A 192,384-nucleotide genomic window follows, 5' to 3' on the forward strand; every position below is an offset into this window, starting at 1 on the left:
GCAACAGCAAAACATATCGGTGAATAGCGCAGTTTGGTAGCGCATCTGGTTTGGGACCAGAGGGTCGGGGGTTCGAATCCCTCTTCACCGACCACATTACAGAAGCCCGCTCATCGAGCAGGTTTTTTTATGCCTATTAGCTTTTAATCGCTATAGAGCGACAGGTTGGTCCCGTCGGGTCGGGTGCGGAAGCCCGCCGCGTTGAATCCCTCTTCACCGACCACATTACAGAAGCCCGCTCATCGAGCGGGTTTTTTTGTATGTGCATAATTTGGCTCTTGTGCCCAGTAACCCCCTCCTGGCCTCCCCCTTGAAAAGGGGGAGGGATAGGGGTTCGTGAAGCGTGCGCAGATTTAGAAATAGTGCCCAGTAACCTCCATCTAACCTCCTCCCTGAAAAGGACAGATCAGGCGATTCAGGGCCGATTGTCAGAAGTGGTTTTTGTGATACCGGATTGGCAGGAGGCAGGCCGTGCGCTGTTGATTTGCTGCACTGTGAATCCCTGCTTTTGCAGCAATGCCGGTAGCCCTTCCTCGCCCATCATGTGGTAAGCACCAACCACCACCAGGAAAGTCCCTTTCTGGTACTGAGGAGAGGTGGTGAGCTGTTTAGCCCAGTTGTAATTGCGCTGTATCAGCAACTGCTGTTCGGTTTCTTCAGACAGGGCGACTTGTTGGCTGAGCTCTGTCAGTACGGCATTATTGCCCTGCTGCCAGGCGGTGAGCAGGCAGGTCATTTCTTCTTCCAGCAGTGGCCATTCGTTGAGCGTCGTTTGCAGCAGGTTTAACCCGTGATCAGGCAGTGAAGACAGCAGGCGGAACTGAGCTTCTATTCCTTCCAGCTCGAAAATGGGCAGGCTCTCTTTTTGCGCCCGGTTAAACACCACCTGATCTATGCCTTTGTCCGGAGTGAGGCCAAACTTTAGTGACTGCGCCATCTGCAGATGCATGGCGGTGAGCCAGGGCGGGCTTTCGAGCAGGCTGAAAGCAGACAGTTTGAGCTGAGCGGCAAGATCTCTGAGTGTCCGGATATCAGAAGGCGGCAGCAGTTTACGGGTAAAGTGAGCCTCGTCGATGGCCGGCATACTGAATTGCTTGTGGATATTGGCTTCTAAAATCAGGCCATCCGCTTGGGGCCAGTAACGGTTAAAGGCGTCAGGCAGCGGGTAGAGTGCATCGCTGCCGACATGGATAGATCCCATCAGCACAAACTGTCGCTGGTTGTCTTTGGCGAGCCAGACCTGAGGTTCTGCGGAGGCACCTGAACTGAAGATTGTCAGCAGGATACCGGCTTTGGTGAGCAAGGATTTGAACATGCTTTTTCCATTGGCGGTAGGATGCCTACAGCCTATGGAATATGGTGTGGGCTGGCAAGAAAAAGCGGCTGCAGAAAGCAGCCGCTCAGAGGTGATTATTTGTTGGGATGGAGCCAGAACCACCAGACAATAAAGCCAATGGCCAGTGCAGCAAGTAAAGCCATCATCTCAGGCCTCCTTCTTCAATTGAGCGTTGTCCTGACTGCCAGGGCGGAAAAGTCTCAGTCTGTTGGCATTGCTGACCACAGTGATGGACGACAGCGCCATTGCCGCTCCGGCAATTACCGGGCTGAGCAGGCTGCCGGTGAAAGGGAACAGGATACCGGCGGCCAGCGGAATTCCCAATGTGTTATACACAAAGGCGCCGAACAGGTTTTGCTTCATGTTACGTAATGTCGCTGATGAGAGTTCCAGTGCATCGGCGACGCCGTGCAGAGAATGGCGCACCAGGGTTAATTGCGCGCTTTCAATGGCGACATCGCTGCCGCTGCCCATGGCAATACTGATTTCTGCCTTAGCCAGTGCAGGGGCGTCATTAATACCGTCGCCGACCATGGCCACGTGTTTTCCTGATTGTTGCAGTTTTGCCACCTGATCGGATTTTCCGTCGGGCAGGACCCCGGCAATGACGCGGTCAATCCCCGCCTGGCGGGCGATTGCTTTGGCTGTTCGTTCGGTGTCGCCGGTCAGCATGATCACCTCGATCCCTTTCGCCTGCAGTCTCTCTACCGCCGCTTTGGAATCTGATCGCAGCGGATCACTGATGCCTAACAGTGCGGCCAGTGCTCCGTCTACGGCAATGAAAATAGCCGTTGCACCGGCATCGGCCAGCGAGTGGGCATCGTTTTGATGGTCAGAAATGTCGATATTTTCTTTTTCCATCAGCGCACGGTTGCCCAGCAGAACACGCTGTCCGTTAACCTCGCCGCTGACGCCATAGCCGGCCTGAGCATTAAAGTCTCGGGCTGATTGCAGCGATAATCCTTTCTCTTCTGCTGCTGAGACGATAGCTTTTGCCAGCGGGTGCTCAGCGCCGCGTTCGAGGCTGGCCGCCAGGGTCAGCACTGCGTGTTCCGTGTGATCACCATAATAATGGCTGTGTGTGAGCACTGGCTTGCCTTCTGTCAGCGTACCGGTTTTGTCCAGCACCACTGTATCTATGTTGGCGGCCAGTTGCATCGCATCGGCATGACGGATCAGGATACCGTATTCCGCGGCACGACCAAGACCGACGGTGACAGACATGGGGGTCGCCAGTCCTAATGCACAGGGGCAGGCAATGATGAGTACCGTTGTTGCGGTGATCAGCATGTAAATCGAGACGGGATCCGGGCCGAAGTAATACCAGAGGGTGGCGGTAACAATGGCGATGATCATTACGGCCGGAACGAATATGGCCGAAATGGTATCCGCCATCTTCGCCAGCTCCGGCTTGCTGCTCTGTGCCTGACGAACCAGACCTATGATCCGGGCCAGCAGGGTTTGATTGCCGACCTGCACCGCTTTAAACAGCAGGCTGCCGCTTTGGTTGATGGTACCGGCATGGAGTTTGTCTCCCGGCTTCTTATGGGCCGGGACGGGTTCACCGGTCAGCATGGATTCGTCAAGATAGCTCTCACCTTGCTCAATCACACCATCAACCGGCACTTTGGCACCCGGACGCAAACGCAGCACCATACCTGGCTGAACTTCAGCCAGCGGGACTTCACGCTCGCCTTGCTGGTCGACCCGAATGGCGGTCTGCGGCTGCAGGTCGATCAGTTTTTCCAGCGCCCGCGAAGTGCGTCCGCGCGCTTTGGCTTCAAGTGCATGGCCCAGGGTGATCAGCCCCAGAATCATGGCTGACGCTTCAAAATAGACATGCCTGGCTTGCGCCGGGAACCAGTCTGGTTTGAGCACCACAAACATGGAATAAAACCAGGCAGCACCTGTCCCCAGTGCGACCAGGGTATCCATACTGGCTCTGTGATGTAAAAAGGCTTTCCAGGCATCGCGGAAAAAGTGGCCGCCACAGTAAATGAGCAGCGCCAGTGTCAGCACACCTATGATGCCCCAGGCCCACTGGCTGGTGGCCGACTCTATCATCATACTGCCACCGAATACGCCCCAGGCCATGAGGGGGACACCCAGGGCTAATGCCAGTCCGGCATTGAACAGATGTTGTTTGTAGGTCGCTGTGTTCTGGGCTTGCTGGCGCTCGCGCCTTGTCACTTCATCTTCACTGAGCTCTGCGCCATACCCGGCATCAGACACCGCTTGGATTACCGACTCCGGATTGATATCCCCCTGAACCAGCGCTGTCCGTTCGGCCAGGTTGACACTGACAGCCGTGACTGCCGCCACGCCCTGAATGGCTTTTTCAACTGAGGACACACAACTGGCGCAGGTCATGCCTGAAAGCAAAAAGTAGTGGCTGTTATCGGATGAAGGTGGTGCGTCAGAGCCTGCCTGTGGTGAAAGCTCGGACTGTCCTTTGTTTGCCTGAACTTGATCTGCCTGCTCTTGAGCTGTCGGCTCTTGATCTGTCTGCTCGGGCGCGGCTGCGTCGGGTAAAACCGTATCAGCCGCATTCGTTTCAACCGCACTCGCTTCAGCCGGTACCTGATAGCCTGCAGATTCAATCAGGGCTACCAGCGCGGTTTCAGTCAGTGAGCCCGTGACCTTAGCCCGGGTTTTGCTGACTTCAAACTGACTGATTTCCGGCTCGGCTGTGAACACGGCCTCCAGCTTGCTGACACACTTGCCACACGACAGTCCCGACAGCGGCAAGTCATGATGGTAACCCGCTTGGTAGCCAAGGCTTTCGATGGTAGTGATTACGTCACTCAGATCGATATGCCCTGTGATGTGGGCTTGCCGGGTAGTAATGTCCAGAGATTCGATGCCATCGAGCTTGCTCAGCGCCTGTTTAATTTTTCCGACGCACTTCATGCAGCGAACCTTGCTGAGTGGCAGCCTGATATCCATGTTGGCAGCGGAATGGCTGGCTGGGGCGTGATTTGAATGATCCATGGGCTTCCTCTACACCACAGTTATGAGATATGCTCACTTTAAAGCTTCCAGTTAATGGAAGGTCAAGCGGTATTTCAGCGAGGCAATAATGAATATCAGCGAAGTGGCAAAACAGACGGGCCTGACCAACAAAACCATACGATTTTATGAAAGCAAGGGCATGATCAGCGAGCCGCAACGGGGCGAGAATGGCTATCGCCGTTACAGCCAGAAGCAGGTGAACGAGCTGTTGATGATCAAACGATCGCGTCTGGTCGGATTCAGTCTGGATGAAAGTCGTGAGCTGCTGGCCTTGTCGCGGGATCCGGACAGAAAAAGTGCTGACGTAAAAGAAAAAGCCGAGCACAAACTGGCTGAGATTGATCATCAGATCCAGGAATTACTGGCTATGAAACAAAGTCTTCAGAGCCTGATCAGCCAGTGTCCGGGGAACAACCAGCCGGGTTGCCCGATCATTGATGCCCTGACCAAGGGGGAAGCTGAGGCAGGATAACCGCCTGACCGCAGGCAAAGTGGGATTGCCTGCGGCGCCGGTGAGATCAGTACAGCAGAGAATAAAGCTGACGACGATACTGGCTGGCAAGGGCATTGCCCTGACCGAGTGAGGCCAGAATATCCATCATGGTTTTCTTGGCATTACCGTCGGCAAAGTTCAGATCGTTACGCAGCAGATTCAGCAGGATATCCAGAGATTCCTGATGACGGTTGACCTGACTGTACTGCACCGCAAGATCGTAAGCGAGCAGTCCGTTGTCCGGATCGGTGGCCAGTTTTTCTTCTAACTGACGGATCTCCGGAGAATCGCTGGCCTGGCGGTGGAGCTCCAGCTTGGCCACCAGCCCTTTGTAATAACCGTCCTGATCCTGCATCGGAATCTGTCCCAGCAGGGTTTCCGCTTCGTCAAACTGCGCGGTTTCCAGCAGGCATTCGGCGGTGGCAAGCAACACCTGGCTGTTACCCGGCAGGCTGGCTGCCAGTTCGCGCAAAATGGGCAGTGCTTCGTTGAAGGCTTGCTGGCTGACTAACTGAATGGCCTGTTCCAGCTGCATTTCTTCCTGGCTGGGTAAATGCTTACTCAGCATCTGACGCAGGCTGTCTTCGGTTTGCGGACCTGCCGCACCGTCAACCGGCTGACCATTGCTGAAAATGGCGACGGTCGGAAGACTGCGCACACCAAACTGGGCTGCCACCATCTGCTGTTCTTCGCAATTGAGCGTTGCCACCACAAACTGGCCAGCGTACCGGGCCGCCAGACGCTCAAGCAGGGTGTTGACTTCTGCTGTTTCTGGCATCGATGGAGCCCAGAAGCTGATCACGACCAGCTGTTGCATTGACTGCTCTATCACCTGATGCAGATTGGTTTCATTCAGTTCAATTGCTAATTTGTCATTCATACCGGGCGTTTCCGTGATCGTTTAAGAGTGATGTTCAAGATGTTGGGCTGATTGGCTGGAAAATCAAGGGAAAAGACAGAAAAACGCGGCTGGTAACAGGTCTCAGAGAAAAAAACGGAGAGCAGGGCTCTCCGTTACAGATGGAAGGTCAGAAGCAGAGCAATAGCGACACAAAGACAGAGCGCATTTATCTGGCGTAATGTCATGCCGATCTCTCCGAAAAATGTAGCACGTTTGTTTAGGGGGATCGCTGGTTTACCCCTTCACAGGTAAGGACCAACTTACCCTGAAGCCTAGAATGCGCAGATGACACAATCATGACAGCTGGCTAAAAAAAGCGCATTTTTTCGCTGAGTTTCTGACTCTCGGATCAAGATCAAAGTTTGTTCGTTGTGAGTGCCGGTTAATCGCTTTTTCCCAGCAGATGATCGAGCCAGCGAACGGGCAGCACTCTGCGCAGAAAGCCAAAGATATAGGTCGGCTGGGTGACATAGTACCGGGCTGATGGCCGATCGCTGCTGATGATGTGCATCAGCGGCTTGAGTACAGCTTCCGGCGTCAGTGTGAATTTATTGGACGGGGAGGGCTTGCCCAGCCGGTCCAGAGTGTTCTGATAACTGTCTTTGTGCCGCGATGCCGTCATATCAATATGGGCTTCAAACTGACGCTTGGCATTGGCCCGGAACTGACTTTCAATCGGCCCTGGCTCTATCAGGCTGACTTTAATCGGGGTGTTCGCCAGCTCCAGCCTTAGTGTGTCGGTATAGCCTTCCAGCGCAAATTTACTGGCGTTATAGGCGCCGCGGTATTTCATGGCCACAAGACCGAGCACAGAGCTGTTTTGCACGATTTTGCCGCCTCCCTGAGCCAGCATCACAGGAATCACGGCTTTCGTGAGCGAGTGCCAGCCAAACAGGTTGGTTTCGAACTGCTCGCGAAGGGCATCGGTGGGGAGATCTTCAAGGGCGCCGGGCTGGCCGTAGGCGCCGTTGTTAAACAGCACATCGAGTTTGCCTTGAGTGATACTCAGCGCTTCTGCCAGTCCTTGTTCAATCGACTGGCTGTCGGCGAGATCGAGCCTTACGCAGTGAAGGCCTTCGTCGCGCAGGCGTGCGACATCGTCATCGTGCCGGCAACTGGCCACCACCTGATAGCCTGCCTGATGAAGAGATTTGGCACAGTGGTAACCGATACCGCTGCTGCAGCCGGTAATAAGAATGGCAGTGCTCATTGAAAGTCCTTAAATCCGGGCATTATCGCGCCCTGTAAAATCTGGTTACAAAAAAGGTGTGATAGTGTCCGACATGAATTCAGCGATCCAGGGCTGGGCATTGGCTCTGGGGTGCAGGCCATCATCCATCATCCAGCCGTCACGCAGAATGACCTGCTCCAAAAAGAAGGGCAGCAGAGGCAAAGCGTAGTCTTTGCTGAGTTTGGGATAGATAGCTTCAAACTGGCTGGTATAGCGCTTGCCGTAGTTGGGCGGGATGCGGATTTGCATCAACATCGGTTCACCGCCGCTATCCTTAATAAGGTCAATAATGGCTTTGAGGTTATTCTCTATGGTTACCGGTGGAAATCCGCGCAGACCATCATTCGCACCCAGCTCAATTATGACGTAATCTGGAGCATGCTGTTTCAGTAGCTTAGGCAGACGGGCCAGAGCGTTTCCAGTGGTGTCGCCAGAGATACTGGCATTAATGACGTCAATTTTCAGCCCGTTGCCGTTAAGCATGGGTTCCATCAGACGGGGCCAGCTTTGTTCGGCACGCATCTGATAGCCTGCACTCAGGCTGTCGCCAAGCACCATCAGGGTGGCGGCAACACTACTGAGTGGGGTCATAACAAGTAATAACAGTGCAAGGATCCGCATCATGTCTACATCCGTGATAAAAGCGCAATCAGTATCAAAACAGGTGACAACGGCCACCACGACTCTCACCATTCTGCAGGATGTTTCGCTTGAGGTCGAGCAGGGTGAAAGCATTGCTTTAGTTGGGGTTTCCGGAGCGGGTAAATCTACATTGATGACCTTGCTGGCCGGACTGGACGTACCCAGCAGCGGCGAAATTGAGTTACTGGGGCAGGTCTTGTCCCACATGGACGATGAGTCCCGTGCCGCGTTGCGCAGCCAGGCCGTCGGGTTTGTATTCCAGAGTTTTTTGCTGATCCCGTCGCTGACGGCGCTGGAGAATGTGACCTTACCGGCCATTATCAAAGGGGAAACCGGTGATAGCGAGCGGGCAGCAGAGTTGTTGCGTCAGGTCGGGCTGCAGGGGCGTGAAGCGCATCTTCCCTCTCAGTTATCGGGCGGTGAGCAGCAGCGTGTGGCACTGGCCAGGGCATTCATGACGGCCCCGCAGGTGCTGTTTGCAGATGAACCGACCGGCAATCTGGATCAGCAGACCGCCGCCACCATCATAGATTTACTGTTTGCGCTCAACCGGGATCACGGCACGACTCTGGTACTGGTAACGCATGACCCGCAACTGGCTGAACGTTGTGATCGGGTGGTACGTATTCATGGCGGACGGGTGGAGGCGGCATGACAGAGATGAGTGAAAGCCAGAGTCCGGTCAGGCCAAAAGGCCATTCCCTGCTGCTGAAATGGAGCTGGCGTGAACTGTGGCAAGGGCAGTTGTGGCCTGTTGCGGTGGCACTGACCTTGATCATTGCCTGTGTGTTTGCGCTGGCCTCGCTGGTGGTGCGGGTTGAGAAGATCATGGTTAACCAGGGGCGCAGCATGATAGCGGCTGATCTGGTATTGAGATCGGCCAATCCTGTGCCTGACAACCTTGTCAGGGAAGCGGAGCGTCTGGGGCTGACAGTCACAGCGCAAACGCGGTTCGGCACCATGGCGTTCAGCGATAATGCCATGCAGCTGGTGAGCGTGAAATCTGTCTCCAGCGATTTTCCATTACGGGGTGAGCTGGTGCTGCAGGGCACCAGCCGGACCCAGCAACAGGTCAATCCGGGCGAGTTATGGCTGTCTGAACGGTTATTCTCTCTGCTGAATGTGAAAAATGGCGATCAGGTGGCCATAGGGAATGCCGAGCTGACAGTGGCCGGCACCATAGTGCAGGAACCGGAACTGTCGTTTAACCCTTTCAGTCAGATGCCGGCCGTGCTGATGCATGAAGCCGATCTGGCCGCCACCGAGGCGATCCAGCCCGGCAGCCGGGTGCGCTACCGGGCTTATTTTAATGGCACTGAGACCCAGTTAAAGCAGCTCCGGGATCAAACGCAACTGACACCGGATCAGCGCTGGATCAGTGAAACCACTCAAGGCCGGACCGGCGAGATGATCGAGCGGGTGCAGCAGTACCTGTCGCTGACCCTGATCCTGGTGATCATGATGGCCACGGCCACTCTGGTGCTGACCTGTATGCACTACACCGCCAGCCGGACGGAAACCGTGGCCATGATGAAAAGTCTCGGTGCCGGTAAAGCCTTTCTGTGGCGATGGCTGGCGAGACAACTGGGTCTGTTGTTCGCCATTGCCGCCTCGGCGGGCCTGGCGCTGGGACTTTTCCTGGAGTGGCTGTTACGTCTGCCGCTCACCGATGTACTGCCGCAGCCGCTGCCCGAGATGGGGGCCATGCCCTGGCTGGTCAGTCTGCTGGTGGCGATCCTGGTGTCGGTACCGGGTATAGGTATTGCGCTGTGGCGCTTGCTGGATGCACCGGCTCTGGCAGTGATGCAGCGCCAGAGCTCGGACACCAGTTCTAAGAAACGTTACCTGCTGATTCTGTTCCCTGTCGTCGCGCTGTTACTCTGGGTCGGTGATAACCCCATGATGTGGCTGACGCTGGCAGGCTTGTTTGTGCTGCTGGTACTGCTGGCAGGGCTGGGCTTATTGCTGGTGGCCGGGCTGCGTCGTCGTCAGTGGGGACCGGCGATGACACTGGCACTGAGCCGTATCGGCCGCAGTCCGCTGGCAAGCGGTGCCCAGTTGGCTGCCCTGACCAGCTCGCTGATGCTGCTGGCGGTAATTTGGCTGCTGCGTACCGATTTGCTGGCGGACTGGCAGCAGACATTGCCGCCGGATGCCCCCAATGTGTTTGCGCTTAATATCAGCCCGGTTCAGCATCCGGCCTATCTCAATGTGCTGGATGAGAGCGGTTTAATGCGCTCCGACAGTTATCCTATAGTGCGCGGCCGGCTGGTCACCATAAACGGTAAGAATCCAAGGGCAGAAGAGGCTGAAAACGGCAGTGAGAATGATGATCGGCAGGAAGGGGATGAATCCCTGCGCCGTGAACTGAATTTTACCTGGCGAGATTCCATGCCAGTGCACAACACCTTAGTGGCAGGCGAATGGAGCAATACACCCGGCGGCGTGTCGGTGGAAACCGGGGTGGCAGAACGGCTGGGGATCAAACTGGGCGATACCCTGGGCTTTAACGTCAACAGCCAGATGTTCAGTGCCACAGTGACCAGTCTGCGGGAGGTGGAATGGCGCAATATGCGGCCTAATTTCTACTTCATTTTCACACCGGATGTCATGGCTGATCTGCCCGCCACCTGGCTGGTCAGTTTCAGAGTGGCCGCCGATCAGAGTGAGCTGGTGAACCGGCTCGGCAGAGACTATCCGACAGTCACCTTGCTGGACTTGAGAACCATGGCAACCCGGATTCAGGCCATCTTACAGCAGGTGTCACTGTCATTGTCTGTGCTGGCTTTTCTCGGGGTGTGCAGCGGCTTGTTACTGGTGCTGACTTTGTTACGCCTGAGCCTGTCACAGCGGCAGCAGGAAATTAAGCTCTACCGCACCCTAGGCGCCAGCCGAAGCCGGATCCGCGCCACCATCTGGAGTGAATATGGCCTGATGGCGGTACTGGCGGGAGTGATCGCCGTACTCGGGGCCGAAGCACTGGTGGCTGCTTTGATCAAATGGGGGTTTGAGCTGCCTGTCAGTTGGCATCCGGGGCTGTGGCTGGTACTGCCGCTGCTCTCAATCGTGCTGATCCTGCTGATAATCAGTACCATGATGAAGCAACTGCTGCGTCCTTTGGGCCGATAGCGCTGTTGTGCCGGGTTACTCTACACGGGTCACCCGGCTTTCCTGATCGCTCAGGGCACTTTTCAGCGCGCCTTCCAGTTCCGGGTAGCAGAAATGGAAGCCATGGGCTTCCAGCTTGGCCGGCAGGGCACGCTGGCTGTCGAGCAGCATCTGGGCCGATTCTCCCATACCTAGGCGCAGCAACCATTCCGGTGTGCTCATCACATGCGGCCGATGCAGCACTCTAGCCAGTGTCTGGCTGAACTCTTTATTGGTAACAGGTTTGGGGGCCGTGAGGTTATAGGGACCCTGGGCATCCGTCTGCTTGATCAGAAACAGTATGCCTTTCACCATATCCTGCAGGTGAATCCACGGGAAATACTGCTGTCCATTGCCAATCGGGCCACCCAGGCCCATTTTGTACAGCGGGACCAGTTTTGCCAGCGCCCCGCCGCCTTTGCCCAGGACTATACCGGTGCGCAGTATGCAGACGCGGGTTTTGTCTGACTGCGCCGCCAGTGCCCGCTCTTCCCAGGTACGGCAAACCGTATGAGCAAAATCGTCGCGCTTAACATCGAGCGACTCGTCAAAGCCGTTGTGCTGTTGATCGCCGTAGTAGCCCACAGCAGAGCCGCTGATGAAGGTATGGGGCGGATTATCACCGGCCTGTAATCTGCCCACCAGATCCTGGGTGAGCTGCCAGCGACTGCGGCAGATCTCTTCTTTCTGTTTCTCTGTCCAGCGCTTATCAGCAATCGGCTCGCCAGCCAGATTGATCACTACATCAAATTCATTCAGGTTATCCAGTGAATCCAGACTGGTGATGACTTTAATATGATGACCCAGACGCTGATAAGCGCGGTTGGGGTTACGGCTGAGAACAGTCACCTGATCATGATTCAGATGAGGAAGCAGCGCTTTGCCAATAAACCCGGTTCCACCGGTGATCAAAATATCCATGTTTCGTCCGCCTGTCTGACTGATAAGTTATCCTTGTTTTGTCTAAATTATAACCAACCGGCGGGCTGTACACTGTTTTTCCAGCGCTTTCGGTTTTGACGCCAGTCAAAAAACGAGGATCAGCGATCGACATGCCCCAGATCGCGAACGGGATCCAGAATATCCCTGACCCTTTGTTTAAGCTGTTTGGCATCAGGAAAACCGCCATCGGTTTTGCGTTCCCAGATGCGGACATTGTTACAGAAGACTTCAAACCGGCCGCCGGTGTCCGGGTGCAGGCTGACGGCGGCCAGATCTTCGCTGAAGGTATGCAACAGTTCCTGACACATCCAACTGGCCCGGAGCATCCAGTTACACTGGCGGCAGTAGTAAATATCAACCACGGCTTTGCCGGCCGTTTGCGGTGCATTGTCAGACATAATAATCCTCACATTCCGAATAACAGTTTGGCCCCGATCAGAAACGTCAGGGCTTCGAAACAACGTTTGATCAGCTTGTTGCTTTGTCTGATAGCCAGGTGCGCCCCGAGGTAGCCCCCCAGCAATGAACCGGCAATCAGAATCGGCAGCCAGGGCCAGAATATTTCCGCGCCTGCCGCGTACATGGCGACCGCGCCTGTACCGTTCCAGAACAAACCGACACTGATCATGGTTAACGCGACGGCTTGTTTATAGTCATAACCGAACCAGCGGATCAGAAATAAGGTCACAAACAGGCCGCTGCCTGCGGTCAGCGAGCCATTAATCACCCCGATCCCTGCCAGGCCCAGGCTGCCAGCGATCAGTCCTCTGGTATCCCGTCGGCGGGCACTTTCACTCTGGCCCAGGCTGGGTTGATACAGGGAGTATACGCCAAGACCAATGATGAGCATGCCAAGGGCAGCCTCGGCCAGTCGGCCCGGTACAAAGAGAATGGCATTGGCGCCCAGAATGACACCTAAGGTACCGGATGCAATGACATAGCCCGTCATTGACCAGTTCAGCTTACCGGAACGGATATGTTTGACGGCCGCGCCCAGCCCGAGTGCGACGCTGGCGATTTTATGGGTAGCCAGCGCGACGGAAAAGGGCAGGCCCAGAAAAATCAGCAGGGGAAACTGGATCAGCCCGGCACCGCCGCCGGACAGAGAAGCCAGTGTGTTGGCAAACAGGGAGCCAATAAAAAGTCCGAGCGAATTCAACCAATCCATGTATCTTGCTGCAATCCTTAATTATTCAGACTTCACAGCATACGGGTTATGAATAATCTGGCAATGAGAATAGGGGGCGAATAAAAAAATACCCCGGCGATGCCGGGGTATTTTTTCGTTCGGTTAAGTGAAGACTTAAGCGTTTTGCTCTTCAGCCTGCTTGGCCTGAATCGCGGTCAGTGCGATGGTGTAGACGATGTCGTCGACCAGCGCGCCACGAGACAGGTCGTTCACCGGCTTGCGCATGCCCTGAAGCATTGGACCGATGGACACCAGCTCGGCAGAACGTTGTACCGCTTTATAGGTGGTGTTACCTGTGTTCAGATCCGGGAACACGAACACGGTGGCTTTACCGGCAACCGGTGAATCCGGTGCCTTCGACTTCGCCACGTTTTCCATGATGGCGGCGTCGTACTGCAGCGGACCGTCGATGATCAGATCAGGACGTTTTTTCTGCGCGATACGGGTCGCTTCACGGACTTTATCAACGTCGGCACCCTGACCGGAATTACCGGTAGAGTAAGAGATCATCGCCACGCGCGGTTCAATACCGAAGGCTTTGGCAGAGTCCGCCGATTGAATGGCGATTTCAGCCAGTTGCTCAGCGTTCGGGTCCGGGTTGATGGCACAGTCACCATACACCAGCACCTGATCAGGCAGCAGCATGAAGAAGACAGAAGAGACCAGTGACGCACTTGGCGCTGTTTTGATCAGCTGCAGCGGCGGGCGAATGGTGTTGGCTGTGGTATGTACCGCACCCGAGACCAGACCGTCCACTTCGTCTTGTTCCAGCATCATGGTACCCAGTACAACGGTATCTTCCAGCTGTTCACGGGCAACCACTTCGGTCATGCCTTTGTTCTTACGCAGCTCAACCAGGCGGGCCACATACTGCTCGCGCACAGAGGCCGGATCGATAATGTCAACACCGGCACCCAGTACCACACCTTGCTGTTCAGCAACGCGTTTGATTTCCGCCGGGTTACCCAGCAGCACACATTCCGCAATACCGCGTTCTGCACAGATAGCAGCCGCTTTCACTGTACGTGGCTCGTCACCTTCAGGCAGCACGATACGCTTCGCCGCACGGCGGGCATATTCTGTCAGCTGGTAACGGAAAGCCGGCGGGCTCAGGCGGCGTTCACGGGCAGAACCTTCGCTCAGAGATTCGATCCACTGGCCGTCAATGTGGCTGGCCATGTATTCGTTGACCATCTCGACCCGCTCTTTATCGTCAGCCGGTACTTCCAGGCTGAAGCTCTGCAGGTTCAGAGAGGTCTGCCAGGTGTTACCTTTGGCAATCATCACAGGCAGGCCGGTTTCGAACGCACGCTTGCACAGTTTTTCAACGGTCGCAGGCAGTTCATAACCGCCGGTCAGTAGCAGCGCGCCGATTTCCACACCGTTCATAGCCGCCAGACAGGCAGCCACAACCACATCAGGACGGTCTGCTGAGGTGACCAGCAGTGAACCCGGACGGAAGTGCTCAACCATGTTAGGGATAGAGCGGGCACAGAAAGTGATGCTTTTAATGCGACGGCTGTCGATTTCACCCGGGTTGATAATGTCAGCATTGAGGTGCTTGGCGATGTCTGTTGCACGGGTCGCGATCAGCTCGGCATTGAAGGGCACACAGCCCAGCACACGAATCGGGCTGGAGTTGAACACTTGCATCACTTCAACGTGAGTCGGCATTACAGAGTCAGAACCGTCGAAAATCTCAGACAGATCCGGACGGGTACGACCTTCCGCATCCACAGGGGCATTGAGTTTGTTTACAATCACACCTGAGATGTGTTTGTTCTTAATGCCGCCAAAGTTAGAGCAGGCAATTTCAATGCGCTCTTTCAGTTGGGCCGGGTTATCTGTACCCGGTGCCACCACGAACACGATTTCCGCATCCAGTGTCTTGGCAATTTCGTAGTTGATCTGGTTCGCAAACGGGTGCTTGCGGGTGGGGACCAGACCTTCAATCAGGGCCACTTCAGCGCCTTCAGTAGCTTCTTTAAAGCGTGCAACGATATCTTCCAGCAGCACGTCGCTCTGGTCGCTGCGGATCAGCTCATCGGCTTCAGCCATGGACACCGGCTGGGCAATTTGCATGTCGCTGTTGGCACGGATAATAGACGTTGTCAGATCCGGCTGATCGCCGCCGTGACGAGGCTGGGCGATAGGTTTGAAAAAGGAAACACGGACGCCTTTGCGCTCCATAGCGCGAAGCACACCCAGGCTGACGCTGGTCAGGCCGACTCCGGCACCGACCGGAATGAGCATTATGGTACGTGACACAGTCAATTCCTCAAACTGTTAGCAAACGGTAGAAAGGGAGATCAGGCTGTCGGACAGCGGCTCCCGATTATTAGCATTCTTGATAGAAAAAGGCCGACTAGGTCGGCCAATAGGTGTTGCTTAGATGTTGGTCAGGCGTGCTGTATCTTCAGCAATCACCAGCTCTTCATTGGTAGAGATAACCATAGCCGGTACGCGGCTGTTGTCTGTGGTGATCACACCTTCGCCACCGAAACGGGCTTTCAGGTTCTTCTCGCTGTCGACTTCGATACCGAAGAACTTCAGGCGGTTCAGCACCATTTCACGGATTGGAGCAGAGTTCTCGCCAATGCCGCCGGTGAAAGTGATCGCATCCAGCTGACCGTCCAGCGTCGCTGTGTAGCTGGCCACGTATTTCGCCAGGCGGTGGCAGAATACGTCCATCGCACGGGTCGCTTCTTCTTTCTGACCATAGTTGTCTTCAACGAAACGGCAGTCAGAAGTGACTTCTGTCAGACCGGCCAGACCGGATTCTTTGGTCAGCATGGTGTTGATTTCGTCAACAGAGTAGCCCAGAGAGTCGTGCAGGTGAAAGATGATCGCAGGATCCAGATCGCCGCTACGGGTACCCATTACCAGACCTTCCAGCGGAGTCAGACCCATAGAAGTATCCACAGACTGGCCATTCTTGATAGCACATACAGAGGCACCGTTACCCAGATGGCAGTTGATGATGTTCAGCTCGCTTTCTGGTTTACCCATGCGGTTAGCCGCTTCACGGGTAATGAACAGGTGAGAAGTACCGTGGAAACCGTAACGACGGATGCCGTGGTCTTTGTACAGCTTGTATGGCAGCGCGTACAGGTAAGCTTCTTCTGGCATAGTCTGGTGGAATGCGGTATCGAATACGGCCACATTTTTCAGTGCCGGGAAGGCTTTCTGGGCGGCTTTGATACCTATGATGTTCGCTGGGTTGTGCAGCGGCGCCATAGTGGCACATTCTTCGATGGCGTTGATAATGTCATCATTGATCAGCGCTGACTGCGTAAATTTCTCGCCGCCGTGAACCACACGGTGGCCGATAGCTTTCAGATTGTCAGCCAATTCAGGTTTAGAGGCAAGGATAGTCTCTACCATGAAAGCCAGTGCTTCTTCGTGCGCAGCACCGTTACCCAGTTGTGCTTCATGTTTGGCACCATCAAGTTTCCACTTGATTCGCGCTTCAGGAAGGTGCAGACATTCTGCTAAACCTGACAGGTGCTCATCACCTGAAACAGTGTCGATAATGGCAAACTTGAAGGAAGAACTGCCGCAGTTAAGTACTAGAACCAGCTTAGACATGTGAGTGACTACCTATATAATCTTGTCTGAAAGTTGATATTCAATTGAATAAGCGTTAACCATAGAATAGTCGACCCAATGTAGGGTGAGACTAAACCAGGTAATTTTGCTTCTGTCCGTAGAAGTGAAATGCAAACCTGAGGAGTTAACTTATCCTTAATTTATTGCGATAACAGGGTTATCGGGCAACAATTACCTAAGGCGTGCATAGGATAGCCCTTGTTGGTCGATATAACAAAAAAATTTTTAAAAATTAATTCACGGTAGATTGATTGTTGTTTGTTTTGAAAATTTACAATATTTGTTGAGGCTGGTGCGATATGAATCAGACAAAAATCTGGAAGCAGGTCCAACACGGCCAGCATTACATGTCGGTATGGCCAATGCGCCAAGAGCTGGCTGCATTGTTTCCTGAACAACGCTATATCAAGGCCACCCGATTTGCGGTGCGGGTGATGCCCGCTGTGGCCGTGATGAGCGTTCTGAGCCAGATGGCTTTTCATAATTTCTCTGGTTTGCCACTGGCGATGGCAGTGGCCCTGTTTGCGCTCAGTATGCCGTTGCAGGGGTTGTTGTGGCTGGGCAAACGCAGCCGGACAGCCTTGCCGCCCTCACTGGCGAGCTGGTGCCGGGAAATACACGGCAAAATTTTAAGTGAAGGCTATTCCATGCAGCCGCTGAAAGAGCGGCCCCGCTATCTGGAGCTGGCACAGGTACTGGACAGAGCTTTTAAGCAGTTGGACAAGGCCTCGCTCGAACGCTGGTTTTAACGGGCATCTTGTCGACCTGAAGGGAAGGCGTTTTCAGACTAACCTGAGCTGGCTGACAGAGAAAAACAAAAAAACGGACAGGGTGCGATCTTGTCCGTTTTTTTATTTGTCATCACTTCTGAAGATTATCGGGCCAGATAGCGGCGTATCTGCGCTTCTATTCCCGGGCCATCGATTTCCAGCTCCGCATGCAGTTCCGCCTGGGTGCCCTGATGGATGAATTTATCCGGCAGGCCGATTTGCAACACAGGCTTGATGCGTTTGTCTTTCATCAAAAACTCGATCACACCGGAACCGGCGCCGCCGGCGATGGCATTTTCTTCTACCGTCACCAGCAGATCATGGTCGTCGGCCAGCTGGCGAATCAAGGCTTCATCCAGTGGTTTGACAAAGCGCATGTCAGCAACCGAGGCATTCAGGGCTTCTGCGGCTTCCAGGGCATAGCTCAGCGTGGTGCCGAAGTTCAGGATCGCCACTTTTTCACCCTGGCGGCGGAGTATCCCTTTGCCCAGTTCCAGCGCCGTCATAGTGGCCTCTGGGGTCACGCCGGTGCCGCTGCCTCGCGGGTAGCGCACTGCGCTGGGTCCCTGATGCTGATGACCGGTATAGAGCATCTGGCGGCACTCGTTTTCATCACTCGGTGTCATGATCACCATGTTGGGAATACAGCGCAGGAAGCTCAGATCGAAAGCCCCCTGGTGGGTCTGACCGTCAGCCCCGACCAGTCCGCCACGATCGATGGCGAACATCACAGGTAAATCCATAATGGCGACATCGTGGATCAGTTGATCATAACCGCGCTGCAGGAAAGTCGAGTAGATAGCGACAACCGGGTGATAACCGCCAATGGCCATACCGGTCGCCAGTGTCACTGCATGCTGCTCAGCGATGGCGACATCAAAATACTGATCCGGGTATTCTTTGGAGAACCGCACCAGGCCGGAACCTTCACGCATTGCCGGTGTGATGGCCATCAGCTTGCGGTCTTTTTCGGCCATATCACACAGCCAGTCGCCGAAGATTTTCGAGAAAGTCGGCTTGCTGTCTTTGGCTTTCGGCAGCGGGTTCTGGCTCAGATCAAATTTAGGCACGGCGTGATAATTGATCGGATCGGCTTCCGCCGGCGCATAGCCTTTCCCCTTTTTCGTCATGATATGAAGAAATTGCGGGCCTTTGAGGTTGCGCATATTTTTAATCGTACGCACCAGCTCCTGCACATCATGACCATCAATCGGGCCGATGTAATTGAAGCCCAGCTCCTCAAACATAGTGCCAGGCACCACCATGCCTTTGAGGTGCTCCTCGGCCCGGCGGACCAGCTCTTTAATCGGTGGTGCGCCTGAGAGCACCTTCTTGCCGCCTTCGCGGATGCTGGCATAGAAATTACCGGACAGCAGACGGGCCAGATGATTATTCAGTGCGCCCACGTTCTCGGAGATCGACATTTCATTGTCGTTGAGGATCACCAGCATGTCGCTGTGGACATCACCGGCATGGTTCATGGCTTCGAACGCCATGCCCGCGGTAATGGCCCCGTCACCGATCACGCTGACAACTTTGCGGCCCGCGCCTTCACGCTCGGCGGCAATCGCCATGCCCAGGCCGGCACTGATAGAGGTAGAGGAGTGGCCGACAGACAAGACGTCATATTCACTTTCTTCCCGCCAGGGGAAGGGATGCAAGCCGTCTTTCTGGCGTATGGTGTTTAAACGATCGCGACGTCCGGTCAGGATTTTATGCGGGTAGGCCTGATGACCGACATCCCAGATCAGATGATCAAAAGGTGTGTTGTACACATAATGCAGGGCAACCGTCAGTTCTACGGCGCCCAGACCAGAAGCAAAATGCCCGCTGGACTGACTCACAGAGTTGAGCAGATACGTCCGCAGCTCATCGCAGAGCGCAGGTAAACTGTCCACCGGCAGTAAACGGAGTTCGTCCGGTGTGTTGGCTAAGGCCAGATGTGGGTATTTAGAAATATCCAATGTCATAACAAGTCGGCGCTTATACTGTTTTAGTTGTTGCGCTCGATAACGTATCGGGCGAAAACTTCTAATGAATCTGTATTGTAGGGTATAGCTTCCAGGGCGTGTAGGGCTTCCTGGTATAGCTGGCGAGCTTTATCCTGGGCGCCTGCTAATCCTAGCAGGGCAGGGTAGGTGCTTTTTTCCAGAGCGGCATCTGATCCCTGGGGTTTCCCCAGTGTCTGAGTATCGCTGATCACATCCAGAATGTCGTCCTGAACCTGAAAGGCCAGGCCAATCGCCTCAGCGTACCTGTCCAGCTGCGGCAGGATAGCGACCCCTTTTTCACCGGCCGCCAGCGCGCCAAGACGCACCGCACAACGGATCAGTGCCCCGGTTTTGTGCCTGTGGATGGTTTCCAGCTGCGCCAGACCGACACGTTTGTGCTCTGCGGCTAAATCCAGCGCCTGTCCGGCACACATGCCGGACGCACCGGCAGCCTGAGCCAATTCGCGCACCATGGCGATGCGCTGGCTGTTGCCCTCGGCGCTCAGCCGGCCAGAAGCCAGTATTTCAAACGCGAGCGTCTGCAAGGCATCACCGGCCAGAATGGCGGTGGCTTCATCAAAGGCTATGTGGCAGGTCGGTTTACCGCGCCGCAACTCGTCGTCATCCATGGCAGGCAGATCGTCATGGATCAGCGAATAGGCATGAATACATTCGACGGCCGCCGCCGGGGTATCCAGAGCATGGATATCCGCTCCCAGCATGCTTCCTGTGACATAAGTCAGGAAAGGACGGGCACGCTTTCCGCCCAGCAAGGTGCCGTGCCTCATCGCCTGAACCAGAGGCTGATCGGTAAAGGGCAACTGAGTCAGCCAGTGTTCCAGCTGATCATTATTACGGGCCGCGTACTTGGCCAGTTGTTGAGAAAGGCTGTTAGTCATCGCTCGGTTCAAAGTCCGTCAGTGGCGCATTGTCGTCAGCTTGCAGCAAAATCTCAACCCGTTGCTCGGCCTGAGTCAGTTTTTGCTGGCTGTTGCGGGCCAGGGCAATGCCACGCTCAAATTTTTTCAGCGCGTCTTCTAAAGGGATATCACCGGATTCCAGCTCGTTGACTATCACATCGAGTTCATTCATGGCCTCTTCGAAGGCCATCTTTTCTGGTTTTTTAGTCGCCATATCCGGTCCATTGATGGGTTGTGAGCGCGTTTGGAGGTGCGCCCGAAAATGAAGGGAAAATAGCGCACAGGCTATGCCGGGTCAAATTATGGCACAGGGAAGTGTGCGCATTACAGTGTTATTTTTATGGTTTTTATACCCTGTGCTGCTTTGTATCGCCCATTGCAAGAGGAATGCAATCACAGATGACAGGCGGAAGTTCGGTTTTTCCCAGCAGAGCACAAAACCAAGGGTTAATCAGTGCTAAACCAAAATCCAAAGGTGCCGATACAGGGTGAGTAAGTTAGAATAGCGCCAGTTTGAGCTGGCCAGAGCAACCCGGACATCCTGATGTCACTTGGGTTGATAAGAAAAAATTACAGAGGAGTGATCCGTGGATTTGGCAACCCTCATAGGCTTAGTTGGTGCCTTTGCTTTTGTCATTATGGCGATGCTGCTGGGTGGCAGCCTTGATATATTTTTTAATGTGCCTTCTATTTTGATTGTATTGGGCGGGACATTATTTGTTGTATTAATGAAGTACAGCCTGTCGCAGTTTTTTGGCGCCGCCAAAATTGCGACCAAAGCCTTCATGTTTAAAACAGACGACCCGGAAGATTTGATCGCCAAGATTGTCGAAATGGCGGATGCGGCACGTAAAGGCGGCTTTCTGGCGCTGGAAGAAATGGAAGTCAATAACAGCTTCCTGCGTAAAGGGATTGACTTACTCGTCGACGGTCATGATGCCGATGTGGTGCGGTCGACATTGCAAAAAGATATCGGGCTGACCAACGAGCGCCATGAACGGGGTATCAGTATTTTCAGCTCACTGGGTGAAGTGTCACCTGCGATGGGGATGATAGGTACTCTGGTGGGGCTGGTCGCCATGCTGACCAATATGGACGATCCCAAGTCTATCGGCCCGGCCATGGCCGTGGCGCTGTTAACCACTTTATATGGTTCGATCCTGGCCAACATGGTGGCGATTCCTATTGCTGATAAGCTGTCATTGCGTAAAAACGAAGAACGGCTTAACCGCCGCCTGATCCTTGACGGGGTGCTGGCTATTCAGGATGGCCAGAACCCGCGTGTGATTGATGGTTTTCTGAAAAATTACCTCCATGAAAAACAACGCCGTACCGACGTTGATGAATAAGGAGGCTGGTGATGGACGAGACCGAATGCAATTGTAAGAAAGGGGCGCCTGCCTGGATGGCAACGTTCGCCGATCTGGCGACCCTGCTGATGTGTTTCTTCGTGCTGCTGCTGTCATTTTCTGAAATGGACGTGTTGAAGTTCAAGCAAATTGCAGGCTCTCTGAAATTTGCCTTTGGTGTGCAGAACATGGTGGAAGTGAAGGACATTCCTAAAGGTACCAGTGTGATTGCACAGGAATTTCGTCCGGGGCGGCCTGAACCCACCCCGATCGAAGTTATCATGCAGCAAACCATCGATATGACGCAGCGAACGCTGGACTTTCATGAAGGTGAATCAGAAAAAGCCGGCGGCACAAAACGCGAAGCCGGTAAACTGACCGGGGGGCGCTCCGAACATACCGCCACCCAGATGAACCAGAATACGCAGTCGGAAATGACCCAGGCCCAGCAGCAGCTGGCCGATGTCTTGCAAACGGCCCTTGAGCGTGAAATACAGGAAAAACTGATCGAGGTCGAAAACCTGGGTCAGCAGGTGGTGATCCGTATTCGTGAAAAAGGGGCATTTCCGGAAGGCTCAGCCTTTCTGCAACCCAAATTTCGTCCGCTGGTGCGTCAGGTGGCCGATCTGGTCAAAGATGTGCCGGGTGTGATTACCGTTTCTGGTCATACTGATAATCAGCGTCTGGATTCAGAGCTGTACCGTTCCAACTGGGACTTGTCGGCACAGCGTGCTGTGTCCGTTGCTCAGGAAATGGAAAAAGTGCAGGGTTTTGATCATAACAGGATGCGCGTGCTGGGACTGGCAGACACCTCGCCGCTGGACAGCAATGACACCCTGGACGGACGTAAGCGTAACCGTCGGGTAGAAATTGCCATCATGCAGGGTAAACCGCATTTTACCAATGAACTGACCAGCGACCCGGCAGGGGAATCTGCCGTCCCGTCAAATTAAGCCTACAATCTGAATAAGGACATGATGGGTGTTCGCCTGACAGGGCGAGCACCCATCAGGCGGCGAGGACAGGAGCCATGACAGACCGCGGGTTTGTGAAACTCTGCGCTCGCCGTTTTTTCTGATAATCCTTTGTATTTCAGCGACCGCTTGCTTGCTGTATAATCCGCGCCTTTAGTTAGGCCCTGTGAAGCGAAGCATGTTATGAAATTTATTGTAAAGCCCCATCCAGAGATTTTTGTAAAGAGTGAATCAGTGCGGAAGCGCTTTACCAAAATCCTGGAGTGCAATATCCGCATTATCCTTCAGCGCCTGTCTGATCAAGTGGCTGTGTACAACCGACGCAGCTACATTGATGTCACAGTGAAGGACGACAGCCTCCGTGATCAGGTTCTGACCGTACTGACCCAGACACCTGGGATTCACCATGTGCTGGAAGTCAAACAAACTGATTTTACCGACATGCACGATATCTTCGAGCAAACCCTGGCCCATGTCGGCAACCAGCTTGACGGCAAAACCTTCTGTGTGCGCGCCAAGCGGGTCGGTAAACACGACTTTACCTCAATAGAGCTGGAACGTTATGTCGGCGGTGGTCTGAATCAGGCCTTTGACAGTGCGAAAGTGCAACTGAAAAATCCGCAGGTGACGGTCAATATTGAAGTGGACGGCGAGAAACTCAATCAGGTGCTTGCCCGCCATAAAGGGCTGGGTGGCTTCCCGCTGGGTACCCAGGAAGACGTACTGAGCCTGATCTCAGGCGGTTTCGATTCCGGTGTGTCCAGCTATCTGCACATCAAGCGCGGCAGTAAAGTGCATTACTGTTTCTTCAATCTTGGCGGTCCGGCACACGAAATTGGTGTGAAGCAGGTCTCTCACTATCTGTGGAAGAAATTCGGCTCTTCGGCCAAAGTGAAGTTCATTGCCATTGATTTTGAACCTGTTGTGGCAGAAATCCTGGAAAATGTTGATGACGGCCAGATGGGCGTGGTGCTCAAGCGTATGTTTATGCGCGCGGCAGGCCAGGTTGCTGAACGTTTTGGCATTCAGGCGCTGGTGACCGGCGAAGCGCTGGGTCAGGTTTCCAGCCAGACGCTGACCAATCTGCGTCATATCGACAACGTGACTGATACCCTGATCCTTCGCCCGCTGATCAACTGGGACAAAGAAGATATTATCAATCTTGCCCGTGATATCGGCACCGAAGATTTTGCCAAGACCATGCCTGAATTCTGTGGCGTGATCTCGAAAAGCCCGACCGTGAAGGCGGTGAAAGAAAAGCTGGAAACCGAAGAAGCCAAGTTTGATTTTGCGGTGCTGGATCGGGTGGTGAGTGAAGCCCGTATTCTCGATATCCGCGACATCGAAAAAGAAAGTCAGGAGCAGGCACCTGAGATTGAACTGGTGGATCAGATTGACGGCAACAGCACAGTGCTGGATATCCGCAGCCCGGACGAAGAAGATGAAAGCCCGCTGCACATCGAAGGGGTTGAAATCAAGCATCTGCCATTCTACAAACTGGCAACCCAGTTTGGCGATTTACCTCAGGATAAAACCTACCTGTTGTACTGTGCTCGCGGTGTGATGAGTCGTCTGCAGGCGCTGTATCTGAAAGAAAATGGTTTCGATAACGTGAAGGTTTATCGCCCGTAATCTTCCATTGCTTTTCGTTCCCCTCCCCTTGAAAAGGGGGAGGGATCGTACAGCGATGACTGAAACCACGAATATTCCCTCCCCTTGGCAAGGGGAGGGCTAGGGTGGGGTTCGTGAGGTGAGCTCGACTTTTGCGTCAGTGCCTTTTAACCCCCTCCTGACCTCCCCCTTGAAAAGGGGGAGGGATCGTACAGCGATGACTGAAAATACGAATATTCCCTCCCCGTACGAATTACGAAGGGGAGGAAATATCAGTTTTTCCCCACCACGTCGAAGCTCATACTCGGCCACATCACCATAGGTTCTGCCACTTTGGCGGTTGTGGCTTTGCCCAGCAGCAGGGTGATGATTTCCAGTGCAAATTCTTGCGAGGTGCCCGGTGCCTGGCTGGTCAACAGATTGTTATTCACATCAAACATCACGCGGCGACCTTCACGGCGGCGGTGCTCGGGAATACGGTCAACAAAGGCCGGGTGAGCCGTCATCAGTGCGTCCGGATACAGCTGGTGGTGTTCCAGCACTACAGCAGGCGCGGCACAGATCGCCGCCACAAGCTTACCGTCATACTTATGCTGCTTGACGAATTCCACCGTCAGCGTGCTGTCTCTGAGATATTCTGCGCCAGGCAGCCCGCCGGGCAGGACCACACAGTCGAACGGTTCATCGGCAATTTCAACCAGCGGGCAGTCTGCGGTCAGTGTGATACCCCGCGAACCTTTCACCGCCAGTGCGCCATCCTCAGCCACGCTGGCAATGGTGACTTGCATGCCGGCCCTGATCAGAATATCAACCGTGTTGATGACCTCCATTTCCTCGCTGCCGGGGGCGATACAGACAGCCACTTTTAGTGGCAGGACTGAGGATTTCGATGGGTTAGCCATAATTTTGCTCCAAGTGTTTTATCTGTTGCCATACGGCGGTATTCGCCGGGGCGGCAAGCTGAAAATGGTGTGCCTGCTCAATCAGAAAGCCGGTAATGGCGTCGATTTCTGTTGGTCGCTGATTGGCAACATCCTGCTGCATGGATGAAAAGTTGGCCGCCGTAGCCCTGATAACCGTCAGAGTACGTTGCCAGAGATCGTCTGCACTGGTGGGGTAGCCGACGGCTGTCATGACAGCCGCGACTTCGCGACAGATATCCGTCAGTTCGGCGGTAAAATCCGGCGCAGCCAGATCGCCATTGCGGCATTGGTGGATGGCCGTCAGCGGATTGATGGCGCAATTGACTGCCAGTTTCTGCCATTGCGGATAGTGAATATCATCATGCCACTGACAGGGAGCCAGAGCCGTGTTCAGCACTTCGGCCAGTGCCTGCCACTGATGGCCGGCTGTATTCACGGCGCCCAGCCAGGTCGGGCCAGATCCTGTATGGCGTACGCTGTGGCTGTCGATACGTAACGCCGCTTGCGAGGTGGTTGCATATAATAGCGGATTATCAGGCAGCAGTTGCAGCACCTCGTTTTCAGTGCCCATGCCGTTGTGCATCACAATCACAGGCGTTGAGGCGTCCAGCCAGGGGGCTATGCTCTTTATTGCCTCAGAGACCTGAAAGGCTTTTACTGTGATCAGAATGATATCGCTGCGGCTGAGCTGGTCGGGCTGATTGCAGCGAAAGGTGAAAGTGTCTGCATCCGGCGCATCCAGACCCTGCCAGTTCAGCGTACAGGCGCTGTCAGGCTGGCGGCGCCAAAGGTGGATGGTGTGGCCTTGTCTGGCCAGAGCACCTGCCCAGAGGCTGCCTATGGCGCCAGCGCCGACTAAGGTAATCTTCACGGTATTGCCTGTTGGGAAAGGAATCACTGAAGCCTATTGTAGCGGCTGTGAAATCAAGGGGTAAAGTAAAAGTCCGGATACCTGAGTACCCGGACCGGATGTGATTCAGAATTTATAGGTGACAGAGAAATAATGGGATGGACCGGTTGACTCAAAGCTATCGGAATCTTCTATCAGGTAGACATCATAGAAGAGTTTCAGACCGTATCCGACGGAAAAGCGATCGGAGTGCCAGTAAAGCCCGTTGAACCAGTTCCCGCCATGGGTGGCCTGGGAATTACCGTTAAACTCATCATCGGCGCCAAACTGGTAGTCAATATAGCCCTGATAGGAGATGAATGAGCCATTATCAAAGGTATAGAAGGGTTTAAACCAGTTGGTGGATATCTGGTAGCCGTTCCAGTCTTTGGCGTTGACATCGTACAAACCATACAGATTCAGGCCGACTTTGCCGAACCAGGGCACCATGATATCGGAGCCTATCCCCCAGAAGGAATTATTGACGTCCTGCGCACCGCCTCCCCAGTTGAACAGGGTGGCAAAATAGAGCTCCTGCACCGGGCCGAAGGAGAGGTCGGTTTTAGTTAACGCATCAAGCGAAACCCGTGGCGCAAACTTCATGAACATTTTGGGTCTGTCTTTCTTATCACTGGCATCGCTTTCTGTCAGATCGAAGAAATCCACATAACCGTAAAGATCAAAAATACCCGAGCGACCACCAAACTCCATTTCCAGATAGTCATGACCGGATGGATCGCCAGGCGCACGAGGATATTCTTCCAGTGCGTACATCAGATTGAACTGAAACCATTTATAGTCATTTTTATGGATGTCGCCATCAGTATAATCAGCGGCAAAAGCGGTTCCGGGACATACCAATGCTGCTCCAAGAGCCAAAGCTAAACGAGTCTGTTTCATGTTGGCGTTCTCACTTATCGTTTATCGTTGCCATTGCTTAGTAACATCTCTGCCAAGAGACTTGTTTCTTAACAGAAAGACAGTGTCTAACTTAAAAGATTAGTGGATTGCGGATGGGATGCCTTAGAAGTAAGAAAATAATCCGTGCTCTGGAGAGTGATACAGATCGTAACTTTAGAAATCAGTCAGAAAATCAGGCAGATGAAAGGGGTTGGCAGGAGAATAAAATTGTCTCAGGAGTTAGAACGAAAAACAAAGGCGCCGGGAAGGCGCCTTTGCAGGATTCAGGGGGGTGGCTCAGGGCAAGACTTAGAACTTGTAAGTCACGCTGACATAGTGGCTGATACCAGTTGTTTTTCCTGCTAGACCACCGTCTTTCAGACCGTAAACGTCTTTATAGGCTTTCAGGCCGTAACCCACCGCATAACGCTCAGAGTGCCAGTAGATACCGTTGAACATAGCACCACCATTTGAAGAGTACAGTGCACCGAAGTCATCATTTACACCAAATTGGTAGTCAATATAACCCTGATAAGACACGAAGCTGCCGTTGTCCAGAGTATAGAAAGGCTTGAACCAGTTGGTCGAAATCTGGTAACCGTTCCAGTCTTTTTGGTTCAGGTCATACAGGCCGTAGAAGTTCAGGCCTACTTTACCCAGCCATGGAACCATCACATCAGAACCCAGACCCCAGAAAGAGTTGTTTACGCTTGCACCATTGATTGAGCCGTCTGAGTTAGTTGTTGCTGCACCGTTCCAGTTGAACAGGGTAGCAAAGTACAGTTCCTGGACCGGGCCAAAAGACAGGTCGGTCTGGGTCAGGGCATCCAGAGAAACGCGTGGCGCAAACTTCATGAACATTTTTGGCGCAGATGCTTTATCGCTGCTTGGACTGTTGGCCAGATTGAATATGTCGACATAACCGTACAGATCAAAGATACCGGAACGGCCGCCGAATTCCATTTCCAGGTAGTCGTGGCTGGATTCGCCTGGCAGCTCGTCAAATGCGTACATCAGGTTGAACTGAGACCATTTGTAGTCGTTCTTGTGGATATTACCGTCGGTGTAATCAGCAGCATTTGTAGCAGCAGACAGGGAAGCTGCCAGTACACTCAGTGCAACAAGGGATTTACGCATCGTCAACTCTCGCTAATTGAATTAAAACACCGGACTTTTTTGACCAGTCCGTATCAATGGCGGGAAGTGTATTGTTTGATGTCACTAATGTGAATGTAACAAACGGCCAGTTGTTTTTTGATTGTGAGTTTGATCTTGTGTAATGGATTGCAAAAAAAATCAAAAGTGATTTTGATCTCTTTTTGTGCGCTATTGGATGTAATTTTTCTGATCTAAGTGAGTAATAGGTCAGTTATCGCCCATGTCTGGTATGCGGAAAAGTTAACTGAGATCAAATAAAGTCAACTTGAGAGTCAAAATCATCAACAGATATAGAAACAGAGGGAGGAAGAACAAGCTATCTGACCTGCATGTTGGAACGTTCAGGTCAGATAAAGTTCCCGGACAAGACGGTATTAGTGCTGATGCGGGGCGTATTTCGCCACTGCTTTGATGAGGATCAGCACAGGTAAGCCGATCAATGCGGTACTCAGAAAGAACATGTTATAGCCCCAGTGATCAACAAACAGGCCTGAAAAACCGGCGAGAAATTTCGGGAACAGCAACATGATGGAGCTGAAAAGGGCATATTGGGTGGCAGAAAACGCCACGTTGGTCAGGCCGGACATAAAAGCAATAAAGGCGGCGGTGGCAATGCCCGCACTCAGATTATCAATCGAGATCACCAAAGTCAGCATAGGCAGGCTGTTGCCGATATAGGTGAAGGCCATAAACAGCAGGTTAGTGAAAGCGGCCAGTACCGCACCCAGAGCCAGAATCCGTAGCGTGTTATAGCGGTAAATTAATATACCGCCCAGGCCCGCACCTGCCAGTGTCATGATCACGCCGTATATTTTCGAGACAGAAGCCACCTCGGTTTTGCTGAACCCCATATCGACATAGAAAGCATTGGCCATCACGCCCATGACAACGTCTGAGATACGGTAACAGCCAATCAGTGCCAGCAGCAGCAGGCCGGCTTTCCCATAGCGCGAGAAGAAATCAATGAAAGGCATGATCGCAGAGGTATAAAACCAGGCACAGATACGGGCCAGCCAGTGCGGCATGTTCCCGGCTGCCAGCCTTTGGCGGATCTCCGCTTCCAGCGTATCCATTTCTTTGCCGTTACGTGCCGGTTCGTGAATGCAAAGCGCGGTGATCAGGCCGACGGCCATAAAGCCGGCCATGATGAAATAGGCGGTTTTCCAGCCGATAGGATCATAGCCGGTGTCTGAACCAAATAAAGCGGCAAAGGCCAGCGCGCCTGCGCCGGCCATGATCATGGCCAGCCGGTAGCCTGTCATATAAGCGGCAGCCAGTGCGGCCTGCAAGCGTTCCGTTGCCAGCTCTATCCGGTAGGCATCAATCACTATGTCCTGCGACGCAGAAGAAAATGCCACTATTACTGCAAATACCGCTAACTGGTATAAATCAATCTGCGGATTACTTAACGCCATACCGCACAGTGAGGCAATGATCAGCAGTTGCGAAAACACCATCCAGCCACGCCGGCGACCCAATAAGCTGGACAGTACAGGAACGGGGAAGCGGTCTATCAGCGGTGACCATATCCATTTAAAGCCGTACGCGAGCGCGACCCAGCTGAAATAGCCAATGTCAGTGCGGCTGACCTCAGCTTCACGCAGCCAGAATGACAGGGTACCAAAGACCAGCAAAATGGGCAGACCGGACGAAAATCCGAGTGCCAGCATGATGAGAACTTTCTTTTCGAGATATACGCGCCACCCGGTGTTCGGGCGATCGTCGACGGTGTGCTCCATGTGGAGTGGCCTCTGCTACTGATTACTATCTGGTTCCAGATTTTGCTCTATAAGGTAACAGCAAGCGCGGGTGAGAAAAACCATCGGAAAGTCAAAGTGTGGTGAGTTTGGGGGCAAAGTACTGCTTTAGGGGCGAATGCCCTGCATTTTGTCGGGCGCCTCACCAACACCCAGCAGGAATTTAGCGCCGGCTGTGACGCGAAACTGGATAAAGCAATTGCCCAGCAACTGGTGCTCTTCCAGTGATTCCATTAAATGCAGCAGATACCAGTACACGGACTCATAGGTATTGTCGGGCGTACCACTGGGGATCGACAGTTGCCACCAGTCATGCAGATGCTCGGTGCAGGTTTTTTTTAAGGAGTCGTAGCTGGTATCACCGTTAATGGTGCCGAGCATTGAGATAGCCAGAGCGGGTGCGTAATCAGTAATGTGATTGGCAATTTGCTCTGTCGGCACATCCGGTACTGAGGAAACAAGTTTGAGCATAGGCACCACCCTGGCCGAAGATTAACGGCCAGGGGGGCGTCAATCTACTTGTTGATTAGGTTAATAGCTTTAATAACTATAGGCTGCTGAGGCACATCTTTCATACCTGTAGAGCGGACTGTTGTGGTAGGAATCGCGGCCATTTTTTCAATAACTGAGAACCCTTTCACAACTTTTCCGAACACCGCGTAACCCGGCTTGCCCGGGCGGCCGTCAAGAAAGGTATTGTTCTGGTAATTGATATAGAACTGACGAGTGGCTGAATCGGCCACTTGTGTCCGCGCCATGGCTATGGTGGCTCTTTGGTTGCTCAGGCCGTTATCGGATTCATTCCTGATAGGCTCGTAGCTCGGGCGCTGCTGTAAATCGACATCAAACCCGCCGCCTTGCGCCATGAATCCCGGAATAACCCGGTGGAAAATGGTGCCCGTATAGCTGCCGTCTTCGACATAGCGCAGGAAGTTTTTGGTGGTAACTGGGGCCTGCTCTTCATTCAGCTCAACCACAAATTCGCCCAGACTGGTTTCAATAGCAACCTGAGTGGCGGCTGAAGCTGAAAACGAAAGTGCCAGCAGGGTGGCGGTGATAAAATGTCGCATTACAGGTTTTCCTCCATGTAGCTGTTCAGTTCCGTATCAGACTGGATGTCACGCAGTACGGCATCCATCAGGCCCGTCATTGCCACTTCCATTGACTCTGTGGACGCTGTCATCGCGCCCTCGCGGGATGATTTACCCGCATAACGTTTGATGAATTTTCCATTAGGGGTTGTCAGAACCAGCTGCAGCTGCAACTTGCTGTTCAGGGTGTGGCTGAAGGCGCTCTGTTTGACATTGACGATAGCCTCAAGAATATCCAGTCGCATGGTGTTCTGGCTTTCGTGGCCGATTTGCACGCCCTGAGAGCTCAGCTGACGAGAAAGTGCGTCTTGTAATGTCAGGCGCAGGTTTTCTTTCGCGTGCAGGGGATGGACGTTCTGATCGCCGTTATCAACCACAGCAACAAACTGGGCGGTGCGCAGGTCGCGGCTTTCAAGGGTCAGGCTTTGCCCTTCCAGGTCTGGCTGTTTGGCCAGTGAAGGGGAGGGCTGGATAGACAGCTGGGAGTCAGTCGGTGCCGTACAGGCCGTCAGCGTCAGCAGTGATACCGCAAAAATGAAGGGTTTCATCCGGTTTGTTCCTTATTAAACAGGCTGTCGCCAGCCGCAATGAGCAAAATTATGGGCTTATTTTTCAGCTTGATAAACCACAAATTTAGGGTTCTGAGCAATTTTATGTACTTTAGCAAACAGGCGCTTAAGCTTTCCATCATAGCCAAGATGACGGTTACCTATCACTATCAAACGTCCGTGCTGCTTTAGGCTTTGCTTTGCATCACAGAACATTTGCCAGGCAATATGATCGGTAATGGTATTTTGCTGGTGGAAAGGCGGGTTGCATAACACCAGATCAGCGTCGATATTTGCCATGCTTTCCAAGCAGTTATCTACTTTAGCTTCGAGTTGTTCCGGATGAGTCAGATTCAGGTCAGCATTTTCCCGGCAAGACGCCACGGCCATGTAACTTTCATCGACACAGGTCACTTTCGCCTGTGGGTTGAGTCTGGCTGCCTGCAAGCCAATCACCCCGTTTCCGCAACCTAAGTCGATAATGTGCTTCAGTGCCGGATCCTGAGGGATATGTTCCAGCAATAACCGGGCTCCGATGTCGAGACTTTCACCGGAAAACACATTGGCATGGTTGGTTAAGGTGAGCTTGTACTCAGGCACCTCCCAGCGCTGGGTTTCCGGCAGCGATGCCGCCAGATTTTTATCCGGCTGACAGAAAATCAGTCGTGCTTTTTTCACCGCCAGTGACGTACTGGTCGGGCCCAGATGTTTCTCGAACAGTTTGAGTGTGGAGGAATGTATATCCCTGGCTTTAGCGGCAGCAATCACCACACAGTCTTCAGGTAAAGCGGCACAAAGCTGGGTGAGCTGCCAGACAAGCAGCCGGTTATTTTTAGGCAGTTTCAGCAGCACCAGCCGGGTCTGGGGGGGCACAGGGGCCAGGCAGTCAGTGAATCTGATGTCCGGCAGCGCGTTTGCGGCCAGATTGTGCTGGCTGGCCGTTCTTGCAATGTATGAGTCACCAGCAGATACCGTCTGTCCCTGACGGGCGAACCAGCATGCTAAGGCACCAAAGCTGTCATTGATGATCAGCACAGGGCGCTCAGCATCCAGAGTGAGTGCCTGCTTCTGTTTCATGTCTTCAACCTGGTTGATCAGGTATTCATCCGCCGCATCCCAGGCTTGCAAGGTTTCATTTTGACGAATCGGGTAGCGGTTCAGTTGCAGGGTCTGGCCGTGCAGGGTGAGCTCAGGTTTCATTCAGGCTATCTTTAGGGTATGTTGTCGGGTTGAATATTTTCGCAGATGCTGGCGTAGCTGCAAAGACTAACAGTGAGAAGTGTGTGGTTATGGTGAGCATAACACAGCGATTTCCGGGATATCGCTGCATTTTCATTCGCTACTCTTGCTCAGACACCTAGCATGCCGGCGTCAGGAGGCCTTATGATCCAGGAACGTATTGAACAGAAACTGCAAGCCGCATTGTCACCGACCCATCTGGAAGTGCACAATGAAAGCTATATGCACAATGTGCCGGAAGGCGCAGAAAGTCATTTTAAAGTGATAGTGGTCAGTAATGAATTTGAAGGTCAGCGTCTGATTGGTCGCCATAGAGCAATTAATACGGTACTGGCCGATGAGCTGGCCAATCACATTCATGCGCTGGCGATTCACACTTACACCCCGGAGGAATGGCAGGCGCAGCAGTCTGCTCCGGCTTCTCCCGCTTGTTTGGGTGGCAGTAAGTTTGGTTAAGATATGATGAATACATCAAGTGACTGAACAGTGGCGAATCGTACGTTGATCAAAAACCGCATATTGTTGCGGTTTTTTACAGTCCGAAGTTTGAAGTTGATATTCATTAATAACTGAGTGATGGCGTAGTATACGCACCGTTCAGCCACAGAGTGCTCAGTGAAAGGCCAAGTGCTGCCTCAACAGGTGCAAGTGGTGGCCTAGTGGTGGCTTAGTTAGCAAGTCTTTTCTCATCTCAGGCGACTATAATGAGTCCCGAATGTGGTGAAATGTTCGGTGGTGTCTAATTCACCGAGTGAAAACATATGTTGCAAATTCGATGCAGTTTTGCGTCGGATTTTACTGTTTTATGACCATCGAATGCGTTAGTTTTACCGACTGTCCTTTGGTGTTGACGTTTTGATACCAATTTGTAAATAGCAGAAAAATACAGTTTTCGAGGCGACAAGCAGAAGATTCAGCGCAAGTGTGCGTTGGGTCAAATTTATCTGTTCTCGTGATTATCAGCACATCAGCTATCGCTGAATTTCAGTTCGATTAGCGAGGTTTGCCATAGTAAAAACCTGTTGATTAATGCTAAAATCCGGCCCTCGAAAAAACTCGTCATCTTAAATGTGTGATGAAAGAGTTAATAGGATGTTGCGGTGCTGGTTACTGGAAAGCCGGCCTCGGACCAAGGAAAGTCGTGTCTAAGTTGCGCAATAACAAGTTCTTTTTCCCGTTAATGTAGTGCAAGTGCGTATGATTACAATAAAGAAGGGGCTGGATATCCCAATTGCAGGGACTCCTACCCAGGCGATAAATGATGGTAAATCCATCTCTCGAGTCGCCTTGCTTGGCGAAGAATACGTGGGTATGCGTCCAACCATGCATGTCCGCGTTGGGGATGTAGTAAAAAAAGGTCAGGTGCTCTTCGAAGATAAGAAGAACCCAGGCGTAAAATTTACTGCTCCGGCCAGCGGCAAGGTGTTGGAAGTCAACCGTGGAGCTAAACGTGTGCTTCAGTCTGTTGTCATTGATGTTGAGGGCGATGATCAAATCACCTTTAACCGCTATGACAAAGCTGAGCTGGCTCAACTGGATCGTGCTGTGATTGTAGAGCAGCTGGTTGAGTCTGGTATGTGGACAGCGTTACGTACCCGTCCATTCAGCAAGGTCCCAGCGATCGAGTCTGAAACACAGGCGATTTTTGTCAATGCGATGGATACCAACCCATTGGCAGCCAACCCAGAAGTGATCATCAACGAGCAGGGCGAAGCCTTTGTTGCTGGTCTGTCGCTTCTGTCTCGTCTGACCGGTGGCAAGGTGTATGTGTGTAAGTCAGGTGCAAGCCTGCCGCGCAGCAGCGAAGCCAATGTTGAAGAGCACGTATTTAACGGACCGCACCCTGCCGGTCTGGTAGGTACGCACATCCATACTTTGTTCGGTGCTGACGCTCATAACGTTGCATGGCACCTGAACTATCAGGATGTGATTGCTTTCGGTCAGTTATTCCTGACCGGCGAGCTGTACACTCAGCGTGTGGTTTCTCTGGCAGGTCCTGCCGTCAACAACCCTCGTCTGGTTCGTACTGTTATCGGTGCGTCTGTCGAGCAGCTGACTGAGTCTGAGCTGTTAACCGGTGAACTGCGTGTGCTGTCAGGTTCTGTCCTGAACGGTATTCCGGCGACTGGCCCTCATGCTTATCTCGGCCGTTATCACCTGCAGATTTCTGCGCTGCGTGAAGGTCGTGAGAAAGAATTCATGGGCTGGATCGTTCCTGGTAAGAACAAATTCTCTGTAACACGTGCTTTCTTTAGCCAATTTTTCCCAGGCCAGCTGTACAACATGACAACCACTACTAACGGTAGTGAGCGTTCTATGGTGCCAATCGGTAACTATGAGCGTGTCATGCCGCTGGACATCGAGCCTACACTGCTATTGCGTGATCTGTGCGCCGGCGATACTGACAGTGCCCAGCAGTTGGGTGCGTTGGAGCTGGATGAAGAAGATCTGGCACTGTGTACCTTCGTGTGCCCAGGTAAGTATGAGTACGGTCCAATGCTGCGTGCATGCCTGGACAAGATTGAGAAGGAAGGATAATTCATGAGCCTCAAGAATTACCTCGAGCAGATCGAACACCACTTTGAGCCAGGTGGTAAGCATGAGAAATGGTTTGCACTGTATGAAGCAGTCGCCACCGTGCTTTACACCCCAGGTATTGTAACCCGTACCGGTTCTCACGTGCGTGACAGTATCGACCTGAAACGTATCATGATTATGGTCTGGTTGGCCGTATTCCCTGCCATGTTCTGGGGTATGTACAACGTAGGTCATCAGGCAGTGTTTGCCCTGAACCACCTGTATGCAGGTGATCAACTGGCTGCCATTATCAGTGGTGACTGGCATTACTGGCTGACCGAGTCTCTGGGTGGCACCTTAGGTGCTGACGCAGGCTGGGGCAGTAAAATGCTGCTGGGTGCGACTTACTTCCTGCCTATCTATGCCACGGTATTTATCGTGGGTGGTTTCTGGGAAGTGCTGTTCTGTATGGTGCGTAAGCACGAAGTGAACGAAGGTTTCTTCGTGACTTCGATCCTGTTTGCGCTGATCGTTCCGCCAACACTGCCTCTGTGGCAGGCTGCACTGGGTATTACCTTTGGTGTGGTCGTGGCGAAAGAGATCTTTGGCGGTACAGGTCGTAACTTCCTGAACCCGGCTCTGGCTGGTCGTGCTTTCCTGTTCTTCGCTTACCCGGCGCAGATCTCAGGCGATTTGGTGTGGACTGCCGCTGATGGTTTCTCCGGTGCAACGGCACTGAGCCAGTGGGCAGCCGGTGGTCAGGCTGCAGTGGTCAACACTGTGACTGGCGAAGCTGTGACCTGGATGGATGCTTTCATTGGCCGTATTCCGGGTTCCATCGGTGAAGTTTCGACCCTGTTCATTCTGATCGGCGGTGCCTTCATTGTGTATCTGGGGATTGCGTCCTGGCGCATTATTGCCGGTACTCTGATCGGTATGGTTGCTGCCGCAACGCTGTTTAACATTATTGGTTCCGATACCAATGCAATGTTCGCTATGCCTTGGCACTGGCACCTGGTTCTGGGTGGCTTCGCCTTCGGTATGATGTTCATGGCAACTGATCCGGTTTCTGCTGCTTTCACTAATAAAGGTAAGTGGTGGTACGGTGCACTGATTGGCGTGATGGCTGTTCTGGTACGTGTGGTTAACCCTGCGTTCCCGGAAGGCATGATGCTGGCGATTCTGTTCGCCAACCTGTTTGCACCGCTGTTTGACCATGCAGTAATTCAAGGCAACATCAAACGGAGACTGGCTCGTCATGTCAAATAAGAATGATAGCATCAAGAAAACGCTGATTGTTGTTGTTGTCCTGAGCCTGGTGTGCTCTATCGTGGTATCAACAGCAGCCGTCATGCTGCGTCCGATGCAGCAAGCGAACGCTAAGCTGGATGTTCAGCGTAATATCCTGTCTGTAGCAGGTCTGCTGCAAGAGGGTGTCGACGTTACTGATACTTACAATCAGTTCATTGAACCTAAGCTGGTTGAGCTGGCTACCGGTAACTTCGTTGACTCTGTTGATGGTCAATCACCTGCAGAGTATGACCAGCGTGACGCAGCGAAAAATCCGGATCTGTCTGTGAAGCTGGATCCGGCAACTGACCCGGCGAAACTGATTCGTCGTGCGGACGTGGCTAAAGTGTATCTGGTAAAAGATGCCAACAATCAGGTACAGAAGCTGATTCTGCCTGTGAACGGCAAAGGCCTGTGGTCCATGATGTACGCTTTCGTTGCAGTTGAGACCGACGGTAATACTGTGTCTGGCATCACTTACTATGAACAGGGTGAAACTCCTGGACTGGGCGGTGAAGTTGAGAACCCGAAATGGCGTGCACAGTGGGAAGGCAAGAAACTGTTTGACGATAGTTTCGCCCCTGCCATCCGTGTCGTGAAAGGTGGCGCACCGGAAGGTGATGTTCACGGTATCGACGGTCTGTCTGGGGCAACGCTGACAAGTGACGGCGTTCAGAACACCTTCCAGTTCTGGTTAGGTGATAACGGCTACGGTCCGTTCCTGACTAAAGTGCGCAATGGAGGCCTGAACAATGGCTGATACTAAAGAAATGAAAAAAGTCCTGCTGGGGCCGATCGTCAGTAATAACCCGATCGCCCTGCAGGTACTGGGTGTGTGTTCAGCGCTGGCTGTAACCACTAAGCTGGAAACTGCGTTCGTAATGGCGCTGGCGGTAACTTTCGTTACTGCGTTTTCCAACTTCTTTGTTTCTCTGGTGCGTAACCAAATCCCTAACAGCGTGCGTATTATCGCTCAGATGGCGATTATTGCCTCGCTGGTTATCGTGGTTGACCAGGTGCTGAAAGCGTTCGTTTACGACATCTCTAAGCAGCTGTCTGTATTCGTAGGCCTGATCATCACTAACTGTATCGTTATGGGTCGTGCAGAAGCGTATGCGATGAAATCTGCTCCCCTGCCATCTTTGCTGGATGGTATCGGTAACGGTCTGGGTTACGGTTTCGTATTGCTGACAGTCGGTTTCTTCCGTGAGCTGCTGGGTTCAGGCAAACTGTTTGGTATGCAAGTGCTGCCGCTGGTCTCTGAAGGTGGCTGGTATCAGCCAAACGGTATCATGTTGTTGGCACCGTCTGCCTTCTTCCTGATTGGCTTCATGATCTGGACTATCCGTACGTTACGCCCGGATCAAGTAGAAGCGAAGGAGTAAGGGAAACATGGAACATTATATTAGCTTACTGGTTCGTTCGATCTTCATCGAGAACATGGCACTGTCTTTCTTCCTGGGGATGTGTACCTTCCTGGCGGTATCAAAGAAAGTCAAAACCTCTTTCGGTCTGGGTGTGGCAGTTACTGTCGTACTGACTATCTCAGTACCGGTAAACAACCTGGTTTATAACCTGCTGCTGAAAGACGGCGCTATTGTTGAAGGCGTTGATCTGACGTTTCTGAACTTTATCACTTTTATCGGTGTTATCGCGGCTCTGGTACAGATTCTGGAAATGATTCTGGACCGTTTCTTCCCGCCGTTGTACAACGCGCTGGGTATTTTCCTGCCGCTGATCACTGTTAACTGTGCAATCTTCGGTGGCGTATCTTTCATGGTACAGCGTGACTACAACTTCGCGGAGTCTGTGGTATACGGCTTTGGCTCAGGTGTGGGCTGGATGCTGGCTATCGTTGCCCTGGCGGGTATTCGCGAGAAGATGAAGTATTCTGACGTACCTGCCGGCCTGCGTGGCCTGGGTATTACTTTCATCTCTGTAGGTCTCATGGCGTTGGGCTTCATGTCCTTCTCCGGTGTACAGCTGTAATCAGGATAATAAGGAATAATTCATGGATATTATTCTTGGCGTAGTTATGTTCACCTTGATTATCCTGGCTCTGGTATTAGTGATTCTGTTCGCTAAATCCAAGCTGGTACCATCAGGTGACATTACTATCTCAATCAATAACGACCCGGAAAAAGCAATCACGACCCCTGCGGGTGGTAAACTTCTGGGCGCACTGGCAGGCAGCGGCATCTTTGTCTCTTCTGCTTGTGGTGGTGGTGGTTCATGCGGTCAGTGCCGCGTGAAAATCAAATCTGGTGGCGGCGATATTCTGCCAACGGAGCTGGATCACATCACGAAAGGTGAAGCACGTGAAGGTGAGCGTCTGTCTTGCCAGGTTAACGTCAAAGCCGACATGGACATCGAACTGCCGGAAGAAATCTTTGGTGTGAAGAAGTGGGAATGTTCTGTTATCTCTAACGATAACAAGGCAACCTTCATCAAAGAGCTGAAACTGGGCATTCCGGACGGCGAATCAGTACCGTTCCGTGCTGGTGGTTATATTCAGATTGAAGCGCCACCACACCATGTTAAGTATGCCGATTACGACGTACCTGAGAAATTCCGTGAAGACTGGGACAAGTTCAACCTGTTCCGTTACGAGTCAAAGGTTAACGAAGAAACAATTCGTGCTTACTCAATGGCGAACTATCCGGAAGAGGAAGGCATTATCATGCTGAACGTGCGTATCGCTACGCCGCCACCTCGTAATCCGGATGTACCACCAGGTATCATGTCTTCGTATATCTGGTCGCTGAAACCGGGTGATAAGGTGACTATCTCTGGTCCGTTTGGTGAATTCTTCGCGAAAGATACCGATGCTGAGATGGTGTTTATCGGCGGTGGTGCTGGTATGGCACCTATGCGTTCACACATCTTTGACCAGCTGAAGCGTTTGCAGTCTAAGCGTAAGATGACTTTCTGGTACGGTGCACGTTCTAAGCGTGAAATGTTCTATGTGGAAGATTTCGATATGCTGCAGAACGAAAATGATAACTTTAAGTGGTACTGCGCCCTGTCGGATCCTCTGCCAGAGGACAACTGGGACGGTTACACCGGTTTCATCCACAATGTGCTTTATGAAAACTACCTGAAAGATCATGAAGCGCCGGAAGACTGCGAATACTACATGTGTGGTCCACCGATGATGAACGCAGCTGTTATCAGTATGCTGAAAGATCTGGGTGTTGAAGACGAAAACATCCTGCTGGATGACTTTGGTGGCTAACCCTGCCTGAGGTCTTGCTCTGAAATGGCTGATCCTTTGGATCAGCCATTTTTCGTCAAGCCCCGCATTAATTTTCCTTAGCGCGTATCAATGCCGTGTGAACGGCAGCTGAGCGACATTTTCAGTATTTGGAGATCCCTTGCATGATGAAACTATTCACCCGGGCAGCCATGCTGCTGGTGATGACACTGGTTGTCAGTGGCTGTAGCGAGCAACGTCAGTTAATTCACCTGACCGGCTCAACAATGGGGACCTATTATTCGATCAAGTTGATTGAGCAGGAAGGCTTACCGAGCGAGGTGGCACTTCAGAAAGAAATTGATCGCCGCCTTGAACGGGTTAACGATCAGATGTCGACCTACCGTGAGGACTCCGAGCTCAGTCAATTTAATCAGCATCGAAGCAGTGAGCCGTTTGCCGTGTCGGCTGATACGGCGACCGTGGTACAAGAAGCGATTCGCTTGTCTAAACTGACTGATGGGGCATTGGATGTCACGGTTGGCCCTCTGGTCAACTTATGGAGTTTCGGACCGGAAGCCCGTCCGGATGTGGTACCGACCGATGAAGAGCTGGACGCCCGTCGCCAGGAAGTCGGCATAGAGCATCTGAAGGTCGAAGGTAACGCCTTGATTAAAGATTTGCCCGGACTGTATGTCGATCTGTCATCCATTGCTAAGGGCTACGGCGTCGATGTTGTGGCTGACTATATTGCCTCTTTGGGGGTGAATGACTATCTGGTTGAAATCGGTGGTGAAATTCGCCTGAAAGGCAAAAATCTGGAAGGTGTGCCGTGGCGGATAGCGATTGAAAAGCCAACGGAAGACGGCAGTCGATCTATCCAGGAAGTGGTTGAGCCGGGTGAAATGGCCGTCGCTACATCGGGTGATTATCGTAACTATTTTGAAGAAAATGGTGTACGCTACTCACATCTGATCAATCCCATAACAGGCAAGCCGATTACTAACCGTGTGGTTTCAGTCACTGTGATGCATCCGAAATGCATGACAGCAGATGCCCTGGCAACGGCATTTTCTGTCATGGGGGAAGAGAAAGCAATCGCACTGGCAAACCAAGAAAATTGGCCAGTTCTGTTGATTGTAAGTACGGATGAAGGCTTTAAGGAATATGCCTCTGATGCCTTCACGACTTACATGCAGAAGAAATAAGTTGAGAGCATAGTATGTTGGTATATGTAACAACCTTTGGCGTTTTTCTGTTAGTCATAGTCGCAATGGCCGTTGGCTACATTTTCCAGCGCAAAACGGTGGCTGGAAGCTGCGGTGGCCTGGGCGCAGTCGGCATTGAAAAAGAATGTGACTGCCCTGAGCCCTGTGACAAGCGTTTGAAGCGTGAAGCTCGCGCCGCCAAGCAGGAAGAATGGAAGAAAAATCAGATCATCTGATGGATGACTGACATTCTCGCTGAGTAAAAAGCCCGTGGTTAATACCACGGGCTTTTTGTTGCTCGCTATCTGTGTAGCGAGCACATATAATGCTGTATATAAACACAGTAACCTTTTCCCTGTCACATGCTGAAAGCCCGATGTTATGCCAGATAAAACCGTGACCGACAGCCATCAACGGAAAATTATCCATGTTGATATGGACTGCTTTTTTGCTGCGGTTGAGATGCGCGATAATCCTGAGCTGCAACATGTCCCTATTGCCATCGGTGGCCGCTCTGAGCAGCGGGGGGTGCTCAGTACCTGTAATTATCTGGCCCGGCAGTTCGGCGTGCGTTCTGCGATGCCGACAGCCCAGGCGATGCAGCTTTGTCCGGATCTGGTTCTGGTACCCGGCAGGATGGCCGTTTATAAAGAGGTTTCTCATCAAATCAGGGCGATTTTCCGGCGCTATACCTCACTGATAGAGCCCCTTTCACTCGATGAAGCCTATCTGGATGTCACAGACAGCAGGCTGCACCGCGGCTCAGCGACGTTGATTGCACAGGATATCCGCCGGGCTATCCGTGAAGAGTTGCATCTCACGGCCTCCGCAGGCGTGGCGCCGGTGAAATTCATCGCCAAAATAGCTTCTGACATGAATAAGCCGGATGGTCAGTATGTGGTGACGCCCGCCGAGGTGCCTGCTTTTGTGGCCGATTTGCCATTGGAGAAAATACCGGGAGTTGGCAAAGTCACCATCCAAAAACTGCACGATATCGGCCTGTATTTCGGCAAGGATGTGCAAGCCTATGACAGGCGGGAGCTATTAAAGCAGTTTGGCAAGTTTGGCCAATCGCTGTGGTCGCGTGCACACGGCATTGATGAGCGTGAAGTTGTGGTCTCGCGGGAGCGAAAATCCGTCGGTGTGGAGAGGACTTTTGCCCGCAATATTGTTGCTTATGCCGAATGCTGGCAAATCATAGAGCAACTGTATCCTGAATTAGAAGCACGGCTCAGCAAGGTGCGGCCGGATCTGCGCATTGCCCGCCAGGGAGTGAAAATAAAATTTGCCGATTTCCAGCAAACCACGGTCGAGCATAGTCAACCTGTATTGCAGAAGCAGCAGTTCGCCGCTTTACTGGCCGAAGCCCTGACCAGACAAAAAGGGCGCGAAATTCGCTTAGTCGGCATCAGTGTCGGGCTGGAATCGGGCGTCAAAGCTCAGCAATTGTCGTTTGACTGGTAGGTGTGTTTCAGGAAACTCAGCTTCTCAGGAACAGACAAAGGGGAGCAGATATGCTCCCCGCTGCGTTTATAAGGCTTTCACCGGGATCTGTTTCAGGATGGCGACCATTTGTTCCCAGAACAGGCCAACGGTTTTAATGTTCACCTTTTCGTCGGGGGAATGCGGGAATTTAATGGTCGGACCGAAAGAAATCATATCCATGTTTGGGTACGGCTCTTTAAACAAGCCACATTCCAGGCCTGCATGGATCACCATGATATCCGGGATGTTACCGTAAATATCTTTATAAGTTTCGCGGAACAGATGCATGACTTCTGAGTCCGGATCGGGTTTCCAGCCCGGATAGGCGCCGGAGAACTCGCACTGCGCACCAGCCAGCTGGGCCAGGGCGCTCAGGGCGTGTTCAACACTGCTGCGGCCGGAGTCGATCAGAGAGCGGATCAGGCACAACAAGGTCACGCGATCAGTCTCTGTGGTGATCACACCCAGGTTCAGTGAGGTTTCAACAACACCGGGAATGTCGTCGCTCATGCGTACCACACCGTTCGGACAGGCATTGAGCAGGGCCAGAAGACGTTGCTGGCTGTCAGCAGACAGCACATCGGCAGGCAATTCGCTGTTTTCAACCGACAGTTTGATGGTGGTTTCGATGTTACCCAGCTCGGCATTGAGTATGCTTTGGAATTGGTCGAAATGCGATTGCAGCGCATCAGCTTGATTGGCTGGCAGGGTGACGATGGCAAAGGCTTCACGGGGAATAGCGTTACGCAGTGTGCCGCCTTTAAGGCTGTTGACACGCAGTCCCAGCTCTGCGGCATGGGCAAACAGGAAACGTCCCAGCAATTTATTGGCGTTGGCCCGGCCGGTGTGAATATCACAGCCAGAGTGTCCGCCTTTCAGGCCTTTGATCATCAGTTTGACAGCCGTGTGATCAGCCGGTACCGGCTCACGCTCAATCGCCAGAGATAGCCCGGCATCAACGCCACCGGCGCAGCCCATGTAGATTTCGCCTTCCTGCTCTGAATCGGTATTCAGCAGAATATCGCCTTCCAGCCAGCCTTCCTGCAGACCAAATGCGCCTGTCATACCGGCTTCTTCATCCACGGTCAGCAGCACTTCCAGAGGGCCGTGCTCAATGTCTTTTGAGGCCAGCACGGCCAGACAGGTTGCCATACCAATACCGTTATCAGCACCTAACGTTGTGCCTCTGGCGGTTACCCACTCACCGTCGATATAAGGCTGAATCGGATCAACGGCAAAGTCGTGGTCTGTGTCTTCATTCTTTTGCGGAACCATATCAATGTGTGCCTGAAGCACCACGCCTTTGCGGTTTTCCATTCCCGCCGTGGCCGGCTTTTTAATAAATACGTTGCCAGTGGCATCACGGCGTACAGCCAGGCCTTCGCTTTCAGCAAAACGAATGATGTGCTGGGCCAATGCCTCTTCGTGTTTGGACGGGTGCGGGATGGCGCAAATTTGATCAAAGAATTGCCACACGATTTGTGGCGAAAGATGGCTGATTTCAGACACAGAACTCTCCCTAATAAACGGTCATTCATACTGCCTGAACCGGACTATCATAGGGTGATTTTCCGGGACAGGCAGTTGAATATCTTACCTCAGCCACAGAGAGCTTGCTATTAATCCACTTTGCTTTTCGCTAAATCTTAAATTGAGAGATCTGCACATTAAGGTGTCGACCACTGGTGAGCAGTTGCTCACTGGCTGCCGCTATCTGCTGTCCTTGCGAAACATGGCTGTGGCTGTGTTCACTCAGTTGCGACAGGCTGATGTTAATGGCTTCTGTCGCATCGGACTGCTGCCGGCTGGCATCTGCAATGTGTTGATTAAGCTCTCGAATAGTGTGAATTTGCTGACTGATAGCCTCCAGTGCACTGGCGACATCCCGGGCATGTTTCACCGTACTGGCTGATTGTTCACTGGTCTGGATCAGGGCGTTGCTGACGTTGGTGGAGCGATTCTGCAGCCGGGTGATAATGGTTTCTATCTCATTGGTACTGGACTGAGTACGGGTAGCCAGGGTGCGCACTTCATCGGCAACCACGGCAAAACCGCGGCCCTGCTCGCCAGCACGAGCTGCTTCAATAGCGGCATTCAGAGCCAGCAGGTTGGTCTGCTCTGCAATGCTGCGGATCACGTCCAGCACAGCGCCAATGGTTTCAGAGTCTTCGGCCAGTGCCTGTGCGCTTTTGTTGGTTTCATCCAGTAAGGCGAGCAGGGCACGCATTTCCTCTCCCGAGCGAGACACGACACTCAGTCCCTGTTCACTGTGAGATTGTGCCGTTGCTGCAGCATCGGCCGCGGTCGCCGCTGATCGTGCAACTTCCTGATTACTGGAATGGAGCTCTGTCATGGCCGAGGCGACCGAATCTACCCCCTGATGCGCCTGACTGGCACTCTCGGCCGTGGTGTTGGCGACGGCATTGAGCTGGCTGGCGGCCGAACTGATATGCTCACTGACGGGTTCGACAGCGCGCAGCATGTCAGTGATTTTATCGGCAAACTGATTGTAGGCTGCAGCAATGCGGCTCAGTTCATCATTGCCCTGAACCGGCAGGCGCCGGGTTAAATCACCTTCACCGCGGGAAATATCCTGCATGGCCTGCAAGGTGGATTCACACGGGGCAGTAATACTGCGGCCTATCATCTTGGCCAGCACCAGCATCAGGATCAATGAAGCGGCCAGAATGAGCCCGAGGCGTTGTAACTCCGCGTAAAACAGCGCTTTGACATCATCAACATAAATCCCAGATCCCAGAATCCATCCCCAGGGTGCAAATCCTTTTACATAGGAAATTTTATCAACAGGCTCCGAGTGACCTGGTTTTTCCCACTGATAATCGACAAAGCCCTGGCTTTGCTTGCTGACGATGTCTGCCATGCTGACAAACAGTGTGTGACCGAGCGGATCTTTGAACTGGGAGAGATCTTTGCCGTCCAGCTCGGGTTTGAACGGGTGCATCACCATCTTGGGATGGTTATCGTTAATCCAGAAGTAATCGTTATTCTCGTAACGCAGGCTGGCAATGGCCTGTTTCGCCTGCTGTTGTGCTTCAGCGCGGGTCAGCTGGCCCTGAGTTTCCTGCTGGTAGTAGTAAGTCAGCAAACTGTGCGCACTCTCGACCAGGTTTCTGGTTTTATCTCGTTTTTGGTCCAGAAGGGTATCCTGATAGCCGGATATAAAGGTAATCAGAGGGAGCAGGGTCAGAATGGTAATGATCAAGCCCAGCAGATACAGGCGACTGCTGATAGATAGTGAACGTAAGTGAGGGAGTTTTGTCATAGCGCTTTCTTCCTTGCTTGCACTCAGGCAAATGACCTGAACTGATGTTGTCTGCTTCTTCGGGAATTCGGTATGCCACTTTAGTCTCATTTGTGTGGATTTACGGCCTGGTTAACATAACTCTCGATGTAATAAATTATCGTCATCGGGCATTTTTGAGAGGTTAATCCACAAAAGTGTGATCCATTTAAAATTAAAGTTGTAATTAAATTACCAAATGGTTATTATAATCCCAAGTTGAAAAACGATAGTTAGCACAGGGAAAGGTCAGTGCATTAACTCCAGGGAACCGAGATTGGTGGCCAGGTTGCTTTCAGGCAGCCCCCAGGCAATAGAAATATATTAGGAAGTCGTTGTTATGAATGTATATGAATCCACAGCAAAATTTTGGAACAATAAAGGCGTTTTCAGTGGTGCGTTCAGCTACCCGCGATCTTTTGGTTACTGATATTTGAATTGCTCATGGCACATCTCCCCCTGTGTGCCTGCAACCTAGCGTTGCGAACAGATGTTCACCCCCCTAACTTTCAAGACTGACCAGATGGTTGCTCTGCCGCAGTGTTTGCTGCCGACAGAGACCCGATAACTTAGTTTTGCCGCCACCCGGGAAAGGGTGGCGTTTTTTTTATCTTCCGCTTCACGCATTTTGTTTTCACCCGGCATTTTTGACGATAATGCTGCGAAAAGGAATGTATTCGATTACACCCTGCCAAACAGAGTAAAGATTTCACTCTTTAGATATGATTAAGCGTTTGCTTTTGCTGTGAAAAATATAATCGCTCAAAAATCACCCATGAGGGCGTTTGTTTAACTTCATGATTTTTATTTGTTTTTTTCGGAGTATGGAAACGGGTTGACTCAAAATTGGCCATATATCTGACACTGGCGGATATTTCTGACCAGTCTGGTAATTTACTACTGATAAGCCTATAATCGCCCCCCAAAATTACTGTGACGCAATCGTTTACTATTTGCGGTAATACTTTTTTGCGTTTCAGAGGTAGCAAACACTTTTCTCCAAGGACCAGAGAGCAATGCTTGAGAAACTGTTTAAGTTGAGTGAAAACGGTACGGACGTTCGTACTGAAGTGCTGGCGGGGGCGACGACCTTCCTGACGATGGCATATATTATCTTTGTGAATCCGTCTATGTTGTCGGCCACGGGGATGGATAAAGGTGCCGTCTTTGTGGCGACCTGTCTGGCAGCCATGATAGGTTGCTTTGTGATGGGCCTGGTGGCCAATTACCCGGTTGCTCAGGCGCCTGGTATGGGCTTGAATGCTTTCTTTACTTATTCCGTTGTGCTGGGCATGGGGCATACCTGGCAGGTAGCGCTGGCGGCGGTTTTCTTCTCTGGCCTGTGTTTTATTGCCCTGAGCCTGCTCAAAGTACGGGAATGGCTGATCAATGCCATACCTATGTCTCTCCGGATTGGTATTACGGCGGGAATCGGATTATTCCTGGCCTTTATCGCGCTGCAAAGTGCCGGTATCGTCGTCGATAATCCTGCGACTCTGGTACATGTTGGTGATTTGACAAGCTTTTCTGCCGTAATGGCATCACTGGGTTTCGTGCTGACAATTGCGCTGGTACACCGTGGATTGAAAGCCGCCGTACTGCTGGCGATTTTGATCGTAACGGGCCTGGGGATTCTGTTTGGCGACATCCAGTACAACGGGATTGTTTCCGCGCCGCCAAGCATAGCGCCTACGTTCATGCAACTGGACTTTAGTGGTGCCTTGGATGTGGGTCTGGTGTCGATTGTTTTTGCCTTCCTGTTCGTGGACTTGTTTGACACTGCCGGCACCCTGGTTGGTGTGGCAACCAAAGCCGATATGGTGGATAAAGACGGTAAGTTACCGCGGCTGAGTCGTGCGCTGCTGGCAGACAGCACCGCAACCTCTGTGGGTGCTTTGCTGGGCACATCCAACACCACCTCCTATGTTGAAAGCGTGGCGGGTGTCGCTGCCGGTGGCCGTACCGGCCTGACCGCAGTGACTGTCGGTGTGCTTTTCCTGCTGGCTCTTTTCTTCTCGCCACTGGCTGGCATGGTGCCTGCGTACGCAACGGCGGGGGCGCTGTTTTACGTGGCCATTCTGATGATGTCAGGTCTGGTGGGTATTGACTGGCGTGACTTAACAGAAGCAGCACCTGTAGTTGTGGTTTGCCTGCTAATGCCGCTAACATATTCTATCGCTGAAGGTATAGCTCTGGGCTTTATCACCTATGCTGCAGTGAAATTGCTCAGTGGCAAAGGACGCGAGGTGAACATCAGCGTTTGGGTTATTGCCGCACTGTTTGCAGCTAAAATCATCTTTTTATAATTTGTTTATCGACCAGCGGTTGTTATTCGCTGATTTAGAGGTTCATCGGATATGAGTAATAAGTTCGTCATCACCTGGGACAACATGCAGAGCTACACACGTCAGCTGGCTGAGAAGCTGCTGCCGGCTGAGCAGTGGAAAGGCATTATCGCTGTGAGCCGTGGCGGTCTGGTACCGGCTGCTATTCTTGCGCGTGAACTGGGTATTCGTCATGTTGATACAGTCTGTATTTCAAGCTATGACCACGATCATCAGCGTGATATGAAAGTACTGAAAAAAGCAGAGGGTGATGGTGACGGCTTTATCGTGGTGGACGATCTGGTGGATACCGGCGGTACGGCTGAAATGATCCGTGCGATGTACCCGAAAGCAAAATTTGTCACAGTATGCGCCAAACCTGCCGGTAAACATCTGGTTGATGATTATGTTGTCGATATTGCTCAGGATACCTGGATTGAGCAACCCTGGGATATGGCTGTGACCTTTGTCGATCCTATTGCCAAGCGCTAAGTAAAACAGTCACCCGGCATTTTTTCAAAAAGGAGCGAACAGGCTCCTTTTTTGTGCCTGTCGTTTGGGGTAATGGCTGAGAAAACATATACAATATAGCCAGATTCAATGTTATCGCTGGGGTGGCGGTAGCAGGTTCTGAACCGACAAATGCAGGAGTCAATTGTGTCTGAGCCTTCTAAGGTAAACTTGTCTGAAAAATTGTTTGCTCCTCGTCAAACGACCAAAGAAACCTCGAGTCTGGTTAAGCTGGCCCATACTTCATCCCAAGAAGTTCATAACGCGCTCGACGGGGACAGTGAAAGCGGCTGGTACCGGGTTCTGCGACGTCCGCAATGGATCTGGCAAGGCGTTGATCCTATTGAAATGGAAAGCGTCTTTGCCAAAATTGCCAGTGCCGAAGCACAACGTACCAATGATGATCTGCTGGATACAGTGATCGGCTACAAGCCTGGCAACTGGGTCTATGAATGGTCGCAGCTCGGCAGTAAATACCAGCGTTTAAGCCGCGAGTGCCTGGATAAAGGCGACAAAGAGCAGGCCGCTAAGCTGCTGCTTAAAGCGAGTACTCATTACGGGATCGCCGCCTATCCGCACCTGAAGGGGGATGAGCTGGCCGCGCAGGCGGAGCTTCAGGCGACCCTGACCTACAAAGATGCCACCGAACTGATGCCGCACCAGGTGAAAACGATTGATGTTTCCTATCAGGGCAAAACGTTTCAGGCTTTTATTCACTTGCCTTGTACCGATAAGTTGTTGCCGACCGTGATTGTCAGTGGGGGGCTGGATACCTTGCAGACTGAGCTGTGGCCTTTGTATCAGGATTACCTCGGCCCTGCCGGTTTTGCAATGATCACACTGGACATGCCATCGGTCGGCCACAGTGCGGCCTGGCCATTAACCGAAGACACCAGCCGTCTTCACCAGGCATTGCTGCAACAGGTGCGTGATGTGCCCTGGGTGGACCATAACAGGGTCGCGATGCTGGGGATACGCTTTGGCGGCAATGCTGCTATCCGGCTGGGGTTTCTGGAACCTAGCCGGCTGAAAACCAGCATCAGCATTGGTGGCATCATTCATGGATTACTGAGCCAGCCTAAGTTGCTGAACAGTATGCCCAGAATGTATCTGGACATGTTTGCTTCACGGATGGGGAAAAACTGGGTGTCTAAAGCAAGCCAGGTTTCGCATATGAGCGCCTGGTCGCTCAAGCAGCAGGGGTTGCTCGCCCGCCGTAAAGTGGAGATCCCTATGCTGGGGGTCAGTTTAAAAGATGATCCTGTTTGCCCTGAGACAGACAACCAGCTGATTGCCTTATCAAGCCGGGGCGGGAAAGCGGTGACTGTGCCTGCCGCCCCTTTGCACGATGGTTACCACAGAGTGATGAGCACGGTGGTCGACTGGTTGAAGGACACACTGTAAGGTTGCTTTGTCTGGTCCGAGGATGTAAATAATATGTTGCCATTTCATTGACCTTGTGCGTTAAATGGTCATTCCAACAAGGGATATTTTCAGAAAGTTGCGCTTTTTTTGAACTCCGACTAAGGATGGACATGCTATGCCAACACAAGTCATTTTTCCTCCTCATGGCCGCCTGATGACCAAGCTGACTGCGCTTGGCCCGTATCTTCGCCAGCAGCACTCATCCGAAGGGCATTTTTTCTTCGATTGTCTTGCCAGTTGCATTAATGCCAAGAAAGCACCGGAAGAACGTGAATTCTGGGGCTGGTGGCTGGAAATGGTGGAAACAGAGGCCGGCTATCAGTACCGCTATTATTTCGGGCGTTATGACATCAATGGCGACTGGCTGGAAGATAAAGTGCCGGCCAAGCACCTTGAGCCGGTTCAGCAGACGCTGGATGATTTTTACCAGAAGCTGATCACTCTGCTTGAGCAGGAATACTCGCTGACGCTGAGCCCGGCCTCAGATCTGTCAGCACCGACTTTATCCGTTTCAGCCTGATTTTAGTATTAAACCCTGAAAAAACAGAAAATGCGCCGGTGACGGCGCATTTTTCTTGTGCTTTACGGTCGGGGTTGATAAAACAAATGCCATTCATCCGCATCCTTTTTGAATCTTCATGGCAGACAATCACAAAAAACACGCCAGTGAGCAAAGTGCTCACCATACAGAGAAAGTTGCAATGCAGACCATAGTGGTGAAACTGGGGACCAGTGTGCTGACTGGCGGCACCCTCAAGCTGGACCGGGCCCATATGGTTGAACTGGTTCGTCAATGTGCTCATTTGCGACAGCAGGGGCATCAGGTAATTATTGTGACTTCCGGTGCCATCGCTGCAGGTCGTGAGCATCTGGGTTACCCGGAACTGCCGAAAACCATGGCGAGCAAGCAGTTACTGGCAGCCGTAGGGCAGAGCCGTTTAATTCAGGAGTGGGAACAGCTCTTCAGTATTTATGGCCTGCATGTGGGGCAGATGCTGTTAACCCGCGCTGATCTTAATGACAGGGAGCGTTACCTCAATGCCCGGGATATGCTGCTGGCCTTGCTGGAGCACGGGATTATTCCTGTCGTGAATGAAAATGATGCCGTGGCAACGACTGAAATTAAAGTCGGTGATAACGACAACCTCTCTGCGCTGGTTGGCATTCTGGCCGGTGCGGACAAGCTGTTGCTGCTGACCGACCAGCCCGGACTGTTTACTGCCGATCCGCGCAGCAACCCGGATGCGGAACTGATACGTGAAGTACATACCATTGATGAAACCCTGCGCAAGCTGGCCGGTGGCAGTGTCGGTGGATTAGGCACAGGCGGTATGGCGACAAAACTGCAGGCGGCTGATGTAGCCCGCCGGGCAGGGATTGAAGTGATTATTGCCGCGGGCAGCAGACCGGAAGTGATTGCCGGTATAGTGAAGGGCGAGCAACTGGGCACGCATTTCCTGCCGCTGGAATCGCCGCTGGAAAGCCGTAAGCGCTGGATTCTGGCCGGTCCTCCTCCTGCCGGGGATATCGTTGTCGACGCCGGGGCGGCCATGGCCGTGACACAGCGCGGCAGCAGCTTGCTGGCGAAAGGCATTACTGCGGTGAAAGGCGAGTTTGAGCGGGGCGAAGTGGCCCGCATTTACAGTGCCGATGGCATTTTACTGGCCCGCGGCATTAGCCGCTATTCAAGCCTGGATATTGCGAAAATCGCCGGTAAACACAGCCAGGATATCCATAAGGTACTGGGTTATGAATACGGGCCGGTTGCCGTGCACAGGGATGATCTGGTACTGATATAACCAGCAACAGATAATCAACCCCAAGCTTGTTCAGATAGCTTGGGTTGAATTGACTTGGCAGAGACAGACCGACAAAGGGGAACAGGGTGGAATTGCAAGCAATGGGACAGGCAGCCAGACAGGCTGCTTTTACACTGGCAACGACAGCGACTGCGCGGAAAAATCAGGCGCTGGCGTTTATCGCTGATGAACTCGAAGCCCGTCAGGCAGAGATTCTGGCAGCCAACGACAAAGATCTGGCTGCGGCGCGCGAAAGCGGCATGTCTGAGGCGTTGCTGGATCGGCTGATGCTGAATGCATCGCGTCTCGCGGCTATCGCCGGTGATGTGCGCAATGTGATTGGTTTGCCGGATCCCGTTGGTGCCGAGCTGGATTCGCGTGTACTGGAAAATGGTATGCGCCTGAGCCGCCGTCGCGTTCCTTTGGGTGTAGTGGGCGTGATTTATGAAGCCCGTCCGAACGTAACGATTGATATCGCAGCGCTGTGCCTGAAAACCGGTAACGCCAGCATTTTGCGCGGGGGACGGGAAACCTTCCACTCCAATATGGCGCTGGTCAGTGTTATTCAACAGGCGATGGAAAAAGCAGGGCTGCCTGGCGCATCGGTGCAGTATATTGCCAAACCGGATCGCGAGCTGGTCTCTGAGCTGCTGACCATGGATCAGTATGTCGACATGATCATTCCCCGTGGTGGTGCCGGTCTGCACAAAATGTGTAAAGAAAAGAGCACCATTCCTGTGATTATCGGCGGCTTTGGTATCAGCCATGCCTTTGTCGATCAGTCTGCCGATTTGGCGCGCGCGCTGGATGTGGTGGAAAACGCCAAAGTGCAGCGTCCGTCCGCCTGTAATGCGCTGGATACACTGCTGGTCCATGACGCGGTGGCGGCCGGTTTTCTGCCTGCACTGGCAGAGCGCATGAATCAGAACAAAGTGACGCTGGTCGCTGAAGGTAAGGCGCTGGAGATACTGCAAGGTCAGGCCGATAAGCTGCGCGAGGCGCAGGAAGGGGACTTTGATACCGAGTGGCTGAGTTATACCCTGGGGGTGAAACTGGTACCTGATGTCGAAGCGGCTATCCGTCATATGCAGGATCACAATGCCAGCCATTCCGATGCCATTCTGACCAATGATCTGATGTCGGCCGAGCGTTTCATCAATGCTGCAGGTTCTGCTGCTGTGTATGTCAACGCTTCAACCCGGTTTACCGATGGCGCACAGTTCGGACTGGGCGCTGAGGTCGCGGTGTCTACCCAGAAACTGCATGCGCGTGGCCCTATGGGGCTGGAAGAACTGACAAGCTACAAGTGGGTCGGGCAGGCGGATTATCTGTGCCGCAGCTGATGCCAAGGCAACACTGAATAAGCAAAATAACCGGTTGTGAGCAACCGGTTATTTTTTGTCTGTTGTATCGTCCTGATCTGCTGCATCGTCCTGGGGCTGTTGATGCTTCAGGTTTTCGACTTCCTGCTGTTTTCGCAACAGCTCCTGGGTTTTGTCGTGGCGGCCAAATTTCATATTGGCCGTGTATTTAATGGCGACAATATTGCTGACCACCACACTCACAATGATGATAGAGATAACCCAGGGATTGAGCAGCCATTCCATCTCAGACCTCACAGATGTTGTTGATGTACTTACTATAAAGCGTATCAAGGTTTGCCAGAATATGCGATTTTCCTGCAACAGGTTGATCGCCTATGACAGTGGCAAGCTGGCTTGGCGTTAGCTGCTCCCGAAGAAGCTGGCTGACAGGAAAATAGCTGATATGCCAGGGCTCGACAGCGACACCACCTAAATCAACGGCATAGGGCCGGTAAAAACCAAAACGGCGCATATTGTCCGTCAGCCAGGTGTTGAAAGCAGCCTGATGTCCGCCTTCTTGGTATTCCCAGGGCTCTAACTGTAACTGGGTGCCTTGCGGCAGGCAGTTGCTGGCATAGATATCCAGATCCGTCCCCCAATGATGGCGGCTGGCGCCGGGCAGGGCCGACCAGCGTAAAATCGCCCGGATCTTATCCAGCTCGCTCAGACAGGTCGTATCCAGCGGCTGGCTGCAGCTGTCCAGTATCGGGCGCACGCCGTTGAACTTGTTATTCCAGATCAGCATCTGGCGCTCAAAGGAGCGAAAGGCGCTGGCAATCGTCAGCGCAAACCCGGCGTCAGCGGCCGCCTGTTGCAAGGCGGCCAGCGCACCGTGAACATCCTGATGGATCAGGCGCTGCTGATACTCACAGAGATGGCTTTCATCCAGTCCTGTGAGTTGCTCCAGCGTCAGTGTGCTTTGACTGAGTGTCATGCCAGGGCTTTTTCCATCACTTTCTGGTACATATCAGTGAGCTTTTCCAGATCGGCGATCTTCACGCATTCGTTGACTTTGTGAATGGTGGCATTGACCGGCCCCAGTTCCACCACCTGTGCCCCGGTGCGGGCAATAAAACGGCCATCCGAGGTTCCGCCTGTGGTCAGCAGCTCAGGACGTTTATGGTTCACTTCTTCAATTGCGCTGACCACAGCTTCCAGCAAGGTGCCTTCGTCGGTCAGGAAAGGATGGCCGCTGAAGGTCCAGATCAGATCATAGTCAAGGCCGTGGGCATCCAGTACCGAATGGACTTTGCGCTTGATATCATCCACTGTCAGCTCAGTACTGAACCGGAAATTGAACTGAACGTGGAATTCACCGGGGATCACATTGGATGCCCCTGTGCCTGCTGCGACATTGGCAATCTGAAAACTGGTCGGCGGGAAGTAGTCGTTGCCGTTGTCCCAAATGGTGGCGGAGAGCTCGGCTAAAGCCGGCATGGCTTTGTGAACCGGGTTATCGGCCAGATGAGGGTAGGCAACATGCCCCTGGACGCCTTTGACGATCAGATCGCCCGTGATGGAGCCGCGGCGGCCGTTTTTCACCACATCGCCGACTTCATGGGTGCTGGACGGTTCACCGACAATACACATGTCGATTTTTTCCTGCCGCGCTTCAAGCGTATCTACCACCCGCGTCGTACCATTGATGAACGGGCCTTCTTCATCCGATGTGATCAGCAGGGCGATAGAGCCTTTGTGATCCGGATTGTCAGCCACAAAACGTTCAATGGCAACTACCATGCAGGCCAGCGACCCTTTCATATCGGCGGCGCCACGGCCGTGCAGGTAACCGTCTATGACTGTGGGTTCAAACGGCGGCGTGTGCCATTGCGTTTCCGGTCCGGCGGGCACGACGTCAGTGTGACCGGCAAACACAAACAAAGGTGCTTCTGTGCCACGGCGCGCCCAAAAGTTGGTGGTATCTTCAAATACCATGGTCTCAATCCTGAAGCCCAGTTTTTCCAGTCGGGCAATCATGACATCCTGACATCCGGCATCTGCCGGGGTAACTGATTGTCGGCTGATAAGGTCTTTGGCCAGGGCGATGACTGGGCTGTCTGACATCCGTGTTTCCTTCTTAATATTGCGTAGTTAATTAATGTGATTTCGAACGTTAAGCGAAAATGGCCTGATACTGATCCGGTTTGAAACCCAGATGGTAACTCTGGTTGTGCACCAGTAACGGGCGTTTGATCATGGCCGGCTGTTCCAGCATCAGCGTGAGTGCGCTGTCACGGTTGAGGGTATTTTTCTGCTCGTCACTCAGCTGGCGGAAAGTGGTGCCCCGTTTGTTGAGCAAGGCTTCCCAACCCAGTTCGGCTTCAAAGGCTTCAAGGAGGCTGCGATCCAGACCGTCAGTACGGTAATCATGAAAACGGTACTCGATGCCTTGCTCATCCAGCCACTTTTTCATTTTCTTGATGGTATCGCAGTTTTTGATCCCGTAGGCGATGGTGCTCATAATCTACCCTGTTTTTCTGTCTGGCAGGAATAATAAAACAAGCCCCTTTTATAACGGGAATGAGCAGGGTTCGCAATGGCAAACCCTGATTGAAGTCCGGGATGAGGGCTATCTGTCCTGTGTTTGCAGGTAGATGACGGTGGCCGCGGTACGGGAGCCGACGTCCAGCTTTTTCAGCAGGCTTTTGATATGCACTTTTACTGTCGCTTCTGAAATGAACAGCTGGACCGCTATATCTTTGTTGCGTTTCCCCTGGGCGACCAGATGGAGGATTTCTTTCTCTCGGCCGGTCAGGTCATTGAGCGGATCGCCGGTGTTGGCGCTGTCTGCCAGATACTGACTGATTTGATGACTGAATACCTGCTGGCCGGCAACGGCCTGATGCAGTAATGCCAGCAGTTGCTCGGGTTCAGTATCTTTGAGCAGATAGCCGTCTGCACCGGCTTTGATCAGTGCGCGAATGTCACTGGGGTTATCGGACACGGTCAGGATGACGACGATCGCCTGGCTGTCCTGTTCACGCAGCGCACGCAGGGTATCTAACCCGGAGAGCCCTTTCATATTGAGATCCAGTAAAATCAGATCCGGTTCGTGCTCGCTGGCGGCATCCAGAGCCTGATAGCCGTTACTGGCTTCACCGACCAGCTCAAAACCGGTTTCCAGTTCCAGTAACTGGCCGAGACCGCGACGCATCAAAGGGTGGTCATCTACAATTAAAACCCGGTAGGCCGGCGTGTTACTCATGGTTATTATCCTGTGTCTGTAACGCAAATTTCAGTTGAACCAGGCAACCTTTGCCCGGCGCGCTGGTAATGGTCAGCTGGCCGCCGAGGCTCTCGGCGCGTTCATTCATGATAGACAGGCCGTAATGGGCAGCCTTAGTGTGATCCGGATTGAATCCCTGACCATCATCGGCAATTTCAACCAGGACATGGTTTCCCTGCTGAAGACAATCAACGGTTATCGTGTTTGCTCTGGCGTGCTTAATGGCATTGATGACCGCTTCTCTGGTCAGGTGGAGCAGGTGAATATGCTGCGATGCGGTCAATTGGATTGAGGGCAGCTGATTATGAAGCAAGATAGTGGCATTGGTTTGATTACGCAGCACGCTCAGCATGTCGTTCAGGGCATCGCTCAGCTTGCCGGGTTTGACTGACAGGCGAAAGGTGTTGAGCAATTCGCGCAGCTGGCGATAGGCCTGCGACAGGCCATGGTCAATATCATCAATCACACCATGGGCGGATGCCGGAGATGTGGCCAGCTGTCGCTTGAGCAGGGTGAGCTGAATTTTCAGATAAGACAACGCCTGAGCCAGAGAGTCATGCAATTCCCGGGCAATGGTGGCCCTTTCTTCCATCAGCAGCAATTGCTCGTTCTGGACCTGGATCTGATGGGCGAAGAGGGCGCGGCTCAGCAGGTGACCGACACTGATGATCAGTGCCGGGTCCGGACACGGCAAGGTATGCTGCCACCAAAGCGTACCCAGGTGCTGGTTCTCCTGCTTCAGCGCATGATGATGCCAGGACTGATTCTCTGCCGGCTCCCCGGCCTGAAATTCCGTCCGTATACCTTGCCCTTCTTCTACGACCAGCCTGATAGCGGCGAAGCCTTCCAGCTGAATCAGCCGATCGAGTACCTGATTGAAGTGTCTGGCCTGAATGCGGTTCATGGATAATAACTGTGCGCAGTCATACAGGGTTTTCAGTGCGTTGTTGGCTTCCTGCAGCCGACGCGTTTTCTCTTCGACGGTGCGCTCAAGCGCCTGATAACTTTGCCCCAGTTCTTCAGCCATCTGATTGAACGCTTTAGCCAGGGTGCCCAGTTCATTCTGGCAGTCTTCCTGTACCCGAACGGCAAAATTGCGAGACTGTACCTGCTGACTGGCGATGAGCAGGTTATGCAGCGGTGGCACAATAAACCGCCGGCTGTACTGAATCGCAAATAACGCCAGCAGCAGTATCAGCCCCAGACCCAGCCCGGCAATGATGGCCATGAATTGCAGTTTTTGCTTTGAAAACGCTTGTAATTCATAGACGAAGTGATCGATCCGGTCGACAAATTCGGGCACCTGACGGATGAAAAAATCAGGGTGCCGACCGGTCAGCTCCGGGCTGATGCGCCGCCAGTCGTCCAGTATGGCCTGGTAGCTTTGGGTCAGATCTTCCGGGGTGGTCAGCCCGAGCAGGGAGGTCATCGCGGGGGTCGCCAGCGTCTGGCCGAACTGGGCGATATCCTGTGCATCCGCCTGACCTTTTTCTGCCAGCTGGAATGCCAGCCGGTAGCTCTGCATGCGCAGCGACCCCGCCAGATTGACGACCTCAGCGTCATAGCGGCTGGCATTGACGGCAAACATCGTTGCGCCTGTTGTCAGCAGGGAAAGCAACACAATTGCCAGCATGACTCTGGCCACCGTTCCCGTGACACTGCCGGCCAGCAGGCCAGCCTTTGGCAGAGTGTTTGAGGGGGATAAATCCGGACGTTTGGGCACACGTTCTCCTGCTAAGGGGGGGAGGCTTTCCATTTCAATAAGACTGTTTTCGCTGATGCTGTGCATTTTGTGAAGTTAAGCGTTGTGCTTTCTTGATCTCAAACAAGCTTAGGCCCGAATTACCTCCTTAGGGGTATGTTACGAGACGAATAACCATATCTAAACTGTGTCTATACTTTGACTGTTTATCACTGAATGTATTGCCTTTTAGGCATTGGAAGCAATGGGTAATAAATATGGCTGATTTGGCACGACGATTCTGGCTGCGGCGAGACAGTGCGCTGCAGGCGCCACGATTACCCTGGATGATTAACGATCAGGCGTTCACGGATCAGTGTACGCGTTGTCAGGCCTGCCTGAGTGCTTGTGAGACCGACATCATAGTACAAGGTGATGGTGGCTTTCCCCAGGTCGATTTTCAGCGCGGCGAATGCACCTTCTGTTACCAGTGTGCACAGGCGTGCCCGGAGCCGTTATTCCGTCCCCGCCAAGAACTGCCCTGGCAGGTCAGTATCACCTTCTCATCAGCCTGCCTGGCCAAACAAGGGGTGGACTGCCGGACGTGTGGTGACGAGTGCGAACCCTCGGCCATACGCTTTGCTTTGCAGCCAGGAAAGGTCGCTCAGCCGGTAATCAGTGACGCAGATTGCACCGGCTGCGGTGCCTGCCTGTCCGTCTGCCCAACTCAGGCTATTCAGATTCAGTCTGTCACTAAAGTGGAATAACACGCTTATGAAGCAACGAAGTGCACCTTGTCACTCAGGTCCAGCGGTATCGGCCGGACCTTCATTTACGTCTGAAGAAGTGCATATTTCCAGTCTGGTGGTGCATGTCAAACCAGAAGGGCTTGCGCAGGTAAAGGCACAGATTAATGCGCTGCCACAGGCCGAAGTGTACGGAGAAAGCCCGGTCGGCAAACTGGTTGTGGTACTGGAGACGCCAAACCACAGCAAAGTGACCGACATTATTGACACTATCAATGCATTTGAACATGTGCTGACGACTTTTCTGGTATTTCACCAGGTTGAGCAGCAGGGATCTGACTTTGAGGACACACCATGAAAATGACCAGACGGGCGTTTGTCAAAGCAAACGCGGCAGCCTCGGCTGCGGCCGTGGCAGGGATCACTCTGCCTGCATCGGCGACCAATCTGATTGTAAGTTCGGATGAAACCAAAATTCACTGGGATAAAGCCCCCTGCCGCTTTTGTGGTACCGGCTGCTCGGTGCTGGTGGGAACGCAGGCGGGCAGGGTGATAGCGACTCAGGCTGACCCGGAAGCAGAAGTGAACCGGGGTCTGAACTGCATCAAGGGCTATTTCCTGTCCAAGATAATGTACGGTGCCGACCGCCTGACTACGCCCTTGCTGCGGATGAAGGACGGCCAGTATCACAAGGAAGGGGACTTTCAGCCGGTGAGCTGGGATCAGGCGTTCGACATCATGGCCGAAAAATGGAAAGCGGCGCTGAAAGCCAAAGGGCCCACCAGTGTCGGTATGTTCGGCTCCGGCCAGTGGACTGTGATGGAAGGCTATGCCGCCTCCAAGATGATGAAGGCCGGGTTCCGCTCCAACAATATTGATCCCAATGCCCGGCACTGTATGGCGTCGGCCGTGGTGGGCTTTATGCGGGCGTTCAATATGGATGAGCCCATGGGCTGTTACGATGATTTTGAGCATGCCGATGCGTTTGTGCTCTGGGGCTCGAATATGGCCGAGATGCACCCCATATTGTGGACGCGCATTACTGACCGCCGGCTCAGTCACCCTCATGTCAAGGTCAACGTGTTATCGACCTATTACCACCGCTCATTTGAGCTGGCGGACAACGGGATGATCTTCCATCCGCAGACTGACCTGGCGATCGCCAACTTCATTGCCAACTACATCATTGAAAATGATGCGGTGAACTGGGACTTCGTCAATAAGCATACCCATTTCAAACGCGCCGATACCGATATCGGCTATGGTCTGCGCGATGATGATCCATTGCAGAAAGCGGCGGCGCATCCTAACTCAGGCGTCATGCATGACATGACGTTCGAGGAGTACAAAAAATCTGTGTCTGAATACACGCTGGAAAAAACCGTTGAAATGTCCGGTGTAGAAAAAGACAAGCTGCTCGAGCTCGCCAGGTATTATGCCGATCCGGACACCAAAGTGATGTCGCTCTGGACCATGGGCATGAACCAGCACACCCGCGGTGTCTGGATGAATAACCTGGTATACAACATCCACCTGCTGACCGGGAAAATTTCCCAGCCCGGCAACAGCCCGTTTTCCCTGACCGGGCAGCCATCGGCTTGCGGCACCGCCCGTGAAGTGGGGACCTTTGCACACCGCCTGCCGGCGGATCTGGTGGTGACCAACCCCCAGCACCGTGCAACGGCAGAAAAAATCTGGAAGCTGCCTGACGGTACTATTCCGCCTAAACCTGGGTTTCATGCGGTACAGCAGGACCGTATGTTGCACGATGGCGTCCTCAATGCCTATTGGGTGATGTGTAACAACAACATGCAGGCGGGTCCGAATATCAACAAAGAGCGTCTGCCGGGCTACCGTAATCCGGACAACTTTATTGTGTGCTCAGATCCGTATCCGACAGCCACGGCTCAGTCTGCGGATCTGGTACTGCCAACCGCCATGTGGGTTGAAAAAGAGGGCGCTTACGGCAACGCGGAACGACGCACTCAGGCGTGGTATCAGCAGGTTGCCGCGCCGGGTGAAGCCAAATCGGATCTGTGGCAGATCATGGAATTTAGCAAACGCTTCACAATGGAAGAGGTGTGGGATGAGGCTTTGCTCAATAGTATGCCGGAGTACAAAGGCAAGACGATGTACGATGTGCTGTTTCGCAATGGCCAGGTCGATCAGTTCCCGCTCGAGGAAGCGCAGGCGCTCAATGATGATGCCAAAGCGCAGGGGTATTACGTTCAGAAAGGGCTGTTTGAAGAGTATGCCAGCTTTGGCCGCGGCCATGGCCATGACTTGGCCCCTTATGATGATTACCACAAAGCCCGTGGTTTACGCTGGCCGGTCGTAGAGGGTAAGGAAACACGCTGGCGTTATGCCGAAGGGTCTGATCCTTATGTGCCGGCTGGTAAAGGGTTCTATTTTTACGGTCAGCCAGACGGCAAAGCCAATATTATCTTTGCGCCTTACGAGCAGCCGCCGGAAGTGCCGGATGAAGAATATGACATGTGGCTGTGTACCGGCCGGGTGCTGGAACACTGGCATACCGGCACCATGACTCGCCGGGTGCCTGAGCTGTACAAAGCCGTGCCGGATGCGGTGTGCTACATCCATCCTGATGACGCGCAAAAGCGTAATCTGCGCCGGGGCGATCAAGTGCTGCTGACCTCGCGCCGCGGAGAAGTGCGCTGCCGGGTAGATACCCGCGGCCGTAACAGACCGCCTGTCGGACTGGTCTTTGTACCTTTCTTTGATGCCAGGGTGCTGATCAACAAGCTGGTGCTGGATGCCACAGATCCGCTGTCCAAACAGACAGACTATAAAAAATGCCCAATCAAGATCACCAAGGTGTAATGGAGTCGACACATGAAGATGAATAAAAACATTGCCGGCGGGTTGATGATCTTACTGCTTGCCTTTGGGGGGGCGCATGCCGCTGACGAGGAGCTGGTGGGCGGAAACGGTGGTCTGCATTCGTTACGCGGCCAGACTGAAATCAAAGATACTTTTCCCGGCGAAAGCTGGAAAAAGTACCCGAAAGACGGTCAGCCGATTGACAGCGACTATGTGTACCAGCCGCCGTTGATCCCACACACGATTCGTAATTATGAAGTCTCGCTCAATGCCAATAAGTGCTTGTCGTGTCACAGCTGGAAATACGCCAACGAGATGGGGGCGACCAAAATCAGCGTGACCCATTACCGTTCCCCGCGCCAGGGTCAGGTTCTGTCAGATGTATCGCCAAGCCGCTATTTCTGTCTGCAGTGCCATGTGCCGCAGGCCGATGCGTCCCCCTTGGTGGATAACACGTTCAAGCGGGTTGATGCCCTGAACGAGAAATAACGACGGAGCCGGTTATGAATATCATTAAACGCTTCTGGCGTCGTCTGAGCTCACCGAGTAAAGCGGCAGCAGGTGTGGTGCTGTTTTTGGGCTTTATGGGCGGTTTACTGTTCTGGGGGGCATTTAACACAGGAATGGAGGCCACGAATACCGAGGCTTTCTGTTCTGGCTGTCATGCTCCCATAGTGAAGGAGATACGTGAAACCATTCATTACTCAAACCGCTCGGGTGTACGGGCGATTTGTTCAGATTGCCACGTTCCTCATGAGTGGACAGACAAGATTGTCCGCAAAGTTCAGGCATCCAAGGAGCTGTTTGCGTTTGCGATGGGGACGATAAACACCGAGGAGAAGTTTCAGGCAAGGCGGGGGCATCTTGCTCATCGCGAATGGAGCCGAATGAAAAACAACGACTCCAAGGAATGCCGGAACTGCCATCAATTTGAGTACATGGATTACTCTGAACAAGGGGTACGTGCCGTGAAGCAGCACTCAGATGCGCTCGCTTCGGGAGATAAAACCTGTGTGGATTGCCACAAAGGGATAGCCCACCGACTGCCTGATATGAAAGATGTTGAAGGCTGGCAATAAGGAGAAAGCGATGAGTACGCTGGAATCGATTATCTGGCATGTGCTGGGCTATGCCGCCATGCCCGTGATTATCTTAACGGGTTTTCTGATGGTGGCTGTAGTGTCTTTATGGATACTTTCAATCGGGAAAGACAAACCAGGCCGTTAGTGGCAACCATTTCCCTGGCCAGGCGGCTTGTAGCTGATGATTAAAGCCGCCAGCCAGGCAGCATAAAGCGGCAGCCAGTCAGTCAGCAATGCGACAAAAGGTGTGTGGCCTGTCAGCCAAATTTCACCCAGGTGAAGTACAGCAATGCAGGCCAAGCCAAGCAAACAGATAATACGAAACACATTCCGCCCCATACATATATCCTTTGAAAATCTACGGATAAGTATAGATGCAAATGCTAATTGTTATCAAGTGCGTTTGTAAGCTATTTACATATCACTTAATAAAGTGCCAGCCAATGAATCCTGCCCAGGATAACAGCAGTAGTATCCAAGGTAACCGACTCTGTGAGGCGGCTGTCTGCACTTCAGTCTGCTCTGACTGAGCCGGATCTGTGGGGTTGGATGTCGTTTTTTCTTTTAGCTGCTTCTTACGTTGCTTATCCCTTTCACGTGCTTTGGCTTTTTGCTGCTTTTTATAGAGTTCGATGCCCTTCTGAATACCCTGCGCGATAAGCTTGGTCTGTTCTTTTGTCTGTCCTGGCTTTTGTGTTGCTCTGGCAATTTGCATTGCTTCTGCCTGCGTTTCTGGTGAGGGTGAATGGGGTGTTTTGTTCATTGCAATCCCGTTAATGGTAAATTCGTCGATTTGATAGCATTTTATGCCGTTAATGTCGCTGTGCGTAAAAGGCCAGGTTTTGTAGGAATATTCCTACAATTAAGGGTGTTCCACATGACCTGGCGAGCGCTGTTTTTAGTGCATAACCGATGTTAAGTAAATGAAAAGCCACTGTTTATTATCGTGATGCTGAAAGTGTTGCTTTAGAAGCAATCATAGTACTTTTCATTGTTTGTTAAATATACGTAAAAGCGTGATCATGATTACAGGTTAAGTAATTAATCCGTGCGTTACAACGCAGAACGAATGTCTGTTCCTTTGCCAATTGATCCATATCATTTATTGTCAGCAAAGATAAATACGATTTCCCTGTTTCTGGGCACCAGTTGCATGTATTCACTAGATGCTTATGACAGCAATGGTCTGCTAAAACCTTCCAGCCTGTTATGGTTGAGTATGCTGTTCAGTGCCAGAGGGTGGGGAGTGTTTATCATGGCTGGTGTCAGCAGGGCACAAGGTGCTGAGCTGCTCCGGTTATTTTATCCTCACACAGAGAATTTGTACTTTCTGATGGGGATTGGTCTGCCTGCCTTGTTTCTGATGTGGCTGAGCGGAGTGCGTCATAAGAATAACAAAATGATAAACGGAGCATGGCGGTATGGCAGGTTTATTCTGTTATCCGGATATGCGCTGGATTTAGTATTGCAAGTGTACCAACTGACATTGTTAAGAGGCGCCTTTAGCTGGCCGGCAGCAGTTACTTTGCTGGTAACCATTTGGCTAATGGCTTATCTGGTACGAAGTTCCCGAGTCAGACATACATTTGCCAATTAGCCCCATGGAGAAAGTGTCAGATGAATGATTTGGGAAGAGGGGTGCTGTTTAGTGCCTTGCTAAGCCCGCTGGCAATGGCAGACTGGTTACTGAATGTGAACCTGGAATTGTCAAGTGCAGGGTATCACCAGTCGGTCGCCACCTCATTGCAATTGTTGCCGGGTGAAGAAACGGTGATTTTCGGCACTACCGACGGCGATCAGCGCCGCAAGTTTCTCGGCAGCGCGGAGTTGCTCGAAGTGTCCGCTGAAGAAGTTAAGATTGCCTTTAAAATTCAGGAGCAACTGGATGATGGCGCCTGGCGGGTGTTGGCGGCACCGGTAATTTCGACCGGACTGGATACACCAGCTTCATTTGAGTCAGCCCAGGAAGATGACCAGTCGGTTAAACTTCAGGTCGCAGTGATGTCAGCCTAGCGTGTTTACGTTTTCTGGTTTTATGTGACAAAAGCGCCTTTTCGGCGCTTTTTGCTTTTTCTCTGCCACATTTTGTCGACAATACGCCTTTTTCTGACTTGGCTGTCCATGATCAATATGCTTAACTCAGAGCCAATTACAATATACTTTTTATTCTGAATGCTGCCATCAGACAGTTTGCAGCATTCAAGAGCTGAGTATAGAAAAACGCAACATTGGGAGAATGAATGTGACGCCACAAAGTGCCATTTTACCTGAAGCGGGTCCGTATTCTTTGGTCTGTGTGTTTAACCTGGTAGGAAATAAAGACAAGGTTATTCGTCAGTGCCAGGGGCTCGTTGAAGTCGCAGAAAAGCTAAATCATCAGCACGTCAGTGCCTGTATTCGTCTGAGCTTTGGTTTCGGCAAAGCATTCTGGCAGCAATTTGAAAAAGGCTGTCCCAACGATTTTGAAGAATTTGCGCCGCTGGGAAGCGGGGATGTTACCGCCCCCTCCACCGGCGGTGACTTACTGCTTCATATTCACTCTAACCGTCATGATCTGAATTTTCACCTGCTGAGCAGCTTCCTGCAGCCCATTGCTCAGGAAGTCGAATTAATCGATGAAACCAATGGTTTCCGGTATCTGGACGCCCGCGATCTGACCGGCTTTATCGATGGTACAGAAAATCCGAAGAAACAGGCCGCCAGACAAGAGGTGGCTATTATTCCTGAAGGGCCATTCGCAGGAGGTAGCTTCGTGATGGTCCAGCGCTTTGTCCATAATTTACCTGCCTGGCATGCTGTGCATGTTGCTCAGCAGGAAAAAATAATCGGCCGCACTAAACCAGACTCGATTGAGTTGGATGACGTTCCGGCTGACTCACACGTGGGCAGGGTGGATCTGAAAGAAGCAGGTAAAGGGCTGAAAATTGTGCGTCATAGCTTGCCCTACGGCACAGTGAGCGGTGAGCACGGCTTGTTGTTTATTGCCTACTGTGCGCAGCAACGCAACTTCCGCGAAATGCTCGACAGTATGTACGGCGAAAAAGACGGGCAGACGGATAAATTGCTGGACTTTACCAAAGCGGTCACAGGCGCTTACTTCTTTGTACCTTCGGCAGAAATGCTGATGCAGCTGCAGGGATAATCCTCATCATCCGCTGATGCAAAAACGCCGCCTTTTCAGGCGGCGTTTTTATTAACGCATACCGACTATCAAGAAGCTTTACTTCTTAATGCGCAGTACAGGCGTTTCACCCACGGTGACGGTGCCGGACAGTTTAGTCAGCTCTTTGATTTCATCCATGTTAGAAATCACGACTGGTGTCAGCGTCGACTTCGCTTTCTCTTCCAGTACAGCCAGATCGAACTCAATGATAGTGTCACCCACTTTCACCGTTTGACCTTCTTCTGCAATACGCGTGAAGCCTTCGCCTTTCAGTTCAACAGTATCGATACCGAAGTGAACGAACAGCTCTACACCATCGTCAGACTCGATAGAGAATGCGTGGTTGGTTTCAAAAATTTTACCGATCGTACCGTTTACCGGGGCAACCATCTTGTTACCTGCTGGTTTGATGGCAATACCGTCACCAACAATTTTCTCAGCAAAAACAACATCAGGCACATCTTCGATATTTACGATTTCACCTGAAAGCGGGGCGATGATCTCAATAGCACCAGTTTCATTGGTGTCGTCAGAAACCAGCTTCTTCAATTTGTCAAACAGACCCATAGTGTTGCTCCTAAGCGTTGTTATTCTATCTGCTGCTATTACCCGTGCCACTTGAAGCTGCAGCGGTGTTGACCACATTCATTCATCCCAGTCACGTGTTTTCCATGTTCATGGGAAGTCATTCACTTGCTGGCAGCTTCAATCAGTTAGGGTATATCTTAGCAGATGGTTTTTTCTGCGATAAATGTCTCTACGTGTGCTTCGATTTCAGCGGCAGTTGGAAGAGCAAGTGCTTGCTCGGCCATCAGCTTCACATCAGCAAAGTTACTGTTACGAATCACTTTTTTGATGCGTGGAATTGAAATCGCACTCATGCTGAACTCATCAAGGCCCATACCAAGCAATAGCAGGGTCGCACGATCATCACCAGCTAACTCACCGCACATGCCAGTCCATTTACCTTCCTTGTGGGAAGCATCGATGACTTGCTTGATGACAGTTAACACTGCGGGTGACATTGGATTATATAGATGAGAAATCAGCTCGTTACCACGGTCAACAGCCAGAGTATACTGGGTTAAGTCGTTTGTACCAATGCTAAAGAAGTCGACTTCTTTGGCTAAATGGTGAGCAATTGCCGCTGCAGCCGGCGTTTCAACCATAACGCCCACTTCAATTTTGTCGTCGAAAGCAATACCTTCTTCACGCAGTTCTGCTTTGTAGGTTTCCATTTCGTTTTTCAGTTCACGAATCTCTTCGACAGAGATAATCATCGGGAACATTACACGCAGCTTGCCGTGTGCAGAGGCACGCAGGATAGCGCGCAGCTGAGCACGCAGGATTTCACGGCGATCCAGGCTGATACGCACTGCGCGCCAGCCCAGGAAGGGATTCATTTCTTTTGGCAGATCCATGTACGGCAGATCTTTATCACCGCCGATATCCATGGTGCGGATGATCACGGACTGACCAAGCATGGCTTCTGCCACATCTTTATACGCCTGGTACTGTTCGTCTTCAGTCGGCAGTGAATCGCGGTCCATAAACAGGAATTCAGTACGGTACAGACCGACGCCTTCGCCGCCGTTCCGGTTGACACCTTCGCAGTCTTTCACTGTACCTATGTTGCCGCACACTTCAACTTGCTGGCCATCCAGTGTAATTGCCGGCAAATCTTTCAGCTTCGCGAGTTCATCTTTTTCTGCCTGATACTCATCGCGAATGGCTTTGAATTTTGACATTTCGTCTGCTGATGGATTAATAACGATTTGGTTATTAATGGCATCCAACACCAGCATGTCACCGTTCTTCACTTGTTTGGTGATGTCGTTAGTACCCACAATGGCAGGTAACTCGAGTGAACGAGCCATGATGGAGGTGTGGGAGGTGCGGCCACCGATGTCGGTCGCAAAACCCAGCACGTATTTCAGATTGATTTGCGCCGTTTCAGAAGGCGTCAGATCGTTGGCCACCAGTATCACTTCTTCATTGATGGCACTCAGATTGACAATGTTGATACCCAGCGCGTTTTTCACCACACGGTTACCGATATCACGGATGTCGGTGGCACGCTCTTTCAGGTACTCATCGTCCAGGGATTCCAGCGTGGTTGCCTGCTCTTCAATGATAGCGTGAATCGCATAGGCGGCCCTCGCTTTGTTATCTTTAATGAAGGCTATGATTTCCTCTTCAAGCTCTTCATCTTCAAGCAACATGATGTGGCCTTCAAAGATGGCTTCCTTCTCTTCACCGAAGGTAATACGTGCTTTCTCTTTGATTACGTTGAGTTGCTCAGAAGATTTCTGACGCGCATTGAAGAAGCACTCAATTTCTTTTTCGATTTGATCGGCAGAAATGGGTGACTTGTCGAGAGTAATCTCTTCTTCCTGCAGTAGCAGCGCTTTACCGAAAGCGATGCCAGGAGATGCCAGGATACCTGAAATCATAGCCTTACCTTAAATTTAACAAACAACTAGGGAAATAATGTACTGCGGCCGATTAGTGCAGCTGGTCCATCAGGGCAACCAGATGATCAACAGCTTCCTGAGCTTGTGAACCTTCAGCTGAAATGGTGACCACAGTGCCTTTAACCAGGCCTAGTGTTTGCAGTTTGAACAGGCTTTTAGCACTTGCGCTTTTACCATTAGAAGTCACAGTGATGTCGGCATCAAAGCCTTTTGCTTCTTTAACGAATTGCGCAGCAGGACGAGTGTGTAGGCCGTTTTCTGCAGTGATCTCAACTTGCTTCTGATACATTTTTCACCCCGATTCTTAATATCGTATTATGTAATAATCACGTAACTGAAAGTAAGCTTAATCCCTATAGCGAAAGCTTGCTAATTTAGGTTCTAATTTCACATTCACTTACATTGATTTAGTTTATGTTTGGAACCCATTCTAAGAGGTTTGTGACCCGGCAAACATCGACCAGGTCAATTTTCACTCTTTTATTTCGATGCTGAAAATAAAAGCGTGGTCGGATTTATATTAAAGCTAAGGTCAAAAAGCAATAAAAAAGCCCCTATTGAGGGGCTTGACTTTAACAAATGCTTATCAAAAATGGCAATTTTGTGATCACTGTTGGGTTTCTTTTTCGGTAAAGATACCAGCGAACAGCGCCGATGAGAGATAGCGTTCACCTGAACTCGGTAGCACTACAACAATGTTTTTGCCAGCGAATTCCGGGCGCTCAGCAAGGCGGTTGGCTGCAACCACAGCGGCACCTGAAGAGATACCTGCCAGAATGCCTTCTTCTTCCATCAGACGCTGAGCCATAGCAATCGCATCTTCCGAGCTGACACGCTCTACTTCATCAATCAGAGACAGATCCAGGTTGCCAGGAATGAAGCCTGCACCGATACCCTGAATTTTGTGCGGGGCCGGTTTGATCTCTTCACCGTTCAATGCCTGAGTAATAACCGGAGATTCGCTTGGCTCAACGGCAACAGTGGTGATGGCTTTGCCTTTCTGCTGTTTGATAAAACGGCTAACACCGGTCAGAGTACCGCCGGTACCGACACCAGAAACGAACACATCAATGTCGCCTTCGGTTGCATCCCAGATTTCCGGGCCGGTGGTTTTTTCGTGGATTTGCGGGTTAGCAGGGTTATCAAACTGCTGCAGCAGCAGATATTTTTCCGGGTCAGAAGCGACAATTTCTTCTGCTTTTTCAATCGCACCTTTCATGCCTTTTGGTGCTTCAGTCAGAACCAGGTTGGCACCGAGTGCTTTGAGCAGTTTACGACGCTCCAGACTCATACTCTCTGGCATGGTCAGAGTCAGTTTGTAACCGCGGGCGGCGGCAACAAAGGCAAGGGCAATACCTGTGTTACCACTGGTAGGTTCAACCAGCTCCACACCTTGTTTCAGCACGCCACGTTTTTCAGCATCCCAAATCATGTTGGCACCGATACGGCATTTAACGCTGAAGCTTGGGTTGCGTGATTCAATTTTTGCCAGAACATTGCCTTTGCTGACACGGTTCAGGCGTACCAATGGGGTATTACCAATTGTCAGAGAATTATCTTCGTAAATCTTACTCATGCTTGTCGTTCCTTGGTGACACGTTATCAACAAATGATAGTCAAAGCATAATCGCTGACCACGCATTGGAAAGGAATTTATTGTTATATCTTAGAGTTATAAGAAAAGGTGTGAACTGTGCCGCTTTATTATTCCTTATGAGTAATATGAAGTGACACTGAGAGCATATTGACTGCGCAGAGGTCGCGAGAAGAGAGGAGCAAAAACTCCTCTCAGGCAGGGTTTACTGGCGACGGTTGAGCATGGGCTGCCGGTAATGATCAACCCACATGGCTGTTGCGCCGCAAACGGCGACAGGCATGACAAACAGGTTCAGAATTGGTGTCATGGTACACAGCATGACAAGGCTGCCGAAGCTGAGGGATTTCCCGCGGCGCTCTTTGAGGGCATCACGCATGGTATTGAAGGGGATCTTGTGGTTGTCGAAAGGGTAATCGACATACTGAATCGTCATCATCCAGGCACTGAACAGAAACCACAAAACCGGGCCAAGCGTTTGCCCTACCATAGGAATCCATAGCAGTATCAGTAAGCCCAGGGCTTTGGGCAGGTAATATTTCAGTTTGACCCACTCACGGTGCAGGATACGGGGCAGATCTTTGATGATGGCCGCGATTCCGGCGTCAGGCGGCGCTTCCCCAGTCAGCTTGGCTTCCAGGTGTTCGGCTAATAGCCCGTTAAACGGCGCGGCTATCCAATTGGCAATCGTACTGAAAAAATAGGACAGTATGACCAGCAAAGCGATGGCTAATAAAGGCCACAACAGATAAGACAACCAATCAAGCCAACCGGGCAGGCTGGAGAGCCAGCCGTTGATCCAGTCATCCAGCTGAGTCAGTGCGTATCCGAATGCGGCACCGAAAAGCAGGATATTGATTAATAGTGGAATGATCACAAAACGACGCGTGCCTGGCTGCATCGCCAGAGAAACGCCGCGAAAAAAATACCCCGCCCCGCCAATGGGGGTGGTGTTGTATGTCGCTTTAGACATCGTTGGTCTCCTACTGGATTTCCTGTTGCAATGCCAATGTAAGGCGTCAGGATATGAATGCAGGCATAGTAACGGTATCTATAACGACTAATCAATTGGGGCGCGTAGTCTCTTAAGTCAAATTTGCCAGCAGTTTGGCGGAAAATTGTGCTCAAATGCACTATATGACATCAATCACAACATTGAACTTCTCTTTCGGATTTGAGTTTTGATACATTAAGGATAATACCTTCATGAGATAGGCTGTTTAGTTGAACAAAAAATCTCAGGTGTGACTCGCTAAGTTGGTCTGCGTCTGAACAGCAATCGTATTCAGACTGAATGGATTCACTGCTTCAGGCCGTCTTTGTCAGGTAAACAAGTTATTCAGAGTATTCATAATGCAGGAATTGCGTCTGGTTCTAATTATTGTGGGAGTGCTGGCTATTTCAGCGCTTCTGTTGCACGGATTGTGGTCAAGCCGGAAGGACAAACCCGCCAAGTTCGGTGAGAAGCCTATAGGCCGACTGGCAGAGGGTAAGGAAAAAGATAAAGATAATGAAGGCTTTGATCAGGACGGCATAGGCTCTGTCAGGGTTGTTGCCGGTAGCCCGGTTCCTGAAGGCGCGGTAAAGCGGGCAGAGCGAAGAGAGCCAGAGCTGCATTTCGGTGATGAACTGGAGATTGATCCCTTGTTCAGCGCGTCCACCGCACCCGCTGATCCTGCTGTTCAGGAACGTCAACCGCTCTCAACTATGTCTGTGATTGACCGGGAACCTCAACCCTTAACTCAAGTTGCACAGCCAGAGGAAACTGTTCAGGAATCGCCTCAAGCCTTGGTACAGGAACCGGTAACGGCGAGAGCTCAGGAACCAGAGCCGGAATCCGTCTGGCAGTCAGTGCAGGAAACGACTGACGAACATACACAAGCTCCGGAGCCAGCATCGTCCTTCACGGTGTCGGGTGAGGTTTCAGGGTCAGGTTCTGCACCGGAACACACGCCAATTACCGCAACTCAAGGTGAAGAGATTTCACAACAGTCAGACGCAGACATAGCCGTAGCGCAAAAGGTGCAGGTTGAAGAGCAGCCGCCTGAGCCTGATTTTCTGGTCCTGAATGTTCATGCCCGCGGTGGTGAAATGCTGATGGGTGTGAAATTGTTCCAGTGCCTGGAACGCCATCATCTGATTTATGGCGAAAATTCGGTCTATCATCGTCATGTTGATCTTGCAGGCACTGAGCCTGTGCTCTTTACTGTCGCGAACATGGTCAGTCCAGGGTACTTCCCGCAAGATCAATTGGATGAATTTGCTACACCTGGCATTGCTTTTTATCTGATGCTGCCTTGCCACGGCCGTGCTGATGACAATTTTAATCTGATGCTGCAAACCGTACAACGCATTGCCGATGAGATGGGCGCTGATATTTTGGATCACGAGCGTAACCTGATTACGCCGCAGCGCTTGAAAGGTTACCGGGAAAAAGCGAAAAAATACCTGTAACAGGCGTGAGTACTGCCCAGAATGTATCAATAACAGGGCCCCGGTTAGGGGCCCTGTGTTTTAGTGCTCAGAAACGGCAATATGACTAAGAAAGGTGAGTGATGGCCCATTGTCTCGGCGGCTAGCGTCACAGACAATGCCATCCTGATACCCGCTAGTGATAGCGATAAGAATTGATGTAGGAAAAGAAAAATGACAGACATCCAAGCCAGGCTGACCTCCCTGCGCGAGCAGCTTGCTTATCATGGCTACCGGTATTATGTTCTGGATAACCCTGAGGTTCCGGACGCTGAGTATGATCGTTTGATGCAAGAATTGCTGGCGTTGGAAGCTGCGCATCCTGAACTGATTACGGCTGACTCACCCAGCCAGCGTGTTGGCGGTGAGCCGTTGGCAGCTTTTACCCAGATCAATCATGAATTACCGATGCTGTCGCTGGATAATGCATTTTCCGACGAAGAACTGCAGAGCTTCGACCGTCGAATCCGGGAACGTCTGGCAGCGACGGCGGCCGTGTCCTATTGCTGTGAGCCTAAGCTGGATGGCCTGGCCGTCAGCCTGATGTATGAGAACGGGATACTGGTTCAGGCCGCCACACGTGGTGATGGCACCACGGGCGAGAATATTACTGCTAATGTAAAAACCATTCGCGCCATTCCTTTGAAATTACGCGGCAGCGACTGGCCCGTGCGACTAGAGGTGCGTGGTGAAGTCTTCATGCCGAAAAAAGGCTTTGAAGATCTGAACGCCCGGGCAGCCAAAAAAGGTGAGAAAGTGTTCGCGAATCCGCGTAACGCGGCTGCAGGCAGCCTGCGCCAGCTGGATCCGCGCATCACAGCTACCCGGCCTTTGAGTTTTTATGCCTATTCCGTTGGCGTTGTTGAAGGCGCGGAGCTGGCAGGCAGTCAGTATGAGCGCTTATGCCAGTTGAAAGAGTGGGGCCTGCCAATGTGCCCGGAAACGCGGTTGCTGAATAACCTGAGTGAGGTGATTGGCTTCTATCAGGGGATCGGTGAAAAGCGTCAGGCGCTGAGTTACGAAATAGACGGGGTTGTCATTAAGGTTGATGATATCAGCCATCAGCAGCAACTGGGCTTTGTTGCCAGAGCGCCAAGATGGGCTGTGGCGTATAAGTTCCCGGCACAGGAGGAGCTGACGCTGCTGAATCATGTTGAGTTTCAGGTTGGCCGGACCGGGGCGATTACGCCTGTGGCGAAATTGCAGCCAGTGACTGTTGGCGGAGTCACTGTGAGTAACGCCACGCTGCATAATGCCGATGAAATTGCCCGCCTGGGCGTCATGATTGGCGATACTGTGGTGATCCGTCGTGCTGGTGACGTGATACCGCAAGTCGTTTCTGTGGTTCTTTCCCGCCGCCCAGATGATGCGCAGGCGATTGTGTTTCCGGCAACCTGTCCTGTTTGTCAGTCTGCACTGGAGCGGGTGGAAGGTGAGGCGGTAACACGTTGCTCTGGCGGCCTGATTTGCCAGGCTCAGCGTAAAGAAGCCTTAAAGCATTTTGTATCACGCAAGGCGCTGGATGTGGATGGCTGCGGCACTAAGGTCATTGAGCAGCTGGTCGACAAAGAAATGGTCAAAACGCCGGCCGATTTATTTAAGCTGTCTGCCGGGATACTGACAGGTCTTGAACGCATGGGGCCTAAGTCAGCCCAGAAGCTGGTTGATGCCTTCCAGAAGGCAAAGCAGACAACCCTGCCTCGTTTTCTGTACTCCTTGGGGATCCGGGAAGTGGGTGAAGCAACCGCTGCGAATCTGGCAAAACATTTCTTCACACTGGAAGCTGTAATGGCCGCCACTCAGGAGCAACTTGTTGAAGTGCCTGATGTCGGGGCCGTCGTCGCCGCCCACACACATAATTTTTTCCAGGAAGAACATAATCGGGCAGTGATCGATGATTTGTTAAACCAAGGGATTCACTGGCCGGATATCGAAAAGCCGGCTGATGATGCGAAATTGCCTCTTGCCGGGAAAGTGGTTGTGCTGACCGGTACACTTTCTCAGCTAAGCCGTACCGGTGCCAAAGAGGCATTAGAGGCGCTGGGCGCCAAGGTTACCGGCAGCGTTTCCAAGAAAACCGATTTGCTGGTTGCCGGGGAAGCGGCAGGTTCCAAGCTGACCAAAGCACAAGAGCTGGGTATTGAAATCTGGGATGAAGCAGAGCTGCTGGCCAGACTCGAATCCTGATTGTTTATTTCAGTTGTGAAAATAGATGAAAGCCTGTCGGAGTCAGACAGGCTTTTTTATTTACTGATTGGGAGAGTGACTTTTTTCGAATCATGTTTTTTGTGAACAACTGAAAGGCGTTTTAATAGCTGCTTCAGAATAAATTCATAAAAAAATAATAAAAATGGCATAAGAAGTAAGATCTTACATTTATATGAAACGATGGGTGCAACATGCAAAAAACCACTACCAAGCTCTCATTAATGAGATGGTTGTTTTTATAAATTATTGTTATTTATGGTTTTGTTTTTGATTTTTTTGATGTTATTGCAGTTTCATGACTAGGATCACTGTTACTGGATAAATTTGCGCTGAATCATATTTTTTTAACGTCAAATTAACTTCTGATTGATGTTTTGCGCTGCGAAAGTAGTCTTAGCTGTGAACTTATAAAGTTCTCAACCAAACAAAAATATGGAAATGCAAACTCACTATAAGTTTGACTGACATATTGGGGAGAATCACCTGACGTCAACGGCGGCCAACCATTTTGACGCAGGTATACAGCTAGTTTTTTAGGAGTTTTTCCATGGAAAATGTGTTCAAGCGTTCGGTATTAGGAATTGCGGTTGCAGCAGCTGCAACTATGGCTGCATCAGCACAAGCAGCACCAGCAACAGACTCTGTTGATCTTTACGGTCAGGTTGCTGTCTCTGTCTGGCAATTTGGCGAAGATAAAATCGGTGGTGGCGATGCACCACTGAAAGTTGAAAACGAATCCCGTTTCGGTCTGCGTGGCTCAAAAGATCTGGCCCGCGGTCCTAACCTGATCTGGCAGCTGGAAGGCGGTGATGTCGGTGATAACGGCGGTAACTCCGGTCTGGGTGTGCGTGATACTTTCGTGGGTGTGAGCTTTGATGACGGCGGTAAAGTTCGTCTGGGCCGTATGCTGACCCCTCTGTATGAGATGATTGACTGGCCGTACTCAGGTCAGCGTGCCGGTGCTATCTTTGACTGGGGCGGTGATGTACTGGGTGGCGCTCGTTACGATCGTCAATCTAACATGGTGCGTTATGACTCAGGTAACTACAGCGGCTTCACTTTCAATCTGGCTGCTGGCCGTGGTGCCGAGTCTGATAAAGAGTCCAACTTCTACGGTGTCGGTGCGCATTACTCAACAGGTATGATTACGCTGCACGCTGGTTATGAGCTGGGTCAGGATCGTAACGTTAGTGCTCTGAGCGATTTCTACAGCACTCTCCTTGCGCAGCAACCTGGTAACCCAGCAACTTTTACCGATATTGAAGGCTCTCTGAAGTCTGACACAGATGCATACCTTGTTGGTTTCGAACTGAATCTGGGTGATTTCGGTCTGTATGGTGCATTCAAATCTGAAGCAGCTGATTACAATGATGGCACAATCACTGTTGACGGTACTACTGTTAACGTAGCTGGTAACGACATGGATCAGGACAGCTATTCAATTGGTGCTGTTTACAGTGGTGTTGCAAACTGGCAGTTTAAGGCGAACTATGCCGCTAACCTGGCCGCAGACGTGAACGGAAATGAGCTGAGTGGTAGTGAAGACTATATTGTATCTGCTCAGGCGCTGTACTTCCTGGATGATTCAGCCATCACCTATGTTCGTCCTTACATGATCTCGAAAAACGACTCAGACGCTGAGTTTGGTTGGGGGTGGGGAGTAGAATACTACTTCTAATTGCTCAACTGCTACTGCCTTATTTCATTTTGGCCGGCCTTGAAGGCCGGTCCTTTTGCTTAGCTTGGTTGAGCAATCATTGTTTGATAAGCCGTCTGAAGGCAAGCAATGTTAAGGCAGGCAATGTCAGCGTTGGACTGGGATTTCAAAAGCACCTTTTAAGGTGCTTTTTTTATGGCTAACACAAAACCACCGCCGATGGCGGTGGTAATTGTTTTTTCTGTTTCAGCCAGTCAGGCTTATTTATCCATGTTGCTGATTGCCCAGCTCAGAAAGGCTTTTCTGCTCTCCGGGCTGGCTTGTTCAAACCAGTATTTCAGCATGTTATCGGCATCGGGATGACTTGGCATTTGCGCGGTATTTGTTGTTACTGGCTTAGATTGTGGCGCATTGTGTAACGAAGCAACACCCTGGGTTTGGTTGTATTCTTTGGTCAATGTGACGTAATTCGGTGAGATATCAAACCCAACGGCCAGCGTATCAGACTTAACATTGATAGCTTTACCCTTATCCAGTATGTCGAAGCTTGGTGATTTGTCGTATTGCTGGCCTTGTGCCAGGGTATCAATGCGTGGGACTTCAAGCTCCAGTTTGGTATCACTGGCTTCAAAAAGTGCAACAATAGGGACTGAGTCGTATTTTGTCTTCAGACTGCCCGATTCCATGACAATTTTGCCAATGCGAAAAACGACCTGGTTTTGTCCGTCAGGCAACTCCAAAACCGGCTGATGGTTAAAGCCAAGTGAGGAATACCCCGCGTCCTGGCCATTGACAACCAGAAGATGGACACCTTTCGGCAGTGCTAGATTTACCTGCGCCATTGACGGGGAAGCTAAAGCCAACAGCGCAGATGACAGGAGTAACTTTTTCATTTTCATTGGGTACATTCCTTAAGCGCTAAGGGAGTTCTGAGTATGGTTTATAAAAATACAGTTTACTGAGGCTGTGAGTGGGGTAAAGCAGTAAAACTGGCAAACTTGTATAATCTGAAGCTGGTCACTCTCGCAGCGATGAATTACACCAGGTTTTCATCTCTTGCCTGAATAGCAGGTTGAGGATTGGCGTGTCAGTGGTAGAATGCCGCTATTGCTCACTTCTCGTTTGAATCATTTTGATTGAAGGTCTTTTCATGACGGTTAAAACTCGTTTTGCTCCAAGTCCAACAGGCTTCCTCCATGTCGGTGGTGCCCGTACGGCACTGTATTCCTGGCTATACGCTAAACACACGGGTGGTGAATTTGTACTTCGTATTGAAGATACCGATATCGAGCGTTCCACTCAGGAAGCTATTGACGCGATCATGGAAGGTATGGAGTGGCTGGGCCTGAACTGGGATGAAGGTCCATACTATCAAACCAAGCGTTTTGACCGTTATAACCAGCTGGTTGATCAACTGCTGGCGGAAGATAAAGCGTATAAGTGCTATTGCTCAAAAGAGCTGCTGGATGAAATTCGTGAAGAGCAAATGGCTGCTGGCCTCAAGCCCCGTTACGATGCTAATCATCCTCGCATTATTGCAGCCAATGCGGCGGCAACTGCAGACTCTCCGTTTGTGATCCGTTTCCGCAATCCGAAAGAAGGCAGCGTTGTCTTTGATGATCATATCCGTGGTCGTATTGAAATCAGCAACAGTGAAATGGATGATCTGATTATCCGTCGTACTGACGGCAGCCCGACGTATAACTTCTGTGTTGTGGTTGATGATTGGGATATGGCAATCACGCACGTGGTGCGTGGCGAAGACCATATCAACAATACGCCTCGTCAGATCAACATCTACAAAGCGTTAGGTGCGCCGGTACCTGAGTTCGCACATTGTGCAATGATCCTGGGTGATGACGGTGCCAAACTGTCTAAGCGTCATGGTGCGGTAAGCGTGATGCAATACCGTGATGACGGTTACCTGCCTGAAGCGCTGCTGAACTACCTGGTGCGACTGGGATGGTCACACGGCGATCAGGAAATTTTCTCTCAGGAAGAAATGATTGAGTTCTTCAGCCTGGATGACATCAGCAAGTCAGCATCTGCATTCAACACAGACAAACTGCGCTGGCTGAACAACCATTACATCAAAACCTGCGAACCTGAATATGTGGCTAAGCATCTGCAATGGCACCTGGACAATCAGGGTATTGCAACCAGCAATGGCCCGGCTGTCACAGATGTGATTCAGTTGCTGGCTGAGCGTTGCGATACCCTGGTTGAGCTGGCTGCCCAGTCTCGCTACTTCTATCAGGACTTCTCCGCCTTTGATGAAGCCGCGGCGAAAAAGCACTTACGCCCGGTGGCGAAAGAAGCACTGGAATTGGCAAAAGCCAAAGTGGAAGCACTGGATAGCTGGAATACTGACGCATTACATCAGATGATTCAGCAAACTTGTGAGGAGCTGGATCTGGGGATGGGCAAAGTCGGCATGCCGCTGCGTGTCGCGGTAACGGGTCAGGGGCAATCACCCTCGGTGGATGCTGTAATGCATCTGATCGGTAAAAAGCGCGTTGTTGCACGTATTCAAATGGCTCTTGACTTCATTGCCCAGCGCGAAGCGAATGCGTAACTGTCACTGCCATTGAGTGACTGAGTGCTGAACAATCCTGAAAATGAAAAGCGGAGGTCTGTGCCTCCGCTTTTTCTTTGGGTGGAGCGCTATTTGTTTTGTCTTTCAAATGTATCCACGCAAACCCAAAAGTTTTGTGCGCCAGCGCAATATTGCATGGCATCTTGTGGGATTTGAGTTGGTGTTCCGGACAATGTATAAGCCAGCGCATTAAAGCTGAATGCCATCAGTGCGGCTGTTACGAACATTGCGAACTTTTTCATAGCTCTCTCCTTTTGTGGCGGCACAAAGTGATAGGTGAAAAGAGAATGTTATGGTCTGATTCTCTGGTTTTCTTTTATCACTTGGTCTTTATCACTATTAGACTAGAACAAGATCATATTTTTCAATTATTAAAAAGACTCAGAATCTTGTCATGTAAATAGACTGACAGAGCGGTGAATAATTTCACTTTGAACAGAGCAAAGCTGTACCTTGTCTCAGCAATGAGACAGGATGGAGGCAAAGAAAATAGCCGAAGCGTGTCAATCCGAGGGGGGGGATGGCGCTCCCTGCAGGAGTCGAACCTGCGGCCTTCCCCTTAGGAGGGGGACGCTCTATCCTGCTGAGCTAAGGGAGCCTTTCTGAAAAGCAGAAAGGCCATTATACCCAAAAGTGAAGGATTATTAAGTCATTAGTATCTGCGAGCCGGTTGCTTGGTCAGTAAATCACCAGGTTGGATACTGGCTGCCAAATCGCTTTGTTGCACACTGCCTTCCGCAGAAGTTTCATAGACGCGGTCAACAACCAGAGTCATGTCAGTTTCAACCATTCGGTTACGGGAAATACCGTACTGATCAATGAAACCGGCGGTATGCCAAAGTTTTAACTCGTCGCCCTGTTTCACACCATGGACTCTGCCAACATTGATCTGTACCTGATTGCCGTGTGCATTAACGACTTCAGGCAGACTGGATCTGCAGGCCAGAGACGATTCCATATCCAGCATGATATTTCGGCTTAAACGTTGCAGCGCGGCCCCATAAGGGGATACCCAGAAGCGGGCGCTTTGAGTATCTACCTGGCTGATACGGGAAAACGGCCATTCTGCCACTTCCCGGTATTTCCGCTGCGACAGTATTTCCCCTGTTTTGCCGTTGATCACCATAGTTTCTACGGAAAACTGCCTGTTAATTTTGTCATTGGATAACAGATTCTGATCAAGCGTGGAGGTGAGATCCGTAATCTGTCCGCTGATAATGTATTGCGCATCATAATCTTCCGCCAGCATCATCATAGCGTCGGGATTGCCTGGCTGGAGAGGGATCTCACTGGTGCCTGTCACGACGAAGCTTTGCGATTGCTTGCCAATCTGCCGCTTAAGTAACTGAGTGAAATCTTTGCCGATTTGGTAAATACCTCCCAGCGCCGCTTGCTGGGGCACGCTGAGTGAGAAATCACTGATCAGCAGCCCTTTCTTGTACTGGATGTTGTGGCAACTTTTTGCCGAGGGGTAAATATCGACCCTGGCAGTGACATAATAATTGCCGTTTTTGGCAAACGCCTTGCTGATTTGCACATGGCGGACTTCAGTGCCATTAAACTGGTAATCCTGCCTGTCTTCCTGAAAGTAAGGCTTCATTTGCGCAAAGCTGGAAAAATCAGCCCCTGAATAGTACATGGCGCGGTAGACAGCGTCTTCAATCGCATTGGTTCGGGCCGATGTTTTACTTTCCAGCAAGATAGCCTGGCCTGTCACTTCAAACCAGGCGGCCTGGAGCGGTAAAGCAGTGAGCATTCCCAGACCCAGAAGGGCTTTCCTGAGCGTCTTTTTCATAGGTTTTCCAATCTCGGGAGCGATTTCGGTACGATAATTGCTAAGTTTTGTGTGTCGTTCAGGTTGAATCACCATGGATTCATGCTGATTAGCCTATCAGCTTTTTGCTGTGTCAACATCCTGAGTCGCTAGCTGATGTATGCAAAGAGTGTTCCCAAAATGACAAATTGGGAGCGAGGCAATGAAAAGTCGTAAAGTTTTCGAGATAACGGACGATAAAAGGCCATTGTCTCGTTTCTTCCGGAGCAGGGTAGAATGAAAAAATGGACCATCTTGCTGTTGTCGCTGCTGACAGCATCATGTGCATACTCACCAATTTATAATGGTAAAGAGAGCTATACCGGCAGTAATTTTCTGCTGGCGGAAACGCCTCGCCACACCATGGACTTTTTTATCGAAGGTCTGACCAAGCAGTTGGTCGATTCGAATCAGTACCTGACAGCGAAAACACCGCTGGCCGTGACTTCATTTGTTGATATGCAGCAAATGAATGAAACAAACTGGCTGGGTAATGCTGTTTCTGAAGGCTTCATGTATCACATGCAGCAATTGGGATACACTGTGGTGGATTACAAGGCCACCGGCGCGATACGCGTGACAGCAGAAGGGGATTTTTCCCTGAGCCGTAACTGGAAGGAACTGGCTGCTGAACAACCGGTGGACTATGTACTGACCGGGACCATGCTGCGTCAGGGGGGCGGGGTGTTGATCAATGCGCGGGTGATCGGAATGCGTTCCCGCGTTGTTATCGCCACTGCTCAGGGGTTCCTGCCGGAAGACCGGATCGGACGCGATTTGGATACGCTCAATAAAATGCGTCTGGAAAACGGTGTCCTGATTCGTTCAGAAGCAACAAAATTTGAGAACAATTCAATTATTTTAAAACCTTAGGAGTCACTATGCGGTTTTGGTGGATGGCTGTTTTGCTGATTACCCTGTCTGGTTGCCAGCCGTTAACAGAATTTCGCGATATCAACGTGCTCACTGCGGTTGGTTACGCCTCAATCAGTGAGCAACGCGGACAAACCCTGGAAGAAAAACGTATTCGTGCGATGCGGGCTTCTAAAGTGGATGCTTACCGCGAGCTGACCGAGCAGGTCTATGGCATGCGTATCAGTGCCAGAACGGGTCTGACTGATCAGCAGCTTGATTCCGAAGAAACCGATGGTGCGGTGGACGGTGTGATTCGCGGGGCAGAAGTGATCCGCAGCTATCCGGTAGGCGATAGCTATGTGACTGAAATGCAGCTCGATTTAAATAAAATGGAGCGAATGAAGCAGCAGGGTGAGGTCTATCACGTGCCTGCGAATCAGGAAGTGATGTTCTAAATATGCTCTCGTCAGACAAGGCGGCAATCTGATGCCAGTCAGCTTGCCGCCTTGTTTTTTGTCTGCTAACTCTTTGCTTCTTCTTTCGGCTTGTCTGCTGACTCATCTATCCGAAAAACGGGAAGCTGCCAGCTGAAACGGATCGCGGCAAGGCGCAGCAGAAACCCTGTCACCAGCGTTACCCCGATAGCGATGTTCTCCGACACACCAAAGTGAAGCTGAGCCATGTAGAGTCCGGCGGCAATAAAGGCGACCGACGCATACAGCTCTTTGTGGAGCACCAATGGCGTGCGGCGGCAAATCAGATCCCGAAGTAAACCACCAAATACCCCCGTTACTACGGCGGCAACCAGACAGATGATCACAGGTTGTCCCATATTCATGGCGACCCGGCAGCCTAAGATGCTGAATACAATCAGACCCAGGGCATCTAAAATAACGAATATTTTGTGAAAGCGAACGACCAGCGGGGCAACCCAGGTGGTGGCTAACCCCGCCAGGCACGTGATAAGCAGATACTGCGGGTTGGCAATCCAGTTCAGGGGATAATGACCCAAGAGTATGTCCCGAACCGTCCCGCCGCCAATGGCCGTTGCACTGGCAACCAGCATCACACCAAACCAGTCCATGTGGCGCTTGCCGGCAGCCAGAGCGCCGGTCATCGCTTCTGCGGTGATCCCGACAATGTATAAAATGGTTAATAGCATGAAAATCAGACTCTTAGTGAATAGGGATAAGATATTGGGCGCAATGGTAAATGTGATTCAAGTCAATATCCAATGAAATTTTTGAGTGGTTTCATTAGCTGACGTAATTCTGACACCCGAATGCCAAACGGAAAGTCATTCCGGCTGTGAATGTGTGCGGGGAGGGGAATGTTCAGTTTGAATACCAGCCATGCGGCTTATTTATAACGGGTTTGCACAGCGGCGGAGACAGAGCATATCAGTGTCAAATAAATGACGAGCGATGGGGCGAGGTTCAGGCTTTCAGGTTAGTGCCTAAGGAACGCAAATTCTGTGCGACACCTTCTTTGTTGTAGGTCTGGTGATGGCCCAGGCTCTGCTGGAACAGATTGTTGAGTTTGTGAAAACTGAGCTGTGCACGCTGCAAAGCGGCGCCGTTAATCTCGTTTTGACTTCGGCATTCGTCAACCAGCGCCTGAATGGCTTGAACCTGACGGGTAAGCTCAGGATTTTCTTTTAATTGACTGCTTTGCGAATGTCGGGCTATTTGCTGATCCTGAAGCTGAATTTTATCAACCAGTGATTTTTTATCATTGGCGTGCCGGGTGATGTCGCCAGCCTCACGGTTCACAATTGACGCCCTTTCCTGCTCTAGCAGGCGTAACAGAGCCTCAAGCGTGGCATGTTGCTGGGCAAGTAATTGTTCTATGGTTGGCGACATGTTTCTGCACTCCGGCGCTGAATCTGCAAGCTATGGATAATATCAGAGCCCGCGTAATTCGTCCTCAAATCGCAGCATATTACTGGCCAGGCGATCCGCATCAACCTGGTAGGAACCATTGCTGATGGCATTTTTGATCGACTCGACCTTATTGCGATCAAAGCTCGGTTCAGCAGCCAACTGCTGATGGATTTGCCCGACCGCCCGAGCTTGCGAGCTCAGCGAGACCGCATCCTGAGGTGTGTGACCAGATTCTTCTCTGGCCTCGGGCCTGCCCTGTGTGTTGTTCGTACTGTTACTGTTGCGCAGGTTGCTTAACAGCTGGCCACTGCGCAGGGAATCAATACTTGCCATAATCGTGTTGCCTTTAACAGATATTCATCGTTGATGCCCTGCTATCGGCAAGGCTATGACTAACTTTAGCATTTTTTTCGCTCAGTACTTTACTGTAACTTCGCCGACTGCGGTAATTGTCGCACTGATAATGCGGCGTGACTTGTTGTTTTGCACCCGTATGTCTTCACCCAGGGAACCATCGGACAGTGCTGTTCCTTTAGTCACTATGTTGAGGCCGCTTTGACCTGCTCTGATCAGCACGGAATCGTTACGGCACACCAGGCAGATATCATTGCCCAGCACAGCCTCACCCATGTTGATGTTACGTTTTACTGTCGAGCCGATGATTTGTTCCGGGTATTCGAACACTATGCCTCTCTGGTAGCGGCTTTCCACCTGGCGCACCTGCAGGTCTGAGCCGGCAATGACTGCACCGCGGGCCAGTGGTCTTGCCGCAACGACTCTTGGCAGCAAAAGTGAAACCTGCACCGGCACGTAAACCTGCCAGTTTGTCGAAGGACAACTGACCAGAACAGTGACATTGCCGGTCAGAGACTGCTTACCCGGCACGGAAGTATCAAGCGCGTCCGGGCAATCACCAATGCGTAACCGGTTATCCAGCTCGGAGGCTGTGATGTCCAGTTCCCCGCGCTCTGGTTTGGCCACCAGGCTTCTGATGTGATCCGCTGCTGCCTCGCGCACATTACTGAGCATATTATCGCTAGCAGCAATTGCATTCATGCTTAAGAAACCGCACAGTATGCCGATAAAGATTAAACAGAGTGTAAATTGTGTTCTTCCTGTCACGCTTTTCGCTCTTTTTATGTCGCTTTCTGGGGCTACAATTGCTCCATGATAGGGGATTTTGACTCGGATTACCCGTTGATCCTTCAAAATTGTCTATTTTTACAACAATTCATTTCGACAACTTTGGAGTCACGTTATATGTCGGGGATATTGGATTCTGTGAACCAGCGCACTCAGCTTGTGGGACAAAACCGTCTCGAGTTGCTGACCTTCAAGCTGAACCGCCGCCAGCGCTACGGCATTAATGTCTTCAAGGTAAAAGAGGTACTGCAGTGCCCTAAGCTCACAGCCATGCCGAATCTTCATCCGCTGGTGAAAGGGATCGCCCATATTCGTGGTCAGACCATTTCAGTGATTGACATGAGTCTGGCCACCGGCGGACGTCCTATTGAGAACACAGAAAATTGTTTTGTGATCATCTCCGAGTTTAATCGCTCTGTGCAGGGGTTTTTGGTGTCTGCTGTTGAGCGAATCATTAATATGAACTGGGAAGACATACTCCCGCCACCTAAAGGCGCAGGCAGTGGTAACTACCTGACCGCAGTGACTGAAATTGATGGTGAATTGGTTGAAATTCTGGATGTTGAAAAAATCCTGGATGAAATTTCGCCAAGGCACACTGAAGTGTCGCAGACATTGCGGGATGAGATGATTCGTGACAATCCTGTCACTCGCCGCGTGCTGGTGGCTGATGACTCCAGTGTGGCACGTAAACAGGTGCAACGTGCAATTGAATCAATCGGTTGTGAGTGCATTCTGGTGAAAGATGGTAAAGAAGCCCTCATTAAGCTCCGTGAAATGGCGACAGAAGATAGTATCTATAATCAGCTTGATTTAGTGATTTCTGATATCGAAATGCCTGAAATGGACGGTTACACCCTGACGGCGGCCATCAGAAATGATGCCAAACTAAAAGATTTACATGTTATCCTGCACACCTCGTTGAGTGGGGTATTTAATCAGGCCATGGTAGACAGAGTCGGTGCTAATGCGTTTATTCCCAAGTTTAATCCCGATGAACTTGGCGCAGCAGTTAAAGCGGCCATGCCTGAATAAACTAACGTTAGAGTAGTAGATGACAGCCATAACAATTAAAGACCAGGAATATCGAGATTTTTGCCATTTCTTGGAAGGTCAATGCGGTATCATTCTTGGCGACAGCAAGCAGTATCTGGTTCGGAGTCGCCTGAGTCCTCTGGTCAACCGCTTTGGTCTGGCATCGCTCTCTGAATTGTTGCAGATAGTGATCAGTGGCCGTAACCGTGAATTACGGGTTGCGGCTGTTGATGCCATGACAACGAATGAAACCCTGTGGTTCAGGGATACCTATCCGTTTACTGTGCTGGCCGACAAGATCCTGCCGGAACTGGCGGCGAATAAGCGCCCGATACGTATCTGGTCTTCCGCCAGTTCTTCAGGCCAGGAGCCGTACTCCATTGCCATGACAGTGCTGGAAACACAGCAGCGCCGTCCTGGTATGCTGCCGCTGGGTATTCAGGTGACCGCCACAGATATCTCGCAAACCATGCTGGATATGTGCCGGACGGGTGTGTATGACGCGCTGGCATTAGGCCGTGGCCTGTCCCCGGAGCGCCGCCAGGCGTTTTTCGAACCGATTGGTGACGGCCGGATGCGAATTGGCAGCAAGGTGAAGCAGATGGTAAATTTTCGTCCGCAAAACCTGAAAGACAGCTACGCGCTGCTCGGCAAGTTTGATGTGATTTTCTGCCGTAATGTGCTGATTTATTTTGCGCCTGAGATGAAAGCGAAAGTGCTCAATCAAATGGCGGCCAGCCTGAACCCAGGCGGCTACCTGCTGCTGGGCGCATCTGAGTCTCTGACCGGACTGACTGACAGGTTTGAGATGATCCGCTGTAACCCGGGTATTATCTACAAGCTGAAGTGATTCCATCGTAGTCGAGCCGACGCATTAGCACTGATGCATGAGAACAGCAGTATTAAAACAGAGGGGTCCGTAATGGACCCTTTTTTGCATCCTTTCATTTGTGCTTTGCCCCGCAAGACTTGCCGGCATTGTCTCCTTTCGTTCCGCTATCTCGTTTTCTTAAATATTGGCACGCCCTTTGCAAATAAATCAGTAAGTGATTCAGGAGGCAGACGATGGCCATTTCTTTTGATAAAGCATTAGGTGTGCACCAGTATACAGTTGGTGTCAGGGGTAAAAGGGCTGAAACCCTTGCCAGTAACATCGCTAACGCCAATACACCCGGTTATAAAGCAAAAGACATGGACTTTCAGCGCGCGCTCAATGCGGCAACATCAGAGGCAAAAGTTGGCCTCAGCCGAACCAATGAGCGGCATATTGCTGCCTCCACCAAAGTCATGGGTGAACAGAAATACCGTGTGCCCGATCAGCCGGATACCGGTGATGGCAACACGGTCGATGCTCAGTTGGAGCAAAACCTGTTTATGCAAAACGCGCTGGAGTATCAGGCATCGCTGGATTTTCTGGGTTCAAAATTCAGCAATCTGAGCAAGGCATTAAAAGGGGAATAATCAATGAGTTTGTTTAACGTTTTTAATGTCACCGGTTCGGCAATGAGTGCGGAATCCGTACGGCTGAACACCACGGCCAGTAATATGGCCAATGCCAATACTGTCAGCAGCTCTGCAGCACAAACCTACAAGGCGCGTCATCCTGTGTTCGAGGCGGCGTTGCAAAGTGCCAGCTACCAGCGTGAAGAAAGTGTTCCTGTACGGGTGAAAGCCATTGTCGAAAGTCAGAAGCCTTTGACTGCGGAATATAACCCGGCACACCCTTTGGCCAATGCCGAAGGTTATATCTATAAACCGAACGTTAACGTGATGGAAGAGATGGCAAACATGATCTCGGCGTCACGTTCCTATCAAAGCAATGTTCAGGTCGCAGACGCCAGTAAGCAAATGCTGATGCGAACATTGCAGATGGGCAAATAAGGGTAGGGAGTAACTGACATGACCGGTATTAAAAGCACAGGTCAAAGCCCTTTGTCCTATATTGACCAGCTTAAGAGCATGCAGGAGAAAAAACTGCAGTCTGAGCAGAAAGTAACTGGACAACAAGAGCTTAAGCAGGAAGATTTTCTGTCGTTGCTGACCAAGCAGATGTCGCAGCAGGATCCGTTCAAACCTGTGGGTAATGACCAGATGATTGCGCAGATGGCGTCGTTTGCCACAGTAGACGGCATCAGCAAAATGAATGAACAGTTTGGCGGTCTGAACGCTGCCATGACATCGAACCAGGCCCTGCAGGCCTCATCGCTGGTGGGCCGTGATGTACTGGTTCCGAATCCAACCGGCTCGAAAACGGCCGAAGGTGGTGTCGCAGGAATGGTTAAGCTGCCGCAATCGCTCAATAACCTGATAGTCCGGGTTGAGAATGCGGCAGGCGAGCTGGTACGCAGCTTTGACTTAGGCTCCAAGCCTGCCGGCGATCACCGTGTGGCATGGGACGGCAAGGATGACCGCGGCAATATGTTGCCAGCCGGTAAGTATCAGCTGAAAGTCAGCGCACTGGCCGACGGCAAGAACTCGGAATTTGACGTGTCGACTTACGCCAATGTGAACAGCGTGCTGCTGGGCAATGGTGACGGCAATGTCATGCTGAATCTGGCTGGATTTGAATCCCCGATCAAGCTGGCTGAAGTGCTGGAAGTCGGCAAGGCATAACGCCGGACGCATTAACAAATCACCAGCGGCAGTGAATACGCTGCGCTGGTGAACAATAAGTACGCTGTACACAGAATTCAGGAGAGTCACCTATGGGCTTTAATGTCGCACTGAGTGGACTGGGCGCCGCCCAGAAAGATCTGAACACCACAAGTAACAACATTGCCAACGCCAATACCTACGGCTTTAAGGAGTCGCGGGCCGAATTTGGTGATGTGTATTCAAGCTCCATTTTTTCCAACACCAAAACCACCACAGGTGGCGGTGTCCAGAATTCTGTGGTGGCTCAGCAGTTTCATGAAGGTTCCAGTATTTATACCAATAACCCGATGGATCTGCGTATTTCCGGTACCGGCTTTTTTGCCGTCTCAGACCAGCGTCTGGAACCGAATAATAACAGCCTGACCCGCAACGGTGCTTTTCACCTGGACAAAGACAATTACATTGTTAACTCAGAAGATCAGTTCTTACTGGGCTACGGTGTGGATCAGGAAACCGATCAGGTGGTCTCTTATGAGCCACAGGCACTGAAAGTACCGGATCAATTCGGTCAGCCGAAAGCCACCAGTCAGGTCGACATCGGAGTCAACCTGCCGGCCAACGGCGACCCGAAAGACATCAACCAGTTTAATTTTGAAGATCCGGATACCTACAACAAATCCACTTCAGTGACTATGTATGACTCCTTAGGCCAGCCATACAAAATGACCAGTTACTATGTGAAGGACAATACGCAGCCAAATCGCTGGGCGTCTTTCTATACCGTCACGGATGCCGACGGTGAGAAGCCACTGGATATTGCCGACGGTGAGGCAACCAATGTGGCGGGGCATACCGGCGCACTGGTTGATTTTAACTTCGACGGCACAGTGGCCCAGGTGAATGGCGGTAACCCGATGATTTCTGAGGCTTTCAGTGCGGCTGGCCTGAGCATGAACGGTGCAGACGGTTCACAGACGCTGAACTTTAACTTCGATGATCCGACTCAGTTCGCGGCGCCGTTTGAAGTGCGTAAGTTCAGTGAAAATGGTGCCACTACGGGTTATCTGGCCAAAGTGGATGTCGATGCCAAAGGCTCGATTGTGGCCACTTACAGTAACGGGGAAAACATTACCCTTGGCCGTGTCGGCATGGTTCGTGTGCCGAACGAGCAGGGGCTGCTCTCCAAAGGCGGCACGCAATGGGCGGTAAGCCAGGAGTCTGGTGCTGCTGTTTGGGGTGAGGCGACCTTCGGGGCGTTTGGTTCGGTGAAAAGCGGTACGCTGGAGCAGTCAAACATTGACATGACCCAGGAACTGGTGGATTTGATCACCGCCCAGCGTAATTTCCAGGCCAACTCCCGCGCACTGGAAGTGGACAACAGCCTCCAGCAAACCATACTGCAAATTCGTTAACCCCACCTTGTTTGACATTGCCGCCTGAGCCTCTGATGGCGGCAATGTTTGTCCGACGCCTGTCTTCTGGATGCCATTTCTTTGGCACCTGACTGATTTCCTGCTTTCGTTATGGCAAGGATCTCTCACTAATTACCTGATCTTTCGCTGTTTCATGACTGTTTTTCAGCTCTTTACCAAAGTGGTACGTATATTGCTTCTATAGCTGCAGTACTGATTGGGAGACTCGAAATGGATCGTGCACTGTACCTGGCAATGAGCGGCGCTAAGCAAGATATGTATGGCTTGCAGCTTCATGCCAATAACCTGGCTAACGTTCGTACCACTGGCTTTCGCGCTGATTTAGAGCAGGCGCGGAGTATGCAGGCGTTTGGCGAAGGCATGCCGTCCCGCGTGTTCTCCATGACAGAAAGACCGGGGCAGGATTTTGCCCAGGGGGCAGTAATGACAACGGGCCGGGATCTGGATGTTGCTATAGAAGGTAACGGTTGGCTGACCGTACTGGATGCCAGCGGCCAGGAAGCCTATACCCGTGCCGGCCACCTGAAAATCGATCAGACAGGGTTGCTGCAAAACAGCAACGGCAGCCTGATGGTCGGTGAAAATGGCGGCCCTATTTTTATTCCTCTGCCAATCAGCAAAATTGAAATCGGTAAGGATGGCACTGTTTCAGTCCGTCCGCAGGGCGCCCCGGCCGATGCGATGGAAGTGGTTGATCGCATTAAAATGGTCAAGCCGGACAACAGTGAAGTCTTTAAAGACGTTGATGGTCTGTTCAAATCTAAAGTACCCGCGCAGATATTTGATGCCGATGCTGAGGTGACTCTGCTGAGCGGTGCGCTGGAAGGCAGTAACGTGAATGCCGTGGGTGAAATGACCAGCATGATCGATCTTCAGCGTCATTTTGAAATGCAAGTTAAGTTAATGAAAACCGCAGAGGAAATGGACCAGGCGTCCTCGTCTCTGCTGCGTTTGGGCTAATTAGGAAAGGAATAACACATGCATCCAGCATTATGGGTCAGTAAAACCGGTCTTGACGCTCAGCAAACAAACATCTCGACCATTTCGAATAACCTGGCTAACGCCTCGACCATTGGCTTCAAAAAGAGCCGTGCGGTGTTCGAGGATCTGTTTTATCAGAACATTAACCAGCCTGGCGGCCAGTCCACCCAGGATACGACCTTGCCATCCGGTCTGATGCTGGGGGCGGGCTCTAAGGTGGTGGCAACACAAAAAGTGTTTACTCAGGGTAATACCCAGACCACCAACAACGCCATGGACATGATGATTGAAGGTGACGGCTTCTTTCAGATCCTCCTGCCGGACGGCAACATAGGCTACACCCGCAATGGTCAGTTCACTATCAATGAAGAAGGCCAGATGGTGACCTCGGGTGGCGGTTATCTGCTGCAGCCTGAAATTGTCGTGCCGGAAGATGCGGTCAGCATTACTGTCGGCACCGACGGTGAAGTGTCGGCCCGTATCCGTAACCAGCAGGAAAGCCTGGTACTGGGTCAGCTGACCACGGTCGATTTTATCAACCCTGGCGGTATGGAGCCTATCGGTCAGAACCTGTTCCTGCCAACCGGTGCGAGCGGTGATCCGCAGGAAGGCGTGCCTGGTCTGGAAGGGTTTGGTCAGATCCGCCAGTCAATGCTGGAAACATCCAACGTGAACGTGACGGAAGAGCTGGTCAATATGATTGAAGCCCAGCGAGTGTACGAAATGAACTCCAAAGTGATTTCAACCGTTGACCAGATGCTGAGCTACGTGAACCAGCAGCTTTAATAAAGAGTGGGGTCTAAGATGAAAAATTGGTTGTTGACTGCTTTAATACTGACGCTGGCCGGGTGTGTCCAGATGCCGGAACAACAGGATGAGCTGAAACAGGCGACGACCAATGTCGATGCCGTAGAAGGAAATCAGGAGTCATCGGGCGGTGATTTGATTGACCTTGTACGCCGTCGTGACGACCCGCAGGCCGGCGATCCGGCCTGGAGCAGTATCCGTCCTCAGGATAAACCGGCCCATTACGCCACGGCGACCGGTTCTTTGTTCAGTCAGGCGCTGGCGCAGGATATGTATGACGATACCCGTCCGCGCGGGATAGGTGATATCGTCACTGTGATGCTGGCAGAGAAAAACAAAGCTAACAAAAGTGCCAGTAGCGATCTCGATAAGTCGACAGATTTAACCATGGATCCCCTGACACTCGGTGGCCAGCCGCTGACGATCGGCGATCGTGATATCTCTTACGATATCAATAACTCCAATACCTTCTCAGGCAGCACCTCGGCGGATCAGAGTAACAGCATTCAGGGCTCAATTTCAGTCGAAGTGGTTGAGGTATTGGCGAACGGTAATTTGCTGGTGCGTGGCGAGAAGTGGCTGACACTCAACAGTGGTGACGAGTATATCCGGTTGAGCGGCACAATCCGTCCGGACGACATTTCACAGGAAAACACCATAGAATCGCCCCGGATTGCCAATGCCCGCATTCAGTATTCCGGTACCGGAGACAGACAGGACGCCCAGGAGCAGGGCTGGCTGGCCCGGTTCTTTAACGTCAGTCTGTAAGCCATGTATTTCCCTTTAACCGCTACCCGACGATGAGAGTATGACAGTGACCAGACAGATGCTATGGGCAGGACTCGCCCTGTTGATGGCTTTCCCTTTGCAGGCCGCCCGAATTAAGGACGTCTCTGAAGTCGCCGGGGTGCGGAGTAACCAGTTGTCGGGTTACGGTCTGGTGGTCGGTTTGCCGGGAACCGGTGAAACCACGCCATTTACCGATCAGAGTTTCAATGCCATGCTGCAAAACTTCGGTATTCAATTGCCGGCAGGCACTAAACCCAAAACCAAGAATGTGGCCGCTGTGGCTGTCAGCGCGACCTTGCCGCCATTTACCAAGCAAGGTCAGCATATTGATATCACCGTCTCTTCTATCGGCTCGGCGAAAAGCCTGCGTGGCGGCACCTTAATTCAGACTTTCCTGCGCGGTCTGGACGGTAAAGTTTATGCGGTGGCGCAGGGTAGCCTGGTGGTTGGCGGCTTCAGTGCCGAAGGTCTGGACGGCTCGAAGCTGGTGGGCAATAACCCGACGGTCGGCCGCATCTCTAACGGCGCGATTGTTGAGCAGGAAGTGCCTAACCCGTTCAGCCGCGGCGATCACCTGACCTTTAACCTGTTTGAATCTGATTTCACCACGGCGCAACGTATGTCAGATGCCATCAATCAGTTTCTGGGCCCTGATATGGCCGCGCCGATTGATGCCACCTCGGTACGTGTGCGTGCGCCGCGAGATGTGAGTCAGCGGGTGGCTTTCCTGTCGACTATCGAGAATCTTGAATTCGACCCGGCCGAAGGCGCGGCGAAAATTATCGTCAACTCCCGTACCGGTACAATCGTCGTCGGCCAGCATGTGAAGCTCAAGCCGGCAGCGATTACCCACGGTGGGATGACAGTCTCTATTCAGGAAAATCCCATTGTCAGCCAGCCGAATCCATTTTCTGGCGGCGAAACTGTAGTCGTACCTGACTCGCAGATTGATGTGACGGAAGAAGACTCCCGGATGTTTAAGTTCAATCCGGGTATTACCCTGGATGAGCTGGTACGCGCGGTCAATCAGGTGGGGGCAGCTCCTTCCGATCTGATGGCGATTCTGCAGGCACTGAAACAGGCTGGTGCCATTGAAGGCCAGCTGATCATTATTTAAATTATGGCTGGCACCTGGCTACAGGTGCTGATGGAAAGCGCATTACAGGCAGACACTGACGATGAAACCGACGGACCCAGGCTTTGTCAACGACCTTGCTAATCTTGACAGACTTCGTGCTGGCATCAAAGGTAAAGGGGATACGGAATCTTTGCGAGCAGCAGCAGAGCAGTTTGAAGCCCTGTTCACCCAAATGCTGTTTAAATCGATGCGTCAGGCCAATGAAGCCTTTGAGTCTGATCTGATGAGCAGCTCGAACACCAAGTTTTTTGAAGAAATGCGTGACGAGCAAATGTCCAGTGAACTCAGCGCCCGCGGTTCGCTTGGGCTGGCTGATCTGATCGTGGAACAACTGAGCGTATTAGAGAAGCCAGAGGCAACACCGGAAGAGCAGGCGAAAGCGGCCCAGGAAAAAGCCGCCGGTTTCGAGGCCATTCAGCAGTCGCGTCAGGTGTCTGGCGATGATGTGCTGGCTAAAGTCTTCGCAGCCAGAGACACAGCGGCTAAAGACAAAGCTGCCACAGCGCCGGAACAAGTGGCGGCTTCTGCCCCCACCTCAGCCGAGCCTGTCCCGCCATTGCGCCAGCCGCAGGAAAAACCGTTTTCCTCGCCGGAAGATTTCGTGACCCGCATGCGTCCGTTTGCTGAAAAAGCGGCAGGCATGCTGGGCACAGATCCGGCAGTGCTGATTGCGCAGGCGGCACTGGAAACCGGCTGGGGTAAAAAAGTGGTGAAAAATGCGGCAGGCGACAGTAACAATCTGTTCAACATCAAAGCGGACCCACGCTGGTCCGGCAATAAAGTGGCCACTCAGACGCTGGAATATCATGACGGCATTCCGGTTCAGGAGCGGGCGGCATTCCGCTCTTACAATAGTTATGAAGACAGCTTCAATGATTATGTCCGTTTTCTGAATGATAACCCACGTTATTCAGAAGCACTGGCCTCGCCGCAAGATCCGCGCCGTTTTATCCGTAACCTGCATCAGGCCGGTTACGCGACCGATCCGAAATACGCCGATAAAATCATCAATGTGATGGAGTCGGTGAAAAAGCTGATGAAGTAACAGATTCTGCCGGCATTGTCTGATGGCGGCAGAGATTTTTCAGTATTGTTCGCTGTGCCGTGTTTTCTCAGTGATAATGACCATCATTTATGGGCTTTGAAGCTTCCGAAATCAGCATGTCAGAGTAGCCAGAGCCTGTCATTTCACTTGCATTCCGTTATTCCTTTCTCCCTCCGGCAATGAATTGCCATTCCTGGTTTTAATTACCATAACTCACTGAAAATAAATAATTTAAATGTTGGAATGATTTTTGCTTATTAATCTCCAGTAAAGTAACTCCCCCGAGGTTTCTGGAGGCGCAATGGCGTTCGATTTGCTCAGTTTGGGCTCTCAAGGTGTGTTAACAGCGCAAAGGCAGCTCAATACCACCAGCCATAACATCAACAACGTCAATACGGATGGTTACAGCCGCCAGTCTGTTGTACAGCAGACCAACGATCCCATGTGGTGGGGCGGCAATAACTACGGGACGGGTGTACACGCGGCAGAAGTTCGCCGCGGTTATGATCAGTTTGCCACTAACGAGCTGAACCTCACCACGACCAATCACAGTTACGCCACTGAGCGCGACGGCCAGCTGGAGCGGCTCGATAAGCTGCTGGCAAACAGTGCCAGTCAGGTGCCGCAGGATATGAACCAGTGGTACGACGCCGTCAAAGCGATGGCTGACAGCCCCAATGATCTGGGCACCCGCAAAGTGGTGCTGGAAAAAGCCAAAATGGTTGCGGCCGGGTTGAATGACACCCACCGGGTTCTGGCCGAACAGAAAGACGTCACCAATGACGTACTGGCAAAAACCCTGAACAGAGTGAACGACATTGGCCGCGAGCTGGTGGAAATCCATCAGGCTTTGCTGAAAACCCCGGCCGGCGGCGCAGATAACGACCTGATGGACAGACATCAGCAGTTAATCAATGAGCTGTCGACTTACACCAAAGTCACTGTCACGCGCAAAAACGCGGAAACCTTCAACGTCCTGATCGGCAGTGGTCATACCCTGGTGTCAGGGACCCACTCCAGCGAACTGCAAATGATCAATGGCGATCCCGATCCGCAACAGACCCAACTGGCAGTGGTGGCAGGTAAATCCCTGAAGGCCATTAGCTCGGACGATGTTGGCGGCAAATTGGCGTCACTGTTTGAATACCGTGACAAAACCTTGCCGCAGGTGATGGATGAGCTGGGTAAAATGACCATAGGTTTCACTGAGTCGGTGAACCAGCTTCAGGCCCAGGGCCTGGATTTGAACGGTCAGGTGGGTGAGGCCATGTTTACCGATGTCAATGCCCCCGAGGTTGCCGCCTCCCGCGCGCTGATCCCCCAGGGCTCCAGCGCAGAGGTGAAAGTGTACATCAATGATCTCAGCAAGCTGCAGGCCGGTGAGTACGAGCTGGGATTCAACGGCAGCCAGCATACGCTGAAAATGCCGGATGGTTCGTCGCAATCTGTCATTCCGAGTGGCTTACCGCCGAGTTTCGATGTCGATGGCGTGCGGATAGAAATTGCCGCTCCGATTGCCAGCGGTGAAAAAATCCTGCTGCGGCCTACCCGCAATGCGGCCAGAGACGTGCAGGCTGAAATGACAGATCCGGCAAAAATTGCAGCGCAGAGTTACCTCAGCTCTGCAACGCAGGCGCAGGGAAAAGCCGAGTTTGCCATTACTTCTCCAGGCCCGTTACGAGAATTCCAGGTTGCGGTATCACCCGATTCCTCGCAGTTTGCGGTGCTGGACATGCAGGGCAATGTGCTGCAGGCCCCGCAGCCTTATCCGCCAAGCGGGCAGGTGGTGGTCGGCGGCACCGGGTTCACCCTGAGTAATGGTGCGGCAGGGGGCGACGTCTTTGCCGTCAACCTGAATGCGGCCAGCGGCGATAACGGTAACCTGATCAAAATGCAGGATCTTCAGGACATGAAGCTCATGAACAAAGGACGATCCAGCGTGATCGATGTCTATGAGGGGTTGAACACCGAAATGGGGGTTCAGCGCGCATCGGCCGCACGTCTGAAAGAAGTGGGCCGTCAGGAAAAAGAAGCCGCAGAGAGCCGTGTGGCTGAAATAGCCGGTGTCAACATGGATGAAGAAGCCGCAAACATGATGAAGTTCCAACAGGCTTACATGGCATCGTCCCGCATTATGACGGTGGCGAATGAAACCTTTAATACTTTGCTTAATGCCGCGCGATAAGGAGTTAACGCCGTATGATTAGCCGAATTGCCAGCTTTCATAACTATCAGTCCGTGGCGAATGATATGAACCGCCAACAGGTGAAAGTCTCACAGAACCAGGAACAACTGGCGTCCGGCAAGCAGTTGCTGACCGCCGGGGATGATCCGGTTGCCTCTATCTATGTGCAGAATTTTTCACAGCAAAATACGGAAATTGATCAGTCGCTGCGCTCTATTACTCTGGCGCGCAATCGCCTGAACAGCGAAGAAACCGCGATTTCCGATGCCGAAACCCTGCTCGATGACGCCAAGCGTAAAACCATGTCTATGGTGAACGGTTCGTTGTCAGATGATGACCGAATCGCACACATGCAGGATTTGCGAGGGCTGTTTGATTCCGTTATCCACCTGGTCAATACCCAGGATGAATCCGGTAACTTTGTGTTTGCGGGCAATCAGTACGACAAGCAGCCGTTTTTCCGTGACGGCAACGGCAATGTCAGCTATGTCGGCGACAGCTATCAGCGTATGGCTAAAGTATCGCCGAATGTCGATGTACCGGTGAATGATCCGGGCGACAAACTGTTCATGAACATCGAAAACCCGTACGGGGATTATCAGCCTGATTACGATCTGCAGTCCGGCTCGCTGTTGCTGCTGTCGCATGCCCGAAATAATAACCACTCAGACAATGCCAGCTATACCATTGATTTCACGCAGACGGATTCGGGGGCGGTTTACGATCTGTATCAGGACGGTTTGCTGGTTGACAGTCAGCCCTTTGATCCGAAACGCGGTATCGAGTGGGGAACGCTGTCGGTACAGCTGGAAGGCGAAGTGACAGATGGCGATCAGATCACCCTGAACCGGCAGGATACTTTCAGTGTGTTCGATTCTTTCAAACGCGGAATTGAAGTCTCTGCCCGTGCTCCTTCTGATGCATCGGCGACCGCAGAATTGCACCAGGTCGCGGAAGAGTTGTCGCAGGCGTTCAAGCATATAAACCGGGCGCGCTCCGAAGTTGGCACCCGGCTGCAAACACTGGATCGCCAGGCCGATATGCATGAGGACTTTAAGCTGGTGATCAATAAAGCGCGTGGGACGCTGGAAGATCTGGACTACGGCAAAGCCGTGGTGGAGCTCAATGAAAACATGCTGGCCCTGCAGGCTTCCCAGCAGGCGTTTGCGAAAACCAAAAACCTGAGCCTGTTCAATTATATCTAAGCTCAGATCTCGGTTGGCGGTGTGATAAGCCCCTTTATCGGCATCTCAGGTAAGGGGCTTCGTTTTATCTTTGCCGCTGCTTACTTGCCGGGCGGCAAGGCTTGGCGGCAGAGCGCTTCAATGAGCTGGCATGGCTTTGCCGCTTTGCTTCAATTGCCGATGAAATATAGTGTAAAGCCATGAAAATAATAGCTTATTATTTCTGGCACACTAATTGCTAAAGTATTATTGTGATTTTCATTAACGACATTTTTACTAACGCTGGTCCCGCTTCACTCTCTGATGGGTTGACGTTGCGGGTAGCTGTTTCGCTAACAGCGAAAAGTCAAAGGAGAGCAAAATGGGTGTAACAGTGAACACCAACGTGTCTGCCATGACTGCGCAGCGCTACCTCAACAAAGCATCTGAGGGCCTGAGCCAATCCATGGAGCGTCTGTCTACGGGTAGTCGTATTAACAGCGCCAAAGACGATGCGGCCGGTTTACAGATTTCCAACCGTCTGATCGCTCAGACTCGTGGTCTGAACGTGGCGATGCGAAATGCCAATGACGGTATTTCAATTGCGCAGACCGCAGAAGGGGCGATGCAGGAATCTACCAGTATTTTGCAACGTATGCGTGATCTGTCGCTGCAATCGGCGAACGGTGCCAACTCGGATGACGATCGTATCGCTATCCAGGAAGAAATTACCGCGCTGCAGGATGAGTTGAACCGTATCGCGGAAACCACCTCATTCGGTGGCCGTAAACTGCTCAACGGTACTTTTGGTGAAGCGGCCTTCCAGGTCGGTGCCGATGCCGGTGAAGCGATTGTTGTCGGTCTGGACAGTGTCCGTGCTGACGAAGCGAAAATGGGCGGCAGCCTGCTGGTTTCGACCAATACGATTCAGCCGGATGCAACGCTGGCCGCCGATACTAACATTGAATTGAGTGTTACTGCAGCTGACGGCACTGTCACTCCAGTCGCTATCGGTCTGGTGGGTGGTGATGACGTTGAAGAAATTGCCACCCGTATTAACGGTCAGAATGGTCTGATTAATGCGTCTGTGACAGAGAAAGGCGAACTTCAGCTGGTCTCCAGTGACGGTACCGTGGGTGTTACCAATGGTGCGCTCAGCATGATCAACAGCGACGGTACGACTGTCGCGGGTGATATCGCCGGTACGGCGACCGACATTACTGTCTCGGAGATCAACGTATCAACGGCAGGTGGGGCGCAGCGTGCTGTTCCTCTGATTGACTCGGCGCTGAAATACATCGACAGCATGCGCGCCGATCTGGGTGCAAAGCAAAATCGTCTGACGCACACTATTAACAACCTGGCCAATACCTCTGAGAATGTGTCTGCCTCGAACAGTCGTATCCGCGATACCGACTTTGCGAAAGAGACAACCGAAATGACCAAGAATCAGATTCTGCAGCAAGCCAGTACCTCGATTCTTGCTCAGGCCAAACAGATCCCGCAGTCGGCACTGAACCTACTGCAATAACCGCAATACACGGTATTTTTACCCGACGGCAAGGTGGCAACACCTTGCCGTTTTTATTGGTGCCAGCCAATAAAAAAGTAGCAAAAAAATCCTGTAAAGTTTTCTTCCTTACCGCCGATAACCCTTATAGAACAAGAAAGTGCGTCGCCGTTGAATCAAGGTAATGCATTCTGATTCGTTGTTTATTGGGTTCGGATTCACACTTTTTTGCCCAGTAAAAAAATTTCAAAAAAAATCTTAAAGCTTTCTTCACCAGTGCCGTTAAAGGTGATGTACGAAGAATAACTCGGACTTGCCGGCTGAGCTGGTCAAGCCACAAAGAAGCACAAGTAAGGAGAATTACTATGGCAGTTACAGTAAACACTAACGTTTCTGCAATGACCGCTCAGCGTTACCTGAATAAAGCTAGCGATAATACAGCAGCTTCTATGGAGCGCCTGTCTACCGGTTCACGCATCAACAGTGCAAAAGATGACGCAGCAGGTCTGCAAATTTCTAACCGTCTGATGACTCAGAGCCGTGGCCTGGACGTAGCAGTACGTAACGCCAACGACGGTATCTCAATGTCTCAGACTGCTGAAGGTGCAATGCAAGAAACCACCAGCATCCTGCAGCGTATGCGTGACCTGTCTCTGCAGTCGGCGAACGGCTCTAACTCTGATGATGACCGTAAAGCGATTCAGGAAGAAGTCACGGCGCTGAACGACGAACTGAACCGTATCGCAGAAACCACCTCTTTCGGTGGCCAGAAGCTGCTGAATGGTTCATTCGGTACCCGTGCCTTCCAGGTGGGTGCAGATTCCGGTGAAGCGGTACAGCTGACGCTGAAAAATATGCGTTCTGACAGCGCTGACATGGGCGGCAGCCTGCTGGTGTCGACTAACCAGGTGGCAGATAAAAACTCTACCCTGGATGCCGATACCACTATCGAGCTGAGCGTAACGGATGCCGACGGTAATGCGACAGCGTTAAGCATCGACCTGGTTGCTGGCGATGATATCGAAGAAATCGCGACCCGTATCAACGGTCAGAACGACCAGATCAATGCGTCTGTTTCTGAAAAAGGCGAGCTGCAGTTGTTCTCATCTAACGGTGATGTGGCTGTGACTACCGGTACTATCGCAATGACTGACACTGCGGGTAATGCAGTGGATGCCTCAATTGCGGGTGCAGCGACTAATATCACAGTGTCTGAGCTGGATGTCAGCACAGTTGGTGGCGCGCAGCAAGCGGCGGCAATCCTGGACGGTGCAATGCAGTTTGTTGACTCACACCGTGCAGAGCTGGGTGCGAAACAAAACCGTATGGATCACACCATCAGCAACCTGAACAACATCAACGAAAACGTGGCCTCTTCCAACAGCCGTATCCGTGATACTGACTTTGCGAAAGAAACCACAAACCTGACCAAGAACCAAATCCTGCAGCAAGCGTCGACCTCTATCCTGGCGCAAGCGAAGCAGGCGCCTCAGGCGGCACTGAGCCTGCTGGGCTAATCCGTTCAGTAAAGCGGCAGGGGCAAGCCCTTGCCGCTTTTTTCGATCAGAAGGTGTCAGAAAATGGACGTAAAATCTGTATTAAACCCTTCATTTCTATCCCGCTTTTCTTCAACTGGTGCGAAATCACCTGTTGGCACAGATGTTGCAAACCCTTCTGTTGGCCATTCACGCGAAGATTCTTTGGCGGTCACTCCCTCAGGGCACAATGCCTCAAGTGTGGCAGCAAACACGGATGTCAGGCGCGTAGAACAGTCGGCCAGGCTGGAAGAACAGCAGCAGTTACAGCGCCAGCAATTAGAAAAACTGGTGGAAAGTATTGAAGATTTTGTCGGCTCAATGAATAAAGGGCTGGCATTCAGAATTGATGAAGAGTCTGGACGTCAGATCGTTACCGTTTATGAAAAAGCAAGCGGTGAAGTGGTCCGGCAGATCCCCGATGAAGATATGTTGGCGCTGTCACGTCAGATAGCGACCTACACCACCGGGCTTTTGACCACCAAAGTGTAATCGTAACTGATTGAGGTTGTAGATGAATATTGGCGCAATGGGTACGGCATCCGGCATGGATATCAATGCCATGGTCGACAAGATTGTCGCCGCAGAGCGGGCGCCAAAAGAAGAGCGCATCAATCAGCGAAAAGAGCAGGCTAATGTTGAGCTGAGTGCTTACGGGCGTCTGAAAGGCGCACTGGATGGTATGAAAACCCTGATGGCAGACATCAGGCAGAACCATACGCTGGCCGAGCGTACCGCCTCTTCAGACAATCAGGATTTGGTATCTGTCCGTGCCAGCCATGAAGCGCAGCCCGGCCGATATTCTGTCGAAGTCAAGCAACTGGCGACCTCGCATAAAATTGCGTCCTTGCCGGTTGATGATAAAACGGCAATGGGTGCCGGAAAATTGACACTGTCCGTCGGTGGTCAGTCTTTTGACGTTTCATTCGATCAGGATCAAACTAAGTTGCTGGATGTGGTGCGTGAGATAAACCGCCATCCGGATAACAAAGGCGTGCTCGCTACTGTCATTAAGGACGCCAGCGGCGCCCGGTTGGTGCTGAACGCCGATAAAACAGGGGCTGGTAATCCGCTGAAAGTGACTGTCGAGGCGCAAGCCGGCAGTCCGTTGCAGTCGTTTGCGTTCGATGCCGCGAATCCCGGCAGCCCTATGCAGGAAATGCAGGCAGCCACTGATGCCAGAGTGCTGATTGACGGTCTGGCAGAAGTGACGAGCGACACCAATACCCTGACAGATGCGATTCCCGGTTTGGATATAGATTTAAAGCAACTGTCAGTGAATGCCGAAAAGCCGCAAGCCGTGATTGAAATCGGCTACGACAAAGACAAGGCCGGGGCGCAGATCGAACGGTTTGTGAATGCTTACAATCAGTTTTACGACACCGCGCTGGAGCTGGGTAAATTTGATCCGAATACCCAGAGCAAAGGGCCGCTGGTCGGTGACAGCATGCTGCGCTCATCGGTTCAGCAACTGCGAAACGCATTCAGTACGCCGCTGGAAGACGGGCCGTCGAGTCTGCAGACCCTGAGTGAGCTGGGTGTGACAACCACACTGAGCGGGCACCTGGAAATCGACTACGATAAACTCGACAGGCAACTGAACCAGAATTTTTCCGCGGTTGGTGAATTTTTTGGCAGCCGCAAAGGTTTTGCCCGCCGGATTGAAGATATGCTGCATGCTTATACCGGCGTGACCGGCAGTATTTCGAACCGGGAGAAAAGCATCAATGAGCAGGTGCTAACGCTCAATGATGATCAGCGCGATCTGGACCGCCGGATGGAAGGCGTCTATCAGCGCACCCACGACCAGTTTTCTGCGATGGATCATGCCATGGGGCAGATGCAGAGCCAGCTGGGTTCAATGATGAGTATGATGCCGCAGACGTAGTAGCGGATAACAAGAGGGAAGGCAATGTCAAACAAGATGATGCAAACCCTGGCCGATATTGATCAGCAGCTGAACCAGCTGATTGATGACGGTACGGACATTGACGTGGATACCCTGTACCGCTTGCTGGCAGATCGCCAGACGGTACTGAATGATCTTAAAGCCATGCCAGAGATGCTGGATCAAGTCAGCTGGCAGGAAGCAATAACCCGAACATCGGATTTGCTGACAAGATTGCGCGAAAGGCGCGAAAAGTCGGCAAGTCAACTGAAACGATTACAGCACGGACAACGTTCGCTGCAGGCATATAATCAATTTCGTTAAGGTAACATCATGGTCATGAGAGGAAATCTACAGGCTTATAAACGAGTCTCAGTAGACAGTCAGTTAACATCCGCATCACCTCACCGTGTGATTCAAATGCTGATGGCGGGTGCCATTGAGCGTTTGATTCAGGGTAAAGCGGCCATGGAGCAAGGATCAATTGCCACCAAAGGTGAGCGTCTGGGTAAGGCTCTGGATATCATCATCAGCCTGCGTGGCTGTCTGTCGTTTGACGATGGCGGTGAGATCGCCAGCAACCTGGATTCGCTGTATCTGTATATGATTGAAAAAATCACCGCTGCCAACCAGAAAAACGAGGTCGAGCACGTTGATGAAGTGATCGATATGTTAAGGGAACTGAAGTCAGCGTGGGATCAGATTCCTCCTGAGCATCACAATATTACTCAAATGGAGTATTAATCCGTTAACGGGTCAGTATTCAGCATTCCATTTCCCCCACACGATGTTGGCCGCGAATAGTCAATTAATTGTGTATCTGGCGTAATTCCGTGGCACTGGGCTCACAGCTTTTCACTGTGCCCGGTTGCCAAGTCCTGTTCTTTTATTACAATGGGCAGCATCAGTTTTGGTTGCTGTTCCGTTTGAATACGCCATAAGAATACATAAAGACAGGCAAATATCACTTCTATGCAAGGTTTAGCTAAGACCCTCGTCATCGATGATGACCCGCAGCACCGTCACGATCTCAGCGTGATCCTTAATTTTGTCGGTGAGCAGCATGAAGCGATATCCACCGATGAAGCTGAAGGCGCACTGTGGGAACAACCCTGGGGCGCCTGTTTGATTGGCAATATCCATTCTGTTAAAAAACAGAATCAGGTGCTGGAACAACTGCGTCAGCGATATCACATTCCTGTGCTATCTATGCCTCAGCATGAAAAAGCGGTCTCAGGGATGCCGAATTTTGTCGGTACCCTGGCCCATCCGCTGCACTACAGCCAGTTGATGGATGCGCTGCGTCATTGTCAGGAATTTCAGGGCAAAAATCATTTTCAGGTACCGCAGCTGTCGCGGAAGAATACCCTGTTCCGCAGTATGGTCGGGCGCAGTGACAGTATCAGTCAGGTCCGTTACCTGATAGAACAGGTTGCAGGTACCGACGCCAGTGTGTTGATCCTTGGTGAATCCGGCACTGGTAAAGAAGTCGTTGCCCGTAATATTCACTACCATTCCTCCCGGGGGAAAGGCCCGTTTGTGCCGGTCAATTGTGGTGCGATCCCAGCAGATTTGCTGGAAAGCGAGCTGTTTGGCCATGAAAAAGGCGCATTTACCGGCGCGATATCCTCGCGCAAAGGGCGGTTTGAACTGGCGGAAGGCGGTACGCTTTTCCTGGATGAAATCGGTGACATGCCGATGCCGATGCAGGTCAAGCTGCTGCGCGTGATCCAGGAACGTTGCTTTGAGCGCGTGGGTGGTAATCAGAGTATTAAAGCCAATGTCCGCATTATTGCCGCGACCCACCGTAATCTGGATACCATGATTGCAGAAAACCTGTTCCGGGAAGATCTGTTTTATCGTTTGAATGTCTTCCCGATTGAAACGCCGCCGTTACGTGAGCGGCTGGAAGATATCCCCCTGCTGCTGCAGGAACTGCTGTCCCGGATGGAAGCTGAAGGCGCGAGGTCGGTCCATTTTACCCCGAGAGCGATCACCTCTTTGATGGAGCATGACTGGCCAGGCAACGTGCGTGAACTTGCCAACCTGGTCGAGCGCTTGATGATTCTGTATCCGGGGGAAATGGTGGATGTGAATCATTTGCCGGTGAAATACCGGTACTGTGATCTGCCGGATTTCCGTCCTGAAGAGCGCATGATGTCAGTCGAGGAACAAGAACGTGCGATGTTAGCCGATGTTTTCTCCGACAGTTATGATGATCAGGACGATAATTTCGGCTTCAGTGATTTACCGCCTGAAGGCCTTAACCTGAAAGAGATGCTGGCGGATCTGGAAATTGACATGATCCGTCAGGCCCTCGAAGCACAGGCTGGAGTGGTGGCACGGGCTGCTGATATGCTGGGTATGCGACGCACGACCCTGGTGGAAAAAATGCGTAAGTACAATATCTCGACCAAAGAGTCTGTGCGTGAATAGCATCAGCAAGTAAAAATTTAACCTGGGGTATTATGACTTTTATGCCGTACTCCGGACTCTGACAGGAGTGATGTCAATATTCTGACATCACTCTTTTTTTATAGGGTTATCATAACTTGTTGTTTTTTGTTGAATATTTTTGGCATAAAAAGTGCTTAATTAGTGTAACAAAGGACAATGCAAAAGTAGGTGCAAGGTGGAAGAAGGGCAGTCTGTCTCCCCGCTGGGAAACCTGAGTCAACAGGTCAGCAGGTATAAGCAAGTGATTGAAGTCATGCCGACAGGCGTGATCTTGCTCGATGGAATGGGAATGGTATGTGAAGCCAACCCTGAAGCTGTCCGCCTGTTAGGAGAGCCGTTAGCGGGGGAGCGCTGGCTGGATGTCATACAGCGTGCCTTTGCACCTCAGGAAGATGACGGCCATGAAATTTCTTTACGCAGTGGCCGTAAAGTCAAACTGGCGATCTCCGCGTCAGCCAGTGGTCAGCTGATAGTGATCACTGACATGACAGAAACCCGTCTGCTGCAGTCCCGTTTCAGTGAGATGCAACGTTTATCCTCACTGGGACGTATGGTTGCCTCGCTGGCGCATCAGGTCAGAACACCGCTTTCCAGCGCCATGTTGTATGCCGCAAATCTGGCCGCACCGCAACTGACAGCGCAAACCCGCGACAGGTTCCAGACCAAACTGATGGACAGGTTGCGGGATCTGGAAAAGCAGGTTAATGACATGCTGCTGTTTGCCAAAGGCGGCGATAACAAAGTGGTGGCCCCTTTTACGCTCGAAGCCTTGTTCAATGAACTGGACGCCATGATAGAGGCCCAGGTGGTGTCCAATCAGGTGGATTTCTCGATCGAGTGCGATGATGAGAGTCCCAGTATTTTGGGTAATGTGAATGCCCTGGCGAGCGCGATCAGTAATTTGATCACCAATGCCATTCAGATGTCAGGCAAAGCATGCAAGGTCAGTTTGTCGGTGCACTGCGCAGCCGACATGATTTATCTCAGCATTACCGATAACGGTCCCGGCATTGCCCCTGAGATGCAGAAAAAGGTGCTGGAGCCTTTTTTCACTACCCGCCAGCAGGGAACAGGCTTAGGGCTTGCCGTGGTACAGATGGTGGCAAAAGCTCACAATGGCAGCCTTTCGCTGTTTTCCACCCCGGGAGAAGGCGCCTCATTTACGCTCAGTCTGCCTAAGGCAGAAAGCCATGAGCAAGACTATGAATTAACAGCAACAGGAGACAGGCAATGACGAGCCGAGTACTGATCGTTGAAGACGACGAAGGTCTGCGTGAAGCATTAGTGGATACACTGGCGCTGGCAGGCTATCAGTGGCTGGAAGCAGACAGCGCCGAGCAAGCCCTGTTGCTGTTGAAATCTGAGCAGGTGGATATTGTGGTATCCGATGTTCAAATGGCCGGTATGGACGGACTGGGCCTGCTGCGAAATATCAAGCAACACTGGCCCAAACTGCCGGTACTGCTGATGACAGCCTATGCCAACATTGAAGATGCGGTACTGGCAATGAAAGACGGCGCCATTGATTACATGGCAAAGCCTTTTGCCCCGGAAGTGTTGCTGAACATGGTCAGCCGCTACGCGCCAGTGCAAGCGGTCAGCAGCCAGGCGATAGCCGCCGATGAGAAAAGCCTGAAATTACTGGCGTTGGCTGAGAGAGTCGCGCAGACTGACGCCAGCGTGATGGTACTCGGGCCGAGCGGCTCGGGCAAAGAAGTCATGTCGCGATATATTCATGAGCACTCACTGCGGCGCGAAGGGCCTTTTATCGCGATCAATTGTGCTGCCATTCCCGATAATATGTTGGAAGCGACCTTATTCGGTTATGAAAAAGGGGCGTTTACCGGCGCCGTTCAGGCTTGTCCGGGGAAATTCGAGCAGGCTCAGGGCGGTACCATCTTGCTGGATGAGATCAGTGAGATGGATCTGAACCTGCAGGCGAAACTGCTGCGTGTCTTGCAAGAGCGCGAAGTCGAGCGCCTGGGCAGCAGGAAAAGTATCAAACTGGATGTGCGGGTGCTGGCCACCAGTAACCGGGATTTGAAACAATATGTGGCGGAAGGAAATTTCCGGGAGGATCTGTACTACCGCCTGAATGTTTTTCCGCTGGTCTGGCCGTCGCTGTCTGAACGTCCGGGCGATATTATGCCGCTGGCCAGTCACCTGGCCGACCGGCATTGCAAGAAACAGGGCATGCCATCACCGGTCTTTTCTGCCGCCGCGCAAGCCAAACTGCTGCAGTATGGCTGGCCCGGCAATGTCAGAGAGCTGGACAATGTTGTCCAGCGGGCACTGATTCTGGCCGGTGATGCCGACATTGGCGGCGAGCATATTCTGCTGGAAGGTATGGACTGGATGGATTCACACAGCCTGCAGCACGCTATCAGCCTGACTTCGGTGGCATCGCAGGCAGTGAGCGATACATCGGTCCATGTGATACCGCCGGGCGTGTCAGGTGCTGACAGTCTGGGCAGCGAACTGCGCGAACAGGAGTTTGCCATTATTCTGGAAGCCATACAGGCCTGCGAAGGCAAACGGAAAGAAGTGGCAGAGCGATTAGGTATCAGCCCGCGTACGCTCAGGTATAAATTAGCCAAGATGCGGGACGCCGGAATCGAGATCCCAGTTTGACCATAAAAGCTCAATTAACAGATCAATTTCATATTTTTGGCGTTAAGCTTGCACAACTTTATCTTTTACGATGCTATTCATACAGATTGTGTCAAAAAAGTACCATGGAGATAACCTATGAAAGTCAACGGATTTATGTCAGAAATGCAGGCAATGCAAATGGAAGCCAGCAATGCGTCACGTCCGGCGACTGGCGCTAAGGTCAGTGCTGATTTCGGTGCTGCCCTGCAAGATGCGATACAGACGGTTAACGGATTACAGAATACGTCCAGTGAGATGACCAGTCGTTTTGATCAGGGTGATCGCAGCATTTCGCTGTCAGATGTCATGATCGCGCGCAATAAATCCAGCGTGGCTTTTGAAGCAACCGTCCAGGTTAGAAATAAGCTGGTTGAAGCTTATAAAGAACTGATGAATATGCCGGTTTAATTCAGGAATTAAGTGAGTGTCGGAACAAACATCCAACGAACTCGCCATAGCGGGTAGTGCTGCAGTCCCTGTCGCTGCCAACAGCGACCTGGATATGCAAAATCCGGATCTTGAAGAGAAGAGTGCCAGCACGCGTGTTGACAGTATGCTGGGCAATCTTGATTTGCTGCGCCAGATCATTCTGGTGCTGTCAGTGGCTATTTGTGTCGCGTTGATAGTGCTGGTTGTCGCCTGGCTCAAAGAACCGGAAATGCGTCCGCTGGGTAATTTTTCCACTGAAGAGCTGATTCCGATTCTGGATCATTTTGACCAGAAGCAAATTGAGTACCAACTGGAAGGAAACACCATCAGGGTGCCAGCCGATAAATACGGCGCACTCAAGCTGGAGCTGACCCGTGCCGGGCTGAATAATCCGACGGCTGAAGGTGATGATATCCTGCTGCAGGATATGGGATTTGGTGTTTCACAACGTCTTGAACAGGAACGGCTGAAACTCAGTCGTGAGCGCCAGCTGGCAAGAGCGATAGAGCAGATCAGACAAGTGCGCAAAGCGCAGGTACTGCTGGCGATGCCAAAGCAAAGCGTCTTTGTCCGCCATAATCAGGAAGCGACGGCCAGTGTCTTCCTGACCCTGAGTACAGGCGGCACGCTGGGCCAGCAGGAAGTGGATTCGATTGTCGATATGGTCTCTACCGCCGTGCCGGGTCTGAAACCCAGCCGCGTCACAGTCACCGATCAGCATGGCCGTTTGCTCAGTTCCGGTACCGAAGATCCGGCTGCCACGGCGCGCCGGAAAGAATACGAACTGGAGCGCAAACAAGAGCAAGCCTTGCGCGAAAAGATTGATGCAATATTAATTCCCGTCCTGGGGCTGGGTAACTACACCTCTCAGGTCGATGTCTCGATGGATTTCAGTGCCCAGGAAGAAACGCAAAAACGTTTTGATCCCAATACGCCGTCAACCCGCAGTGAATACACACTGGAAGATTACAACAACGGTCAGGCGGTGGCGGGTATTCCGGGTGCCCTGAGTAATCAGCCACCGCAGGATTCAGCGATACCGCAGGATGTGATTGATTTACAAACCGGTAAAGGCGGTAACGGCTCGGTGCATCGTGAAGCAACGCGCAATTTTGAGCTGGATACCACTATCCGTCACAAGCGTTCGCAAACCGGTACGATCAGCCGCCAGACGGTTTCGGTGGCGGTCAATTATAAGCCGCAGCTTAATCCGGAAACCGGCGAAATGACCCGTGTTCCTGTTACTGAAGAAGAGCTGGTGAAAATCCGTCGTTTGCTGATGGGCGGGGTCGGCTTCCTGCAGGATCGTGGCGATATGCTGGAAGTGATTTCCGTGCCTTTCGCCACTCAGGAGCAGGAACGCATTGTCGACTTGCCTATCTGGGAACACCCGAATTTCAATACCTGGATTCGTTGGCTGGCTGCGGCGCTGGTTATCATAGTAGTGCTGGTGGTGCTGGTGCGCCCTGCCATGCGCAAACTGCTCTACCCGAATCAGGCTGCCGATGGCACACCTCTGGATGAGAATGGACTGCCCATCATGGCGGGTGAAGGCTCTGAACTGATAGGGGCTGATCTGGACGGTGTTGACGGTATCGATTTAACCAATAACAACCTGGATCTGCCAAATCTGCACAAAGATGACGACTTGCTGAAAGCCGTGCGTGCACTGGTGGCTAATGAACCGGATCTGGCGGCTCAGGTTGTGAAGAACTGGGTATACGAAGATGGCAAATGAAGTCGCGACTACAGATGAAAAACCTTTCGACATTACCAGTTTAAGCGGAACGGATAAAGCAGCCATCCTGTTACTCAGTCTGAATGAACAGGATGCGGCTTCCATCATACGCCACCTGGAACCCAAGCAGGTTCAGCGCGTGGGTGGGGCGATGGCGAGCATGAAGGAACTGAGCAATGACAAGGTGACGGCTGTGCACCGTCAGTTCCTGACCGATATCCAGAAATACACCAGTATTGGTATGGGCAGCGCCGACTTTGTCCGCAATACCCTGATCGCCGCGCTGGGTGAAGATAAAGCCAATAACCTGGTTGATCAGATCCTGATGGGCAGTGGCTCGCGCGGTCTGGATTCTCTCAAATGGATGGACCCACGCCAGGTGGCCAGCATCATTCTCAATGAACATCCGCAGATTCAGACTATCGTGTTGTCGTATCTGGATCCTGAGCAGTCGGCAGAGATTTTATCCCAGTTCCCTGAGCGTGTTCGCCTGGATCTGATGATGCGAATTGCGAACCTGGAAGAAGTTCAGCCTGCCGCCCTGCATGAGCTGAACGACATCATGGAGAAGCAGTTCGCAGGTCAGGCCGGTGCTCAGGCTGCGAAAATTGGCGGCATGAAGGCCGCGGCCGATATCATGAACTACCTCGACAACAACATCGAAGGTCTGTTGATGGATCAGATCCGCGACAACGACGAGGAAATGGCCGTTCAGATCGAAGATCTGATGTTCGTGTTCGAGAACCTGGCCGAAGTGGACGACCGGGGTATCCAGAGCCTGCTGCGGGAAGTGCCTCAGGAGTTGCTGCAAAAAGCGCTCAAAGGGGCCGACGATATGCTGCGCGAGAAGATTATGCGCAATATGTCCAAGCGTGCCTCTGAGTTGCTGATGGATGACCTTGAAGCGATGGGCCCGATACGTGTCTCGGATGTGGAAGCCGCACAGAAAGAAATTCTGTCTATTGCCCGTCGTCTGTCTGAAGCCGGTGAGCTGATGCTGAATGGTGGCGGTGGGCAGGATGAATACCTCTAATTCAGCCGGGGAAGCACAATGACGATTGAACGCCGTCGGGGCTTTGTCCGCCTGAGTGGCCACCAGGCGGAAGAGCTGGAACGCTGGGCTTATCCCGATTACAGCGATGAAGATCGCGGGCCGGTTGAGAACGCGTTAAATTATGATCCGGGCTGGCGCCCCAGAGAGGCAGCAGAAGAGGAGCAGGCTCCCCAGCCACTGACCGCTGCAGATCTGGACGATATCCGCCAGTCTGCCTATGAAGAAGGACTGGCCGAAGGCCGGGCTGCCGGCCATGCTGAAGGCTTTGAAACCGGAAGACAGGAAGGTGCTGCCGCCGGTCATCAGGAAGGGCTGGAGGCTGGCCGGGAAGAAGGGCTGGCTGCCGGACAGGAAATGGTTGAGCAGCATGTGGCTCATTTAACACAGGTTCTGGACAAACTCGCCCAGCCCTTGAAGCAGGTCGATCAGCAGGTAGAAAGCCAGCTGGTGGAGATGGTCAGCGTGCTGACCCGTGAGTTAATCCGGGTTGAAGTGCAGACCAATCCGCAGGTGATTCTGTCCACTTTACGGGAAGCCATTGCCACCCTGCCGCTGGCCTCTCAGTCGATCACTGTGCAGTTGCATCCGGACGATCTTGAACTGGTAACCACCACGTACAGTCAGCAGGAACTCGATAACCGTCGCTGGCAGTTGCTGGCAGAGCCGGGGCTCGAGCGCGGTGATGTACAAATCAGTGCCGGTGACTCTGTGGTGGATTATCGAATGGAAGATCGTGTTCGTCATCTGCTGAGCCAGTTTCTGGGCATGAATCAGCGCCCGGCTGACGATTCAGCACAGGATAGCGCGGAATGACCCTGGCGCAACGGCTGGGTAGCTACCGTTTACAGGGGCTGGCCTGCCGGCCTGTTGCCTCCGGACGACTGGTGCGTGTGGTCGGTTTGACACTGGAAGCTATTGGCTGCCGGGCACCTGTCGGTAGCGTGTGTCGGGTCGAAGCGGTTCAGGGCAGTCTCGAAGCCGAAGTCGTCGGATTCAGTGGCGACACCCTGTACCTGATGCCCAGTGAACAACTGACCGGGGTGATGCCCGGCGCCAAAGTCACGCCTGTGATGAGCGACGGCGGTCTGCCGGTGGGGCCCGAGTTGCTTGGCCGGGTGATTGACGGCATGGGCAACCCCCTGGATGGCAAAGGAAAGATTTATACCTCGGCCCGGGCCGCCCTGAACGCGGAACCTATCAACCCTCTCGCAAGAAAGCCTATCAGTGAACCTCTGGATGTCGGACTGAAAGCCATTAATGGGCTGCTGACCGTAGGTAAAGGCCAGCGGATTGGCCTGTTTGCCGGTTCCGGGGTGGGTAAATCTGTCACTCTGGGTATGATGACCCGGGGGACCACGGCGCAAGTGGTGGTGGTCGGACTGATTGGTGAGCGTGGCCGCGAAGTCAGAGAATTTATTGATGAGATCTTAGGTGAAGAGGGCCGCCAGCGCGCGGTTGTGGTGGCAGCCCCTGCTGATGCTTCTCCTCTGATGCGCCTGAAAGGGTGCCAGACAGCCCTGACCGTGGCGGAATATTTCCGGGATCAGGGGCTGGATGTGCTATTGCTGATGGACTCGCTCACTCGCTTTGCTCAGGCGCAGCGTGAAATTGCATTGTCGATTGGCGAACCGCCGGCGACCAAAGGCTATCCGCCTTCTGTGTTTGCCAAGCTTCCGGCCCTGGTTGAGCGCGCCGGCAACGGCGGTGATCACCAGGGCTCGATCACGGCCTTCTTCACTGTGCTGACCGAAGGCGATGATCTGCAGGATCCTATTGCCGATGCATCACGAGCGATTCTTGACGGCCATATCGTGTTGTCACGTGAGATGGCCGATGCCGGTCATTATCCGGCGATTGATGTTGAACGCTCTGTCAGCCGGGTTATGCCGGCCATAGTGGATGAAGAGCAGATGCTGATGTCGAAAGCCGTCCGGCAGATACTGTCTATTTGCCGCAAAAGCCAGGATCTGGTGTCTATCGGTGCCTATAAACCCGGCTCAGATCCGGCCATTGATCAGGCCTTTACGTTAAAACCCAGGTTGGATCAGTACCTGCAGCAGGCAATGAAAGAGTCGGTTCCCTATGACATGTGCGTTAATATGCTCCGTTCCACGTTGGGAGCCTGAGGATGAAACACCTAAGCGGCATGACCGGAGGCATGGATGTCTGATCAGGCACTGACCCTGATTCTTGAACAGGTCAAAGATAAAGAACATAACGCTTTTCTGGCTCTTCAGCAGGCCAAGCGGGATTTGGACAGTTTTTATCAGCAGCGCGAACAAATTGAAAAGTACCGCTACGATTACTGCCTGCAATTGACCGAGCGGGGCCAGAACGGACTGACGGCCAGTCAGTTCAGCCATTTGCATAAATTCCTGGGCCAGTTAGACGAAACTCTGGTTCAGCAGGGAGCGGCTGGTCGTGAGTTTGAACGCCAGGTAGAGAAATGCGCTGAGTGCTGGCAACAGGCCCGTACTGAGCGAAAGTCAGTTGAATGGCTGCTGGAAAAAAAACACACAGAGCGGGAGCAGCGTCTGGCACGTCAGGAGCAAAAGTTAATGGATGAGTTTGCCACGCTGCAATCTGCCCGCCGCCGGTGTTAATCGCTATCGCAGACAATTCAAGAGCTGGTTCACTTCTTGCATGGTTTTGAGTATAACCACGACTTTGGTCGTCAAATAATTGTCAGTGTAAGGTAGTTATGAAACCGTCCAGCAGCATTTTTGTCGATTTTAGCACGTCCGGAGCTTCCGTCCGGCCGGGTAAGCCTGGTCGTTCTGATAGCCGTGAAGAACCCGGACTGTCGGGGTTTTCATCACGACTTGAGTCTGCCGTTCACAGTGAAAGCAAGACGGCAGCTAAGCGTCAAAAAATTGAATCGCCAGCCGCGCAGCAGGCAAAAGGCAGCGACAACGCCGCGCAAACACACAAGGCGACAGACAGTGAGCGGCAAGAAAATGCAGACAAAGTGACAGCCGGTAAACACTCGGAAAAGCCAGAGGATGCTGCGCAGACAGCGGCAGGCGAAACCCCTGAGTCTGAGAGCACCGAAGAGAGTATCCGTGCTGAGGCAGAAGCACTGTTAGACAGGCTCAATGCCTCCAGCCAGCAGTTGCAAATGGCAAAAGATGGCAAAGAATTGCCACCTGAGTCTGAAGGCAGTGACGCGCAAGGGGCGGATGTCGCCTTATTGTCGGCGGGCATTCCTCTCCAACCCGGTGCTCAGGCGCTGAACGGTGATTTGTCTGAGGCCGGGGATGAGCCGAGTGTGGCTGGCGGGCAATCGGGTAAGCTTGCTGAGATGCTGGCCGCGGTCACTAAAGGGTCGGCATCGGTTGCCAAAGGTAAGGGCGAGAAACCTGACTTGACGCTGGTGGCCGGCTCGGTTCAGTCCGCCATTCAGGGTGAAGCGGGCAGTGAAGGAGAAGCTCAGCCAGACTGGCTCAGTGACGCCATTGCCCGGCTTTCTGCTTCTGCCAAAGGCGGGGAAGCAGGAGCGGCTGACGGTGCAAGTGCGAATCAGGCCGGAGCCGGTCAAGCGGGCGTCTCCGCATCGCTTCAGGCGGCTTTGGCTGATGCCGGACTGCAGATGGACACCGCGCAGAAAGAAGCGATGGCGGCGGGGTCTGCCTCAGGCACCAATGCGATCACCGGCCAGCCTTCTTCACTGGCTGCGATGCAGCGAGCTGAAGCGCAGCCACAGCCCACCGCACTGCCTTTACAAAAAGAGATGGCTGGCGAGCAACTGGCGGAGCGGGTGCAGATGCTGATGAGTAAAAACCTCAAGCATGTCGATATTCGCTTGGATCCGCCTGAACTGGGACGGATGCAGATAAAACTGGCCATCAATAATGACCAGGCCTCTGTCCAGTTCCATGTCGGTAATGCGCAGACCCGGGATCTGGTTGAACAGGCCATGCCGCGACTGAGAGAGCTGTTACAGCAGCAAGGTATTCAGTTGACCCAGGGCAGCGTGCAACAGGACGGTAATCAGCAATTTGCCGGCCAGCATACCGGCACCCAACAGGGTGAACAAGGCATGGCCGGCGGCGGTCAGAGCGGCCAGTCGCAGCGGGATGATGACGACGGCAGTGCGATTGCCGTAACTGTCAGTGAACAAAGCGACGGCATTGATTATTACGCATGACCCCAGCGGCATAGCTGGCACCCTGCGACATCCAAGTGACTATTATTGACCCGCGAACGGAATGGGAAATATGGCTGAATCAGCGGCAACAACAAATAGCAAAAAACGCATTTTATTGATTTTAATTGCATTGATCCCCGTGCTTCTGGGCGGTGCTGCAGCCTGGTTTTTCCTGTCTGACGATCAGTCTGCGGCTGATAGCGACGGCATGTCGGCAACCCAGTCTTCAGGTAAGCCGGAACCGGCTTATTATGTGATTTTGCCGCATCCCTTTATTTTTAATGTGACGGGGGATACCCAGCAACGGCTGGTACAGGTGAAAGTACAACTTATGGTACGTGGTGATGAGAATGATACTCTGGCCCGCCAACACATTCCTTTGGTAGAAAGCACCTTGCTCCAATCTTTCGGTGCAGCCAGTGTGGAGCAGCTTCGCTCACCCAGCGGACGGCTTGAACTCCGTCAGCAGTCGCTGCAGTCCGTGCAGTCCGCGCTGGTGAAAGTGTCTGGCAGTCCTGTGATCGAACAGGTACTGTTTACTGGCTTTGTAATGCAATAGGTTCCCAGTGACTGATTTATTAACCCAAGACGAAATTGATGCGCTGCTGCATGGCGTCGATGATGTAGAGGATGATCACCCCCGGCAAGAGGAAGGCACCGGGGTTATATCGTTCGACTTCTCATCGCAAGACCGCATTGTCCGTGGCCGGATGCCGACGCTTGAGCTTATCAATGAGCGTTTTGCCCGCCATATGCGGATCAGTTTGTTCAATATGCTGCGCAAGACGGCAGAAGTGTCGATCAATGGCGTACAAATGCTCAAGTTCGGCGAGTACCAGAACACCCTGTATGTCCCTACCAGTCTGAACATGGTGCGTTTTCGCCCCCTGAAAGGGACGGCCCTGATCACCATGGAAGCCCGGCTGGTTTTTATTCTGGTCGAGAACTTTTTTGGCGGCGATGGCCGCTTCCACGCCAAGATCGAAGGGCGTGAATTCACCCCGACTGAGCGCCGTATCGTTCAGATGCTGCTGAAGCTGGTGTTTGAGGATTACCGCGAAGCCTGGTCACCCGTGATGGGTGTGGAGTTCGAATACCTGGACTCCGAAGTAAACCCGACTATGGCTAACATCGTCAGCCCGACAGAAGTGATAGTGGTGAGCTCTTTCCACATTGAAGTGGACGGCGGCGGCGGCGATTTCCATGTTGTGATGCCGTATTCCATGGTGGAGCCGATCCGCGAATTGCTCGATGCCGGCGTCCAGAGTGACAAAATGGATACCGATGTCCGCTGGAGCAAGGCCCTGCGGGATGAGGTGATGGATGTCGAAGTGAATCTGCGTGCCAAATTACTCGATATTGACCTGACGCTGCGGGATCTGATGGAGCTGCACTCCGGTGATGTGATACCGATTGAACTGCCGGAGACGGCCACGCTCTACGTTGAAGATCTGCCGACTTACCGCGGGAAAATGGGTAAGTCCGGCGACCACGTGGCGATAAAGATTTCCAAGAAACTGAAGCGGCCAGATACGGTGAAAACGGACCTTGCTTTCTTAGATGGCGATGAACTGAGTCCGACTTTCTCCGCCACTGACCCGATTGACGATTAATACAGGTGACTTATGTCAGATAAAGATCAACAAATTGCTGACGACTGGGCGGCAGCCCTGGCTGAACAGGCCGACGACAATATTGAAACGGCCCCGCTGGAAGAACTGACAGACGAGAGTACTCCGATTACTGAAGAAGAACGTCGTCGTCTTGATTCCATCATGGATATTCCGGTCACGATTTCAATGGAAGTCGGGCGTACCAAGATCAGTATCCGTAACTTACTGCAACTGAACCAGGGGTCGGTGGTGGAACTGGACCGTGTCGCCGGTGAGTCGCTGGATGTCCTGGTCAATGGTACTTTGATTGCTCACGGTGAAGTGGTGGTGGTCAACGATAAATTCGGTATTCGTCTGACGGATGTGATCAGTCAGACCGAACGTATTAAAAAGTTGCGGTAACAGTGATGAAAGCATTGAAAAGCACATTGCTCGCCGGTCTGGCTGTTATCAGCCAGCCGGTATGGGCGGCCGGGGCACCGGAGCTGGATATGGGCACCACGCTAGGTTCGCTGCTGCTGGTACTGGTTCTTATCGTGTTCCTTGCCTGGCTGCTGCGCAGCATGAAGTTGCCGGGTGTGAGTGGCGGAGACAACGGGCTGCAGATTGTCCGCCAGGTGGTGGTCGGCCAGCGTGAGCGAATCGTGCTGATACAGGTGGGTGACGAGCAGTTGCTCATTGGTGTGACGCCGCAAAATATTTCAATGCTGACCAAGCTGGAAACGCCCTTGCCGGTCAGTGCCGGTGCAGGTAACGGTGAGTTTGCCCAGCAGCTCGGTAAGTTGTTAAAAAGACAATGATGTATAGATCTCACTTCTTTATCTGGATTGTCGCTGCGCTTTGCCTGCTGCTGTCCGGCATGGCGAGTGCGCAGAGCGAAGATGGCGGACTGGGCAATGTAGCGGGCAGCAATGTCACTGTCAGCGAGATGCAGAGCGATAAAGGGGCGGCAACCCTGCTGACCACCAAAGGCGGGGGCGGCATTCCGGCGTTTTCTGTGTCAGTGAATCCGGATGGCACCGAAGATTACTCCGTCACGCTGCAAATCCTGGCGTTGATGACCGCGCTGGGCTTTTTGCCGGCCATAGTGATCCTGATGACCTCATTTACCCGTATCGTGGTGGTGATGTCGATTTTGCGCCAGGCCCTCGGTCTGCAGCAGACTCCGTCAAACCAGGTGATTATCGGGATTGCCCTGTTCATGACTTTCTTTGTCATGTCCCCGGTGTTGGATGAGATCAATACCAAGGCCGTTCAGCCCTATATCAATGAAGAGCTCTCTGCCCGTGAAGCCCTGACTATCGCCCAGGATCCGCTGCGCCAGTTCATGCTCAAACAAACGCGGGTAAAAGATCTGGAAACCTTCGTTGATATGTCGGGATCACAGGCGACCGATCCCCAGCAAGTCCCTATGACTGTATTGATCCCTGCTTTTATCACCTCGGAGCTGAAAACGGCGTTTCAGATTGGCTTTATGCTGTTTCTGCCTTTTCTGGTCATCGATCTGGTTGTGGCTTCAATATTGATGGCCATGGGTATGATGATGCTGTCACCGATGATAGTCTCACTGCCGTTTAAATTAATGTTGTTCGTACTGGTGGATGGCTGGAACCTGATCCTGTCGACACTGGCAGGCAGCTTCGGCACCTGATGACAGGGAGAGACAGACAATGACACCAGAAGCCTTCGTCGAAATTTTTCAGGAAGCCCTGTACATGGTCCTGGTGATGGTCTGTGTGATCGTCATACCCGGCTTGCTGATTGGTTTAGTGGTGGCGGTTTTCCAGGCCGCTACCTCAATCAATGAACAGACGTTAAGCTTCCTGCCTCGTCTGGTGATCACCCTGGTTGCGCTGATGGTGTTTGGTCACATGATGACCAGAATGCTGATGGATTATTTCCATCGCATCATTGAGCACATTCCTCAAATCCTTTACTGAGCAGACAGGCCATGACGTATCCGGCGGAGGTCATATTAGATTGGCTGGCCAATTATTTTTGGCCGCTGACCCGCATCGGTGCCATGATGATGAGCATGACCTTCTTCGGCGCCCGTTTTGTGTCGATGCGCATCCGGCTGTATCTGTCGCTGACGGTCACTTTTGCGGTGATGCCCATGCTGCCTCAGGTCCCTGATATTCCTTTGCTGTCTTTTCAGGGCTTTCTCACCACAGGCCAGCAGGTGATCATCGGTGTCGCGATGGGGCTGGTCACTCAGTTTGTCACTCAGACATTCGTATTGTTAGGGCAGATCCTGGGCATGCAGTCCAGCCTGGGTTTTGCCTCCATGGTCGACCCGGCCAACGGACAAAACACCCCGGTGCTGGGCCAGCTGTATATGATGCTGGCGATCATGTTATTTCTCGCCACTGACGGTCATCTGGCGATGCTCAGGCTGGTGGTGCTGAGCTTTACCACTTTGCCGGTCGGCGAGTCTATGTTGCAGGCGGTGGATTACCAGCAGCTGGCGGGTTGGTTCGGCTGGATGTTCAAAGCCGGCTTAAACATGTCGCTGGCAGGGATCATTGCACTGTTGACGGTGAATCTGTCGTTCGGGGTCATGACACGTGCAGCACCCCAGCTGAATATTTTCTCCCTGGGCTTCTCGTTTGCGCTGTTGCTGGGGCTGTTTGTCAGCTGGTATCTGTTAATGGGTATCCAGGCGCAGTATGAAGAGCACTGGCAACTGGGTACAGAGCAAATCTGCAGCCTGATCAGGCTGGATTGCTGATGACGGACAGGAGGGAGTCTGATGGCTGAGTCAGACGGACAAGAACGTACTGAAGACGCAACCCCCCGACGGTTACAGCAGGCGCGGGAAAAAGGTCAGGTCGCGCGTTCAAAAGAACTGGCGTCGGTTGCGGTACTGGTATCGGGAGCGGTTGGCCTGATGTGGTTTGGCGAAATGCTGGCCGTGGCCATGAGTGAAGTCATGCGCAAGTTCTTTACCCTCAGCCGCGAGGAAGTGTTTGATTTTACCAAACTGCTGTCTGTGACTGGTGATGCCATTGCGCACATGCTGTGGCCTTTGCTGCTGGTGCTGATATTCTTGTTTGTGGCGGCACTGATTGGTGCTTCCGCCCTGGGGGGAATCAGTTTTTCCGCCGAGGCGGCAAGACCCAAGCTCTCAAGAATGAACCCGGCCAGTGGTCTTAAACGTATGATTGGCAAGCAAAGTGCCGTTGAGCTGGTGAAATCCATCCTCAAGGTCACTCTGGTAGCCGGTGTGGCTTATTACCTGATGTACAGCAGCCTGGAAGGTTTCTTTCAGCTCAGCATAGAGACCTATCCGAGCAACATCTTTCATGCGCTGGAGATTTTACTGCGCTTCGTATTGCTGATCTGTTGCTCGCTGCTGGTGGTGGTGGCTATCGATGTGCCGTACCAGATCTGGCAGCATAACGAGCAGCTGAAGATGACCAAGCAGGAAGTCAAAGACGAATATAAAGATGTCGAAGGTAAACCTGAGGTTAAAGGTCGTATCCGTATGCTGCAGCGTGAAATGGCGCAGCGGCGCATGATGGCTGAAGTGCCAAAGGCCGATGTGGTGATTACCAACCCGGAGCACTTTTCTGTTGCCTTGCGTTATGATCCCACCTTGGACAAGGCACCCGTGGTCATCGCCAAAGGAACCGATCACATGGCGATGAAAATCCGGGAAGTGGCCAACGAATATAAGATTGATATTGTGCCTGCACCTCCGCTGGCACGCTCCCTCTATCACAGCACCGAGCTGGAACAGCAAATACCGGATGGCCTGTTTGCCGCTGTGGCACAGGTGCTGGCGTACGTATTCCAGCTGAAACAATACCGGCGCGGCAATGGTAAGCGGCCTAAGTTATCGGCAGGAGCTGTCGATATTCCTCCTGAATTACGGCACTGATGGCTTGCTGCAAAATGTTTTGGCTGCAGGTCAAAAAATTGACATGTCAAGGCGGTATAAATTTTGCTTTATGCGAAGCTTAGCCCGTTCAGTTGTCTGCGATTCACCGGCACACCAAGTGCGAGACAGTGAATACGCGGTGAACACTGAGTGAGCACTGACGATTAACCGATTCCAATCAAATAAGAATGCATGAAGCTGCCGATACCTTTTTCAGATAAATTGCCTTTACACCGATTACAGTCACTGCCTGCAATCGGCGCCCCTGTCATGGTACTGGCAACATTGGCGATGGTTGTGTTGCCAATGCCAGCAATGCTGCTGGATATGGCCTTTTCTTTTAATATTGCCCTGGCTCTGGTGGTACTGCTGGTGACAGTGTACACCCGCCGCCCGCTGGATTTTGCGGCTTTTCCGACCGTACTGCTGATTGCCACTCTGCTCAGGCTGGCACTGAACGTAGCGTCAACCCGGGTGGTCTTGCTGAATGGTCATGAAGGCCCGGAGGCGGCAGGCCAGGTGATCGACGCCTTTGGCTCTGTGGTTATCGGGGGGAACTACGCGGTTGGTTTGGTGGTATTCCTTATTCTGATGATCATCAACTTCATGGTAGTCACCAAAGGTGCCGGCCGTATTTCCGAAGTCAGTGCCCGCTTTACCCTTGATGCTTTGCCGGGCAAGCAGATGGCAATCGATGCCGATCTCAACGCCGGGCTCATTGATCAGGAGCAGGCACGCACACGGCGCAGCGAAGTCACCAAAGAGGCCGATTTTTACGGCTCGATGGACGGTGCCTCTAAATTTGTCAAAGGGGATGCCATTGCCGGTATTCTGATCCTCTTCATCAATATTATTGGTGGCCTGATCATAGGTATGGGCCAGCATGATCTCAGTTTCAATGAGGCGATTCATATCTACAGCCTGCTGACCATAGGTGATGGTCTGGTAGCGCAGATCCCGTCTTTGTTGCTGTCCATCGGCGCTGCCATGATGGTGACTCGTCAAAATACTGACGAAGACATGGGGCAACAGATGTTGTTCCAGATGTTCAATAACCCCCAGGCGCTGATCATCACAGGCGGGATTTTATTTGTGATGGGTATTGTTCCGGGCATGCCTCATATTCCGTTTCTGCTGCTGGCGCTGATCATTGGCCTGATTGCCTACTGGCGGGTGAAGAAAGAGCAACAGGCAAAAGTGCTGGCAGAATCCGCCCCGCCTGAGGCGCTGGACAGCAAACCCGTCACCAAAGAATTGTCATGGGATGATGTCCAGCCGATGGATACCATCAGCCTGGAAGTCGGTTATCGCTTGATCCCTATGGTTGATAAAGAACAGGGCGGCGAGCTGCTGGAGCGGGTCAAAGGCGTCCGGAAAAAACTGTCGCAAGATTTCGGTTTTCTGGTTCCGCCTGTCCATATCCGTGACAACCTGGAATTACCACCCAATACCTACCGCATCAGTCTGATGGGGGTGAACAATGGCGAGTCAAACATTCACCCTGATATGGAGCTGGCCATCAATCCGGGTCAGGTGTTTGGCAGCCTGGAAGGGGAGCGCACGACCGATCCTGCCTTCGGGCTGGAAGCGATCTGGATTTTAGAATCGCAGCGAGAGCATGCTCAGGCACTGGGCTATACCGTTGTTGACGCTGCCACTGTACTGGCAACCCACCTGAGTCAGATTCTGGTGAACAATGCTTCTCAGTTGCTCGGGCATGAAGAAGTACAGAACCTGCTGGAAGTGCTGGGGCAGTCGACACCGAAACTGGTGGACAATTTTGTCCCTGACCAGTTGCCGTTAGGGGCTGTGGTGAAAGTGCTGCAGAACCTGCTGCATGAAGGTGTGCCTATCCGGGATATCCGCACCATAGTTCAGACTTTGTCCGAGTATTCCGGTAAGAGTCAAGATCCTGACATTCTTACTGCCGCTGCACGTATTGGCCTCAAACGCCTAATTGTTCAGGAAATCAATGGAATAGAGCCTGAGTTACCTGTTATCACGCTCGTTCCTGAGTTGGAACAAATATTGCATAAAACAATGCAGTCAAGCGGGGGCGAGTCCTCCGGTATCGAGCCGGGTCTGGCAGAACGTCTGCAGCGCTCTTTGACCGAAGCCACACATCAGCAAGAGTTGAAAGGCGAACCGGCTGTACTGTTAACGTCTGGCGTACTGCGCGGCACGTTAGCCAAATTTGTGAAAAACACCATCCCGACACTGCGGGTGCTCTCTTATCAGGAAATCCCTGATGAAAAGCAAATCCGTATTGTGAATGCAGTGGGTAACTAGGTGTCCCCAGGCTGACTGAGTCAGCCAAAACGTGCAGGGTAATCCGTCACCGGATGGGAAGACTGAATTGAAAATTAAACGATTTTTTGCCAAGGACATGCGAACCGCGCTGAGTGAAGTCAAAGAACAACTCGGTGCGAATGCGGTGATTATGTCCAATAAGAAAGTGACCGGCGGTGTTGAGATCGTGGCGGCGGTAGATAATGACGCCAGCGAAGCCAAGGTACCGTCACCGTCACAACCTGCCCGTGATGCCCTGGCTGAACGTTTTGGCGAGGCCAGACGCAAATTGGCTGACGACAAGGTACAGCTGCAGCAGTCCGGCAGCGGCCACTTTGCCAAGGTGCTGCAGAATTATGCTCAGGATCCCGAAACAGAAGTGGACTCCCTGTCAGCCTTATTGCAGCGCCAGTCGAAGCACACCGGCGGCCACCCTGCTGAACGTCAAGGATATGACTATTCTTCCCGCCCCCAGTCTGAGAGCAGCCCTTACGGCAGTGACAGGCGTCAGTCTTCTCACCCTTACGGGGCGGGCGGACGACAGTCAGCACCGAATGCCTACGGCGACTACCGCCAAAATCATGACGCCGACGCACCGGCCGGACGCACCGGCCGGGCAAATCCTGCGGCGGCGAGCCAGAAAAACAGTGCTTTTCAGAACCGGCTCGATCCCAGCCGCTATGAACAGCGCGCGCCGCGTCGTGACGATGATCTCGATGCCATGCGCAGTGAGATGGCGTCGATTCGCCGCCTGCTTGAACACCAGCTGTCTGGTTTGATGTGGCAGGAGGTCGAGCGTCGTGAGCCGATGCGGGCCATGATGATCAAGCGCCTGGAAAAAATGGGCTTATCAGCCGAGCTGGCCGATCAGCTGGCTTGTTATATCCCTGAAGATGTCCAGCCGCACAAGGCCTGGTCATCCTTGCTTCAGCTGCTGGCCGACCAGATCATTACCACCGATGACTGTATTCTCGAAACCGGGGGCGTGGTCGCACTGCTTGGCCCGACCGGTGTGGGCAAAACAACGACAATCGCCAAACTGGCCGCCAGAGCGGCGATGGACTTTGGTCCGAATGAAATCGCATTGGTCACCACAGATACCTATCGTATCGGTGCACATGAACAGCTGGCGACTTATGGTCGAATTCTGGGCTGTCCGGTAAGAGTTGCTAAAGATGCCGAAGAGCTTGCCGATATACTTCATCAGTTACGGCATCGCCGCCTTGTGCTGCTGGATACAGCAGGCATGGGGCAACGGGATCTTCGCCTGCAGGAACAGCTGGATACCCTGATGCATAATAGTGGCTCACAAATTCGTAGCTTTCTGGTATTACCGGCGACCTCCCAGCGCCGCGTTCTGCACGAAACCATTGAGCATTTCCGTCGTATCCCGCTGTCGGGTTGCGTGCTGACTAAGCTGGATGAAACCCTCAGTCTGGGTGAAGTTATCAGTGTCACACTGGAAAGTGCTCTGCCGATCGCATATCTGGCGGACGGTCAACGAGTGCCTGAAGACATTAAAGTCGCCACAGGACACTTCATGGTTAACCGTGCAAACGAGTTGTTGGAAAACGACATGGGCCAGCAAACCCACTTCTGGAGCAGCGATAGCGCAGATAACCAGGGGGCGGATTTTTATGATTGAGAACATGATGCACGATCAAGCAAGCGGCTTGCGCCGTATGACAAAACTGGCCTCGACCAAAGTGATCACTGTCAGTGGTGGTAAAGGCGGTGTGGGTAAAACCAATATCACACTGAATATGGCGATTGCCATGGCCCGTCAGGGCAAGAGAGTGATGGTGCTGGATGCCGACCTTGGCCTGGCCAATGTTGATGTGATGCTGGGGCTGCGAGCGGGTCGTAACCTGTCTCATGTCCTGTCGGGTGTGTGCGATCTCCGGGACATCATTATCGAAGGTCCTTACGGCGTAAAAATCATACCGGCCTCTTCAGGCACGCAAAATATGGCGGAACTGTCCAGTGCTCAGCACGTTGGCCTGATCCGCGCGTTTGCCACCCTTGAAGATGAAGTGGATGTCCTGCTGGTGGATACTGCTGCAGGGATCTCAGATATGGTATTGAGTTTTGCCGGTGCGGCCCAGGATGTACTAATTGTAGTGTGTGATGAGCCGACCTCCATTACCGATGCTTATGCACTGATTAAAATCCTGAACCGCGAATACCAGGTACAGCGGTTTAAAATTGTGGCCAATATGGTACGCAGTTACCGCGAAGGGCGAGAGCTGTTTGCCAAGCTGACCCGGGTGACTGAGCGGTTTTTGCAGGCCAACATGGAGCTGGTTGCCTGTATTCCATTAGATGACAGGGTACGTCAGTCTATTAAGCGACAAAAAGTGGTCGTGGAAGCTTTCCCACGAAGCCCAGCGGCACTGGCCCTGACAACGCTCGCCAACAAAGCGTTGACCTGGCCGGTACCGAACAATCCGGCCGGACATCTGGAATTTTTTGTTGAAAAGTTATTAGTTAAACCAACACCTGAAGAGGTACCTCTGGGTGAATAAAGCACAAACATACGGCCGATATCAGGAATCCCCCCATGCTTTTGTTGAGCGGTATTCGTCACTGGTGAAGCGGATTGCGCATCACCTGATGGCGCGATTGCCACCCAATGTGCAGCTGGAAGACCTGATCCAGGCTGGCATGATTGGTTTGCTGGAAGCACAACAGAACTATGATCCGAGCAAAGGTGCCAGTTTTGAAACTTTTGCCGGAATTCGAATTCGGGGCGCCATGCTGGATGATATCCGTCGTGGCGACTGGGTTCCCCGCTCCGTGTACAAAAACAACCGTCGGATATCTGAAGCCATTGCCCAATTGGAAAGCCGCCTCGGCCGCGATCCGAATGACCAGGAAATTGCTGAATATCTCGAAATGACACTCGAACAGTACCATCAGGCATTAAATGATGTTAATTGTGGTCGCCTAGTGGGTATGGACGACCTGGGTGTCTCAGAAGATACGGTAGCAACCGAAGATTCAGTGGCAGAAAATCTCCCTTTTCAGGATGTTGCGGATGGCAGTTTTCGCCACGCGCTGGCCGGCGCTATTCGCACATTGCCGGAAAGGGAAGCACTGGTGTTGTCGTTGTATTACGACGAGGAACTCAACCTCAAAGAAATTGGTGCCGTTTTAGGTGTCAGTGAATCCCGTATTTGCCAGATTCACAGTCAGGCAATGCAGCGTCTGCGGGCCAAGTTGTCTGCTTGGACTGCTTCATAAACACACGATTTAGAAGAAACACTGTGACCTCAGTGGAGGCAACTTTGAATAAAAATATGAAAATCCTCATTGTTGACGACTTTTCAACAATGCGCCGTATCGTCAAGAACTTACTACGTGACCTGGGCTTTAATAACACCCAGGAGGCGGATGATGGATTGACTGCGTTACCCATGCTAAAGAAAGGCGACTTCGATTTCGTGGTCACCGACTGGAATATGCCGGGCATGCAAGGTATTGACTTGCTCAAGCAGATCCGGGCCGATGCCAGCCTGAAACACCTGCCAGTACTGATGATTACTGCTGAAGCCAAGCGCGAGCAGATCATCGAAGCTGCTCAGGCTGGTGTTAATGGCTATATTGTTAAGCCATTCACCGCTGCCACGCTGAAAGAAAAACTGGACAAGATTTTCGAGCGTATGCAGTGATGCCGTCAGTCTGACGCTAACTAGGGTAGACACATATGATTTCACTTGAACAGGCGAAACAACTCGTCGCGTTGCTGGAAAAAGACCAGCAAGAGGACGCGGATGAGTTGTTCCGAAGCCTGGTGTCGGATTGCCGGGATCCGATGTATCTCGAAGTGGGTAAATTGACACGTCAATTACATGACTCATTGCAGAATTTTCGTCTGGATCCCCGTATTGCTGATTTGGCGACTACCGACATTCCGGATGCACGCGGCCGTCTGAATTATGTGATAGACAAAACCGAGGAAGCGGCCAACAGGACCATGGATGCTGTTGAAGGCACTCTTCCTATCGCAGATTTATTGCGTGAACGTCTGATGCAAGTGAAACCCCAGTGGCAAAGTTTAATGCACGGGGAGATCACCCTTGGCGAATTTAAACAGCTTTGTCACGATATTGACGCATTATTAGTTCAGCTCGACGGTGACAGCGAGCAGTTGCACCGTCATCTGACCGATATTCTGATGGCACAGGACTTCCAGGATTTGACAGGCCAGGTTATTCGCAGAGTGATCGAGCTTGTTCATGAAGTGGAGCATCAGTTGGTTGAGATTCTTAAGGCTGCCGGTATTGAACAGAGTGAAAGCTCAGTGGTAGTGAGCCAGAAAGACAAAACACTCTCCCCGGAAGGGCCAATTATCAACAGTGCTGAACGCACTGACGTTATGTCTACCCAGGATGACGTCGATGATTTGCTATCAAGCCTTGGATTTTAGGGGAAGCTTATGAGCTTTGATTTAGACGAAGATATCCTGCAGGACTTTTTAATCGAAGCCGGGGAAATTCTGGAATTACTTTCCGAGCAGTTAGTAGATTTGGAACGTCGTCCAGATGATACAGATTTGCTGAATGCCATTTTCCGCGGCTTTCATACTGTTAAAGGTGGTGCCGGGTTTTTGGCGTTAACGCCATTGGTTGACGCTTGCCACGGTGCTGAGAATATTTTTGACTTACTCCGTACCGGTAAACGCACTGTGACGTCAGAGCTGATGGATGTCATCCTTCAGGCACTGGACACCATCAATGTGATGTTCTCACAGGTGCAGGATCGTGAGCCGATTGTACCCGCTGAGCAAAGCCTGCTGGATGCGCTGCATTATTACAGCCAGCCACCGGGTGCCGAAGAGCTGGCAGCTGTCTCTGCCCCGGCATCGGTTGACGCTCCTGTAGCGGCACCGGCGGCACCGGCGGCACCTGAGCAACCTGCGATTGCCGGCGGTTCGGTTGATGAAATCACCCAGGATGAGTTTGAGCGCCTGCTTGATGAGCTGCATGGTGCGGGCGGAAGCCCGAGCGCCGCGCCAGCCAGTGCTGTTCCCAGTGCTGCTCAGGGCGCTCCTGTCTCGACCGACATCGACAATGGCGATATCACTGACGATGAGTTTGAACGCCTGCTTGATGAGCTGCATGGTATAGGTAACGCGCCTGGAACAGAAACCCCGGGAGCTGACGTGCCAGCCGCGCCGGTGGCTGCGCAAGCGTCTGAGCCGCCTGCCGCGAATGCAGCTGGGGCCGGTGATAGCGACTTAATGACAGATGATGAATTTGAACGTCTGCTCGATGAACTGCACGGTAGCGGTAAAGGACCGTCAGATGAAGAGCTGGCGATCGCGACCAAGCCGGCTTCTGCGCTACAGGCCAAAGCTGAGCCAGCTGCTGAGTCTGTCACCTCTCAGTCTGTGACTGAGATGCCACAAGCTGTGGCGGAGCGTAAAGCAACAGGATTAAAAGAAAAATCCAAGACTCAGGCTGAAGCCACGGTCCGTGTTGATACGTCTACGCTGGACACCATCATGAATATGGTTGGCGAGCTGGTATTAGTCCGTAATCGTCTGATCAGCCTGGGCCAGAACAGTAATGACGAAGAAATGTCAAAAGCTGTTTCGAACCTGGATGTGGTCACCGCTGATCTTCAGGGAGCGGTGATGAAGACGCGTATGCAGCCAATCAAGAAAGTTTTTGGCCGCTTCCCACGCGTTGTACGCGATCTGGCCCGTAGCCTGAAAAAAGAAATTGTGCTGGAAATGCGCGGCGAAGAAACCGATCTTGATAAGAACCTGGTGGAAGCGCTGGCCGATCCGCTGGTCCACCTGGTGCGTAACTCGGTCGACCACGGTATTGAAATGCCCGATATCCGCGAGAAAGCCGGCAAGCCACGTATTGGCACCGTGCTTTTGTCTGCGGCGCAGGAAGGGGATCATATTTTGCTGACTATCGAAGATGATGGCGGCGGTATGGACCCGGATCGACTGCGTCAAATCGCCGTGGATCGCGGTGTGATGGATGCCGATGCCGCTGCGCGTCTGTCCGACAGCGAATGTTATAACCTGATCTTCGCACCCGGTTTCTCGACCAAGAAAGAAATCTCTGATATTTCCGGTCGTGGTGTCGGTATGGATGTTGTAAAAACCGCTATCAGCCAGCTGAACGGTTCCATTTATATTGATTCCAATCTGGGCAAAGGCACACGCATTGATATTAAAGTGCCGTTGACACTGGCTATTTTGCCTACGCTGATGGTCGGTGTGGCTGACCAGCCATTTGCACTGCCACTGGCCAGTGTGAATGAAATCTTCCATTTGGATCTCAGTAAGACCAATGTGGTTGATGGTCAGCTGACTATCATAGTGCGCGATAAAGCGATCCCGCTGTTCTATCTTCAGGACTGGCTGGCAGGTCACAGTGCTTCCAAGCGGGAAAAACAACTTGGGCATGTGGTGATTGTCCAGATAGGCCATCAGAGAATGGGCTTTGTGGTGGATACGCTTATTGGTCAGGAAGAAGTGGTGATTAAGCCGCTCGATGAGTTATTGCAGGGCACACCCGGTATGGCGGGTGCCACCATCACCAGTGATGGCCACATTGCACTGATTCTGGATGTCCCCAACCTTCTGAAACATTACGCAGGCCGCAGATAATAATAATTGACAGGGGCTTAGAAGGCCCCTGTTCATTCAGGCCTGATTGCTTACGGAAAGATATAACATGGCAGTAAAAGTGTTGGTGGTGGACGACTCCAGTTTTTTCCGCCGCCGGGTGAGTGAAATTATTAATGCGGATCCGCGCCTTGAAGTGATTGGCGATGCTGTTAACGGTAAAGAAGCCGTTGAAAAAGCGCGGACACTGAAACCTGACGTCATCACTATGGATATCGAAATGCCTGTGATGGATGGTATCACCGCAGTGCGCGAAATCATGAAATCGAACCCGACCCCTATCCTGATGTTTTCTTCGCTGACCCATGAGGGCGCGCGGGCAACATTAGATGCTCTGGATGCGGGCGCGTTAGACTTTCTGCCGAAAAAATTTGAAGATATTGCGCGTAATAAAGACGAAGCAATCTCTCTGCTGCAAAAACGTGTCGCTGAGCTGGCCCGTAAACGTGTCTTTATGCGAGCGTCTGTGCGTACCAGCAGTCCGGTCACGCCATCGCCCGCCGAGCGTCCGCTGACCTCAAACCGTCCGGCAGCCAGTTCTGCTGCCGCCACGACGCTGACACGCTCAGCACCGGCACAGGTTCGTCCGACCGCGCGGTTTAAAGCGACAGGTAAACAGTATCAGCTGATGGCGATAGGTACATCGACCGGCGGTCCTGTGGCGTTGCAAAAAATTCTGACTCAGTTGCCTGGCTCATTTCCGTACCCGATTGTTTTGGTGCAGCATATGCCTGCAACATTCACCGCGGCCTTTGCGGCGCGTTTGAATAACCTTTGTAAAATCGGCGTGAAAGAGGCCGAAGATGGCGATGTATTGCGTCCAGGTACCGCCTATCTGGCACCTGGCGGTAAGCAAATGATGCTGGAAGGCCGCCCGGGCAATGTGCGTTTGCGTATTATTGATGGTGGCGATCGCATGAACTACAAGCCTTGTGTCGATGTCACTTTTGGCTCTGCAGCCAAGGTGTATCATGACAAGGTGCTGTCGATGATCCTGACCGGAATGGGGGCAGACGGACGTGACGGATCGCGTATGCTGAAGTCTGCCGGTGCAACTGTCTGGGCCCAGGATGAAGACAGTTGTGTGGTATACGGTATGCCACAGGCGGTTGCCAAGGCGGGGATATCGACCGAAGATCTTCCTTTGGATCGCATCGCTGAGCGTATTCTGATTGAGGTTGGCTTAGCTTAAGGAGATGTCGTGGTAGTCTGGAGCATTGCCAACCAGAAAGGTGGCGTGGGAAAAACCACGACTACTGTCAGTCTGGCGGGCCTGTTAAGTGAACGAAACAAGCGCGTATTATTGGTGGATACTGACCCGCATTCATCACTGACGACATACTTAAATTTTGATTCTGATCGCCTGGAATCCAGCCTGTTTGATTTGTTCCAGCTGTCGACGATCGACCGTGACACAGTCAAACCTCTGGTGCTGGAAACACGGTTTAAAAATATCCATCTGATACCTGCGCACATGTCGCTGGCGACTCTGGATAGGGTCATGGGGACTCGCAGCGGCATGGGACTGATTCTGAAAAAGGCACTGAAATGCCTGGAAGAAGAATACGATTATGTGCTGATTGACTGCCCCCCGATCCTGGGGGTCATGATGGTCAATGCGCTTGCTGCCAGTGAGCGCATTTTGATTCCGGTGCAAACGGAATTTCTGGCGATGAAAGGTCTGGAGCGCATGATGCGTACTTTGCAAATCATGCAAAAATCCAGGCCGGATGAATTCAAAGTCACTATTGTGCCAACCATGTATGACAAACGGACCAGGGCCTCGCTGGAAACCCTGCAGGAACTGAAGTCGCGTTATGCCAATCAGGTCTGGGCTTCTGCTGTGCCCATTGATACCAAATTTCGTGATGCCAGTATCAAGCATATGCCGCCATCCCTGTACGCACGTGGCTCTCGCGGTGTGTTTGCGTATAAAACTTTACTGAATTATCTGGAGCGGCTGGGTCAAGATGAGCGATAACGCAAAGCTGTCCAGTGAACAGGCATTAGATGATTACTTTTTCGGACTGCTGGATGATTCTTTGCTGCCCGAAGAGGATAGCGCGGACACTGTCGGCCCGCAGGATGACTTGCCGTCGTTTGCTGAGGAACATGACGGCCAGGCGTTGTTGTCTGATTGTGCTGTTGATGCCGCGGAAGAGCGGCAAAGTGACAGTGAGTCTGATGATGCGATAAGTCTGGCGGAGAAAGCCCTTTCGGAGAAAACCCAGACTCATCAGCCCTTTGATTTTAATAGTCTGGATCAACCCGGGCGGAATAACGCGTCTGCGAACTCGTTTGCTGAAGGGGGCGAACCGCCGTCACTGCGGGCAATGGCAACCCAATTGCCAAACGCGGCTGCGCCGGCTCCACTTTCCGCAGAGCCGGAGCTGAGTGTACCTGAAGTCAGGTTTACTCCTCCGCGGACAAGAACGGATCTTGACCAGTTGCAGCGTCTTCTGGATCAGATGTCAGAAATGCAAGAGGAAGTCATTGTTGAAAGCGAAGCCTGGATTGCCGAGCAACAGCAATTGGCTGAACTGGAAAAGCAACAACAAGAAGATGTTAAGCCAACCGTTTTAGACGATCCGGGCTGGTTTGAGGACGACAGCGTACAGACTCAGCATCAGGACGCTGCACCAGAACCGCTGAAACAATCGCTGGCAGTGACTGCACAGGTGTCAGCTGATGAGTCGGCTCCCTATGCAGAGCCGCAAAAGAGTGTTCAGCTGATGCAGGTGCTGCCTAAGGTTGCTGAGGCTCCGGCTGTTGCTGAAAAGCCGGCACCGGCGGCTGAATTGGAAACAAGCTCTCAGCCTCAGAGTGAAATAGTTGCAACGGAGCCTGTTCCAGACATTCTTGATAAAGAAGAGAGTGTGCAGGAAACTGTGGCCGAAGCTGCACCTGAGCCCGAACTGACAGCGGAGCCGCCACCGCCTTCCTGGACGTTACCTGACGCCAGTGAGCAAACAGAGTTTCAGGCGCTGTTCTTTGCTGTTAACGGGGTGACTTTTGCGGTGCCGCTGACAGAGCTGGGAGGGATTCACCAACTGGGTGAGATGAATCACCTTATTGGCCGCCCGGACTGGTATCTTGGCTTGCAGCCGGTACAGAACCGGAAGCTGGATGTGGTGGATACCGCCAGATGGGTGATGCCTGAATCTATTCACAATGATGACCATCAGGAAAACTACCGCTATGTGGTCATGTTGGGAGAAAGTAAGTGGGGACTGGCATGTGATCAACTTCACGGAACAGAAACCCTGACAAAACAAAGTGTTCGCTGGCGGGAAAAGGCAGGTAAACGGCCTTGGCTGGCGGGTATGGTTAAAGAGAAAATGTGTGCTTTAATTCATGTCAATGAACTCATTTCCATGCTGAAAGCGGGTTTGGATGTGAAGAGCGTTTTGTGACGATGGCCGGAGAGGATACAGCATGTCGCAGGTAAGTGTTGCCGAGATTCAAAAAGAAGACAGTAACGACCAGGTATTACAGTGGGTGACCTTCCAGCTGGAAGAGGAAACCTACGGTATCAATGTAATGCAGGTTCGTGAAGTGCTGCGTTATACTGAAATCGCCCCGGTGCCGGGTGCGCCGGATTACGTACTGGGAATTATCAACCTGCGTGGCAATGTGGTCACTGTGATTGATACCCGTGCACGGTTTGGCCTGATGTCAGGTGAGATTTCAGATAATACCCGTATCGTAATCATTGAAGCTGAAAAGCAGGTTATCGGTATTATGGTCGACAGTGTGGCAGAAGTGGTTTATCTGCGCAGCTCTGAAATCGACAGTACGCCAAGTGTGGGCACTGATGAAAGCGCCAAGTTTATTCAAGGCGTCAGTAACCGTGATAATCAACTGCTGATCCTGGTTGATCTGAACAAGCTCCTGTCTGATGAAGAATGGGAAGAGATGGCGTATCTCTGATGCCTGCTATCTTGCTTGAATGGCTGCCTTTGGTTGTTGCTTTGCTGGCAGTAGTGATAGCGGTTGTGCTGGTCCGGCGTGAGCGAAAAGCACGTCAGGATCTGGAAACCAAGTTTGCAGCAGCAGAGTTGCTGTTAAAAACCGCCAGACAGCAGCAGGAAAGCTTAACCAAACAGTTTCATGAGTTGCGTGCGGGTACGATGGCAATGAGTAATAAAATGGCCATATTAACCCGCCAGCAGGAAGAATTGTCTGAGCGTCAGGGTGAAATGGCCATGCAGGATCCCGATGGCCGCCTGTACAGCCGCGCCAGTAAAATGGTCGAGCTGGGTGCTGACGTCAATGAGCTGATGGAAGAGTGTGATTTGCCGAAAGCGGAAGCTGAACTGCTGTTGCGGTTACAGCAGCGCATGCATAAAGGCCGGCGATAGCACTTTGTTGCTGGCTGCTGTTTGTCGATAGTGACACCTTGCCGCTGTTATTCGCGGCTTCAGCTATTGACGGTTTCAGCCATTCGCAGCTTCAGTGTATGGCTTTAGTACACAGCCTTAGTACATAGCTTCAGTACCAGGCCCGGCTGCTTTCACTGCACGCAATGGCGTCAGACGGTTTCATTTACAGACACAGGCCCTTCCCATCCGGGAGGGGTTTTTCCGTTTAAGACCCAGGAAAAAGCAATCAGTTCGGCAATGATCACAAACAGGGCGGGCGGGATGTGATCCCCGGCCTCCAGGTTGTTGAGGTACTCAGCCAGTGCCGGATCCTGGTGTATCAATCCTCCCTGGGCTTTGACCTGCTCAATGATCTCTCTTGCCCAGTCGTCATAGCCTTTCGCTGATACATACGGGGTGTTATAGCCATCGTAGCTCAACGCGATAGCCCGGTTTTGTTCTGTTGTCATACGCTGATCCTGATGCCGCATTGCGGGTTGATGTCCGGCGCTGCATCTTCATTGGCTTGCGCCTGATGAAAACTCACGGACTCACAGTTAATCTCCAGTTGTTTCAGGCGACGCAACAGCTGAGGTGTTAACTGTTCAGTTAATGTCAGTATGTCTGGCTGTTCACAACTGAAAGCCAGATTGAGCTGGCTGTCTTGCCAGACGGCAGTGGCTTCTAATGTGTGCGACTCACCGACAGGCAGCCCCAGTTTGACGGTCCAGGCCCGGCCGGGTGACTGGCGTTTCGATGCTTGTTGCGATGCGTTGGAATACACACTGAGACGGATTTCGCGGCCGTTATTCTGCGGTAAGTGCAGTATAAAAGGCGTGTTCTCGTCGCGTCCGGCTGGCGCGCCGGCAATACGCTGCTCGGCGGCCAGGCGGATCAGCGCTTTGAGTTCGGCTTGCGAATCAGCCGGCAGGCTGGCGAGTAGCTTAGCCAGCGGACTGTCGGGCTGCGTCAGCTGGGTCACCAGTGCTTTCAGGCTGTCTTTGCCGGCCCCTTGCTGTAACCAGGGTGCGATATCGGCCGGCGTGCGCGGCAGCACCAGCTGAGACAGCCATGGTGCGATCGGTGAACCCTGGCTGCTCACCGCAGGAGGTAAATTGGCAAATAATCGTTGCAACACATGAAGTTGTGTTAGCAAGTGTGAAAGTTGGCTGATTTGCTGGCCGGATTGGAATACAGTCGATCCTAGCTGAGCCTGATTGGCATGGCCGACCGAAGCGGTCTGCTGCGGCGCAGTTGTCTTAGAGGTACTGGTCGCTGCTGACGGATAAGCAGAGGATTGAGATATAGAGGTCACATTTACTTACCTTGCTGCCGGATCTATAACAGCCTGAAACTAACAAAGATCTCAGTCGCTGTGATATTATCCGAGGATTATTTGTGTCATTCAGGATGTCTCATCCCTATGTTATCAGTCAAAGGATTGAGCTGTACCCGTGACGAGCGCGTATTGTTCGATGACCTCCAATTTCATGTGGCTTCTGGCGAACTGGTTCAGATTGAAGGCCGCAACGGGGCCGGTAAGACGACCTTATTGCGTATCATCGCGGGGCTCGGTTCTCCTGATACCGGCGATGTTTATTGGCACGATAACAAGATAGGCCATGTGCGTGAAGAGTATCATAGTCAGATGCTGTTTTTGGGACATCAAACTGGGGTCAAGCGCGAATTAACCGCTTCAGAAAATCTGGCTTTTTTTCAGGCCATGCATACGCTGGATAACAGCGAGAGACTCAGTGGCCAGGCCAGAGTGCATGGTGATGATGCTATCTGGCAGGCTCTGGCCCATGTGGGGTTGGCCGGACGCGAAGATGTGCCCGCCGGACAATTGTCTGCCGGCCAGCAGCGTCGGGTGGCTTTGGCCCGTTTATGGCTGAGTAACCATCCGCTGTGGATTTTGGACGAGCCGTTGACAGCTATTGATAAGCTGGGAGTAAAAGTCCTTGAGCAGCTTTTTGTCTCCCATGCCGAACGCGGCGGGATTGTGCTGCTGACAACTCATCAGGATATGTTTTCTGCGCAGAACAGACTGCGCAAGGTGACACTGGGGCAGGCGCTGTGATGTTGCATTCTATGTATCAGGTTATCCGGCGGGAATTGTTAATTGCGTTTCGTCGTCAGGCCGATGTGTTCAACCCATTGTGGTTCTTTATTATTGTCATCACCCTGTTTCCGTTGGGAATCGGGCCGGAACCCAATCTGCTGGCGCGTATCGCGCCCGGTATTATCTGGGTGGCTGCTTTGCTTGCGGCTTTACTGTCACTGGAGCGTCTGTTCCGGGACGATTTTGTTGACGGCTCGCTGGAACAAATGATGCTGATGCCAACCCCGTTACCGGTATTGGCACTGGCAAAAGTGGTGGCTCACTGGTTGCTGACGGGCTTGCCTCTGATAATAATCAGCCCTTTATTGGCAATTTTATTGTCACTCGACTGGTCAACCTGGACTGCGGTGGTATTAACCTTGCTGCTTGGCACGCCAACACTGAGCTTTTTAGGTGCGATTGGGGTTGCACTGACAGTGGGATTGCGTAAAGGTGGGGTATTATTGAGCTTGCTCATCTTACCGCTGTTTATTCCCGTGCTAATCTTTGCAACGTCGGCGATAGAGGCGGCGTCACTGGGGATGAGTTACCAGGGGCAATTAGCTTTGATGGGAGCAATGTTAGCCGGATCTGCCACACTGGCTCCCTTTGCAATATCAGCATCACTGCGTATCAGTGTTAACTGAAGCGTGAATAAAACAAATATTATTATTAATCATAGAGTAAAAAACTATGTGGAAGTGGTTACATCCCTACGCTAAAGCAGAAAACTGCTACCGCCTGTGCGGAACCCTGCTGCCCTGGTTTGCAGCACTGTCTGTGATCAGCCTGCTGACAGGCACTGTCTGGGGGCTGGCTTTTGCGCCAACCGATTATCAGCAGGGCGACAGTTTCCGCATTATTTACCTGCATGTACCGGCGGCTATCTGGTCTATGGGGGTCTATCTCTGGATGGCGGTGGCGGCCTTTATCGGCTTAGTCTGGCAGGTGCGCTTGTCAGACATGGCAGCTGCAGCCATGGCACCGATTGGCGCCGTGTTCACCTTTATTGCATTACTGACCGGCGCTGTCTGGGGCAAACCTATGTGGGGCGCCTGGTGGGTGTGGGATGCACGTCTGACATCTGAACTGATTTTGCTTTTCCTCTATCTGGGCGTAATTGCGCTGTATAACGCTTTTGACGATCAGAAAACGGCGGCCAAGGCAGCCGGTATTCTGGCGATAGTGGGCGTGATCAATCTTCCTATCATCCATTATTCCGTTGAGTGGTGGAATACCCTGCATCAGGGCGCCACTATTACCAAATTTGCCAAACCGTCGATCGACAGCCGAATGCTGTGGCCATTACTGCTGAATATTTTGGGTTTTGCCTGCTTTTTTGGTGCGCTGACCCTGATCCGGCTGCGCAATGAAATTCTGACCAGGGAAAGCCACCGTCCCTGGGTTCGTCAGTTGATGCAGTGAGGTGAATATGCATTTCGATTCATTCAGCGATTTCCTTGCCATGGGCGGCTACGCCAGTTATGTCTGGGCGGCCTATGGGATATCTGCCTTATCTTTGCTGATTCTTCTGTGGTCCAGTATCCGTAAGAGTCGTCGTCTGGCCGCTGACATTAAAAATAAAATTGCCCGCGAGCAACGCATTAAAGCTGCCGAGAATCTGGAGAATACCTTATGAACCCAAGACGCAAAAAACGCCTCACCGTGATCATTGCCTTGCTGGCCGGTCTTGGTGTGACGGTTGGTCTGACTTTGTATGCCATGAGCCAGAATATGGATCTCTTCTATACCCCGACGGAGCTGGTAGAGGGCAAACCTGATGGCACCAAACCCGAAGTGGGCCAGCGTTTACGCATTGGCGGCATGGTAGTCAAAGGTTCTGTCAGCCGTGATCCCCACTCGCTGCAGGTCAGCTTCAAAGTGGCTGATGTCGGCCCGGCCGTGACGGTAACTTATGACGGTATTTTGCCGGATCTGTTCCGTGAAGGGCAGGGCATAGTCGCTCAGGGGGTGCTGGTGGATGCCCAAACAGTGGAAGCGCATGAAGTGCTGGCTAAGCATGACGAAGAATATATGCCGCCTGAAGTGGCTGAGGCGATGCAGAAAAATCATAAGCCTCTGAAATATACCGATCAACAAATGCAAGGTAGCGTGCAATGATTGCAGAATTAGGCCAGTTCAGCCTTATCCTGGCACTGGGGTTATCGCTTCTGGTGAGTGTTTATCCCCTGTATGGCGCTTATAAAGACAACCCGGTGCTGATGCGTTTGGCCCGGCCTTTGACCTTTGGCGTCTTTGCGATGCTGTTGCTGTCTTTTGCATTGCTGTCGTGGGCTTTTTACATCAATGATTTCACTGTGACCTATGTTGCCAGTAATTCCAACAGCAACCTGCCCTGGTACTACCGGCTGACGGCAGTCTGGGGCGCACATGAAGGCTCATTGCTGCTTTGGGTCTTGATTCAGGCCACCTGGGCGGCCGCCGTTGCCATGTTCAGCCGTGGCATGCCACAGGAGTCAGTGGCAAGGGTACTGGCTGTGATGGGGATGATCTCCGTTGGTTTCCTGCTGTTTATCATCATCACCTCCAACCCGTTTGAGCGTACGCTGCCTTATTTTCCTGTTGATGGTCGCGATCTGAACCCCTTGCTGCAGGATCCCGGTTTAATCATTCATCCGCCTATGCTGTACATGGGCTATGTCGGTTTCTCGGTGGCCTTCGCCTTTGCTATTGCCTCTTTGATGACAGGCCGGCTGGATACGGCCTGGGCACGCTGGTCACGTCCCTGGACAATTGCGGCCTGGTCGTTTCTGACTGTGGGTATTGCACTGGGCTCCTGGTGGGCATATTACGAGCTGGGCTGGGGCGGCTGGTGGTTCTGGGATCCGGTCGAAAATGCCTCTTTCATGCCCTGGCTGGCCGGTACGGCGTTGATGCACTCGCTGGCAGTGACGGAGAAGCGCGGCACCTTTAAAGCCTGGACAGTGCTGCTGGCCATATCGGCCTTCTCACTGAGCTTGCTCGGTACTTTCCTGGTGCGTTCCGGTGTGCTGGTGTCTGTGCATGCCTTTGCCTCTGATCCGGCGCGGGGCATGTTCATTCTGGGTTTCCTGGTGGTGGTGATCGGCGGTTCGCTCCTGCTGTATGCCTTGCGCGGGGCACAGATCCGCTCTCATGGCAGTTTCAGCCTGTTTTCACGGGAGAACTTCCTGCTGGCAAACAACCTGCTGCTGATCACCGCCTTGCTGGTGGTGTTGATCGGCACCTTGCTACCCCTGGTTCATAAGCAGCTTGGTCTGGGCTCGGTATCTATTGGTGTACCTTTCTTTAATACCCTGTTTACCTGGCTGATGATTCCGTTTGCTTTTTTCCTGGGGATTGGGCCCCTGGTGCGCTGGAAGCGTGAGAATTTCTCGACGATCCGCCGGCCTTTACTGATTACCGCTGTGATCACCCTGCCATTGGCCGTGTTTGTGCTCTGGCTGCGTCCTGATCCGCTGCAGCCGCTGGCTGTACTGGGTATGGTGATGGCATTCTGGATCATTATTCTGCAGGGATATGAGGTGTATGAACGTGCCACGCATCGCCATAGCCTGATGGTCGGACTCGGTAAGCTTGGCCGCAGTCACTGGGCCATGGTGCTGGGCCATATTGGTCTGGCCGTGACCTTAATCGGTATTACGCTGGTTTCTAATTATGACCTGGAGCGTGACGTTCGTCTGGCGCCAGGCCAGTCAGTGAACGTTGAAGGCTTTGATTTTAAATTGTCCGGATTGCGTAATGTTGAAGGGCCGAACTATGACGGCTTTATTGGCGACTTTGTGGTGTCCCGTAACGGAAAACACATCGCTGAACTGCATGCCGAGAAACGCTTTTATACGGTATCCGGCTCAATGATGACCGAAGCGGCGATCGATAGCGGCGTCACCCGTGATCTTTATGTGGCACTTGGCGAGCAGCTGGATGACAGCGCCTGGGCAGTCCGTATTTACTATAAGCCGTTTGTGAACTGGTTATGGCTGGGCGCGCTTCTGATGGCACTGGGTGGCGCAATGGCCATCAGTGACAAGCGTTACCGTTTTCGTCGTCGCTTTAAAAAAGAAGTGAAAGATGAAGCGGTTGTCAGTACCCCGCACGCAGAGGTGAATGGATGAACAAGAAACTGCTTTTTATTCCTTTAGTCCTGTTTCTGGGCCTGGTGGCTGTCTTTATGGTGCAGCTGACCCGCAATGCTGACGGCGACGATCCGACCAAACTGGAGTCCGTCCTGGTCGGTAAGCCCGTCCCGGCCTTTCGCCTTGAAGATTTGGAAGATGCGAGCAAATTGTATCAGCAGGATATTTTCCTTGGTGAGCCTCTGCTGCTGAATGTCTGGGCAACCTGGTGCCCGACCTGTTACGCAGAGCACCGCTACCTCAATGAGCTGGCCAGCCAGGGGGTCAAAATTATTGGCCTGAATTACAAAGACGAGCGCGATAAAGCCAACCGCTGGCTGAAAGATCTCGGTAATCCTTATATGCACAGTCTGTTTGACGGTAATGGCATGCTGGGTATGGATTTAGGCGTGTACGGCGCCCCAGAAACCTTTCTGATCGATGCCAGTGGCGTGATCCGTTATCGTCATGTCGGCGATGTCAATCCGCAAAACTGGCAAGACACCCTCAAGCCGATTTATGAGCGTCTGCAAGAGGAAGCGAAAGGATGAAACACGCGATAGCGGTATGTACGCTGCTGATCGGAAGCTGGTTTACCGCCAGTGTGCCGGCTCAGGCGGCGATTGATGTTTACGAATTTTCGACGCCTGAACAGGAAGCTGCGTTCCAGGAACTGACTGCCACGCTGCGCTGCCCGAAATGTCAGAATAACAATATTGCTGACTCCAATGCGGAACTGGCCAAAGACATGCGTCAGAAGGCGTATGAGATGCTGAGTGAGGGAAAATCCAAGCAGGAAGTCATAGATTATATGATTGCCCGTTACGGAAACTTTGTGACTTATGATCCGCCGCTTATGCCATCTACCCTGATTTTGTGGCTGGGCCCTTTGTGTTTCCTGCTCATTGGCGCCAGTGTGCTGGTCTATCGTTCCAGGAAGGGAGTGGTGGCTTCGTCTCAGCCAATGGATGAAAAAGAATCCGCCCGTCTTCATGCATTGCTAAATGATATTGAAAAAGAGGCAGAAACTCCGCACGCTGCCAGTGGTTCGGCAGGTGAAAGCAAGGTGAAAAAATGACGTTATTTTGGATTTCCACCCTGATCCTGGTGTTGATTGCGCTGGCTTTTTTCATTGTCCCTGCCTTTGTGGGAAGTAATCAGGATCAGGTTGCCAGCCGGGATGAACTGAACAAAGCTTTCTTTCGTGACCGCTTGGGTGAACTGAAAGAAGAGAGCAGTGAAGGGCTGGTGTCGAATCCGGATGAACTGGAAGTTGAACTGCAGCAGTCGTTATTGGATGACGTACTGGAGACACAGGCGCAGCAGAACAGTCAGTTTAAATCCTGGTTATTAATTCCCGGTATCCTGGTGATTGTCGGGGTGGCGTACGGTCTTTATGCGTTGGTGGGTAACCAGCCGAAAGTGGCTGACTGGCAGCAGACGGTGTCAAAGCTGCCTCAGCTGACTCAGCGTCTGATGGGAGACAATGCTGCTCCGCTGACAGATCAGGAGATGGCAGAACTGACCTTAGGCCTCCGTACCCGGTTGCATGAGCGTCCGGATGATGCCACCGGCTGGTTGTTGCTGGGACGAATCGGCATGGCAAACCGCGATGTTGAAACGGCCCAGGGGGCCATGAAGCGTGCTCTGGACCTGGCGCCGAATGATCCGAGTCTGCAACTGAGTTATGCCCAGACCCTGATGATGGGGGGACAGCCAGGCCAGGTTCAGCTTGCCCGTAATATGCTGACGCACTTGCTGGAACGCGATCCTGACAACCTGCAGGCGTTATCTTTAATGGCATTTGATGCGTTTGAACAGGCTGATTATCAGGCTGCCATCACATACTGGGAGCAGATGAAATCGCAGCTCAGCGCAGGTGATAACCGCATCAATATGCTTGAGCGCAGTATTGCCCAGGCAAAGACGGAGATGTCGCAGGCTGTTAATCCCAGCCCGGGTGTCAGAGTGACGGTTGAGCTTGGTGCCTCGGTGACGCTACCGGCGCAGGGGATGGTGGTGGTGTCTGTCCATACCGCAGATGGTGCGCCCATGCCGCTGGCAGCCAGACGTATTCCCTTGTCGCGTTTTCCGCTGACGCTCACCTTAACCGATCAAGACAGCATGATCCCTGATCGGCTGATGTCCAAACAGTCTGAGCTGATAGTCAGGGCCCGAATCGACAGTGACGGTAACGTGGCGACAAAAGAAGGCGACTGGTTTGGTGAAAGTGGTATTGTGCCGTTAGGCGGAGAAGCGACAATCACCATTAATACTCAGTATTAAAACATACTGGCAGTTAAGAAACAGACTGGATATCATTACCCAGTCTGTTTGCATTTAATTAAGTGGCTAACACATTGAAACAAAAACTGTTCATACCCCTACTTGTTACATTATTCCTTATGGGATGTGCCAGCTCGCCGCCAGATCCGTCACCGGACACACTGGCCGGGAACGAATACGGCCTGGATGATGAGGAGCTTGAAGCTGCCGGTCTGGATGCCGAAGAGCTGGAAGCCCTGAGTGAGCCGGAAAGTGCCGTTTATGACCCTTTTGAAGGGTTTAACCGTGCCATGTGGACAGTAAACTACGATTATCTTGACCCCTATTTGGTCCGTCCTGTGTCGCTGGCCTATGTCGATTATGTGCCGTCGCCGGTGCGAACCGGTTTAAGAAACTTCCTGTCAAACCTTGAAGAACCGGCAAACATGCTGAACAGTTTCCTGATGCAGAACCCGGAAAAGGCGGTGGATCATTTTACCCGTTTCTGGATTAACAGTATTTTTGGTCTGGGCGGATTGATTGACATCGCGACAGCAGCCGATATTCCGCCACCGGGAGAGCAGGCATTTCCTGATACCCTTGGTTATTACGGTGTCGGCAACGGCCCATATTTCATGATACCTGCTTATGGCCCTTTGACTTTACGTGAAGGTGTCGGGGATCGCGTGGATGCGCTGTACTTGCCGCTGAGCCTGCTGACTTTTTGGCAAAGCGTAGGCAAGTGGGCTGTGGAAGGGATGGAAGACAGGGCCAAACTGGTGGCGCAGGAACCCATGCTGAACAACTCACCGGATCCGTATGCTTTCACCCGCGATGCCTATATCCAATATAAGAACTTCAGAGCAGGCGGTAGGGAATCCGAACCCGCACAGCCGGAAAATGAAGAATATCTTGATGATTTTCTTGATGAAATAGACAGCGAATAGCCATTGTTTGCTGCGAGAAACAAAAGCCAGAGCTCAAATGTTCTGGTTTTTTTATCTTTACAGCATGAGAACTTTTGCTGTTAATTTTTTGTGAATAAAAACATTTCTGACAAAGTTAACACTTTGGTTGATTTTCTGTTCAGTCAGCCAGAGTCAGGCCATCAATGCGTGACTCTTATTTGCAGCATTGAACTAATGTATTTCAGGCTAGTGGAATATTTGCATTAATTATCACTTCATGCCGTTTCATTACGAAAATTTTCATCCCACTTGGCATAAGATCACAAAGCCCAGTATCAAAATTAAAAATCCCACTTTCTTTCTTTGCGACAAAAAGAAACTGAACTATTGATTAATAAGCATGGTTTCATATCCATGTTTTATTACTTACTTTTTAACTCAAGGAACGAAGTAATGTTTTTCAATAAGTTGAATCCTATCGCGGCAGGTATAGCCGTGATGACTATGTCGTGGGGAGCGATGGCAGCACCAGGCACTCCGCAAATTGCCTGGATGGAAACCGATTACGCTATCGTAGAAGTTGATCAGGCGGCCTCAGCCTACAAAAGCTTGATTACGGTTAAGCCTGCTGCAGAAGTCCCTGTGGCCTGGCAGCGTTATTCTGGTGAAACCGCTGATCTGTGGAGAGTGAAACTGAACGGGGATGTGGTGTTTGAGCAGAGTATTGCTCCGGCATCCAGCGGAGCCGGTTCAACAACCCTGTCTGTGGCTCAGGGTGGACAGTACGCCATGACAGTGGAGCTTTGTAGCGGCACTGGCGCGGCGCAAGAATGTACCAGCAGTGCGGCAACGGACATTGTTGTTGCCGATACCGATGGCAGCCATTTAGATCCACTACCTATGAACGTCGATGCCAATAATGGCAATTACACAACGCCGGCAGATACAGTAGTGGGTGCCTACTTTGTTGAGTGGGGCGTGTACGGGCGTAAGTTCTCGGTGGATAATATCCCGGCGCAAAACCTGACCCACATTTTGTACGGCTTCATTCCTATTTGCGGACCCAATGAATCTTTGGGTGAGATTGAAAATGGCAACAGCCTGGCAGCCTTAAATCGTGCCTGTCAGGGCACCCCGGATTATGAAGTGGTGATCCATGACCCTTGGGCGGCGGTTCAGATGCCGCAACCCCAATCGGGCCATACCCACAGCACACCGTATAAAGGCACTTATGGCCAGATGATGGCGTTGAAACAGCGTTACCCTGATCTGAAAATTGTCCCTTCTGTCGGCGGCTGGACACTGTCTGACCCCTTCTATTCTTTCACCGATAAAGCCAAGCGTGACATCTTCGTTGCCAGTGTGAAGAAGTTCCTCAAAACATGGAAATTCTTCGACGGTGTCGATATCGACTGGGAATTCCCGGGCGGTAAAGGCGCGAATACGAACCTGGGCGATCCGGTCAATGATGGCCCGGCGTATGTGGCTCTGATGCGCGAATTACGTGCAATGCTGGATGAGCTGGAAGCTGAAACTGGCCGCGAGTATGAGCTGACATCTGCCATCGGTGCGGGTTATGACAAGATAGATGTCGTGAACTATGCCGATGCGGTTCAGTATATGGACTACATTTTCGCCATGACGTATGACTTCTTCGGCGGCTGGAATAACGAGCCTGGCCACCAGACAGCACTGTTCTGCGGCAGCCACATGTCTGCTGATGTCTGTAGTGGCACAGGTCTTGATGAAAACGGCGAGCCTCGTCAAGGTCCGGCTTACACAGCCTCGCACGGTATTGACCGCCTGCTGGCACAGGGTGTACCTGCAAACAAACTGGTACTGGGTACAGCCATGTACGCACGTGGCTGGACGGGTGTCACCGAAGCCAGTATGACAGATCCTGCTAACCCAATGACAGGGACCGGAAACGGTATGGTACCTGGTTCGTGGGAAGCCGGGGTGATTGACTATAAAGATGTGGCGACTGATTATCTTAATAATGCAGCTGTGATTAAGGGCTATGATGAGCAGGCCGAAGCTCCCTGGGCATACGATCCAAGTAACGGTAACCTGATCACTTATGACGACCGTCGTTCAGTGCTGGCCAAAGGTCAGTATGTCCGTAACCTGGGGCTGGCTGGTTTGTTTGCATGGGAAATCGATGCGGATAACGGTGATATCCTCAATGCAATGCAGGATTCACTGGCTGGCGGCGGTGGCAACTACGCCCCGGTAGCAAAAGCGGGTGTTGATCAAGTGGTCACTGGCGCAGCGTCTGTGACGCTGGACGGCTCTGCATCCAGCGATCGTGATGGTCAGATCGTCAGCTATCAGTGGACGCAAACCAGTGGTCCGGCACTGACTCTGACCGGATCTGATACCGCAACAGCAACAGTAGCGGTTCCTGAAGTAACGGCAGATACCCAGTATGTGTTCACGCTGACAGTCACTGACAATGCCGGTGATACCGCCACGGACAGTGTGACAGTGACAGCCAAAGCCCCGGGCTCAAATACGGCACCTGTGGTGGCAGTGTCTGGTCCGGCGACGGCCAGTGCCGGTGATACTGTGGTGCTGGATGCGTCGCAATCCACGGATGCCGACGGCGATACACTGACCTTTACCTGGACAGTCCCTGCCGGTGTGAACGCAACAGTAGAGGGGGCGACAGTGAGTTTTGTTGCTGACAGCTACACAGTCGATACGCCGCTGAGCTTTACCGTTGCAGTATCAGATGGTACCGACTCAGTGACAGAGTCTGTTACTGTGAATGTACTGAAGGACGATGGCTCAACAGGTTGTACCGATGCCTGGGCAAGCGGCAGTGTGTATAACGCCGGTGATATCGTGACGCATTCAGGCAAATCCTGGAAAGCGAAATGGTGGACCACAGGTGAAGAGCCAGGGACGACAGGCGAATGGGGCGTTTGGGAAGATCTGGGCGCAGCCAACTGCCAGTAAATTCTGACACCCACCTGAAGGGCGGGAATTCAGAAAACCTATAAAGAAAAGCCGCTCTGACGAGCGGCTTAGTTTTTTCTGGCTATATCTTACTTTCTTAGTTAGAAAGATCGGCTGTACTGCACACCGTACAGCAGTGCATCAGCACGGGTTGTCGCATTGATTGAGGTAGCTGTGGTTTGTTCGGTTGCAGCGATATCTTCACCCATCAGGTAGGTCAGGCCGACGTCCAGCGTCGACTTGCTGTTCAGGTTGTAGCTGAAACCGCCGGAAAACCACTGGCGGTCTGAATCAGGGACAGAAATGGAGGTTTTCTTGTCCTGAGCACTGGTGTCATACATATAACCAGCACGCAGGGTCCAGTCAGAGTTCACTGTGTAAGTACCACCAATCGCATAGTGCCAGCCATCCTGCCACTGGTAATCATTCAGTGTCACCCCTTTGTTGGTTTTCAGCGCATCAAAGCTGCTCCACTCAATCCACTGAACACTGTAGTGAACGGCGAACTGACTGTTTAACTGGTGGAAACCGGAAAACTCAACCATGTCTGGCAACGGCATCAGTAAGCTCTGGCCATTCAGCTTGCCACCGGCTGTCTGCGCATATATATCACCTTCGGCTTTCAGCTCGGGACTGTAGTGGTACGACAAGCCGAAGCGGTTGGCATCATTGAGTTCGTAAACTGTACCCAGATTGAAGCCAACAGCGGTGCCGTCAACATCCACATCCAGCAGTGGGCCGGCTACACCGGTTTGTTGCTGAACCAGTCCTTCTAATGTCTGATTTGAACGCTGCAATTTGCCCTGGCCGTAAATGATGTCTAACCCACCGCCTACGCTCCACTGGTTATTCAGCCGATAAGCTGCATTCAGCGCCAGGTTCAGGCTTTTCACATCCGTCAGGCCGCCAAACTCGTTGGCAGCGTAGCTGCTGCTGAATTCGGTTTTGGTGCCAAAGTTTGAATAAATACCGGCACCCAGAGCCAGTTTGTTATTCACCGGGTGTACGTAATACAAGTTAGGCACATAAGAGCGATCGCCAATCTGGGCATCGTCCAGCGATGATGATCCATATGGTGTGGAATACCGGGCATTTTTCACTTCAATGTCTGTGTCGATAACATTCAGACCCAGTGACATCGCAGGGGCATTAAACAAGGTCATCGCCGCGGCGTTACGCGACATCACTGAAGCATTGTCAGCAATGACGGCATCACCGGCAAAAGCACGACCCAGGCCGGTGGCAGATTGCGAGTTAAGCTGGAATCCTGCTGCCAGTGACTGCTGCGAGGCCAGCATGACGGCGGTCGCCATCAGGGTTTTTGTAAACAGACGCTTCTTGTACATAGTTATTTTTATCCTGATCGTTCTTTGCTGACACTTTAGCTGTGCCAGTGGGGGAGCGATTGTAGGAGCAGGCAAAAAAACAACAAATCAGACCAGTATCTAATTTGTTGTTTTTTATAGAGTGCTAAGCATCTGTCTGATGAAAAGAACGGCATTTTTTTGCGGTGGTCTCTGATTGTGATACCACCGCAACGTTAAATACTGGTCCAACGCATGGCGTCTTTCAGCTGTTCGGCGACAGGCATCACATCTTCGCCTTTGTTACCCACCACTATCAGGCTGGCGTTCTGAGAAGGCATGACAACACCGCGCATTTTGCCGTCTTCGAAGCTTTTCATGGCGTTGGAAGACTGGGGCACGACAAAAACAGTAATTTTTCCGTGTTTACCACCGATCACCATGTGGAGAGCTTCACCGCCATCAAAACCACAATGATTGAGATAGTAAACATGAGAAGGCAGGTTGCTGAGTTCAGGCCCGAAAGGCTTGAGTTTAGCGTTGACCTGAGTCAGTGACACTCCTTCATCAACCTGGTCGACAAAAGCGGCTTCGTTATAAATATGTGCCAGTGCAATCTGGCCCATGTCTTTGGCGGGGTTCAGCGAAAACCCAGGCTGAAACTGGCCGATTAACAAACCGCACAGGAAAGCCACGGAAGCCGCAATCGCTAAATGGCGGCGTACTTTTTTCTCGGCCCGGTAGCCTTGTCCGGACTGGCGGAACAGGATTTTATCGGCCAGATCTTCCGGAACATCCACTTTCATGGCGGTGGACAGCTTGCTGTCTAATTGTTGTAACTCATCGTGGAGTTTACGGTTAGCGATTGACGCATTCTTCGTAGCGACCATTTCTGGACTCTGATCATTAGGATCTGCCAAAATTCGGCGACGAAATTCAAGATCGTCCATTCTGGTGGCCCCTCCGCTCGGTTTGTTTCTCTAAAGCATCTTTTAACTGATTACGCGCTCTGAACAAGCGGGTCATCACTGTGTTTCTGTTCAGTCCCAGGATATTAGCAATTTCATCGCCGTTGAATCCAGCCATGACCTGCAGAACCAAAGGTTCACGGTATTCGGACGGCAGTTGTTTGATCATATGTTGTAGCTGGCCCAGTTCAGACTCATTTAAACCGCCTGCGTCGGTGTCATGATCATCCGCAACGGGGTGATCGTCTATGTCGACCAAATCGAGCTGCTTGCGCTCAAAACGCCGGGCATTTTCGCGACGCAGGATAGTGATCAGCCAGGCTTTGGCCGCACTGTCATCATTCAGGCTGTCTAGCGATCGCCATGCGCGCAGGCAGGTTTCCTGCACCAAATCTTCGGCAATATGCTGATCATGGCACAGCCAGTAGGCGTACCTGTAAAGGTCTTTGTGCCAGGCCCTGACCAGGGCTTCATAGCGTGTCTGCTTATTCATATCCACAGAGACCGAGGCATCTGTGTTTTTCTTGCGAAAAAATTGCTTAATCATGATGTAGCCCGTCCGTATCCATTGAGCCATAATCAATAATACGGGAGATAACAGAAATTGGATTCATAAAAATAGACTGTTGTGTTATTGATTTCCCTCAATATCTCTCAGCCCGCTTTCGTTATAGTAGCTGTGTTGTCGGGGTTGACCCTCGATAACGTCCTTTACGGACTGAGTATACCCTTCAACTACTTGCGCGCAGAAAGTGTCAGTATTTCAATTGATAACTCAATAAGGAATACTGAACGTTATTGTCCGCTCTTTTATCAAATCTTGCACAAACGACTGACACGTTGAGTTTGTTAACCATACCATAGCGGTGTGGTTTTTTTTTTTGCGCTATGTTTTAACTCCTTACACTTTTCATTGTTTTTGGTTGCTCCAACTTCTTAAACATTAATTTGAATTAAATAACAATGCCGTTACAATCGGTGTGGTCTGACCTCTACCATAATGATAAGGAGCCGCGATGACACGTCGCCAGAATCTCACGACCCAACAGGGTGAACGCATCGCTGTCGTAACAGGATTACGTACCCCTTTTGCCCGCCAGGCTACAGCCTTTAACGGTGTCCCCGCACTGGATTTAGGCAAGATGGTGGTCAATGAAATGCTGCAAAAGATTGATTTTGATCCCGCTTTGATTGAGCAGGTCGTGTTCGGTCAGGTCGTGCAGATGCCTGAAGCGCCGAACATTGCCCGTGAAATCGTGCTGGGGACGGGGATGAATATTCACACCGATGCGTACAGTGTGACCCGAGCGTGTGCAACGAGTTTCCAGGCTGCGGCGAATGTGGCTGAGAGTATTATCTCGGGCACCATTGATATTGGTATTGCAGGCGGTGCGGATTCCTCATCGGTCTTACCTATTGGTGTGTCTAAAAAACTGGCCGCCACTTTACTGGCGCTCAGTAAAGCGAAAACCATGAGCAAAAAGATGGGCCTGCTCAGTAAGCTCAGCCTGAAAGATTTAATGCCTGTTCCGCCTGCTGTTGCCGAATACTCAACCGGTTTAAGTATGGGCCAGACCGCGGAGCAAATGGCAAAAACGCACGGAATCAGCCGTGAAGAGCAGGATGCACTGGCCCACCGTTCTCACAGTCTGGCAGCCCAGGCGTGGCGGGATGGGTTGATTCAGGGTGAAGTGATCACCGCTTTCCCGGAACCTTATCGCCAGTGGATCGATAAAGACAACAATATTCGCGAAGATTCCTCGGTAGAAGGCTACGCAAAATTGCGTCCGGCTTTTGACCGTAAATTTGGCACAGTGACGGCCGCCAACAGTACGCCGCTGACCGACGGTGGTGCGGCGGTACTGCTGATGCGCGAAGGACGGGCAAAAGAGCTGGGCCTGAAACCGCTGGGCTATATTCGTTCTTATGCCTTTTCTGCGATAGGCGTAGAGCAGGATATGCTGATGGGGCCATCTTACGCGACCCCGCTGGCGCTGGACCGTGCCGGTTTGACACTCTCTGATCTGACCCTGATTGAGATGCATGAGGCATTCGCTGCGCAAACCCTGGCGAATGTGAAAATGTTTGCTTCGAAGAAGTTTGCACAGGAAAAACTCGGTCGCAGTGACGCGATTGGTGAGATAGACATGGATAAATTCAATGTCCTGGGTGGTTCGCTGGCTTATGGTCACCCCTTTGCTGCCACCGGCGCGCGAATGATTACACAAACGCTGCGCGAGCTGCAGCGCCGCGGTGGCGGTCTGGCACTCAATACTGCCTGTGCCGCCGGTGGTTTGGGTGCTGCCATGATCCTGGAGACTGAATAATGACGGATGTAACCATGACTGAACAGGCGAATACAGAACATACTGTTGAGCCGCAATCAGCTTTCAGCCTGAGTTATGGCGAGAATGGCCTTGCCTGGCTGAAAATTGATGTCCCCGGGGAAAAAATGAATACCCTCCAGGCCGCCTTTGCCATTCAGGTCGGCAGCGTGCTGGACGAGCTGGAAGCGAAAAAAACAGAGATCAAAGGCTTGGTGGTGTATTCCGGCAAGCCGGATAACTTTGTCGCCGGGGCGGATATCCGCATGCTGGCGGCATGCACCACGGCCAAAGAAGCCGAGCAGCTGGCAACGCAGGGGCAGCAGATGTTCCAGCGTCTTGAAGCGCTGCCGTTTCATGTGGTCGCTGCCATTCATGGCCCGTGCCTGGGCGGCGGTCTTGAACTGGCGCTGGCGTGCCATAGCCGGGTATGTACCGACTCCGACGCCACGAAACTGGGGCTGCCGGAAGTCCAGCTGGGCCTGCTGCCGGGTTCAGGTGGCACGCAGCGTCTGCCTCGCCTGATTGGCGTGGCCAATTCGCTCGATATGATCCTGACCGGTAAACAGCTGCGCGCCAAAAAAGCGAAGAAATTGGGTGTGGTCGATGAATGCGTGCCGGAAAGTATTTTGCTCAAGGTGGCAGAAACACTGGCACTGAAAGGCAAGCCGGTACGCAAGCACAGTTTCCAGGACTGGGCGATGGGCGGCAACCCGGTGGGCCGTGGTCTGGTGTTTGATCAGGCCCGTAAGAAGACTCGCGAAAAAACCCGTGGCAATTACCCGGCAGCGGAAGCCATTTTAGATGTCATCAAATATGGCTTGCAGCACGGCATAGTCAAAGGACAAAAAGAAGAGGCCCGCCGGTTCGGAGAGCTGGTGATATCTTCGGAGTCTGCCTCGCTGCGCAGTCTCTTTTTTGCCACCACGGCCATGAAGAAAGAAACCGGTGTTGGTGACGATATCAAACCGGCCGAGGTCAAGCGTGTCGCTGTGCTGGGTGGCGGACTGATGGGCGGCGGCATCAGCCATGTGACGGCATCAAAAGCCGGTTTGCCGGTCAAAGTGAAAGACATTGCCAACGACGGCATTTTGAATGCGATGGCGTATAACTTTAAGCTGCTCGATAAAAAGCGTAAGCGCAAAATTATCAGCAAAGCTGAGTTACAAAAACAAATGATGATGATCAACGGCGGTGTCGATTATCAGGGGTTTGATAAAGCCGATGTGGTGATTGAGGCGGTCTTTGAGGATCTCAGCCTCAAGCATCAGATGGTGCAAGAGGTGGAAGCCCATGCCAGACCCGACACCATTTTTGCCACCAACACGTCCTCGTTGCCTATCAACCAGATTGCTTCTGCCGCAGAGCGCCCTGAGCTGGTGGTCGGTTTGCATTACTTCAGCCCGGTAGAAAAAATGCCGCTGGTGGAAGTGATCCCCCATGCCGGTACATCACCGCAAACGGTCGCAACCGTGGTGAAACTAGCCAAGAAGCAGGGGAAAACCCCGATTGTGGTGGCCGATAAAGCCGGTTTTTATGTCAACCGTATCCTTGCCCCGTACATGAACGAAGCCGCGCTGGCTCTGCTGGGCGGAGAGCCGATCGAACACATTGATAACGCCCTGCTGGACTTTGGTTTCCCGGTTGGGCCTATTACTCTGCTGGATGAGGTGGGCGTGGATGTCGGGGCCAAAATCAGCCCGATTCTGGAAACAGAGCTGGGCGATCGTTTCAAGAGCCCGGACGTTTTTGACGTCTTGCTGAAAGATGGCCGCAAAGGCCGTAAAACAGGCAAAGGTTTTTACCTGTACAACGGCAAGAAAAAAGGTGTCGATAAGAGCGTTTATAAACTGCTGAAGCTGAACCCGGCGCGAAAAGCCTCCGGCCATGACATCGCGATCCGCTGCGCACTGATGATGCTGAACGAAGCGGCCCGTTGTCTGGATGAAGGTGTGGTGCACAGTGCCCGTGACGGCGACATTGGTGCGATCTTCGGTATCGGCTTCCCGCCATTCCTGGGCGGTCCGTTCCGTTATATGGATCAGCTCGGTGCCAAGCGTGTCGTTGAATTGCTCAATGAGCATGTCAACAAGTACGGCGATCGCTTCCGCTCCTGTGAGCGTCTGCTGCAGATGGCGCAGGACGAGCAGCGTTTCTACGACTGATTTCCTGCTGAGAACCTGATAAATCAAAGGCCTGCTATGCAGGCCTTTGTCGTTAGAGGGAGATGGAGCAAGAGATGGCGCGAGATATTGGAAACAGGAGCAATGCGAAACAGTTAACTGATTTTGTGATGCTTTAACCCTTGCTGCACATTGATGCCCAGACGAAAGCGCCGGTACAGGCTTTTCGGGCGGACTAAGTGCAGCAACAGAATCACCGAGCCAGCCACCATCAGCGGGTTAAAGCCAATCCACAGCATGAAAGTCAGTGAGCACAGGGCGATAGCGGTCAGCAGACACAACATGCTGTCAAGCTGGCGCGGATGAATAGCTTTCATACAGGAGCGGCAGAACAGCCGGCTGTGCAAACTCTGGTTTTTCGCCGTAATAGACTGACGGCAGATCGAACAGGCGTGTGACATAACAGGTTCCTGAACATTGTTCTGAGAAATTATGCTTATTCGACCTCACGGCTTCTTGCATCACTATCCGATACAGACGGCCAGCCTGAGGCTGTATTTTGGGATTTGTTAATGTAGATAATCGACTGACAGGAAAGGGAAAATTAAGACGGATGTCAAAAGTGGAATCACGATTCCACTTTTATCGCTTCGGATATGCAAGCAGTCTCCCCTGAGAATGAGACTCAGGGGAAAGCGGTTATTGGGCGTTACGCTGAAAATCGCTCACTGAGGTAATAGGATCTCCCACTTCCAGCTGGGTCAGGTTCCCGTGCGCGCCGCCCTGATAATACATCACCAGCCGGTTCGCGGTGCGGGGTTTAATCTCTTCTACCAGAAAGCGGACTAACTCAGCACGTGACAGCGCTGCCATTTCGTGGGCAATTTTCTGTCTTTGGTCAAAATGGTCATCTTTGTGGCCAATGCTGACCCAATAGCGCTGAGCACGTGCGCGCAAATTGGTATCCGGCTCGGATAACTGAGCGATCAGTCCTTGCTTACTGGCCTGCCACTGGCTCTCACTGAGCTCAAGCAACACCAGCGCGAAGGCATTGGTGAATTCATCAATCGCTTCGAGCAGTTGCAACGGACCGGCCACCGGCGACTGTATATACAGCAGCAGGCCCGGATGGCGGTTAAGCGGCAGATTCGCCGTGCCGACCATGTACCCCAGTTGCTGTTCGGTGCGCAGCTCGTGGAAGAAGGTGGTCGACATCAGATGATTGGCCAGGGTGTAGGTGGCAATGGCTTTGGGCGACTGTTCCTGCGACTGGTAGTAGATCAGGATGGCGGAATCGGCATGGCCGCAGTCCACTTCATAGCGCAGCGTGCCGCATTCTCCCAGTTGCACCAATGGCCGCTGTGCTTCGCCATAGAGCTGATCGGTGACCCGGAACGCGTCTTTCAGCACTTCTGCCAATGCCAGGGCATCATCTTTGCGCCAGTCACCGTACACGAAAGCGTCAATGTGCAATTCGGCAAACATGGCTTCGACAAAACCGGGTAATTCGGTGACTTCAACCGTTTCCAGCTCTTTGATCATCGCCGGGTAGGGTGGGTTATTCGGTTGCAGCAGGCCGGTCAGCTGGTTAAACAGCTGAGAGATCGGCTTGTCTTCCGCGGCATTGCGCCAGTTACGCAGCATCTGTGCTTTGATGCTGTTAAATCGGTCGATATTGAAAGTGCGGCCGGAGAATTTTTCCAGCAGCAGTTTGAGCAGCAAAGGCTGCTTCTCGCTGAAACCGGATAACTGGAGTGTCACCCCGCCCTGATGGGCATACAGGTTATACGCCATACCCGCCACTTCTGCCGGGTAGGCCACTTCGTTGCAGGACTCCATCAGCATTTCGACACACAGGCGCGTCTTGACGATATTGCGCACAGAGCTTACCGCGTGCGGGCTGTCGATGGCGACATAGACCAGGCCTTTGGGCACTCTGAACTCATGCTCTTGCATGAACCACAGCCGGAACCCCGGCAGATCCTGGATCAACTGAGGAATCGCTTCCTGTTCACCGGTCAGCGGGTGAGGGTCCATACGCTGGCACAGGTAGGGGTTTTGCTCAGGCAGCAAGAGCGCCGGGTTGTCGCCCGGCTCCGCCCAGGCGGTTAACTGCGCTTCGGTAAACGGTGTGACTGAATAAGGGGTGTGATACCAGTCGGCCACTCTGTCGTGCTTCTGGCCTTTTGCCACCAGCGTCAGGCGAAGATTGTCCGGGCGAAGATAGCCAAGCACGTCTTGCAGCAGCGCTTCATCGTACTGGCTCATCATATAATCGCCGTAGACGATATCTTCCGGGGCATAGTGCAGCAGGTTCATCACCAGATAGCTGACGGTATCAAGCGGCCGGCTTTTCTCCTGATAGCGGAACGCTTGCTCCAGCACCGCTTGCTTTTCCAGGTAGCGCCATTCTGCCAGCCCTTGTTCTGTGATGAGTCGGATGTACTGGAAAATGGTGGTGACTATATGATCGACACGGTTCAGGCCATCGGGTGTCAGGTTCAGGCCGATGGTAAATTCCCGGAAATTACTGCCACTGATCCCGCCGCCCGCCGCCAGGGTATTGATTAACCCCTCACTTTTCAGGACCGACATCAGGCTGCCAGTGCCTTCATTGCCCAGCAAATGCGCCAGATAAGACAATGGCTTGCTGCGATAATGGGCATCCATGGGAGGCAGGTTGAAGGACAGCGTGAGTTTCCGTACTTCCTTTATCGGCTCAATCGCAATAAAACAGGCGTTTTCTCTGTCTGTTATCAGAGGCGTGTCAATGGCGGGTTTGTCCTGGCCGGAGTTGGGAATAGCGCCAAAAAACTGTTCGGCGTAGGTCGCCAGTTCATCCAGAGATTGCGGCCCTAAGAGTACCAGCCCCATCTGATTGGCGGAATAATGTTGCTGGTAGAAAGCAATCAGCTCATCGCGAACCGGGTTATCCGGTCTGTCTTCCAGCGTGGTGATATCGCCCACTGAAAATTTAGCAAACGGATGCTCAGGGTTAATGGTTTCTTTGTGCACCTGGTAAAGACGGCGTACATCGTCTTTGAGCTTGAGTTTGTATTCAGAATCGACAGCCTGGCGTTCTTTGTCGACCGCGTCGACATTGAACAGCGGGGCAATAAAAAATTGCCCGAAACGTTCCAGACCGGCAGCAAAGGCCGGCGGGGCGATTTCAAAAAAATAAGTGGTGTTTTCCGTGCCGGTCCAGGCATTGTTGCTGCCGCCGTACTGGTTAACAAAAGACTGGAATTCACCCGGATTGGGGAATTTTTCCGTCCCCAGAAATAACATGTGTTCAAGGAAGTGCGCCATTCCCTGACGATCCAGGGGATCATCAAAGTGGCCGATGCCGACAGACAGCGCCGCTGCAGCCCGGGGTGCCGTGTGATCATGGACCAGCAAGACCCTGAGTTGATTGTCCAGTGTCAGATAGCGGTACTCTTTGGGATCGTTCGGACTTTTGAACACAGGAAGCGCCTATATTTACAGGGAATTAGGGTAATTATGACGCCCATTAATGGCACTGGCAAATTATGTCTGGCCAGGATGTGTGACTGCGTGTCAGTAAAAAGAGCGATTCAGCCGTCACGCTTTCACATCGCGTAATATGAAATGGCTACCCTGTCTGTGTCAGCCTTTGCTAGCATAACGACAGAAACGCGCTATCGGACTGGAGACTATGCGAATTTTTATCATGCGTCATGGCGAAGCACAGCATTTTGCCCCAAGTGACGCGGAGCGGCCCCTGACAGCCCAGGGCAAGATGTATTCCCGGCAGATGGCCAAGCAGTTAGCGAGTCATCTGGACGGGCAGCTTGATCTGGTGTGGGTCAGCCCGTATCTGCGTGCTCAGCAAACCTGGCAGGCGATGTCAGAAGAGCTGCCTGTGCCGAACACCCTGATGACGGTTGATGATATCACGCCCTACGGTGACGCCAGCCAGGTGGCCGATTACCTCAAAGCCGTGATTGCACTGGAGAAGCCGCAAACGGTGCTGGTGGTGTCGCATTTACCGCTGGTGGGCTATCTGAGTGCCGAGCTGGTGCCGGGATTGCAGCCACTGATGTTCCGTACTTCCTCCATTGCCGCGGTGGATTTTCATGCTGAGGGGGAACCGTCCGCCTTGCTATGGCAGGAGAATCCTGTCGATGTAGTCCAGCCTAATCACCATTGATTGGCTGCGGTACGCAGTTTTAGATTGCCGGCCTGTCCTGATCCGACAGGTCTGGTACAATGAACGACAAAAATAAAGACTGATAAAATAACTGGTTATGAAGAAAATAGTATTCGTATTGCTTGGCTGTCTGGGACTGACGGCCTGTGTGACAAACATGGTGAAACCCAATATTGTTGCCAACGGGGCGATAAAATGGGCAAATGGCGTGAGAGAAGAGATGAACATTTCTCAAACCGGCAGCACCTTAACCTTTCTTACCCCGCCTTCTATGCTGAATCCGGGCGGTATCACCATTTTTTCCCGCATCGACAGTGCACGTAATGGCAACTGTGAGCACTATTACAACGAAGGCTCGGTAAAAGTACGGATGCAGGTGTGTGATACCGGCGAAGTCACCCTGATTCAGGACGGACAGGTGATTAACGTGGGTGCATTGTCTCAGACTGTGTATTGATCAGATCAGATCTGCTGAGCGAGGCGTCAGGCGCAACGGCCTGACACGCTGTCGTTCCGAGGGAATAGCTCTATCGCTCGGGCACTTCAATCAGCACCAGGAGTGCACCGGCGCCACCAAACTCCAGCGGCGCCTGGTGAAATGCCATCACATCCGGGTGCTGAGCCAGCCAGAGCGGCGCTTTCTGCTTCAGAATATGCTTGCCGATCCCGTGCATCACACAGGCGCAGGACACCCCGTCTTTAATGCAGGCTGCAATCATCGCCGCCAGCTCACGCTTGGCTTCTTTTTGTGTCATACCATGCATATCGAGAAAAATATCGGGCACATAGACACCGCGCCGTAACTTTTTCACTTCATACTTGGAGACGCCGGATCGGGCATATTGCATCGGGCCATGTTCGCTCAGGTGAGGTTCGAACTCGTCAGAGAAATAAAACTCGTGATTATGGCTCTCTTTGGCACTCACATTGCGCTTATCGGTCTTCGGGCTCTGTCGGCGTGAAGTGATTATGGTATCATGCGACAACTTTTTAACGCCCTTCACTGCATCCTGAAAGAGCGAGAAATCGTCCTCTTCCAGTGCAGGGTCTTTTTTACTCATAATGAATTTCCAACTACTTTATCGCGGTATTGTAGCGCCATTTGGAGGCTATTTTGGATAAGATTTTTGTCGACGAAGCTGTCAACGAACTTCACACACTGCAGGATATGCTACGTTGGACCGTCAGCCGATTCAACGATGCAGGTCTGTTTTATGGCCATGGCACTGACAATGCGTGGGATGAAGCGGTGCAGCTGGTGCTGCCGACCCTGCATCTGCCGATTGATATTCCGGCTGACGCGCGCTTCTCGCGCCTGACCAGCAGCGAGCGCCGAACGATTGTCGAACGCGTGGTGCGCCGGGTGACCGAGCGTACCCCTGTGTCCTACCTGACCAATAAAGCCTGGTTCTGTGGCCTGGAATTTTTTGTCGACGAGCGCGTGCTGGTGCCACGCTCACCGATTGGCGAACTGATTGATAACGGTTTCGAACCTTTCCTGACCCGTGAACCCACCCGTATCATGGACTTGTGTACCGGCAGCGGCTGTATCGGTATCGCCTGTGCCTATGCGTTCCCGGAAGCGGAAGTGGATCTGGTAGATATTTCTACCGATGCCCTGGCCGTGGCCGAGCAGAACATTCACGACCACGGTCTGGAACAGCAGGTGATCCCGCTGCATTCGGATCTGCTGCGTGACGTACCCAAAGACAAGTACGACATCATAGTGTCCAATCCGCCTTATGTGGATCAGGAAGACATGGACAGCCTGCCGGAAGAATTCCGCCATGAGCCGGAACTCGGCCTGGCCGCTGGTTTTGACGGTCTGGATCTGGTGCGCCGTATTCTGGCCAATGCCCCGGATTATCTGGCCGACGAAGGTATTCTGATCTGTGAAGTGGGCAACTCCATGATTCACATGGAAGCGCAGTACCCGCACATTCCGTTCACCTGGCTGGAATTTGAAAACGGCGGCCACGGCGTCTTCATGATGACCCGTGAACAGCTGGTCGATTGTGCCGGCGACTTCGCCGACTACAAAGACTGATTCCTGCTTTATCTGCTTTTAAACCGTTAAATATCTAAACAGCCAGATTACTCTGGCTGTTTTTTATCTGCTGTTTTTACACATGAACTCGCGCCAAGTCCCAAAACAGATATTTAGTGTATTCATTCCGGCAGACTTAGCCTAAACATGATGCAAGTATGCCAGGCGCTTATTTCTCTCCGTACCAACAATCAATTAAAAAGGGAACAAGTGATGAGTCAGATTCAATCGAAACATGGATTTGCTCTGGGTGTCGTGCTGACAGCGTTATTTATGACCCTATCCGGATTAGCACTGGCCTCTGAACAAACGGGCGAAACGCAACTTATCATCAATGATGGTAAGCAGGATCAGTTAACTGAGGATGTAAAAGCAACGTCAGATTCACTGGAAAAAAGTGCCGTTCAGAAAGCAGCGTCACAAGAGCAATTAACGCATCCTGATGCTGATAAAGAGAAAATTAATCAGGACAGCCAAAAGAATCGTTCATAAGGCCGCTACGCATCAGTTGATGATTGAATTCATAACGCGTTGAAATCTCCGGGGGTGGGCTGAGCGTCCTCTGAATAAGGGAAAAGACCACAAATTCCCGTGCGAGTCCCCCTCAATAAATGCAATGCTATGCTCATCTCTGACAAGCAGACGGGCGTGGTTACTCGTTGCAAGCGCACAATTGCAGCCAGGTTAATATCGGATAATCTGGCTATTTCTTGATTGACTGTTTTTATCACCTCCCCGCGAAACTTGCCCTAAACCACAAAGTTGACACTGTAATGTCATGTTTTAGTGAAACCTATCCCATATGCCAATAATATGTCTGATTCATCAGACGAAAATACCCTGCTTACGTGACTTCATTGTCAGGGGCGGTAGCGTCTTTCACCGTGAGCATGTATTGAACCGAGGGGGATCGGGATGACACCTTCAGCGCTCCTGGTGCATGTCCCAGATGTGCAAGCCGGTCTGGATTGGTACCGAAACGCTTTTTCGCAAGCCAAACCTGTCTATATAGAAGCATTTGATTTCACTGTGCTCGACATCAACGGATTCTCACTGGAAATCGTACAGGCCGATGAAAAAGTCAGCGCAGGCGCAAAGGGCACAGTGCTTTATTGGTCAGTCCCTTGTCTGCAAACCGCCATCAATCATCTTACCGAATTAGGTGCAGTACATTACCGAGGCCCGATCAATATCGAAAACGGCTTGAGCATGTGCCAACTACTGGACCCCTTCGGGAATTTGATTGGGTTGCGGGGGAAGAGGGTTTGAACATCAGTATTTGGTTTGATTGAGTGATACGACGCGAGGTCGTGTAACTTGTTGAACATAACGGGGGCTGGATTAATCTTTTTATATCAATTGGTTATGTTGTAAGTGGGCCGGGTTGTACGACAGAGTTATGCGACATGGTGTCGTAGGATAAATTGTTAATTTTCAAGGATCTCAGATGGAACTAAAGAGGCCTGAAGGGCTAGATGAATTTGCAATGAAGTGTGCGGCAGCACTGATTGTTGACTCGCCTATTCAATTCTACTACCCGCATGGAGCAACTTAACCTATTGGTCAGTTGCCAAAATTAAGCAATTGAACGACTTAACGCTTAAGGGGCTTAGAGGGGGGAATGTATATGCGCTATATACGCGCCGCCCAGGAGACGCATGGTCTGTTGTGTATGTGGTCAAAGAAAAAGCGCAGGTCTTCGAGAGAGGATAGCTCAACACTTGATCAATAAAGATTCACGAACCGGATCCATGTTAGAGGCAGTAAAAACTGCCGTATCTGACGGAAGAGAAATGGCTATTTCCTATATTCATGTGAGTCCTGAATCACTTAGGCTTTATGTTGAAGAAATAGTTATAGCCAAAAGAAAAGGGCAGCTTTTATGGAATATGCACGGGTAATATTTAACAAGCGGCGGCAGGCGGACCCAGTTTTCGCTTGTTCCTCGCTACCACTTGCCCGCTGCGTCGGGCGTTAAACGGAATGGAGAATTATGGCAGGACTTAGTTTAGAAGCTTGGAAGAGTTGGAAGCAGGCTCAACAAAAATATAACTATTTTATAGTTGGACTATCAACCGCTCTTTTCGCATATCTTGGCGGAAAGTTTTACCCTGAGACATTATCATTTTCCCAAAATAGTTTTGAGTTGCTGTCACTTGTGTTTCTTTTAATATCTATTGTCACTGGAATATTGATATTTGAAAGTGACCTATCCTTTCAATCCACTAACTTAAGAAAAATTGAAGCGCAAGAAAAACTGGATCTAGTTAATGAAATATTGAATGTCAAAGGACGAAAAATTGATTTAGACACAGGAAATGAAATTTCTTCAGTTGAAGCTTTAGAAAGACAAAAAGTTCTTCAAGAGTTTGTATCTAAAGCCGGAAAAGGTCTCGATAAAATTGGAAAAAAGAGTGAAAAACTATTTTCCGCTAGAAATATATCCCTAATTTTGTCGTTAGTGTTTCTAATAATATCTAAGTCCATTAGTCTATTGGTTTCATATAAAGCCGTTTAACAAGCCAAGTCAACGGAAACCCCTCGCTGGCTGCGCCAAAACGCTCGCGTTTTCCACTGTTTGAGTGTTATATCTCATTCGCTGTAGAGCGAGTATTTAAGACAATGAATTGAAAACTGTTTTTGTGTATTCGATCTCAACACACATGAGGTGAGGCTGAGAGTTTTTTCTTTATAATATACGCTTCAATGCGTTAAGCGAGATCGCATAACTGCAGTTGATGCGAGTCACGCAGAATCATTGAAGTAAGGAAGGAAATCTCTCGCGTCTCAAGTGGATAGCGATGTGAATAAAAGAATTAGTATGTCATTTGTGTGGAATTCGGTGGTACGATTGCAATATAACAACACGATGATACGACCCTCAAACACTGTCAGCTAAGTTGCAGAGAAACTTAGCCGCCAATTTTCTTAACAGGTTCGCATATCTATATTTGTTAGTTGCTTCGAGGAAATAGGAATATCATGATACTTTACAAATACATGTCATTTCATTCAGCGTGCTCAGTTATGGATAATAGTTCAATGGGATTTTCTTGCTTAGAAGATCTGAATGATCCATTTGAAGGTACTGCTATCTGTTTTGAAGAATCTGATACCTTGAATAGTAAGCTACAGAAAAACCCTCATCGCAGTCGCTTAAGCCGCAAGTACGGAGTTCTTTCTCTTACCCGTAACCCTCTGAATCCACTAATGTGGTCTCATTATGGAGATGACCATCGAGGCGTCGTTATTGGTATAGATATGAAAAAAGCAAATTTACTTTGTGAGAGTTCATGTGTTATTCCTGCTCAATTTGGTGAAATAGTTTACACATCCACAATGCCTCAAAATATGTTACCAACTTCTAGTAGTGAGTCGCTAATGAGTGTAGGGGATGAATATAGCAGCTTTAGGCATCATGAATATGATTTATTCAAAAATGCTTTTCTCATGAAAGATCTAGTATGGGGCTATGAGGAAGAGGTTCGTGTCGTTAAAAATATCAAAGGCAACAAAAGGTCTCGTTACTCAGCTAGTAACTTTGAAAATGAAGCAGGGAAATGGAAGCAAATAACAGTGATGGGGCGCCCATTGTATTGCTTATCAATACCGAAAGAGTCAATAGTCGAAGCATATTTTGGCTGTGCTAGTTACAGCAACGTTACTCGCCTAGGTGTAGAGAAAAACTTTTACACTAATACTCGTAAAGAATGGCAACTAAACGGTATTAATGTTCAATTAGTTCGTCGTAAAGAAGGTACTTGGAAATTGGAAGTTTCCGATTACAAAATTTAGTACGCAACTAAAAAATAAGGATACGTTTCGCGCGGCCGACACTTTATCCGGGTGTTGTACAAACCCGAAGTGGCATTATTAAGGCAATAGCTTGGTTGAGCACCGGAGGGCAGCGATGCGGACTATTTTTATCAGGCTGAGTAAGCCCCTAATCTATCAGATGACTAGTAAATTCAGTTGGTTACATGATTGTTGCTGTTATCAACACCAGCGTACTTTGACCGAATTTCACCAACCTGGAATAGGACGCGACGGCTTTACTGTTGGGAACCGAATGATGTGACCGAGTTCATACGAAATGGTGATGTAATCACTCAATAAGCAAAGGCAGAATCGCCCTTCGGGCTGAACGCGCGCCGCTTCTTTGGCCGTTATGCCGACAAGGAAAATGATGAATCGAATTCTTGCGTTATTACTTTTATTCATATCTTCAATTGCGGTAGCCGGTGAAATTGTCGATCACAATAGAAATCGGATTATCCCAGTTGAGATTTCGTTTCCTCCGAGCAGCTTTGACTGCTCTATTGACTCAAAGTGCCCAGTTATCTTCTTGAGCGCAGGCTATAGTGTTTCTCATACAAAATACCAATTCCTGACAGATCTGTTTTCTGAGCTCGGCTACTTGGTTGTCGCTATCGGACACGAACTGCCGAGTGATCCTCCGTTATCTGTATCAGGTAATTTATTTGAAACTCGCTCAGAAAACTGGATCAGAGGCTCTCAAACACTAAAAGTCGTGAGGCAGGAGCTACAAGCGAAACACCCTGAATACAGCTTTAATAGCTTAGTTTTGGTTGGTCATTCAAACGGGGGCGATATATCAGCTTGGCTAGCTCGGGAATCGCTTTCATACGTAAGCCAAATCATTACCTTAGATCATCGCCGCGTTCCTCTTCCTAGAACCAAAGACATCAAAGTGTTGTCCGTCCGAGCTAGCGACTTTGAAGCTGATGATGGTGTTTTGCTTACAAATGCTGAACAAGTGCAATACGGTAGTTGCATTATAAAGATTCCTAATGCTCGACATAATGACATGACTGATTATGGTCCTATATGGCTTAAATCGAATATTCAGAAAATTGTTCGTGGCTGGTTAAACGAAGCATCGTGCGGCTTATAGGGATATTAAACGACTTATGATATCAATTGCGGTCTTTTGCCCTCATCTTTTTCACTGAGGCTCCCATGATCTTTAGCGTAAAGCTGAGCTTAGCTAAATCTCAGGCTCAGTAATGAAAGGTACCGCAGGCTTCCATCCCGATAATCGCGGGTGGGATATTAGCAAACGTCTCAAGGACTTTTGAGATCGTGATTGATTTGTGGATTAACATTTTGCCTTGGTGAACCTCACCATGGTACGAAACTGTATTTGGCTAAATAAATGACATGGATAGATGGTGATAGGGTGGCCTCCGTTTAGTCTGGAATCAGACATACCCAGTGTGGCAACGCCTGATGAGGGTGAGTTCATGTCATTCGTTTTGTGTTAATAAGGAGATCTTATGACATTTTCTGATCGAGAAAGAGAAATGCTCTTGGCTGTGAAAGGTGTTGGCCCGACTGTCATCAAAAGGTTTGAGGAAATTGGAATCAATACACTTTCTGATTTGGCCACTTATCAGGTTGATGAAATCGCTGAAATGGTGGCTTCTATGTTACGAACCACGTGCTGGAAAAATAGCCCCCAAGCAAAAGCCGCTATCGCGGCTGCCATTTTATGTGCGAAAGAAAGTGTGTAACTAGGGCGGTAGTCATACAGAGCAAGGGATTCGGGTGCAGCAGCTGGATTTTTGTTAACACTTTGTCTTGGAGATTTTCAGTGTGGATATCGAAGCTATGTTTCACTAAATCAATACCATGAACCGAATGTGGCAAGTGGCCTCCGGTTCGTGTGGAATCGGGTTGATCCAGTGCAGTGGCGGGAAACGTAAGATGAGTAACACATACAAAGGGTCTTGTTTGTGCCGGGGCGTTCAGTTTTCTGTTAGCGGTTTCAGTGAAAAGGCAGCGAACTGTTATTGCACAATGTGTCGTAAATTTCATGGTGCAGCCTTTGGAACCTTGGTTGGCGTGCAGGGTTTAGACTGGCTTTCAGGAGAGCACTTGCTGAAAGAGTTTGTTGCACCCAATGGCACGGTTCGAACCTTCTGTTCTCATTGCGGTTCCAGTTTAGGTTTTCGCGTGAAAAATGCGATGCCGAATGACATTGAGTTAGCTATCTCGACGTTTGACGACGATATACCCGTCAAAGTCGATGCTCAAATTTACACCGCATATAAGCCAAACTGGTGTCAATTACATTCCAATTTACAGACGTTTTCTGAAGGGCGTGAAGGTTAAGTGCATTTCTTTAAATTTATTTAATAACAATCATTTATGGTGTCAATAGGTAAGTTTTGGCACACATGTACTCACCCCTTAAGCGGGCGTTTTGTATTAAAATCCACAAAGATAGTGAGTATGAAAGATCTCGCCATGGGTGTGGTTGTAAGAGAAGGTAAAGTTCTCATCCAAAAGCGTTTTAGACCAGAAAAAGGAATGGTTTTTGAGTTTCCAGGTGGCTCAGTAGACGCGGGGGAATCAGGTGAGCAGGCTGCAATAAGAGAGTTGTGGGAAGAGACAGGTCTGAAAAATTTAAAACTCCTTGGCAGCCACAAAGCAAAAAATGATTTTGGTGGTGAAATTCACTATGTGGTTTTGGGTGCAAGTACTGACATTGAACCTCAAATGATTGATCCTGAGCGTCAACAAACTTTTTATTGGCTCGAACCTTCAGAGGTTCCTCTTCAAGATTTTTACAGGGCTGATATTGCGTTTATCGAAAGCCATTTTAGCCAATACACATAACAAAAAATTAAAGGTAAGGTCTTTCAATATTGGGGAACAACTCATTTCGACAACGAATGTTTTTCACTGATATTTAATGCATCACTTATTTTTGAATAACTACCGATTTCCCAGCCCCTTCTTTAGACGGCTGAGAACTCTGTGGGTATCGAAAATGTTACAGGAGTTTCATGATACAGAAGTTATTGTCAGCGATTTCAATTTATCGGGGCTTACCAAGTAATATCTATTACCTGGCGTTAGCTCGAATGGTTTTAGGAATGGGTAATTTCATTATTCCATTTTTAGTTTTGCTTTTAACAGATAAGCTGGGTTATTCAGCCACGGTCGCAGGTTCTCTCGCTATGGGAGTGACAGGGACTTATCTTTTGGGGAGTTTTTTAGGCGGGAAACTATCAGATGTATTTGGGCATAAGCGGGTCATGGTATTTGGCGAGCTTATAGGCGCTATATTACTCATTTTGTGTGGTTTTTTTCCTGAATCATCTGTGTTAGTTCCGGTGTTTTTATTTGTATCTTATTTCTTTGTGGGATTGTCACTGCCGGCAAGTAACGCTTTAGCTGCAGACCTCTCTAATATTAATAATCGTGATGCGGTGATGTCGTTGAGTTATCTCGCATATAATTTTGGCTCTGCTTTAGGTCCAATCATAGCGGGGTATTTATTCTGGCATCATACGGAATGGATATTCTTTGGTAATGGCTTTGCTGCATTGTTTGGGGTTTTGATTGTGGCTGTTTTTATTCAGGTACAACCAGAAAATGAAGCAATCAACGAAAATGAGTTAGAACAGCCTGTTGACGGAACCATATGGGCTGTTTTGAGTGCAAGACCAAGGCTTTTATTATTTACGCTACTTTGTGGCCTGTTGTGGTACTCTTTACACCAAATGACAATGGCAAGCCCATTATATTTAAGTCATATGTTTGGTGAATCTGGTCCAATCATATTTGGCCAGTTAATGACCTATGCCTGTGTGCTGGTCGTACTTATTACGCCTGTTCTAATGAAACTTACGTCGAGTAAAGCGGAGACTGTCAGTTTGGCCTATGCTGGCTTAATGTTTGCTTTTGGATATATGCTAGTGATGCTTTTTCCAACTATTCCTGTACATTTTCTGGCTTGGTTGTTTTTATCTTCCGGAGAAGTATTGTTACTGACAAAAGAGGGCATATATTTGGCGAATAACTCTCCGTCCAGTCACAGAGGGAGAATCCAAGGAGTACTTGTGACGCTCAGGAGTCTCTTGGTTATGCCAAGCTTTGTCGTTGTCGGATATTTTATTGATCGTTATGGCTATAGTTTTACTTGGTCTAGTGTGATTGTGGTTTCAATTATTTCTGCTGTTGGTTTCTATTTGATGACCAATAAAAGTAAGCGTGAAAAATTAGTCGTGATTGAAAGCAGGGAGTCAATATGAATGATTATGGTGTCAATAGAATTTTTTGGTGATAGCTACATCTCCGTATATATGAACGTGATGTTTGGTATGTGATAGTTTCAATCTTTAAAGATAATTTAAAATTAGGATTCAGTATGTCTCAAAGTTTTATATCAGCTGTTTTTCAGGGGCCAAAAGATATTGTCATGGCACAACGGATTGTAAAAGTATCTGTTTATGTGTCGATATTGATGATTTTTATATCAGCGACTTTAGCCATTGCTGGATTTTTTCAAACAAGTTCAGATGCCAGAGTTCAATACATGTTGGATCCCTGGATGTTGATTGATGTTTTCTTGCTGGGTGTTTTAACCTTTTTTCTCTACAAACGGAAGCTATGGGCAGCAATTGTATTTTTAATCTATCATTTGGTGAATTTGATTATAATCTACATCGAGTTAGAACGGTTTCCTGGTGCACTTGGTTTTTTGAAATTAATCTTATTTATGGCTGCTGTACGTTCGGTTTATATGGTTAATAAAGATAGTAAAGAAGAGAAAGCAGATAATCCGCTAAATGAGGAGTCAGCCTAGAATTTTTCACAGGTGACGAATCTGACGTTCAAACCGCCTTAGACAACACTAAATAACCCAAAGGTATTTCTGAATACTCTACCGAATTCTTGTGGCTGTCTTTGGGTTTTGATTTGATTCTCGTAAGGAAAGATTAACGCATGGATGAAAATACAGAGGTCTGGCGGCAATTCTATGAAAAAGCGCTGGCTCGTCCTTCTTTAAAGAAAGCTGAGTTTACACGAAAGTGAAGTGAGTCAAATCTGGTTGTCACCGTAGTTGTTGATTCCAACTTTCCTTACTTGATTGCTCAAGTGTATCTGAGTCTGACGAAGCGAGGGCCTACGACATTAGAACCTTTTTACTGCGATATGAGCAATTGATAGGGCTTGGCTCGCAAGTCTGGTAAAATCGCCGTTCTCCAGCAATCGTGTTGATTGCCATGGCATACCTAAGACTAGGATCTATTTTGACCAATAATGATATCTTGCGTCGTGTACGTGATACCTTTGATTTTAAAAACAATACTATGATTGAAATCTTCGCGATGGCGGATTTCAGCGCAACCGAGGAACAGGTTGCGGGTTGGTTAGAAAAAGACGCCGCCGAGACGTCTATCAAGCTGACAGACACAGAATTAGCCGTGTTTCTGAATGGGCTGATCAATTTCAAACGTGGTAAGCGTGATGGCGAGCAACCCAAACCGGAAGCACACCTGAACAACAATATGGTGTTCCAAAAATTACGTATTGCGTTGAATTTAAAAGCGGAAGATATTCTTGAGATGTTGCAGACGGTTGGTGTGAGCTTAAGCAAGCATGAACTGAGTGCCTTTTTCCGCAAACCAGACAACAAGCACTTCCGGGAATGTAAAGACGACGTCCTTCGTCAATTTTTATCCGCTGTTCAGCGCCAGTCAGGTGCCAGCGCTAGCGAGTAAGAATCCGGCGCGTAATGATAAATCAATAGCTTACTCTGTTCTGTTCTGTTCTGTTCTGTTCTGTTCTGTTCTGTTCTGTTCAGGACAGACTGAAGATGGCGTCAATCAATGCAGTGAAGGTGTATGACTCAGCTTGATTCGCGATTTGACGCCATTTCACCACATTGCACCTGGCGGCCTTCAACTTTCTCACTTCTATGCTATCGTTTGCAAACGACATTCTCTTAACGTTCAGAAATAGAAAGGAAATCGAATGACAAGTCGCGTTTATGTGTTGGCACAATTTAAACCCAAAGCAGGCAAAGAAGCCGAATTGTTTGACGTACTGAAAGCACTGGAGCCGGATTCGCTTCGCGAGCAAGGCTGCGTTCAATACACACTGACCCGCCAGATCGACCACCCGAGTGCGACGAGAAACGACTATCCCATCGTGTTTAACGAAATCTGGGCAAGTGCAGAAGACTGGTCTGCGCATGGTCGCCGGCAACAAATTCAACACTTTTTTGAAACCCAGGTTAAAGCGGAATCAGGCTTGGTTGACGATGCAATCGTGACCGCTTATTCCGATGAAGGGTACAACTTTGACGCTCCTGTTTACGACTAACCTCAGCTTGTAGTGTCCATTTTGACTTCTGTTCATCGCAAGCGGCTCAGCGGAATATGTGCCGCTTGCGTTGTTTTTGTCACTGCTGCCGAACAGACCCGCTCGACAGCATGATCCCGATACATGACATAGCGGTCTGGTCTACTCTTACGAAGTAAGTCTTATGAGGCAGCGTTTGCCTTGAGTGAGGCATTGCAGAATCGGACGGGGTAGCAGGTGCATGGCTGACGAAAGCGATGAAAAACTCTCCAGAGAACATCGACCAGAGGTGATCAGAGAAAGGCTGAAAAGGCCTGCGAAGGAAAACCTTGCGTCAGATGTTGTTCTCGGGGGGATTGATGGCTGCGTGACCACTTTTGCAGTGGTGTCCGGCGTGGTTGGCGCGGGCTTTTCGCCTGTTGTGGCTCTGGTGCTGGGGTTTGCAAATTTGATCGCCGATGGTTTCAGTATGGCTGTCAGCAACTATGAATCGATTAAGACTCAGGGCGAATTTATTAAAAGCATTCGCGATCAAGAACAAGAACATATAAAAAAGATACCTGAAGGCGAAAGGGAAGAAATCCGGCAAATATTCAAAAATAAAGGCTTCTCCGGGGAGACGCTGGAAAAGATTGTGGACACCATCAGCGCCGATCAGCAGTTATGGATCGATACCATGCTTATTGAGGAGCATGGGGTGCAAAAAACCAACCGCAATCCTGTCAAAGCAGCCATTGCCACATTTGCGTCGTTTGTGCTTGTTGGCTCTGTGCCGTTGATCCCCTTTATGATCCCCGGCTTAGAAAAGTCTGTGCAGTTTGCCGGCAGCGCCTGTCTTGCCGCGCTCATGTTCTTTTCAATTGGTGCTTTGAAAAGCCGACTCTTTGCCAAGCCCGTCTTCCTTTCCGGAATCAGCACGCTTGCCACTGGTGGCGTCGCCGCTTCGCTGGCCTTTCTGGTCGGTTACGTACTCAGGGAAATCTTTGGCATAGTGGCGATGTAGCCATATGTAATCCGAACAGAACCCCCAATCAGCTTTGTATCAACCATGGTCCTGTTGTTATTTCACCCGAGCTTGCAGAGCGGGCTCAATGCTGCAATCGAACATGCCGTAATATTATGATTCACGCAATGCTCTGACGTTATGGGAATATCTGGTATTAGATTTACTGAACGCGAACCCTAATATGTGTCGCTCATTCGGACAGGTTTACCATTCACTATTGGTATGGCGATCCAATAACAGAAACTTTGATGGTCCTCAGTCTGATGAAGACAGAAAATTCAGATATGCTGCACCCTGCAGTGCACTTATTACCAAGAAGATAATCTTTTTACGGAACCCCTTCGCCAGTTCGGCTGATCGATGAAGAGAATGTTGTTATCTCGCATCTGGCATACAAATAGGTGCAAAAAAGTAAGCAGGAACAAATCATGAGTAATTTTATTAATGCGGGCCTTGATCCGGATAGCGGGAAGCAAGAACTGATCTATATCGATCCTGAACATGGTGCGCCACGGGTTTATTACCTCAGCCCGAATAACGATGAGGCGAATTTAAATCTGGTTTGGGCCACCGCGCTGCTGAAAGCCAAAGGCAATATCAATCTGACCGGTTTTTTCAGTGCCGAACCCGGTTATGAGCAGTGCCGTATCGCTTATGACAGTAGTGGTTGTTTATATCTGGTGGATGAGAAAAATCACCAGGCAGATTTTATTTATGACTACGGCATCGATGATATCCGGGCGGTCATTCTCTCTGATGGCCGGACATTGGCTGTTTTGTTTGAACCGGAGTGGGCTGACAACCACAGAGTGGAATTCTGGCAGTTTACCGGCACCAAACTGAGTCGTTCTTATCCGGTAGAGCTGGATTGTTCTGCTGACGAAGACGATCCATCGGGCAATCTGATGCCCCTGTACGATATTCAATTTGATGACTTTCTCTTCGCGGGGCCGGACAACAGTCTGATTCTTTATGCCTGCGGTGAGCGCAGTTTTACCGACCTGAAAAACCGTCCGCTGCAGTTTCTGATGCGGATCGATCTGAACCTGCCCCAGAGGAAGGCCAGTATCCGTGTTCAGCGGCTGGAGACGCCGCCGAAGAAGTGGAACCCGGAGAAGTGCTGCGTTGCCGTGGATATCAAACGTGGTCTGCTGGCAGTGCCCGGCATGGTGATTGAAACGGCAGCCGGTCACGACATGGGCCAGCAAGGCTATCTCCAGCAGATAAACCTGATTGATTTGAACCGTATTCCGCCAGCGGGAGAAGCGCCGTTACCTGTGCAAGAGCTGATGTTTCGGATACCTGTGCGTCGCTATGCCGCACAGGAGCTGGGCGGTCGTTTTGATCCGGAAAATCAAAGAGATCAGGCCGCATTTATCCAACGCATCACGAGTTTGCAGTTCAGTGAGCAGGATGATGCCCTCTGGGTTTGCTGGCACGATCATGCCGTGCGCAAAACGGCCCTGGATGGCCGATGGCGTTCTCCTGTTCTTGCCGTTGCCGATAACGTGGATCTCAAGCGAGGCTGTACTTCTCGAAGTGAAATAAGCCTGCTGCAGATTACGCCTTCCCCGACCAAGCCGAGGGTCCTGCTGGGCGGCTGGCATGATTTATATACTCTGAGGTTATCGACACAACAGCTGGCCGCTCTGGCAATGACCAGCCCAGGTGCTGCGCTTGAGGTCTGGTCTGCGGTGCAGGAAGAGGTCTGTGACTGGGGAGATGACTGGTCTCAGCCGCACAAGCAAAGTGACGAGCAGAAACTGCATCTGGCGCTGTTGGGAAAGCGGAAGACCAGAGTTGCCGATTTCGGTTCTGAACAGGCGCTGGGGGCTGCGCTCTATTACCTGTCGCTGAAATGCAGTGATATGGCGAACTTTTGTACCGGCAATCACCTGATCCTCGCTTTTACAGACGGGAAAGAAGTCTGGAATGAAGCACAGTTTTTCAGCACAGTGATACAGCTGCCTTTTGAATCAGCTGCAGAATTGATGGCAGATATTCTGAACAGTTTTATCGCTTACGAAGGCGCTGATTATTGTTTCAGTGAAAATGAAAAACCGGCACTGGCAGATTGCGCACTGCATCTTGGCTTATCTGACAGTCGTTGGCTGCCGCTGATTAGTCGTTACCTGAATGCCATCGACCCGGATCATGAAGCGTTTTTTACCGGGGAGGGAATCCGCCTGCTGGAATCACGCCACGGCAATAGCCCTGAATGGGACAGCTTTTATCAGTCTCTGCCTGACACTATGGCCTACCACGAAGAAGACTTTGAGGATGAGGATGAGGATGAGGACGAAGAGGAAGAGGACAATGCTGCTCCCCGGCGTTCGGATGAAGAAGTGCGTGCCAGCATACCTGCTGAGCTGCTGGCGCAACTCGCCGTCAAAGAGCAAGAAGCCAGAGACGCTTACCAGCACCAGATTGATCGGGTAAGTGAAGCTGAGACCCAGGCGCAGATCAGCGAGCTGCTTGATGAGTGGCTGAACGAAAGCCACAAGGCTTATATTGATCCGGAGATTGCCAGTATTGATTACTCCTCGCGCTTTCATGAACGGTTCAAAACCGAAGCGCATCTGGCCCTGGAAGCTGAGATCGAAAGCTACTTTACAGACTCGATGGACAGCTTCGCCGTCTCGGAAGGCGATTATTATGATCTGGATATCGATACCTATCTGGATGACTTGTTCGAAAAAGCGGAGACATTGCAATGCTGGGACGCGCTGGAGCGTTATCTGAAAGCCCAGATTCAGTGGCTGGATGAAAACAGCGAAGGGAACGCCTGGTATATTGATGAAACCCCTTACGGTAACTACGCCGCAGAAGCCTTGCTGCGTCATGACGCAAGTTATGGTCCGCTTTATGCGCAGTACCTGACCACATTGCGTCTGGCTGTGCCAGAAGATACTGTGGGCGACTTTCTGCGCGAGATCATTCCTGAGCTGGGGATCACTGCAGACACTTATCCGATCATTCTTGCCCGTCTGACCTTCTCAGCAGACCAGCATGGCCGGGAAGATTTTGCCGACTGGTGTGAGACGCTGCCGATCCGTGACTGGCTGTATCAGAACAATAAAGTGGATGATTTCATCGCTGCCGTTCGGGCATATGCTGAGCAGTATCATCTTGATGACGATGATGTGAAAGAAAGTGTGGATGAGATCCGGGAAATGTTGCAACTCGATGATGCTGCTCAGCAGGCTCTCCCGAGACAACATTCCCAGGCTGAGTTATTGCAAGCACTGTATCTGCAGCGCGATGAGCTTTATCAGCAGGAACTCAGCCGGATTGCCGCGATTGACTCTCCAAAGGCGATGGCAGCAGCGCTGAGCCGCTGGCAGGAAGAGCTTCGTCATCCTGATGCGCGTGTCTCACAGGATCCTCTTTGTTACGACTACGAAAAACGGTTTGAACTGCGATTCATGGGACAGGAGATCCGCCAGTTGGAGCAATCCATGGATAAAAGCCTGCTCGAACAACTTAATCTGAAAAAGCCTCGTGTTTATGGCGATGCAATACCGTACTGCCTGTTCGACAAAGCCAAAGCGCTGGGTGCCTGGGAAGCGCTGGAAACCTATCTGAAAGATCAGATTCGCTGGTATCAGGACAATCAGGTCAGTTCAGCGTTTTACATCGAAGAGCTGCCTTATGGTCATTATGCCGCCGGTATGCTAGCCGAAGCACACAGCCGCTATATTCCGCTCTATTTCGAATACCTGAAAGCTTTGTCTGTCATCACTGAGTACAAAGGGACCGGAGAGCAAATTGATGATCTGTTTGATCACTATTGCCGATACAAAGAGGGGATTCACGGCGGCTTTGAGGTTTTCCTGCCGGTGATACAAGCCAGACTGACTCATGCGCGGGGCGAGTGCTGGGCGGAGAGTGTCCGCGACTGGTGTGAGGATTATGGATTAGCGCAATGGCTGGATAGCAACCGGGAAGCTGCAGAAAAGTTGCGCGATCAGGTTCAATATGAACTGATACTGCAGGGTTATGATCAGGAAGAGATCAACAGCACCCTGGCGTTAATCGGTAAAACAGGTTGATGGCTATTCTCCGGGTTAACTGAGCGGTATTCGTTCAGATTAGGGCAGATCTTGTTCTCAGCGTTAAACAGGAACAGGATTTGCCCTCAATCAGACATTATCGTCCCCGAATATTTCTCAACAACTCTTCACTCAGCTCGCGCAACACACCAGGTGCGGGGCAGGTGTGAGAATAGGCGCGAATGCCGTAAATGCCCATGACCAGATAGCGGGCTAATTCTTCCGCACTGCGGTTACCCGCTATTTCCCCATCGCGAATGGCCTGTGCAAATTTGCAGGCGAAGCGTTGCTCCCAGTCTTTTAGCTTGTGGCTGATCAGGTGCTCAATTTCTTTATCGTCCTGTGCCAGTTCACTCAGGGCTTTTTGCAACAGGCAATCTTTAATCTTTTCCTGCTCGCACTCGATCACCATTTGCTCCAGATAGGCAGCAATACCCGCCATGGCGGACGGCTGATTCTCAAACAGCGCCTGAAACGCGAGATCACGTTCTTTTTGGTACTGCTCCAGTGCCGCCACCAGCAAGCCGCGTTTATTGGTAAACGCACAATAGATGGACCCCGGATGCAGCCCGGTGGCCTGCTTGAGATCCTGCATGCTGGTTTTGCTGTAACCCTTGGCGATAAAGGCATCCATCGCGGAATGTAACACCGTTTCGCGGTCAAATTCGGCGCTGCGCATTAATTTTCTCTTATCCATATGGCCTGCAGGGATTTTATCCGATCTTGAATGTGCATTCAAAAAATACTTGAACGCGCATTCAAGATCGACTAATTTGAATGGGCGTTCAAGAAATGATCACAGGGTGTCCCTAATGGAAAATTTGTTTCAACCTCTCGCACTGAATAGCGCAATCACACTGAAAAACCGCATTCTGATGGCGCCTTTAACCCGCTGTATGGCGGATGATGAGCTGGTGCCGACTCAGGCGATGGCCGATTACTACGCCCGTCGTGCGGATATTGGCCTGATCATCAGTGAAGCCACCATCATCCGTCCGGACGGGCAGGGTTATCCGAACACGCCAGGGCTGTTCACGCCGGCACAAATTGCAGGCTGGCGTAACGTCACCGATAAAGTGCATGACAACGGCGGCAAAATCTTCGCTCAGTTATGGCACACCGGCCGTGTGGCGCATCCCCATTTCTTTGGCGGCGATTATGTGCTGGCTCCTTCTGCGCTGGGTGTGGAAGGCACAGTGCCGCGGATGCGTGAGCTGACGTACCTCGAACCGAAACCGGCGAGCAGGGAAGAGATTGAAGAGTTGATTGCCGATTACGCCCAGGCGGCGATTAATGCGCTGGAAGCGGGTTTTGACGGTGTCGAGATCCATGGTGCGAACGGTTATCTGATCGATCAGTTCCTGCACTACAGCAGCAACGTACGTGAAGATGAATTCGGTGGCAGCCCAGAAAACATGGCGCGTTTCCCGCTGGCCGTGGTCGATGCGGTGGTGAATGCCATTGGCGAAGAGCGCACTGCACTGCGCCTGTCGCCGGGGGCTTACTTCAATATTGATACCGATGCCCGCGATCGCGAAGTGTTTGACTATCTGCTGGCTGAACTGGAATCCCGCAATCTGGCGTTCCTGCATGTGGGCGTGTTTGACGACCAGATGGAATTTGATTATCTGGGCGGCACGGCTTCTGAGTATATGCGCTCGCGTTACAGCAAGACGCTGGTCGGCGTGGGCGGTTTTACGCCGGAAAGCGGCAGTCAGGCGATTGCCAGCGGCAAGTTCGACTTGCTGGCGATTGGTCGTCCTTTGATTGCCAATCCGGATTATGTTGCCAAAGTCCGGGCCGGTGAAGCACTGACCGAATACTCAGATACCATGCTGGCCGAGCTGGTATAAGCAAAGTTTTACCTTGTTACATAAATCGAACGGAAGGCGCTGCCTTCCGTTTTTTTATGGTGAGGACTAAGTGCTAAGTGCTGAGTCCTAATAATTAAGTGCTGAGTTTGATGGCGGGATTTATCAACCGGCGAAAGCCATCATTGCTGATAGTGCTTCATCACTCTCAATATCGGGCGCTGATCCTGATACGATAAGGCAGTGAAATCACACGTTAGGAAGGATGACAGTGATAGAAATAAAACGGCCGCAGGATCTGGCGCGTTTACGGCGCCTGGCGTTGGCGGCACAGGGATTACTTCAGGCTCAGCCTTATGGACGCGGTCTGGCCGGAGCACGCAAAGCGATTAACCACTTAGGTTATGTGCAGATAGACACCATCTCTGTGGTGGAGCGCGCGCACCATCATGTTTTTCACGCCCGGGTACCGAATTTCAGGCCGGACATGACTCATCAGCTGTTGCTTGATGGCGACATTTTTGAGTACTGGACCCACGCGGCGGCATTTATCCCCATTGAAGATTTTCGCTTCTCCTTGCCCTACAAACACGCGATTCAAAGCGGCCAGACGCATTGGTACAAAGAGCGCGACAGCAAACTCATGACAGAACTGCTGGCACGCATTCGCGCCGAAGGCCCGATACGTTCGCGTGATGTGGAAACCAATTCCGGCAAGCGGGCAGGCTGGTGGGACTGGAAGCCGGCCAAGAAAGCCCTCGAGCAGCTGTACATGGAAGGTGAGCTGATGGTCAGTAATCGCGAGGGTTTTCAGAAAACCTATGATTTAACCGAGCGGGTACTGCCCTCCCATGTTAATACGCACATGCCCAGCCTGGCAGAGTTTGCCGCGCACTTGCTGGACCAGCAATTACGCTGCCATGGTTTTGTTTCTCTCAAGGGGCTGACCTACCTGCGGCGTAACAATGATCTTCGCAAAGCGGTTAAGGCGCTGGTGGAGGAAAAGTTAGCGCGCCAGGATTTAGAGCAGGTGCGCGTCAGCAGCGGTGAGGTATTTGTGCTCGAAACCGGTGCACTGGAACGTCCGATCCCCAGGCTGAACAACCGAATGTTGATCCTCTCGCCCTTCGATAACAGTGTCATTCAGCGCGACCGGCTCAAAGCACTGTTTCAGTATGATTATCAGATTGAATGCTATGTACCCGCCGCCAAACGAAAGTATGGCTATTTCTGTCTGCCGCTACTGTATCGCGGTGAATTCATCGGACGGATGGATTGTAAAGCGCACCGAAAAATCGGCCATCTGGAAATCAAATCCCTGCACATTGAAAATCATCGCTTTGATCAAGAGCCGCTGATTGCGGCCTTTGCTGCGGCTGTCGCGCAGTTTTGTCATTTCCAGGCGTGCAGCACAGTGTCTCTGACCCAGGCTCATCCCAAACAGCTTGAGTCACCCTTGCAGTGTGCCCTGAAGGCGCTGGAAGATAAGCAGGAATCCGCAACAGATCGCTGAAAAAGCCACAGGTCGCTGAAAAAGAAGCAGAGCCGCCTGCGTATGAACATCAGGTTTTTGTCGTTCATAGGCAGGTCGCTGAAAGATGCTCTGGTATAGATGCTCAGGCAAAGGTACTCAGGTAACGGTACTCAGGTATAGTTAGCCACAGCACTTTTTGAATTTTTTACCGCTGCCGCAAGAGCAAGGATCGTTGCGGTTGGGTGTCTTTTCAAAGGTGATGGTGGCGGGCTTGTTCAGCAGCGTATCCAGCTCAACCGTGTTTTCTTCCTGAGTGGCATCGACGACAATATCGGCCACGAGCGCGTGTTCAGCAACGAGCGCTTCAATCTCCGCTTTACGTGCTTCTGTGTTCACCACGACAGAAACGGGCGCTTCTTCAGTGCCTGCCTTGACGCCACGGTTTACGTTATAGCCCGACTGCGCATGGTTTTGCATTACATCCCTGCGGCCTTTGAAAAAAAATTTTGACATTGGAGATTCATCACTCGTTGGTATGACGTAACAGAGCGGCGATTATACGCATAAATGGTCATTGATAAAGCAGTGATCAAACAAACCTGTCAAGAAAACGCCCTTCAGGCTATGGCTGAAGGGCAGTAGACAGATCGCGCAAAATAGATGGCTGTTTTCCAGCGGGACGCACTTATTTACAGCCCGTATCCGCCATTGACTTCCAGCACGGCATTACGCATGGCCAGCGATTGATCGGACAGCAAGAACTCAATGGCACCGATTTGGTCTTCTGCGGACATCACCCGGCCCAATGGCGTGCTATCCAGTGAGGTAAACAACGCCTGTTGCTGCTCTGTGGTCATTCCGGCTTTAGACTGAATCTCTGTCGCGGTGACACCGGGGCGAACCGAGTTAATCCGAATACCCTGCGGCGCGAATTCGAGATTGGCGACACGGGCAATCGCTTCAAAGGCGGCTTTACTGGCAGAATACACTGCACTGTTGGCAAACGCCTTGTTGACGACAATGCTGGAAATAAACACCACGCTGGAAGGATTATTGAGGATCGGATGGAGCTGCTGCAGCGTCAGCCAAGGCCCTTTGGTGTTGATGTCCATAGTCAGATCAAAGGCTTCTTCTGTGGTCGTCAGCATGGATTCGGGATAGAAAACACCGGCGTTGAGCACCAGGCCATCGAGCTGAATCTTGTCGCGTTTCAGCGTGGCTGCAAGCTGTTTAATGTGCTCTGAACGGGCACTGTCTGCCACATACCCGGCGCAGCCAATGGCCTGTGCTGCCGTATCAATTCTGGCCTGATCACGGCCAGTGATGATGACCTGATGGCCGGACTGCACCAGATGTTCCGCCAGTGCCCGTCCGATACCGGCTGTACCGCCAGTGATTAAAAATGTCTTTCTTTTCATGGTATTTCTCCTGCCTGTGAGCTTGTCTCTAACTGTGTGGACAGCGTATCAGCTTGATCTGTTGCCAATAAGGCACCAATATGGCTACAGACTGGTTCCGAAAAAGAAATAAATACACAGGGATGGATATGTCATACCTCAACTTGCCGCTGCTGCACGTCTTTCATCTGGTGGCAGAGCGCGGCAGCTTTCAGGCTGCAGCGACTGAACTGCATTTACCGCGATCTTCGGTCAGCAAGAAAATTCGCCAGCTTGAACAGTTTATTGGTCAGCCTTTGCTGCACCGTTCGACCAGGCAACTGCAGCTGACGGATGTTGGTCGTAACCTGTTGCTGGGCACCGGCGATCTCAGGGCGGTATTATCGAACCTGCATGGCATCATTGACGAAACGCAACAGACACCGAAAGGGCGGGTGAAAATCAGTGCCAGTATTTTGATGGGGCAGCGCTTTGTGGTGCCGGTGCTGAAACAACTGCGCCAGACGTATCCGGATATTGTGATTGATCTGAGTCTGGATGATCAGACGGTCGATTTGCTGGATGCGAAAATTGATATTGCCATTCGTATCGGTCAGCTACCGGACTCTTCCCTGATTGCCCGAAAAATCGGGGATAAACACTGGGGATGGTTTGCCTCGCCGCGTTACCTTGCTGAGCGGGGCTGCCCTCAAGCGCCGCATGAACTGGCGCAGCACGATTGCCTGGTGTTTGAAAATACGACCAGTCGCTTTAATTTCTGGCCCTTTCAGGACGCGAACGGCGACACAGAAACGGTCGAAGTGACTGCGGCAATCAAAACCGACAACAGCCGGGCTTTGGTGGATATGGCGTGTGAAGGGCTGGGGATTATTATGGTTGACCCTGCTTTCGTGCAGCAGGAGTGTCAGCAGAACCTGTTAGTGCCTGTGCTGACAGACTGGCGCCATCCAGAGCGCAGCCCGATACAGCTTGTCTGTGTCGGTGAACGGACCAAAGCATCGCAGGCGGTCTGGCAGTTTCTGCTGGCACACTGGCCGGGGTAAAGCCATTATCGGTAGTCAATGAAGAAAAGGAGAGTCAGGTATGTATCAAGGTCAGTGTCATTGCGGCAATGTCCGGTTAACCATTGCGCGGCTCACCGAAACCGCCACCCGCTGTAATTGTTCGCTCTGTCACCGTTACGGGGCGTTGTGGGGATATCTGACTGAGTCTGAGGTGGAGATTCAGGTGGGGGAGTCCGGCACTGAATATTATGAACACGGTGATAAGTGCATTCATTTTCACCGCTGCAAACGCTGTGGCTGCGTGACACATTATTCCTCGGCACCCGCTTCCGGCAGTGATCGGCTCGCGGTGAATTACAGCATGTTTTCAGCTCAGGAGATCAGGCCGGTTCGCATCCGTTTATTTGATGGAGCGGATACCTGGCAGTTTATTGACGAGTGAGTGGGTAATAACTCAGCAACCCAGCCAATTTAACAATTGCCAGCGGCGTTTCGTCTGATTACGACAGGCTGGTCGGTAGCCGCAGCGAGATCCGTTGAGTCCGCGGACCCTCTCTTGAGGGATGACTGGTTCGGCAGTAATGAGAAAAATATGTTTGTCGGTGAGTGCTTTACTGCGAAATGATGCTTTTTACACGCAACTCCGTATATTTTATTTTTTACACGCATTACCGTGTATTTTTGTTTTTACACGGTACTGCGTGTAATATTGGTTTTATCGGTTATCGCGTGTAAGGAGTTAACAGTGAAAGTCACTTCCGCCCGTCAGCTCAGTCACCTGCTGCAAGATCAGCGCAAAAAGCAGGGCCAGTCGCAGAGTGTCGTTGCCCGTAAGGTCGGGCTGCGCCAGGATACAGTCTCGAAATTTGAAAATGCCCCGGACGGGAGCCGGCTTGATACCTTGTTCAAGCTGCTGGCGGCACTGGATCTGGAGCTGGAGATCTGCCCGCGCGGCGAAGCCCTCTCAACGACAACTCAGTGGAAGGAAGAGTGGTAAATGGCTGATCTCATGATTGCGATGAACGGTTACCCGATTGGCACACTGCATCGCTCGCCATCCGGCGCTCATGAATTTTGGTACAACGAGAGCTGGCTGAATACACCGGGAGCGCGTCCGATCTCCCTGTCATTGCCTCTGGGACGACGTCGGTTTAAAGGGGAAGTGGTTTACAACTTTTTCGATAACCTGTTGCCGGACAATATGCAAATCCGCCAGCGGATTGTTGCCCGTTATCATGCGGCTTCGAGTCAGCCGTTCGACCTGCTGGCCGAGGTCGGTATGGACTGTGTCGGCGCACTACAGATTTATCCGTCCGGATATCAGCCGGAAGCTGTGCGTGCGATTCACAGCAAGGTACTGAATGAGACGGCTTTGCGCAATATTCTACAGGGCTACCGGGCCGACGCACCACTAGGGATGATTAGCAATGAAGTGGATTTTCGAATCTCCATTGCTGGCGCGCAGGAAAAAACAGCCCTGCTTCGACAGAAGGGCCAATGGCATCTGCCAATGGGCAGCACCCCGACCACACATATAATCAAGCTGCCGATCGGTACGATACAAAGCCCTTCTCATACCATTGACTTAAGCGCCAGTGTCGAAAATGAACTGGTATGTTTACGCCTGGCCGCCGCGCTGGGGTTGCCGGTTGCAGAGGCTGAGATGATGACTACGGGTGATATCCGGGCGCTGTCGGTCACCCGGTTTGACCGCCGCCTGGCCTCTGATCGTCAGTGGATTATGCGCCTGCCGCAGGAGGATTTCTGCCAGGTACTCGGCGTTTCTCCTGGTCTTAAATATGAGAGTGACGGCGGGCCTGGGATTGTCGATATCATGACTTTTCTGCTTGGCTCGGCGTATCCAGAGCAGGATCGCGCAACTTTCATGCGCGCTCAGGTCGTGTTCTGGTTACTGGCTGCGACAGACGGCCACGCAAAGAACTTTTCGGTGTACCTGCTGCCAGATAGTGCATTCCGGTTAACGCCGCTGTACGACATTCTGTCTGTCTATCCGGTGATGGGTGGTGCCGGACTCTCGGAACGCAAAGTGAAAATGGCCATGGGGCTGCACGGTACTAAGGGACGTCAATACAAGTGGTATTCTATTTTTCCCCGTCATTTTCTGACTACTGCTAAAGCTGCCGGATTTGATGAAAATGCAATGCAGGCGATTTTGGATGAGGTGCGGAACAAAGTCCCTGAGGCGGTGGCAACCGTCCGGGCATCGTTGCCAGCTGATTTTCCTGTTGAGATTAGCGAAGCAATTTTTGAAGGTATGCTGAAACGGGCGCAGCGGATGGGTGAGATTTGCTAGAACGGATTTTTTAAATTATTTATTGCCATCAGTATGTTGTGCGAAATCGGCTAGAAAATGAAGATGCCGATGATAGACCAGCCGCCGTGGCGGCTGGTTTCGGAAGGTGTTAGATCGGTATTTAAGCCCGGTTTGCAGCCTGCTTGTCGGTCAGTGCTTTCATCACTGCATCTTTGTTGCTCAGGTAAGATTCCAGGCCTTCACGGCGCAGATCGCAGGACGGGCAGTTGCCGCAGCCGTCGCCAATAATGCCGTTGTAACAGGTCAGGGTCTGATTGCGGATGTAATCCAGCTTACCGTGCTGATCGGCCAGCGCCCAGGTTTCGGCTTTGTTCAGCCACATCAGTGGGGTGTCTATTTTCAGCGGACGATCCATGCCCAGTACCAGTGACTGATTCAGTGACTTCACAAATTCATCACGGCAATCCGGGTAGCCGGAGAAGTCGGTTTCACATACGCCGGTAATAACGGCTTCTGCGCCTATCTGGTAAGCGTAAATGCCTGCCAGCGTCAGGAACAGTATGTTACGGCCCGGCACAAACGAATTGGGTAAGCCGTTATCTTGCAGCTCATGGGACACAGGAATATTGTCACGGGTCAGCGAGCTGATGGCCAGTTCATTGAGCAGGCCGACATCCATCACCTTGTGCGCGGCAACACCTAAGTCTTTGCCAATGGCCTCTGCAATTTCGATTTCCAGTTTATGGCGCTGACCATAGTCAAAAGTGATGCAATGGACTTCATCATAATTGGCCATAGCCTGAATTAAACAGGTGGTCGAGTCCTGTCCGCCACTGAAAACGACAACAGCTTTGCGCATGGTGTTGCTCCGAATCTGGTTCAAAAAAGAAGGCACATCCTACCCTGAGAGTCAGGATATGCCAAGCCAACTGTCTTGTTACAGGCACTTACCGGGAGAGCCGGATCAACTGAGTTGCCCTGTCTGTTCAAAGGCTGCCAGTTGCTCAAGGTAAGGCTGAATATCACCTATGTTACTGGCGACCCAGTCGGTGTCGAAATAGGTATCCAGGTAGCGCTCGCCACTGTCGCACAGCAAGGTCACGATGGAGCCTTGTTCACCGCGGGCTTTCATGTCGCTGGCGAGCTGCAGTACGCCGTACAGGTTGGTGCCGGTAGAGGCGCCGGCTTTGCGGCCCAGCAGTTTTTCCAGCCAGTGAACGGTTGCGATACTGGCTGCATCCGGAATGGTGCGCATGTCATCGACGACATCCGGGATGAAGCTTGGCTCGACACGCGGGCGACCAATCCCTTCAATACGGCTGCCGCGCTCACCTTTCAGGTTGGGATCCCGGGTGAGGTAGTAATCGTGAAACACCGAATGTTCAGGATCCACCACACACAGCTGGGTGTCGTGCATCTGATAACGAATATAGCGGCCTATGGTGGCGGAGGTGCCGCCTGTGCCGGCACTCATGACGATCCAGGTCGGGATCGGGTGCGCTTCCAACTGCATCTGCTCAAAAATGCTCCTGGCAATATTGTTATTGCCGCGCCAGTCAGTGGCACGTTCCGCGTAGGTGAACTGATCCATGTAATGGCCGTTCAGTTTTTCCGCCAAGCGACGAGATTCGTCATAAATCTGGCATGGGTCGTCTACAAAATGTGCCTGGCCGCCATAGAATTCAATTTGTTCAATTTTTTTACGGGCAGTCCGGCGGGGCACCACGGCTATAAACGGCAAGCCCAGCAGCCGGGCAAAATACGCTTCAGAAACCGCGGTGCTGCCTGACGATGATTCGATGATAGTGGTGCGCTCGCCAATCCAGCCATTGCACAGGCTGTAGAGGAACAGAGAACGGGCCAGACGGTGCTTCAGGCTGCCGGTCGGGTGAGTGCTTTCATCTTTCAGATACAGGTCGATCCCTTCAATGGCCGGAATGTCCAGTTTGATGAGATGGGTATCGGCTGAACGCTGAAAGTCGGCTTCGATTTTTCTGATGGCCTGGTTCACCCAGAGTGGATCGTGACGCATGAAACATCCTTGGAAATTGGCTGATTAACTCAATGAAAGTTTACGCTAACGAGTGGAAATTTCTTTGCTATTATTATTGTTGCTTTGATTAATTATAGAAATTTTTTCTTCAAAATAGACATTTCTGGGAAAAATATGGCCGAAAGGAATATAGCGGAAATAGATACCACTGACCGATTACTGCTGGATTTGCTGCAAATGGATGCCAGTCTGTCACTCAATGATCTGGCAGAAGCGGTCAATCTGACCACCACACCTTGCTGGAAACGGTTAAAACGGTTGGAAGAAGCGGGGATACTGAAGCGGCGGGTGGCCTTGCTGGATCCGGTCAAATTAGGCCTGTCATTCATTGCCTTTGTCCAGATAAAAACCAGCGATCATTCGCAGGACTGGTATCACCGTTTTGTCGCAACAGTGAGTGAGTTTCCGGAAGTGATGGAGTTCTACCGGATGGCCGGAGAATACGACTACATGATGAAAGTTCAGATGGCAGATATGGCTGCGTTTGACAGCTTTTATAAAAAACTGGTCAACAGTATCAGCGGATTAACCAATGTGACTTCGACGTTTGCCATGGAACCCCTGAAATACACCACAGCGCTGCCTTTATAAATCTCTGATTTGTATTGAAAAAGCACTGTATAAAAACAAATATTCCGTTAACGCTGTGAAAATAGGCAGCATCACCTGCTGTTTTGCTGCCATTCCTTACATTTGGGTTGATAATCAGCCTGCCTTTTTGCCAATATGTTGCTAGATTGTCACCTCAGTGTGACAGGCGATTTTATCCTCTCGATCCACCCGACTTTATAATATTTTTCTGTTCTTCGGCTTACTTCTCGTGAGCAGACCGTGTTTTGCTGGAGGAAACATGCAGGTTTTTTGGCAACTCAGGTGGTACTTTCGGCAAGAGTGGCGGCGATATGGCGGCGCGATCGCTATTTTTGTCATTATTGCTTTTTTTGAACTGATCCCACCCCGGGCTGTGGGCTGGATAGTCGACGGTGTGGTTGAAGGCAAAATGACTATCAATACCATGCTGATGTGGCTGGGCGGACTGGCTGCGATGTGGGTGCTGGTGTACGTGTTGCGGATAGTCTGGCGTCTGTGGTTGTTTGGCAGTGCCGCGAAACTGGGCACTGTGCTCAGAGACAAGCTCTATCGCCATTTTACCCGGCAGGCGCCGAATTTTTTTGAGCGCCACAAAACCGGTGATCTGATGGCCCGTTCAACCAATGATGTCAATGCGCTGGTGATGACAGCCGGAGAAGGTGTACTGACCGCGGCGGATTCGCTGATCACCGGATTGGCGGTTTTGCTGATCATGACAACCCAGCTCAGCTGGCAGCTGACCCTTTTAGCGCTCCTGCCTATGCCTGTGATGGCCTTGCTGGTCTCGCGCTTTGGCAGCCAGCTGCATGACAGGTTCAGCGAATCGCAGGCCGCTTTTTCTGCCCTGACGGACACCACGCAGGAGTCGCTGAACGGCGTCAGGATGATCCGCGCCTTTGGTCTGGAGCAAAGGCAGCAGGCCGCGTTTGAGAAAGTCGTTGACCATGCCGGTGAAAAGAACTTCGGGGTGGTGCAAGTAGACGCCAAGTTTGACCCTGTGATCCAGCTGACAATCGGGATGTCCTTTTTCCTCAGTGTCGGCGGCGGGGCTTATTTAATTCATCAGGGCGAGCTGACCCTGGGCGATCTGACCGCGTTTACTTTGTATCAGGGCTTGATGATCTGGCCGATGCTGGCCATTGCCTGGCTGTTCAATATTCTTGAGCGCGGCTCTGCGGCATGGAAACGCCTGCAGGAAATTTTGGATCAGGCCCCGACGATTGTCAGCGGCGCTAAAGCACTGGCGGACACCCGTCAGGCGCTGGATATCCGGATTGAGGCATTTTCCTGGCCGCAGCAGCGCCAGCCTGCCCTGCAGGAGCTGGCGATCCATCTGCCGGCGGGTCAGATGCTGGGGCTGGCCGGGCCGGTCGGTTGCGGTAAATCTACCTTGCTGGCGCTGCTTTTACGCCAGCAGGAGCTGAGCCATGGGCGCATTGCGTATGGCGGCGTGTGTATCCGCGATGCAGTCCTGGAGCAATGGCGCAGCCGGTTTGCAGTGGTCAGTCAAAGCCCGTTTCTGTTTTCCCGCTCGATTGCCGATAACATTGCGCTGGGCAGGCCGGATGCCAGTATGGATGCCATCCGTCACGCTGCCGAATTAGCCTGTATTGATGAAGACATCATGCTGTTCCCCGATGGGTATGACACTCTGGTCGGGGAAAAGGGCATCACGCTGTCCGGCGGCCAGAAACAGCGCATTGCGATTGCCCGGGCGCTGCTGCTCAATGCTGAAATTCTGGTGCTGGATGATGCGCTGTCGGCCGTCGACGGCAAAACAGAACACAGGATCCTGCATAATCTGCGCAGTCAGCCCCAGCGACAGACAGTGATTGTCATTGCCCATCGCCTGACCGCGCTAGAGCAGGCCGATGAAATCGTCGTGCTGCAGCATGGTCAGGTGAGCGAGCGCGGAACGCACGCGGACTTGCTGATCAATGATGACTGGTACGCCGAGATGTACCGTTACCAGAAACTGGAACAAGCCATTGAGGAGGGGCAATGAAAAGACAGGCAGTTAACCGGGCGGTATTACAACGGCTGCTCAGGTACGCACTGGACGATAAGCGAAACCTGTTCATTGCTATCGCGCTATTGTTCGTGGCCTCGCTGGCGGATGTGTCCGGTCCCTGGTTATTGCAGCGTTTCATCGATCATTATATTGCCGTCGATCAGTTTCCGGCGGCCGATGTCGCGGCACTGGTAGCAGCCTATATCGCGCTGATGATGCTGGCGGGAGTGTTTAAGTATGCCCAGTCACTGCGTTTTAATCAGATTGCCATCGGCGTGGTGCAGAAAGTCCGCAAGCAATTGTTTGCCCGGGTGATGAACCAGCCTCTGTCGGCCTTTGATTACATGCCCAGCGGCAAGCTGATCTCCCGGCTGACCAATGACACTGAATCGATTAAAGATTTTTATGTTTTTGTGATTGCGACCTTTTTAAAGAACGTCACTTTGATTGTGGTGATGCTCACTGTAATGTTTATCATGAGCTGGCGTCTGACCCTGGTGGTACTGGCGTTGTTGCCGATTGTGGTGGGCGTGATGGTGGTGTACCAGCACAAAAGTGCCAGCGCCTACCGGCGCATGCGCGATTTGCTGGCCGACATTAACTCCTCAATGAGCGAGTCCATCCAGGGGATGAGTCTGATCCAGCTCATGCGGCAGGAAAAAGCCTTCAGTGCCTATTTTGCCGGGCTGACCGATCAGCACCTCAAGGCGCAGATCGGGGTCACCAAACTGAACAGTATCCTACTGCGGCCCCTGATTGATTTGCTGTCCGGGATAGCCTTGCTGACGCTGGTGGCGCTGTTTGGTGTGGGTGGCACCGAGCTGATCGGGGTCGGGGTGTTGTATGCATTTCTGAGTTATCTGGGCCGGGTCACCGAGCCGCTGATCGAAATGACACAGCAATTATCTTTGCTTCAGCAGGCGCTGGTGGCCAGCGAGCGGATCTTTGCGCTGATTGATTCACGCCAGCAAGCGTACGGTGAAGACGAAAGGCCACTGACCAGCGGACATCTGGCGTGCCGTAAGCTGAGCTTCAGCTATGACGGCAAGCAGAAAGTGCTGGACAACATTGATCTTGAACTGCCGCATCAGGGATTTCTGGCACTGGTCGGGCATACGGGCAGCGGCAAAAGTACCCTGGCTTCGCTCATGATGGGCTTTTACCCAAGCTCCGAAGGTGGTGTCGAGTTAGACGGACGTCCGCTGGAAAGCCTCAGCCGGCCTGTGCTTCGTCAGGGCATCGCCATGGTCCAGCAGGATCCGCACGTACTGAGTGATACCGTGAGGGAAAATGTCAGCCTGGGCCGGGACATGACCGATGATCAGATCTGGCACGCCTTAGAGACAGTCGGCCTGGCCGGACAGATAAAACAGTATGAGTTTGGTTTAGACACTGTGCTGGGGGGAGGGGAAGTGAACCTGTCTGCCGGGCAGAAGCAGTTACTGGCACTGGCCCGTGTACTGGTGGAGCAGCCGAAAGTGCTGATACTGGACGAAGCGACCGCCAATATAGACTCAGGGACAGAGCAAAAAATTCAGCATACGCTCTCGGTGCTGCGTCAGAACATGAGCATTGTGGTGATTGCGCACCGGCTTTCAACCATCATGGATGCTGATGAGATTGTGGTATTGCACCATGGGGAAGTGATTGAAAGAGGCACGCATTTCAGCCTGCTTTCTGAGCGCAAACAGTACTGGCAAATGTACCAGTTGCAGCAGGTCAGTGATCATCTCCACCATTTGGAAGAAGCTTCTGCCGAGACAGCAGAAAATTGACATCAGCCTGACAAAAATGTACAAGTCATTCACTATAAATGGCTCCCGGGATAATGGTGGCATATTGCCATTCCGGGAGCTTTGCCGTTAGTGAACACTCATGGTCTGTAAGGTGAATGTCTGCAAGATGAACGTCTTTTAGATGATCGTCTTCCGGATAAATCAGTCTTCACGTTTACGCATCAAACCTTCCTGTACGGCGGAAGCAACCAGTTCGCCGTCACGGTTATAAATCTCCCCCCGGACCAGACCGCGTGAGCCGCTGGCTGATGGACTGTCGATGACATACAGCAGCCAGTCGTCCATACGGAACGGGCGGTGGAACCACATGGAGTGATCGATAGTGGCCACCTGCATTTTCGGGGTCAGTAACGTGACGGCATGCGGTTGCAGGGCAGTGACCAGGAAACCCCAGTCTGAGGCATAGGCCAGCAGGTACTGGTGAATGCGAGGATCGTTCAGCATTTCACCATTGGCTCTTATCCAAAGGTATTGTTTGGCCGCCTCTGATTGAGGATGGAGCGGATTGATCACAGTGACCGGGCGAACTTCAATCGGTCGCTCGCAGCCAAAGGTCTCGACAAATTTACGGGGCAATTGGTCTGCGATGGCTTTGACATGGTCCTGTTCTGATTTCAGAGACTCGGGTGGTGGGACATCTTCAGGCATTGGAAACTGGTGGTTAAAGCCGTCTTCCAGCGCCTGATAAGACGCTGTCAGGTAAAAGATAGGGCGACCGTTCTGAATCGCTTTTACCCGACGGGTGCTGAAGCTTTTACCGTCACGCAGGTTTTCGACATCGTAGATAATCGGTTTTTGCGGATCACCCGGCAACAGGAAGTAGCTGTGGAAGGAATGGACAAACCGGTTCTCCGGCACAGTTTCTTTCGCTGCTGACAAGGACTGTCCGATGACCTGACCACCATAGACCTGGGGTAAACCAAGATGTTCACTCTGACCACGGAACAAACCTTGTTCCAGTTGTTCTAAGTGCAACAGATTGAGAAGTTCGTTCAGTTCTTTGCTCATCGGAGCTCCAGTTATAATGCTATTATTAGTCAAATTTTTACAGTTAGTTATCCATAAACTCAAGGCGAAAGGTTCTGAAGTGTTAGAATCATCAGTTTGTGGGGGGAATATCAAGGGCAGGGTACAACTATGAAAAAGATGTTTGCGTTACTAACCTTATTGGTCACGGCTATGGTTATCTCAGCATGTACAAATATGATCAATAAAGAAGCAGGTGTCGGAAAAGTTGAAGGTAATCTGACGTATCGTGAGCGTATGGCGCTTCCGGATGATGCGCTGATTACAGTAACCTTGTCAGATGTTTCTCTGATGGATGTGCCCGCGAAAGTGATCAGCCGCCAGTCGTATCTGGCTGCAGGCAAGCAGGTACCTTTTTCGTTCAGCCTGCAGTATATGGAAGAAGAGATTAAGCCTTCTCATACCTATGCCGTGAGCGCGCGAATCGAAGTGAACGGTAAGCTGCTGTTCATCACAGATACCGCCAATCATGTGATTACCGATCCTTCCAAAACCACCCAGTTGGATCTGATGCTGGTACGCGTCAGCCAGTAATCTCTGAATAAGAATCTCCAAAGCCCGGCCATCGCCGGGCTTTTTGCATTCGGATGCCATTCAAGGCTGTTGCTCTTGTTCCTCCCCCTCGTGGAGGGGGAGGAACAGGAGGGGGTCTTCAGGGCACCAAGTTTCGGGGTATTTTCTTCCTTCTACGCCACCGGATACCCATCCCAGCGGTAACGCTTCAGAGAAACCCTGCCCGTTGCAGACACCTCAATGCCATCAGCAATCAGACATTGCCGCTGGCGCAGGAAGTCATCACCCTGCTGTGAGATTTTCCCCTGACTGTTGATCACCCGGAACCAGGGCAGCGCAGAACCTTCCGGTAACTGGCCTAGCAGCTTTCCCACGTGACGGGCATAACCGGGAAAGCCCGCAAAGCGCGCAATATCACCGTAAGTCGACACTTTGCCGTCAGGGATCTGCGCGATCTGGCTGTAGATTTGATTCTTAAAGTCGTCCATATTGGGATCCTGGGTAACAATTTGTACAGGGAGGTGCAAATGTTATATACCACAATCCTGGCTGTCATGAGCATGTTACTGACCATTGTCGGGGTCAGTGCCCTTGGGTTGGCACAGCATCATTTAACCGTGCTTGCCGTGGCCATCCCCGCACTGTGGCTGTTGCCGCAAGGCGGCGTGTCCGCTGTGTTGCTGTTACTTGGTATCGGCATGTTTGGCGCCGTATTACCTTTTCAGCCGCTCGCCCTCTCGGTGAGCCTGCTGATGATGCTCCCGGTATTAACTGTCTCTTTCTCGCCACGGGGCAACTGGCAGGTTGCGGCGTTACTTTTTGCTGTGGTGATCGCCATGGATGCCGGCTTACTGGCCTTGCAGGGGGAAGAAAAACTGGCGGGCCAGGCCACGTATACCCTGCTGCAGGTGCTGGCGGTGTGTTTTATCTGGCTTGCCGCTCGTTACTGGCGGCCGGTTAAGGCGAATTATGGCTGGCCGTTACTGCTGGCGGTGCCCTTGTGGCTCGGCGGGCTGACACCGGCCGCCTTGGTTGTACTGTGCATCATAGGCGTCATCGTCGCACTTCAGACCCTGTATCAGCAGAATCAGCTGGTCTGGGTAACAAGGCTCAATTGGGTATTACCGGCGATTGCCTTTGCCACCCTGGTGGTGATCCCCGAATTTGATGTGCCTAATCCTGTTTTAGTCGCCTGGCTGCTGGTGCTGGGCAGCGCCTCGCTGGCCGAATATTTACTTAACGAACTTGAAAGCGGCTGAAGGGAACCCGGCAGATGGGTAATAATCCAGCAGTCAGCAGCACGCGGCTTGCCAATGCCTTGCATTGTCTTTGGGGTTAGTGGATAATCCGTCCCGTTCTCGCAATTACCTGAAAGGGTTATCAGTGAGACATCGAATCTATGGAGGCCCCCATTGGTCCTCCCGCAACACTAACTCGTGAACCCGGTCAGGCCTGGAAGGGAGCAGCCGCAGCGAGCGACGTGTGTGCCGGGATGTGGCTGGTGGGGGTCTCCACCCATCTGGCGTTTGTCAATTTCCTGCTTCAACAGCGACTTCCTGATTTTTTAAATTTCTCTGAGTTGTGGTATTCCCAATTTGCCATTCGGTGATTTTGCATGTCGCGCTTCATATTCGGAGAGCCCCTCAGCCTTTTTACCTGGGGGAGTGGGTAACGCTAGTTTGCTCGTTGTTGGACAGTTATTATTGTGGCGCATATTCCTTGCAATGAGAGGGTATGTCGCGCTTGAGTTCGGTATTTCATTCAGCATGGTTTGATGCGCGCCAGGTACTCTTTTCCAGCAAAATGTATGGTCCGCCCCGTTTTTGCAACTACAATTTTAACGGGAGTGGTTTGCGCTAATGTATTCGGAGTCTCTCTTGGAAGCTCTCGCATTCCAGCTCCACGATGATATCTGCGCCAGATAATCCTTAAAAGAGTAAATGCATCTAAGTGCTATTTTTGCCGTCAGGTTACATATCTGGCCGATTGACCGTTATCGTCATCATTGTCATTGCAAAATGGGTTAATGAGTTTATTGGCAAGCAAGTTTGTTGGCATTGAACGCACGGTGTGAGTTCATCACAGCCCAGGCGATCCGCACTAACTTGTTAGCGAGTGCGA

187 protein-coding genes, 2 tRNA genes, 1 other RNA gene and 2 pseudogenes are annotated in these 192,384 nt (G+C 51.7%); 132 read left to right on the plus strand and 60 right to left on the minus strand.

The window, feature by feature from the left end; all coding sequences use genetic code 11:
- Nucleotides 1-17 precede the first annotated feature (17 nt).
- Nucleotides 18-94 (plus strand) — tRNA-Pro (locus tag H511_RS0119505).
- A gap of 321 nt (nt 95-415) precedes the next feature.
- Here H511_RS0119505 and H511_RS0119510 read toward each other — a convergent pair.
- Both H511_RS0119510 and H511_RS0119520 read right to left on the minus strand, forming a co-directional pair.
- A complete protein-coding gene (locus H511_RS0119510; RefSeq protein ID WP_027253832.1) occupies nt 416-1,315 on the minus strand; it encodes a TraB/GumN family protein in 900 nt (299 codons plus the stop codon).
- A gap of 168 nt (nt 1,316-1,483) precedes the next feature.
- On the minus strand, nt 1,484-4,246 hold the full coding sequence (locus H511_RS0119520) for a copper-translocating P-type ATPase (RefSeq protein ID WP_027253833.1): 2,763 nt from the start codon (nt 4,244-4,246) through the stop codon (nt 1,484-1,486).
- A gap of 169 nt (nt 4,247-4,415) precedes the next feature.
- Here H511_RS0119520 and cueR point away from each other — a divergent pair, with 169 nt between their 5' ends.
- A complete protein-coding gene (cueR, locus tag H511_RS0119525) occupies nt 4,416-4,820 on the plus strand; it encodes a Cu(I)-responsive transcriptional regulator (RefSeq protein ID WP_027253834.1) in 405 nt (134 codons plus the stop codon).
- Between the two features lie 46 nt (nt 4,821-4,866).
- Here the strand turns inward: cueR and H511_RS0119530 are convergent, their stop codons facing one another.
- From H511_RS0119530 to tesA, 3 genes are all read right to left on the minus strand, one after another.
- Nucleotides 4,867-5,721, minus strand: coding sequence for a co-chaperone YbbN (locus H511_RS0119530; protein WP_027253835.1), 855 nt, complete (start codon nt 5,719-5,721; stop codon nt 4,867-4,869).
- 403 nt (nt 5,722-6,124) lie between these two features.
- A complete protein-coding gene (locus H511_RS0119535) occupies nt 6,125-6,952 on the minus strand; it encodes an SDR family oxidoreductase (protein WP_027253836.1) in 828 nt (275 codons plus the stop codon).
- Nucleotides 6,953-6,997: 45 nt separating this feature from the next.
- Nucleotides 6,998-7,597, minus strand: coding sequence for a multifunctional acyl-CoA thioesterase I/protease I/lysophospholipase L1 (tesA, locus tag H511_RS0119540; RefSeq protein ID WP_027253837.1), 600 nt, complete (start codon nt 7,595-7,597; stop codon nt 6,998-7,000).
- Between tesA and H511_RS0119545 the strand changes: the two genes are divergently transcribed.
- Nucleotides 7,596-8,270 carry an ABC transporter ATP-binding protein gene (locus H511_RS0119545; protein ID WP_027253838.1) on the plus strand — a complete coding sequence of 225 codons (675 nt, stop codon included), beginning with the start codon at nt 7,596-7,598 and terminating at the stop codon, nt 8,268-8,270. The two genes, tesA and H511_RS0119545, sit on opposite strands and share 2 nt — an antisense overlap.
- On the plus strand, nt 8,267-10,744 hold the full coding sequence (locus H511_RS0119550) for an ABC transporter permease (protein ID WP_027253839.1): 2,478 nt from the start codon (nt 8,267-8,269) through the stop codon (nt 10,742-10,744). The genes H511_RS0119545 and H511_RS0119550 overlap by 4 nt, the downstream gene beginning before the upstream one ends.
- Before the next feature lie 15 nt (nt 10,745-10,759).
- Here H511_RS0119550 and H511_RS0119555 read toward each other — a convergent pair whose 3' ends face one another.
- From H511_RS0119555 to H511_RS0119575, 5 genes are all read right to left on the minus strand, one after another.
- A complete protein-coding gene (locus H511_RS0119555; RefSeq protein WP_027253840.1) occupies nt 10,760-11,683 on the minus strand; it encodes a TIGR01777 family oxidoreductase in 924 nt (307 codons plus the stop codon).
- A 119-nt stretch (nt 11,684-11,802) separates the two neighbouring features.
- A complete protein-coding gene (locus H511_RS0119560) occupies nt 11,803-12,102 on the minus strand; it encodes an Rdx family protein (protein ID WP_027253841.1) in 300 nt (99 codons plus the stop codon).
- An 8-nt stretch (nt 12,103-12,110) separates the two neighbouring features.
- The gene (locus H511_RS0119565; protein ID WP_027253842.1) at nt 12,111-12,872 is read right to left on the minus strand and encodes a sulfite exporter TauE/SafE family protein; all 762 of its coding nucleotides are present in this window, start codon (nt 12,870-12,872) and stop codon (nt 12,111-12,113) included.
- Nucleotides 12,873-13,007: 135 nt separating this feature from the next.
- On the minus strand, nt 13,008-15,161 hold the full coding sequence (gene pta, locus H511_RS0119570) for a phosphate acetyltransferase (protein ID WP_027253843.1): 2,154 nt from the start codon (nt 15,159-15,161) through the stop codon (nt 13,008-13,010).
- Nucleotides 15,162-15,281: 120 nt separating this feature from the next.
- Nucleotides 15,282-16,481, minus strand: coding sequence for an acetate kinase (locus H511_RS0119575; protein WP_027253844.1), 1,200 nt, complete (start codon nt 16,479-16,481; stop codon nt 15,282-15,284).
- Between the two features lie 320 nt (nt 16,482-16,801).
- On the opposite strand from H511_RS0119575, the gene yfbV reads away from it, so the two are divergent.
- Nucleotides 16,802-17,251 carry a terminus macrodomain insulation protein YfbV gene (gene yfbV / locus H511_RS0119580; RefSeq protein ID WP_027253845.1) on the plus strand — a complete coding sequence of 150 codons (450 nt, stop codon included), beginning with the start codon at nt 16,802-16,804 and terminating at the stop codon, nt 17,249-17,251.
- Between the two features lie 125 nt (nt 17,252-17,376).
- Here yfbV and dxs read toward each other — a convergent pair whose 3' ends face one another.
- The 3 genes from dxs to xseB are packed head-to-tail and all read right to left on the minus strand — an operon-like array spanning nt 17,377 to nt 20,397.
- Nucleotides 17,377-19,242 carry a 1-deoxy-D-xylulose-5-phosphate synthase gene (gene dxs / locus H511_RS0119585; RefSeq protein WP_027253846.1) on the minus strand — a complete coding sequence of 622 codons (1,866 nt, stop codon included), beginning with the start codon at nt 19,240-19,242 and terminating at the stop codon, nt 17,377-17,379.
- Nucleotides 19,243-19,265: 23 nt separating this feature from the next.
- On the minus strand, nt 19,266-20,162 hold the full coding sequence (ispA, locus tag H511_RS0119590) for a (2E,6E)-farnesyl diphosphate synthase (RefSeq protein WP_027253847.1): 897 nt from the start codon (nt 20,160-20,162) through the stop codon (nt 19,266-19,268).
- Nucleotides 20,155-20,397 carry an exodeoxyribonuclease VII small subunit gene (gene xseB, locus H511_RS0119595; protein ID WP_027253848.1) on the minus strand — a complete coding sequence of 81 codons (243 nt, stop codon included), beginning with the start codon at nt 20,395-20,397 and terminating at the stop codon, nt 20,155-20,157. The genes ispA and xseB overlap by 8 nt, the downstream gene beginning before the upstream one ends.
- A 373-nt stretch (nt 20,398-20,770) precedes the next feature.
- On the opposite strand from xseB, the gene pomA reads away from it, so the two are divergent.
- From pomA to thiI, 3 genes are all read left to right on the plus strand, one after another.
- On the plus strand, nt 20,771-21,532 hold the full coding sequence (gene pomA, locus H511_RS0119600; RefSeq protein ID WP_027253849.1) for a flagellar motor protein PomA: 762 nt from the start codon (nt 20,771-20,773) through the stop codon (nt 21,530-21,532).
- A gap of 11 nt (nt 21,533-21,543) precedes the next feature.
- Nucleotides 21,544-22,485 (plus strand): flagellar motor protein MotB, encoded by a 942-nt coding sequence (locus H511_RS0119605; RefSeq protein ID WP_027253850.1) that lies wholly within the window; start codon nt 21,544-21,546, stop codon nt 22,483-22,485.
- Between the two features lie 204 nt (nt 22,486-22,689).
- A complete protein-coding gene (gene thiI / locus H511_RS0119610) occupies nt 22,690-24,138 on the plus strand; it encodes a tRNA uracil 4-sulfurtransferase ThiI (RefSeq protein ID WP_027253851.1) in 1,449 nt (482 codons plus the stop codon).
- Between the two features lie 251 nt (nt 24,139-24,389).
- Here thiI and H511_RS0119615 read toward each other — a convergent pair whose 3' ends face one another.
- From H511_RS0119615 to H511_RS0119655, 9 genes are all read right to left on the minus strand, one after another.
- Nucleotides 24,390-25,019 (minus strand): DJ-1 family glyoxalase III, encoded by a 630-nt coding sequence (locus H511_RS0119615; protein WP_036760070.1) that lies wholly within the window; start codon nt 25,017-25,019, stop codon nt 24,390-24,392.
- Complete coding sequence (gene panE, locus H511_RS0119620; RefSeq protein ID WP_027253853.1) at nt 25,012-25,911, minus strand: 2-dehydropantoate 2-reductase; 900 nt, start codon at nt 25,909-25,911, stop codon at nt 25,012-25,014. The genes H511_RS0119615 and panE overlap by 8 nt, the downstream gene beginning before the upstream one ends.
- A gap of 105 nt (nt 25,912-26,016) precedes the next feature.
- Nucleotides 26,017-26,829, minus strand: coding sequence for a nucleoside-specific channel-forming Tsx family protein (locus H511_RS0119625; protein ID WP_027253854.1), 813 nt, complete (start codon nt 26,827-26,829; stop codon nt 26,017-26,019).
- A 309-nt stretch (nt 26,830-27,138) separates the two neighbouring features.
- Complete coding sequence (locus H511_RS0119630; RefSeq protein WP_027253855.1) at nt 27,139-27,966, minus strand: nucleoside-specific channel-forming Tsx family protein; 828 nt, start codon at nt 27,964-27,966, stop codon at nt 27,139-27,141.
- Nucleotides 27,967-28,361: 395 nt separating this feature from the next.
- Entirely contained in the window at nt 28,362-29,726 is a 1,365-nt protein-coding gene (locus tag H511_RS0119635; RefSeq protein WP_027253856.1) for an AmpG family muropeptide MFS transporter, read from the minus strand.
- A 126-nt stretch (nt 29,727-29,852) separates the two neighbouring features.
- Nucleotides 29,853-30,215: a hypothetical protein gene (locus H511_RS0119640; RefSeq protein ID WP_027253857.1), complete on the minus strand. Its 363-nt coding sequence runs from the start codon at nt 30,213-30,215 to the stop codon at nt 29,853-29,855.
- Nucleotides 30,216-30,259: 44 nt separating this feature from the next.
- Complete coding sequence (locus tag H511_RS0119645) at nt 30,260-30,814, minus strand: peptidylprolyl isomerase (RefSeq protein WP_027253858.1); 555 nt, start codon at nt 30,812-30,814, stop codon at nt 30,260-30,262.
- On the minus strand, nt 30,814-31,383 hold the full coding sequence (locus H511_RS0119650) for a YajG family lipoprotein (RefSeq protein WP_027253859.1): 570 nt from the start codon (nt 31,381-31,383) through the stop codon (nt 30,814-30,816). Before H511_RS0119650 ends, H511_RS0119645 begins: the two co-directional genes overlap by 1 nt.
- Nucleotides 31,384-31,440: 57 nt before the next feature.
- Nucleotides 31,441-32,583, minus strand: a complete 1,143-nt coding sequence (locus tag H511_RS0119655) for a methyltransferase (protein ID WP_027253860.1) — start codon at nt 32,581-32,583, stop codon at nt 31,441-31,443.
- A 183-nt stretch (nt 32,584-32,766) separates the two neighbouring features.
- On the opposite strand from H511_RS0119655, the gene bolA reads away from it, so the two are divergent.
- The 10 genes from bolA (at nt 32,767) to dinB (ending at nt 42,294) form a co-directional block, all read left to right on the plus strand.
- Nucleotides 32,767-33,078: a transcriptional regulator BolA gene (gene bolA / locus H511_RS0119660; RefSeq protein WP_027253861.1), complete on the plus strand. Its 312-nt coding sequence runs from the start codon at nt 32,767-32,769 to the stop codon at nt 33,076-33,078.
- Nucleotides 33,079-33,819: 741 nt separating this feature from the next.
- Nucleotides 33,820-35,160: a Na(+)-translocating NADH-quinone reductase subunit A gene (locus tag H511_RS0119665; protein ID WP_036760073.1), complete on the plus strand. Its 1,341-nt coding sequence runs from the start codon at nt 33,820-33,822 to the stop codon at nt 35,158-35,160.
- 3 nt (nt 35,161-35,163) lie between these two features.
- Nucleotides 35,164-36,408 (plus strand): NADH:ubiquinone reductase (Na(+)-transporting) subunit B, encoded by a 1,245-nt coding sequence (locus H511_RS0119670; protein ID WP_027253863.1) that lies wholly within the window; start codon nt 35,164-35,166, stop codon nt 36,406-36,408.
- Nucleotides 36,398-37,189 carry a Na(+)-translocating NADH-quinone reductase subunit C gene (locus H511_RS0119675; protein WP_027253864.1) on the plus strand — a complete coding sequence of 264 codons (792 nt, stop codon included), beginning with the start codon at nt 36,398-36,400 and terminating at the stop codon, nt 37,187-37,189. The genes H511_RS0119670 and H511_RS0119675 overlap by 11 nt, the downstream gene beginning before the upstream one ends.
- Entirely contained in the window at nt 37,182-37,814 is a 633-nt protein-coding gene (locus H511_RS0119680; protein WP_027253865.1) for an NADH:ubiquinone reductase (Na(+)-transporting) subunit D, read from the plus strand. The genes H511_RS0119675 and H511_RS0119680 overlap by 8 nt, the downstream gene beginning before the upstream one ends.
- 7 nt (nt 37,815-37,821) lie before the next feature.
- Nucleotides 37,822-38,418, plus strand: a complete 597-nt coding sequence (gene nqrE, locus H511_RS0119685) for an NADH:ubiquinone reductase (Na(+)-transporting) subunit E (RefSeq protein WP_027253866.1) — start codon at nt 37,822-37,824, stop codon at nt 38,416-38,418.
- A 22-nt stretch (nt 38,419-38,440) separates the two neighbouring features.
- Entirely contained in the window at nt 38,441-39,664 is a 1,224-nt protein-coding gene (gene nqrF / locus H511_RS0119690) for an NADH:ubiquinone reductase (Na(+)-transporting) subunit F (protein WP_027253867.1), read from the plus strand.
- A 170-nt stretch (nt 39,665-39,834) separates the two neighbouring features.
- Entirely contained in the window at nt 39,835-40,830 is a 996-nt protein-coding gene (locus H511_RS0119695; RefSeq protein ID WP_237582872.1) for an FAD:protein FMN transferase, read from the plus strand.
- Between the two features lie 14 nt (nt 40,831-40,844).
- A complete protein-coding gene (gene nqrM, locus H511_RS0119700) occupies nt 40,845-41,066 on the plus strand; it encodes a (Na+)-NQR maturation NqrM (protein ID WP_027253869.1) in 222 nt (73 codons plus the stop codon).
- Nucleotides 41,067-41,211: 145 nt separating this feature from the next.
- Nucleotides 41,212-42,294: a DNA polymerase IV gene (gene dinB, locus H511_RS0119705; RefSeq protein WP_027253870.1), complete on the plus strand. Its 1,083-nt coding sequence runs from the start codon at nt 41,212-41,214 to the stop codon at nt 42,292-42,294.
- 66 nt (nt 42,295-42,360) lie between these two features.
- On the opposite strand, the gene H511_RS0119710 is transcribed toward dinB, so the two are convergent.
- The gene (locus H511_RS0119710; protein ID WP_027253871.1) at nt 42,361-43,824 is read right to left on the minus strand and encodes an aminoacyl-histidine dipeptidase; all 1,464 of its coding nucleotides are present in this window, start codon (nt 43,822-43,824) and stop codon (nt 42,361-42,363) included.
- Nucleotides 43,825-43,954: 130 nt separating this feature from the next.
- A complete protein-coding gene (locus H511_RS0119715) occupies nt 43,955-45,598 on the minus strand; it encodes a methyl-accepting chemotaxis protein (RefSeq protein ID WP_027253872.1) in 1,644 nt (547 codons plus the stop codon).
- A 1,034-nt stretch (nt 45,599-46,632) separates the two neighbouring features.
- Between H511_RS0119715 and H511_RS0119725 the strand changes: the two genes are divergently transcribed.
- The 6 genes from H511_RS0119725 (at nt 46,633) to H511_RS0119750 (ending at nt 53,017) form a co-directional block, all read left to right on the plus strand.
- Nucleotides 46,633-47,922 (plus strand): NCS2 family permease, encoded by a 1,290-nt coding sequence (locus H511_RS0119725; RefSeq protein WP_027253873.1) that lies wholly within the window; start codon nt 46,633-46,635, stop codon nt 47,920-47,922.
- A gap of 51 nt (nt 47,923-47,973) precedes the next feature.
- Complete coding sequence (gene gpt, locus H511_RS0119730) at nt 47,974-48,432, plus strand: xanthine phosphoribosyltransferase (protein ID WP_027253874.1); 459 nt, start codon at nt 47,974-47,976, stop codon at nt 48,430-48,432.
- A 165-nt stretch (nt 48,433-48,597) separates the two neighbouring features.
- Nucleotides 48,598-49,854: an esterase FrsA gene (gene frsA / locus H511_RS0119735; protein WP_027253875.1), complete on the plus strand. Its 1,257-nt coding sequence runs from the start codon at nt 48,598-48,600 to the stop codon at nt 49,852-49,854.
- Between the two features lie 136 nt (nt 49,855-49,990).
- On the plus strand, nt 49,991-50,395 hold the full coding sequence (gene crl / locus H511_RS0119740; protein WP_027253876.1) for a sigma factor-binding protein Crl: 405 nt from the start codon (nt 49,991-49,993) through the stop codon (nt 50,393-50,395).
- A gap of 181 nt (nt 50,396-50,576) precedes the next feature.
- Nucleotides 50,577-51,674 (plus strand): glutamate 5-kinase, encoded by a 1,098-nt coding sequence (proB, locus tag H511_RS0119745; protein ID WP_027253877.1) that lies wholly within the window; start codon nt 50,577-50,579, stop codon nt 51,672-51,674.
- Between the two features lie 86 nt (nt 51,675-51,760).
- Nucleotides 51,761-53,017 (plus strand): glutamate-5-semialdehyde dehydrogenase, encoded by a 1,257-nt coding sequence (locus tag H511_RS0119750; RefSeq protein ID WP_027253878.1) that lies wholly within the window; start codon nt 51,761-51,763, stop codon nt 53,015-53,017.
- 48 nt (nt 53,018-53,065) lie between these two features.
- Here H511_RS0119750 and H511_RS0119755 read toward each other — a convergent pair whose 3' ends face one another.
- From H511_RS0119755 to narQ, 6 genes are all read right to left on the minus strand, one after another.
- Nucleotides 53,066-53,281 carry a DUF2897 family protein gene (locus H511_RS0119755; RefSeq protein WP_027253879.1) on the minus strand — a complete coding sequence of 72 codons (216 nt, stop codon included), beginning with the start codon at nt 53,279-53,281 and terminating at the stop codon, nt 53,066-53,068.
- A gap of 1 nt (nt 53,282) precedes the next feature.
- Nucleotides 53,283-53,972 (minus strand): M15 family metallopeptidase, encoded by a 690-nt coding sequence (locus H511_RS0119760; protein ID WP_155804962.1) that lies wholly within the window; start codon nt 53,970-53,972, stop codon nt 53,283-53,285.
- On the minus strand, nt 53,969-55,102 hold the full coding sequence (gene dapE, locus H511_RS0119765) for a succinyl-diaminopimelate desuccinylase (protein WP_027253881.1): 1,134 nt from the start codon (nt 55,100-55,102) through the stop codon (nt 53,969-53,971). The genes H511_RS0119760 and dapE overlap by 4 nt, the downstream gene beginning before the upstream one ends.
- A gap of 49 nt (nt 55,103-55,151) precedes the next feature.
- Nucleotides 55,152-55,499 (minus strand): ArsC family reductase, encoded by a 348-nt coding sequence (locus H511_RS0119770; protein WP_027253882.1) that lies wholly within the window; start codon nt 55,497-55,499, stop codon nt 55,152-55,154.
- A gap of 108 nt (nt 55,500-55,607) precedes the next feature.
- Nucleotides 55,608-56,243, minus strand: coding sequence for a response regulator (locus tag H511_RS0119775; RefSeq protein ID WP_036760077.1), 636 nt, complete (start codon nt 56,241-56,243; stop codon nt 55,608-55,610).
- Nucleotides 56,236-57,987, minus strand: coding sequence for a nitrate/nitrite two-component system sensor histidine kinase NarQ (gene narQ, locus H511_RS0119780; protein ID WP_162144627.1), 1,752 nt, complete (start codon nt 57,985-57,987; stop codon nt 56,236-56,238). Before narQ ends, H511_RS0119775 begins: the two co-directional genes overlap by 8 nt.
- A gap of 236 nt (nt 57,988-58,223) precedes the next feature.
- On the opposite strand from narQ, the gene napF reads away from it, so the two are divergent.
- Genes napF through H511_RS24530 form a run of 6 tightly spaced genes read left to right on the plus strand, consistent with a single transcriptional unit; the run spans nt 58,224 to nt 62,759 of the window.
- Nucleotides 58,224-58,712 (plus strand): ferredoxin-type protein NapF, encoded by a 489-nt coding sequence (gene napF / locus H511_RS0119785; RefSeq protein WP_027253885.1) that lies wholly within the window; start codon nt 58,224-58,226, stop codon nt 58,710-58,712.
- A 7-nt stretch (nt 58,713-58,719) separates the two neighbouring features.
- Entirely contained in the window at nt 58,720-59,049 is a 330-nt protein-coding gene (locus tag H511_RS0119790; RefSeq protein ID WP_081669336.1) for a chaperone NapD, read from the plus strand.
- On the plus strand, nt 59,046-61,532 hold the full coding sequence (napA, locus tag H511_RS0119795) for a periplasmic nitrate reductase subunit alpha (protein WP_027253887.1): 2,487 nt from the start codon (nt 59,046-59,048) through the stop codon (nt 61,530-61,532). The genes H511_RS0119790 and napA overlap by 4 nt, the downstream gene beginning before the upstream one ends.
- 18 nt (nt 61,533-61,550) lie before the next feature.
- A complete protein-coding gene (locus H511_RS0119800) occupies nt 61,551-62,021 on the plus strand; it encodes a nitrate reductase cytochrome c-type subunit (protein WP_027253888.1) in 471 nt (156 codons plus the stop codon).
- A gap of 14 nt (nt 62,022-62,035) precedes the next feature.
- Complete coding sequence (locus H511_RS0119805) at nt 62,036-62,611, plus strand: NapC/NirT family cytochrome c (RefSeq protein ID WP_027253889.1); 576 nt, start codon at nt 62,036-62,038, stop codon at nt 62,609-62,611.
- A 10-nt stretch (nt 62,612-62,621) separates the two neighbouring features.
- Nucleotides 62,622-62,759, plus strand: a complete 138-nt coding sequence (locus H511_RS24530; RefSeq protein WP_081669337.1) for a TIGR02808 family protein — start codon at nt 62,622-62,624, stop codon at nt 62,757-62,759.
- Here the strand turns inward: H511_RS24530 and H511_RS0119815 are convergent.
- Both H511_RS0119815 and H511_RS0119820 read right to left on the minus strand, forming a co-directional pair.
- Nucleotides 62,756-62,953, minus strand: a complete 198-nt coding sequence (locus tag H511_RS0119815; protein WP_027253890.1) for a hypothetical protein — start codon at nt 62,951-62,953, stop codon at nt 62,756-62,758. The genes H511_RS24530 and H511_RS0119815 overlap by 4 nt on opposite strands.
- A gap of 82 nt (nt 62,954-63,035) precedes the next feature.
- Nucleotides 63,036-63,377 carry a DUF2956 domain-containing protein gene (locus tag H511_RS0119820; protein ID WP_036760080.1) on the minus strand — a complete coding sequence of 114 codons (342 nt, stop codon included), beginning with the start codon at nt 63,375-63,377 and terminating at the stop codon, nt 63,036-63,038.
- Between the two features lie 390 nt (nt 63,378-63,767).
- Here H511_RS0119820 and H511_RS0119825 point away from each other — a divergent pair, with 390 nt between their 5' ends.
- The 3 genes from H511_RS0119825 to H511_RS0119835 all read left to right on the plus strand — a co-directional run bounded on the left by H511_RS0119825 (nt 63,768) and on the right by H511_RS0119835 (nt 65,756).
- On the plus strand, nt 63,768-64,211 hold the full coding sequence (locus tag H511_RS0119825) for a DUF2919 domain-containing protein (protein WP_036760083.1): 444 nt from the start codon (nt 63,768-63,770) through the stop codon (nt 64,209-64,211).
- A 20-nt stretch (nt 64,212-64,231) separates the two neighbouring features.
- A complete protein-coding gene (locus H511_RS0119830; protein ID WP_027253893.1) occupies nt 64,232-64,627 on the plus strand; it encodes a hypothetical protein in 396 nt (131 codons plus the stop codon).
- 223 nt (nt 64,628-64,850) lie between these two features.
- On the plus strand, nt 64,851-65,756 hold the full coding sequence (locus tag H511_RS0119835; protein WP_036760085.1) for a Dyp-type peroxidase: 906 nt from the start codon (nt 64,851-64,853) through the stop codon (nt 65,754-65,756).
- 78 nt (nt 65,757-65,834) lie between these two features.
- Here the strand turns inward: H511_RS0119835 and crr are convergent, their stop codons facing one another.
- The 5 genes from crr to cysZ form a co-directional block, all read right to left on the minus strand.
- Nucleotides 65,835-66,344, minus strand: a complete 510-nt coding sequence (crr, locus tag H511_RS0119840) for a PTS glucose transporter subunit IIA (RefSeq protein ID WP_027253895.1) — start codon at nt 66,342-66,344, stop codon at nt 65,835-65,837.
- Between the two features lie 158 nt (nt 66,345-66,502).
- A complete protein-coding gene (gene ptsI / locus H511_RS0119845; RefSeq protein WP_027253896.1) occupies nt 66,503-68,230 on the minus strand; it encodes a phosphoenolpyruvate-protein phosphotransferase PtsI in 1,728 nt (575 codons plus the stop codon).
- A gap of 52 nt (nt 68,231-68,282) precedes the next feature.
- Nucleotides 68,283-68,540: an HPr family phosphocarrier protein gene (locus tag H511_RS0119850; RefSeq protein ID WP_027253897.1), complete on the minus strand. Its 258-nt coding sequence runs from the start codon at nt 68,538-68,540 to the stop codon at nt 68,283-68,285.
- Between the two features lie 318 nt (nt 68,541-68,858).
- On the minus strand, nt 68,859-69,827 hold the full coding sequence (gene cysK, locus H511_RS0119855) for a cysteine synthase A (RefSeq protein ID WP_027253898.1): 969 nt from the start codon (nt 69,825-69,827) through the stop codon (nt 68,859-68,861).
- A gap of 223 nt (nt 69,828-70,050) precedes the next feature.
- Nucleotides 70,051-70,818 (minus strand): sulfate transporter CysZ, encoded by a 768-nt coding sequence (gene cysZ / locus H511_RS0119860; RefSeq protein WP_027253899.1) that lies wholly within the window; start codon nt 70,816-70,818, stop codon nt 70,051-70,053.
- A gap of 380 nt (nt 70,819-71,198) precedes the next feature.
- Between cysZ and zipA the strand changes: the two genes are divergently transcribed.
- From zipA to H511_RS0119875, 3 genes are all read left to right on the plus strand, one after another.
- Complete coding sequence (zipA, locus tag H511_RS0119865; RefSeq protein WP_051288330.1) at nt 71,199-72,299, plus strand: cell division protein ZipA; 1,101 nt, start codon at nt 71,199-71,201, stop codon at nt 72,297-72,299.
- A 192-nt stretch (nt 72,300-72,491) separates the two neighbouring features.
- Nucleotides 72,492-74,504, plus strand: a complete 2,013-nt coding sequence (gene ligA / locus H511_RS0119870; RefSeq protein ID WP_027253901.1) for an NAD-dependent DNA ligase LigA — start codon at nt 72,492-72,494, stop codon at nt 74,502-74,504.
- A gap of 568 nt (nt 74,505-75,072) precedes the next feature.
- Nucleotides 75,073-76,203, plus strand: coding sequence for a porin (locus H511_RS0119875; RefSeq protein WP_027253902.1), 1,131 nt, complete (start codon nt 75,073-75,075; stop codon nt 76,201-76,203).
- A gap of 239 nt (nt 76,204-76,442) precedes the next feature.
- On the opposite strand, the gene H511_RS0119880 is transcribed toward H511_RS0119875, so the two are convergent.
- Nucleotides 76,443-77,081 (minus strand): YccT family protein, encoded by a 639-nt coding sequence (locus H511_RS0119880; RefSeq protein ID WP_051288331.1) that lies wholly within the window; start codon nt 77,079-77,081, stop codon nt 76,443-76,445.
- Between the two features lie 251 nt (nt 77,082-77,332).
- Between H511_RS0119880 and gltX the strand changes: the two genes are divergently transcribed.
- The gene (gene gltX, locus H511_RS0119885; RefSeq protein ID WP_027253904.1) at nt 77,333-78,757 is read left to right on the plus strand and encodes a glutamate--tRNA ligase; all 1,425 of its coding nucleotides are present in this window, start codon (nt 77,333-77,335) and stop codon (nt 78,755-78,757) included.
- Between the two features lie 89 nt (nt 78,758-78,846).
- On the opposite strand, the gene H511_RS24715 is transcribed toward gltX, so the two are convergent.
- The 3 genes from H511_RS24715 to H511_RS0119900 form a co-directional block, all read right to left on the minus strand.
- Nucleotides 78,847-79,020 (minus strand): hypothetical protein, encoded by a 174-nt coding sequence (locus tag H511_RS24715; protein WP_155804966.1) that lies wholly within the window; start codon nt 79,018-79,020, stop codon nt 78,847-78,849.
- Between the two features lie 279 nt (nt 79,021-79,299).
- Nucleotides 79,300-79,376, minus strand: a tRNA-Arg gene (locus H511_RS0119895).
- A 54-nt stretch (nt 79,377-79,430) separates the two neighbouring features.
- A complete protein-coding gene (locus H511_RS0119900; protein WP_027253905.1) occupies nt 79,431-80,573 on the minus strand; it encodes a flagella assembly protein FlgT in 1,143 nt (380 codons plus the stop codon).
- 255 nt (nt 80,574-80,828) lie between these two features.
- Between H511_RS0119900 and H511_RS0119905 the strand changes: the two genes are divergently transcribed.
- A complete protein-coding gene (locus H511_RS0119905; protein ID WP_027253906.1) occupies nt 80,829-81,464 on the plus strand; it encodes a FlgO family outer membrane protein in 636 nt (211 codons plus the stop codon).
- 8 nt (nt 81,465-81,472) lie between these two features.
- Nucleotides 81,473-81,901, plus strand: coding sequence for an LPP20 family lipoprotein (locus H511_RS0119910; RefSeq protein ID WP_027253907.1), 429 nt, complete (start codon nt 81,473-81,475; stop codon nt 81,899-81,901).
- A gap of 65 nt (nt 81,902-81,966) precedes the next feature.
- Here H511_RS0119910 and H511_RS0119915 read toward each other — a convergent pair whose 3' ends face one another.
- The 4 genes from H511_RS0119915 to flgA form a co-directional block, all read right to left on the minus strand.
- Nucleotides 81,967-82,608 carry a trimeric intracellular cation channel family protein gene (locus tag H511_RS0119915; protein ID WP_027253908.1) on the minus strand — a complete coding sequence of 214 codons (642 nt, stop codon included), beginning with the start codon at nt 82,606-82,608 and terminating at the stop codon, nt 81,967-81,969.
- Nucleotides 82,609-82,882: 274 nt separating this feature from the next.
- A complete protein-coding gene (locus H511_RS0119920) occupies nt 82,883-83,308 on the minus strand; it encodes a flagella synthesis protein FlgN (RefSeq protein ID WP_027253909.1) in 426 nt (141 codons plus the stop codon).
- 42 nt (nt 83,309-83,350) lie between these two features.
- Nucleotides 83,351-83,662, minus strand: a complete 312-nt coding sequence (gene flgM, locus H511_RS0119925; protein ID WP_027253910.1) for a flagellar biosynthesis anti-sigma factor FlgM — start codon at nt 83,660-83,662, stop codon at nt 83,351-83,353.
- Between the two features lie 81 nt (nt 83,663-83,743).
- Complete coding sequence (flgA, locus tag H511_RS0119930) at nt 83,744-84,451, minus strand: flagellar basal body P-ring formation chaperone FlgA (RefSeq protein ID WP_027253911.1); 708 nt, start codon at nt 84,449-84,451, stop codon at nt 83,744-83,746.
- 138 nt (nt 84,452-84,589) lie between these two features.
- On the opposite strand from flgA, the gene H511_RS0119935 reads away from it, so the two are divergent.
- From H511_RS0119935 to H511_RS0120175, 50 genes and pseudogenes are all read left to right on the plus strand, one after another.
- Nucleotides 84,590-85,507, plus strand: a complete 918-nt coding sequence (locus H511_RS0119935) for a chemotaxis protein (RefSeq protein WP_027253912.1) — start codon at nt 84,590-84,592, stop codon at nt 85,505-85,507.
- Between the two features lie 19 nt (nt 85,508-85,526).
- Nucleotides 85,527-86,357, plus strand: a complete 831-nt coding sequence (locus H511_RS0119940) for a CheR family methyltransferase (RefSeq protein ID WP_027253913.1) — start codon at nt 85,527-85,529, stop codon at nt 86,355-86,357.
- Between the two features lie 215 nt (nt 86,358-86,572).
- Nucleotides 86,573-86,968: a flagellar basal body rod protein FlgB gene (flgB, locus tag H511_RS0119945; protein ID WP_027253914.1), complete on the plus strand. Its 396-nt coding sequence runs from the start codon at nt 86,573-86,575 to the stop codon at nt 86,966-86,968.
- A 3-nt stretch (nt 86,969-86,971) separates the two neighbouring features.
- Nucleotides 86,972-87,388 carry a flagellar basal body rod protein FlgC gene (gene flgC / locus H511_RS0119950; protein ID WP_027253915.1) on the plus strand — a complete coding sequence of 139 codons (417 nt, stop codon included), beginning with the start codon at nt 86,972-86,974 and terminating at the stop codon, nt 87,386-87,388.
- 18 nt (nt 87,389-87,406) lie between these two features.
- Nucleotides 87,407-88,120, plus strand: a complete 714-nt coding sequence (locus tag H511_RS0119955) for a flagellar hook assembly protein FlgD (RefSeq protein ID WP_027253916.1) — start codon at nt 87,407-87,409, stop codon at nt 88,118-88,120.
- Between the two features lie 92 nt (nt 88,121-88,212).
- Nucleotides 88,213-89,514, plus strand: coding sequence for a flagellar hook protein FlgE (gene flgE, locus H511_RS0119960; RefSeq protein WP_027253917.1), 1,302 nt, complete (start codon nt 88,213-88,215; stop codon nt 89,512-89,514).
- A 231-nt stretch (nt 89,515-89,745) separates the two neighbouring features.
- Nucleotides 89,746-90,495, plus strand: a complete 750-nt coding sequence (gene flgF / locus H511_RS0119965; protein ID WP_027253918.1) for a flagellar basal-body rod protein FlgF — start codon at nt 89,746-89,748, stop codon at nt 90,493-90,495.
- Between the two features lie 18 nt (nt 90,496-90,513).
- Nucleotides 90,514-91,302 (plus strand): flagellar basal-body rod protein FlgG, encoded by a 789-nt coding sequence (gene flgG / locus H511_RS0119970; protein ID WP_027253919.1) that lies wholly within the window; start codon nt 90,514-90,516, stop codon nt 91,300-91,302.
- 18 nt (nt 91,303-91,320) lie between these two features.
- Nucleotides 91,321-92,091 (plus strand): flagellar basal body L-ring protein FlgH, encoded by a 771-nt coding sequence (gene flgH / locus H511_RS0119975; RefSeq protein ID WP_027253920.1) that lies wholly within the window; start codon nt 91,321-91,323, stop codon nt 92,089-92,091.
- 40 nt (nt 92,092-92,131) lie between these two features.
- Nucleotides 92,132-93,229, plus strand: a complete 1,098-nt coding sequence (locus H511_RS0119980) for a flagellar basal body P-ring protein FlgI (protein WP_276324941.1) — start codon at nt 92,132-92,134, stop codon at nt 93,227-93,229.
- Nucleotides 93,230-93,290: 61 nt separating this feature from the next.
- Complete coding sequence (gene flgJ / locus H511_RS0119985; RefSeq protein ID WP_027253922.1) at nt 93,291-94,295, plus strand: flagellar assembly peptidoglycan hydrolase FlgJ; 1,005 nt, start codon at nt 93,291-93,293, stop codon at nt 94,293-94,295.
- Nucleotides 94,296-94,596: 301 nt separating this feature from the next.
- Entirely contained in the window at nt 94,597-96,480 is a 1,884-nt protein-coding gene (gene flgK, locus H511_RS0119990; RefSeq protein ID WP_027253923.1) for a flagellar hook-associated protein FlgK, read from the plus strand.
- 14 nt (nt 96,481-96,494) lie between these two features.
- Complete coding sequence (gene flgL / locus H511_RS0119995) at nt 96,495-97,685, plus strand: flagellar hook-associated protein FlgL (protein WP_027253924.1); 1,191 nt, start codon at nt 96,495-96,497, stop codon at nt 97,683-97,685.
- A 340-nt stretch (nt 97,686-98,025) separates the two neighbouring features.
- Nucleotides 98,026-99,174, plus strand: coding sequence for a flagellin (locus H511_RS0120000; protein WP_027253925.1), 1,149 nt, complete (start codon nt 98,026-98,028; stop codon nt 99,172-99,174).
- A 344-nt stretch (nt 99,175-99,518) separates the two neighbouring features.
- Entirely contained in the window at nt 99,519-100,670 is a 1,152-nt protein-coding gene (locus H511_RS0120005; RefSeq protein WP_027253926.1) for a flagellin, read from the plus strand.
- Nucleotides 100,671-100,733: 63 nt separating this feature from the next.
- Nucleotides 100,734-101,180, plus strand: a complete 447-nt coding sequence (locus tag H511_RS0120010; protein ID WP_027253927.1) for a flagellar protein FlaG — start codon at nt 100,734-100,736, stop codon at nt 101,178-101,180.
- Between the two features lie 22 nt (nt 101,181-101,202).
- Nucleotides 101,203-102,576 carry a flagellar filament capping protein FliD gene (gene fliD, locus H511_RS0120015; protein ID WP_027253928.1) on the plus strand — a complete coding sequence of 458 codons (1,374 nt, stop codon included), beginning with the start codon at nt 101,203-101,205 and terminating at the stop codon, nt 102,574-102,576.
- Between the two features lie 24 nt (nt 102,577-102,600).
- Nucleotides 102,601-102,900 carry a hypothetical protein gene (locus tag H511_RS0120020; protein WP_051288332.1) on the plus strand — a complete coding sequence of 100 codons (300 nt, stop codon included), beginning with the start codon at nt 102,601-102,603 and terminating at the stop codon, nt 102,898-102,900.
- A gap of 15 nt (nt 102,901-102,915) precedes the next feature.
- Nucleotides 102,916-103,320 (plus strand): flagellar export chaperone FliS, encoded by a 405-nt coding sequence (gene fliS / locus H511_RS0120025; RefSeq protein WP_027253930.1) that lies wholly within the window; start codon nt 102,916-102,918, stop codon nt 103,318-103,320.
- Between the two features lie 228 nt (nt 103,321-103,548).
- Entirely contained in the window at nt 103,549-105,012 is a 1,464-nt protein-coding gene (locus H511_RS0120030; protein WP_027253931.1) for a sigma-54 dependent transcriptional regulator, read from the plus strand.
- A gap of 196 nt (nt 105,013-105,208) precedes the next feature.
- Complete coding sequence (locus H511_RS0120035; protein ID WP_027253932.1) at nt 105,209-106,267, plus strand: sensor histidine kinase; 1,059 nt, start codon at nt 105,209-105,211, stop codon at nt 106,265-106,267.
- Nucleotides 106,264-107,416, plus strand: a pseudogene (locus H511_RS0120040) (sigma-54-dependent transcriptional regulator); the annotation flags it as partial. The gene H511_RS0120035 and the pseudogene H511_RS0120040, both read left to right, overlap by 4 nt.
- 77 nt (nt 107,417-107,493) lie before the next feature.
- Nucleotides 107,494-107,664 (plus strand): annotated as a pseudogene (locus H511_RS25245) (helix-turn-helix domain-containing protein); the annotation flags it as partial.
- A 117-nt stretch (nt 107,665-107,781) separates the two neighbouring features.
- Complete coding sequence (gene fliE / locus H511_RS0120045) at nt 107,782-108,093, plus strand: flagellar hook-basal body complex protein FliE (RefSeq protein WP_027253934.1); 312 nt, start codon at nt 107,782-107,784, stop codon at nt 108,091-108,093.
- Nucleotides 108,094-108,109: 16 nt separating this feature from the next.
- Nucleotides 108,110-109,852: a flagellar basal-body MS-ring/collar protein FliF gene (fliF, locus tag H511_RS0120050; RefSeq protein WP_027253935.1), complete on the plus strand. Its 1,743-nt coding sequence runs from the start codon at nt 108,110-108,112 to the stop codon at nt 109,850-109,852.
- Entirely contained in the window at nt 109,842-110,885 is a 1,044-nt protein-coding gene (gene fliG, locus H511_RS0120055) for a flagellar motor switch protein FliG (RefSeq protein ID WP_027253936.1), read from the plus strand. The genes fliF and fliG overlap by 11 nt, the downstream gene beginning before the upstream one ends.
- Before the next feature lie 18 nt (nt 110,886-110,903).
- Nucleotides 110,904-111,719 (plus strand): flagellar assembly protein FliH, encoded by an 816-nt coding sequence (fliH, locus tag H511_RS0120060; protein WP_027253937.1) that lies wholly within the window; start codon nt 110,904-110,906, stop codon nt 111,717-111,719.
- Nucleotides 111,716-113,032 carry a flagellar protein export ATPase FliI gene (gene fliI, locus H511_RS0120065; protein WP_027253938.1) on the plus strand — a complete coding sequence of 439 codons (1,317 nt, stop codon included), beginning with the start codon at nt 111,716-111,718 and terminating at the stop codon, nt 113,030-113,032. Before fliH ends, fliI begins: the two co-directional genes overlap by 4 nt.
- Before the next feature lie 36 nt (nt 113,033-113,068).
- Complete coding sequence (fliJ, locus tag H511_RS0120070) at nt 113,069-113,509, plus strand: flagellar export protein FliJ (protein ID WP_027253939.1); 441 nt, start codon at nt 113,069-113,071, stop codon at nt 113,507-113,509.
- 98 nt (nt 113,510-113,607) lie between these two features.
- The gene (locus H511_RS24220) at nt 113,608-115,053 is read left to right on the plus strand and encodes a flagellar hook-length control protein FliK (protein WP_027253940.1); all 1,446 of its coding nucleotides are present in this window, start codon (nt 113,608-113,610) and stop codon (nt 115,051-115,053) included.
- 70 nt (nt 115,054-115,123) lie between these two features.
- On the plus strand, nt 115,124-115,612 hold the full coding sequence (gene fliL, locus H511_RS0120080; RefSeq protein ID WP_027253941.1) for a flagellar basal body-associated protein FliL: 489 nt from the start codon (nt 115,124-115,126) through the stop codon (nt 115,610-115,612).
- Nucleotides 115,613-115,619: 7 nt separating this feature from the next.
- Nucleotides 115,620-116,666, plus strand: a complete 1,047-nt coding sequence (gene fliM, locus H511_RS0120085) for a flagellar motor switch protein FliM (RefSeq protein WP_027253942.1) — start codon at nt 115,620-115,622, stop codon at nt 116,664-116,666.
- Between the two features lie 12 nt (nt 116,667-116,678).
- On the plus strand, nt 116,679-117,068 hold the full coding sequence (fliN, locus tag H511_RS0120090) for a flagellar motor switch protein FliN (RefSeq protein ID WP_027253943.1): 390 nt from the start codon (nt 116,679-116,681) through the stop codon (nt 117,066-117,068).
- 5 nt (nt 117,069-117,073) lie between these two features.
- The gene (gene fliO, locus H511_RS0120095) at nt 117,074-117,466 is read left to right on the plus strand and encodes a flagellar biosynthetic protein FliO (protein WP_036760092.1); all 393 of its coding nucleotides are present in this window, start codon (nt 117,074-117,076) and stop codon (nt 117,464-117,466) included.
- The gene (gene fliP, locus H511_RS0120100; RefSeq protein ID WP_027253945.1) at nt 117,466-118,317 is read left to right on the plus strand and encodes a flagellar type III secretion system pore protein FliP; all 852 of its coding nucleotides are present in this window, start codon (nt 117,466-117,468) and stop codon (nt 118,315-118,317) included. The genes fliO and fliP overlap by 1 nt, the downstream gene beginning before the upstream one ends.
- Nucleotides 118,318-118,336: 19 nt before the next feature.
- The gene (gene fliQ, locus H511_RS0120105) at nt 118,337-118,606 is read left to right on the plus strand and encodes a flagellar biosynthesis protein FliQ (protein ID WP_027253946.1); all 270 of its coding nucleotides are present in this window, start codon (nt 118,337-118,339) and stop codon (nt 118,604-118,606) included.
- An 11-nt stretch (nt 118,607-118,617) separates the two neighbouring features.
- On the plus strand, nt 118,618-119,397 hold the full coding sequence (gene fliR, locus H511_RS0120110) for a flagellar biosynthetic protein FliR (RefSeq protein ID WP_027253947.1): 780 nt from the start codon (nt 118,618-118,620) through the stop codon (nt 119,395-119,397).
- A gap of 21 nt (nt 119,398-119,418) precedes the next feature.
- A complete protein-coding gene (gene flhB / locus H511_RS0120115; protein ID WP_027253948.1) occupies nt 119,419-120,549 on the plus strand; it encodes a flagellar biosynthesis protein FlhB in 1,131 nt (376 codons plus the stop codon).
- Nucleotides 120,550-120,741: 192 nt separating this feature from the next.
- Nucleotides 120,742-122,838: a flagellar biosynthesis protein FlhA gene (gene flhA, locus H511_RS0120120; RefSeq protein WP_027253949.1), complete on the plus strand. Its 2,097-nt coding sequence runs from the start codon at nt 120,742-120,744 to the stop codon at nt 122,836-122,838.
- Nucleotides 122,839-122,905: 67 nt separating this feature from the next.
- On the plus strand, nt 122,906-124,483 hold the full coding sequence (flhF, locus tag H511_RS0120125) for a flagellar biosynthesis GTPase FlhF (protein WP_027253950.1): 1,578 nt from the start codon (nt 122,906-122,908) through the stop codon (nt 124,481-124,483).
- Nucleotides 124,476-125,363, plus strand: a complete 888-nt coding sequence (locus H511_RS0120130; protein ID WP_027253951.1) for a MinD/ParA family protein — start codon at nt 124,476-124,478, stop codon at nt 125,361-125,363. The genes flhF and H511_RS0120130 overlap by 8 nt, the downstream gene beginning before the upstream one ends.
- Nucleotides 125,356-126,081, plus strand: coding sequence for an RNA polymerase sigma factor FliA (locus H511_RS0120135; protein WP_027253952.1), 726 nt, complete (start codon nt 125,356-125,358; stop codon nt 126,079-126,081). Before H511_RS0120130 ends, H511_RS0120135 begins: the two co-directional genes overlap by 8 nt.
- A gap of 56 nt (nt 126,082-126,137) precedes the next feature.
- Entirely contained in the window at nt 126,138-126,509 is a 372-nt protein-coding gene (gene cheY, locus H511_RS0120140) for a chemotaxis response regulator CheY (RefSeq protein ID WP_036748874.1), read from the plus strand.
- A gap of 35 nt (nt 126,510-126,544) precedes the next feature.
- The gene (locus tag H511_RS0120145) at nt 126,545-127,267 is read left to right on the plus strand and encodes a protein phosphatase CheZ (protein WP_027253954.1); all 723 of its coding nucleotides are present in this window, start codon (nt 126,545-126,547) and stop codon (nt 127,265-127,267) included.
- A gap of 9 nt (nt 127,268-127,276) precedes the next feature.
- Nucleotides 127,277-129,469: a chemotaxis protein CheA gene (locus H511_RS0120150; RefSeq protein ID WP_027253955.1), complete on the plus strand. Its 2,193-nt coding sequence runs from the start codon at nt 127,277-127,279 to the stop codon at nt 129,467-129,469.
- A gap of 67 nt (nt 129,470-129,536) precedes the next feature.
- A complete protein-coding gene (locus tag H511_RS0120155) occupies nt 129,537-130,679 on the plus strand; it encodes a protein-glutamate methylesterase/protein-glutamine glutaminase (protein ID WP_027253956.1) in 1,143 nt (380 codons plus the stop codon).
- Between the two features lie 9 nt (nt 130,680-130,688).
- Nucleotides 130,689-131,468, plus strand: a complete 780-nt coding sequence (locus H511_RS0120160) for a ParA family protein (protein WP_027253957.1) — start codon at nt 130,689-130,691, stop codon at nt 131,466-131,468.
- Nucleotides 131,458-132,900: a chemotaxis protein CheW gene (locus H511_RS24535; RefSeq protein ID WP_248616627.1), complete on the plus strand. Its 1,443-nt coding sequence runs from the start codon at nt 131,458-131,460 to the stop codon at nt 132,898-132,900. The genes H511_RS0120160 and H511_RS24535 overlap by 11 nt, the downstream gene beginning before the upstream one ends.
- Before the next feature lie 22 nt (nt 132,901-132,922).
- Nucleotides 132,923-133,417: a chemotaxis protein CheW gene (locus tag H511_RS0120170; protein WP_027253958.1), complete on the plus strand. Its 495-nt coding sequence runs from the start codon at nt 132,923-132,925 to the stop codon at nt 133,415-133,417.
- Nucleotides 133,417-133,848, plus strand: a complete 432-nt coding sequence (locus H511_RS0120175; protein WP_027253959.1) for a DUF2802 domain-containing protein — start codon at nt 133,417-133,419, stop codon at nt 133,846-133,848. The genes H511_RS0120170 and H511_RS0120175 overlap by 1 nt, the downstream gene beginning before the upstream one ends.
- Before the next feature lie 170 nt (nt 133,849-134,018).
- On the opposite strand, the gene H511_RS0120180 is transcribed toward H511_RS0120175, so the two are convergent.
- Nucleotides 134,019-134,318, minus strand: a complete 300-nt coding sequence (locus H511_RS0120180; protein WP_027253960.1) for an EscU/YscU/HrcU family type III secretion system export apparatus switch protein — start codon at nt 134,316-134,318, stop codon at nt 134,019-134,021.
- Nucleotides 134,315-135,163 (minus strand): hypothetical protein, encoded by an 849-nt coding sequence (locus H511_RS0120185; protein WP_027253961.1) that lies wholly within the window; start codon nt 135,161-135,163, stop codon nt 134,315-134,317. Before H511_RS0120185 ends, H511_RS0120180 begins: the two co-directional genes overlap by 4 nt.
- A gap of 108 nt (nt 135,164-135,271) precedes the next feature.
- Between H511_RS0120185 and ccmA the strand changes: the two genes are divergently transcribed.
- From ccmA to H511_RS0120240, 11 genes are all read left to right on the plus strand, one after another.
- The gene (gene ccmA, locus H511_RS0120190) at nt 135,272-135,928 is read left to right on the plus strand and encodes a cytochrome c biogenesis heme-transporting ATPase CcmA (protein WP_027253962.1); all 657 of its coding nucleotides are present in this window, start codon (nt 135,272-135,274) and stop codon (nt 135,926-135,928) included.
- Entirely contained in the window at nt 135,928-136,596 is a 669-nt protein-coding gene (gene ccmB, locus H511_RS0120195; RefSeq protein WP_027253963.1) for a heme exporter protein CcmB, read from the plus strand. The genes ccmA and ccmB overlap by 1 nt, the downstream gene beginning before the upstream one ends.
- A 46-nt stretch (nt 136,597-136,642) precedes the next feature.
- On the plus strand, nt 136,643-137,374 hold the full coding sequence (locus H511_RS0120200; protein WP_027253964.1) for a heme ABC transporter permease: 732 nt from the start codon (nt 136,643-136,645) through the stop codon (nt 137,372-137,374).
- A 7-nt stretch (nt 137,375-137,381) separates the two neighbouring features.
- Nucleotides 137,382-137,588 (plus strand): heme exporter protein CcmD, encoded by a 207-nt coding sequence (ccmD, locus tag H511_RS0120205; protein ID WP_027253965.1) that lies wholly within the window; start codon nt 137,382-137,384, stop codon nt 137,586-137,588.
- Entirely contained in the window at nt 137,585-138,070 is a 486-nt protein-coding gene (ccmE, locus tag H511_RS0120210) for a cytochrome c maturation protein CcmE (protein ID WP_027253966.1), read from the plus strand. Before ccmD ends, ccmE begins: the two co-directional genes overlap by 4 nt.
- Complete coding sequence (locus tag H511_RS0120215) at nt 138,067-140,064, plus strand: heme lyase CcmF/NrfE family subunit (protein WP_027253967.1); 1,998 nt, start codon at nt 138,067-138,069, stop codon at nt 140,062-140,064. The genes ccmE and H511_RS0120215 overlap by 4 nt, the downstream gene beginning before the upstream one ends.
- A complete protein-coding gene (locus H511_RS0120220) occupies nt 140,061-140,615 on the plus strand; it encodes a DsbE family thiol:disulfide interchange protein (RefSeq protein ID WP_027253968.1) in 555 nt (184 codons plus the stop codon). The genes H511_RS0120215 and H511_RS0120220 overlap by 4 nt, the downstream gene beginning before the upstream one ends.
- On the plus strand, nt 140,612-141,142 hold the full coding sequence (locus H511_RS23855; RefSeq protein WP_051288333.1) for a cytochrome c-type biogenesis protein: 531 nt from the start codon (nt 140,612-140,614) through the stop codon (nt 141,140-141,142). The genes H511_RS0120220 and H511_RS23855 overlap by 4 nt, the downstream gene beginning before the upstream one ends.
- On the plus strand, nt 141,139-142,350 hold the full coding sequence (ccmI, locus tag H511_RS0120230; protein ID WP_027253969.1) for a c-type cytochrome biogenesis protein CcmI: 1,212 nt from the start codon (nt 141,139-141,141) through the stop codon (nt 142,348-142,350). The genes H511_RS23855 and ccmI overlap by 4 nt, the downstream gene beginning before the upstream one ends.
- Nucleotides 142,351-142,469: 119 nt before the next feature.
- On the plus strand, nt 142,470-143,276 hold the full coding sequence (locus H511_RS0120235) for an MlaA family lipoprotein (protein WP_051288334.1): 807 nt from the start codon (nt 142,470-142,472) through the stop codon (nt 143,274-143,276).
- Nucleotides 143,277-143,690: 414 nt separating this feature from the next.
- Nucleotides 143,691-146,198, plus strand: coding sequence for a glycosyl hydrolase family 18 protein (locus H511_RS0120240; RefSeq protein ID WP_027253971.1), 2,508 nt, complete (start codon nt 143,691-143,693; stop codon nt 146,196-146,198).
- Between the two features lie 101 nt (nt 146,199-146,299).
- On the opposite strand, the gene H511_RS0120245 is transcribed toward H511_RS0120240, so the two are convergent.
- The 3 genes from H511_RS0120245 to H511_RS0120255 all read right to left on the minus strand — a co-directional run bounded on the left by H511_RS0120245 (nt 146,300) and on the right by H511_RS0120255 (nt 149,017).
- Nucleotides 146,300-147,544: an outer membrane protein transport protein gene (locus H511_RS0120245; protein WP_027253972.1), complete on the minus strand. Its 1,245-nt coding sequence runs from the start codon at nt 147,542-147,544 to the stop codon at nt 146,300-146,302.
- Between the two features lie 194 nt (nt 147,545-147,738).
- Nucleotides 147,739-148,452, minus strand: a complete 714-nt coding sequence (locus tag H511_RS0120250) for a DUF3379 domain-containing protein (protein ID WP_027253973.1) — start codon at nt 148,450-148,452, stop codon at nt 147,739-147,741.
- On the minus strand, nt 148,439-149,017 hold the full coding sequence (locus H511_RS0120255; protein WP_027253974.1) for a sigma-70 family RNA polymerase sigma factor: 579 nt from the start codon (nt 149,015-149,017) through the stop codon (nt 148,439-148,441). Before H511_RS0120255 ends, H511_RS0120250 begins: the two co-directional genes overlap by 14 nt.
- A gap of 469 nt (nt 149,018-149,486) precedes the next feature.
- On the opposite strand from H511_RS0120255, the gene fadI reads away from it, so the two are divergent.
- Together fadI and fadJ are read left to right on the plus strand one after the other, a co-directional pair.
- Nucleotides 149,487-150,797, plus strand: coding sequence for an acetyl-CoA C-acyltransferase FadI (gene fadI / locus H511_RS0120260; protein ID WP_027253975.1), 1,311 nt, complete (start codon nt 149,487-149,489; stop codon nt 150,795-150,797).
- Nucleotides 150,797-152,959 (plus strand): fatty acid oxidation complex subunit alpha FadJ, encoded by a 2,163-nt coding sequence (gene fadJ, locus H511_RS0120265; protein ID WP_051288335.1) that lies wholly within the window; start codon nt 150,797-150,799, stop codon nt 152,957-152,959. The genes fadI and fadJ overlap by 1 nt, the downstream gene beginning before the upstream one ends.
- 113 nt (nt 152,960-153,072) lie before the next feature.
- On the opposite strand, the gene H511_RS0120270 is transcribed toward fadJ, so the two are convergent.
- The gene (locus tag H511_RS0120270; protein ID WP_027253977.1) at nt 153,073-153,378 is read right to left on the minus strand and encodes a hypothetical protein; all 306 of its coding nucleotides are present in this window, start codon (nt 153,376-153,378) and stop codon (nt 153,073-153,075) included.
- Nucleotides 153,379-153,616: 238 nt separating this feature from the next.
- Nucleotides 153,617-156,382 (minus strand): insulinase family protein, encoded by a 2,766-nt coding sequence (locus H511_RS0120275; RefSeq protein WP_027253978.1) that lies wholly within the window; start codon nt 156,380-156,382, stop codon nt 153,617-153,619.
- 211 nt (nt 156,383-156,593) lie between these two features.
- Here H511_RS0120275 and sixA point away from each other — a divergent pair, with 211 nt between their 5' ends.
- A complete protein-coding gene (gene sixA / locus H511_RS0120280) occupies nt 156,594-157,088 on the plus strand; it encodes a phosphohistidine phosphatase SixA (RefSeq protein WP_027253979.1) in 495 nt (164 codons plus the stop codon).
- 97 nt (nt 157,089-157,185) lie between these two features.
- On the plus strand, nt 157,186-157,545 hold the full coding sequence (locus H511_RS0120285; protein ID WP_237584159.1) for a hypothetical protein: 360 nt from the start codon (nt 157,186-157,188) through the stop codon (nt 157,543-157,545).
- Between the two features lie 70 nt (nt 157,546-157,615).
- Here the strand turns inward: H511_RS0120285 and smrB are convergent, their stop codons facing one another.
- Nucleotides 157,616-158,149: an endonuclease SmrB gene (smrB, locus tag H511_RS0120290; protein WP_027253981.1), complete on the minus strand. Its 534-nt coding sequence runs from the start codon at nt 158,147-158,149 to the stop codon at nt 157,616-157,618.
- A 53-nt stretch (nt 158,150-158,202) separates the two neighbouring features.
- Between smrB and prmB the strand changes: the two genes are divergently transcribed.
- From prmB to H511_RS0120375, 16 genes are all read left to right on the plus strand, one after another.
- On the plus strand, nt 158,203-159,135 hold the full coding sequence (gene prmB, locus H511_RS0120295; protein ID WP_027253982.1) for a 50S ribosomal protein L3 N(5)-glutamine methyltransferase: 933 nt from the start codon (nt 158,203-158,205) through the stop codon (nt 159,133-159,135).
- A 147-nt stretch (nt 159,136-159,282) separates the two neighbouring features.
- Nucleotides 159,283-159,627 carry a hypothetical protein gene (locus H511_RS0120300; RefSeq protein WP_155804968.1) on the plus strand — a complete coding sequence of 115 codons (345 nt, stop codon included), beginning with the start codon at nt 159,283-159,285 and terminating at the stop codon, nt 159,625-159,627.
- A gap of 423 nt (nt 159,628-160,050) precedes the next feature.
- The gene (locus tag H511_RS0120305; protein ID WP_027253984.1) at nt 160,051-160,404 is read left to right on the plus strand and encodes a VOC family protein; all 354 of its coding nucleotides are present in this window, start codon (nt 160,051-160,053) and stop codon (nt 160,402-160,404) included.
- A gap of 482 nt (nt 160,405-160,886) precedes the next feature.
- Nucleotides 160,887-161,036 (plus strand): hypothetical protein, encoded by a 150-nt coding sequence (locus H511_RS24720; RefSeq protein ID WP_155804970.1) that lies wholly within the window; start codon nt 160,887-160,889, stop codon nt 161,034-161,036.
- A 92-nt stretch (nt 161,037-161,128) separates the two neighbouring features.
- The gene (locus H511_RS0120315; RefSeq protein ID WP_027253985.1) at nt 161,129-161,653 is read left to right on the plus strand and encodes a hypothetical protein; all 525 of its coding nucleotides are present in this window, start codon (nt 161,129-161,131) and stop codon (nt 161,651-161,653) included.
- A gap of 509 nt (nt 161,654-162,162) precedes the next feature.
- Nucleotides 162,163-162,930, plus strand: coding sequence for a DUF2971 domain-containing protein (locus H511_RS0120320; RefSeq protein ID WP_248616628.1), 768 nt, complete (start codon nt 162,163-162,165; stop codon nt 162,928-162,930).
- Between the two features lie 391 nt (nt 162,931-163,321).
- Nucleotides 163,322-164,050 (plus strand): alpha/beta hydrolase, encoded by a 729-nt coding sequence (locus H511_RS0120325; protein ID WP_027253987.1) that lies wholly within the window; start codon nt 163,322-163,324, stop codon nt 164,048-164,050.
- A 382-nt stretch (nt 164,051-164,432) separates the two neighbouring features.
- Complete coding sequence (locus H511_RS0120330; protein WP_027253988.1) at nt 164,433-164,669, plus strand: helix-hairpin-helix domain-containing protein; 237 nt, start codon at nt 164,433-164,435, stop codon at nt 164,667-164,669.
- A 193-nt stretch (nt 164,670-164,862) separates the two neighbouring features.
- Nucleotides 164,863-165,270 carry a GFA family protein gene (locus H511_RS0120335; RefSeq protein WP_027253989.1) on the plus strand — a complete coding sequence of 136 codons (408 nt, stop codon included), beginning with the start codon at nt 164,863-164,865 and terminating at the stop codon, nt 165,268-165,270.
- A gap of 120 nt (nt 165,271-165,390) precedes the next feature.
- Nucleotides 165,391-165,777: an NUDIX hydrolase gene (locus tag H511_RS0120340; RefSeq protein ID WP_027253990.1), complete on the plus strand. Its 387-nt coding sequence runs from the start codon at nt 165,391-165,393 to the stop codon at nt 165,775-165,777.
- Between the two features lie 170 nt (nt 165,778-165,947).
- Entirely contained in the window at nt 165,948-167,198 is a 1,251-nt protein-coding gene (locus H511_RS0120345; RefSeq protein WP_027253991.1) for an MFS transporter, read from the plus strand.
- Between the two features lie 116 nt (nt 167,199-167,314).
- Nucleotides 167,315-167,752 (plus strand): hypothetical protein, encoded by a 438-nt coding sequence (locus tag H511_RS0120350; RefSeq protein WP_027253992.1) that lies wholly within the window; start codon nt 167,315-167,317, stop codon nt 167,750-167,752.
- 448 nt (nt 167,753-168,200) lie between these two features.
- A complete protein-coding gene (locus H511_RS0120360) occupies nt 168,201-168,671 on the plus strand; it encodes a YehS family protein (protein ID WP_027253993.1) in 471 nt (156 codons plus the stop codon).
- 253 nt (nt 168,672-168,924) lie between these two features.
- Nucleotides 168,925-169,275 carry a putative quinol monooxygenase gene (locus H511_RS0120365; RefSeq protein ID WP_027253994.1) on the plus strand — a complete coding sequence of 117 codons (351 nt, stop codon included), beginning with the start codon at nt 168,925-168,927 and terminating at the stop codon, nt 169,273-169,275.
- Nucleotides 169,276-169,495: 220 nt separating this feature from the next.
- On the plus strand, nt 169,496-170,257 hold the full coding sequence (locus H511_RS0120370; RefSeq protein ID WP_027253995.1) for a VIT1/CCC1 transporter family protein: 762 nt from the start codon (nt 169,496-169,498) through the stop codon (nt 170,255-170,257).
- A gap of 431 nt (nt 170,258-170,688) precedes the next feature.
- Nucleotides 170,689-174,312, plus strand: a complete 3,624-nt coding sequence (locus H511_RS0120375) for a hypothetical protein (RefSeq protein ID WP_027253996.1) — start codon at nt 170,689-170,691, stop codon at nt 174,310-174,312.
- Nucleotides 174,313-174,409: 97 nt separating this feature from the next.
- Here H511_RS0120375 and H511_RS0120380 read toward each other — a convergent pair whose 3' ends face one another.
- On the minus strand, nt 174,410-174,991 hold the full coding sequence (locus tag H511_RS0120380; RefSeq protein WP_027253997.1) for a TetR/AcrR family transcriptional regulator: 582 nt from the start codon (nt 174,989-174,991) through the stop codon (nt 174,410-174,412).
- A 133-nt stretch (nt 174,992-175,124) separates the two neighbouring features.
- On the opposite strand from H511_RS0120380, the gene H511_RS0120385 reads away from it, so the two are divergent.
- On the plus strand, nt 175,125-176,165 hold the full coding sequence (locus H511_RS0120385) for an alkene reductase (protein WP_027253998.1): 1,041 nt from the start codon (nt 175,125-175,127) through the stop codon (nt 176,163-176,165).
- 229 nt (nt 176,166-176,394) lie between these two features.
- Nucleotides 176,395-177,636, plus strand: a complete 1,242-nt coding sequence (locus tag H511_RS0120390; protein ID WP_027253999.1) for a winged helix-turn-helix domain-containing protein — start codon at nt 176,395-176,397, stop codon at nt 177,634-177,636.
- 141 nt (nt 177,637-177,777) lie between these two features.
- Here the strand turns inward: H511_RS0120390 and H511_RS0120395 are convergent, their stop codons facing one another.
- Together H511_RS0120395 and H511_RS0120400 are read right to left on the minus strand one after the other, a co-directional pair.
- The gene (locus tag H511_RS0120395; protein WP_027254000.1) at nt 177,778-178,110 is read right to left on the minus strand and encodes a PBPRA1643 family SWIM/SEC-C metal-binding motif protein; all 333 of its coding nucleotides are present in this window, start codon (nt 178,108-178,110) and stop codon (nt 177,778-177,780) included.
- A 176-nt stretch (nt 178,111-178,286) separates the two neighbouring features.
- The gene (locus H511_RS0120400; protein ID WP_027254001.1) at nt 178,287-179,015 is read right to left on the minus strand and encodes an SDR family NAD(P)-dependent oxidoreductase; all 729 of its coding nucleotides are present in this window, start codon (nt 179,013-179,015) and stop codon (nt 178,287-178,289) included.
- A gap of 128 nt (nt 179,016-179,143) precedes the next feature.
- Here H511_RS0120400 and H511_RS0120405 point away from each other — a divergent pair, with 128 nt between their 5' ends.
- The 4 genes from H511_RS0120405 (at nt 179,144) to H511_RS0120420 (ending at nt 182,312) form a co-directional block, all read left to right on the plus strand.
- Nucleotides 179,144-180,037, plus strand: coding sequence for a LysR family transcriptional regulator (locus tag H511_RS0120405; protein ID WP_051288336.1), 894 nt, complete (start codon nt 179,144-179,146; stop codon nt 180,035-180,037).
- Nucleotides 180,038-180,077: 40 nt separating this feature from the next.
- Nucleotides 180,078-180,440 (plus strand): GFA family protein, encoded by a 363-nt coding sequence (locus H511_RS0120410; RefSeq protein WP_027254003.1) that lies wholly within the window; start codon nt 180,078-180,080, stop codon nt 180,438-180,440.
- 303 nt (nt 180,441-180,743) lie between these two features.
- Complete coding sequence (locus H511_RS0120415) at nt 180,744-180,995, plus strand: helix-turn-helix domain-containing protein (protein ID WP_027254004.1); 252 nt, start codon at nt 180,744-180,746, stop codon at nt 180,993-180,995.
- On the plus strand, nt 180,996-182,312 hold the full coding sequence (locus H511_RS0120420; protein WP_027254005.1) for a type II toxin-antitoxin system HipA family toxin: 1,317 nt from the start codon (nt 180,996-180,998) through the stop codon (nt 182,310-182,312).
- 121 nt (nt 182,313-182,433) lie between these two features.
- Here H511_RS0120420 and queC read toward each other — a convergent pair whose 3' ends face one another.
- Both queC and H511_RS0120430 read right to left on the minus strand, forming a co-directional pair.
- Nucleotides 182,434-183,132 (minus strand): 7-cyano-7-deazaguanine synthase QueC, encoded by a 699-nt coding sequence (queC, locus tag H511_RS0120425; protein WP_027254006.1) that lies wholly within the window; start codon nt 183,130-183,132, stop codon nt 182,434-182,436.
- 105 nt (nt 183,133-183,237) lie between these two features.
- The gene (locus H511_RS0120430; RefSeq protein ID WP_027254007.1) at nt 183,238-184,305 is read right to left on the minus strand and encodes a PLP-dependent cysteine synthase family protein; all 1,068 of its coding nucleotides are present in this window, start codon (nt 184,303-184,305) and stop codon (nt 183,238-183,240) included.
- Nucleotides 184,306-184,440: 135 nt separating this feature from the next.
- On the opposite strand from H511_RS0120430, the gene H511_RS0120435 reads away from it, so the two are divergent.
- The 3 genes from H511_RS0120435 (at nt 184,441) to H511_RS23860 (ending at nt 188,703) form a co-directional block, all read left to right on the plus strand.
- A complete protein-coding gene (locus H511_RS0120435; RefSeq protein ID WP_036760101.1) occupies nt 184,441-184,917 on the plus strand; it encodes an Lrp/AsnC family transcriptional regulator in 477 nt (158 codons plus the stop codon).
- 259 nt (nt 184,918-185,176) lie between these two features.
- On the plus strand, nt 185,177-186,922 hold the full coding sequence (locus H511_RS0120445; protein ID WP_027254009.1) for an ABC transporter transmembrane domain-containing protein: 1,746 nt from the start codon (nt 185,177-185,179) through the stop codon (nt 186,920-186,922).
- On the plus strand, nt 186,919-188,703 hold the full coding sequence (locus H511_RS23860) for a SmdB family multidrug efflux ABC transporter permease/ATP-binding protein (RefSeq protein ID WP_036760102.1): 1,785 nt from the start codon (nt 186,919-186,921) through the stop codon (nt 188,701-188,703). The genes H511_RS0120445 and H511_RS23860 overlap by 4 nt, the downstream gene beginning before the upstream one ends.
- Nucleotides 188,704-188,865: 162 nt before the next feature.
- On the opposite strand, the gene tesB is transcribed toward H511_RS23860, so the two are convergent.
- The gene (gene tesB / locus H511_RS0120455; protein ID WP_027254010.1) at nt 188,866-189,732 is read right to left on the minus strand and encodes an acyl-CoA thioesterase II; all 867 of its coding nucleotides are present in this window, start codon (nt 189,730-189,732) and stop codon (nt 188,866-188,868) included.
- Between the two features lie 129 nt (nt 189,733-189,861).
- Here tesB and H511_RS0120460 point away from each other — a divergent pair, with 129 nt between their 5' ends.
- Nucleotides 189,862-190,284 carry a YbaY family lipoprotein gene (locus H511_RS0120460; RefSeq protein ID WP_027254011.1) on the plus strand — a complete coding sequence of 141 codons (423 nt, stop codon included), beginning with the start codon at nt 189,862-189,864 and terminating at the stop codon, nt 190,282-190,284.
- Between the two features lie 152 nt (nt 190,285-190,436).
- On the opposite strand, the gene H511_RS0120465 is transcribed toward H511_RS0120460, so the two are convergent.
- Complete coding sequence (locus tag H511_RS0120465) at nt 190,437-190,751, minus strand: MGMT family protein (protein ID WP_027254012.1); 315 nt, start codon at nt 190,749-190,751, stop codon at nt 190,437-190,439.
- 39 nt (nt 190,752-190,790) lie between these two features.
- Between H511_RS0120465 and H511_RS0120470 the strand changes: the two genes are divergently transcribed.
- Together H511_RS0120470 and ffs are read left to right on the plus strand one after the other, a co-directional pair.
- Nucleotides 190,791-191,522, plus strand: a complete 732-nt coding sequence (locus H511_RS0120470; RefSeq protein ID WP_027254013.1) for a VP0952 family biofilm-associated protein — start codon at nt 190,791-190,793, stop codon at nt 191,520-191,522.
- A 151-nt stretch (nt 191,523-191,673) separates the two neighbouring features.
- Nucleotides 191,674-191,770: signal recognition particle sRNA small type (gene ffs / locus H511_RS24540), an RNA gene on the plus strand.
- The last annotated feature ends 614 nt before the right edge of the window (nt 191,771-192,384 follow it).

This window comes from Photobacterium halotolerans DSM 18316 (assembly GCF_000425165.1).
Lineage (GTDB): Bacteria > Pseudomonadota > Gammaproteobacteria > Enterobacterales > Vibrionaceae > Photobacterium > Photobacterium halotolerans.

Excerpts from the sequence above, each read along its gene's own strand:
- H511_RS0119560 (WP_027253841.1), bottom strand. The coding sequence starts at position 12,102 with ATGTCTGACAATGCACCGCAAACGGCCGGCAAAGCCGTGGTTGATATT.
- flgK (WP_027253923.1), top strand. The coding sequence starts at position 94,597 with ATGGCGTTCGATTTGCTCAGTTTGGGCTCTCAAGGTGTGTTAACAGCG.
- H511_RS0119645 (WP_027253858.1), bottom strand. The coding sequence starts at position 30,814 with ATGCGACATTTTATCACCGCCACCCTGCTGGCACTTTCGTTTTCAGCT.
- gltX (WP_027253904.1), top strand. The coding sequence starts at position 77,333 with ATGACGGTTAAAACTCGTTTTGCTCCAAGTCCAACAGGCTTCCTCCAT.
- flgG (WP_027253919.1), top strand. The coding sequence starts at position 90,514 with ATGCATCCAGCATTATGGGTCAGTAAAACCGGTCTTGACGCTCAGCAA.
- dapE (WP_027253881.1), bottom strand. The coding sequence starts at position 55,102 with ATGTCAGACAGCCCAGTCATCGCCCTGGCCAAAGACCTTATCAGCCGA.
- fadJ (WP_051288335.1), top strand. The coding sequence starts at position 150,797 with ATGACGGATGTAACCATGACTGAACAGGCGAATACAGAACATACTGTT.
- dxs (WP_027253846.1), bottom strand. The coding sequence starts at position 19,242 with ATGACATTGGATATTTCTAAATACCCACATCTGGCCTTAGCCAACACA.
- fliS (WP_027253930.1), top strand. The coding sequence starts at position 102,916 with ATGAGAGGAAATCTACAGGCTTATAAACGAGTCTCAGTAGACAGTCAG.
- ligA (WP_027253901.1), top strand. The coding sequence starts at position 72,492 with ATGACAGACATCCAAGCCAGGCTGACCTCCCTGCGCGAGCAGCTTGCT.
- H511_RS0120460 (WP_027254011.1), top strand. The coding sequence starts at position 189,862 with ATGAAAAAGATGTTTGCGTTACTAACCTTATTGGTCACGGCTATGGTT.
- H511_RS0119920 (WP_027253909.1), bottom strand. The coding sequence starts at position 83,308 with ATGTCGCCAACCATAGAACAATTACTTGCCCAGCAACATGCCACGCTT.
- H511_RS0119880 (WP_051288331.1), bottom strand. The coding sequence starts at position 77,081 with ATGAAAATGAAAAAGTTACTCCTGTCATCTGCGCTGTTGGCTTTAGCT.
- proB (WP_027253877.1), top strand. The coding sequence starts at position 50,577 with ATGCAGACCATAGTGGTGAAACTGGGGACCAGTGTGCTGACTGGCGGC.
- tesA (WP_027253837.1), bottom strand. The coding sequence starts at position 7,597 with ATGATGCGGATCCTTGCACTGTTATTACTTGTTATGACCCCACTCAGT.
- H511_RS0120150 (WP_027253955.1), top strand. The coding sequence starts at position 127,277 with ATGAGCTTTGATTTAGACGAAGATATCCTGCAGGACTTTTTAATCGAA.
- H511_RS0120340 (WP_027253990.1), top strand. The coding sequence starts at position 165,391 with ATGAAAGATCTCGCCATGGGTGTGGTTGTAAGAGAAGGTAAAGTTCTC.
- flhA (WP_027253949.1), top strand. The coding sequence starts at position 120,742 with ATGAAGCTGCCGATACCTTTTTCAGATAAATTGCCTTTACACCGATTA.
- fliQ (WP_027253946.1), top strand. The coding sequence starts at position 118,337 with ATGACACCAGAAGCCTTCGTCGAAATTTTTCAGGAAGCCCTGTACATG.
- H511_RS0119815 (WP_027253890.1), bottom strand. The coding sequence starts at position 62,953 with ATGGGGCGGAATGTGTTTCGTATTATCTGTTTGCTTGGCTTGGCCTGC.
- H511_RS0119915 (WP_027253908.1), bottom strand. The coding sequence starts at position 82,608 with ATGCTATTAACCATTTTATACATTGTCGGGATCACCGCAGAAGCGATG.
- fliH (WP_027253937.1), top strand. The coding sequence starts at position 110,904 with ATGACGATTGAACGCCGTCGGGGCTTTGTCCGCCTGAGTGGCCACCAG.
- H511_RS0120320 (WP_248616628.1), top strand. The coding sequence starts at position 162,163 with ATGGATAATAGTTCAATGGGATTTTCTTGCTTAGAAGATCTGAATGAT.
- napF (WP_027253885.1), top strand. The coding sequence starts at position 58,224 with ATGGCTGATTTGGCACGACGATTCTGGCTGCGGCGAGACAGTGCGCTG.
- flgC (WP_027253915.1), top strand. The coding sequence starts at position 86,972 with ATGAGTTTGTTTAACGTTTTTAATGTCACCGGTTCGGCAATGAGTGCG.
- H511_RS0119530 (WP_027253835.1), bottom strand. The coding sequence starts at position 5,721 with ATGAATGACAAATTAGCAATTGAACTGAATGAAACCAATCTGCATCAG.
- flgE (WP_027253917.1), top strand. The coding sequence starts at position 88,213 with ATGGGCTTTAATGTCGCACTGAGTGGACTGGGCGCCGCCCAGAAAGAT.
- H511_RS0119900 (WP_027253905.1), bottom strand. The coding sequence starts at position 80,573 with ATGAAAAAGACGCTCAGGAAAGCCCTTCTGGGTCTGGGAATGCTCACT.
- H511_RS0120270 (WP_027253977.1), bottom strand. The coding sequence starts at position 153,378 with ATGTCACACGCCTGTTCGATCTGCCGTCAGTCTATTACGGCGAAAAAC.
- H511_RS0119775 (WP_036760077.1), bottom strand. The coding sequence starts at position 56,243 with ATGAGTAACACGCCGGCCTACCGGGTTTTAATTGTAGATGACCACCCT.
- H511_RS0120145 (WP_027253954.1), top strand. The coding sequence starts at position 126,545 with ATGATTTCACTTGAACAGGCGAAACAACTCGTCGCGTTGCTGGAAAAA.
- nqrE (WP_027253866.1), top strand. The coding sequence starts at position 37,822 with ATGGAACATTATATTAGCTTACTGGTTCGTTCGATCTTCATCGAGAAC.
- H511_RS24530 (WP_081669337.1), top strand. The coding sequence starts at position 62,622 with ATGAGTACGCTGGAATCGATTATCTGGCATGTGCTGGGCTATGCCGCC.
- H511_RS0120465 (WP_027254012.1), bottom strand. The coding sequence starts at position 190,751 with ATGGACGACTTTAAGAATCAAATCTACAGCCAGATCGCGCAGATCCCT.
- H511_RS23860 (WP_036760102.1), top strand. The coding sequence starts at position 186,919 with ATGAAAAGACAGGCAGTTAACCGGGCGGTATTACAACGGCTGCTCAGG.
- flgJ (WP_027253922.1), top strand. The coding sequence starts at position 93,291 with ATGAAACCGACGGACCCAGGCTTTGTCAACGACCTTGCTAATCTTGAC.
- flhB (WP_027253948.1), top strand. The coding sequence starts at position 119,419 with ATGGCTGAGTCAGACGGACAAGAACGTACTGAAGACGCAACCCCCCGA.
- H511_RS0120000 (WP_027253925.1), top strand. The coding sequence starts at position 98,026 with ATGGGTGTAACAGTGAACACCAACGTGTCTGCCATGACTGCGCAGCGC.
- H511_RS0119545 (WP_027253838.1), top strand. The coding sequence starts at position 7,596 with ATGTCTACATCCGTGATAAAAGCGCAATCAGTATCAAAACAGGTGACA.
- fliJ (WP_027253939.1), top strand. The coding sequence starts at position 113,069 with ATGTCTGATCAGGCACTGACCCTGATTCTTGAACAGGTCAAAGATAAA.
- H511_RS0119935 (WP_027253912.1), top strand. The coding sequence starts at position 84,590 with ATGTCGGGGATATTGGATTCTGTGAACCAGCGCACTCAGCTTGTGGGA.
- ptsI (WP_027253896.1), bottom strand. The coding sequence starts at position 68,230 with ATGATTTCAGGTATCCTGGCATCTCCTGGCATCGCTTTCGGTAAAGCG.
- H511_RS0120315 (WP_027253985.1), top strand. The coding sequence starts at position 161,129 with ATGGCAGGACTTAGTTTAGAAGCTTGGAAGAGTTGGAAGCAGGCTCAA.
- H511_RS0120285 (WP_237584159.1), top strand. The coding sequence starts at position 157,186 with ATGAAGAAAATAGTATTCGTATTGCTTGGCTGTCTGGGACTGACGGCC.
- H511_RS0120395 (WP_027254000.1), bottom strand. The coding sequence starts at position 178,110 with ATGTCAAAATTTTTTTTCAAAGGCCGCAGGGATGTAATGCAAAACCAT.
- H511_RS0120130 (WP_027253951.1), top strand. The coding sequence starts at position 124,476 with ATGATTGAGAACATGATGCACGATCAAGCAAGCGGCTTGCGCCGTATG.
- H511_RS0119955 (WP_027253916.1), top strand. The coding sequence starts at position 87,407 with ATGACCGGTATTAAAAGCACAGGTCAAAGCCCTTTGTCCTATATTGAC.
- H511_RS0120330 (WP_027253988.1), top strand. The coding sequence starts at position 164,433 with ATGACATTTTCTGATCGAGAAAGAGAAATGCTCTTGGCTGTGAAAGGT.
- H511_RS23855 (WP_051288333.1), top strand. The coding sequence starts at position 140,612 with ATGAAACACGCGATAGCGGTATGTACGCTGCTGATCGGAAGCTGGTTT.
- H511_RS0119635 (WP_027253856.1), bottom strand. The coding sequence starts at position 29,726 with ATGGAGCACACCGTCGACGATCGCCCGAACACCGGGTGGCGCGTATAT.
- H511_RS0119980 (WP_276324941.1), top strand. The coding sequence starts at position 92,132 with ATGACAGTGACCAGACAGATGCTATGGGCAGGACTCGCCCTGTTGATG.
- H511_RS0119850 (WP_027253897.1), bottom strand. The coding sequence starts at position 68,540 with ATGTATCAGAAGCAAGTTGAGATCACTGCAGAAAACGGCCTACACACT.
- fadI (WP_027253975.1), top strand. The coding sequence starts at position 149,487 with ATGACACGTCGCCAGAATCTCACGACCCAACAGGGTGAACGCATCGCT.
- bolA (WP_027253861.1), top strand. The coding sequence starts at position 32,767 with ATGATCCAGGAACGTATTGAACAGAAACTGCAAGCCGCATTGTCACCG.
- H511_RS0119555 (WP_027253840.1), bottom strand. The coding sequence starts at position 11,683 with ATGGATATTTTGATCACCGGTGGAACCGGGTTTATTGGCAAAGCGCTG.
- H511_RS0119910 (WP_027253907.1), top strand. The coding sequence starts at position 81,473 with ATGCGGTTTTGGTGGATGGCTGTTTTGCTGATTACCCTGTCTGGTTGC.
- fliI (WP_027253938.1), top strand. The coding sequence starts at position 111,716 with ATGACCCTGGCGCAACGGCTGGGTAGCTACCGTTTACAGGGGCTGGCC.
- H511_RS0120470 (WP_027254013.1), top strand. The coding sequence starts at position 190,791 with ATGTTATATACCACAATCCTGGCTGTCATGAGCATGTTACTGACCATT.
- H511_RS0120370 (WP_027253995.1), top strand. The coding sequence starts at position 169,496 with ATGGCTGACGAAAGCGATGAAAAACTCTCCAGAGAACATCGACCAGAG.
- H511_RS0120020 (WP_051288332.1), top strand. The coding sequence starts at position 102,601 with ATGTCAAACAAGATGATGCAAACCCTGGCCGATATTGATCAGCAGCTG.
- H511_RS0119940 (WP_027253913.1), top strand. The coding sequence starts at position 85,527 with ATGACAGCCATAACAATTAAAGACCAGGAATATCGAGATTTTTGCCAT.
- nqrF (WP_027253867.1), top strand. The coding sequence starts at position 38,441 with ATGGATATTATTCTTGGCGTAGTTATGTTCACCTTGATTATCCTGGCT.
- H511_RS24720 (WP_155804970.1), top strand. The coding sequence starts at position 160,887 with ATGTTAGAGGCAGTAAAAACTGCCGTATCTGACGGAAGAGAAATGGCT.
- H511_RS0120305 (WP_027253984.1), top strand. The coding sequence starts at position 160,051 with ATGACACCTTCAGCGCTCCTGGTGCATGTCCCAGATGTGCAAGCCGGT.
- cysK (WP_027253898.1), bottom strand. The coding sequence starts at position 69,827 with ATGAGTAAGATTTACGAAGATAATTCTCTGACAATTGGTAATACCCCA.
- H511_RS0120220 (WP_027253968.1), top strand. The coding sequence starts at position 140,061 with ATGAACAAGAAACTGCTTTTTATTCCTTTAGTCCTGTTTCTGGGCCTG.
- thiI (WP_027253851.1), top strand. The coding sequence starts at position 22,690 with ATGAAATTTATTGTAAAGCCCCATCCAGAGATTTTTGTAAAGAGTGAA.
- H511_RS0120335 (WP_027253989.1), top strand. The coding sequence starts at position 164,863 with ATGAGTAACACATACAAAGGGTCTTGTTTGTGCCGGGGCGTTCAGTTT.
- fliN (WP_027253943.1), top strand. The coding sequence starts at position 116,679 with ATGTCAGATAAAGATCAACAAATTGCTGACGACTGGGCGGCAGCCCTG.
- crr (WP_027253895.1), bottom strand. The coding sequence starts at position 66,344 with ATGGGTCTGTTTGACAAATTGAAGAAGCTGGTTTCTGACGACACCAAT.
- H511_RS0119695 (WP_237582872.1), top strand. The coding sequence starts at position 39,835 with ATGCTGCTGGTGATGACACTGGTTGTCAGTGGCTGTAGCGAGCAACGT.
- ccmI (WP_027253969.1), top strand. The coding sequence starts at position 141,139 with ATGACGTTATTTTGGATTTCCACCCTGATCCTGGTGTTGATTGCGCTG.
- H511_RS0119875 (WP_027253902.1), top strand. The coding sequence starts at position 75,073 with ATGGAAAATGTGTTCAAGCGTTCGGTATTAGGAATTGCGGTTGCAGCA.
- H511_RS0119905 (WP_027253906.1), top strand. The coding sequence starts at position 80,829 with ATGAAAAAATGGACCATCTTGCTGTTGTCGCTGCTGACAGCATCATGT.
- H511_RS0120245 (WP_027253972.1), bottom strand. The coding sequence starts at position 147,544 with ATGTACAAGAAGCGTCTGTTTACAAAAACCCTGATGGCGACCGCCGTC.
- H511_RS0119760 (WP_155804962.1), bottom strand. The coding sequence starts at position 53,972 with ATGACACTCAGTCAAAGCACACTGACGCTGGAGCAACTCACAGGACTG.
- H511_RS0120325 (WP_027253987.1), top strand. The coding sequence starts at position 163,322 with ATGAATCGAATTCTTGCGTTATTACTTTTATTCATATCTTCAATTGCG.
- H511_RS0119650 (WP_027253859.1), bottom strand. The coding sequence starts at position 31,383 with ATGAAACCCTTCATTTTTGCGGTATCACTGCTGACGCTGACGGCCTGT.
- H511_RS0119725 (WP_027253873.1), top strand. The coding sequence starts at position 46,633 with ATGCTTGAGAAACTGTTTAAGTTGAGTGAAAACGGTACGGACGTTCGT.
- zipA (WP_051288330.1), top strand. The coding sequence starts at position 71,199 with ATGCAGGAATTGCGTCTGGTTCTAATTATTGTGGGAGTGCTGGCTATT.
- H511_RS0119805 (WP_027253889.1), top strand. The coding sequence starts at position 62,036 with ATGAATATCATTAAACGCTTCTGGCGTCGTCTGAGCTCACCGAGTAAA.
- H511_RS0120365 (WP_027253994.1), top strand. The coding sequence starts at position 168,925 with ATGACAAGTCGCGTTTATGTGTTGGCACAATTTAAACCCAAAGCAGGC.
- H511_RS0120350 (WP_027253992.1), top strand. The coding sequence starts at position 167,315 with ATGTCTCAAAGTTTTATATCAGCTGTTTTTCAGGGGCCAAAAGATATT.
- H511_RS0119625 (WP_027253854.1), bottom strand. The coding sequence starts at position 26,829 with ATGAAACAGACTCGTTTAGCTTTGGCTCTTGGAGCAGCATTGGTATGT.
- H511_RS0120410 (WP_027254003.1), top strand. The coding sequence starts at position 180,078 with ATGTATCAAGGTCAGTGTCATTGCGGCAATGTCCGGTTAACCATTGCG.
- H511_RS0119640 (WP_027253857.1), bottom strand. The coding sequence starts at position 30,215 with ATGCTCAAACTTGTTTCCTCAGTACCGGATGTGCCGACAGAGCAAATT.
- H511_RS0119715 (WP_027253872.1), bottom strand. The coding sequence starts at position 45,598 with ATGACAAAACTCCCTCACTTACGTTCACTATCTATCAGCAGTCGCCTG.
- ccmE (WP_027253966.1), top strand. The coding sequence starts at position 137,585 with ATGAACCCAAGACGCAAAAAACGCCTCACCGTGATCATTGCCTTGCTG.
- H511_RS0120380 (WP_027253997.1), bottom strand. The coding sequence starts at position 174,991 with ATGCGCAGCGCCGAATTTGACCGCGAAACGGTGTTACATTCCGCGATG.
- H511_RS0119670 (WP_027253863.1), top strand. The coding sequence starts at position 35,164 with ATGAGCCTCAAGAATTACCTCGAGCAGATCGAACACCACTTTGAGCCA.
- fliG (WP_027253936.1), top strand. The coding sequence starts at position 109,842 with ATGGCAAATGAAGTCGCGACTACAGATGAAAAACCTTTCGACATTACC.
- H511_RS0119770 (WP_027253882.1), bottom strand. The coding sequence starts at position 55,499 with ATGAGCACCATCGCCTACGGGATCAAAAACTGCGATACCATCAAGAAA.
- sixA (WP_027253979.1), top strand. The coding sequence starts at position 156,594 with ATGCGAATTTTTATCATGCGTCATGGCGAAGCACAGCATTTTGCCCCA.
- H511_RS0120155 (WP_027253956.1), top strand. The coding sequence starts at position 129,537 with ATGGCAGTAAAAGTGTTGGTGGTGGACGACTCCAGTTTTTTCCGCCGC.
- H511_RS0120435 (WP_036760101.1), top strand. The coding sequence starts at position 184,441 with ATGGCCGAAAGGAATATAGCGGAAATAGATACCACTGACCGATTACTG.
- xseB (WP_027253848.1), bottom strand. The coding sequence starts at position 20,397 with ATGGCGACTAAAAAACCAGAAAAGATGGCCTTCGAAGAGGCCATGAAT.
- H511_RS0120250 (WP_027253973.1), bottom strand. The coding sequence starts at position 148,452 with ATGGACGATCTTGAATTTCGTCGCCGAATTTTGGCAGATCCTAATGAT.
- H511_RS24715 (WP_155804966.1), bottom strand. The coding sequence starts at position 79,020 with ATGAAAAAGTTCGCAATGTTCGTAACAGCCGCACTGATGGCATTCAGC.
- yfbV (WP_027253845.1), top strand. The coding sequence starts at position 16,802 with ATGAATCAGACAAAAATCTGGAAGCAGGTCCAACACGGCCAGCATTAC.
- flgM (WP_027253910.1), bottom strand. The coding sequence starts at position 83,662 with ATGGCAAGTATTGATTCCCTGCGCAGTGGCCAGCTGTTAAGCAACCTG.
- ccmB (WP_027253963.1), top strand. The coding sequence starts at position 135,928 with ATGTTGCATTCTATGTATCAGGTTATCCGGCGGGAATTGTTAATTGCG.
- fliR (WP_027253947.1), top strand. The coding sequence starts at position 118,618 with ATGACGTATCCGGCGGAGGTCATATTAGATTGGCTGGCCAATTATTTT.
- H511_RS0120405 (WP_051288336.1), top strand. The coding sequence starts at position 179,144 with ATGTCATACCTCAACTTGCCGCTGCTGCACGTCTTTCATCTGGTGGCA.
- H511_RS24220 (WP_027253940.1), top strand. The coding sequence starts at position 113,608 with ATGAAACCGTCCAGCAGCATTTTTGTCGATTTTAGCACGTCCGGAGCT.
- H511_RS0120345 (WP_027253991.1), top strand. The coding sequence starts at position 165,948 with ATGATACAGAAGTTATTGTCAGCGATTTCAATTTATCGGGGCTTACCA.
- ccmD (WP_027253965.1), top strand. The coding sequence starts at position 137,382 with ATGCATTTCGATTCATTCAGCGATTTCCTTGCCATGGGCGGCTACGCC.
- H511_RS0120375 (WP_027253996.1), top strand. The coding sequence starts at position 170,689 with ATGAGTAATTTTATTAATGCGGGCCTTGATCCGGATAGCGGGAAGCAA.
- H511_RS0120445 (WP_027254009.1), top strand. The coding sequence starts at position 185,177 with ATGCAGGTTTTTTGGCAACTCAGGTGGTACTTTCGGCAAGAGTGGCGG.
- H511_RS0120420 (WP_027254005.1), top strand. The coding sequence starts at position 180,996 with ATGGCTGATCTCATGATTGCGATGAACGGTTACCCGATTGGCACACTG.
- napA (WP_027253887.1), top strand. The coding sequence starts at position 59,046 with ATGAAAATGACCAGACGGGCGTTTGTCAAAGCAAACGCGGCAGCCTCG.
- H511_RS0120215 (WP_027253967.1), top strand. The coding sequence starts at position 138,067 with ATGATTGCAGAATTAGGCCAGTTCAGCCTTATCCTGGCACTGGGGTTA.
- H511_RS0119535 (WP_027253836.1), bottom strand. The coding sequence starts at position 6,952 with ATGAGCACTGCCATTCTTATTACCGGCTGCAGCAGCGGTATCGGTTAC.
- H511_RS0120200 (WP_027253964.1), top strand. The coding sequence starts at position 136,643 with ATGTGGAAGTGGTTACATCCCTACGCTAAAGCAGAAAACTGCTACCGC.
- fliO (WP_036760092.1), top strand. The coding sequence starts at position 117,074 with ATGAAAGCATTGAAAAGCACATTGCTCGCCGGTCTGGCTGTTATCAGC.
- H511_RS0119820 (WP_036760080.1), bottom strand. The coding sequence starts at position 63,377 with ATGAACAAAACACCCCATTCACCCTCACCAGAAACGCAGGCAGAAGCA.
- H511_RS0119835 (WP_036760085.1), top strand. The coding sequence starts at position 64,851 with ATGAATGTGACGCCACAAAGTGCCATTTTACCTGAAGCGGGTCCGTAT.
- gpt (WP_027253874.1), top strand. The coding sequence starts at position 47,974 with ATGAGTAATAAGTTCGTCATCACCTGGGACAACATGCAGAGCTACACA.
- H511_RS0120400 (WP_027254001.1), bottom strand. The coding sequence starts at position 179,015 with ATGAAAAGAAAGACATTTTTAATCACTGGCGGTACAGCCGGTATCGGA.
- flgH (WP_027253920.1), top strand. The coding sequence starts at position 91,321 with ATGAAAAATTGGTTGTTGACTGCTTTAATACTGACGCTGGCCGGGTGT.
- H511_RS24535 (WP_248616627.1), top strand. The coding sequence starts at position 131,458 with ATGAGCGATAACGCAAAGCTGTCCAGTGAACAGGCATTAGATGATTAC.
- H511_RS0119680 (WP_027253865.1), top strand. The coding sequence starts at position 37,182 with ATGGCTGATACTAAAGAAATGAAAAAAGTCCTGCTGGGGCCGATCGTC.
- H511_RS0120030 (WP_027253931.1), top strand. The coding sequence starts at position 103,549 with ATGCAAGGTTTAGCTAAGACCCTCGTCATCGATGATGACCCGCAGCAC.
- H511_RS0119675 (WP_027253864.1), top strand. The coding sequence starts at position 36,398 with ATGTCAAATAAGAATGATAGCATCAAGAAAACGCTGATTGTTGTTGTT.
- H511_RS0120010 (WP_027253927.1), top strand. The coding sequence starts at position 100,734 with ATGGACGTAAAATCTGTATTAAACCCTTCATTTCTATCCCGCTTTTCT.
- flgL (WP_027253924.1), top strand. The coding sequence starts at position 96,495 with ATGATTAGCCGAATTGCCAGCTTTCATAACTATCAGTCCGTGGCGAAT.
- flgF (WP_027253918.1), top strand. The coding sequence starts at position 89,746 with ATGGATCGTGCACTGTACCTGGCAATGAGCGGCGCTAAGCAAGATATG.
- H511_RS0120005 (WP_027253926.1), top strand. The coding sequence starts at position 99,519 with ATGGCAGTTACAGTAAACACTAACGTTTCTGCAATGACCGCTCAGCGT.
- H511_RS0119550 (WP_027253839.1), top strand. The coding sequence starts at position 8,267 with ATGACAGAGATGAGTGAAAGCCAGAGTCCGGTCAGGCCAAAAGGCCAT.
- H511_RS0119755 (WP_027253879.1), bottom strand. The coding sequence starts at position 53,281 with ATGGAATGGCTGCTCAATCCCTGGGTTATCTCTATCATCATTGTGAGT.
- H511_RS0119800 (WP_027253888.1), top strand. The coding sequence starts at position 61,551 with ATGAATAAAAACATTGCCGGCGGGTTGATGATCTTACTGCTTGCCTTT.
- H511_RS0119605 (WP_027253850.1), top strand. The coding sequence starts at position 21,544 with ATGGACGAGACCGAATGCAATTGTAAGAAAGGGGCGCCTGCCTGGATG.
- crl (WP_027253876.1), top strand. The coding sequence starts at position 49,991 with ATGCCAACACAAGTCATTTTTCCTCCTCATGGCCGCCTGATGACCAAG.
- H511_RS0119575 (WP_027253844.1), bottom strand. The coding sequence starts at position 16,481 with ATGTCTAAGCTGGTTCTAGTACTTAACTGCGGCAGTTCTTCCTTCAAG.
- ispA (WP_027253847.1), bottom strand. The coding sequence starts at position 20,162 with ATGACTAACAGCCTTTCTCAACAACTGGCCAAGTACGCGGCCCGTAAT.
- H511_RS0119520 (WP_027253833.1), bottom strand. The coding sequence starts at position 4,246 with ATGAAGTGCGTCGGAAAAATTAAACAGGCGCTGAGCAAGCTCGATGGC.
- H511_RS0119665 (WP_036760073.1), top strand. The coding sequence starts at position 33,820 with ATGATTACAATAAAGAAGGGGCTGGATATCCCAATTGCAGGGACTCCT.
- cueR (WP_027253834.1), top strand. The coding sequence starts at position 4,416 with ATGAATATCAGCGAAGTGGCAAAACAGACGGGCCTGACCAACAAAACC.
- cheY (WP_036748874.1), top strand. The coding sequence starts at position 126,138 with ATGAAAATCCTCATTGTTGACGACTTTTCAACAATGCGCCGTATCGTC.
- H511_RS0120170 (WP_027253958.1), top strand. The coding sequence starts at position 132,923 with ATGTCGCAGGTAAGTGTTGCCGAGATTCAAAAAGAAGACAGTAACGAC.
- H511_RS0120175 (WP_027253959.1), top strand. The coding sequence starts at position 133,417 with ATGCCTGCTATCTTGCTTGAATGGCTGCCTTTGGTTGTTGCTTTGCTG.
- fliD (WP_027253928.1), top strand. The coding sequence starts at position 101,203 with ATGAATATTGGCGCAATGGGTACGGCATCCGGCATGGATATCAATGCC.
- tesB (WP_027254010.1), bottom strand. The coding sequence starts at position 189,732 with ATGAGCAAAGAACTGAACGAACTTCTCAATCTGTTGCACTTAGAACAA.
- H511_RS0120300 (WP_155804968.1), top strand. The coding sequence starts at position 159,283 with ATGATGCAAGTATGCCAGGCGCTTATTTCTCTCCGTACCAACAATCAA.
- H511_RS0119510 (WP_027253832.1), bottom strand. The coding sequence starts at position 1,315 with ATGTTCAAATCCTTGCTCACCAAAGCCGGTATCCTGCTGACAATCTTC.
- smrB (WP_027253981.1), bottom strand. The coding sequence starts at position 158,149 with ATGAGTAAAAAAGACCCTGCACTGGAAGAGGACGATTTCTCGCTCTTT.
- ccmA (WP_027253962.1), top strand. The coding sequence starts at position 135,272 with ATGTTATCAGTCAAAGGATTGAGCTGTACCCGTGACGAGCGCGTATTG.
- H511_RS0120235 (WP_051288334.1), top strand. The coding sequence starts at position 142,470 with ATGGGATGTGCCAGCTCGCCGCCAGATCCGTCACCGGACACACTGGCC.
- H511_RS0119615 (WP_036760070.1), bottom strand. The coding sequence starts at position 25,019 with ATGGCTAACCCATCGAAATCCTCAGTCCTGCCACTAAAAGTGGCTGTC.
- H511_RS0120430 (WP_027254007.1), bottom strand. The coding sequence starts at position 184,305 with ATGCGTCACGATCCACTCTGGGTGAACCAGGCCATCAGAAAAATCGAA.
- H511_RS0119565 (WP_027253842.1), bottom strand. The coding sequence starts at position 12,872 with ATGGATTGGTTGAATTCGCTCGGACTTTTTATTGGCTCCCTGTTTGCC.
- H511_RS0120180 (WP_027253960.1), bottom strand. The coding sequence starts at position 134,318 with ATGACAACAGAACAAAACCGGGCTATCGCGTTGAGCTACGATGGCTAT.
- H511_RS0120240 (WP_027253971.1), top strand. The coding sequence starts at position 143,691 with ATGTTTTTCAATAAGTTGAATCCTATCGCGGCAGGTATAGCCGTGATG.
- fliE (WP_027253934.1), top strand. The coding sequence starts at position 107,782 with ATGAAAGTCAACGGATTTATGTCAGAAATGCAGGCAATGCAAATGGAA.
- H511_RS0119830 (WP_027253893.1), top strand. The coding sequence starts at position 64,232 with ATGAATGATTTGGGAAGAGGGGTGCTGTTTAGTGCCTTGCTAAGCCCG.
- H511_RS0119825 (WP_036760083.1), top strand. The coding sequence starts at position 63,768 with ATGTATTCACTAGATGCTTATGACAGCAATGGTCTGCTAAAACCTTCC.
- cysZ (WP_027253899.1), bottom strand. The coding sequence starts at position 70,818 with ATGTCTAAAGCGACATACAACACCACCCCCATTGGCGGGGCGGGGTAT.
- H511_RS0119790 (WP_081669336.1), top strand. The coding sequence starts at position 58,720 with ATGAAGCAACGAAGTGCACCTTGTCACTCAGGTCCAGCGGTATCGGCC.
- fliP (WP_027253945.1), top strand. The coding sequence starts at position 117,466 with ATGTATAGATCTCACTTCTTTATCTGGATTGTCGCTGCGCTTTGCCTG.
- H511_RS0120255 (WP_027253974.1), bottom strand. The coding sequence starts at position 149,017 with ATGATTAAGCAATTTTTTCGCAAGAAAAACACAGATGCCTCGGTCTCT.
- H511_RS0119630 (WP_027253855.1), bottom strand. The coding sequence starts at position 27,966 with ATGCGTAAATCCCTTGTTGCACTGAGTGTACTGGCAGCTTCCCTGTCT.
- dinB (WP_027253870.1), top strand. The coding sequence starts at position 41,212 with ATGCCAGATAAAACCGTGACCGACAGCCATCAACGGAAAATTATCCAT.
- nqrM (WP_027253869.1), top strand. The coding sequence starts at position 40,845 with ATGTTGGTATATGTAACAACCTTTGGCGTTTTTCTGTTAGTCATAGTC.
- flgB (WP_027253914.1), top strand. The coding sequence starts at position 86,573 with ATGGCCATTTCTTTTGATAAAGCATTAGGTGTGCACCAGTATACAGTT.
- queC (WP_027254006.1), bottom strand. The coding sequence starts at position 183,132 with ATGCGCAAAGCTGTTGTCGTTTTCAGTGGCGGACAGGACTCGACCACC.
- H511_RS0120385 (WP_027253998.1), top strand. The coding sequence starts at position 175,125 with ATGGAAAATTTGTTTCAACCTCTCGCACTGAATAGCGCAATCACACTG.
- H511_RS0119655 (WP_027253860.1), bottom strand. The coding sequence starts at position 32,583 with ATGAAACCTGAGCTCACCCTGCACGGCCAGACCCTGCAACTGAACCGC.
- fliL (WP_027253941.1), top strand. The coding sequence starts at position 115,124 with ATGGCTGAATCAGCGGCAACAACAAATAGCAAAAAACGCATTTTATTG.